This is a genomic window from Agathobaculum faecis (genome assembly GCF_014287995.1).
Classification (GTDB): domain Bacteria; phylum Bacillota; class Clostridia; order Oscillospirales; family Butyricicoccaceae; genus Agathobaculum; species Agathobaculum ammoniilyticum.
On sequence record NZ_JACOPL010000008.1, the window covers coordinates 1 to 176,768 of the forward strand.

The window sequence follows — 176,768 nt, forward strand, 5'->3', positions numbered from 1 at the left end:
ACAAGGCTGATGGCGCGCCGATCTTTGACGTTGCCGACTACGGCATCTGCGGCGACCTGTTCAAGGTCGTTCCCATGATGATCGACGCTATCAAGGCTGCTAAAGCTGCTAAGTAAAAACCGACCACCTGCGGAAAACCGCCGCCGCTGTACCTCTCATGCAGTACGGGATATGATCCGCGCCGCATGGCCTGCCGCCGCCTAACGGCAAGCCCGGCTGCGGCTTTCTGCCGTGTGAAATTGACAAAAAGCCCGCAGAGCATTTGCTCTACGGGCTTTTTCCTGTTGTTCACCGGCGCTCCGCGGCCACAACCGCCACCGAGCGCGGCCCCAGCGTAAAGCGCGCGCCGTCAAATGGGATATCCGGCGCGAACGGCTCCGCGCAGGACGTGTGCAGGACAAGCCGCCAGCGAAGCCCCTCCGGCGCCGCGGGAATCTGCTGCTCCCGCGCCTCCCAATGCGCGTTGACCGCAAGCAGTACAAGGTCGTCCGCCGTATTTTCCTCGTTCCGGCCTGCGAACAGCACGCCAATCTGCCTGGTTTCCCCCTCCATCCGACCGTTCCATGCCTCTCCATTATGCAGGGATACGTCCGGCCAGCCGCAGGCCGTGGGGCTGGTCGCGTCGCGCAGCACCGGATGCACTTTCCGTAGCGCGATCATCTGCTGCACAAACCGGAACAGGCCCTGGTTCTGTTCCAGCCGTTCCCAATCCAGCCAGGAGACTTCGTTATCCTGGCAATAGGCGTTGTTATTGCCGAACTGCGTATTGCCGAACTCGTCGCCAGCCAGGAACATCGCCGCGCCGCGGCTGCAGAGCAGCACGGCAAACGCGTTTTTGCGCAGGCGGTCGCGCAGCTCCAGTACTGCCGGCTCGTCCGTCTCCCCCTCCGCGCCGCAGTTCCAGCTATTGTTGTCATTCGCGCCGTCCGTATTCCCCCAGCCGTTCGCCTCATTATGCTTCTGGTTATAGGCATACAGGTCGTACAGGGTAAAGCCGTCATGGCAGGTCAGGAAATTGACCGAGGCGTTCTGCCGCTTATCCGGCGGATACAGGTCGGGCGAGCCGCAGATACGCTGTACCGCCGCCTGCGCCAGTCCGGCGTCGCCCTTAAGGAAGCGGCGCAAATCGTCGCGGTATTTCCCGTTCCATTCCGCCCAGCGGTTCCAGGAGGGGAACGAGCCAACCTGATACATGCCGCCCGCGTCCCAGGCCTCTGCAATCAGCTTGACGCGCCCCAGAATCGGATCGAACGCCAGGCTTTCGAGCAGCGGCGGCTCGGACAGCGGGCCGCCATCCTCATCGCGCCCCAGGATACTCGCCAGGTCGAAGCGGAACCCGTCCACACGATATTCGACCACCCAGTAGCGCAGGCAGTCCAGAATAAACTGCCGCACAGTCGGGTGGTTGCAGTTGAGCGTATTACCGACGCCGGAAAAATTATAGTACCGCCCATCCGGCGTAAGCATGTAATACACATTATTGTCCATCCCCTTGAATGAGAAAAACGGCCCCCGCTCGTCGCCCTCCGCAGTATGGTTAAACACCACGTCCAGAATGACCTCAATGCCGTTTGCATTCAGCGTGCGGATCAGCGTTTTCAGCTCGGTCCCCTCGCGGTTGAACTCGACCGCCGCCGTATAACCCGTGTTGGGCGCAAAAAAGCACACGGTATTATAGCCCCAGTAGTTGAGCAGCGTCCGGCCGTCCACCACGCGTTCCTCGGCCAACTCGTCGAATTCAAACACCGGCATCAGCTCGACCGCGTTTATGCCGAGCGCTTTCAGGTAGGGTATCTTTTCCATCAGGCCGGCGAAGGTCCCCGGGTGCGCCACACCTGACGATGGATGGCGCGTAAAACCACGCACATGCGTCTCATAAATCACCATATCCTGAAACGGGATATGCGGGTCGCTGAAAGCGCCCCAATCGAACGCATCCTCAACCACGCGGGCATGATACGCCGTTTCCGCCGCCGGCTTCTCCCCCCACCGGCTTTGTCCGGTGACGGCGCGGGCATAGGGGTCGAGCAGGAAGCGCGTCCTGTCAAACAGCAGCCCACGGGCGGGGTCATATGGCCCATCCATCCGGTAGGCGTATTCAAACTCCGTGATCTCCAGACCAAACACGATCATCGACCAGGTGTTTCCGATGCGGCAGCTATCCGGAAAGGGCAAAACCGCATACGGCTGCTGTTCAGTACGCCGGAACAGACACAGCTCGCAGCGGACCGCGCCAATCGAATGGATGGTGAAGCTGACGCCGCCCGGCACGGGCGTTGCGCCGTTAAGCAGGAACAGGCCGGGCCGCACGGCGAAGCCGCACACGGTTCCGGTCGCGCGCAGGGGCTGGACAGACGCCGGCTGCACGGGCAGTATGGTTTTCTCGGACATGGGTTCCCTCCTTGTGCTGACGGACGGATGCTTATGGGTTCAGTATACCCCGACGGAACGCTTTTGTCCACCGCACAGGGCAAACAAAAAGCCGCCGGAAAAATTCCGGCGGCTTTGTTTCAGAGCGGCGCTCACAGGCATTGCAGGTATTGCCCGTACAGCGTCTTATCCAAATCAGACGCAAGGCGCATGAGCGCCTGGTGGGAAATGTAGCCGCGCTGGTACGCGATCTCCTCCAGGCAGGCGATATAGCGGCCAGTTTCATCCTGCACGCGCTTGACCTCCTGCGCGGAGCCCAGCAGGTTTTCCGCGGTACCCGCGTCCAGCCAGACAAAATCGCGGTCAAATTTGACCACATGCAGCTTGCCGCGGCGCAGGTATTCCAGATTAACGTCCGTGATTTCCAGCTCGCCGCGCGCGGAGGGCTTGAGGGCGTGGGCGATCTCCATCACGTCGTTATCATAGAAGTACAGGCCCGGGATGATATAATTGGATTTGGGATAGCGCGGCTTCTCCTCAATGGAAACTGCATTGCCCGCCTCGTCAAATTCCACCACACCAAACGCGCGCGGGTCGTTCACATAATGTCCGAACACACAAGCGCCCTCCCCCAATGCGAGCGCACGGTTCAGGTAATCCTCAAAAAACGGGGAATAGAAAATATTATCCCCCAGCACCAGGCAGACATCGTCCTTTCCGATGAACTGCTCGCCGATCAACAGCGCGTCCGCGATGCCGCGCGCGACCTCCTGCACCTCATAGGTGATATTGACGCCGAAGCGCCCACCCGAACCCAGCAGGCGGTAAAACGGCCCTTCCTCTCCGGGCGGAATGATAATCAGGATATCGCGTATGCCAGCCTGTAGCAGCACGGCCAGCGGATAATAAACCATCGGCTTATCATAGACGGGCAGCAGCGGCTTACAAACCGGCCGCGTCATGGGGTAAAGGCGCGAGCCTTTGCCCGCGGCAAGAATAATTCCTTTCATATGGCGTTCCTCTATCTTTGTTCTGATATTGCAGGAATATTATAGCATCTCCGCATGGAGATTTCCACCCGAATCTCTTTATTCATCAAATCCCAGTGCTTCATCGGGCGTGATGCACAGCAGGCGGCAGATTGCGGCGAACGTTTCCACATCCATTTTGTTTTTTCGTGTCTCGTACATGCTATAGGTTGATCTTCCCAATCCCAGCGCCGCGCTTACATCTGTTTGACGCAGCCCAATTTCCTTACGCCTTTTGCGAAACCTGTCCAAATAATCCATAGCTTCTCCCTCTTGATAAATCATGTTTTATGATTTATAATAATCTCACGATACATGAAACAAGGCGATTATTATGATACCAAATACGGAAGACCTCTTTGCCCACTACTGCACACACGGTTTGACCATGCCAGACGACTTTACCAAAGCGCCTGCTTTTCTGATACTCAAAAATCAGCTTTCTTCCGAACAAACGCGGCAGTTGTCCGCATTATTGGATGAACAGGCGCTTACTTTCTGCGACTATGCCTATCAATGCTTCCAACAGGGCATCCGGTTTGCCCTCTCCCTGATGCAGCAGCTCTACCCGCCGGAATAGGCATACTTTTATTTATTATATCAAAGCCCGTCCATATATGCAACGAAAAAAGCCCCTCCAGATGGAGGGGCTTTTTTTATCAGCTTTTACGCCTTTCCAAGCTCCTTGACGCGCGCCTGCGCCGCCGCCAGGCGGGCGATCGGAACACGGAACGGCGAGCAGGAAACATAGTTCAGGCCCACATTGTGGCAGAACTCGACCGAGGACAGGTCGCCGCCGTGTTCGCCGCAGATACCGAGCTTGATCTCCGGACGTACCTTCTTGCCGTTTTCGACCGCCATTTTTACCAGACGACCCACGCCATGCTGGTCCAGACGGGCAAACGGGTCGGATTCCAGAATCTTCTTGTCAAAATACGTCTCCAGGATGCGGCCCACGTCGTCGCGCGAGAAGCCGTATGTCATCTGGGTCAGGTCATTGGTGCCGAACGAGAAGAACTCGGCTTCCTCCGCGATCTCGTCCGCAGTCACAGCCGCGCGCGGCGTTTCTATCATCGTGCCGACCATATACTTCATCTTCAGGCCGGAAGCCTCGATCAACTCGTCAGCCTTGGCCTTGATGATCTTCTTGACAAAGCGCAGCTCGTTGATCTCGGATACCAGCGGCACCATGATTTCGGGCGTGATGTGCAGGCCGTCTTCCTTCCAGACATTGATCGCGGCGGAAATGATCGCCTCGGTCTGCATCTCGGCGATTTCCGGATACAACACGTCCAGACGACAGCCACGGGTACCGAGCATGGGGTTGAACTCATGCAGGTCTTCCACCTTGGCCTTGAGCTTTTCAAAGGTAATGCCCATTTCGCCCGCCAGCTCGCGGATATCGTCGTTCTCCTGCGGCAGGAACTCATGCAGCGGAGGATCGAGCAGGCGGATGGTTACCGGCAGGCCGCCCATCGCACGGTAAATCCCCTCAAAGTCGCCGCGCTGCATGGGCAGAATCTTGGCGAGCGCCGCCTTGCGCTGTTCGACCGTATCGGACACAATCATCTCACGGACCGCCTTGATACGCTCCGGCTCGAAGAACATATGCTCGGTGCGGCAGAGGCCGATGCCCTCGGCGCCAAACTTGCGCGCCTGCGTTGCATCGCGCGGGGTATCGCCGTTCGTACGGACGTTCAGAGTGCGGATCTCATCCGCCCAGCCCATGAAGCGGCCGAAATCGCCGGTCAGCTCCGCGTCCTGTGTTTCGATTTTGCCGAGGTATACGTTGCCGGTCGAGCCGTCAAGCGAGATGAAATCGCCCTCGTGTACGACCGTCCCATCGGCAAAGGTGAGTGTCTTGTCCGCCTCGGAAACCTTGATGCCGTTAACGCCGGCGACACAGCACGTACCCATGCCGCGTGCAACAACCGCCGCGTGCGAGGTCATGCCGCCGCGTGCGGTCATGATGCCCTCGGAAACCGCCATGCCATCGATATCCTCCGGCGAGGTTTCCTGACGCACCAGGACGACCTTGAGACCGGTCTTATGCGCTTTCGCCGCTTCCTCCGCCGTGAAATAGACCGCGCCGCAGGCCGCGCCGGGAGACGCCGGCAGGCCGGTTGTGATCGGGGTCGCCGCCTGAAGCGCAGCGGGAACAAACGTCGGGTGCAGCAGAGCGTCGAGCTGCTTAGGCTCGACCTTCATGATGGCCTGCTCCTTGGTGCAGACGCCTTCGTCCACCAAGTCGACCGCGACCTTGAGCGCCGCCTGCGCGGTGCGTTTGCCGTTACGGGTCTGGAGCATGTAGAGCTTGCCGTTTTCAATGGTGAACTCCATATCCTGCATATCGCCGTAGTGCTGCTCCAGGCGAGAGGAGATGTCCACAAACTGCTGGTAAACCTCCGGCATGGTATCGGCCAGCGCGGAGATCGGCTGCGGGGTGCGGATGCCGGCCACGACGTCCTCGCCCTGCGCGTTCATCAGGAATTCGCCGTACAGCTTCTTTTCGCCGGTCGCCGGATTGCGGGTGAACGCAACGCCCGTACCGGAGGTGTCGCCCATGTTACCGAACACCATAGACTGCACATTGACCGCGGTACCCCAGGAATGCGGAATATCGTTCATGCGGCGGTAGGTATTCGCGCGCGGGTTATCCCACGAACGGAATACCGCGCGGACCGCTTCCATAAGCTGCTTTTTAGGATCCTGCGGGAAATCCTCGCCGAGCGACTTCTTGTAGTGGTCCTTGAACAGGACGATCAGCTCGCTCATATCGTCCGCGTCCAGCTCGTTGTCCATCTTAACGCCCTTTTTATCCTTAACCTGGTCGATAAAGGTCTCAAAGGTGGACTTGGGCAGCTCCATCACAACGTCCGAGAACATCTGGATGAAACGGCGATAGGAATCGCGTGCGAAACGCGGGTTATTGGTCAGCTTTGCAACCGCTTCGCAGATCTCGTCGTTCATACCGAGGTTGAGGATGGTGTCCATCATGCCGGGCATGGAAGCGCGCGCGCCCGAACGGACGGATACCAGCAGCGGGCGGTCGGGATCGCCGAGCGTTTTGCCCGTTACCTTTTCCAGTTTATCGAGGTACTCCATGATCTGCTCCTGAATATCCGGATAGATCGTTTTTCCGTCCTCATAATACCGGGTGCAGGCCTCGGTCGTGATGGTGAAACCCTGAGGAACAGGCATACCCAGTCCGGTCATCTCCGCCAGATTGGCGCCCTTTCCGCCGAGCAGTTCACGCATTTTGCCGTTGCCTTCCGGGAACATGTAAACATACTTCTTCATTTGGGTCTTCTCCTCCATTTCGTTTCTGTGCTCTCCACACACTTCACTCACGCAAAGATATTATATCATGCAGGGCGCTTCGTGTTCTATTGTGGGATTTCACCGATTTGCTAAAGCTATATTGTGCAAAATGACGGCAAAACATGAGAGTTTCTCCATGCCGCGGTTTTTTATTTCTCCATTTTTCGTATAATCCATTCTTTTTCCAACAAATTATTTTGCTTTTTCGCCGGTTTCCCGTTTTTATTTCCCTTTTTGTGAAATGATACAGTATTGACGCAGAAAATTCATATCCGCCCACATCCTGCGCAAATGCCTGCAAAAAAAACCGGCGGTCTGAGGCAGACCGCCGATCAAGTTGAAATGAAGTCCGGTTACGACCACCGCGAGAACATCGTACCCCTGATAGGTCGTTTGATAAAGCTGCACGGAATACAGATATCCGGCCGAGGAGGTGAACGCATCTCCGGAAAACAGGTAAAATGTATTTTCGTTCAGCGCCGCATAGTACTGCAGCAGCTTTTGCTGCTCGTCCGGCATGTCGGACATCTTATAATAAAAATAGCTTCCCCCAAAGGATGGGTTCCGATCGCGCGACCACGCGAACAGGGGCACGCCGGTCACTTTGCCGAAATCCGGCACCGGATACAGCCCCGCGTAGCAGCGGGAAGCCGCCGGACGGTGCGCGTCCGTATAGGCGGCGACGCTTACCGCCTCGCTGCCGTCCAGTTCCTTCAGAGCGGTAATCGGCACAGAGAACGACGGCTTGCCGCCGGACTGACTGCTGACCGTGATGCCGACCAGCCTTCCGGCGCTGTCCACCAGCGCGCCGCCGGAATTGCCGCTGATAACCGAGGCGCTGCTCTCGATCATGGGCGTTGTGTAATCCGTATTATATGGGTCGATCACCGTTCCCTGCGTCAGTTTCGCCCTCCCGCCGCCAGGATAACCGAGCGCATACACCGTATCGCCCGCCTGCACCGTTTCCGCAGTCTGTAGGTATGGCAGGCCGCTCCCCTCGAGCTGGATATGCGCGATGTCCATATCCGCGTTCAGGTCGTATATGCTGACCTCATGGCGTGTGCCGTCCGTCAGCTCCGCGACTAGGCGGTACACGCCGTTTACCACATGCCCGCAGGTGACCGCATCTCCGTCCGGCCCGATCAGCACGCCGCTGCCCATACCGAGCAGGCTGCCTTTTGCATCATAGGAGTACAGCTTGAATACCGCGGGCATGCAGTACGTTATCGCCTCGTCCGCGGTCAGCGTCTCCCTTACCTCAAGCGTAACTGTCTGCCGCAGCGCCGGCTCCACCATGCGCGTCACGATCGCGGCAGCTTCACTGCGCTTGATGGTGCTGTCCGGCAAAAGCCGGCCGGATGCGTCCGAACCAGTCAGGACGCCCGCTCGGTACAACAGATATGCCGCGTCGGCGTAATACGCCCCCTCCGGCACATCGGGGATCGCCCCGTCCTCCACGGAATTGACTTGCTCGAGCGCCTCCTCCGGAAAGGCTTTCGCCAGCACATCCGCGAACGCGCCGCGGGTCGCCGCCGCTTCATAGCTTTCCAGCGGCGCGGACAGGATGCCGTTTTCCAACGCATACGCCGCATAAACCGTATACCACGGAGAGGATGCCGCAAAGTCCGTCGCGCCGTTCTGGTAAATGCTATGCAGGCAGGCCGCCAGCTTGACCGCTTCCGCCATCGTGAGGCTGTTGTCCGGCGCAAAGGACGTTTGCGAAACGCCGTTGATCAGGCCGTATTCATAGGCCAGCTCCACGTTTTCCGCATACCAGGCATCAGGCGGCACATCCGCAAACTGGCCGGTATAGGGCTGCTGTTCGGTAAAGTTCTCATAGCCTGCGAACGCCGGCGCGGGCAGTACGCCCAACGCCAGCACAGCGCACAGAAGCAGGCTGAGCAGTTTTCTTTTCACAGATGGTTTCCTCCGGTTCCGGTTGTTTTCTTTTTCAGTATACGCCCGGCACCCTGTCGATTTTGTGAACAGTCTGTAGAGATTTGATTACCCTTTGTACGCCGCAACGATCTCGCCGATATACATGGCATGGAAATCGCGGTCCGCATAGTTCTTATCCAGAATCTCCTGCTGCAGAATATCCTCCGGCGCGATCTCGCTCCGGCAGCGCTTACGGCAGACAAGCACGAGCGCCGCCTCCGCAAACGTCGGCTGCCCCTCCACAAACACCGGCGTCAGGCCGCTGTCGTGCATTTTATCCATGTCCCGTCCGGACTTGGTACCCATCAGGTTCAGGGCTTCACGGTTTCCATCTTGTAAAAATGTCAGTGTAAAATACTCACTGTCATCAACAAATTCCTTTGTATACCGACTGTGGCGGATATAACAGGTTGCGGAGGGCTTGCCCCATATCACACCCACGCCGCCCCAGCTTGCGGTCATGGTGTTCCACTTGTCTTCCGTTCCCGCGGAAATCAGCATCCACTGCTTGCCAATCATCTCGAACGGGTTAAACGACTGCTCTGCAATATTGATCTTGGTCAAAGACATAATAAACCCTCCTGTTGGAAATTAAAAATGAACGACGGGGAAATACGCGGCAGTCCCCTTTTGATGGAAACCGAGGCTTCAATCGAGCGGCGTGTGCCGCCGCAGCTTCATTTCCTGCCACTCCTCTTTGGAAATCAGGATTTGGCGTGGCTTGGAGCCCTCGAACGGACCGATGATGCCGCGCTCTTCGATCTGGTCGATGATGCGCGCGGCGCGGGAATAGCCGAGCTTCAGACGGCGCTGCAGCATGGAGGTGGACGCTTGGCGGCAATCCATAATCACATCGATCGCCTCCTCGATCATGTCGTCCTCTTCCTCGCCCGGGTCGCCGGAAGCGCCGCCCTTGCCCTCCGCCTGCTCCGCCTGGCGCTCGATGTGTTCGAGTATCTCCTCATTATATTCGGCTGTGCTTGTCTCCTTGATATGCGCGATCACCGCTTCGATCTCATCCGACGAAATAAAGCAGCCCTGCACGCGCGTAGGCTTGCCCTCCCCCAGCGGGGCGTACAGCATATCGCCCTTGCCAATCAGCTTTTCCGCGCCAGTCGTATCCAGAATAATGCGGGATTCAATCTGGCTGGCCACCGCGAACGCGATGCGGGACGGGATATTGGCTTTCATAATGCCGGTAATGACGTCGGCCGACGGGCGCTGGGTCGCCACCACCAGATGCATGCCCGCCGCGCGCGCCTTCTGCGCGATGCGGCAGATCGAAGTCTCGACCTCCTTGGCCGCGACCATCATCAGGTCTGCCAGCTCATCGATGACAATGACGATCTGCGGGAGGACCTGATACTGCTCGGGCGCGCCGCCCTCCTCCTGCTCCGCCTTCGCCCGTTCGGCGCGCATCAGGTCGTTATAGCCGACCAGGTTGCGCACCTGATGGTCCGCGAACCGCTTATAGCGGCGCTCCATCTCGCCCACCGCCCAGTTGAGTGCGCCCGCCGCCTTCTTGGGGTCGGTCACGACCGGAATCAGCAGGTGCGGGATGCCGTTGTAATTGCCCAGCTCAACCATTTTAGGATCGACCATGATCAGCCGGACCTCCTCGGGCGTGGACTTGTACAGCAGCGAGATCAGCATGGAATTGATGCACACGGATTTGCCCGATCCGGTAGTACCCGCAATCAGCATATGCGGCATTTTCGCAATATCGCCAATCACCGGCTTGCCGGTGATGTCCTTGCCCACGGCAAAGGACAGGCGGCTGCGCGCGTTGGTGAACGCCGGCGAAGCGATACACTCGCGGATGAACACTGTATTGACCGCTTTGTTCGGCACCTCGATGCCGACTGCGATCTTATCCGGTATGGGCGCGATGCGGACGGATACCGCGCCGAGCGACAGCGCAATATCATCCGACAGCGCGGTGATGCGGGAGATCTTAATGCCGCGCGGGATGGTCAGCTCGAACCGCGTGACCGAGGGGCCGCGCACAATGCCGATGATCTGCGCGTCGATATTGAACGACTGCAGGGTGTCGATCAGGCATTCGGAATTTTCCCGCAGCTCAGCTTCCGCGCCCGCCGCCGATGCCCGCTTGCCCTGCACCAGCAGCTCAATCGGCGGATAGTCGTAAACCGGAACTGGCGCTTTCTGGCTCTCGTCCATCTGCTCGCTCAGCGCCGCCTGCTCCTGTTCCCCGATCTTTTCCGCTTTCTTCGGCGCCTGCTCCAGCTCCGCCGGCGCTTCCTCTTCCTCCGGTTTATTCTCCACTAGGTCCATGATGCTGACCTGCTCGCCCGTCGTTTCCTCTTTGAGCGAACGCAGGTATTCATCCGGTGCGATCGGCTTACCACCGTGCATGCGGCGCGGCGGCGCGTCCGGAGCCTCGCCCGGCTTGTCCTCGCCCGGCGGCTCGGCATCCAGCGGGATATCGATATTCACCTTGCGGCGCGCGGCGCGGCGCTCCTCCCGTTTCTGCGCATGGACAGCGGCCACCTCATGCACATTGGGCAGCTTGGCTGGCGCCTCATAGCGCTCGCGCTCCTCTTCGTCCTCATATTCATACGCTGGGGGGCGGAACATATCCATCAACGCCTGCGGCGTGATGCGGCAGGCGGCCAGCAGCGCCGCAACCAGCAGCAGCAGCAAAACCAGCAGCGCGCCGATCGAGGACAGCGCCCACTCAAACACCATGTACAGGCCGCCGGACAGCAGGCCGCCTGATTTCATCTCCATGCCGGACTTCAGCAGGCCGGACAGGGTACTCATGGAGAACGCATATTCATTGGCGCAGGTGATCGCATGCACGACGCCGCCCGCCAGCACGGGCAGCAGGGCGATGCAGCAGCCCCGCAGGCGCACCGGCCCTTTGCGCCGCGCGATCAGCAGCGCCGCCAGCCCCAGCAGGGCGAACGGCAGCACATAGCTGCCTGTCCCGATCAGCGCGCCAATCCCCCGATGCAGGGCGTCTAGCACGACCCCGTCGATCGGCAGCAGCGACAACAGGCACAGCAGCCCCGCCACGCCCCAGATCGCGCCCCAGGCCGCGCGCGGCAGAAGCGTCTCCGGCTCGGGCGCGCGGCGCGCGGCCGCTTTCCCGCGAGGCGCGCTTTTTTTGGTTGTGGTTTTTCTTGCAGCCAAATTATTGAAACCTCTCTTCCGTTCTCTTTTCCATACCGCGGCAGACCCCGCAGCGGAACGGTCAGACCACCATCCGGATCAGGCTGACGACGATCGTGATTGTACCAATCAGCGTACAGTAGACCACGAACGGGCGGAAGTTGCCCCGCTTGGACACAAACCGCACCATGCGGATCGCCGCCAGGCCGGATACCATCGCCACCAGGATGCCTACGATGTAGCAGGCGAGCGAAACCTCGCCAATCGTCGACGGATCGCGGATCACGTCGACCAGTTCCAGAATATTCGCGCCCAGAATGACGGGCAGCGACATGATAAACGCGAACCGCACGGAAAACTCGCGCGAAAAGCCGCGGAACAGGCCGGTACACATAGTGGTACCCGAGCGCGACAGGCCGGGCAGCACCGCGAAGCACTGGCCGATGCCGACGATCAACGCATCCAGCCAGGTCGCGTCCTTTTCCGTCTTATGCTTTTTCGGCGCCTTTTCCGACAGGAACAGGATCGCCGCCGTGACCAGAAGCATCAGCCCGACGACCAGGGACGAGGAGAACGCGCCCTCAATCTTGCTTTTGATCGGCAGGATGGCGAACATCGGCAGAATCGTAATCAGCAGCATGATGATAAAACGGCGGTAAGGATGGCCGTTGATCCGGAAGCCGTCCTTGATCCAGGCGAAAAATTCGAGGAACAGCTCCTTGATATCGCTCCAGAACGCAACGACAACCGACAGCAGCGTGCCAAAGTGCAACAGCACATTAAACAGCATGTAATTAGTTTCTATCCCGTCCCCAAAAATCGTCTGGGCGAGCACCAAATGGCCGGACGAGGAAACGGGTAAAAACTCGGTCAGGCCCTGTACCAGACCCAGCAGAACGGCGAACCATAAACTCATTCTTTTTCTCCTCTCGGTGGGGCGAATTTTACATACGGTTTTATTATAGCATATCTCCGTGTCAGATACCACCAAATTTAGCAAAATACCGCCGTGTATTCGCAGGCCCGCCGCCTTTGCGCAAGGGCTGCTCCGCTTTCCGCCGCCACGCCCGCAAAAGGGTTATTTTTTTCACGCCTCGCAAAATCGAACATTTGTTCTTGACTTTTACGGAGGATTCTCCTATTCTATGCCCTGCGGGAAAGTAAGCGACTCTATCCCCAAAGGAGGCGATGCCATTGTGCGAAAAAAGAACCATCCGGACGAGCTGATCCGGATGCTGTACGAGATCGCGGACGACGCGGAAGCGCCCGCGAACAGCCGTCTGACCGCAATCCGCGAGATTCTCGACCGGACGGTCGGCAAGGGGGTGCTGCTGGACGGTGCGGAGGCCGAACCGCCCGCGCCGGTCGAGATCGTGTTCCAAATCGTGGACGTGCGATCGAATACGAAATAACCCCGCGGCAGGCGGCGTTCATCCGCTCGGAGGCATTTGAAACGCTGTTCGGCGGCGCGGCAGGCGGCGGCAAAAGCCACGGCCAGCTTTTGGACGCATTGCGGTTCGCGGTGCAATATCCGGCCTCGCGGCAGCTCATGCTGCGGCGCACCCTGCCCGAGCTGGACCGCTCGCTCGTGCCTGCGTCGCTGCGGCTGTTCCCGCAGGCGGTCGCGTCCTACAAGGTGAGCGAGCACCTGTGGCAGTTCGTTAACGGCTCAGTTCTGGAATTCGGCTACTGCGATGCAGAGAGCGACGTGACCCGTTATCAGTCCGCCGAGTACGATGTGATCCGCTTCGACGAGCTGACCCACTTCACGGAAAGCCAGTTCACCTACCTGATCTCCCGCGTGCGGGGCGCGAACGGCTATCCCAAGCAGATCAAATCCACCACCAACCCGGGTGGCGTGGGGCATCACTGGGTCAAGGCGCGGTACATCGACCCCATGCCGCCCGACACCGTGTGCGAATGCGATGGCGGCACGCGACTGTTCCTGCCTGCGCGACTGGCGGACAACCCATTTCTGCAGCAGGCGGACGCGGGATATGAAAAACGGCTGCGGCTGCTCGCCCCGTACGACCGCAGGGCGCTGCTCGACGGAGCGTGGGAGCTGGACGAGGGGCGGTATTTCAGCGAGTTTTCCGCCGAGCGGCACGTCACGCCGCCGCACCCCATCCCCAAGAGCTGGCGGCGTTATCTGACGATCGACTACGGGCTGGATATGCTCGCCGCGCTGTGGATCGCACAAAGTCCGGATGGATACAGCATAGTATACAGAGAGTTATATCAATCTGGTTTGATTATCTCAGAAGCGGCGGCGGCCATTCTGGACTGCGAGCCGGCGGGCGAACGCATCGACTGCCGGCTGGCTCCGCCCGACCTGTGGAACCGGCGGCAGGAGACCGGCAAAAGTGCGGTGGAGCTGTTCGCGGACTGCGGGCTGGACTTCGACAAAAGCAGCAACGAGCGCGTCGCCGGCTGGCTGGCGCTGCACGAGCTGCTCGCCCCGCGTCGGGACGCGCAGGGTGGGATGCGCCCCCGCCTGACCATCTTCGACACCTGCCGCAACCTGATCCGCACCCTGCCCGCCCTGCAGCACGACAAGCGCAATCCGTCCGACACGGCGAACACGCCGCACGAACTGACCCACGCGCCGGACGCGCTGCGCGGCTATGCAGCGACCGTGTACGAGCCGTCCCAGCCCGCGCCGCCGACCCTGTATGACTGCGAGGTGGGAGAGTTTTTGCGGTACTGAGCCAAAATGGGGAATCACCGTCCCCATTCCAGAAAAGGAGGACACTATGGAACTATTATGCTACTGCATCGGCGCCGCCCTGCTGGTGCTGACCGGCGCGGTCATATCCGGCGGGCTGACGCTGCCCACCCCGCTCTGGCGGGAGGGCGGGCGCGGCCGCAGCGGCGATGCGCCGGACACGGCCGGAGACGCACTCAGCCGCGACCTGGCCGCGCTGATGGCCTACGGACGGGAGGAGGACGACCATGCGGTTTGACCCCTCGCCTGCTGCGATCTGGCAAAAGTACGAGCGCGACCGCGACTACAAACGCTCGATCGGCCTGTACGACCGCGTGCGCCGCAACGAGGCCTTCTACCTCGGCCGCCAATGGGAGGGGCTGCGCGTCCAGTCGCTCGACCCGCTGATCTTCAATGTGCTGCGGCGCTGCGTCAACCTGTTCGTATCCATGCTGGTATCGGACGATGTGGCGGTACGCGCGCAGCCGTTCGACATGGACAGCGCAGGCCGCCGGACCGCCCGTATCCTGGAGCGCTCGTTCGCGTCCGCGATCGAGCGGTCGGGCGTCAAGGCGCTCGGACGGCCGCTGCTCAAAAACGCCTGTGTGGACGGCGACGCGTGCTTCTATCTCCACTTCGATCCCACGCTTGAGACCGGCCAGGCAATCAAGGGCGATATCGCGGCAGAGCTGATCGACTCGACCAATATCTGCTTCGGCAACCCTGCCTGCGACGAGGTACAGCGCCAGCCCTACCTCATCCTCGCCATGCGGCGCGATGTGGACGAGGTCAAAAAGGAGGTGCGGGAAAACGGCATGGGCGCAGACGAAGCCGAGGCCATCCGGCCGGACGGCGACGCAGACCACCTGCGCCGCCTGCACGGCGAAAACAACCGCGTAACCGTGCTGCTGCACATGCGCCGGACCGAGCACGGCGTCGCGTTCTGCAAAACCACGCGCACCGCGACCGTGATGCGTGAAAAGGAGCTACCCTACCGCTACTATCCGGTGACCCATCTGTGCTGGAACCGTGTGCGCGGCTCGTGCCACGGCGAAAGTCCGCTGACCGAGGCCATCCCCAACCAGATTGCCATTAACAAGCTGTACTCGATGTATGTACAGTGCATCAAGCAGGTGGCCTTCCCCAAGATCATCTACGACATGACCCGCTTCCCGAACGGGTGGTCGAACGACGTGGGCAAGGCGGTCGGTATGCGCGGCGACCCGAACACCGCGATTGCGGCTGCGTTCAAAGCGCCCGATATCTCCAGCCAGGTGCTCGGGCTGCTGAAGCAGATGATGACCGACACCGCCGAGCTGATGGGCGCGAGCGAGGCCGCGCTCGGCACGGTCAAGCCGGACAACACCTCGGCTATCGTCGCGGTGCAGAACGCGACCGCCGCCCCGCTTGAGCTGACCAAAATGGAGTTCTACCGCTTCACCGAGGACTGGGCGCGCATCTTCCTCGACCTGATGGGCGCGCATTACGGGATACGCACGGTCGTCGTGCCGGATGAGGACGGAGGCGAACCGCAGCGTCAGTCTTTCGATTTTTCCACGCTCGCCGGGCAAGATATGCGCCTTCAGGTGGACGTGGGCGCGGCGAGCTACTGGTCAGAGACCATGCAGACCATGACCAACGACCACCTGCTCGAAAGCGGGGTCATCACCGACCCGCTCGTTTATCTGGAAAACGTGCCTGACTATCAGGTGCGCGGCAAACACGACCTGCTGCACGCGCTGCGCATGCAGCGGCAGCAGCAAAAGGAGGCAAATGCAAATGCAGAACAAGACCAGACCTAACAGCAGTCCGGCGCAGCCGCTCCCGCAGGAGACGGGAGCAGTTGCATCCAACCCATTCTCCCCTGATACCGCTGGGCAGTCCGCGCCCCCCGCCGCACAAACCTTTCCGGTGCCGGTAGACGGGCAAACCGTGGAGCTGACGCTGGAGGAGCTGATCCATGCGGCAAGCTTGGGGCTGTCCAAACAGAACGCCTATGTGCGCCGCAACCGCGCTGCGAACGGTATGCCCAACGGGCAGATCTATGCGGCGTTCGTGGAGGAATATCCCGAGGTCAAGCCCGAGGACATCCCGCAGCAGGTGTGGGAATGGGCGCAGCAGGAAGGCTCGCTGGTTTCCGCCTACCGCAAGTGGGAGATCCTTGAACTCAAGGACGAGCTGGCGGCGCTGGAGGTGAACCAAAAGAACCGCCGCGCGGCGGTCGGTCCGGCACAGTCGGACGGCGAGCCCGCAGGCGTCGATCCCGTGACCTTAGCACTGTTGGGGAAATAAACATATCGTATAAACAGGAGGTATTATACTTATGGCTATCAATCTTGCAAGCAAATATTCCGACCAGATCGCCGAGGTATTCACCCGCGCGTCCTTCATCAAGGGCAAGACCGCGGAAACCTTTGACCTGACCGGTGTCAAGACGCTCAAGGTGTACACGCCGATCACGGTCGAGGAGGTGGACTACGACCGCGACGGCGGCCTTGCCCGCTACGGCGACGTGGCCGAGATGCAGGACGTGGTGCAGGAACTGACCATGACGCAGGACAAGGCATTCACGCTCACCATTGACAAGGGCAACAACCTCGACCAGAATCTGGTCAAAAATGCGGCCGACATGCTGCGTCTGCAGCTGAACGAAAAGTCCACGCCCGCCGCGGACAAATACGCCTTCCGCCGCTTTGTGACCATGGCTGGCACGATCGCGGAAAGCGCGGCCAAGCCGACCAAGGCCGACATCATCAGCAAGATCGCGGACGCGTCGCAGGCGCTCGACGACGCGCTGGTGCCGGACGACAACCGCTATCTCTACCTGACAAGCGAGATGTACAAGCTGGTCTGCACCTCGGACGAGTTCGCAGGCGTGGACGTACTTGCGCGGCAGTCCATTGCCAAGGGCGTCTGCGGCGAGGTGTTCGGCATGCATGTGGTGCGCGTACCCAAGAGCTATCTGCCCGAGGATGTGTATTTCCTCGTCGCGCACAAGGACGCGGTGCTTATGCCCTATAAGATCGCGGACGCCAAGGTTCACGAGGATCCGGTAGGCGTATCCGGCGCGCTGATCGAAGGCCGCCATTACTATGACGCCTATGTGCTGGGGGCGAAATGCGGCGGCGTATACGCGCTGGTGGCGGCGGATACGGTATCCGACGCGCCGGTGGTCGCCTCGGGCAAGATCACCGCAGGCAGCGGCGCGGCCATCCGCTACACGCTGGACGGCTCCGACCCGCGCTACTCGGATTCGGCCAAGGATTATATTGCCGATACCGCACTGACCGCGGACGAGGGCTGCCAGATCCGCGCCTACGCGGTCGAAACCGGCAAGTATCCATCCCCTGTGGCGACGGGCTAAAGAAAAAGGCCGCCCATAGGGCGGCATGAGACAGGCTCTCAGCCTGGCACAAGTGCGGATATTCTATCAAAGCTTATCAACAAACTGCTTTGCCTGCACCAAATTCATCCCTGTCTGCTCCCGCAGGTGTTTGACCGCCTGCACCGGCTGACCGCTTTTCTTGAGTCGTTTCAGTTCATTTTGTAATTTTTCACTGATATAATCCGATTTGTATTCTACATGTCCGGTAACATCCGCCAAGCTGTCCAGTCGCTCTTTCAGCCTGTAGACCTGCTGCTGCAAAGTCTGCTGCCGCAGGTATAGCGCCAAAAGCAGTACGGTCAGCATGGAGATCAAAAGATATGCCATATTACCTTTACCCCCATCTATCTTCATATTATTTTATATTATAGCATCGGGGCCAGTGGCAAGTTTAAACAGCATGTAAATAATCTTCAGATCGGGGCATCCGCCTTTGTGCCAGGCTGGGAGCCATATATTGCAAAAGGAGGAATCTCATGACCGGAACCGAATGCTTCCGTGCGGCGCTGAACTTGCTTTCCGAAACGCCGGACAGCGGCGCGTATTACGAACCGTTCGCGCTAGGCGCGCTCAACCAGTTGCTCGTCAACAGCCTGCGCGAGATCAACGCGGAGCGGGTATTCTGCGCCGAGCAGCCGCACGCCGCGCCGCCGCGCATGGACGCGTTGGACGAGGATATCCCCACAGGCGACTGGCTCGCGCGCGAGTGCTTCCCCTATGGGCTGGCGGCTCTGCTCGTGGCCGACGACGACAAGGCCAAATTCAACTGGGCGGCCGCGGAATACGCTGACCGCCTGCTGCGCCACTGTCCGGCGCAGTTCACCGGCATACAGGAGATGGTCTGATGCGCGCTTACCAGTTTCCTTATCCCGAGACCGAGCGCGAAACCGTGGTCAGCCGTTTCGGCGGCGCGGACTTTCGCACGCACCCCACCAAGGTATCCCTGTCCCGCTCGCCCGACCTGCAGAACCTGATCTGCGACCAGAACGATTTCCTGGTCAAGCGCACTGGCTGGAAAACCCAGCAAAACTACAACGCGCCTCTTTTCGGCCTGTTCCCCCTGCCCGACGGATCCGGCCTGGCCGTGCATGCGGGTACCAAGCTGTACGCCCGTCCCGCCACGGGTACGCAGGCCGAGCTGTGCACGGACATGAACGAGGCGTTCTCGCAATCGTTCGTGATGAACGGCGTATTATACTTACTTGATGGACAGACCTACCGCGCGGTGCGCAAAAACAGCGCCGGAACCGCGTGGGAGGCTGTCAAGGTACAAGACGTCGCCTATGTTCCGACCACCACGATCTCCGCGCAGCCGACCGGCGGCGGCACCAGCTATGAGGCAGTTAACTTGCTCACCCCCAAACGCATCAACACCTTCATTGGCAACGGCTCGGCGACCCAGTTCCAGGTGGACGCAAAAAATCTGGACGACACCGAGGTAACCGCAGCGGTAAACGGCGCATCCGTGACCGTGTCCTCGGTCAACCGCACGACCGGCCTGATCACATTGGCCAGCGCGCCCGCAAACGCCAACGGGCTGGCCAACGTATCCATCACGTTCTCCAAAACCGTGACCGGCTATGCGGATAAAATCAACCAGTGCCGGTTTGCCGGACTGTACGGCGGTAAAAACGATACGCGCGCGTTCGTTGCCGGCAATCCGGACGAGCCGGACTGTGATTGGCAGAGCGGGCTGTATGATCCCACCTATTTCCCCGATACCGGCTACACCCGCATGGGGACGGACGCGTCCGCGATTGTAGGCTATCTCAAGCAGTATGAGAGCCAGCTCGTCATCAAGTCCGGCGGCGCGCAGGAGGCGACCAGCTATCTGCGCTCCTACTTGATGGCGGACGACGGGACGGCGCTTTATCCGCTCAAGCAGGGGGCGCAGGGCGCGGGCGCGACCGCGCCGCGCAGCTTCGCCACGCTGGGCGATCTGCCGCTGTTCCTGTCCGCACGCGGGGTGCAGGGCGCGTTCGGCACTGCGGTCGCGGAGCAGCGGACCATCCGCTCGGTATCGGACGCGATCGTACCCAAGCTGGAGACGGAAGCCGGATTGGAGAACGCCTGCGCGGCCGTGTTCGAAGGAAAATATTACCTTGCCGTGAATGGGCATATGTATATCGCAGACAGTACGCTGACCGAGGAGAACGGCGACCCCGCATGGTTTTACTGGACCGAGGTCCCCGCCCAATGCCTTGCCGTGCTGGACGGTCGGCTTTGGTTTGGCACCGCGGACGGCCGGCTGTGCCGCTTCGCCCGCGCCGACGAGGATGGCGCCTACTGTGACGATGACGCGGCGATCGACGCATACTGGCGCACGCCCACCTTGCCGCTCGCGGACTGGGGGCGGGTCAAAACCGTGCGCGATGTCATCCCGACGCTCATGCCCTACTCACGGTCGGGCGCGACCGTACAGTATGAAAACGAGAATGGCGCGCTGCTCGCGCTTTCGCGCAACATGGACCTGTTTTCGTTCAAAACGCTGGATTTTTCGCGGTTCTCGTTCCGCTGCATCCCTGGCGCGGTCAGCTACCGCACCCGCCGCCGGCAGCACCGCATGCCGCTGTTCGCGGTGCGCATCGGCAACGACCGGCCGGACGAGCCGTTCGGCCTGCTCGCGCTCACGATCCGCTGGACGCAGGGGCAGACCGTGATCTGAGAAAGGAGGGAAACATATGGCGAAAAACTACAAAGAGGATTTTGACTACTCGGAGGCTATCGCAAATACACAGGACGCGGGCAAACGTCAGGAGCTGCTCGCCGAACGCCAGAACAAGATTGATACGGAAGGGCTGGCGGGCAAGGTCGCATCCAACGAAGCGGTATCGACCTGGAACGGGAACTACCGCCCCTATTCGGTTTCGTCCGGCAGCAGCGGAGGCGGGGGCGGCGCCTCTGCCGGCGCCAGCGCGCTCAACCGGCTTTATGAAGCCGCCGAACAGGCCCGACTGAAACGCTTTGAAGCCGCGCGCGAGCGCATCGCGCAGCAGCTTGAACGAAATCTGGCTTCGATCGAGAGCGACTATACGGCCGGCATGGCGCAGACCGATATCAACGCGCGGCAATCCGTACTCTCCAACGAAGAAAAGCTGGCCGCGCTCGGCTTAAACATGGGCGCGCGGGGCTCCGCCGCTACTTCGGGTGCGGCCGAAACCAGCCGTATTTCGATCGACAACCAGTACCGCAGCGATCTCAACGCGCTGGGGCAGGCGCGTCTCAAGGCGCGCGCGGCCGCGCAGGACAGCGCCGCCGGGCAGGAAGCCGCGCTCGAAATCGACTACTATGCCGCTGCGGAAAGCGCCGCGCTCTCCCAGGCACAGGCGCAGCTCGCGCAGTTCAACGCGGATCGGGATTACAGCCTGTCGGTTGCCGGTCTGACCGGCTTTTTAAACGGCACCCCCACGCTGAACTGGCGCAATTACCAGCTCAGCGTGGACGACGCGGCGGACAGCGCACAGACGCAGGCCTTTGAGCAGGCGCTCAGCCGCTGGAAAACCAACGGCTATGTGCTGCAGCGCGACGCGGCGATCCTGGGTGTACCCGCGGGGACGCCGACCTCCGACGTAAGCTACCAAAACGCGAGCCTCGCCCTCCAGAAATGGAAAGCAGGCTATTGGTATTGATATCCAGTAAAAAAGCCGCACCCTTTGCCAAGGGCGCGGCTTTTTAGGAATGAAGAAGTGCGCGAATTTATGGATTGGACAAACCGACAGTCCTGCTGCCGCTGCCAATTGATTAGATTATCAAATTTTTACTGTGAATATGATAACACATTCCTCCACGCTCGTCAACCGTTTTGGTTTACAAATACTTGAAAAATTTCTTATATGTTGCCAATTTTCCGTATTTTCTGTAATTTACTGGAAAATTATAGTGTCTTTCTTCTTATAGGGAGAAGAAACCGTTCCATATAAAAATAAGCAGGCCGTCCGCTTGTTGCGGACGGCCTGCTATTAAGCCATTCTTACTTGTTCTTCAAGTTGAAGAAAGCATCCTTGCCCAGGTACTGCGCGACATCCTCGCCCAGCTCCTCTTCGATACGGAGCAGCTGGTTGTACTTGGCAACACGGTCGGTGCGGCTCGGCGCGCCGGTCTTGATCTGACCCGCGTTGAGCGCCACAGCGATGTCCGCGATGGTCGCGTCCTCGGTCTCGCCCGAACGGTGGGAAACAACGGCGGTGTAGCCCGCGCGGTTCGCCATCTGGATGGCGTCCAGGGTTTCGGTCAGGGAGCCGATCTGGTTGACCTTGATGAGGATGGAGTTGGCAACGCCCATGTCGATGCCCTTCTTGAGACGGGTGGTATTGGTTACAAACAGGTCGTCGCCGACAAGTTGGATCTTATCGCCCAGCGCCTTGGTCAGCATCTCCCAGCCTTCCCAGTCCTCTTCGGCCATACCGTCCTCAAGGGAGATGATCGGGTATTTCTCCGCGAAGTTCTTCCACATCTTAACGAGCTGCTGCTGGGTCATCTTCTTACCGGACTTCGGCTGGATATAGCACTTCTCCTCGTCGTTCCACCACTCGGAGGAAGCCGCGTCGATCGCGATCATGAAGTCCTCGCCCGGCTTGTAGCCAGCCTCTTCGATCGCCTTGACGATCACCTTGAGCGCGTCCTCGTCCTTCTTCAGGTTGGGCGCATAGCCGCCCTCGTCGCCTACGCCCGCAGCCGGAGTGCCGTTCTCCTTGAGGGTGCTCTTGAGCTGATGGAACACCTCAGCGCAGCGGCGCAGCGCCTCGCGGAAAGAGGGAGCGGAAACCGGCATAATCATGAATTCCTGGATCTCAACGTTGTTGGTCGCATGCGCGCCGCCGTTAAGAATGTTCATCATGGGCATCGGCAGGGTCTTGGCGTTGCAGCCGCCGATGTAGTTGTACAGCGGCAGGGAAAGCGCCTCGGCCGCCGCCTTGGCAACCGCCATGGAAACGCCCAGAATCGCGTTGGCGCCGAACTTGGTCTTGTTCGGGGTGCCGTCCGCCTCGATCATGGCCTTGTCGATGGCCTGCTGGTCGAGCGCATTCATGCCGATGATGGTTTCCGCGATCTCGCCGTTGACAGCGTCAACCGCCTTGAGGACGCCCTTGCCGTTATAGCGGGACTTGTCGCCGTCGCGCAGCTCGCAAGCCTCGAAGATGCCGGTGGAAGCGCCGGACGGAACGGCCGCGCGGCCCATATAGGCACCGGTGTCGCCCTCAACATAAACCTCGACCTCAACGGTCGGATTGCCGCGGGAGTCCATTACCTCACGGCCAAGCACATCAACGATTTCAATGTAGCCTTTCATAATTCATTCTCCTTTTTATATCAATTTTGGGGATACGCAGATTTATTTGGCGATCAGGCTGTGGCCGGTCATTTCTTCCGGCTGCTTGAGCCCCATCATTTCGAGCAGGGTGGGCGCAAGGTCAGCCAGCACGCCGCCCTCCATCAGCTTGCCCGCATGGCCGATCATCACGAGCGGCACCGGATTGGTGGAATGCGCGGTGAACGGGGTCGTACCGTCCGCGTCGAGCATCTGATCCACGTTGCCGTGGTCGGCCGTGATCAGGCACTGGCCGCCCATCTGCTGGATCGCGGCGACAACCTTGCCCACGCCGTCGTCCGTCGCCTCGACCGCCTTGACCGCAGCCTCGAACACGCCGGTATGGCCGACCATGTCGCAGTTGGCAAAGTTCAGGACGATCATATCATACTTGCCGGACAGGATGCGCTTTACGCACTCCTCGGTTACGGCAGGCTCGCTCATTTCCGGCTGGAGGTCATAGGTCGCAACCTTGGGGGACGGGATAAGCGCGCGGTCCTCGCCCGCATATTCCTTTTCCACGCCGCCGTTGAAGAAGAACGTGACATGCGCATACTTCTCGGTTTCGGCGATGCGCAACTGGGTCAGGCCCAAGTCGGAGATATATTCGCCGAAGGTATTCTTGAGGCTCTGCGGCTTGAACGCCACCTCAACGCCTACGATCGTCGCGTCATACTGCGTCATGCAGACGTAGTGAATGTTGCGGCGGTGGCGCGGGAAGCCCTGGAACTCATGATCCACAAACGCACGGGTGATCTCACGCGCGCGATCGGGACGGAAGTTGGCAAAGATAATCGCGTCGTCGTCTCGGACGGTCGCGCCCTCGGTTACGATGACCGGAACCACGAACTCGTCGGTCACGCCCGCATCATAGGAAGCCTGCATGGCTTCGTGCGCGGAGGCTGCATGCTCTCCGACGCCCTCGGCAATGGCGCTATAGGCTTTCTCGACACGCTCCCAGCGGTTGTCGCGATCCATCGCATAATAGCGGCCGGAAATCGTAGCAATACAGCCGACCTCAACCGCGTCGATCTTCGCCTGCAGACGGTCGATATATTCGATACCGGACTGCGGGGGCGTGTCGCGGCCGTCCATGAAGCAATGGAAGCACACCTTGCGCAGACCGTTGCGGCGCGCCAGCTCGAGCAGCGCGAACATATGGTCAATATGCGAGTGTACGCCGCCATCGGACAGCAGGCCGAAAATATGCAGGGTGGAATTAAACCACTTGCACTGGTTGATTGCGCTCATGAGCGCTTCGTTGGTGAAAAAGTCGCCGTCCTGGATGGCCTTGGTGATGCGGGTCAGCTCCTGATAAACGATACGGCCCGCGCCGATGTTGGTGTGGCCGACCTCGGAGTTGCCCATCTGCCCGTCCGGCAGGCCGACGTCCAAGCCGGAGGCGCCGATATACGTCATCGGGTTTTCTGCAAAGATCTTGTCCAAGTTGGGGGTGTTCGCAGCCTCGATCGCGTTACCGCTCTTTTCGTCGCGGTGGCCAAAACCATCCATGATAATCAGCGCGGTCGGCTTTTTCGGGCCGGAGGCTTTCTTTGCTGCCGTTTTGCGGGCCGCGGGCTTCTTAGCCGCCGGTTTTTTTGCCGGGGTCTTCTTCTCCGCAGCGGCTGCGGTTGGCTTAGCGGCCGTCTTTCTCGCCGCCGGCTTTTTCGCTGCGGCCTTTTCCACGACAGGCGCCGTTTCCGCAGCCTCCTTGGCGGAGGAAACTTCTTTTTTCATAGCTAAAGCTCCTTTGGCAGAAGTGGGATGAAAGGGGACAACGATCGATATCGATGCCCCCCTCCGCGGTAACGGCGGGGGGAAGCAGCCGCTTCCCACGCCGTATTCCTTATCTTATTGATTGGCTGCTTCCACGATGGTCGCGAAATCAGCGCTCTTCAGGGAGGCGCCGCCGATCAGGCCGCCGTCAACGTCGGGCTGGGCCAGCAGCTCGGCCGCGTTCTTGGCGTTCATCGAGCCGCCGTACTGGATGGTGATGCCGCGGGCCGCCCGCGCGCCGTACTTCTCGCGCAGGCAGTCGCGGATCGCGCCGCAGACCTCGCCCGCCTGCTCGGCGGTAGCGGTCTTACCGGTGCCGATCGCCCAGATCGGCTCGTAAGCGATGACAACCTTTTTGATATCCTCAACAGCAACGCCCTGCAGGGCGATCTTGATCTGCTTACGGATAACCTCCATGGTCACGTCCTGCTCGCGCTCAGTGAGCGACTCGCCGACGCACAGGATCGGGCGCAGGCCGTTCTCCAGCGCGACGAGGACTTTCTTGTTGCAGGCTTCGTCGGTCTCGTTGAAGTACTGGCGGCGCTCGGAGTGCCCGATGATCACATACTTCACGCCCAGCTCCTTGAGCATATCGGCAGAAATCTCGCCGGTGAACGCGCCGGACTTCTCAAAATGCATATTCTCCGCGCCAATGGCGATCTTGGAGCCCTTGGCAGCCTTTACTGCGACCTGAATATCGGTAAACGGCACGCAAAGAACCATCTCACACCACTTGGTCTTGGAAAGCAGCGGCTTCATCTCCTCGATAAGCGCCTTGGCTTCCGCCGGCGTCTTGTTCATTTTCCAGTTGCCGGCAATGATGGTCTTACGGTATCTGCGATTCATGTTGGTTTTACCCCTTTCAAATTTCGGACGGCGGATCCGTCCTGATCGGTTATGTATTTATACGGGGCATCGCGCGAACGCCCCGGTATAAGCACATTTCCGCACCGCACACATCCCATGCGCAGCGCGCATTTTCCACAGGAAAGCGCCGGCCCGCGGCGCCCTCCGCAAAAACCCGCGGCAGGCGCGTGGGTTTTCACATTACCCCTTTCGGCTGAGGGAGCTTACTTATCCAGCAGGCAGGCGATGCCCGGCAGCTCCAGCCCCTCCAGGAACTCCAGCGAAGCGCCGCCGCCGGTGGAGATGTGGGTCATCTTGTCCGCAAAGCCAAGCTTTTCAACCGCCGCCGCGGAGTCGCCGCCGCCGATGATGGAAACCGCGCCGGACGCAGCGATCGCCGCCGCAACCGCCTTGGTGCCGGCCGCAAAGGTGTCGAACTCGAATACGCCCATCGGGCCGTTCCAAACAACCGTGCCAGCGTTCTTCACCGCGTCCGAGAACAGCTCAACGGTCTTGGGGCCGATGTCCATGCCCATCATGTTGTCCGGCAGTTGGCCTGCCTCGTAAACAACCGGCTCCGCGTCCGCGCCAAAGTGATCGCCGCAAACGGTGTCGATCGGCAGCAGGAGCTTGACACCCTTATCCTCCGCCTTCTTGATCAGGCCGAGCGCGAGATCGAGCTTATCCTCCTCGCACAGCGAGGTGCCGATCTTGCCGCCCTGCGCCTTGGAGAATGTATAGGCCATGCCGCCGCCGATAATGACGGTATCGCACTTATCGATCAGGTTGTTGATAACGTTGATCTTGTCGGAAACTTTCGCGCCGCCCAGGATGGCGACGAACGGACGGGCCGGATCGGAAAGCGCTTTGCCCATGATGGAGATTTCCTTGTTGATCAGGAAGCCGCACACGGCCGGCAGGTAATCCGCGATGCCGGCGGTGGAGGCATGGGCGCGGTGCGAGGTGCCGAACGCGTCGTTGACGTAGATCTCGGCCATATCGGCAAACGCCTTGGCAAGCGCCGGATCATTCTTGGTTTCGCCCTTTTCAAAGCGGACGTTCTCCAGCAGGATGGCTTCTCCGGGCTTGACCGCCGCGGCAAGCCGATTGGCGTCCTCGCCGACAACGTCCTTCGCCAGCTTGACGTCAATGCTGAGCAGTTCGCTCAGGCGCGCCGCGACCGGCGCCAGCGAATACTTCATATTGACCTCGCCCTTCGGACGGCCGAGGTGCGAGCAAAGGATAACAGCCGCGTTGTGGTCCAGCAGGTACTTGATCGTCTCCAGGGACGCACGGATACGCTTGTCATCGGTGATATTGCCGTTTTCGTCCTGCGGGACGTTGAAATCGCAGCGAACGATGACCTTTTTGCCATTTACGTCGATGTCTTCGACACTCTTTTTGTTGTACTGCATAAAATATACCTCTCCTTAAGATATAAATATTGCGACACGGATCAAAATCGCGGCGTTCTCTAAAAGAATTCCGCTTCCAAGACCAAATTATACTCGTTTTTCCGGTATCCCGCAAGCAAATTTACGAAAAACCTTACATTTTGGCAATCTTTTAGAGGATTTTTGCGTTTTTCCTCAAAATATTGTGAAATATTAAACAATATGCCCAATCCGGTTCAGTTTCGGGCCTGTCCGTAAAACGCGACCGCCAGGGCCTGCGGGCCGGTATTCGTGATAACCGAGGGGCCGATCGGGCTGCGGCAGACCTGTTTGAAGCCGATTTCCGTCAGCAGGCGCTTTTCCAGCTCGTCGATGCGCTCCGCGGGTACATCACCGTACAGCAGGAGCGCGGTCTGCTTTTCCGGCTGCTGCACACGGCCGGACACCTTTTTAATCAGGCCCGACACCAGCGCCTTTTCCCCGCGCACCTTGTCGCATACCGTAACCGCGCCGCCGTACACATGGCTGATCGGCTTGAGCCCGAGCGCTTCCCCGACAAACGCCGCGCCGCCCGAAATGCGGCCCGACCGCTTGAGGTGCGCCAAGCTATACACGCCCAGATAAGCCTCCACCCGCTTGAGCCGGCTGCGCACCACGCCCGCGATCGCCTCAAAGCTGTCTCCCTGGTCGCGCAGGCGGGCGGCCAGCACGACGATATGCCCGTAAATATAGGTGTAGGTCGCGGAGTCGATGATCTCGATCCGCATGCCACTTCCATATTCCTCCTCAAACATCGAACGGGCGAGACAGGCGGCCTGACAGGTACCCGACCCTTTCCCGTTGATCAGAACGCCCAGCACATGAGTGCAGCCGCGTTCAAACGCGCGCCGGTAGGAATCCAGGAACTGCGCGGGCGTGACCATCGAGGTTGCCGGAACCTCACGGCTGGTTTGCAGCAGCTTCCAGTACTCCTCGGCGGTGATGTCGTAATACTCGCGGAACGCGCGCCCCTCATGCGTCAGCGTGATCGGGACGACCTCTATCCCATAGGCATCCACCTGCGCCTGCGGGATATCCGCGGAAGAATCGGTCAGAATGTGTATCTTTTCCATAAACGCTCCCTCACTCCTGCGGGAAAGGCCCCGCCAGCCTCAGGTTTTCAAAGCCGGTCTGCCGCAGCGCCTCGAACACGATCACGGCGACCGAGTTGGACAGGTTTAGGCTTCGCGCGCCCTCGCGCATGGGAATGCGCACGCACCGCTCCGGATGCGCGACGAGCAGGCTTTCCGGCAGCCCCTTTGTCTCCTTGCCGAACAGCAGGTAATCCCCGTCCCGATACGCCGCCTCGTGATAGGCGTGCGGCGCTTTGGTCGTGGCGTAAAAATAACGCCCGCCCGGGTTTCGGGCAAAGAACTCATCCAGGTTTTTATACATACGGACGTCGAGCAGATGCCAGTAATCCAGGCCCGCACGCTTCATCCGCTTATCGTCAATCGCAAAGCCGAGCGGCTCGACCAGGTGCAGCACGCAGCCCGTCGCCGCGCAGGTGCGGGCGATGTTGCCCGTGTTCTGCGGGATCTCCGGCTCAACCAGAACAATATGCAGCATGGCACTCCCTCATAAAAACAAACTACTTTTTTATTGTATGGGATGCACCGTTTTTTTTCAAGCAGTTTACCTGTTTTTCTGCAAAAATTATCCCCCGATCCGAAAGATCGGGGGATAAACCGCCACGTTATTCCATTTCCGCGTATACGCCGTAGAGATAGCCCTGCTCTTTGGCCTGCTCGTCGGTGAGTACCTCGCCGGTGGGCTGCGGGCCACTCTCATCGTCCGGATACCATACGCCCAGCTTGCCGGTGTGCAGCGTGAGCGTCTGGGTATCGCTCGTGCCGTCGGCAAAGGTGACGGTGACCGTCAGGGTCGCGCCGTCGAACTCGTCTATACGGGCGTGCCACGCGTCGCGCAGGTCGGTATCGTCCGCCATATCGACCGGCTGAGGCTCGCCCCAGAAGCCGTAGCTCACGTTCGCGTCATAGTCCGCGACAAAGCCGTTCTCCACGCGGTAGCTGGCGTCCACCCACCACCGTTTTTTTTCCGGTTCTGACTGCACCATGATATCGTCCGCATCCGCTGTGGGCGCATAGGTGCCCATCATGATCGCCTGTACGTCGGCCTCGTTGATTTCCAGCCGCTCGGTCCGGTACAGACCGCCCTTGTCAACCGACGCGCTGACCGTTTCGATATTGTCGCCCGTCACCCGGAACAGGCAACCGCTGAAAAAACCCTTGGTCGGGCTGTCCGCACCTCCGCCAGCGAAATCAAACGCAATCTTGCTGTCTTTCGGCGCGATAGTCTCGCCCGTGTCCGCGGCATAAGCCACGATGCCGAACGAGTTGGCCACCACTCCGGCGACCGCCTCGTCCGCGCTCTGCCCGCCCTGTATTCGCCACAGGGCCGAGCCGCCCAGAACCACGCCGAACGCACACGCCGCTGCCAAAATGCGTTTTACCATGCCGAAGCTGCGGCGCGGCGCCGGCGCCAGGTGCTGCGGCGCGGCCTGCCCCTCCCCGCGGCGCTCCTCACGCGCGGCCGCCAGGGTACGCTGCTTCAGCGCCTCCGGCGCTTTTATGCTTTTCATCTGCTCCCATTCGTTCCGGTTGTTCTTCTTCATCGTCCATTCCCTCCAGATCCAGTTTGAGTTGTTTACGCGCCCGATGGAGCCGCGTGCGCACGGTTGCCGGCCTGCATCCGACCAGCGGCGCGATTTCTTCCGTCCTGTAGCCCTCTACATAGTGCAGGTGTATCACGGTCCGCAGTTCATCCGGCAGCCGCGCGACCGCATGCCACAGGTCGGCCTGGTCGGTATCCTCCGGCGCAGCCGCGTCCGGCGCGGCTTCGAGCGGCGCGGTGCGGCGGAACCACGCCGAACGCCGCAGGTCGCTGCACCGGTTGAGCGTGACCCGAATCAGCCAGGCCTTCAAATGCTCCTCATCCCGAAAATCAGTCGTGTCGCGCAGCAGCCGGAGAAACACCTCCTGATAAACGTCCTCCGCATCCGCGCGGCTTCCCATGCGGCACAGCGCCAGCCGGTAAACGGCGTCGCCGCAGGCTTCCATCGCCTCGCACAGGAATGCGTCGGAGCGCAGCTTTGTTTGCATGGCGTCCTCTCCTCCTTTCTGTAAACAACACGTCCCCAGGCAGGGAATTGTTCTCTACCATTATAACAGATTTCAAAAAAAGACGGGATGGCAAATCCATCCCGTCTTTTCCACCCGCCGCGCGGCGGGCAATTTTATGCCATGCTTCCGTCTCCTGGCGCCCGCTTATTCCGCGAAGTAGGCGCGCGTCTGCCGCACATTCTCCTCGATCGCCGCGCGCAGCTCTTCCGCCGACGCAAACTGCTTTTCCGGCCGCAGGAACTTATGCAGCTCGACATGGATCATCCGGCCGTACAGGTCGCCCGCGAAATCCAGCAGGTGCGGCTCGATGGTCGGCGTACCGCTATCCAGGAACGTGGGCTTGACGCCGATATTGGTCGCCGCGATGTGGCTTTCCCCGCCCACCAGCACGCGCGTCGCATAAACGCCGTACGGCGGCAGCGCCATCTCGCCCGGCAGACGCAGGTTAACGGTCGGCACGCCCAACACGCTCGTCCCCACCTTGCGACCATGCTCGACCACGCCGGTCACTGTATACGGATGGCCAAGGAAACGCGCGGCCGTTTCCATATCGCCCTGGGAAATGAGCTGACGGATATAGGTGGAGGACACCACGATCCCGTCCATCTTGACATCGTCGACGCAGTCGTAGCCGATGCCGGCCTTTTCACATTCCTCCGCCATACCGGCGGCGTTGCCCCGCCCCTTATAACCAAAGCGGTTGTTCCGGCCGGAAATGATCCAAGCCGCGTGGAACTGCTCGATCAGCACCTTATGGATAAAGTCGCGCCAGTCCATATGCTGCATCTTCTCGTCAAAATGAATGAAGATTACCTCGTCCACGCCGCCGAGCTTTTTGATCTCCTCCCGCCGGTAAGCGTCCGCCGTGATCAGCGGCACCTGGCGCCCCAGCACAACCGAATCCGGATGGACGTCGAACGTGCATACCGCGCTCACGCCGCCGATCTGTCTGGCGCGCTCCACCGCGCGCTCCATCAACGCCCGATGCCCCAGATGCACCCCGTCGAAATAACCCAGCGCGATCGCGCGCGGCTTTTGAAATTCTTGCATGGGAAACCCTCCCTGAAAAAGCGGCCGCTGCCGGCCCGCGTTTTTTCATCCAAAATTTTTATAGACAAACAGGCCCAGCCCGCCTTTATCGAGTGTCCTTACCTGGCCGAGCATCAAAAAACGCGCCCCGTGGTACACGCGGCACAGCGCGCCCGCTGTTTCGGGCATCCCCTGCGCCATGCGCGGGAATACCACCGCGCCGCGCGCGATGCGTTCCGCGCCCTCGCCCGTCAGCCGCACAGCCGGATGCAGGGGGAACAGGCTGTCGGTCGGTAGCAAAAGCGTTTGCGCCGCACCATTCGCCGCCGCGCGCTCGACCTGGCTGAAGCCGCGGCACTCCCGCAGCGTATAGGCGCCCGATCGGGTGCGCGTCAGGCTGTGCATGACCGCCAGCGTACCAAGCGCTTCGCCCAGGTCGTTGATGAGCGTGCGCACATAAGTACCCTTGCTGACCGTCAGCCGCAGCATGCCCTTCTGGGCGTGCTCGTCAAACTCCAGCAGATCGATCGCGTGGACGGTGATGTCGCGCGCCGGACGCTCGACCGCCTTCCCCCTGCGGGCCAGGTCATACAGCTTCTGCCCGTTCACCTTGACCGCCGAATACATGGGCGGCACCTGCTTCTGCGACCCAAGGAAGCGGCCTGCCGCCTGCTCGACCGCATCCCGTGCGGCGCAGCGGCCGCTGACCTGCAGCGTCCCGCCGGTCACATCCTGCGTGTCCGTATTATAGCCGAGCGTAAAGCCCGCGATATATTCCTTATCCTGCGCGGCCGCGAAATCCGCCGCCCTAGTCGCACCGCCGACAAATACCGGCAGCACGCCGGTCGCCAGTGGGTCGAGCGTGCCGCCGTGGCCGATCCTGCGCGTGTGCAGGATGCCGCGCAGCTTGGCCACCACGTCGTGCGAGGTAAAGCCCTGCGGCTTATCCATCAGCAGGATGCCGTTCAGCTCACTGTTTGGCATGGAACTGCTCCCTCGCGGCGGTCAGGATGGCGGCTTTCGCCTCCTCCATTCCACAGTCCAAGCTTGCGCCGGCCGCGCGGATGTGGCCGCCGCCGCCGCACTTTTTGCAGATCGCTGCGGCGTCCATCTCCTTGGTCGTGCGGACGGACACCTTGACCGTCCCGTCTCGGTTTTCAGTCAGTGTAATGCCGATCTGCACGCCCTCAATCTGCCGCGTGAGCGAAGCAATCGAATCCAGGTCGTCCATATCCGCGCCCGTGCGGTCGATATCCGTGCGCCACAGCAGCGCAACCGCGACCGCGCCGTCCTCAAAGAACTCCATCGTGTCGAACACGATGCGCTCCATCTGGAAGCGCGGCATGGATTTGGTCTCAAACAGCACACGGTTGATCTCACCCCCATCGATCCCCGCAGTCAGGCAAGCCGCCGCTACCGCATGGGTATGCGCGGTCGTGTTGGAAAACTTGAAGCAGCCTGTATCCGTGGACACGCCGATGTAGATGCATTCCGCGATATCCCTGGTGAACCGCACGCCCAGCGCGGCCAGCACATCATACAGCACCTCGGCGCAGCCGCCCGCGTCCGGACGGATCAGGTTTTTGGCGCCAAAGCCCGAATTCGAGCGGTGATGGTCGATCACCAGATCGACCTTTCCCTTATACTGCTCCGCCGTATCCGGAAACAGCTTTTCCTCCGCGATATCGACGGATACAATATACGCAAAGTTAAAATCGCTCGTCGGATAACAAGGTATAATCAGCGGTGCATACCGCTTGGTGATCTCCGGATTCTCCAGAATATACGCGGTCTTGCCGAGCTGCCGCAGCCCGCGGCACAGCGCCCCCGCGCAACCGGCGGTATCGCCGTCCGGGCGGCGGTGCGTCAGGATCAGGATGTTGTCCGCGCCCTGCAGCGCCGCGGCGGCGCCCGCAACGTCCACGGTCATGCGCGGTCCTCCTCCCCGAGCTTGCCCTCGCTTTTCAGCTCGTGCAGCAATTCCGAGATATGCGCGCCATGCGTGATCGAGTTGTCCAGTTCAAACACCAGCTCGGGCGCGTAACGGAGCTGTACCTTATGCCCAACCTCGCGCCGCAGCCAACCCGCAGCGGATTTCAGGCCTTTCATGACCTCTTTCGCCTGCTGCTCGCTGCCAAGCACGGAAATAAAGCACTTGGCATAGCGCAGGTCGTTTGTGACCTCACAGTGTACGACCGAAACCAGCCCGTTCTGCACCCGCGGGTCCTTGACCGAGCGAATCGCCTCGGCCAGCGCCTTGCGCACCTCTTCCGAAATGCGGTCGATTCGTGTAGACATGGTGTAACGTCCTCCTTTGCCTGAGGATGAATGGAAAAATGGCGCGCGGAAAATGAAGCTGCCCCTTACGGCTTCGGCTCCATTCTCCATCGTCCCTTTTCAATTATCTTACGGTTTGACCTCTTCCATGACGAAGCATTCAATTACGTCATTTTCCTTGATGTCGTTATAGTTTTCGATGCTCATGCCGCATTCATACCCGGAAGCAACTTCCTTGACGTCGTCCTTGAAGCGCTTGAGGGTGTTCAGATGGCCCTCGTGGAATACGATGCCGTCACGCACCACACGCACCTCAGCGTTGCGCTGGATCTTGCCATCCTGCACATAGCAGCCCGCAACAGCGCCCGCGCCCGTAATCTTGAACACCTGGCGCACCTCGGCATGGCCGAGCACGACTTCCTTGAACTTGGGTTCGAGCATGCCCTTCATGGCCTGCTCCATCTCCTCGATCGCGTCGTAAATAACGCGGTACATGCGCATATCCACGCCCTGCTGCGCGGCGGAATCGGTTGCCGTGCGATCCGGACGCACGTTGAAGCCGACGATGATCGCGCCGGACGCCGCGGCCAGCATCACGTCGGACTCGTTGATCGCGCCGACCGCGCCGTGGATAACCTTGACGCGGACCTCGTCGTTCGACAGCTTCTCCAGCGACGAGCGGATCGCCTCGACCGAGCCCTGCACGTCAGCCTTGACGATGATGTTCAGCTCCTTCATCTCGCCCTCCTGGATGGAGGCGAACAGGTTGTCGAGCGTGACCTTATGGAACTGCTTGTTGCGTTCTTCCTTTTCCTTATCCTTACGCTGCTCGACCAACTCACGCGCCATCTTCTCGTCGTCCACCGCATCGAAGATATCACCCGCGCCCGGCACCTCGGCCAGACCGATGATCTCGACCGGCACGGACGGGCCGGCCTCCTGAATCCGCTTCCCGTCGTCGTTGGTCATGGCGCGCACACGGCCGACCGCCTTACCCGCGATGACCGTATCGCCCGTGTGCAACGTGCCGTTCTGTACAAGCAACGTTGCGACCGGACCGCGGCCCTTGTCGAGCTTGGCTTCGATGACCGTGCCGTGCGCTTTGCGGTTGGGGTTGGCCTTGAGATCCGCGACCTCCGCGGTCAGAAGCACCATCTCGAGCAGGTTCTCGATGCCCTGGCCGAACTTGGCCGAAATATTGCACACGATCGTATCGCCGCCCCACTCCTCAGGTACGATCTCATATTCGGTGAGCTGCTGGAGTACACGGTCCGGATTGGCGCCCTGCTTATCGATCTTGTTGACCGCCACGATGATCGGCACATTCGCCGCCTTGGCGTGGTTGATCGCCTCGATGGTCTGCGGCATCACGCCGTCGTCCGCCGCCACGACCAGAATGGCGATATCGGTTACCTGCGCGCCGCGGGCGCGCATGGAGGTGAACGCCGCGTGGCCCGGGGTGTCCAGGAAGGTGATCGGCTTGCCGTCCACCGCGACACGGTACGCGCCGATATGCTGGGTGATGCCGCCGGCCTCGCCCTCAGTCACCTTGGTCTTGCGGATGGCGTCGAGCAGCGAGGTCTTGCCGTGGTCAACGTGACCCATCACGACCACAACCGGATCGCGCGGCACGAGATCCTCCTCGCGGTCCTCGCTCTCGTCAAACAGTCGCTCCTCGATGGTAATATGGACCTCTTTTTCGACCTTGCAGCCCATTTCCTCCGCCACGATCGCCGCGGTGTCAAAGTCGATAATCTCCGAAATAGATGCCATCACGCCCAGCTTGATCAGACCCTTGATTACATCCGCCGCGGTGCGCTTCATGCGGCTGGCCAGCTCGCCGACCGAGATCTCATCCGGTATCATAACCTTGACCGGTATCTTCTTGAGAGCCGCCATCTGCTGCTGGCGCTGGAGGCGCTTCATCTTCTCCTGCTCCTCCTGCCGGCGCTTATTGCCGAACGGCTTGGCGCGCTGGTCAGCCTTTTTGGTCAGCTTCTGCTTCTTCTGGCCGCGGGACTCCATACGCTCCGCCTTGGCATCCACCAGCTTGTCGATACGCTCGTCATATTTATCCAGGTTGACGTCTCCCGCGCCGCGGGTATCGATGCGGTGTACCTGCTTGACCTTGGTCGAAGCAGCGGGCGCGGCCTTGCTTTCCTCTTTCTTTCCTGCCTCCGGCTTGGCAGACACCGGCTGCTGGGCTGCCTGCGGCTGTCTGGCGAGCTTCTCCTCCGCTTTCGGCCGGTCGCCGGACGGGGCTGCGGCGGTCTGCCGCGCCGCCATCTGCGCGTTCAGGGTCTCCTCCATGTTGTTTACCTGATGGTGCTGCGTCATATACTCGAAAATGACGGACAGCTCCTGATCGCTCAGCACCTGCATATGGTTTTTCGGGGTGGTGCAGTATTGGGTCAGGATCTCGGTAATCTCCTTTGTGGCGGCGCCAAAATCCTTTGCAACCTCATGCACCCGATATTTATTCTCTATTGCCATGGGCAACTCCTCCTAAAAGAAATTTCGGTTGAAAACACGTTTTCAATCGAGTAAGATGTGCCGCGCATGGCGCGAACACCTCTTATGCGCTGTTTTACGCGCCGCCACACGGCACACAAAACAGCTTTCTGATATCAAAATCGTGATACAGGCTCCCGATTTTGATGGCAAACGCCGCTTTGCGGGGGTTGCCTATTAGAATACGCGCTTTGCGCGTGGGCTTTTGTTCGCTTTGCGCGGGGCGCTGCCTGCGCGGCGCGGCGGCTGCGCCGCCTGAGACTGCGAGGCGCGGGGCTTCTTTTTGCCCCGGCGCGACTGGATGCGCGCGTTTTTTTCCGCAAGCTGCGCGGATACGTCCGCATAGCCGCTGTCCTGCGCCGCGAGCCGCTGCACCGCCGCGGACGCCAGGCCGATATCGGTCACTGCGCATACCGCGCAGCCGCCCTTGCCGATCGCAGCGCCCAGCGTCTGCTTATCCACCGGCAGGACGAGAAACGGTACGTTTGCGCGTTCGGCATAAAACGCGGCCTTCTTCGCCGTACTCTCGCCGGCATCTGATGCAGCCATCACGCAGCGGGCCTTTTTCTCCATGCAGGCCTCGCGCACCAGCTCGTCGCCGAACGCCAGCTTGCCGGCGCGCCGCGCCAGCCCCAGCATCCGGAGGACGGGATCATTCATCATGCGCGCCCTCCTCCATCTGCTTTTCCAGCGCGCTGTACACGTCCTCCGGCACCTCGACCGAAAGCGCACGTTCGATCGCGCGGCTCTTGCGCGCTTTTTTCAGGCACTCCGGCCTGCTGCACAGATAGGCGCCGCGCCCCGGCGCTTTCCCCCTGAAGTCCAGCGAAAGCGCACCCTCCGGTGAACGCACCACGCGGATCAGCTCGCGCTTGGGAAACATTTCGCGGCAGCCGAGGCATTGCCGCATGGGAACCTTTTTCTGTACCATATTCTGCCGCACCCCCGTTTTGTTATTCGCCCTGTGATTCCGGAGCGATGTCAATTTTGCAGCCGGTCAGCTTGGCGGCAAGGCGGGCGTTCTGCCCCTCCTTGCCGATGGCGAGCGAAAGCTGGTCGTCCGGTACAATCACGCGGCAGGACTTGTTGTCCGCCTGCACAGACGCGGAGATCACGTCAGCGGGGGCGAGCGCTGCGGAAACGAACTGCGCCGTATCCTCACTCCACTTGATGATATCGATTTTTTCACCGTTCAGCTCGCCGGTGATGTTGGCGACGCGCGCGCCGCGCGTACCCACGCATGCGCCGATCGGATCGACGTTCTCGTCGTGCGATGTAACCGCGATCTTGGTGCGGTTGCCCGCTTCACGCGCGATCGACTTGACCTCAACCACGCCGGAATGGATTTCCGGCACCTCAAGCTCAAACAGGCGCTTGACCAGGCCCGGGTGCGTGCGCGATACCACGACCTGCGGACCGCGCGTGCCGCGGCGCACTTCGATCAGGTATACCTTGACGCGCTGCCCTTCGGCAAGCTGCTCCCCGCGCACCTGCTCAGAAGCGGCTAGGACTGCTTCGCTCTTTTCGCCGCCCGAAACCACGTCCAGATACGCGTTGCCCGAGCGGGGGTCGATACGGGCGATCACGCCGGTCAGGATCTCATGCTCCTTGCTCTCAAACTCCGAGATCACCATGCCGCGCTCCGCTTCACGGATGCCCTGGATAATGACCTGCTTGGCGGTCTGCGCCGCGATGCGGCCGAACGACTTGGTCGGGATGTCAATATCTATGATATCGCCCACCATGGGATTGTTCTTATACTCGGCCGCCTCCTCGAGTGTGATCTCCTCATACGGCTCATAGAGGTCCTCCGCCTTGACGACCGTTTTGCGCACATACATGCGGATGGTCTTTTTATCCCGATCCGGTTCAACGAACACATTGTCCGTCATCCCGTCGTTGTCGCGCTTGTAAGCAGTAATCAAAGCCTGGCCCACGCGGTCGAGCATGTAATCGACCGGTATCCCCTTTTCCTTTTCGAGCTGCTCCAGCGCGTCAAAAAATTCTGCGTTCACCATTTTTTCCGGTTCATCTCCTTAAATTTCAACCGCAAGTCGCACCGCGGCTATATCTTTGGGTTCATAAACAGTCTGCTGCCCGCCGCTCTCCAGCGTCACGCAGCCGTTATCATAGGCAACGAGGGTGCCTTCCGTCTGCTTTGCGCCGTTTACAGGCTTATAAAAGCCGAGTTCGACCGGATGGCCGATAAACGCCGCGAAATGCTCCGGCCGCTTGAGTCGTCTCGACAACCCCGCCGAGGAAACGCACAGCGTATAGGACGGCATATCGTCGAATTCCTTTTCATCCAGCATGGGGTCGAGCGCGCGCGAAACCTGCTCGCACTGGTCGATCTGCACGCCCTCCGGATGATCGACGGTCACGGTCAGCATATACCGGCCGCCCTCCTTTTCAAATTCCACGTCCCACAGGGAAACGCCGGCCTGCTCGCACAAGGGCTTTACCAACTCTTCCACACGGGCGACGATCTGCTTTGCCTGCAAAGCCGTCCCTCCTTTTCCGATTTCTCTCAAGCAAAGCGTAAGGAGTGGCTTTCGCCACTCCTTACGGTTACTTCTTACTTAACGACAGTAGTATAGCACGAAATCCCGCACATTGCAAGGGGTTTCTGTGTTTTTCTTTTCTGTTTGAAGATATTTCGGCGATACATTCCGCACGAAAGCAAAAAGAAAAAGGTTATCCAGTAAGCACGCTACTGGATAACCTTTTTGCGTCATCTTCCTGCTTCCAAGTGAGCCGTTATCTTACTTAACCAGCTCGATGATCGCCATTTCCGCTGCGTCGCCGCGGCGCGGGCCGGTCTTGATGATGCGGGTGTAACCGCCGTTACGGCTTGCATACTCCGGCGCGATTTCAGAGAACAGCTTTGCAACAACAGCTTCCTTGGTGATGAAAGCCATCGCCTGACGGCGGGAAGCGAGCGTGTTCTTCTTGCCGAGAGTAATCATCTTTTCGGTCAGCGGGCCGACTTCCTTGGCGCGGGCAACGGTGGTCTCGACCCTGCCGTTTTCCAGCAGATAGGTCACCATCGCGCGCAGCATGGCCATACGGTGATCGGTAGGACGGCCGAGCTTGCGATTGTTAGCCATTCGTGTTTACCTCCAAAATAAAGTAAAGGCGGCGGCGCGGCTTTTCGTGCCGCCGCATTATCGGTCTTTCTTATTCGTCGGACTTGGCAAGCGACAGGCCCATGGCCTCCAGCTTGCCGATGACCTCTTCCAGCGATTTGCGGCCCAGGTTGCGGACCTTCATCATGTCCTCTTCCGAGGTGTTGATCAGATCCTCCACTGTGTTGATACCCGCGCGCTTGAGGCAGTTGAACGAGCGCACCGAGAAGTCAAGCTCCTCAATGGTCATCTCAAGCACCTTATCGTGCTGCGCTTCGGCCTTTTCAACAACCGTGGATTTGGAGCCGATCTCGTCGGACAGGTCGACGAACAGGTCGAGATGGTCTCGCAGCACCTTTGCGCCAAGCGAAACCGCGTCGCGCGCGGTGATGGTGCCGTCGGTCCAGATCTCGAGCGTAAGCTTATCATAGTCGGTCAGGTCGCGCACACGGGTGTTCTCCACCGTATAGTTGACCTTGTAAACTGGTGTGTAGATCGAATCCACCGGAATGACGCCGATGGAGGTCTGGTGCTGCTTATTCTTCTCGGCCGGAACGTAGCCGCGGCCCGAAGTCAGCGTGATCTCCATGGACAGGCGCGCATCGCTCATCAGGGTAGCGATGTGCAGGTCGGGATTGAGGATCTCGACCTCGCCGTCAGCGTGGATGTCGCCAGCCTTTACCTCGCCCTCGCCGGCGGCCTCGATGTAGACCGTCTTGGGGCCGTCGCAGTGCAGCTTGGCGATGATGCCCTTGATGTTCAGTACGATCTCGGTCACGTCTTCCTTAACGCCCGGGATGGTGGAGAACTCATGCTGCACGCCGGCGATCTTGATGCTCGACGCGGCCGTACCCGGCAGCGACGAAAGCAGAATGCGGCGCAGGGAGTTGCCCAGCGTGGTGCCATATCCGCGCTCCAGCGGTTCCACGACGAATTTGCCGTAAGAGCCGTCTTCAGCGAGCTGTTCACAGTCAATACGCGGCTTTTCGATTTCGATCATTTGGTACCCTCCTTCACGTTGGTTGGAAACTCTAAGCGGAGCAGGCGGCGCAGGCGCCGCGCAGGCTCCAAAAGCGAGGGTCTGTTACTTCGAGTACAACTCGACGATGAGGTGCTCGGATACATCATAATCGATGTCATCACGCGCCGGCATCGAGGCGATCCTGCCCTCAAAGGAATCCTTGGCCTTGTCGATCCACTTGGGGCATTGCTTCTTGCCGTTCTCCTCCAGCAGGGTCTTGAACTTGGCGGAGCTGCGGGATTTCTCGCAGACCGCGACAACATCGCCCGGCTTGACCTGATAGGACGGGATATTGACGCGCTTGCCATTTACGGTGAAGTGCGCATGGTTGACGAGCTGGCGCGCCTCGCGGCGGGTGTTCGCAAAGCCCATGCGGAATACGACGTTGTCCAGGCGGCGCTCAAGCTCCTGAAGCAGGATCTCACCGGTGATGCCCTGCTTACGTTCGGCCTTCTCATAGTAAGCATGGAACTGCTTCTCGAGCACGCCATAGATGAATTTTACCTTCTGCTTCTCGTTGAGCTGCATGCCGTATTCGGACTGCTTGCGGCGGGACTGCTTGGGCTGGCGCTTGGTGGACTTGGAGTAACCAAGTACCGCGGGGGAGAGACCAAGCGTCTTGCAGCGCTTGAGAACGGGCTGTGTATTCTTAGCCATTGATTGGTTTCCTCCTTATTATACTCTTCTGCGCTTGGGCGGACGGCAGCCATTGTGCGGGATCGGGGTCACGTCCTTAATCATGGTGACCTCAAGCCCCGCGGCCTGCAGCGCGCGGATCGCAGCCTCGCGGCCGGAACCCGGTCCCTTAACGTAAACCTCAACCGTCTTCAGGCCGTGCTCCATCGCGGCGGCCGCGGCGGTTTCAGCCGCGGTCTGCGCGGCGAACGGGGTGGACTTACGCGAGCCGCGGAAGCCCATTTCGCCAGAGGAAGCCCAGGAAATTGCGTTGCCGTTCAGGTCGGTAATGGTAACGATGGTGTTGTTGAAAGAGGAACGGATGTGAGCCGCGCCCTTTTCAATGTTCTTGCGCTCGCGGCGGCGCGTACGGGTCGCCGCGCCCTTTTTCTGCTGTACCTTAGCCATTTATACGTTCCCCTCCTTACTTCTTCTTGTTCGCAATGGTCTTCTTGGGACCCTTGCGGGTACGGGCGTTGGTCTTGGTGCGCTGGCCGCGTACCGGCAGGCCGCGGCGGTGGCGCAGGCCGCGGTAGCAGCCGATTTCAACCAAACGCTTGATATTCAGGCCGATCTCGCGGCGCAGGTCGCCCTCGACGTTGTAGTCGCGGTCGATTACTTCACGCAGCTTGGCGGCTTCTTCTTCGGTCAGGTCCTTGACGCGGGTATCGGGATTGATACCGGTCTTGGCAAGGATTTCGTTGGACGTCTTGCGGCCAATGCCGAAGACGTAGGTCAGGCCGATCTCCACGCGCTTCTCGCGGGGAAGGTCAACACCGGCAATACGTGCCATACTTTATAAAACCTCCGATTTGTTTACACTGAGGCGTGTTGGCAAACACAGTGTAGGGACCGCCTCCGCCCCTGCAGCGCCGCGCGCCCGCGCGTGCTTGTCGTGTTCGCGTAAACCATCATCCCGCGCCATGACGCGCGGCAATTTATCTGGAAACGGTAGAAAAACCGCTTCACACATTCGCGCCGTCCGGCGCATGCAATCAGAAAACGGCCATGCCGTTTTCATCAAAAGCGCGAGCTTCGCCCGTGCTTTTGACTCCCCGACCCAGCGGCCTTGGGCCGCGCTGCTCGGGTATCGAAAACAAGTTTCTCCCGAACTTGTTTTCGTATATAGGGGACTTTTGAAGTCCCCTATAAGATTTTTAGCCCTGCTTCTGCTTATGCTTCGGGTTCTGGCAGATAACCATGACCTTGCCCTTGCGGCGGATGATCTTGCACTTCTCGCAGATCGGCTTAACAGATGGTCTTACCTTCATGACATTTTACCTCCATCAAAAATTTTGGTGGGATGGGACACCGGAAAACCGGCGACCGCTGGCGCTCGGGTCACATACGCGCCTCCGCCCGCTTTTGGGTCACTTGGAACGCCAAGTGATACGACCGCGGGTCAGGTCGTAGGGCGACATCTGAACGGTGACCTTGTCGCCGGGAAGAATGCGGATAAAGTTCATGCGGAGCTTGCCTGAAATATGAGCCAGTATCTTATGGCCGTTGGGCAGTTCCACCTGAAACATCGCGTTAGGCAGCGCCTCTATGACGGTACCTTCGAGTTCGATTACATCATCTTTTGCCATATATGTGTATTACCCTCCTCGGTCAATTTGCGTCCTCGTCCCCTGTCCAAAGGGAAAGGGCCTTGCGTATGTCGCTGTTGGTCAGGCGGCCGGACTCCAGCAGCTTGCGCGCCGTACGCCCGTCACTCGGCCCCTGGTAGCTCACATGCTTGCGGCGCTTGCGCTTGGGACTTTCCGCTCTGCGCGCGCGCCCGTTTGCCAGCAGAAGAAAATCCCCCTCTTCCGCCATGACAAGCATGAGCCTGCCCTTGTCCCTGCCGGTCAGCGACAGCACGATATCGGCTGTGTGGGCCTCCACCATTACAACACCTCACCGTCGATGCTGGTTAGTATCTCCGGCTCGCCATCCGTAATGGCGATCGTGTTCTCATAGTGGGCGGACAGCTTCCCGTCCCTGGTTTTGACGGTCCAGCCGTCCGGCAGGACCTTGACGTCATACACACCCACATTGACCATGGGTTCCACTGCGATAGTCATACCACGCTGCAGCCGGATTCCATGGCCCGGATGGCCGAAATTCGGTACTTCGGGTGATTCGTGCAGGTTCTCCCCTACGCCGTGGCCGACGTAAGCGCGCACCACCGAAAAGCCGTTTTTCTCCACATAGGCCTGCACGGCTGCGGAGATATCGGAAACGCGGTAGCCCTCGCGGGCAAATTTGATACCCTCATAGAAGCTCTGCCGGGTCACTTCGATCAGACGCCTGGCCTCCTCGGACACCTCACCGCAGGGTACGGTGCAGGCGCAGTCGCCGTGGTAGCCGCCAATATAGGCGCCAACGTCCACTTTGACGATATCCCCCTCCCGCACCACATGATGCTTTGAGGGGATGCCGTGGATGACCTCGTCGTTGACCGATACGCAGGCGCTGCTGGGAAAGCCGCCGTAACCGAGGAACGAGGGCTTCGCGCCCGCGTCCTCGATCGTCTTGCGGACGATCCGGTCGATTTCGCCTGTCGTGACGCCGGGACGGACCGCGTCCGCCGCCGCTTTCCGCGCAAGCGCGGTAATGCGGCCGGCGACACGCATCCGTTCGAGCTCTTTTTCTGACTTCAAATGGATCATAGCTTACAGACCCAACGCCTGAACGGCGATCTGTTCCGTCTGGCGGATACCCTGCGTACCATCGATGCTTTTGAGCTTGCCCTGCTTACCATAGTAATCCTTGAGCGGCTCGGTCTGCTCATGGTAGGTTGCCAAACGGTGCTGCACCACATCCGGCTTGTCATCCTTGCGGATATGCAGCTTGTCGCCGCACACATCGCAGGTGTCCGCCTGTCTGGGCGGGTTGGCCTTGATGTGGTAGGACGCGCCGCACTTGAGGCAGACACGGCGGCCGGTCATACGGCCCTCGATCACCTCGTCCGGCACTTCCAGCGAAAGCGCGCAGTCGATCGTTGCGATCGTATCCAGCGCCTCCGCCTGCGGGATGGTGCGCGGGAACCCGTCCAGGATGAAGCCATTTTTACAATCCGGCTCGGCAATGCGCTCCTTGAGCATGCCGATCACGACTCCGTCCGGTACAAGCTGCCCTGCATCCATAAACTGCTTGGCCGACTGGCCGAGCGGTGTGTTGTTCTTGATCGCTTCGCGCAGAATATTGCCGGTCGATACGCTCGGCACCCCCATCTTTTCCACAAGATAGGACGCAAGCGTGCCTTTGCCGGCGCCCGGAGCGCCCAGTAAAATCAGATTCACTTCAGTATGCCTCCAGCATTATTCCAAGAAGCCCTTGTGGTGGCGCATGAGCATCTGTGCCTCCAGCTGCTTGACGGTATCAAGCGCAACGCCGACGACGATGATGACCGACGTGCCGCCCAGAGCCACATTGGAGAGGTTCGGGGAGATTGCGCCGACGATCAACGGCAGAATCGCAACAATTCCCAGGAAGATCGCGCCCACAAAGGTAACCTTGCCGAGCGCCTTGGTGATAAAGTCGCTCGTCGGCTTGCCCGGACGAAAGCCCGGAATGAAGCCGCCGTTCTTCTTGAGGTTGTTGGAAATCTCGATCGGGTTGAACTGGATGGAAGCGTAGAAATACGCGAACGCAAGGATCAGCAGTCCGTATACAATAATATAGAACGGGTTGGACTGCGAGAACAGGTTCAATACATGCCAGCCGACCGTGCCGGCCGCCGGCTGCCAGAACATCGAAACGGTCTGGGGCAGCGACAGGATGGACGACGCGAAAATGATCGGCATAACACCGGACGCGTTGACCTTGATCGGCAGGTGGGTGGACTGGCCGCCGTACATCTTGCGGCCGACCACGCGCTTGGCGTACTGCACTGGAATGCGGCGCTCCGCGTTGGACATGAACACGATGAACACGACAACGGCCAAGCCGATGACGATCATCAGCAACGCGGAAATAATGCTGCCGCCGCCCTGCTTGAACAGGTTGTACAGCGTCCGGATCAGCGACGGGCCGCGGGAGACGATGCCCGCGAACAGGATGATCGAGATACCGTTGCCGATGCCGTTCTGGGTGATGTGCTCGCCCAGCCACATGATCAGCGCGGTACCCGCGGTGAACGTCAGGATGATCGCGGCCGCGGCAAGGACGCTCGTGTTGGACAGGAATCCGTTGCTGCGCAGCAGCGCATAGTAGGAGAAGCCCTGCAGAAGGCCGAGGACAACCGCGACATAGCGGGTCCAGGAAGCGATCCTCTTGCGCCCCTCCTCGCCGCCTTCCTTGACCATACGCTCAAGCGCGGGGATGGCAACGGTCAGCAGCTGCAGGATAATGGACGCGTTGATATACGGCGTGATGGACATGGCGAAGATCGTCGCGTTGGACAGACCGCCGCCGGTGAACATATCAAGGTAACCGAGCATCGACCCCGCCACCTGCGACTGCTCAAAGTAGGTCGCCAGCAGCTCGGTGTTGATGAACGGCACGGGGATGCAGGAGCCAAAGCGGAAGATCAGCAGGATAAACAGCGTATACAGGATCTTCTTGCGCAGCTCCGGCATGTTCCAGGCGTTTTTAAGGGTTTGAAACACCTTAAATCACCTCGGCCTTTCCGCCTGCGGCTTCGATCTTCTCCTTTGCGGACGCCGAGAACGCCGCGGCCTTAACCGTCAGCTTCTTGGTGAGCGTACCGTTGCCAAGGATCTTGATGCCGTCGAGAGCATTCTTGACGATACCGGCCTCGCGCAGCGCTTCTGCGGTGACCTCGGTGCCATCTTCAAACTTCTCCAGAGCGGAAACATTGACCGGTGCGTAGGTGGTGCCGAAAATATTGTTGAAACCACGCTTCGGCAGGCGGCGCGCCAGAGGCATCTGGCCGCCTTCAAAGCCCGGGCGGACGCCGCCGCCGGAACGAGCCCACTGGCCCTTGTGACCGCGGCCCGCGGTCTTGCCGTTGCCGGAACCGGCGCCGCGGCCCTTGCGGTAAGCGGGCTTTACGGAACCTGCGGCAGGCGATAATTCGTGAAGCTTCATGGGTTACGCCTCCTCTACAACTTCGAGCAGGTAACCGATCTGCTTAACCTTGCCGCGCGTCTGCGCGTTGTCCGGCTGAACGGTTACATCGTTGATCTTCTTAAGCCCCAAAGAATGAGCGGTCGCAATGTGCTTATCCAAGCGGCCGACCAGGCTCTTTTTCAGGGTAATCTTCATGTTAGCCATTGTGAGTTACCCCTTTCTTACAGTTCTTCTACGGCTTTGCCGCGAACCGCCGCCACCTGGGCAGCGTCGCGCAGGCTCTTCAGGCCTTCCATCGTCGCCGTAACGACGTTCTGCGGGTTGTTGGAGCGCAGGCACTTGGTACGGATGTCCTTGATGCCGGCAGCCTCAACGACCGCACGGACCGCGCCGCCGGCGATAACGCCGGTACCGGGGGCAGCGGGCTTGAGCAGAACGCGGCCCGCCCCGAACTCGCCGATAACCTCGTGCGGGATGGTGGTACCCTTCAGGGAAATCTTGACGAGGTTCTTCTTGGCGTCCTCGATGCCCTTGCGGATCGCGTCCGGAACTTCGGATGCCTTGCCCAAGCCGAAGCCGACCGTACCCTTGCCGTCGCCAACGACGACCAGCGCCGCAAACTTGAAGATACGGCCGCCCTTTACGGTCTTGGCAACGCGGTTGAGTGCTACGACGTTCTCGGAGAACTCGTCCTCGCGCTTATCGTTTCTATTAAACTGAGCCATGTTTTACCTCCTCCCGACTTAAAACTGCAGGCCGCCCTCACGGGCGCCCTCCGCGAGCTCCTTCACGCGGCCGTGGTACAGATAGCCGCCGCGGTCGAACACGACGTTCTCAATACCCTTGGCCTTGCAGCGCTCGGCAACCAGCATGCCAATCTTCTTGGCCGCTTCCTTGTTGCCGCCGTACTCGGTGAAGTCCTTCTCGGCAGTCGAGGCGGAGACTAAGGTGACACCGGCGACATCGTCGATGACCTGTGCATAAATATTCTTGGCAGAACGGTAAACGTCCAGACGCGGACGCTCGGCCGTGCCGCTGATCTTTGCGCGCACGCGCTTGTGGCGCTGCAGACGCGCCTTGTTGGAATCCTTCTTCGAAACCATTTTTCGCCTCTCCTTTCCTTACTTCTTCTTCGCGCCGGTCTTGCCTTCCTTGCGGCGGACATACTCGTCAGCGTAGCGGATGCCCTTGCCCTTGTAGGGCTCCGGCGGGCGCTTTTCGCGGACTTCCGCAGCAAACTGGCCGACCTTCTGCTTGTCAGGACCGGAGATGATGATCGTGTTCGGGTTCGGAACGTCGATCGTGATACCGTCGGTTTCGCTCATCGTAACCTGATGCGAGTAGCCGAGGTTCATAACCAGATCCTTGCCCTGCTTGGCGACACGGTAGCCAACACCCTGCACGCTCAGCTCCTTTTTGAAGCCGTCGGTCACGCCCACCACCATGTTGTGGATCAGGCTGCGGGTCAGGCCGTGCAGCGCGCGGTTCTGCTTGTCGTCGTTCGGACGGGTGACGAGGATTTCATTTCCCTCCACCGCAACATTCATATTCGGATGGATTTCGCGGGTAAGGGTTGCCTTTGCGCCCTTCACCGTTACGACGTGGCCGTCGATCTTGACCTCCACACCGGACGGGATGGCAATCGGCATTCTACCAATTCGAGACATATTTTATACCTCCCCTTACCATACAAATGCGAGAACTTCGCCGCCGACGTTCAGCTCGCGGGCCTTTTTGTCGGTCATGACGCCTCTCGACGTGGAAATGATGGCAATGCCGAGGCCGCGGAGTACCTTGGGAAGCTCCTGTGCGCCGGCATAGACACGCAGGCCGGGCTTGGATACGCGCTTAAGGCCGGAGATAGCCTTCTGGCGGCCGTCCACATACTTGAGCGTGATGCGGATGATGCCCTGCGTGTTGCCCTCGAGCGTCTCAAAAGACTTGATATAGCCTTCGTCGAGCAGGATCTGGGCAATTGCCTTCTTCATTTTGGACGCGGGTACGTCCACGCTGGCATGACGAGCATTGCCGGCGTTGCGGATACGGGTCAGCATATCCGCGATGGGATCAGTGATCTGCATAAATGCTCTCCTTTTCAAGAAGTTTGGGGGTAGTGCAGCAATCGGAGCGGGGCTGGGTTGGGTCCCCTCTTGATTGGCCTGTTTGCCTCCCACTTTTCTTTACACTGCCTGTGGCCCTTCCACAGACAGCGGCCGGGGAAACTGTTTTTTTATAACAGCCGATAAGCCCGCAGAGCGGGCTATCGACTAATTATAGCATGTTTTTGAACGTTCTGACAAGCAACAAAGTGCATATTTTTATCAAACTTTCGGCTTTCGTTCCCGTCAAAACGCAATAAAAGTGTCTTTGCCGACAAAATACGGCAAAGTCTGCAAAAAAGCGGGCGCATAGCGCGCCCGCTTTCGCAATCTTCTCGCGCGAAAGCGCGCAGTTAGGATAGAAAACAGAAGCAGGCTTCTGTTTTCATCAAAAGTCAGGGCATATGCCTAACCTTTGATCGACGCAAAGCTTACCAGGAAGCCTTGCGCACGCCCGGGATCTGGCCTTTGTAGGCCAGCTCGCGGAAGCAGATACGGCAGATGCCGAAATCACGCAGGTACGCGTGAGGGCGGCCGCAGATCTTGCAGCGGTTGTAAGCACGGGTAGAGAACTTCGGCTTCGCCTGCTGCTTGAGGATCATCGACTTCTTAGCCATTTATCATTCTCCTCCCTTACTTCTCAAACGGAGCGCCCATCAGCGTGAGCAGCTCTTTCGCTTCTTCATCGGTCTGCGCGGTGGTGCAGATAACGATGTCCATGCCGCGGACCTTATCGATCTGGTCGTAGGAGATCTCCGGGAAGATCAGCTGTTCCTTGAGGCCCAGGGCATAGTTGCCGCGGCCGTCGAACGCGTCGCCATTGATGCCGCGGAAGTCGCGCACGCGCGGCAGCGCAACATTGAACAGACGATCCAAAAACTCCCACATACGATCATGGCGCAGGGTGACCTTGACGCCTACCGGCATGCCCTCGCGGAGCTTGAAATTCGCGACCGACTTCTTGGCGTGAGTCACGACCGGCTTCTGGCCGGTGATCGCAGCGATGTCGCGAACAACGGACTCGATGACCTTGGCGTTACCGTTGGCCTCCTTGCCGCAGCCGACGTTGACGACGACCTTGTCGATCGTCGGGATCTGCATCGTGCTCTTGTACTGGAACTTCTTCATCAGAGCAGGCGCAACGTCCGCAGTATACTTCGCTTTCATATTCGGAACCATTTATTGCAACCTCCTCTTCTTACAGCGTCTCGCCACAGTGCTTGCACACCGTCAGCTTCGCGCCGTTCTCGGCAAACTTGTGCGCAACACGGGTCGGCTTGTTGCACTTCGGACACACGCGCATGACCTTGCAGGCACGCAGCGCGCCCTCGCGCTCGATGATACCGCCGGTCTCGCCCTGGCGGCGGGGCTTGGTGTGGCACTTGATCATGTTCACACCCTCGATCACGACCATCCCCTTCTTCGGGTTTACGGACAGGACCTTGCCGCGCTTGCCCTTTTCCTTGCCGGAAAGAACGACTGCGGTGTCGCCCGTCTTTACATGCAAATTATTCATTTGTTGGCGACCTCCTTACAGTACTTCCGGAGCAAGCGACAGGATCTTCATATAGTCCTTGTCACGCAGCTCACGCGCGACAGGCCCGAAGATACGGGTGCCGCGGGGGTTTTTATCGTCACGGATGATAACGCCGGCGTTCTCGTCAAAGCGGATGTAGCTGCCATCCGCGCGGCGCAGGCCCTTTACGGTGCGGACGATCACAGCTTTGACCACGTCGCCCTTCTTCACGCCGCCGCCCGGAGTGCATTTACGCACCGAGCAGACGACCACGTCACCGATATTGCCGTACTTGCGTGCGGAGCCGCCGAGAACACGGATTACCTTCAGTTCCTTCGCGCCGCTGTTGTCAGCCGCGCGCAGAAAAGTTTCCTGCTGAACCATGTGCTCTCCTCCTTACTTTGCCTTCTCGATGATCTCGACCAGGCGCCAGCGCTTATCCTTGGACAGCGGGCGGGTCTCCATCACCTTTACCTTGTCGCCGATGCCGCACTCGTTGTTCTCGTCGTGCGCCTTCAGCTTATAGGTGTGCGGAATAACCTTCTTATACAGAGGATGCGCTACGCGATCCTCGATCGCGACGACAATGGTCTTGTCCATCTTGTCGGAAACGACCTTGCCGACTCGCGTTTTGCGTAATGCTCTTTCGCTCAATTCGTTTCCCTCCCTTTACGCCTTCTCCGCGAGCTGCTTCTCACGGATTACGGTGTTGACGCGCGCAATGTCGCGCTTGACCTCGGTGATCTTGTTGGTATTGTCCAACTGGTTGGTAGCGAGCTGAAGACGGAGGTTGAAGAGGTCCTTCTTCAGGTCGCCAAGCTTTGCGGCGAGCTCCTCGGCCGTCAGTTCTCTGATCTCAGATGCCTTCATCATGCTTCACCGCCATTCTTGGTCTCACGGGCAACGAACTTGGTCTTGCACGGCAGCTTGTGGCTGGCCAGACGCAGCGCTTCGCGGGCAACTTCCTCGGAAACGCCGGCGATCTCGAACAGCACGCGGCCGGGCTTGACGACAGCGACCCAGTACTCGGGCGAACCCTTACCGGAACCCATTCGGGTCTCGGCCGGCTTCTCGGTCACGGGCTTGTCGGGGAAAATCTTGATCCATACCTGACCGCCGCGCTTGGTGTAGCGGGTCATGGCGATACGGGCGGCCTCGATCTGGTTCGAGGTGATCCAGCACGGCTCAGTGGCCTGCAGGCCGTACTCACCGTTGGATACAAAGTTGCCGCGCATGGCCTTGCCCTTGAGGCGGCCACGATGCACGCGACGGTATTTCACTCTCTTGGGGAGCAGCATTAGCGGTTGCCTCCTTCCTGGCGGGGCGCGCGGCGCTCGCCGTTACCACGGTTGAAGTCGCGGCGGCCGCCACGGCGGTCGTCACGGCCACCGCGACGCTCGCGGCGCTCGAAAGCGGGCTTGGGAGCCTCGATCGAACGGCCCAAACGCGGACCGCCGTGGAGGACCTCGCCCTTGTAGATCCAAACCTTTACGCCGATGCGGCCATAGGTGGTCGCGGCCTCGGCAAAGCCATAGTCGATATCCGCGCGCAGGGTCTGCAGCGGGATGGTGCCTTCATGATAGTGCTCGGTGCGGGCGATTTCCGCGCCGCCCAGACGGCCGCCGCAGGAAACCTTGATACCCTTGGCGCCCATGCGCATCGCACGGCCCATGGACTGCTTCATCGCGCGGCGGAAGCCAATGCGCTTCTCAAGCTGCGCGGCGATGTTCTCCGCGACCAGGGTCGCGTTGGTGTCCGGATTCTTGATCTCGATGATCGAGCAGCGGACCTTCTTGCCGTACTTGCGGGTCAGCTCTTCCTCGAGCTTCTTGATATCCTCGCCACCGCGGCCGACAACCATGCCGGGACGCGCGCACTGGATCATGATTTTGATCTCGTCGTTCTTACGCTCGATTTCGATCGCCGGAACGCCTGCGTCGTACAGACGCTTCTTCAGTTCCTTACGAATGTTGTAGTCTTCCACGAGGAGGTCGCCGAACACATTGTCCTTAGCGAACCAACGGGAATCCCAATTCTTGATAACGCCGACACGGAGACCGTTCGGATTTACTTTCTGGCCCATTGATTACCCTCCCTTATTCTTTCTCGCCAAGAACCAGCGTGATGTGCGAGGTTCTCTTGAGGATTCTGAACGCACGGCCCTGGGCGCGCGGCATCACGCGCTTCATGATCGGGCCGGGACCGACGTGTACTTCCTTGACGTACAGCTTGTCGGTGTTCATGTGATGGTTGTTCTCCGCGTTGGCAACCGCGCTCTTGAGGAGCTTCTCCATCGGCTCGCAGGCCGCCTTGGGGGTATTCATGATAATGGCCATCGCCTCGCCCGCATCCTTGCCGCGGATCAGGTCGCAGATCAGCTTGACCTTACGCGGGGTCATGCGCACGTTGCGTACAATAGCTCTTGCTTCCATGTTTCCTTAACTCCTCCTTACTTGCCGTTATTGGAGGTCTTGCTGCCCGCGTGACCCTTGTAGGTACGGGTGGGAGCAAACTCGCCCAGCTTGTGACCAACCATGTCCTCGGTGACATACACCGGAACATGCTTGCGGCCGTCATGCACCGCGAAGGTGTGGCCGACGAACTCGGGGAAGATCGTGGAAGCGCGGGACCAAGTCTTGAGGACCTTCTTCTCGCCCTTTTCATTCATTTCAACGACTCTTTTGATAAGCTCAGGAGCCACAAAAGGGCCTTTCTTGACACTTCTGCCCATATTACGTTAACTCCTTTCTTACTTGCCGTTACGACGACGCACGATCTGCTTATCCGTGCGGTGGTTCTTCTTGCGGGTCTTGTAGCCCATCGCCGGCTTGCCCCACGGGGTAACCGGAGACGGACGGCCGATCGGGCTCTTACCCTCGCCACCGCCGTGCGGGTGATCGCACGGGTTCATAACAGAACCGCGGACGGTCGGGCGGATGCCCATGTGGCGGGTGCGGCCGGCCTTGCCGATCTGCACGTTGGCATGGTCGGAGTTGCCCACAACGCCGATCGTCGCCTTGCACTCGAGGCGGACGTAGCGCAGCTCGCCGGAGGGCAGACGGACCATCGCCTTGCCATTCTCCTTCGCCATCAGCTGCGCGCCAACGCCAGCGGAACGGACCAGCTGCGCGCCCTTGCCAGGATACAGCTCGATGTTGTGGATCATGGTACCGACCGGAATGAACTCAACCGGCAGGCAGTTGCCGGGCTTGATGTCGGCATCCTTGGAGGAAACGACCTTGTCGCCGATCGAGAGGCCGTCCGGCGCGAGGATATAGGCCTTTTCGCCATCCTCATACTGGACGAGCGCGATATTGGCCGAGCGGTTCGGGTCGTACTCAAGCGTCATGACGGTCGCCGGCATATCCAGCTTCTGGCGCTTGAAGTCAATGATGCGGTACTTTTTCTTGTTGCCGCCGCCGATGTGGCGGACGGTGATGCGGCCATAGCTGTTGCGGCCGGCGGTCTTCTTGACCTTTTCGAGAAGGCTCTTCTCGGGCTTCACCTTGGACAGGCCCTTGTAGGACAGCACAGTCATATTTCTGCGTGAGGGCGTCGTCGGGTTGAAAGTCTTGATAGCCATTTGGATTTTCAACTCCTTAATAACTCTGTATCTTATCGGGGTGGCATCCCCATACACACGCGAACCATGTCCGCGTCATTTCATCGCGCCGCGGCGGCGCGTCCTCGTCCGCTGTGCAGACGAGAGGGAGTATCGTAAAAAGTTTCTTCGAAACTTTTTACTTATATAAGGGGGACGGAGTCCCTCCTATACGCTTTTACATCATGTTCTCGAAGATCTCAATCTTCTTGGAGTCAGGGGTCAGGGTGACGACCGCCTTCTTGACGTCCGGACGCTTACCGACGTGGACGCCCATGCGCTTCCACTTGCCCGGCAGCTTAATGGTGTTGACCTTCATGACCTTGACGCCGAAGATCTGCTCTACGGCCTTTTTGATCTCAATCTTTCCTGCGTCGGCAGCGACCTCAAAGGTGTACTTGTTGTCCTGCAGGCCTTCCATCGAACGCTCGGTGATAACCGGCTTCTTGATAATGTCGTAAGCGAACTTCATTATGCGTACACCTCCTGGAGCTTCTCGACAGCCGCCTTGTCGATGATGAACTTGTCGGCGTTGAGGATTTCATATACGTTGAGGGTGGACGCGATCGTCGTGCGGACGCCCGGGATATTGGCCGCGGACTTGACGACGTTCGTGCGGACCTCGGGGGTGACGACCAGGCTCTTGCCGGTAGCCTCGACAGACTTGAGGAAGCCTGCGAAGCTCTTGGTCTTGATCTCGCCCATATCCAGTCCGTCGATCACAATGATCTCGCCGGCAGCCGCCTTGGCGGACAGGGCGGAGAGCATGGCCAGGCGCTTGGTCTTCTTGGTCAGGCTGTAATTGTAGGAACGCGGCTTGGGACCGAGCGCGATACCGCCGTGCGTCCACTGCGGAGAGCGGATCGAGCCCTGACGCGCGCGGCCGGTGCCCTTCTGGCGCCACGGCTTGATGCCGCCGCCGCGGACCTCAGCGCGGGTCAGCGTGGACTGCGTACCCTGGCGCTGGTTGGCCAGGTAATTCTTGACCGCTGCGTGTACAACCGCCATGTTGGGCTCGATGCCGAATACGGCCTCGTTAAGCTCCATCTCGCCGGTCTTCTTGCCGGTCATATCAAAAACTGCTACTGTAGGCATTCGTTGCTCCTCCTTCCCTTACTTTCTCGCGGAAGCCTTTTGCGGGTTCTTGCTGATGCCAGCCTCGCCCTTGGCAACCTTGTTATTCTTGACGGTGTTCTTGAGCACTACGATGCCGCCCTTGGGACCCGGAACCGCGCCGCAAACGGCGATCAGGTTAAGCTCCGCGTCAACCTTGACAACGTCCAGGTTCTGAACGGTGACCTGCTCGGCACCCAAGTGGCCGGGCATCATTTTGCCCTTCATGATCTTGGACGGGTCGGAACACGCGCCCATCGAACCCTGATGACGGTGCATCGGGCCGGCGCCGTGGCTCATCGGGGAGCGGCCCGCGTTAAAGCGCTTGATAACGCCTGCGTAGCCCTTACCCTTGGAAGTGCCGGTCACGTCGACGTAGTCGCCTTCCACGAACATGTCGGCCTTGACCACATCGCCAAGCTGGAAAGTGGAGCAGTCCGCGAAGCGGAACTCCTTGAGATACTTCTTCAGAGACTCGCCCGCCTTCTTCAGGTGGCCTTTCTCCGGCTTGTTGAGCTTGCGCTCCTTGATATCCTCAAAACCGAACTGAACCGCGTTATAGCCGTCCTTTTCCTCGGTCTTGAGCTGGGTGACGACGCAGGGGCCCGCCTCGATCACCGTGCAGGGGATGACCTTGCCGTCAGCGTTGAAGATCTGGGTCATGCCGACCTTCTTGCCGATGATTGCTTTCTGCAGCATAGTGTTTTTCCTCCTTAAAGGTTATTGGTTGACGGCATTTGGCCGCCAACATGACCTCGCCGCGCGTATCGCGGCAGGGCTTCAAGCAGCCGGTTGGGTTAGTCCGTCTGCCTGTTGACAAAAGGAATCATAAGATGAAACCGCCATGCGGTTTCCCGTAAAAAGTCCAGCTTTGCCGGACTTTTTACACCCCGACCCAGCCGCCCTGGACGGCGTCATTCGGGTAACGAAGATCGGTTTCTTCCGGAACCGACCTTCGTATATAGGGGGCTTTTGAAGCCCCCTATAGGGGTTTAGAGTTTGACCTCAAACTCCACGCCCGCCGGCAGGTCGAGGGTGGTCAGCGCCTCGATGGTGGCCTGATTCGGGTTGATGATGTCAATCAGGCGCTTGTGGGTGCGGCGCTCGAACTGCTCGCGGGAATCCTTGTACTTGTGTACCGCGCGCAGGATGGTGACGATCTGCTTCTCGGTCGGCAGCGGGATCGGGCCGGAGACCTTCGCGCCGTTGCGCTTGGCGGTCTCGATGATCTTCTCCGCGGACTGGTCGATCAACTCGTGGTCGTACGCCTTGAGACGAATGCGGATCTTCTGTGCGTTTGCCATTTTGGTTTTCCTCCTCGTATGTGTGCCATACATTAAATAATGTTTTGACTCGCTACGGAGAGAAACTGCAACCCCGCCGTGCGTATCACGGTCGGGCATGAAAATAACCGGGGCGCACTGATAGTGTAACGATCCGGTCACAATAAGAAACGTAAGTGGTTCAGGCCATCGGCTTTGCGGCTCACGCGCCGCAAGTCCCGAATTTACGCAGGAACATTGCGTTTTTGCCTGGAGGCACTCTGTCCTCTCGGCTGATAGCAGTTATCTCAACCGCCCGATTGTCGGACCTACTCCGCCGAAGTTACCTGCACAGGGCAGCAATCTCCGGCATCATCGCGTTTTACCTGCTTTTGCAGGTGCCTTTATAGATTACTACAAGCATTTCCCAAAGTCAAGCGCTTGAACAAAATTTCTGCATTTTTTTTGTGAAAGCCTCCAAAATTTAATTCCCTGCGGCCGCAGGCACAAAAAAATGGCGGCCGCACCGCCATTTTTCCGTATCCCCCCTTTTCCGCAGCCGCCTTATCCGACGGTCACGATCAGGAGCCAGCTTTCCGCTTTGCTGTCCAGCGTCAGCCCCAGCCCTTCGTACGCGGAAACTTCAAAGCCCGCTTCCTCCAGCGCCTTAAAGGTGTCTTGGATCGTAGCCATGCTGTTGTCCAGCAGGAAATAAGATACCGTTTCATCCGTGGAGAGCAGTTCCCCGCCTATGTCCGGCAGCTCGCCCGTGCCGCTTGCCAGATAGCAGTGCGCCACACTTACGCCGCTCAACGCTTCCGGCAACGAAAATGCTTCCGTCTCACCGCCGGCCTGCATCACCGCCGGCCCCGAATCCCGCGGCTCGACCGCGCCGCCGCCAGCCGGCACGGCCGTGTCCGCATGGTCCCCGCCGTCCTCTCCGGCCGGATTCTCCGCTCCGCTTTCCGGAACGCTGTACGATTCCGGCGCCGCCGGTTCCGCTGGCGGCGCTTCGCCGGCGTCTGCCGACGCATCCGCCGCCTTCTCCTCCTTCGCCAGCGCCGCCTGGTCCGCAGCATCCTCTACGGCCGCACGCACGCCGCCGTTCATGTCCAAGCCCTCCGTAGCGCCTGCCGCCGTGGAGGCGTTCGAGGCGCTGACGCCCGAGCCCATGTTCACCATGCCGAACACCTGTCCCACGCCGCCGCCCAGAACCGCCAGCACGACGACCGCCGCTGCCGCGACCATAGTGAATACCGGCAGCCTGCGCGCCGGCTTTTCCGGCTGCACGACCCGCAACTTCGCCTCCTGCTCCACACACTGCATAATCTTTTCGTGCAGCCCGTCCGGAAGCGCCGCTTCGGTCGAAAACAGCGCGTGCATCTGCTCCAAATCCTGTTTCAGCGCGGCGCACGAGGGACATTCCGCCAGATGCGCCTCCAGCTTTTCCCGTTCGGAATCAGTCAGCGTACCGTCAATGCTGTTTGAGCAGAGCTGCTCATAATATTCCTTATCGCTCATGCGTCCCCGCCTCCTTTCGATTCATTAGACGCGGTAGACGGCAAAAGGTTCCCCCGCCGCAGCAAAACCGTGCGCAGCGCAAGCCGCGCGCGCGACAGGCGCGACTTGACCGTTCCCTCGCTGATCTCCAGCACCTCTGCGATCTCGGTGTAGCTCAAGCCGGATACATCGCGCAGCAATACGATCTGGCGATGCTCGCCGCTCACTTCGTCCAACGCGGCGGCCAGCTCGCGCCCAAGCTCGCTGTTCTCCAGATGCTCCTCCGGCGTGGGGGCGGTATCCGGTATCGGGCGCTCCGCGTCGTCCTCTCCCACAAGCGGCTGGGTCTGCGGCTGCGCATGCTTGTGCCGCGCAAAATCGACGCACAGGTTCATCGTGATCCGGAACAGCCAGGTGGAAAACCCGCTGTCCCCCCGAAAGGACTCGATCGACCGCCACGCGCGCAGGAACACCTCCTGCACGATGTCCGCCGCGTCCTCCGGCGAGCCGGCCGAACGCAGGGCGACCGCGTAAACGCGCTTTTCATACAGCCGCACCAGTTCTTCAAACGCCGCCACCTCGCCGCGGCGCGCTCTCGCCAGCAAATGTTTTTCGTCCATGGGCTCCCGCCCCCTTCCTGATGTCAGGCCCCGTCACGCCTGCACAGCGCGCTTGAGCTCCTCGGCCAGCGGATAAAGCTCTTCCAGCCGTTCCAGCGCGCAAATGCGTGTTTTGAAGGCCTTGAGCCCGCTCTGCCGTTTTAGATAGCAGTTTACATGGCGGCGCGCCTCCAGCATGGCGACGCGCTCCCCCTTTTGCTCCGCCGCCAGCTCGATCTGCCGCACCGCAGTATCGATCCGCTCCGCAAACGGAGGCAGCGGCGGGCAGACGCCGGTTTCCAGCAGCGCGTTTGCGCGCTCGAAAAGCCACGGGTCGCCCAATGCGCCGCGGCCGATCATCACCATATCCGCGCCGGTATGCCGCAGGATGCGGACCGCATCCTGCGGCTCGGCCACATCACCGTTGGCGATGACCGGTATGGAAACCGCCTCCCGAACCGCGCGGATCGCGTCCCAATCCGCCGTGCCGCTGTACTGCTGCGCGCGCGTTCGCCCGTGTACCGTGACCGCCGCCGCGCCACACCGCTCGGCCATGCGGGCAAAGTCCACGCAGCACACGCTCTTCTCGTCCCATCCCTTGCGGAACTTGACCGTGACCGGCACATCGACCGCGCTGACGACCGCTTCGATTACGCGCGCCGCCAGCGCGGGGTCGCGCATGAGCGCAGCCCCGTCCCCGTTGTTTGCGATCTTGGGCGCGGGGCAGCCCATATTGATATCGATGATATCGCAGCCGGACACCGCGCGCGCAATCCGCGCGCCCTCGGCCATGGTTTCCGGCTCATGCCCGAATATCTGCGCCGCGGCCGGATGCTCGTCTGCCGCCAGCGACAAAAGCGCAGGCGTTTTCTTATCCTGATAGCAAAGCGCCTTGGTGGAAACCATCTCGGTCACGGTAAGCGCCGCGCCATGTTCCCGACAGATTTGCCGGAATGCGCGGTCGGTCACTCCGGCCATCGGCGCCAGGACCAGGCGCCCGGCGAGCATAACAGAACCGATTTGCATGTCTCTCCCCCACTGCGCATAATTTGACGCAGTATATTTTATCACAAGCCCCCACTAAATGCAAATTGCAAAGTGGTGACAAAACAAAAACCCCCTTTCGGGAGTTTTTACAGCATGGATAATATTTTTTCGCTAAAGAAATAGCCGAACGAGATCAGCACGGTGTTCCACGCCGCGATGCCGATTGCGGACCAGCCGACGAACCACTTGACCGGCATCCGAATCAACCCCGCCGGAATGGAAACAATGGTGCGCAAAACCGGAATGATACGGCAGAACGCCAGGCCGCGTCCATGCTGCGCGTCAATATACGCATGGCATCTTTTGACGAAGGAGCGGAATTTCTCGCTTTTGCCGAACAGCTTTTCCATGATCGGCTCGCCACCCCAATAGCACAGGCCGTAAATCACCAAGCTGCCGAGGAGGCCGAACACCACGCTCAGCACGATCGTCAGCACCAGAGACAACTCGCTCTGCGCGATCAGCACCCCGATGGATGGCATGATTACCCCCGCTGGAAAGCCGGGCAGATTCATATATTCGCAAAAGATTACCGCACAGATCAGGATCAACCCGTACTGGTGGAAAAGGTCAAAAAATACCTCGGCCGTCATACGTCCGCTCACTCTCCAACGCTTGATTAAGCATAGTATAACAAGCGGCCCCTGCCAAAACAAGTGACAGAGGCCGCAATTTTCAATCTATTTACAAACGGACCGCCGAAGCGGCCCGTTTCCGCGCCCGTCCGCTTATGCCGGCTCAAATTCATCCTTGCCGACCGCGCACAGCGGGCATACCCAGTCCTCCGGCAGGTCCGCGAACGCGGTACCCGGCGCAACGCCGTTATCCGGATCGCCCTCGGCGGGGTCATATATATAACCGCAGATCTTGCAAACATACTTTGTCATTTTTTGATCTCCTTTATCTTTTAATATCTATTATTAATATAATCTTTATGCTATCTATTGTCTACCGTAAAAATATACAATAATCCGGCGTATTTTCCAGCAGTTTTGACCGATTTGTCAAGCCAGCAGCCAAATCACCGACCAGGCCGCGCTCGCAAGCATGCAGCCCGCTGCAAAAGCGCAGGCGATCTGCCAGAACGCAAAACGCCGTTTGTACCGCGCGGAACGTCCCGCCACATACCCGTTTGCAATCCTGCACGCTTCGCGCACCACATCGCCGCGCGGAACCGTGTAATCCCGCACCAGAAAAATCGCCTGTTCGAATAAGCCGTGCGCATCCGGCTGCACGACCACCACGCGCCGGCTCACGCCCTTGACCATGGTAAATCCCTCCCTTTTGCAGCAAGTATGCCCAAAAGGGAGGGATTTAACCATATCCCGCCGTATTTTTACAGCTGCGCCCGCTTTTACCTCACAGCCGTTCTATGCGCATCACCAGCGCGGTCCGGTCGTCGTCATGCCCGCGCCCTTTCGCTTCGGTCACCAGGCGGGCTGCCAGTTCTTTCGGGCTTTCCCCCGCATGTCGGACCAGCAGCTCGCGTACCCAGCCGTCGTCCAGACCATCCGAAATCCCGTCGGACAGCATGATGTACAGGTCGCCATGTCCCAGGCGCAGCGGCACCGGCTCGCCCAGCGCGTCCTCTTCCGCCAGGCCGACAGGCAGCGCCTTGCCGGAAAGCATGGTCCACTGACCGCCCGCGCGCAGATAGGAGGGCGCGGCCCCGCATTTGAGACTTTCCGCCTTTCCGCTGAACAGGTCGACGGTCAGCACGTCAAGCGTGACAAACCGCGTCCCATCCGACCGCAGCCGCAGCGCGGGCGACACCGCTTTCAGCGCGTCCGCCGGCGTGATCCCCGCACGCAGGAACCGCTCCATCGAGGTGACCAGCATCCGGCTGTCCTGCGCCGCGGCCGCGCCCGAGCCCATCCCGTCCGCGAGCAGCAGGCAGGCCACGCCCGCGTCGGTCAGGAAATAGCATCCGCTGTCTCCGGAAACCGCCGCGTCCTCCTTTTGCTGCCGCCCGATACCGACGACCGCGCGGAACGGCGCGCGCTCACGCAGCACCAGATGCGGCCCCAGCTCGTCCTCCAGCCGTTTGGGCTTTGTCAGCCCGACGCCCAGCAGCGCGGACAGACCCGCGGAAAACCCCTCGCCCTGCTCCAGCACATCCCGAATACCATCGCCGTACAGCTCCACCACCAGCCTACCTTGCGCGTCCCGCACCACACAGACCCGCTCGATCCATCCGAACGCGGCTGCGTACCGGCGCACCTGCTTCTCCATCACCGGCTGCGCGGCAACGTCCCGCGTCGCCTCCGCGCCAAGCTGACGGAGGATATCCGTAATGCCCGCGTACTGCCGGGCCAGCAGGCTTTGGTTTTCCTCCTGCTGCCGCCGAAGGCTCTGGCGCTCGCGGAGCGCAAACAGCGCGCTGTTGATCGCGCGCATCAGCTCGGGCAAATGCACGCAGCGCGACGCAAAATGGTACGGGAAGTCGGACAGCTCGGCCCTGCCCCGCTTGAGCATGGGCTGAGTCACGTCGTTGAGCGCGGAAAGCGTGGTCACATAGTCCCGCTGCCAGCACTGCGAGCAGAGGACGCAGTTTTTGCACACCCTATCGCTCGCGCGGTCGAATACCGCCCGTACATTCTGATCCCCCGCCGCCTTCCCCTCGGTCACGCCGTTGAGCATGGCCAGATACATTTCGTAAAACGCCTGCGCGGCCTCGGTCGCGCACTTGCCCGCGGTCTGCCGCACCTGCTGCCGCGCGGATTCTCCCATCAGCGTGTCGGGCAGGAGCGTCTGCCGGAGCGCGTTCCACACCAGCGGCGGCATTGCGGCGAACAGCCCCACCGAGCAGACCTGCTCGATGACCAGCGGGATAAACAGCGCATGTTCCACGCCCAGCATCGCCGCACAGACGCCGGAGGCGAGCGCGCAGACCGCGAACCACAGCCGCCCCTGGTCGCGGAACAGACCGGCAATCAGTGCGCACAGACCGTAGCAGCAGGTGAACAGCGCACCGTACCCGACCGCGAGATCCATGGCCGCGCCAAACGCCACGCCCGCCGCCGCGCCCGTTGTGGACCCGCCGAGGTAAGCCGCAGCCAGCGCCAGCAGCAGCGCCACGACCCGCGCGGGCGCGAACAGCCCGAACACCGTCAGATCGGAAAGTGACAGCAGGACGGTTGCCGTTACCGCCAGCAGGGTGGCCGGCCGTTTCCAGTCGTTCTCCTCACGCGGCGGGGCAAGCGCCCCGCCATAGATCCAGCAGGCAGCGAAGGTCAGCCCCTGAACGGCGATAAAGGTCAGGAGCGCCGCCGTGTCGAGCGCCGCGCCCGCGGGCAGGAACACAAAGGTACACGCCGCTCCGGACAGAGTTGCTACCGTGGGCGCAAACCACCTCCGCTCCATGACACGCAGCCCCGCGCACACGCTCATCACACATAGCACGAGCAGGGCCGCGGCGGCATACAGCCCGCTTTTGATCCCGCCGCCGAGCAGCATCGCGCCGAAAAACATGCCGCCGATCGCGCTCAGCCCCGCCCCACGCGCCATCAGAGCGGAGGCCATCGCCAAACCAAAAGGGGCATAACCTCCGAGCACCGCGCCGCGCGTCAGCACCGCGCACAGCACAAACCGCTGCACGCCAGTCAACAGCGTATGCAGGTGCTCCTCGTTCCAAAGCTGCGCCGCCCGCGCCGCGGCGCGCCCGATGAGCTGCGGCGCCGCTCTTTTTGTTTTCTGCTTGTCCATTTTCGTTATGCCTCCCTTGTTTTTCCAGTATATCCCAAACAATTTGCGGGCTTTGCCGGAAAATAAGAGGGGGAATAGTATTTTTGCGTATTTTATCCCTGTGGGGCGGAAAACAGGGCGCAAAAAAGAGGGAGGAAAGACCGTTTCGGTCTTTCCTCCCTCTGCTGTCAGTCATTACAGCGCCGCAGCGCGCCTGCAGTGGTCGACAAAGATATCCCCTACCGCGCCCAATTCGCCCAGGCCATACAGATGGGTCTGCACCTGATAGCCCTCGCTCTCCAGGCGGCTCTTCCAACTATCCTCTCCCTCCCCCGCCAGGTCGTTGTGCGCATGGTCGCCTGCAACGATCATCAGCGGCGCAAGGTGAACCTGCGCGATCTCGCGCTGGTGCAGGCGGGACAGCACATAGTCAAGATGCGGGAATCCCTCGACCGTGCCGACATACACACGCTCCGCGCCGTGGTAGCGGAACGTGTTTTCCACCAGCGCGTACGCCGCGTTTGCCGGATGCGCAGAGCCATGCCCCATAAAGAGATAGGCCTCGTCCCTGTCGAGCCGGGGCATGCGGGCGAGCAGGGCTTCGGTCAGGCGCAGATAGTCGCCCGTCCCCCACAGCAGTGGGTCGCCCGCCAACAGCTTCTCAAAACGGCCGCAGAACGGCCGAAGTTGGCGCAGCATCTTTTCATACTCCTGTCCGAAAATGACATGCAGGCTTTGGCACCGCACCTCATCGTAGCCCGCCGCCGCGAGCCGCTCCAGCAGCTCCTCCGGCTGCGGGATATGCACACCCTCCTCCCGCTCGATCCTGCGCGCTACCATCTCCGAGGTAAACGACCGGTAAAAATCATGCGTCGGGAACGCGCACCGCAGCCGCTCCTCCAGCTTTTCAATCGCACGGCGCGCCTCCGGCCAGGCCGTGCCGAAGCTGACGACCACCAGCGCTTTTTTTCCCATATTTAAAATCCCTCCCGTTCAATCAACTGGTACAGCAGCGCGTTGACGATGGCCGCCGCGACGTTCGAGCCGCCCTTCCTTCCCCGCGCGATGATATACGGCGTCTGCCCGCCGATAAAAAGCTCCTTTGCCTCGACCACGTTGACAAAACCGACCGGCACGCCAATCACAAGCGCGGGCGACACCGCCCCCTCCGCGATCAGCTCGTGCAGCCGGATCAGCGCTGTCGGCGCGTTCCCAACGGCGAAAATGAGCGGGCCGTCCAGCAGCGCGGCATACTCCATCGAAACCGCCGCGCGCGTCACGCCGCGCGCCCCTGCCGCGCGCGCCACGGCCCCATCCGCCATATAGCAGACCGCCCGCCCGCCGAGCGCCTGCAGAGCGCCCTTATTCACGCCCGCCAGCGCCATATTCGTATCGGTCACGACGGTCGCGCCCGAAGCCAGCGCTTCCCTGGCCTGTCCGACCGCGCCGGGCGAAAAAGCGAGGCTGTCCGCGTAGTCGAAATCCGCCGTTGTGTGGATGACCCGCTTGACCACTTCGGACTCCCCATCCGGAAACGTCCGCTCCCCCAGCTCGGCCGTGATAATGGCAAAGGAGCGTTTTTCGATATCCTGCGGCCGCATGTGTCCATTCAAAATTCGATCCCCTCCCGCGCGGCCACGCCGCGGTCGAACGGATGGCGGCGGGCGGCCATTTCCGTGATATAATCGGCGCGCGCGCACAGCGCTTCCGAGGGGCCGCGGCCAGTCATCACCACCTCTAATGTTTCCGGCCGTCCGTCCAGGAACGCCAGCACTGCCCGCTCCTCCAGGAAGCCGCAGGATACTGCCGCGCACACCTCGTCCAGCACGAGCAGGCGCGCGCCCTCGCGCACGGCAAAGCCCGCCGCCGCCTCAAACATGCGGGATACCGCGTCGGCGGTCCGGCGCTTCTCCTCCTCCGTCATCTGGAAGGAGAACTTACCCACCGGATTGGCCGCCAGCACGGTCACGTTTTTCAGCCCCGCCAGCGCGCGGCACTCGCCCGACGTCCCGTCCTTCAAAAACTGCGCGAACACCACCCTGCCGCCATGCCCCGCGCACCGCACAGCCAGCCCGACCGCGGCGGTCGTTTTTCCTTTCCCTTCGCCGCAATACAAATGAATCAGCCCTTTCATCCGTTTCCCTCCAGTATCCGGTAAATATACCCCATATCCAGCGCCCGCCGCACGGTATCCGCCAGCAGGTCGTACTGTCTTTCCTTATATCGCGCCGTGTCGCAAGCCGTGTCTGCCAGCGTCACGCCCCTGCGCGCGGCCAGCGCCTGCACCAGCGCCTGCGCCGCGTCCGGCATGTCGAACAGGCCGTGCAGATAGGTGCCGTAAGCGCTGTCCGCCTGGCACCCGTCCCAGAACGACGTTCCGTCCGCGCGCGTCAGCCGGATCAGCGGCAGGGCGCCCGCGTCCAGCGCGGTTTCGCCCATATGGATCTCATAACCGGACGCGCCCGCGCCCGATAAGCCGCGCAGCACGCCCCCGACCGTACCGAACGCGCCGCTTGCCTGCGCCGTGGTCTTGACCGGACGGAACACGGTTTCCACCGGCAGCAGCCCCAAGCCACGCATGACTCCGCCGCCCTCGGTGTTTTCCGGATCGGATACGGCGCGCCCCATCATCTGATAGCCGCCGCACACGCCGAACACCGGCACGCCCGCCGCGTGCCATTTGAGAAGCTGGGCTTCCATGCCGCTTTCACGCAGCCATTTCAGGTCCGCGAGCGTGGATTTGGTGCCGGGCAGCAGGATCAGGTCCGCGCCCTCGAGCTGCTCCGGCGCGCCGGCATAGCGCACACCCACTCCCTCAATCCGTTCGAGCGGGGAGAAATCCGTAAAGTTGGACAGCCTTGGCAGCCGCACGACCGCGATATCCACGAGCGCGGGCGCGCCGCACGCGTCCAGCCGCGCGGAAAGGCTGTCCTCATCGTCGATGTCGAACCGGCCATAGGGTACCACGCCGACGACCGGCTTGCCGGTCAGCCGTTCCAGTTGTGTCAGGCCCGGGCGCAGGAGCTCTACGTCGCCCCGAAATTTGTTGACGATCAGGCCCCTGACGCGCGCCTGTTCCTCCGCTTCAAGCAACGCCACCGTGCCGTACAGCGACGCGAACACGCCGCCGCGGTCGATGTCGCCCACCAGCAGCACCGGCGCGTCCACCAGCTTCGCCAGCCCCATGTTGACGATGTCGTCCTGCTTGAGGTTGATCTCCGCCGGACTGCCCGCGCCCTCGATCACAATGATATCGTACTCCGCCGCCAAGCTGTCGTAAGCGTCCCTGACGATCGGAAGCAGCGCCTTTTTTCCGCCCCAGTACTCGCGCGCCGTGCGGTTGCCGCACGCCTCCCCCATGACAACCACCTGCGAGCCGGTGTCGCTCGTCGGCTTGAGCAGGATGGGGTTCATCCGCACATCGGGCGGGATACCCGCCGCCTCGGCCTGCACAACCTGCGCGCGGCCCATCTCTTTCCCACCTGCGGTGATAAAGGAGTTGAGCGCCATGTTCTGCGATTTGAACGGCGCGACGCGGTACCCGTCCTGCCGGAAGATGCGGCACAGCGCCGCGCACAGCAGGCTTTTACCCGCGTTCGAGCAGGTCCCCTGCACCATGATGCACCTTGCCATCAACACCCCTCCTTTCGTATTGCGTCCAGCGCGGCGAACAGGCGCGCGGTATCGTCCCCGCTCCTGACCGCCGTGCGGTAATAGCCCGCGCCCAGGCCGCGGTAATTGGCGCAGTTCCGGATCAAAACGCCGCGCGCCGCGAGCTTTTCGTGCAGCGCCGCGTCCCCTGACCGGAACAACAGGAAGTTCGCTTCGCCCGGGCAGACGGCCAGCCCGCGCGCCGCAAGCCCGCCGGAGAGCCGCGCGCGTTCCTCCGCGATGCGCGCCGCAACCCGCGCGGCCCATTCCCGTTCGCCCGCCGCAGCCGCGGCACACGCCTGCGCGACCACCGATACGTTCCACGGCTGTCCCGCACGATACAGCGCTTCGATCAGACCAACGTCCGCAGTCATACACCAGCCGAAGCGCACGCCCGGCACCGCGAACAGCTTGGTATACGCCCGCAGCAGAATCAGATGCGGGCTGCCCGCCAGCAGACCTTTCAGCGTGTGCCGCGCCGCGTCCTGCAGGAAGTCTACAAAGCACTCGTCCACGATCAGGCGCGCGCCGGCGTCCGCGCACCGCGCCGCGACGGCGCGCAGCAGAGCCGGCTCGACCGTGCGGCCGGTCGGGTTATTGGGGTTGCACAGGTAGACCACGTCGGTTTCGGGCGTGATATCGGATAAAATGCGCTCCGTGACCGCAAAGCCCTCGTCTTCACGCAGATAATGGAAGCGGATATCCGCGCCCGCGAGCGTGCGCTCATACTCGGCGAACGCCGGCGCGGTGAGCAGCGCCCTGCGGGGGCGCAGCGCCGCCGCCAAGCGGTCGAGCACGTCCGCCGCGCCATTGCCGCAGTACAGGAAGCCGTCGGGGACGGCCTCGGCCGCGCCGATGGCGCGCCGCGCCGCGCGGCAGAACGGGTCGGGGTAGCGCGCGCAGTCCTCTATCGCCCTGTGCATCGCCTGCCTGACCCGCTCCGGAATGCCGAACGAGCTGATATTCGCGGACAGGTCAAGCGGTTCGCCGCCGTACCGCTCGGCATAGGAATACACATCACCGCCGTGTACATATTCCGGCATCGTCAGCCTCCTTTCCCTTATCCGAACGGCGGCCAGCCGGTGGTCAGCCGCACCGCTGCTCCAAGCGTCAGCGCCAGTGCTGACGCCGCTGTCATCAGATCCGCCGCGCGCAGGATATCGCTGCGGCTTATCTCCTTATCCGGATCGCCGAACGCCGCCTTTTTGACCGTTTTGCCAAAATAGCTCGCGTCCCCGCCCAGCCGGATATGCAGCGCGCCCGCGCAGGCCGCCTCGGTCTGTCCGGCGTTCGGGCTTTTGTGGTGGTTCCGGTCGCGACGGAAGATGCGCAGCGCGTTGCGGTTGTCCATGCCGAGCATGCCCGTACCCGCGATCAGGCATACTGCCGCCAGCCGCGCAGGGATAAAATTGAATATATCGTCCATGCGGGCGGAAAACTTGCCCAGATACTCGTATTGGTCGCTGTGGTAGCCGACCATGGAGTCCAGCGTGTTCACTGCCTTATACAGCAGGCCGAGCGGCGCGCCGCCGAGCAGCATATAGGCCAGCGGCGCAACCACGCCGTCGGTGGTGTTTTCCGCGATGGTCTCGACCGCAGCCTTGATGACGCCCTCCCGATCGAGCGCGCCGGTGTCGCGGCCGACATACATAGCGACCGCCTTGCGCCCCTCGTCCAGCGAGGCATCGAGCGCGGTATAAACGTGCCGCCCCGCGTCCGCCAGGCTTTTGCGCGCAAAAATCAGCCAGCAGAGCAGCGTCTCCGCGCCGAAGCCCAGCCAGAAGTGTACACCCCGCAGCCAGCGCAGCAGGAAGAGCGGCGCGGCAAAGCTCACCCCGCACACCACGAGCCACAGCAGCACGCCCGCTACGGTCTCGCCGCGCGGCGTTTTGGGGAACACCCGCCGCAGCACGCGCTCGCACCGCGTAATCAGCCGCCCAATCAGACACACGGGATGCAGGGCGCTGTTCGGGTCGCCCAGCACCCAATCGAGCACGAAGCCGAGCAGCACGGCGCAGGTCAAATACATGGTCTCTCTCCTTTAATATATTGCGGCAGGCCCGCGGTCACGCGCACAACCGCGTCCGCCTCCGCCGCGAGCGCGCAGCACAGCCGGCCGGCCGCCTCGCGCCAGGTTTCGTCCGCGCGGTCCATCGGCACGATGCCGCAGCCAACCTCGTCGCAGGTTACGGCGCAGCCGCGCAGCCCGCCGAGCAGCGCCATGGGGTCGCGTCCCGCGTCCAGCTCGTCCCGCACGCGCACGTGCAGGCCGGTGACCAACGGCAGGTTCGGATACAGCCGCGCGGCCAGCGCGGCCTTTCCCTGATGCGCGCCGCCGATGAGTAAAACCGTCACAGCACCATCCCTCCAAACGCGGCGCACACCAGCGCCAGCAGCTCCGCAAGTGAAATATAAAAACCGGCAAGATCGCCTGTGATGCCGCCGAAAACATGCACTGTCAAACGGCTATGCAGTATATACCACAGTCCGATCAGCACCAAATAGTGCATAGCGAATATGCCGTTCCCTGTACAATACAGCCACACCAGCAGCAGCACCTCCAGCGCTGCTTCCTCCAGCTTAAGCGTCATATCGACCGCCTTTTTATCGCTGTTTTCCGCAAAGATATGCGCAAGGCCGGTATCTTTGGCGCAGGGTATGGTCACGATCTTGCGTCCCCCGTCGGTACGCGCCACGGCAAACCCAACAAATACCACCGGCAAAAACTGCGGCGTTTGATAGATCTGCGCGAAGCACGCGGTCTCGGCCAGCAGGAACGCCGTCAGCCACAGCGGCCCGAACGCGCCCACATGCGGGTCCTTCAAGATCGCCAGCCGCTTTTCGCGGTCGCCGTAGGAGCAGAGCGCGTCGCAGGTATCGCACAGCCCGTCCAGATGGATGCCGCCTGACACTGCAAGCGGAATAAGCGCCGCGCCCACCGCGTAAAACAGTCCCGCCGCGCCGTATCGCGTACAGAACGCATGCCATACCCCCTCCAGCACGCCGATCAGCACGCCGACAAGCGGCAGAAAGGACAGCGCCCAGCGCATGGTCCGTTTTTCCCACCGCACCTGCGGCACGGGTACGGCGGAATACAGCGAAAACGCGACCAGCAGGCCGCTCCAGGCGCTTTTCAAATCCCTTTCTCCCCTTTCAGCGGCAGCAGGATGCCGCAGACCGATTCGTATACCGCGTCCGCACGCGCGGCAAGCGCGGCGTGCAGCCGCCCGAGCGTGCGGATATAGGCCGCGGTCTCGGGCGGGTAGGCCAGCCCGTCTGAAAACACCTCGTTCGATACGACGACCAGCGTTTCGCAGCAGTCTTGCAGGCGCGCGATGCCTGCAAGGGTGCTGCCGAACGCTGCCTCGCCCGCGCCCGCGGGATCGAACAGCTCGTTAGCGAGCAGGTTGCCCAGGTCCTCAAGCAGGATGCCGTCGTACCGCCGGGGCAGCTCCAGCCCCGCGAGGCCGAGCGGGCGTTCGACCGTTTCAAAGCCCTTGTCCCGCCGCAGGGCGCGGTGACGGGCGATACGCGTCTCCGCCGCCGCGCCAAACGGCTGCATGGTCGCCAGATATAAGCGCGCGCCCGCCGCGGACGCGCACAGCAGCCGCTCCGCGTGTGCGGATTTGCCGCTCGCCGCGCCGCCGGTGACCAATATCAGCATAAAAACGCTCCTTTCTCCCTGCCGGATGGACCAGCCCGCCGCCCTCATGCCTGCGGCGTATAGGCTTCGATGCCGGTTTCCGCGAAGCTGACCATGCCATCGTACGCCGCCAGCGTCAGGTCGAGCAGGCTGACCGCTGCGACCGCACCCGTCCCCTCGCCCAGCCGCAGGCCGGCCGCGATCATCGGCGTTTTCCCCAGCCGCTCCAGCAGGAGCTTTCCCGCCGGCTCCTCCGGCCGGTGCGCTGCGATCAGGTAATCGCCCGCCGCGGGACACAGCCGCACGGCGAGCAGCGCCGCCGCACACGAAATCACACCGTCCAGCACAGCGGGCAGGCCGCAGGCCGCCGCGCCGAGGTACAGCCCCGCCAGCCCCGCGATATCCAGCCCGCCGACCTTGTGCAGCACGTCCATCGGGTCGTCCGGATCCGGCCGGTGCAGGGCGAGCGCGGTCTGGATCACGCACACCTTGCGCGACAGGCCCGCAGAGGACAGACCCGCGCCACGTCCGGTGACCGTATACACATCCGCACCGGTGAGCGCGGCGGTCACGGCCGCGCTGGTCGTGGTATTGCCGATGCCCATTTCACCGCCGCACAGCAGGCGGTATCCGTCCGCCGCGCACTGCTCCGCCAGGCTGATGCCGGTCTCCACCGCGCGCACCGCCTCCTCCCGCGTCATGGCGGGCTGTTCCAGCAGGTCCGCCGTGCCGTACCGCACCTTGCGCCGCAGGATGCGGTCGCCCTGCACATCGCGCGCCACGCCGATATCGACGGGAAACGCATCCATGCCGATCCGCCGCGCCATCAGGCAGACGGTGGACTGCCCGCGCCCCATGTTTTCGGCCACCACGGCCGTGACCTCCTGCCCGCACTGGGTCACGCCCTCCGCGACCACGCCGTTATCCGCGCAGAACACCACCACGGCGCGCCGGCCGATTTCTGGCCGACCCGTGCGCTGGATGCCCGCCAGCTGCACCACCGCCTCCTGCAGCAGCCCGAGGCTGCCGAGCGGCATAGCGATATCGGAAAAGCGGCGGCGCGCCGCGTCCATGCTCTCCCCGCACAGCGGCCTGACCAAAGCGATTGTTTGTTCCAGCGTCATCTCCTGTCCCTCCATTCTGCACATTTGCGCACAAAATTTTCCGCGACTGGGGCGGCCGCCCCGAAATACAGATGCGGAAAGCCCGCGTACAGCGTCTCCGACGCATGGATGCAGTCCCACGCGCGGCCGTTCGGCTTTTCCGCTCGGAACGCGTACCCTGCATCGTCCGACTGCGCATAGTGGAACTCGTGCGCGCGCAGGCTCTCCCCCGCGCAGCACAGCAGGTTGTCCCGCTGGGCGGTCAGAGTCACATAGCCGAACGGCTGGAGCTTCTCCGTCATGCGCGCGTCCGCATCCAGCACGCCGGCCATTGGACATCCGTTCAGCGTGCGGTGCAGGTACAAAAAGCCACCGCACTCCGCCACCGTGGGCAGGCCGCCCTGCACCGCCGCGCGGACGCTATCCCGCATGGTGCAGTTGGCGGCGAGCTTTGCCGCGTGCAGCTCGGGGTAACCCCCGCCGAGGTACAGGCCGTCGACCGCCCGGGGCAGCTTTTCATCCGTGAGCGGCGAGAATTCGATGAGCTCCGCACCGAGCGTGCGCAGGATGTCCAGATTTTCCGCATAATAAAAGCAGAACGCCCGGTCGCGCGCGACCGCGATGCGCACCGGCCTATCCACGGCTGGGACAGGCCGCGCGCTTTCCCCAGTGAGCGGCGGCGCAGAACGCGCGAGGGCCAGCAGCCCGTCGAGGTCAACCCCCTGTTCGGCCGCGTCCGCGAGGCGGTCGAGCTTGCCTTGCAGCCCGCTGACCTCGTCCGCGGCCAGCAGACCGAGATGGCGGCTCGGAACCACCGCTTCCGGCACGGGCGGCAGAAAGCCATAGACCCGCAGGCCCGCCTGCTCCGCAACCGCCCTGTAAAACGGGTACATCGCCTGTGATATCCCGTTCAGCAGCACGCCGCACAGGGTGTTGGGTGCAAAGTCCCGAAAGCCCCGCAGCACCGCGGCCAGGGAAAGCGACTGCCCCCCCGGCCGCACGATGAGCACGGCGGGCGTATCGGTCGCGCGCGCGAGGTGCGCCGCCGAGGCGCGGTCGGTCGCGCCCGATCCGTCCAGCACGCCGTCATAAAAGCCCATGACACCCTCGATCACTCCCAGCCCGTCCGGCGGAGTGTGCCGCGCAAGCTGGCCACGCACCGCCGCCGCCTCTGCAAAAAACAGGTCGAGGTTGCGGCTCGGCACGCCGAGCGCGGCGGTGTGGAACATGGGGTCGATGTAATCCGGCCCGCACTTGAAGGCCGCGAGCGGCACGCCGCGCCGCTGGAACGCGCGCAGCAGCGCGCTGGTCACGGTGGTCTTGCCGCAGCCCGAGCCGGTACCCGCCAGCAGCAGGCGGGGCGCATTACTCTGCATGGCCGTCCCCTTTCCCCGACAGGATAAACACCGGATTGTTCGCAGTCATCATGGTATACGGTCCGACCACCCGGCCGCGCGCGGCGGCAAGCTGGACGACCTCGATCTCCGCGAAACCCAGCTCCGCCAGCGCGGCCTGCGCCGCGTGCAGCGTTTCCAGCGCGATGGCGTTGACTGCCACGCGCACGGCTGGATTCTTACGCTTTGCGGCTTGCAAAATGCACCGCATCGCGCCGCCGCTCCCGCCGACGAACACGCAGTCAGGCGCGGGCAAGGCTTCGAGCGCCGCCGGCGCCGCGCCATCGATAATGCGCACATTATACCCGCCGAGCCTGCGGCGGTTTTCCCCGAGCAGCTTTACCGCGTCCGCGCTCCGCTCGACCGCATACACCAGCCCGTCGGACGCACGCCGCGCCAGCTCAAGCGTTACCGCGCCCGTGCCTGCGCCCACGTCCCACACGGTGTCGCGCGGCTGCACCGCGAGCTTGGATACGGACACCCAGCGCACCTCCTCCTTGGTCATGGGTACGTCCCCGCGTGCCAGCATCGCGTCACGCACCGGCTCGCGGGCGTTTGCCGCGTCCGGATGCTCGATCAGCAGCACGGCCAGGCCGCCGCAGGGCTTGCCCGCCAGCACCGCCGCCGCGCCGGTCTCGATGCGCTCGTCCGCCGCGCCGAGGTTTTCGCCCAGGTGTACGGTCAGGCCGCCCAGATCCGCGTCCGCGAGCGTCTGGCACACGATAGGCGCGGCCTGCGCGCCTCCCGTAAGCACAAAGGTCCTTTTGTGGTAGCTCACCGCGCCGAGGATGCTGCCCGCGCGGCCGTGCAGGCTGCGCACACACACATTGTCATACGGCGCGCCCAGCTTTGCGCAGAAATACTGCAGGCTGGACAGGCCGGGTACCAGCTGCACCGTGCCGTGCGGCGCAAGCTGTCCGCGCAGCCGTGCGGCTGCGCTGAAAAAGCCCACGTCGCCCGACACCAGCACGGCAGCGGTCTGCGCACCCGCCGCAACAGCCTGCGCCGCCAGCCGGTCGAATGGACAGACCGCCGCGCGGCCGCACACCGCCGCCAGCCGTGCGGTAGCGAACACCGTATCGGATGCGTCAAGCACGCGTCGGGCTTCGCCGGTCAGCCCGTCCGGCGCGCCCATCCCCACGCCGACAATATAGAATGTGCGGGACATAAAACACCTCTTTGCAACCGGAGTGTTGGAACGTCTTTTCGTATAGGATGCTTTTGAAGCCCTCTATGCGAGCGCAGCAATACTCTCCTCCACCGCCTGCACCGTGCAGGCCAGGTCGTTCTGTGTGTGCGCCGAGGAAACGAACATGGCTTCGAACTGGCTGGGCGCAAGATACACCCCTCGCAATAACATCTCATTAAAATACTTTGCGTATAATTTTGTGTTGCTTTCCTGAGCGGCGGCAAAGCAGTCCACCGGCTGTTCTGTAAAATACGGACACAACAGCGAACCGATCTGGTTGACCTGCAGAGCCACGCCATGCCTTTTCGCGCTCTCGCGCAGGTGGTTGGCGATATACCGTGCCCCGGTCTCCATCACCGTGTACACCTCGGGATGGTCGGCCAATATCGTAAGCTGCGCCAGCCCCGCCGCCATCGCGACAGGATTGCCGGACAGCGTACCCGCCTGATACACTGGCCCGCAGGGCGCGACCTGCTCCATCAGCGCGCGGCTGCCCGCGTATGCGCCGACCGGCATGCCGCCGCCGATAATCTTGCCGAACGTAACCAAGTCGGCGCGCACGCCAAAATATTCCTGCGCGCCGCCCGCCGCCAGTCGGAAGCCGGTGATGACCTCGTCAAAAATGAGCAGGCTGCCGTGCTTGTCGCACAGGCGGCGCAGTCCCTGCAAAAAGCCGTCCTTCGGCGGGACGACGCCCATATTCGCCGCGACCGGCTCGACAATCACCGCCGCGACCTGATTCGGGTTGGCATCCAGCAGGCGCTCGACCGAGGCAAGGTCGTTGTACTGCGCCATCAGCGTATCCTGCGCCGCGCCGCGCGTGACTCCCCTGGAATCCGGCTCGCCCTGCGTGAGCGCGCCGCTGCCCGCGCCGACCAGCATCGCGTCTGAATGGCCGTGGTAGCAGCCCTCAAACTTGATCAGCTTGTCCCGTCCAGTCGCGCCGCGCGCCAGACGCACCGCGCTCATCACCGCCTCGGTGCCGCTGTTGACCATGCGCACCATCTCGATGTGCGGCACCATCCCAATCATCTTTTCGGCCATCTCTACCTCGAGGGCGGTCGGCGCGCCGAAGGACAGTCCGCACACCATGCGGTCGTACACCGCTTTCAAAATATCCGGATGGCTGTGGCCGAGCACCATCGGCCCCCAGGAGCCGACATAGTCAATATATTCCAGCCCGTCCTCGTCCAGCACGTGACTGCCCAGGCCCTTGACGATAAAGCGCGGCCTGCCGCCCACCGCGCGGAACGCGCGCACAGGCGAGTTGACCCCGCCGGGCAGCACCTTTTGCGCGCGTTCAAACCATTCCTCCGATCTGGTCATCAGCCGATATCCCCTTTCCGGATCGCGTCCGCCAGCTCGGGCGCATAGTAGGTGATCAGGATGTCCGCGCCCGCGCGGTAGATGCACACCGCGCTCTCGCACATCACGCCGTATTCGTCGATCAGGTCGGCCTTTGCCGCCGCTTTTATCATCGCGTATTCGCCGGACACCTGATACGCCGCAACCGGCAGGTCGAACCGCTGCCTGCACCGGTACATCAGGTCGAGATAAGGCATGGCGGGCTTGATCATCAGGATATCCGCGCCCTCGGCCGCATCGAGCGCGCATTCGCGCATGGCCTCGCGGCCGTTGTGCGGGTCCATCTGGTAGGAGCGCCGGTCGCCGAACGCAGGCGCGGAGCCTGCCGCCTCCCGAAACGGCCCGTAAAAGGACGACGCGTATTTGGCGGCATAGGACATGATGGGTACATGGATAAAGCCGTTCTCATCCAGCGCCCTGCGGATGGCCGCGACGCGGCCGTCCATCATGTCGCTCGGCGCGACCATGTCCGCGCCCGCGCGCACATGGCTGACCGCTGTTTTCGCCAATACCTCGAGCGTTTTGTCATTGTCCACGTCATGACCGCACAGGATGCCGCAATGCCCGTGCGAGGTATACTCGCACATGCACACGTCGGTGACGATATACATTTCAGGGGCGAGCGCCTTGATTTTGCGAATGCCCTGCTGGACCACGCCGTTTTCATCCCACGCGGACGAGCCGCGCTCATCCTTATGCGCGGGCAGGCCGAACAGGATGACGCGGGACACGCCGTGCGCGTGCGCCCGCTCGACCATGCGCCCAAGCTGGTCGGGCGAATAGTGGTACTGGCCGGGCAGGGATGGGATCTCCTCATAAACGCCCTCCCCTTCGATCACGAACACCGGCCAGATCAGGCTTTCGGGGGAAATGCGCGTTTCGCGCACCAGCCGGCGCAGGTTATCCGACGCGCGCAGGCGGCGGGGGCGGATGGTTTGGTCAAACATATTCTTATACTCCCTCCAATAAACAGGCGATCATATCCTCTATCGTCGCGTTTGCCGCGACTTTTACGTTCATCCCATATCGGCGGGCGGCCTGTGCGGTCTGCCCGCCGATGCACAGCGCGGTAAAGCCGGCGCAGCCCGCCGCACCCACCGCCTGCACGAAGCCCTCGACCGTGGACGCGCTGGTAAAGGTCACAACGTCCGCCGCGCCCTGTTCCAGCAGGGCGCGTATGGCATCCGCCTTCTCACAGCGGTACACGGTGTCGTACAGCGGCACGTCGGTCACGCGCACGCCCGCGGCGGCGAGCTTTTCGGGCAGCAGACGCCCGCCCTGCGCCGCGCGTAGCAGCAGCGCCGCGCCGCCCTGCGGCATCGCACTGATCAACGCGTCCGCGAGATGCGCCCCGTCGTACTGCCTGGGGAGGAGGTCAGCGGTCAGACCACAGTCCGCGAGCGCGTCCGCCGTGCCGCGGCCGATAGCGGCCAGCTTCATCCCGTACAGCGCGCGCAGGTCGCGTCCGAGCGCGCGCAGCGCGTGTACCGCCGCCTGCACGCCCGCCGGACTGGTGAACACCGCCCAGTCGTGGCGCTGGTCGAGCGCATCCGCCAGCGGCCGCGTGTCCGTGCGCTCGACCGTCTCGATGCACGGCGCTTCGGTCACCTCCGCCCCCAGCGCGCGCAGGCGCGCGGCGAGCGTTCCCGCCCGCCCGCGCGGCCGAGTCACGACCACGGTCTTCCCGTGCAGCGGCAGGGACGTGAACCAGTCGAGCGTATCGCTCAGGCCGCACACCCTGCCCACGACGATGAGCGCTGGGCTGCGAAGCCCCGCCGCGCGCACTCGGTCCGCCAAGCCGGCGATCGTCGCCACCACCTTACGCTGGGTGCCGCGCGCGCCATTTTCAATTACGGCGGCGGGCATATCAGGCGCGATGCCGGCGGTCAGCAGGCCATCCGTCACCTGTTCGAGCGCGGACAGTCCCATGAGAAAGACCAGCGTACCGTCCAGCCGCACCAGGCTCGCAAAGTCAATTTTGAGCGCCCTGCCCGCGCGCGCATGCGCGGTGACGATATGCACGGACGAGCAGCAATCGCGGTGCGTGACCGGAATGCCTGCAAACGCGGGCGCGGCGAACGCGCTCGTCACCCCTGGAATCACACGGAACGGCACGCCGTTTTCCCGCAGGTATTCGCACTCCTCGCCGCCGCGGCCGAACAGGTAGCAATCCCCGCCCTTGAGCCGCACAACGGTTTTGCCCTGCCGCGCCAGACATACCAGTATCTCGTTGATCTGATCCTGCGGCACGGGATGCCGCCCGCTCTCCTTGCCCACGTCCACGCGCACGGCGTGCAGCGGGAGCAGGTCGAGCACGCTCCCGTCCACCAGCCGGTCGTATACGACCGCGTCCGCTTGGGCGATCGCTTCCGCGCCCGCAAGCGTGAGCAGCCCGCGCCCGCCCGGACCCGCGCCAACCAGCGTTACTGTTCCTGTCATAGCGCTCCCTCCGCCTGTGTCCGAAGCTGCAGGGCGAGAGAGCGGCCGAGCGACGCGGCCTGCTCCCGCCGCCCTGTGACCGCACCGCGCACCACGGTCCGCTCGTCCGCAGTGACATACAGCCCGTGCAGATGGAGATATGCCCCTTCGGCCTCGGCATATGCCGCCACCGGCGCGAAGCATCCCCCGCCGAGCGTGCGGATGAACGCCCGTTCGGCCAGCGCGCAAACGCGCGCGTCCGCGTCGTCCAGCAGGCGCGCCGCGCCCTCCAACTCCCCCGCGCGGCCCTGCACGGCCAGAATACCCTGCCCTGCCGCGGGCAGCAGCTCGTCCGGTGAAAAATACCGCGTGATGCGCTCCTGCAGCCCCAGACGATGCAGCCCCGCCGCAGCAAGCACGAGCGCGCCGTATTCGCCGCTGTCGAGCTTTTGCAGCCGCGTTTGCACGTTGCCGCGCACCGGCCTGACCGCGATCTCTGGAAACAGCGCCGCAAGCTGCACGCGCCGCCGCGCCGATGCACAGCCGATGGGCTTTGTTTTGTCCCACGCGCCGCTCTGCGGCAGCACCAGCGCGTCCCGCGCGTCCGCGCGGCGGGTATACGCGACCAGCGGTAACCCCGCCGGCTGTTCCATCGGCACATCCTTCAGGCTGTGTACCGCCAGGTCGATGCGCCCCTGGGCCAGCGCGCAGTCAAGCTCCTTGACGAACAGCCCCTTGCCGCCCACCTGGTCGAGCGTTTTATCCATGATCCTGTCGCCCGTGGTCTTCATGGTAATCAGCTTGCAGTCCCCAAGCGCACGGCAGACCTCCTCGGCCTGCACGACCGCGAGGCGGCTGTCACGGCTTCCTACTTTAATCATCAAATTCCTCCAATACCGCGCGGATGCGCTTTGCCGCCGCAGCCGTTTTGCCGTGCGCCGAGCCGTCCGACACCACGCCCACGGTCAGCCCGCCGCCCTCGCAGACGGCGGGAAAGAAAAAGGTGGACGCCGCCGCGCAGTCGGCCACGCTGCACGGGATATCCCGTGCAGCGCAGTCCCGCGCGATGCGGCGGTTGACCGTCCGGTCGTCCGTCGCCGCGACTGCCAGAAAAGCCCCCGAAAGATCGCTTTTCTCATAGCCGCGGCAGTGGGTCAGGCCCACGCACGCCCTGTCCTCGGGCGCGACGGTGACGACCCGCGCGCCGAACCGCCTGAGGACGCCGATGCGCCGCGCGGCGATCCTGCCCGCGCCGAACACCACGCAGGTTTTGCCCGCAAGCGATACGAACAGCGGAAAGCGAGGCAGGCTCTCCCTCTGCGCCCGAGCTGGTCCTGCCAGCCCGAGCTTGCCCGCCAGATACGCCTGCATCTCCTCCAGCGTACGGCCGTTTTCCGCGCACGGGCGCGCCACGACCAGCACAGTCACACCGGTTTCGCGCGCGGCAGACAGCTTTTCCGCGAACCCGCCGGACGCGCCGGTATCCTTGGTGACCAGGATGGTCGCGCCGGTCTGCCGCAGCAGGGCGGCGTTCATCTCCCGCGAAAACGGCCCCTGCATGGCGATGATGTGCGCGCCCGCAAAGCCGAGCGCCGCGCATTTTTCCAGCACCGGCACGCTGGGCAGCACGCGCGGATACAGGCGCTCCCGCCAGCCCTCGACCGCAGTGTACGCTTCCAGCTCCTTGCTGCCGGTGGTCAGCAGCACCTTGCCCGGGTGCGCGTTCAGCCAAGCGACCGCCGCCGCCGTATCGGGTACGGCGGCCACGCCCGCCGCGTCCAGCGCGGGGCGGAGCAGGCGCTCATACTGCGCGCCGGTCCTGGCGCACGCCGCACGCAGATTATCGGTCACGGCGGCGGCGTAAGGGTGCGTCGCGTCCACCAGCAGCGTTTCCGCGTCCACCAGCGCCGCGATCCCGTCCGCGTCCAGCCGCCCCTCGTGCACGGCGACGCCGGGCATCGGCTCCATGACCGCCGCGCCGTATTCGGTGGCAACGTATACGTCCGCCACCGCGCCGCGCGCAGACAGGAAACGGCAGAGCGCATGCCCCTCGCTCGTGCCGGAAAAAACGACCAGCCTCATACGCCCCGATACCCCCGCGGTGTGACCATACGGCCGTTCACCACGCGCGTGCGGCTGTTGCCGATGAGCACCGTGGTCAGCATATCGGCCGCGGTGTCCCGCAGCGCGCCCAGCGTGGTCAGCGTATGGCTTTCGCCCACGCGGCCGACGCTGCGCGCCAGCCCGCACACGGTTTCCGGCGGCAGGGTCTCGAGCAGGATATCGCAGGCGCGGCGCAGATGGCTGGTGCGCGTTTTGCTGCCGGGGTTATAAAGCGCGATGCAAAAATCGCCCGCCGCCGCGCCGCGCAGCCGCTTTTCAATGACCTCCCACGGGGTGAGCAGGTCGGAGAGCGACACGCATGCAAAGTCGCCGGTCAGCGGCGCGCCCAGCGCCGCGCCGCCCGCGCAGGCCGCCGTGACGCCGGGGATAATCTCGACCTCGATCGCCGGATCGTCCCCGCACACCTCGAGCAGCAGGCCGGCCATCCCATACACGCCCGCGTCTCCGGACGAGACGACCGCGACCGTCCTGCCCGCCCGCGCCGCGTCGCGCGCCGCAGTGCAGCGGTCGACCTCCTTTGTCATGCCGGTCTGGATGCGCTCCTTGCCCTCGATCAACTCCGCAATCAGGTCGAGGTACAGCCCATAGCCCGCCACGCAGTCGCACTTCTCCAGCGCGCGCGCAGCGCGCAGCGTCATCTGCTCCACGCCGCCCGGCCCAATCCCGATACAATACAGCTTCATCTGCCGCTCCCCTTTCTGATATGCGCCAGGCACGCCCGCATGGCTTCGGCGTCCACCTTATCCTTCATACCGCCCAGCATCAGGTCGACGGTCTTGTTCACCGCCAGCTCGGCCAAGCCGTCCATATCTCCGTCCGCGTACAGGGCGCCGTAGGCGTGGTCGAAGCGCAGGCGGTCGAGCGCGGTATCCTTGACCGCGGCAATCAGGGGCAGCGCCTGCCGGTAGGCATGCCACTCGTAAAACGCCCGCTCCTCTTCCTCCAGGATACGCGCGGCAGCAGCACGTGCCGCCGCGTTATGGTCTCCCAAGTCGCCCAAATCATCCAGATTGAGCAGCGTCACGCGCCCGTCCTGTCCCACCGCCTGCTCGATATCGCGCGGCATGGCCAAGTCGAGCAGCAGGCGCGGCGGCTGAGCCATCGCCGCCACCTGCACGGCGGTCAGGGTGAAATGCGGGCTTGCCGTTGCGCTCACTGCGAGGTCCGTGCCCTCGAGCGCCTCGCACCGCGCGTCATACGGCCAGGTGTCGCAACCCGCGGGGACGACGGTTTCGCCGTGGCGGTAGCTGCGCAGCGTCACCGTCACCGCGCAGCCGCGCGCACGCAGCGCGGCCGCGGCCAGCCGGCCGATCTCCCCATTGCCGATCACGACCGCGCGCCGGCCCGCGAGCGAGCCGAAAAAACCTTCCGCGCACCGCGCGCCGGCCTCTGCCGCGGACACGGGTACGCCGGTGAGCCGTGTCTCCGCGCGCACACGCTTGCCCGCCGTGACAGCGTGCCGGAACAGGGTGTCCAGCACGCTGTCCGCGGTTCGCGCTTCGCGCGCGAGCGCCGCCGCATCCCGCACCTGGGAGATAATCTGATCGTCGCCGAAGATCTGGCTTTCCAGCCCCGCCGCGACCGAAAACAGGTGGCGCGCCGCATCCCGTCCCGTGCGGGAAACGCTCAGCGGACGGTACGCCGCCGCGTCAAAGCCCGCCGCGCGCGCCAGCACCGCCAGCGGGTCGGGCGGGGTGCCGGCCGCCCCGTGCAGGTACAGCTCGGTGCGGTTGCAGGTCGCGAGCAGCACGCAGCCCGCTACGCCCTCCGCCGCCGCGATGCATGGCAAAAGCGCCTGCACCCGACCGCGTACAAACGACACCCTCTCCCGTTTTTCGATCGGCGCATGAACAAAGTCAATGCCCGCCATCCTCAGCTCCACAACAGCAGTCCTCCCCATCTCGTCTTATCCGTCAAACCGCGCGCGCCACGACCGCTCCGCAAGCGCCACAGCCACGCCGTCCCGCGCGGTCTTGCGGCACAGCAGTCGTCCGCCGCCTGTCGCGCACACCGCCGCCCGCTCGCACACGTTATCCACACCCACGGCCTGCTCGACAAAGGCGGACGGGGTAAAGTCCCCCGTCGTCCGCCGCAGCTTTTCTGCGGAAAAGAACGCAAGCGACAGGCCGTTCTGTACGCCGAACAGCAGCAGTCCCGGCTCGTCCCGTTTCACGTCGATGCTCGCCGCGCCGCATACCGCGCCGCGCGGCACGCCCGCCGCGCCCAGCGCCGCCCGCACCGCCGCCTCGATCCGTTCCACGGGCGTCCCCCGCCGGCAGCCGATGCCGATATGCACAAGGCGCGGTACCAAGTGCAGGGTATGCGCGAACGGCGCGGCCTTTGTGTCGTAGCTGATCGCGAAGCCGCTCTCCGCGTCGGCCTGCAGGCTGATGTGCGCGGGCAGCCGCCCGTCCACCGGAAAATCCGACCGCACGCCCACCGTCTCGCCGCGCAGCAGCGCGCCGGACACATATTTAATTTGCTGCGGGTCCACCACCACACAGCCGTGCGCCCTGGCCCAGGTATCCACCGCGAACACCTCGCGCCCGTCGGTCGCGGTGGTGATGACCGCCTGCGCGCCAAGGCCGTCCGCCAGGCGCTCTGCTATCGCGTTCGCACCGCCGAGGTGGCCGGACAGGAGCGGGATGACGAACCTTCCCGCCTCGTCGATCACGATGACCGCCGGATCGTACGCTTTTCCCATCAGATACGGCGCGACCGCGCGCACCGCGATGCCCGCCGCGCCCACGAATACAATCAGGTCGCAGTCCACCATCGCCTGCTGCGCAAAGCGCGCAAGGCTCGTGCCGGACAGCGAAAGGTCTACCGTGCGGGCATACCGCTCGCAGCGGAAATCCGGCAGGAACGCCGCGCACCGCGCCGCGGTCTGCGCCCCGGCGGCGGTAAAGGACACCAGCTTCGCGTGCTTCATCGGCTCGCCTCGCGGAAGCCGGTGGCGAACGACGGATCGTACAGCCGAGAGCGATCGTACTCCTCCCCCAGAAAGCCGCCGACCGTGATGAGCGCGGTTTTGGTGATGCCCGCGCGCGCGCCGGCCTCGGCCAGCCCCGCCACCGTGGTGTGGACGATCCTCTCATCCGGCCAGGTCGCCTTGTAGACGATCGCCGCCGGCGTGTCGGGCGCGTAGCCGCCCGCGAGCAGCCGCTGGGACAGCTTTTCGAGCTGCCCCGCCGATAGGAAAACCACCATGGTCGCGCCATGCGCGGCAAGGGCTTCGATCCGCTCGCTTTCCGGCACGGGCGTGCGCCCTTCCATGCGGGTCAGGATAACCGTCTGGCTGACGTTCGGCAGGGTGTACTCGGCGCGGAGCGCCGCCGCCGCGCCGCAGAACGAGGATACGCCTGGGCAGACTTCATAGTCCAGCCCCAGGCGGTCGAGCGCGTCCATCTGCTCGCGGTGCGCGCCGTACACACACGGGTCGCCCGTGTGCAGACGCACGACGGTCTGGCCCGCCCGCGCCGCGGGCGCCATCACCGCGATTACCTCCTCGAGCGTCATCCTCGCGCTGTCGTACACCGCGCAGCCCCGCTTTTTATAGTCCAGCAGCGCGGGGTTGACCAGCGAGCCGGCATAAACGATGACATCCGCCTCGCCCAGCAGGCGCGCGCCGCGCACGGTGATCAGGTCGGGCGCGCCCGCGCCCGCGCCGACAAAATAGATCATGCCTTATCCTCCTTGACCAGAATAATGGAAAAATATCCGGTCGGGTCGTCCAGCGTATCCAGCTCGGACACGATGCGTTCGCCTTTCATGCCGCACCGCTCAACGAGCGCGGCGTTCTGTAGCACGCCGCGCGCGGCCAGCCTGTCGCGCACCTCGAGTATAGCCTTTCCCGCCTTCATCAGCACTTTGCCGCCCGGCAGGTCGAGCGCCGCGTCCAACGCGCCGTGCGACGCGGGAATGATGTGCAGCATCTCGTCGTCCTCGCACAGCGCGCGGCCGAGCGCGGCCGCCGCCGCACAGAACGAGGGGACGCCGGGTACCATTTCCACCGCGTACCCCCGCGCGGCGACGCGCCGGTGGACATACCAGCAGGTTGAGTACACAGACGGGTCGCCCAAGGTGAGGAACGCAACCGTTTTTCCCTCATCCAGCAAAGCGCAGATGGTGTCCGCGGCACGATCATGGCTGGCGTCCCGAGCCGCGCGGTCGCGCGTCATCGGCATATCGCAGTGAAGCACCGGCTTGTCCCCGATATACTCTGCCGCGATCGCCAGCGCGGCCTGCTCGCCCGCACCCGCCCGCGGCACAGCCACCACGTCGCTTTCCTGAATCACGCGCACCGCTTTGACAGTCAGCAGTTCGGGGTTCCCCGGCCCCACACCCACGCCGTACAGCTTTCCTTTGCTCATACATCCTCCCTCAGCTTCCCGCACAGGCGCCGCGCGTCCGGCGATTCCGCCAGCACGCCGTACTGTCCTGTAAACATGATAAACGCCCCATGCGCCCGCTGTTTCAGCCGACGCGCGAGCCGTTCCTCCATCGCTTTTCCAATGCGGGCGAGCACCGGCTCTCGCAGGCCGGCCTTGTCCAGCGCCGCAACGCACGCATCCACCGAGACCGCCTCCATCAGCGCCGCGAGCGTATCCTGTCCCGCCCCGCACAGCGCCGCGTGCGCGGTGAAGATCTCCTGCCGCCCGTCCGCGACCGAGGAGTGGGTGTTCATCCCTCCGGCCGCCAGCTTGACCAGCTTTCCCGCATGGCCGACCAGCAGGATATCCGGATAGCCGCGGTAAACCGCGTGGTCGAGCGCCTCCCCGATAAAATTTGAGCATTTGACCGCGCGCCCCAGCTCCAGGCCCAGCGTGTCCCGCGCGAAATCCGCGCCGTAGTTTCCCGGACACAGGAACGCGATGCGCTGTCCCTGCGCGTACAGGCTGTCCAGCTCAAGCCGGATGGTATCGACCAGCGCCTTTTCGCTCATGGGTTCCACGATGCCGCTCGTACCCAGAATGGAGATGCCACCCACCACGCCCAGATGCCTGTTGTAGGTCTGTTCTGCCAGCGCCGCGCCGTTTTCTGCAGAAAGGATAACCGAAAAGCCGCCCGCATAACCCGCTTCCCGCGCGGCTCGGGCGACCGCCGCCGCGATCTGCGCGCGCGGCCCCGGGTTGATCGCCGCCTCGCCCACCGGCACGGAAAGGCCGGGCTTTGTCACCCGTCCCACGCCCGCGCCGCCGTCAATCGTGACACCGCCAGCCGCGCGGCGCACCGCCGCTGAAATACGCACGCCATTGGTAACGTCAGGGTCGTCGCCCGCGTCCTTGCGCACCGTGCAGACCGCCGCGCCACCTTCCAGATGCGGCCCCTCTACCGGCAGGGAAAACAACACTCCCCCCGGCGTTTCCAGCCGGATCACAGCGGGCGCCTGCCCTGTCAGCAGCAGCAGCGCAGCCGCCTGCGCGGCCGCCGCTGCGCAGGAGCCGGTCGTCCAGCCGCGCCGCAACGCCTGCCCGCCGCTGTACGCTATGGTATTTCCCCGCACAGACGGCCCTCCTTTCCGCAAAGCATCCTTGATGAAAGGTAAGAAAAGCAGAGCGGTCCATTTCTCCCGCTCTGCTCTCCTTTTATTTTTCTTTTTCCTGTCCGCGCGCGGTCTCCTGCTTCTTCCGCTCCACGAACCGGCCAAGGAAAAAGGCGATCACACCCACGCCTATGCCGGTTTGCACGCAGAACAGCAGGCTTTCCAGCTCGCCCGGCAGTTCACCACCGAGCAACTGCTCAAACACCGGTGTGAACCACGGCTCATAATCCTCGCCCGTGATCTCCGCCACCTTGATACTCCCCGCGTCATCCGAGCCGCCGAACTCCGCGCCGCGCAGCGCGAACACGGGACCGACAACCAGCACCACACACAGCAGGAGCAGGACAATCAGTAACGATTTGTTTTTTCTGGTCATTCCTTATCCCTCCTCAAAGCCGACGGCACACAGTTCTGGACGCGCATAGGATTCCAGCATAATCATGACGGCCACGGTCAGCACACCCTCCAGGATGGCGAGCGGAAGCTGCGTCGGCGCAAAAACCCCCAGAAACTCCACCGCCGAGCCTGAAACGCCACCCACGACAGACGGGTACGCCACCGCGAGCTGCAGGCTGGTCACGCAGTAGGTGAGCAGGTCACCCAGTGCTGCCGCCAGAAAAACCGATACCATTTTATTAACTCTCAGCTTCTGACACAGCTTGTATATGCCGAACGAAACAAACGGCCCCGCGACCGCCATGGAAAAGGTATTCGCCCCCAGCGTCGTCAAGCCGCCGTGCGCCAGCAGAATGGCCTGAAACAGCAGCACGATCACGCCAAGAATGGACACCGCGCTTGGGCCGAACAGAATCGCGCCCAGACCAGTACCCGTCATATGCGAGCAGGAGCCGGTGACCGACGGGATCTTCAGCGACGAGATCACAAAAATAAACGCCCCCGCCATTGCGATCAGCGTGACCGAGCGCCGGTCGCGCACGACCGCCCGCTGGAGGGAAAAGTACCCTGCCAGCAGGAAGGGCAGCGCGGCCACGCCCCAGAGAACGCACATCGCCGGCGGCAGAAAACCCTCCATGATATGCATGGCGCCCGCGGTGGGCAGAACGCAGCCGAGCAATGCCGCGCATGCCGTGATACGAACCAGCTTTCGTTGTTTACCTGTCATTTTATTTTCTCCTTTCCTGACCGGCCCCGTTGGGGCCGCCGTAAAAAAAACACCGCATCCAAATGCTTCCCACGCATCGGACCGGCATCGAACGCCCACTTCCCCCTTGGTAAAAGCAGGCTTTCCGCACACCGGCTATCACTCGTAACCGCTATGCGCTTCCATCCAAAAGGGCAGGTATTCTGGCTTGGGCGTCATCATCCGTTCTGCCGGCCTTCCCGGGATGACCCAGTGGCTCTCGTCTGGCGGCGGACTCTGCCCTTACAGCGGCGGGACCGCAGAGGAATCACACCTCTTTCCCTATTATCCTGCCGGAGAAATGGCAGGCACCTTTTTGTATCCGTACCGCGATCCGGCCGGAAGAAGCTGGTTGTATTATAGCATAGCCGCGCGCGCTGTTCAAGGCCGCGCCGGCGGCTTTGCTATTTTTCTCTACCGAGCAGAGCCTCCAGCCCATCCGGCGTTTTGGGGCAGGCGGCACCCGCCGGCACAAAGCCGCGCGCCGCCAGTCGGTCGAACACATCCAGCAGCAGCGGGGGGCGCAGATGCGTGCGCGCCATCAGGCGCGTATCCCGAAACACCGTCTCCGGTGCGCCCGCCGCCAAAACGCGGCCCGCACAGAACACTGCGATCCGGTCCGCCCAGCGGTAGGCGAAATCCATATCATGTGTGGAAATGACCAGCGTTCTGCCGTCCGCATGCAGGCGGTCCAGCACAGCCTCCAACCGCTCCTCTCCCGCCGGATCGAGCGACGCACCCGGCTCGTCGAACAGCAGGATGTCATTTTCCATCGCCAGGATGTCCGCGATCGTCACGCGTTTTTTCTCCCCTCCAGACAGCTCGTGTGGCGGACGGGCGCGGAACGGCTGCAGCTCCATGTAGTCGAGCGCGTGCTCCACGCGGCAGGCAACCTCCGCCTCCGGCAGCCGCAGGTTCATCGGGCCGAACGAAACCTCGGCCGCAACGGTGGACGCAATGATCTGGTCGTCCGCGTTCTGAAACACAATGCCCGCCCGTCGACACAGCCGCCCGCGCTCCTTTTTCCCGATCAGTTCCCCATCCAGCAGCATCGTGCCGCGGTCGGGCGTCAGCACGCCGTTCAGACACAGGAAAAACGTTGACTTTCCCGCTCCGTTGGCCCCCAAAACCGCCAGCCGCTCCCCCGCGTACAGGTCGAGCGAAGCGCCATCGAGCGCGTTCTTTTTCCCGTCGTAGGAAAAATACAGGTCCTTTGCCCGAAAAACGATTTCCCGCATCGCGGCTCCTTTCTATCCTGCCGCCAGCCGCATGGCCAGCAGCGCTGTCCAGAATACCAGCGTCCAAGCCACCTGCGCGCGCCGCAGGGGCTTTTTCTCTTCCAAAAAGTGCAGCGCGCCGTCATAGCCTCGCGCCGCCATCGCATTCGAATAATTCCTCGACCGCCGCAGCGCCACGACGAGCAGGTTGGCCGCCGTGCCGCCGAACGAGCGGCAGGAGGTGCGGAAATCCCGCCAGCCCAGTCGTGCCGCCGCCGCGTCATACATACGGCCATATGTATCCAGCAGCACAAAAATAAACCGGTAGGTCAGATACATCAGCTCGGTCAGCAGGCTAGGCAAACGGACCCGATGCAGCACCGACACCAGCTCGCAGGCCGTTGTCGTGAGCGCGAGCAGATACATGGCGCTCACCGCGCCAAGCGCTTTGAGAACCAGGCCGCACGCAAAGCGCGCGCGGTCCCAGTCGGTACAGAGATAAAACCCGGGCAACGGCAGGCTCCAGTCACCGGCCGGCACGCGGGAAATATCGCACGCCACCGCCAGCCCGCCCAGCAACAGGAAGACCAGCGGCGCCCGTAAAAGTCCGATATAGGCGGACAGCCGCACCCCGCCCCTGACATTTTGCAGCCACGCCAGCACGGCGATCACCGCAAGGGATACCACCGCGCGGTCTGCCGCCAGACAGATCGCCAGCGTCCCCAGCGACAGCACGACTTTGAACCCAGGGTTCCAGTCGTTCATGCCGGAGCAGTATGCCAGATGATCGACCGAGCGCACGCCGTGTCCGTTATGGCGCATATCCCCCCTCTCCTTTCCCGTCCGATATTGTGCTTATTGTAGAGCCAACCCCGCCATTTGTCAACAGCACAGAAAGGCTGGTGCGGCACATTGCCGCACCAGCCTCCTGTTTGATTGTTTACAGACGCATCTCGAAATTCCCTGCAACGCCGATATCATCATGTACAATGATGAAAGCATCCGGATCGCGTTTGCGCACCGCACGTTTAAGTGCAAATGCCTCGTCCTTGGATACTACCGTCAGCAGCACATTGGTCGATTCCCGAGTATAGCCGCCCTCTCCATGCAGCCTTGTCACACCGCGCTGCACCGTATCAAATACCAGCTGTTCCATATTATCCAGCTTGGTGATAATCATGACATCCATCGTAATACGCTGGAAATGCACCCTGTCAAGCGTCAGGTTGGCGGTCACGGAATAGATAACCGAATAGATCGCCGCAGGCAGATTGAAGAATACCGCGCAGCAGCCGAATACGAGCACGTTAATCAGGATACATACACGTCCCACGCTGAATGACGGGTTTTTCTGCGCCAGATACACGCACAATATTTCCTCCCCACCGCCGCAGCCGCCCGAAACCAGCGTAAGCCCTGCGCCAACGCCCGCAACCAGCCCTCCAACGATACAGGAGGTCAGCGTATCCGAAAAAATCGGCTGCTCTGGCCCCGTGATCACGGTCAGGAAAAAGCTGTACAGTCCGGTACAGACCAGCGTTTTGATAAAAAACGGCCTTCCCAGCTGGCTGTACGCCAGTATCAGCAGCGGGACGCTCATCAAGAAATACAGGATGCCCGCTATATCCGCGCTTCCAAGGCTGAGCCCCAGCACATTAACCAGAAATGCCCGCACCAGCTGTGCAATGCCCAGAAAACCGCCGCTGAACAGTCCCAACGGGGTGATAAATACGTTCATGCCAAACGAAAATAAAAACGTACCTGCAAAAATCAGTCCCAGAGAGCGCAAGGACATATATTCTGCCAGACGGGTCCGAAGCTCCATTTTTATCTCTCCTTTCTGTCTGCGCAAAGCAAGGCGCGGCCCTTTCCGTGCCGCGCCTTCCAGCCTCAGCTTGCCTGGAAGCGGCTGAGGAACTGCTGTGTTTTCGGGTTCTGCGGATGCTCGAAGATCTGCTCCGGCGTGCCGCTTTCCGCGATCACGCCATCGCACATAAATACGGTCCGGTTGGAAACCTCGCGCGCAAATTGCATCTCATGCGTAACCACAACCATGGTCATGCCCTCTTTTGCAAGCTGACGCATGACCGCCAGCACCTCGCCCACCATCTGCGGGTCGAGCGCGCTCGTCGGTTCATCGAACAGCAGCATTTTCGGGTGCATGGCCAGCGCACGGGCGATCGCAACGCGCTGCTTCTGGCCGCCCGAAAGCTGTGAGGGGCGCGCGTTGATATACGGTGCCATACCTACCTTTTTCAGGTAAAACAGAGCGTCCTGTTTCGCCTCCGCTTTCTTTTTGTGCAGCACATGCACCGGTCCCGCCATGCAGTTCTGCAAAACCGTCATATTGTTGAACAGGTTAAACGACTGGAACACCATGCCGACCTTGGCGCGATATTGCGACAGGTCAAAATGCACGCCGCCGACCGCTTTCCCCTCATAGGTAATCTCGCCGGACGTTGGTGTTTCCAAATGGTTGATACAGCGCAGCATCGTTGACTTCCCCGATCCGGAAGCGCCGATGATGCAGACGACCTCTCCCGAACGAACCGAAAAATCAATGTCCCGCAATACGATATGCGAACCGAAATTCTTGCTCAAATGTTCGATACGCAGGACAGTATCCGTCTTTACGCCGGCACGCCCTTTCACGGCATCCACACTCTTTGCAGACAGTGCCATCGTATGGCGGTTCAAGGGCATAGTTCGGGTAACCTCCATGTTTCATGCAGCTCCTTTTCTCGTTTCAACTTAAATCTTTCATACGGATCATAGCCGCGGACAGCACCTGTCATGCCGGCGTCTCCTCCGCTTCTTCCAGAACATAATCTTTGGGACCCGCCAGGCGTTTCTCCACCAAGCGCACCAGCGCAGTCGTTACCGTTGTCAGCACCAGATAGATCATACAGATCACGGTAAACACTTCAAAATAGGTAAAAAACTGTCCGGCAACCGATCGGCCCACATAAAACAGCTCACCGACCGTGATTACACTCAGCACCGAGGTGTCCTTGACATTACTGATCAGGTAGTTTCCAATCTGCGGCACCACATTGCGGAATGCCTGCGGCAGGATGACCAGACGCATCGTCTGACCGCGCGTCATGCCAATGGCTTCCGCGCCCTCGTTCTGCCCCGGATCAATCGACTGAATGCCACCGCGCACCGTCTCAGCCATGTAAGCGCCTGTATTGATCGAAACGATAAACAGGCCGCAGGTGACAGGGTCCATATCCGCGCCGAAATAGGCTGAGCCGTAAAAAATAACCATGGCCTGCACCATCATCGGCGTACCGCGAAACAGCCAGACGTAAAACGCAATCACTGCGCGCGCGACGCGCAGCACTGCTTTGCGCAGAGTACTATCATCCGGTTCGATTTCAAGAGCGGAAACCGCGCCGGCCAGAAAGCCAATCAGGCAACCGAGCGCCGTTCCCGCTACCGCGAGAAACGCGGCAATTTCCGCGCCCTCCAAAAACGAAGATCCATAATTCTGGATAAAATACAGAACCCTTTCAAAGAAGTCCATACTACCTATGTCCATGGTAAGTAAAAGCCGCCTTTCCGTTTGGTCACTGGTTCAGCGGCTGGTTCTGACAGGCCGCGTCCATCATCTTGTTTTTCTCCTCATCGGTGATCTTTTCCAGCGCGTCATTCAGTTTACCGACCAGTTCTTCATTACCCTTGGTTACGGCGATCGCGACATCGAGCTGCTCAGCCGGCACCTCAAACCCGCTCTCCTCGTCCAGCTCGACAATTGCTAATTCCGGATTGGAGATCAGCGTACCCTCCGCAGTCGGACGGTCGAGCAGTATCCCGTCCACCGTACCCGCGTTGACCGCAACCACCAGCACCGGCACGCTCTCCATGGCCGCCTCCTTGGAGGCACTGGGAATCTGGTCAATTACATCATACCACAAGGTATTGAGCATCGACGTCGCCTTGATGCCGGACAGTTCGTCGAGCGACTTTGCCGAAGCATACGGGCTGTCTTTTTTAACGACCATCACCAGATCAGGCGAATAATATGGCTCTGTGAAATCCATTTGTGCGCGGCGCTCTTCCGTCGGGGTAATCATGGAGATCGCGCAGTCCACCTTGTTGGACTGCACCGCCATCATCAGGCCATCCCATTCATATTTATACGGCTCCAGCGTCAGGCCAGCTTCCTCGCAGACACGTTTCATAAGGTCCACCTCAAAGCCGCACAGGTACTGCTCCGTCCCCGTTATCTGGATCGCGCCGTGCGCATCCGTATCCTGCGTCCAGTTTGTCGGCACGGTCATACCCTCAAACCCTACGCGGAGTACACTGCTGTCCGCTGTGTCCGAGGCTTCGTTGCCCCCGCCGCAGCCGGCCAGCAGACTGGTACACAGCGTTGCGGTAAGGAACGTGGCTACAAGCTTTTTTCTTATCATAAGTCATTCTTCTCTCGTTATTTATTTCATACAGGCGTCCGCCTCTACGAATACCTATATTTTAAGCCGCGATTTTGAAATTGCAACCATTGTTTGCATAACTTAATCCCGCATTAACAGCGCAGCTTTAATTTTCATTCCGTTTTAATGCCGCTGCGCGCCTCCAACTCCCAGCACCGCAAAATCCCTCTATATTTTTCCTTGACAATAGACTTACACGGTTTCATATGTACCTTCCGGCTTTGTTTTGTGGACAGCCGCCAACACGGCAGACGCATCGCTTAAAACACCTTTCTGTCAAAAAAGCAGCAGACCGCAAACCGGTCTGCTGCTTTTCATTTCCATTGATTTACCAAAAATGACGACGTTTAAAAAAATACAGACAGATACAAACAACCACCGCGCTCAACAGAATTACAGCCGGATAGCCAAATGTCCAGTGCAGCTCCGGCATATAGGCAAAATTCATCCCATACCACCCTGCAATCAGTGATAAAGGAAGGAAAACCGTTGTGACGATCGTCAGCGTTTTCATAATCCGGTTCTGTGCAATATCGATCTGCGCCTGATATTCCGTACTGATCTGGCTGGCATACTCGCGCAGCATCTGCGTTTCATCCCGCAGGCTGTCCACCCTGCGCGCAAAATATCCCAAGCGCTGCAGGCTGGTTGAGTCAAACCATTCCGGCACATTCTCCAAAACCGAATCCGCCATATCGTTGAGCTGTGCATAGTAACGGTTGAAGCGGTTAAGCTCCTGCCGCAGAGCGCTCATTTGGTGGATGAAACGGCTGACTTTCCCCTGAAGCACATCCTGCTCCAGACTGGAAAGGCTCTCTTCCAGCCGCTGAATATGGGGAAGCTCGTCCTGTATCAGAACAGACAGGAAATCTACAATAAAATCTGCGGAGCCAGCGTTTTTGTGTGCGCTCAACTGGCCTACCCTGTGCAGGCACACCTGCACAAAATCATCATAGGCGACCAGCAACACATTGCTGCCGCACCAAGTGAACGCACAGTTATGCGTAGCCTGTCTGGTGTGCGCCGGCACATGGAAGAAGCCGGCAACCTGGCCTGCTTCAAAAGTAATACGGCAGTACCGCTGTTCCTTGCCGCGCATAATATGCGGCGGGGGGCGCAGCCCCATTGGCAGCGGCGCGACAGACAGCTCCTCGTGCGGGATGACGGCCAGTATATTCTCCCAAACCTCAGGCGGCTCCTTTCCCAAAAGGCGCACCCTCTCTTCCATCCGGTAATAGCAGGACATCCCATCCCCTCCTCTGCTGTCTTATTTCCATGGGCCTACCTGAAACAAAAAAACCTGAGCCATACGGCTCAGGTTTTATAGTGGTGGAAGTTAACGGGATCGAACCGCTGACCCTCTGCTTGTAAGGCAGATGCTCTCCCAGCTGAGCTAAACTTCCATATGGTGACCCGTGCGGGACTCGAACCCGCGTTACCGCCGTGAAAGGGCGGTGTCTTAACCGCTTGACCAACGGGCCAAGGGAAATGGTAGCGGTAATTGGACTTGAACCAATGACCTTTCGGGTATGAACCGAACGCTCTAGCCAACTAAGCTATACCGCCATATGCTTTTCCCTGCGTCGCCCGTTCGTTGGCGACGATAAATATTATATTGCAAATATGTCGTATTGTCAAGTGTTTTTTGCTTTTTTCCTCAACTTTCTTTTTCCAGACCATCCAACACCTGCTCATAAAACGTCCTGTCCCATTGGTGTGTGTTGGAAAGCTCCTCTGCCGTCAGCAGGAAATACTGATCGGACACATATTCTCCCCGATCCGGCACAGGATCATCAAAGGTGCAGTCAATATAATAGGTTTCCCCGTCCAGCCGGACCGCATTCCATCCATGATTCATCTCCTCCGAGGCGATATAGACCGCACGTAGCCCAGCGGCTTCGCACAGCATACCGTATGCGCGGCCATAGCCCGCACATACAGCCTTATGGTCGAGTAATGCACCGTCCGCTGCAAAAGGCGCTGCCGCGCCGTCAGGCGCCGCTTTACCCGCTGTATCCGTATCATATTGACATAACCGAACCAGGGCGTCGTGCAGGGCGCGCAGCTTCTGCTCCTCAGACATGCCGCTGTCCACCGTTTCCGCCGCCAGCGCCCTTGCGTACGACCAGGCCTGCTCCTGCCGTGCGGGGCGCGAAAGCTCAACCCGCAGTTCGATCGTCTGGTTAGGACGCGTGGTCGCGTGCAGCGCAAACGCATAGGGATACCGCGCCTCCAGCGCACTGTACACCGCATCCAGGTCGATCTCCTCCGTGCGGAACGTCACGCTCTCTCCGCCGTCCCTGACCGCCTGCTCCAGCAGCGCCGCTGCCTCGAACGGGCTCTGCACCCGCGGCGCGGAAAGCCGCGGATACAGCAGCGTGCCTGCGATACCGCAAAACAGCGCAGCGCCTGCCAGCAGCTTACCGAAACGTGTCAATTTGCGCGCCCCCTTTCCAGAAAATAAAGCGGACGGCCCAGCCGTCCGCAATTTATTCCGGATATAAAATCACATCAGCTTAACGGTATAGTATACCGCTGTAATGAACAGATATGCCGCGCCCACGCCCAGCGCAACCAGCATGCAGGCGGGAACGAACAAGGTAACCGCCACCAAAACGGTCATCAGCAGTGGAGTCACCGTGAGCATAGTGTACGCATTGCGGCTGAACTGCGAATCAACCGTCTCGCCGCGGAACTTGAATTTGCCCTTTTTCCCGTGCAGCGACCAGACGCAGATCAACTGGATCACCGTCAGCACGGCCATAGCGCCGAGCGCCACATAGGCCAGCGAACCAAAATTGGACGAAGCGAGCGCACGGTGTACCACCCACATCAGTCCAAGCGCGACGCCCGAATCCACCGCGATCAGGAAAAATTCCGGCGCGTAGGAATGATATACCAGATAATATACCGCCAGCACCGGAAGCACCACATAAAGCACCTTGATCGGCTGGATGCCCAGATAGTTGATGACCGACATGGAAAGGATGATCACAATGCTCACAATCAGCACATTGTGCCCGCAAATCAGCCGGCGTGCACCGGAGCGTTTGCCTGAAAGCTCGCGTGCCAGCAGCCAGATGCCCCACAGCGCCCCAACGATGCCGATTCCCAGCAGGATCTTGATCATCAGGAACCCTGCCATGACCGTACTTCCGTAATTGAGCAGGCGCTGCAGCACCATCAGCACCAGAACGCCGAGCAGGCAGATGCTGAACACGGTTAACACCTTATTTGTTGTGTATTCTTCCTCACTGATTGGCTTTTTGCCCACATTGCTTTTGGCCAATGCTTACACTCCCTCTTTTTTGTACTCACATATTGCCGCCCGCATATAAAACGGCGGCCAGCGCCGCAACCGGCGCGGTTTCACACCGCAGGATTCGCGTGCCGAGCGATACGCTTCTCAGCCCCGCCCTGACGGCGGCCTCGGCCTCTTCCAAGGTGAAGCCCCCCTCCGGTCCGATCATCAGCGATACGGTCCTGCCAACACCGTCCGCGAGCGCGTCCCGCAGGCCGGTCTTTTTCTCATTTTCATAAAAGAACAGCGCAGTCTCGCTCTCCGCCGCCTGTGCGACCGCCTGCTCCACTGTTACCACCGCGCGCACGCGGGGCAGCCGTCCTCTTCCGCACTGCTTGGCGGCCTCCGTGGCGATCTTCTGCCAGCGCTCCACCTTTTTTTCGGTCTTGTCCGGCCGCGAGACACAGTTCTGTGAAAGGTAGGGTACGATCTCGCTCACACCCAGCTCGACCGCCTTCTGCACGATAAATTCCATTTTATCGCCCTTGGGCAGCGCCATAAACAGCGTCAGCCGCTGCCCTGGCTCGGTCGCCGCCGGATGGCGGTCCCGCACACGGCACAGAACCGCGTCTTTTTCGATCTGCTCCACCGTGCAGTCATAGTCTATCCCTTCGCCGTCGCATAGCGTGAGCGCCTCGCCCTGCCGCAGCCGCAGCACGCGCCCCGCGTGGTGCGCATCCTCGCCCCGCAGAACCAGCAGGCCGTTTTCCGGCTGCCGGTCAACAAAGAATCTTGGCATGGTAATCAAATAACCTTTCCTATTCTAACAAAAAAACCGCCGTTTGGCAAGTGAACATTCCGTGAATCATTTTTTCGCGGCAAAAGCGCTCCAATCCTTGCTTTCCTCCCGCGATAAAATCACAAAGCCGGTTTGTTCCAGCGCCGCGGCCACTTCGGACGCGCGTTCGTTCAGGATACCCGAGCAGATCAGCACGCCGCCCGCCGCGAGCTTGCCCGCAAACATCGGCGCCATGCCGATGATCACGTCCGCCACGATATTCGCCACGATAATCCGGTAGCCCGCGCCGATCTCCTCCGCAAGACCCGCGTCGCGCAGTGCGTCGCCGCAGAGGCCGCGGCCGATTGAGACATGGTTCTTTTCCGCGTTCTCCCGCGCGGTTTTCAGGCAGTTTTCATCAATATCGACCACCGTCCGCACATCCGCGCCCAGCATCGCGGCCGCGATGGCCAGAATGCCCGAGCCGGTCCCCATATCGAGCAGCGCGTCCCCGGGCCTGACGTACCGCTCCAGCGCGGCCATGCAGAGCTGGGTCGTGTCATGGCTGCCCGTGCCGAAGCTCGAAGCCGGATCGATTTCCAGAATACGGCGCCCCTGCGCGTCGTCCACCCTCTCCCACGAGGGCTTGATGAGAAAGCTCCCGCCGACCGGAAAGGGCTTGAAATACTGCTTCCAGCCCCATTCCCAGTCCTCCTGACGGGTCAGCGCGGTTTCCGTACACAGGCGGCCCCAGGCGTGCGCTTCATCCCGCGCCTTCAGGCTTTCGAGCGATGCGCGGATGCCGGCGTACTGCTTCGCGCCCTCGCCGCTGTCCGGCAGGTATATTTTCAGGCAGGTCTCCTGCGCGCGCTTTTCGCGCACCAGATCCTCGTCTACATAATCCCAGTATATCTCGGTATCCTTCAAAAATTCCTCAAAATCCGCAGCGTCCTCCAGCACATAGCCTTCCACGCCATGCTCCTCCAAGAGCGCTTCCACCGGCCCGATACCGGCCGTTGTGGTATAGATTGTGACTTCTTTCCAGTCCATCCAAAGCCTCCCTGTCATTTTTCTCCGTATGCCGCGCATGAAACGCGCGGCGCAGATACAGCGGGCTTTTGCCCCTTATAGCCGTATCAGGCCGTACTTCTGTTCCAGATAATGCAGGACGTCCTCCGGCTGCTCCCAGGTGCCGTCGTACAGGGCCAGCCCTGCGTATACGCGCAGCCCCTGCTCGAGCAGGTCCGCGGATTCCGCGCACAGGCAAAGCGGCCGCGCGATCATATACTGATACTTCTCCAGCGCGATCACATCATCCTCGCATTCCAGCACCAGCTTGAACGCGCCCGCGTCCTCTTCCGCGTCCAGCAGCGCTTCCTCCAGGCGCGGCCCGCATTCGATCTCATCCGAAATATCGATCGTCGGGTCGATAAAGTGTACGTTCGTGCCATCCGGCGCCAAGATGAAGTCATCGTGGTCGCGCGGCACCAACCGCCCGCCGGTATGCGCGTCGATCGCCTGCAACAGACGCGCCTCGTCGTCATGCTCGACCGGCAGGAATACCTCCGTATTGTACAGCGTGGTCTGGGCGCGCAGCCATGCAGAATGTACGGATACGCCAAGCGAGAGCCGCGCATACGGTGCGGCCATATCCAGCGCCTCCGTGATGGATTCCGGCTCGTGCGCGGTCAGGATAACAGTGGTCACACCGATGCGCTGCAGCACGCCGACCGCCGCGCGTACGTCCGTGCCATCCACCATATGCCCTTCGTCGTCCTCGATCAGCAGCTCGGCAATCACCGTGCGGCCGGTCAGGTCGCCCAGCGCCAGCACGGCCGCGCGCAGAGCAGCGAACGTCTGCGCCCCCCGCAGGTAATAAAACGCGGCGCCGTCATGCAGCAAAGGCCGGAACGCCTGCTTGCACAGGCTGATGTAGCGCATCGTGAGCGGGCGCTCACACGTTTCCCTGTCCGGCACGGGCGGGCAATCGAGCGGCAGCCCGACCGGCAGGCCGTCGAGCGCCTCCGCCCACTTCGCACAGGTCGTCCCATCGGGCGCGAGCGCGCCGGCGAAGCATTCCGGACGCGACCGGTAAAGCGGCAGCGCCTCCGGTCCTGTCAGCATGAGCTGCGGTTTATGGCTGTTCTGGCACAAAGGAATGTCCAAAATCTATCTTCCTCCCAAGAAAGACGGTAACTCAGTTTTTCTTCCAGCTGCCGTCGGGCAGCGCGGTATATTGTTGCGGCTCTTCCGCCGCCAGCTTGCACAGCTCCAAAGCGGTCTGCAGCTGCTGGTCCAGCACAAAGGTCTGCCCATCCAGCGTCTGCATCGCCCCGTCCAGCGCCTGCAGCAGCTCAGGCGAGGCATACAGGTCGGGCGCCAGTTCATAGCTCTCGCAAAACGCGGCCACCGCGTCCAGCACGTCCCCGTCAAAGGTGCTGGTCGCCTCGTCGATCAGCCCGAGCAGTGCGAGGCGTTCGGTCATGGCGTACACATCGTCCGACTGGTCGCCGAAGCGCAGGGTCCTGGTGGTGTCCAGCGGGGACAGGCCGGCGCCGTTGACCGTAACCTCTCGGTTGCCGATCTGGATATCCGGCGTCAGGCCGACGCCCTCGTAGCAGCCCTGCTTTGGCAACTCAAGCTCAAGCGTGGTGATCACCAGCTTGTCGCCGTTGACCAGCGGGAAATGGTACTGCCCCTGCCCCTTGCCGTAGGTCTTTTCCCCGATCAGGAGCGCGGCACCGGTGTCCTGCAGGCTGCCCGCGAGCAACTCGGCCGCCGAGGCCGTGCCGCCGTCCACCAGCACGATAATCTGGTTGAGCGGCAGACCGCCGCCCGTGGAGAACGTCTGTTCCAGACCGCCCATATCGCTGCGCCAGCGCACGCCCGCCAGATAGACCTCCGCCTCCTGCGTCATGGCATCGGCCATCCTGAGCGCGATATCGATCACGCCGCCGCCGTTGCCGCGCAGGTCGAGGATGACCGCGCGGGTGTTTTTCTCATCCAGCCCCTCCCAGATCTCGGAGAAGGCGGCCCAGTCGTTTTGCGACCCGATCGCGCTGACCTTGATGTATTCCACGCCGTCGGCCATGGTTTTGCTCGAAACATAAACCTGGTTGACCTGACGGCGCACGCAGTCGACCTCGATCTCGCGTCCCTGACGGCGCACGGTGAGCGAAACGCGCGTACCCTCCTCGCCGCGCAGCCGCTCGGCCGCCTCGGCGCTGGTCAGGCCGGACGCGTCCTCCCCGTCGATCCGGACAATCAGGTCGCCGATCTCCAGGCCGGCCTCCTCAGCCGCGGAATACCGCAGCACCTCGCCGATCTGCACGCCGCCCGCAGTCTCCTGCAGGCCCACGCCGATGCCGATAAAGCCCTCCAGAGTCGAAAAGCCCTGCGTGTACTCCTCGCTCGACAGGTACATGGAATGGGTATCCAGCAGGGACAGAATATCGTTGACGACATGGTACAGCTCCTCTGGATGCTCTTCCAAGTATTTATTGATATAATTTTGCAGAATATAGGGGTCGTTCTCCGCCTTCAGGCCGAACGCGTCGATCAGCGCCCACACCCCGTCAAACCAGGTCTCGCTTTCCCCATCCTGCGTCACCGCACCCGCCGGCACGACCAGCAGCGCGCCCGCCAGGGCGAGCGACACCAGCCTTTTTACGAATTTTTTCATTTGCTTCTCCATTTCCGTGTCCTGCGCGCGCATGCGGCAGTCGGGTCACATCGTTTCGGGCGCTTCCACGCCGATCAGGCCGAGCGTGTTCGCAATCGCCTGCCGCGCCGCCAGGCACAGCGCCAGGCGCGCCGCGCACAGCTTTTCATCCTCGCACTTGATGCGGCACGCATTATAGAAGTGGTGGAACTGCTGCGCGAGCGCCACCGCGTACTTGTTCAGGCGCGAGGGGTCGCGGCTCTGCGCCGCCTGCGCGATCTCCTCGGGCAGCAGCGCGATCGCCTTGACGAGCTGGCGCTCGTCCGCGCCGGTCAGTACGGACAGATCGACGGCCGCCGTATCCGGCATGGGTACGCCGCCCTCCACGCAGTTTTTGATGACCGAGCAGATGCGCGCGTGCGCGTACTGCACATAATACAGCGGGTTGTCCGAATCCTGCTTGACCGCAAGGTCCAGGTCGAACTCCATCTGGGTTTCGGCCGCGCGGGAATTGAAGAAGAACCGCGCCGCGTCCACAGGAATCTCATCGAGCAGGTCGGTCAGGGTCAGGCTTTTGCCCGTGCGCTTCGACATGCGCACGACCTCGCCGCCCTGCATCATGCGCACGAGCTGCATGAGCACGATCTCCAGGCGGTGCGAGCCGTCCAGACCGAGCGCGTCCAGCGCACACTGCAGACGCTTGACGTGGCCGTGGTGATCCGCGCCCCAGATATTGATGACGCGGTCGAAGCCGCGCTTTTCAAACTTGTTGCGGTGGTAGGCGATATCCGCCGCGAAATAGGTGTAAAACCCGTTCGCACGGCGCAGCACGTCGTCCTTATCGCAGCCGAAGTCGGTCGAGCGCAGCCAAAGCGCGCCGTCCGTGGTTTCGTAGGTCGCACCCTTCTCGGTCAGTATATCTATGGTTTCCTTGACGTAGCCGCTCTCATGCAGCTCGCTCTCGCGGAACCATACGTCGTAATTGATCTTATAGCGGCCCAGGTCGCGCTCCATGCGCGCAATGTTGGTGGGCAGGCCGTAGCCCTCGATGATGGCGAAGCGCTCCTCGGGAGTCTTGTCCAGCAGGCTGTCGCCGTACTGCCCGACCAGGTCGTGCGCGAGCGCTTTGATATCGTCACCCTGGTACCAGGACGGGTCGAATTCGATCGCGTCCTCGCCGCGCACCTCTTGGATGTAGCGGCCCTCGACCGAGTGGGCAAACTTATCCACCTGGTTGCCCGCGTCGTTGATGTAGAACTCGCGGGTCACGGTGTTGCCCGACCAGTCCAGCACAGCGGCCAGGCAGTCGCCCAGCACGCCGCCGCGCGCGTTGCCCATGTGCATCGGGCCGGTGGGGTTGGCGGATACGAACTCCACCATCACCTTTTCCGGCGCAGGGGTCTGGGTGCGGCCGTAGTCCGCGCCCATCTCGAACACGTTTTTGACCGCCTTTTCATACCAACCCTGGTTCAGCGTAAAATTCATGAAGCCCGGGCCGGCGATCTCCACCGTGTCAAAGCAGCTGTCCGCCAGGTCGAGGTTTTCCACAATCGTCTCCGCGATCTTGCGCGGCGCCGTGCGCAGCGGCTTAGCGCACTGCATGGCGAACGTGGAAGCCCAGTCGCCGTTCGCGGCGTCCTTGGGCGTTTCCACCGCAACGGGCGGGATGTCGCCTTCCGGCAAAACGCCTGCGGCGACCGCCTTGTGGTAAGCCGCCTCGACGACCCGCGTCGCCTCGGCGCGTGCAAATTCATATGCGTTCATTTATTCACTCTCCGTTACTTTTTCGTCCTTATGCCGGCGTTGTGGAAACGATCATTTCAAAATGATGCTCCCCCATGACCGAATGATCCACCTCTATCGTATAATCAATCACCAGCTCGCCGCCGTTTTCACCCACCGTGTTGCGGATGTGGGAGGTATGCGTCGCAATCGCCATTTCCGTACCGACCGGTGTCTGATACAGCCCGATATGCCGCTCATCCTCGGAGAACAGCATATGAGAGGGGTAGGTCCCCGTCCGGATGAGCGAAACCGTCTTTCCATCCAGCTTGACGGTGGTCCGCGTCCCTTCCAGTCCGGTCAGCTCGCTCTCCTCATAGGCGATGTAATATTTGCCGCCGCGCTCATACAGCGTGGCCGCCGTGACCAGGTCGATCTGTTCCTCCTCGCAGTCCGCAAACTGCTGCGTGGAGCAGATCGACAGCCAAACATCCTTCTTCATATCATTCCCCATTTTCCGTCCGGCGGCGCACCGCCGGCGCTGAACTATCCGGTCAGTACCGTGAAATCTCGACAAGCTCCGCCTCCCCTGCGGCCGGCTGCTGCAAAAATAGGCCGGCAAGCTGGGTAAAGCCCTGCGGGTCGTCCGAAACGAAATACTGCGTACCCCCCGGTCCTGCGCCCTGCTCAACCTGCGTGCGCGCGGCATTCGCCGCTTCCGCGCCGGAGTCGATCAGCGTCACTCCTTGCATGAAGTCCCCAATCACATCCGCCAGCAGTGGGTAATGCGTGCAGCCCAGGATCAGCGTATCCACGCCCGCCTCCCGCAGCGGCGTTAAGTATTCGCGCACGACCGTTTCGATCACGATGTCGCCGCGCGACACACGACCGTTTTCCACCAGCGGCACGAACAGCGGACATGCGCACACCGTCAGCGCGAGCGGGGAACGCTCCGCGGTCAGGCGGCGCTCATACGCGCCCGACCGCACGGTCGCCACCGTGCCGATCACACCGATGCGCCCGTTTTTTGTTTCCCGCAGCGCGCGGCGGCACGCAGGCTCGACCGTGCCGATGATTGGGATATCGTTTTCCTCGCCGAGCAGGTCGAGCGCAACCGAAGAAACCGTATTGCAGGCGACGATGATCGCCTTCAGGTCGAACTGCCGGAGGAAAGCAACATCCTGCCGCGCGTATTTGATGATAATATCGCGGCCGCGCGTACCGTACGGCACACGGCCGGTGTCCCCAAAATAGATGATCCGCTCCTGCGGCATGATCTCCTGCAGGCGGCGCACCGCGGTCAGCCCGCCCAAGCCGGAGTCGAACACGCCGATGGCCCGGTTATCCATGGCGCTCCTCCCACGCGAAAGAGATCAGCCGGTCGAGCAGCTCTGGATACCGCACGCCCTCATAATCGAACAGCTTGGGGTACATGCTGATCGAGGTAAAGCCCGGGATGGAATTCAGCTCGTTGAACACGACCTCCCCATCCGCATGGGTGACAAAAAAGTCCACGCGGGCCAAGCCGCGGCAGCCCAGCGCCCGATACACGCGCAGCGCGTTGCGCCGCACGGTTTCGATCTGCCGCTCGGTGATATGCGCCGGAATGTACAGCTTGGAGCTTTCATCCTTATATTTTGCGTCAAACGTATAAAATTCCTGGGTCGGCGCGATCTCGCCGACCGTGGAAGCGACCGGCTCGCGGTTGCCAAGCACCGCGCACTCGACCTCATGCCCGTCGATAAACTCCTCGACCAGCACCTTGTCGTCCAGCGCAAACGCCTCGGTCAGCCCCGCTGCCAGCTCGAGCATGTTGTTCGCCTTGGCCACGCCCACGGACGACCCCTGGGAACAGGGCTTGACGAACACAGGGAACGAACCGAGCTGTTCGGCCGCTGCGCGGACCACGCCCTCGGCGCCCCGCTCAAAGTCATGGCGCAGCGCCAGATAGTATTTCGCCTGCCGCACACCCGCGGTCTCCACCAGCACCTTGGTGATGGATTTATCCATGGAATTCGCGCTTGCCGCGACGCCACAGCCCACATAGGGGATGCCCGCCAGCTCCAGAAGGCCCTGGACCGTGCCGTCCTCGCCGCCCGCGCCGTGCAGGACCGGAAATACGCAGTCCAGCCGGACGGTTTCGGCCGCGCCCTCCCGCAGGAGAACCAGGCCATGCACGCCGCGGTCGGGCGGGAGCAGCGCCGGCACCAGATCCGCCATGCGCTCCCACGAGCCGTTCTCGATCCGCTCGACATCGCAAGTCGGGCAGTAGCGCCATGCCCCGTCGCGCGTGATGCCGACCGCGTAGATTTCGTATTTCGTCCTGTCCAGATTGCGCAGGATGGACGCCGCGGACAGGCAGGATATCTCATGCTCGCTTGAAATACCGCCGAACAATACCGCCAATTTCATTTTATGGAATTCGCCCCTTCTTGCTCTTTACTTCTTTTCATTCGTATACGGATAACATTATACGCCATATAGCGCATAAATACAATGAAAAACTATGCGTTTCCGCGCATCGTTCTTACAAAATTTACATTTGCTTCACACCTTTTTTTGAGATGCCCGTTGACAGCGCATATTATATATCATATAATATTATTGCAAACACAGAAAGAGGTGGCTTCCATGTCTTATCCCATCGCCTCCTCCCTGCTTGACGGTATCGTCCTTGCGGTGGTCGAGCGGGAGAGCACCTACGGCTACCGTATCACGCAGGATGTGCAGAAAGTGCTGGAAATATCGGAATCCACGCTGTATCCGGTGCTGCGCCGCCTACAGAAAGACGGTTGCCTGACGACCTATGACGAGGCCTTCGCCGGACGGAACCGGCGCTACTATAAGATCACCGACCACGGCCGCGCCCAGCTCCGGCAGCACCGGATCGACTGGCAGAATTACCGAAACGGGATCGACGCGATCTTTTTTGGAGGGTAAACCCATGAACAGAAGCGAGTATATGGCCGCGCTGCGCCGCGCGCTCTCCGTCCTGCCCGAGGAGGAGCGCGCCAGCGCGCTGCGCTATTATGAGGAATATTTTGACGATGCCGGTCCGGAAAACGAACGCCGGGTGATCGAGGACCTTGGCGCGCCGGAAACGGTTGCAGGGCAGATCCTTGCCGACTACCGCGAGCTGACCACCGTCCCTCGCCAGGGCGCCGCCGCTTCGGGCGCGCCAGCCGCGCCCAGGCGCGGCTGGCGCGGCATCAACCCCTGGCTGCTGCTCCTCCTCGTCGTGTTGGCGATTCCCATTGGGGTTCCGCTCGCCGGCGCTTTCATTGGTGTATGCGCCGCTGTGCTGGGCGTGCTGGCCGCCGTACTCCTGTCCGTGCTGGCGTTCGTGGTGGTGATCCCGCTCTGCCTGCTGGCCGCGGGCATCGTGCTGTGCGGCATTTCCTTTGTCCTCTGGGGCGCACCCGCGAACGCGCTCGTCACGCTGGGCTGCGGTCTGATGCTGTTCGCGCTCGGCGTGCTGGTGTCACTGTTGGCGATCAAGCTGTGTACGCTGTTTGTGCCGCCAGTGTTCCGCGCCTTTGTCGCGCTGCTGCGTTGGCCGTTCGATAAACTGAGAAGCCGTAATCAGGGAGGTGGGGTGCAATGAAAAAGCTGATCCTTGCCTGCTGCGCGCTGTTCGTGCTGGGCGGCGTGCTTGCCGCGGGCGGCTGGGCGGCAGGCGGCGAGCTGTACAGTTCTTATTACAGCGGCGCGTTCCACTCCCTGCGCGAGACTCTGCACATCCCGCACTGGCGGGAGTGGTGGGACGAGGACGGCGTCCGTCATTCCGGCTTTTTCCATGGCGCGCTAGACGAGATCCGGGACGAGGTGCGCGGCCATATCGACAATGCGCCGGAGGAGGGCCGGCCGGATTCCGACACTTCCCTGTATCCCAGCGGCCGCGCTGGCTATACTGTTTTTTACGGAAAGTCCGACACGCTCCTTCAGGAGCTTGACCTGTCGGTTGACGGAAATAGCGGTTCCGTCCTGGTGAAAGCTGGAACGGATTATACCGTCTCCGGCGGCGCCACCGTCCTGACCGACCATTTTGACGGCGAAGCATGGTCGCTGGCCCTGTTCTGTCGGGAGGGAGAACAGGTCACGGTCACGCTCCCCGCGCTTGCCATGCTGCGCTCGGTCGGCATCCATTCGCAGGGCTGCAGCCTGGATTTTAACGGCTCCATCGCTGCCAGCGAAATCGATATCGAGCTGGCGGACGGCACGCTGAGCTGCGGCGAGCTTTTCGCATCCGGCGCGCTCGACCTGTCCATCGGAAGCGGGGGCGTCTATGCGGAACGGCTCTCCGCGGCGGAGCTGGATATCGAGGTCGAAAGCGGCGATCTGGACTGCGAAAGCCTGGCTGCAAACGATACCCTGGACCTTACCATTGAAAGCGGCACTGCTTCTGTCGATCTGCTCTCCGCCCCCGTCATTGAAGCAGAGGTCGGCACAGGCAGTCTGGATGCCGGCGTCGCGGTTTCCGACCATTTCGGCTATCAGGCCGTCGCTTCGGCAGGCTCGGTCTATCTGAACGGCACGGAGATCGCCGGAGATATGGCCGGCGCGCATCGCGCTTTCCAAAAGGGCAGCGACCCCATGCTCCGGCTGAACGTTGCGGGCGGCTATATCGAATTGGCCACCGATCCATCAGACGTTTCTGCAACGCGCCATACCGCAAGCTTTCCCTCTTGACGAACCCCTCAAAACAACGTATGATAGATGAAAAGGAGTCTTTACTATGAATGGTAAAAAGCTGTACCGCAGCGAATCCGACCGCATGCTGTGCGGCGTGTGCGCAGGCATTGCGGAGTATTTCCAGATCGATGCGACACTGATCCGCCTCGCCTGGGTATTCCTTTGCTGCTTCGGCGTGTTTCCTGGCGTAGTTGCCTATATCATCGCAGCGATCATCATTCCGACCCAAAGCGCGGTTCAATAAGCCTACCAACGAGAGGATGTGTCCCCCTTATGAATGAAAACCAGCAGCCCCTGCAGGACGAGGAAAACACCGCCAAAGAAAACCAGGCGGCCGCACCCGCGGAAACCGGCGAGCCGGAGCAACCAGAAAGCCCCGCCGAGAATCGCGTATTCGGCATGCCGCGCACCTGCTTCCGCGGCACGGCGCTGGGCGTCGCATTCGGTTTTCTCCTGTGCGGCTTTGCCGGCATCCTGTTTGATGTCCAGTTGGACTCCACTATGTGCGTGATCGTATGCGCCGCAGCCGGCTACCTGATCTCCCGCATGGTGTACAAAAAGCGCGAGACGGACGCATCCCAGAACAGTAAATAACGCAAAAAGCAGCCGGCGAGCCCTGCCTGCTGCTTTTTTGCGCGATATTCCCTTGTCCCCAAAGCAAAGGAGGAAATCTTTCCATGAAAACCGCTGTCGTTTATTTCTCCCTCGGCGGTGCGACGCGCTCGTTCGCCCGTGCGGAAGCGAATGCGCGCGGCGCGGACCTGTTCGAAGCCGTGCCGGAGAAAAAATACAACCCGTTTTCCGCGCTTGTCCGCGGCTGCCACGCCGCCATGCGCCAGAAAAGCGTGCCGCTGTCGGAAGCGCCCGACCTGACCGGCTACGGGCACATCGTCCTGATGGCGCCGGTCTGGGGCGGCTTCCCCGCGCCGCCGTTCAACAGCATCGCCGGCCTGCTCCCGCGCGGCGCGGAGGTGGAGGCACTGCTCGTTTCCGCCAGCGGAAGCAGTGAAAAAAGCCGCGCCAAGGTGCGCGCGCTGCTGGAAGCCCGGGGCTGTCGGGTCGTCGCCCAGCGCGACATCCGCTCGCACCGATGAGGGCGTACACCTATATCCTGCGCTGCACGGACGGCACACTGTACTGCGGCTGGACCAACGATCTGACCGCCCGCCTCGCCGCGCACAACAGCGGAAGGGGTGCGAAATACACGCGCGGCCGCGGGCCGGTCACCCTGGCCTACAGCGAGCTGTTCGGCACGCAAGGGGAGGCCATGCGCCGCGAAGCGGCGCTCAAGCGGCTGCCGCGCCCGCAGAAGCTCGCGCTCATCCAGGGCCAGGCGGACGGAGAGCTGCTCACCATTTACGACGCCGACGGACGGCCCTGCGGCGACCGGCCGCGCGCGGTCGTACATGCACAGGGGTTGTTCCATCACGTCTGCCACCTGTGGACGGCCAGCCGGTGGGACGGCACGCCCGGGTTGTGGCTGCAGCAGCGGGCGTTTGACCGCCCGCTCTATCCCGGCGGGTACGATCTCTCCTCGACCGGACACATCGACCCCGGCGAAACGCCCGAAGCCGCCGTTCTGCGCGAGGCGCGCGAGGAGATTGGGCTGGACCTGTCCCCCGACAGTCTGGTTTCGGGCGGCAGCTACCGCCAGCGCTACCCGCGCGGCGAGAGCGGCGGCTTTGACGATGAGTTGGCGTTCGCTTTCCTGACCCGTTTGGACGGCATACCGGCTTTCTCGCCGGGCAGCGAGGTCGTGGGCATGGCTTTTGTCCCGCTGGACGTCTTCGCCGCCGCGTATGAAGGCGCCGCGCCGCTCATGGGGCGGCGCGCGGACGGGAGCCGCCTGACCATCCCGCACGAAAACCTGTGCTGCCTGCACGACGCGGAGTGGAAGGGTGTCCGCAGCGCGCTGCAGACGCTACTCGCCCCCGAAAGCACAAAATAAAAAGGGCTATCCCTCGGACAGCCCTTTTTCCATTCATTTGCCCATTGCGCCAAGCACAATATTGCACCCCAAGCAGGCCGCGGCGCAGACCGCATACACGACCGCCCGCTGGCGGCACGCCCTCGCCTTGGGATCCTCCTGCTTGTCCGCCTGTTCGGTGCGGCCGCAGATCATGCCGTACCGAAGCTGCTGAAAGATCGTCAGCCCCGCGAATGCGGCGAACATGACGAGCAGCACACGCTGCACGGTTTCCATCTCAGTGGATCAGGTTGAGTACGAGCGCCGCGATCACGAAGATCACGCCGACAACCGAGGTCAGGCGCGCGAAGATCTTATCCGCCGCGGTCGCCTTGCCGGAGCCGAAGAACGTTTCCGCGCCGCCGGAGATCGCACCCAGGCCCTGCTGCGCGCCATTCTGGAGCAGTACAACGACAATCAGGAACAGGCTGGCGACAATCATTACGATTGAAAGAGCGATTTGTGCAGTAGTCATGGCTTTTATTCCTCCATTATTTTATCGCGCGGTGCCGCGCGTTTTACTTGCGTACATGGTACTATATCACACGAACGCCGGTTTTTCAAGTGTTTTTTTACAAAAAAGGCTTCAAAATGCCTTTCAAGGGGTCTCCGGCCGCGTTTGCATACACCTTGCGGCCGACAAGGTCCACCACCGCGAGCCGGATCGTCGACCAGCCGCCCTGCTCCCCCTCGTAATGCCGCTCCGCGGACAGCTTTTTAATTTTTTTCTGCAGCGCCTTATCGGCGGGACCGGTAACCAGTATCAGCGAAACCAGGGAAAAGCTGTGCTGTGCGTCCGCCTGCACCAGCGCGTCCTCGGCCTCCGCGGAGTATGTCCACCACCCGTCCAGCGCCGCTTCCTCCAGATCGGGCGCGGCGAACAGCAGCCGGTACTCATGCGCATGGGTGGTGCTGCCGGTCGGCATAATGCCGAGGATCTTGCGCTCGCTGCTGACGCTGAAGCTGCTCAGCAGCGCTGCCGTGCGGCCCGCGACCTCGACGTTCCGCCGCGAAACGAACGCCTCGTCCTGTCCTTCTTGCAGTCTGTCGCGGAACGCAACAAATTCGGTTGAAAAATCCATATCCATCCTTCTTCCGCTCACAGGTCGGGCGGGTATTCACCCCGCCTTGTCATATCCGCGATCGCGGCGCTGACCACCGGCTTATCCTCCCGATAGGTCACGCCGAACCAGCGCGCGTCCGTCGTCAGCACCTTGGCCGAGGCGCGCCCCGCTTCGATCAGCTCGTCCACGGCAAACGGCAGGTAGTATTCGCCTTTCATCGGGTTGAGCGGCAGCTTTTCCGCAAAAAAGCGGCGCAGCTCCTGGTCGAGCGCGGGCAGAAACGAGGGGGTAAAGCCCCAAAGGTTCATGGAAACCGGCGTCCCCTCCGGAATGGCGCCGGCCGGCGCGTCCCCGTCCGCGGCATAGACGATCGCACCGTCCGCGGCGCGCGCGATCGCGGTGCGCTCGACGATGCTGGTCAGGAACCCGTCCCCGTCCGCCGTGCAGACACCACGGGAAACCGTGCCGTTTTCCGTCAGCGTATTCTCCACCCGATAACCGACCATGCAGTAGCGGTATTTTTCGTCGTCCGCCGCCGACGAGAGATAGGCATAAATCTGCCGAAACGCGTCCGCCCCATAAAAATCATCCGCGTTAATGACCGCGATCGGGCAGCCGCCGGCCAGCTCCTTCGCGCACCAGACCGCGTGCGCCGTGCCGAGCGGCTTTTCCCTGCCCGCCGGCGCCGCCAGCCCCGCGGGCAAGCGGTCGAGCGTCTGATAGGCATACTCCACCTGCATGAAACGGCGCGCCTTTTGTCCGATCGCGCGCTCAAACGCCTCGTGCAGCTCCGGCCGGATGATGAACACCACCCGTTCAAAGCCCACACGGTGCGCGTCGTAAATCGAATAATCCAGAATGATCTGCCCGCCCGGGCCGACCGGATCGATCTGCTTGAGTCCGCCGTAGCGCGACCCCATGCCCGCGGCCATGATCACCAAAACCGGTTTTTGCATCGCTTGCTCCCTCTTCTCTGACAGGCACGGCCCTTTCCCGCGCCGCATCGTCCCGCTTTTCCGCGTTTAATTTGCCATCCTTTTGGCATACTTTATTATTATACAAGACCGTATCAGAAAACACAAGATGTTTGCACACCGCTTCGGGTTTTTTGTAGAAAAACATGAAAATCCGCAAAAGGCCTTGCGGACGATTGCAAAATCAGGGGAAAACTGTTAAAATATTGCCGTTAAAAATATATCAGAGTGTAAAACGCGATCTGTAGAGAGAGGATTTTGTTTCGATGCGTAAAACAAAGATTATTTGCACGCTCGGCCCCGCGACCGACGCGGTCCTGCCCGAAATGATTAAGGCGGGCATGAACGTTGCCCGTATGAACTTCAGCCACGGCTCCCACGAGGAGCACAAGGCGCGCATGGACGCCGTAAAGGCCGCGCGCGCGGCGCTTGGCATGCCGGTCGGCATCATGCTCGATACCAAGGGGCCGGAGATCCGGACCAAGACATACCAGGACGGCAAAATCGAAATCGTGGAGGGGCAGGAATTCACCCTGACCACCCGCGATATCGAAGGCGACAATACGATCGTTTCCATCACCTATGACGGCCTGCCGAACGACGTCAAGCCCGGCACCCGCATCCTGATCGACGACGGCTTGGTGGCGTTCGACGTGGTGGAGATCAAAAACGGCACCGACATTGTGTGCAAGGCGCTCAACGGCGGCCCGCTGTCCAACCGCAAGTCCATCAACGTACCCGGCATCAAGCTGAACATGAAGTTCGTCTCCGACAAGGACCGCGAGGATATCGAGTTCGGCCTGACCCAGGGCATTGATTTCATCGCCGCCTCCTTTACCCGCAGCGCGCAGGACGTGCGCGACCTCAAAGCCATCCTCAAGGCGCACGGTAAGGAGGATGTCGAGATCATCTGCAAGATCGAGAATATGGAAGGCGTCAACAACATCCAGGAGATCCTGGACGAGGCCAACGGCGTCATGGTCGCCCGCGGCGACCTGGGCGTTGAGGTCCCGTTCGAGGAGCTGCCCGAGATCCAGAAGAACATCATCAAAACCTGTATCTCGCGCGGCAAGCGCGTCGTGACCGCGACCCAGATGCTCGAATCCATGGCCAAAAACCCGCGCCCGACCCGCGCCGAGGTTTCCGACGTTGCCAACGCCGTTTACGACGGCACCAGCGCCATCATGCTGTCCGGCGAAACTTCGGTCGGCAAGTATCCGGTCGAGACGGTCGCCACCATGAGCCGCATCGCGGAGAACGCGGAGCGCACCATCCACTACGACCGCCGCCGCACCACCCGCTTGGAATTCCAGAACATGAACGTCGGCGGCGACCCCAAAACCAACGCCATCGCGCACGCGACCTGCTCGACCACGCACGACCTCGGCGCGAAGTGCATCGTCGCCTTCACCGACTCCGGCATGAGCGCGCGCGCCGTATCGACCTACCGCCCGGGCGCGGCCATCATCGGCGCCACCCCGTCCGAAAAGACCTACCACCGCCTGACCATGTCCTGGGGCGTCACGCCGGTGCTCGTCCCCAACCGCCCGTCCTCGGACGCGGAGCTGTTCGAGCTTTCCGCCAAGGCGGCGGTCGCGTCCTGCGGACTCGAGGCCGGCGATATTATGACGGTCACCGCCGGTGTGCCGATCGGCAAGGTCAACTACACCAACAGTCTGCGTGTGCTGCAGCTCACGGAGGAGCTTCTCGCACACGGCTTCCAGGACTGATCTTCCCATGTCGGTAAAACGCTTCCAGCGCAGCCTCGTGCGCGTGCTCACCGTGCTTGTGGTCATTTCCATCTTGGCCTGTCTGGGCCTGTACCTGTACCGGATGTTTTTCGGCTACAACCGCGATTCCTCCCTGTTTGAGGCGGACCTCGCCGCCGGCGTTAAGGCGGACGAGAACATCACCAATATCGCCCTGTTCGGCTTGGACGTCCGTCCGGAGGAGGAGAACTGCCGCTCGGACACCATGATGATCGTCACGGTGGACAACACGCGCGGCAAGATCAAGCTGATCTCGCTCATGCGCGATTCGCTTGTCTCGATCGACGGATACGGCGAGACCAAACTCAATGAGGCCTACTTCTACGGCGGGCCGAGCCTTGCTATACGCACCATAAACGAGAGCTTCGGCACGGATATTACGGACTATATCGCGGTCAACTTCAACCAGCTCGTCGAGATCATCAACGCGATGGAAGGCGTTGAGATCGACGTGCAGGATTATGAGCTGGACGAGCTGAACCGCGTCATCCGTGATTACGGCCTGGAACAGGGGCAGACCTTCCAGAGCGTGCAAAGCGCCGGCCTGCAGACGCTGGACGGCGTGCAGGCGCTGTGCTACGGGCGTATCCGCAAGGGCGGAACCGGCGACGACTGGGGGCGCGTGGAGCGACAGTCAATCGTGCTGAACGCGCTGTTTGACAAGGTCCAGTCCCTGAGCGCCAGCAGGTTGATCGGCCTGATGCAGAAGTTGATGCCCTATGTGACGACCTCGCTTTCCCCGACCGAGATCGCGCCGCTCATCGTCGGCGCGGTCAGGAACGGCATGCCTGCACTGGAGCACACCCGCGTCCCGCTGGACGGGGAGTGGAACTACTACGGCTCGTCCGGCGAATATATCCTGTACGACCTGGATGTCGCCGCGGACCATATCCACGAGTATATTTATAACGACGTTTTCCCCGGCGATACCTCAGGCTCCCACGCCGCCAACGGCACGGATGCAGGCAACGGTTCCGGCACGGACGGTGCCGGCCCCATGGGCGGCATCGATTTTGATGAGCCGCCGACCGGCCCCATGACCACGGACGATTCGCTTTCGTCCGGCAGCGCCGAGGACCCAGCCTCCCTCGCGGAGGAGGGCGGCTGGTACGACGAGGAAACCGGCGATTATTACGATTCCGACGGAGACCGCTATTATCTGGACGAAAGCGGAAAACGGGTGTATTATTAAGTCAATATGATCGATGCAAGGGGGTATGACACACGATCATACCCCCTTATTTCAGAATTCTGAGAAAAAAGGAAGACCTCTGCTATGTATGTGAAACGTGTTCTCCCCAACGGCGTGCGCCTGATTACCGAGCGGATCGACACTGTGCGCACCGCGTCCGTCGGCATCTGGGTCGGCAACGGCAGCCGCTATGAGCCGGCCGCGCTCGGCGGCATCTCGCACTTTATCGAGCACATGATCTTCAAGGGTACGGACAAGCGCTCCGCCCGGCATATCGCCATCGCGATCGACGCGCTTGGCGGACAGGCCAACGCATTCACAGACAAGGAATGCACCTGCTACTACATGAAGGTGCTGGACAAGCGCCTGCAGACCGGCGTTTCCATCCTGGCCGATATGTTCATGCACTCCCGCTTCGCGCAGGAGGATATCGACCTGGAGCGGGGCGTCGTGCTGGAGGAGATCGATATGTACGAGGACTCGCCGGAGGACGTGGCGATCGACAAGCTATTTGAGGCCTGCTACGCCGGCTCGGCGCTCGGCCGGCCCATCCTCGGCACGGCCGAAACGCTGCAGACGATCAACTCGGAAGCCATGCACGACTACATGCGCCGCTATTACCGCCCCGCGGACACCGTGGTATCCGTTTCCGGCCACTTCACGGAGGAGGACCTGGATTACATCGCGGAGTTATTCTCCCATATGGAGGGCGAGGGCCGCAACCAGATCACGCCCGCCGCTTACCAGCCCAGCCTGGTGCTGCGCGAAAAGGAGATCGAGCAGAACCACCTGTGCCTGTCCTTCCCCGGCGTTTCGCTTCTGTCCGAGGAGCGCTTCGCCATGAACCTGTTAAGCTCCATCTTGGGCGGCGGCATGTCCTCCCGCCTGTTCCAAAGCGTGCGCGAGCAGAACGGCCTCTGCTATTCGGTCTATACCTTCACCACCCCGCATCTGGATACCGGCCTGTTCTCGATCTACACCGGCCTCGGTCCGGAAACCGAGCAGAAAGCGCTTGCGCTGATCGTGCGCGAGCTGCATGAATTCTGCGATAACGGTCCGGAGCCGGATGAGCTGTCCCGCTGCCGTGAGCAGGTCAAGACCAACCTGCTCATGGGGCTGGAAAGCACCGGCACCCGCATGATGACCATTGGCCGCAGCGAGCTGCTGCGCGGAGAGGTTTCCGCGATCGAGCAGGTGCTCGGCGCTTATGATCGGGTCACGGCCGACGACCTGCTTGCGCTCGCGCGCCGTGTGTTCGACTTTTCGCAGGCCTCGCTCGCCGTGGTCGGGCAGCCAGAAAAGCAGGAGACCTACCGCGCGCTGCTGCAGTAACGGCCAGCCTCCTCCCCGTCTCTTGACATCCCCCCTGTTCTGGTATACTATACACACAGAGAGTAAACGGAAGCGTTGTTTTGTGGGGAGAGAATGAAAATGAGGAGACTTTTATCCATATTGGCAGCCGCCTGCCTGCTGTGCTGCCCGCTTTCCGGCTGCAGCTCGGTACCGTCTGATGATGACAGGGCTGGGGCTGGCATGCGCCTGTCACCGGTCAGCCTGACGGAAGAAGAAACCGAACTGCTTTGGCTCGCGGGTGTGGATGTACCGAGCAGCGCCTCATTCACCCTGTATGACTACCAGACGGACGGAAACCTGCACGCGATCTTTTTCTCACGTTACCTGTTAAACGATGCGCTCGAATGGGAAAAGGACGATTTTTTCTCCCCGGGCGCCTTTGACGAAACGCCGCTTGATGCCGCGGGGCGTCTCTCCCTGACCCTAGGGGAGGACGGCGCCTACACGTTTTATGTCCGCGCGGAGGGCGGGCTTGGCTACAGCCATCCGGCGCCCCAGCTTCCGGAGGGCCTGCCCGGATCCGCCGCAGTCGGCGCAAGCAGTCAGACAGAACCGCTTACCATCACTTACGGCCAGGAAATCCCTCTGCTCATCCGCACAATACGGGACGATGACTCGCTGGCGCTGTTTGCGCTGGGCGAGACGCTGGAGAACGATCCCGAGCAGCTTGAGCGGTTCCGCAGCGCTGCCTTTACCGAAGCCTACACCGTTACGTTTTTCGACCAGATCCCACAGATATGACAAAAGCCGTCCGCAGGTGCGGACGGCTTTTTCTTTACCGGTCAACGACCGGTATTTCGGTTTCGTCTTTTTCATCCAGATGGTTCAGGTAATGCCTGGTCTCTCGCGCAATCACGCCAGACAGCAGCAATACCGCAATCAGGTTGGGTACCGCCATAAGCGCGTTCAGAATGTTCGCTACCGTCCAAGCAAGGTCGAGGGAAAGCACCGGCCCGATCACGATGACCAAGATGAACGCCAGCTTATAGGGCAGCATGCCCTTGGCCCCAAACAGGTATTCACAGCAGCGCTCGCCGTAATACGACCAGCCCAGAATCGTGGAATAGGCAAATGTGATGATGCCAACCACCAGAATCAGCGGCCCAAGCACCGGAATCTGGGAAAACGCCGCCGTTGTCATCTGGCCGCCGTCCGCAAACTGGTCCATGTTGATGCCCGGGTTTTTCATCACAGTCGTTACCAGCACCAAGCCGGTCATCAGACACACCACCACCGTGTCCCAAAACGTGCCAGTTGAGGAAACCAGCGCCTGCCGCACCGGATTGCGCGTCTGTGCGGCCGAGGCGACCAGCGGCGCGGAGCCCATGCCGGATTCGTTGGAGAACAGTCCGCGCGCCACGCCGTACTGCATCGCCAGGCGGATGCCTCCGCCGGTCAGTCCGCCGGCCACGGCGCCGGGCTGGAACGCCAGCGTAAAGATCGCCTGCAGCGCTGGCAGGATAAAATCCCAGTTGATGCACAGGATAACAACGCAGCCCACCACATAGAACGCGGCCATAAGTGGAACCAGCCTTTCACACACGACCGCGATCGATTTGATGCCGCCGATGATGACCACCGCCGTGATTGCCGCGAATACGATACCAATGGCCAGCGGCGGGATGTAGATCGGGCTGTTGCCCTGAATGATCTCGGAAATTGCGTTGATCTGCGTGCCGCAGCCGATGCCGAATGAGGCCAGCATGGCAAACGCGGCGAACACCACGCCCAGCCACTTCATATGCAGGCCGCGCTCCAGCGCATACATGGCGCCACCCTGCATCCGTCCATCCTTTGTCTGCACACGGTATTTGACGGCAATCAGGCTTTCCGCGTATTTGGTCGCAATGCCAAACACACCGGTCAGCCAGCACCACAGCACCGCGCCCGGCCCGCCGAGGAATACCGCCGTCCCCACGCCCACGATATTGCCCGTGCCGATGGTCGAGGCCAGCGCGGTCGTCAGCGCCTGGAATTGGCTCACGTCACCCGGCGAATCCGGATCCTTCGTCAGCGACAGACGGATGCCGGTCAATGTCTTGCGTTGGATAAAGCCTGTGCGCACCGTCATGAACAGATGTGTGCCAAGCAGCAGGACGATCATGGGCAGCCCCCAGATCCAATTGTCTACCGCCGACACAAGGTTAGAAAATTTCTCCACAGCCGTTCCCCTTTTTCTCTTCCACGAAGCCACGTACGCACGGAATCGTGCAGCCCCGCAGTATGCTTTGTATTATATCGCATTTTTTACGAATTGGCAAGAATCCCCGCGCAGCCTTTCTCCTGTAAGCTGCCGGGCGACGAGGAAAGCGGTTCATAAATTTTGTTCTGTTTTTTGAAAAAAACAATTGACACCCCCACCGAATTATGGTATCCTATTTAGGCAGTCGAAACTGCGTTGTATCCCTCGGGGGTGCCACAAGTTAATAATTTGCGCCAGTAGCTCAGCTGGATAGAGTGTTTGGCTACGAACCAAAAGGTCGGGGGTTCGAATCCCTTCTGGCGTACCACTTTTTCTTGTGGGAAACAAGCGATTTCTTCGGAAATCGCTTGTTTTTTTAACTTTTTAGAAGCTTACAAATTTGGGTGCCAGCATAAAACCGCCTCTATCCTGTTAGCAGTTTGTTAACAAAGGTGTTTGGCTACCCTTTTGATGGATACTTCCTTTCGTTCATTTTCTCCTTGCCTGCGGGCGAACTGCTAACAGATTGCTAACATCGCTTTTTTGTGCACGCTCTGCAAGCAGTGCTTCCAGCAACTTTTTCTTCATTTCAGGATCTTCATCGAGAATCTGCATTAACTGATCCTGACGCTCATTTTCTGTATGGTCACCATAAAACTCTTGCGCAATTTTTTCGGCCAAAGCCCGCCGGCGATTGTCCTGAGTAAGCGCATAAGTATTAAGCGATACTATTGCAGAGGCATGTCCCATATCGCCCTGTACCAATTTTACATCACCGCCGCTTTCAAGCAGCTTATAGGTCGCGCTGGAATGCCGGAGTTCATGAAAGATCAAAGGCGGCAGATCCTGTTCACTTCGCTTCTGCCAAAGTTTGAACTATTTCTCGCACAGCTTCGGTTCCACTGTGAAACCGTCCTCCAATGCAAACACTAAATTGAAATCGTAGTATTCCTCTCCGGCAAAAGCTCGCTGCTTTGCAGCCATTGCCTTGCGCAGCATAAGCTCCCGCCGGAGGGCCGGCGTCAGGTAAATGATACGGTTGCTGTTTGCAGTTTTCGGAAGCTTGAGTACAAGCGTGGAATTGGTGTTCGCGATTTTACTGGGGAAAATGTGGATAATGTCATCCTGCGGTATAAATTGCAGCGATTCTCTGCTTACACGTTGAAGTGTGCGGTGGACATGAATCAGATTTTTGTCAAAATCAATATCGTCCCATGTCAGACCAACTGTTTCGCCGATCCGGAGCGAGCAAATGAACGCAAGGTGTACCGCAAGATGAAGCTGCGGATTTTCAATGCCATCAAGTGCCTGCTTTACCATTTCCGCTGTCCAGATGTGGCGCTCAGTTTTTGCTTTTTTAGGTGCATCGCAGGTGACCGGATTTTCTTCAATGATTTTCCAATCCACTGCTTTGTCAAAAGCGGTTTTGAGCAGCGTATGGATGTGCCGCAAGGTAGTTGCCGAAAGACAAGGAATCCTGCCCTTGTCTTCGGCGTGTCCCTTTGCGCCGCCACATTTTTTCGTTCGCAGAGTGTTGTAAAGCATTTCAACATGTATCGGCTGTAGTTTCTGTACAGGTATCCGTCCGATTTCCGGAATAATATGATTGCGGAGCAAAGCCAGGAGAGATGTACAATGCTGCATGACCATTTCGATTTGTCATACAAGCTCGCCCATGACATCAGGCATTCCTCTACCGTTTGATCCGATGGTGTCAGGAATGTATTACGGACCTTTTGATACTCGATTTTCTTCCTGAATTTTTCTGCATCTTCTTTTCGGCCAAAGGCTTCCCACTTTTGGCGCCTTTTCCCATCTGCGTCATAATAATCATAAATGACAGCATATTTGTTGCCTCTTTTTTAACGTTGCCATGATTGCCTCCACAGAATAGGCAGGTCAGAAACATGATGAAAACCAGCGGTCAAACGACTCTTTATGGATCCGGACCGTTCGGCCGACGTGCAGCACGCGGAAGTCGCTGGTGCGGCTGCATAGCTGATATGCGCTCCGCTTGCTAATCGCAAGGATCTTCGCCATTTCCGGTACGGAATAGGTTTTCTTCTCTACGTCCTGTTCCTGCAATATGTTTTCTTCCATATGTGTCCCTCCTGTAGACAGCGCCCGATGCACCGCCCTTACCGTAACACGCCTCCTTTAAGCAGAATTTTGATACGTTGGCAGGTCTATTATAACAATAAGGGCAGTAAATGCAAAGACGCTCGGTTCGGGGTTCAAAATTTATACTTAATTTTAATACGATTTTTTTAAATAAGTGATGGTATTACCGAATGGTTATGATTACTATGTTTGTCCCCGGTGCAGCTAACGCTGGAGTGGGAATTCACGCCCTATTTTGACCACTGCGGCCAGCACCCTAAGTTGAAGAGATTACAAAAGGCTCAGGGTCGTCTATCTTGGTAATCGAAAAGAAGTGCATAACTTAATTAGCACATAGGGTTGGAGGTTGTTCCAACTGTATGTCTTTTCTAATTATTTATTTTACGCTTATGCCTGGAGGGACACGCTCATTGAAAGCAACCTGAGAAATAAAAAAGTGTAGTCGCGCAAAAAGATGCACGTCGAGAATGCTCGCCTCCACTTTTTGAAGTTTACAACGCATGGCTTAGTAATTCGAAAAAGTATACTTTTTTAGAACAAAAAACTATGCTACAAAAAACACCAAATCCATTGAATAGTTGGAGTTTGGTGATGTTATTTCCATATTTACATACTTTTGAAACTATTTTTAAAATTCATACATTACTATACCGTGCCCTATCTCAAACGTCTGTCTTTTTATATGCTAACCTATCCGTTCCGCATGGCGACAGTCCTCATCCTCATAAAAAGTAGCCCTGCCCTTTCCTGCGGCTTTAGAGCAGTACAGTGCTTTATCAGCACGTCGATATAGCTCTTTGAATGATATTCCCGGCTGTACACACAGAGCTACCCCTATAGAAGCGCTCACAGTTATTGTTTTTCCATCACGGTCATAGGTGTGCCTCAGCCGGTGCATAAGGCGGTTACAAAAATGGATGACCCCCTCACTGCTTACATTTTGCAGAAAAATCGCAAACTCGTCTCCACCAAACCTTGCTACTACGTCATCGTTCCGGCAAGTGTGCCGCAGAATATCAGCCGTCTGCATGAGCAACAGGTCTCCCTGCGTGTGGCCAAATGTGTCGTTTACACTTTTGAAATTATCGAGATCCAGCATCAAAAATGCGCCTGAACAGCATCCATCCTCCAAAAACAGGTTTACGCGTTTTTCAAAAAAGCGGCGGTTATGTATACCCGTCAGCATATCCGTATTACTCTGTGCTTTCAGTTGTTCCATAGCCGACTGGGTGTACACTTCCTGCTTCTTGCTGGTGCTAATATCTCTGAATGCCAATATAATGTTTTCGTTGTCCGATATGGCATCTCTGCATATTATCAATTCAAACCATGCGCCTTCTTTACCGGATTTCATGCAGCACTCTTTGCTGTATAATTTCCCCTTTGTTTGCGAACTATCAGCAAGTTTATATGATGCTATATTTTCTTTGATCTCCTCAGCAGTTTCAGCTCCAAATACCTCCGCCATTTCTGAAATAAATTTTTCCACTGTTAGCATATGATGCTCGCTGATATTACAATGTAATGCGCTGCGTATCGGCAGCACATCACGGCTGATATAGTTGACTACATATATTCCCTGATAAAGAATGCCGAATGTCTGGATAATATTTTGGTATAGCCGTGAAAAGTAGGAATTCCTCTCGTCACTGGTTATTTTCTTTGTTATATCATGGCAGTATCCGTATATCCTGTTCCCCGAATGCATACTGTCCCTTCTTGCACCAACGCGAACGTATATCAGCCCTTTTTCAGGGCTGACCCACGGATAAACAACCTCCACCTCTTCCCCTGCCATTGCCCGCTGCATCTCCTGATGTACAAGCTCGGTGTGTGTCATAAATATCCGGTTTGACCACTCCTCATAACATGCCCTGGGTGGGATTGTGCTGTCCACACTGAGAATTTTCTGCATGATATGGTCTGCATACATCACATATGTCCCGTCCTCCAGCAGTTCTATTGTCCAGATGCCGATTTGCATTTCGCTTTGCACATCCAGCAGATAGCTGTTTTCCGCAAAGTATCTATTCATTTAGCCTGTCACCCTCTTTACTGTGTTTTAACTTTATTTATGATACGCTTGCAAGATTGCTGTAAAGTCTGCGCAAGTCTCCTTCAATATCCAGAAAGCATCGGAGCAGTTGGGGGTTAAACGCACCGCACTGCCCGCTTATGATCATCTTGACCGCTTCGTCAAAGCTGTAAGGATTTTTATAGCATCGCTTGCTTACCAGAGCATCATACACATCCGCAAGCGCTACAGTCTGTGCGCCGGTAGAAATTTCGTCACCCATCAGCCTGTCTGGGTAGCCTTTCCCATCCCATCTCTCATGGTGGTGCAACGCAACATCATACGCATAAGCATAAAACGCCTGATCGCGCAACGGGGTAATGCTGGAGAGCAGATCCGCGCCCTTGCTTGTATGCGTCTTCATAATTTCAAATTCTTCCTCTGTCAACCGGCCGGGCTTGGTCAAAATATGATCCGGTATGGCAATCTTCCCCACATCATGTGTGATCGCCGCCATACCGATAAGGTCGATTTCCTTATTCTCTAACCCTTCCCCAAAGGCGGTATGACGCAGGAGATGTGTTGTGATGGCGCGCAGCCGGCGGACATGCCCTCCGGACTCATCATGCTTAAACTCAATCACCGTGGAAAGCGTTTCTATCATTCCGACTCCGTATTCATACAGCTGTTCCGCCTGAGCCATCAGCGCTTGCCTCTGTTCAGCAATAATATCATTCAGGTTATTTCGCGAATGGAACAGCTCGATAACGGATTTCACACGTCTTTCCACAACGTATGGAATTACAGGTTTGGGGATAATGTCCATGGCTCCAAGCTCATATGCCTCCCGCAGGACTTCATCCTTATGCTCTCCTGTGATCAGAAATACCGGAAGCTGGTCCAGCACTCCCATCTGTCCCATAATGCGAAGCACCTGAATGCCATCGGCTCTCGGCATCACAATATCCAAAATCACAGCGGCAAGTCTTTCCGCTGCGTTCTTGAGCATGTCGAGACCAGATAGACCATCGTCTGCTTCCAGCACACGGTAATCTTTTCCAAAAATGCTCTTCAGGCTTGCCCTGCTTACTATCGAATCATCCACAATTAATATAGTATCACGTGGGGAATCACATTTTTCTATCAATTTTTTCATAGGAGATATTCCCTTCTGTACAGTAACTGCTTCAGCTTCAAGGCCGGTTCGTTCAACCACTTTTATATATAAATCGGCAAATCCTTTTATAATTTTACAGCTTTGCATATTAATATTATATTAAATTCCCCCAATCATATCCTGAAGTCTCATACCTCAAGCCTGAAGAGGTCTGCTTTCAGGCGGCATGCAGGCGGTACAGTCTTGCCATCCTTGTCGATCAGTCGTCTGCAAGCGCGTTGTCCTCCTTGACTACCTTGCCCGAAGGGGTAGTCGCCCGGCCGGTGAAGCTGTAGCCTGTCACAGGATCGGTGATTCTCTGCATCAGGTATTGGTTTTTGGTATCCCATGTCACATTCTGCGTGGACTGCATCGTACCCTCTCCGACGCCAGCATCGTCCAAGGTTATCGTTCGGCCGCGATGCTCACTGTATCACCCGAAGCGTACACCCTGCCTTGGGACAGCGCCACATCGAGCGGTATCCTTTTTAAAAGTGAGGTATCATTATTGTATTGTAGCAAACCGAAGGTTGTAGGTAGCGGTCGGTTTTCCTGTTCCGTCTTTTTATGAGAGACCGTGGTTGCCATCAGGCTTCTTCCTTTCCATTTTTATACTTCAACATACTTTTGTGCGCAACTGCTAACATGAACTGTGCGCACTGTAAGGCTCTGCTTGCAAACATTGCACAGAAAAGCAGAAACCCCCAGACCTTTCCGCTCGTAACCGTCGTCTTAAAGCACTCTTTGCGTAGAATACGCGTGTGCTCAACGGCTACAAGCCAAAAGGTCGAGGGTTCGAATTCCTTATGGCGTGCCAGATTAAGCCATTGTTTCAATTGAAATAGCGTTGCCCGCTTTTTATCGGATTAAGAATGTCATTAGTGTATCAGCTGCATCCGCGCTTTGGATACGGTTACTTTCCTGTCATTGGTTACCTACCTGTCTCCTTTCGCAGCAGAGGCCCCGTTCCCGGTTAGCAGGGAACGGGGCCTCTTTTTATCCAGCGCATTCCGTCCAGACAAAAGAAACCGGAAAGCGCGCCAGCTGCCCCCCTATATCAGGTGCGCAGCCCGCGTTTTCCCTCTGCCCATCCAGCCAGCATAATACACAAGTTGACTGCCATGCCGATGAACAGGGGATCAAACGGCACCCTGCATACTACCTCGCCCAGCAGTACGCATAACGGTCCTGCAACGATAGACAGCTCCGCATACCGCGCCTTGATCCGGCCGGGCAGAAAGAGAGCGCCGCACAGCGGCAGAAAGATCACCGCGCCCCGCAGGCCCATCGACATAAAGCTCCACTGCAGGATGACCGATTGCAGATCGCCTATGGTAAACAATACCGCCAGCAGCAGCGCGGCAATTATTGCAACGCGATCCGCCCATAGCCGCTGCCGGTCCGTACTGTCAGGCACAATGCGCGCATACAGGTTATTCGTTACGATGCTACTGATGCCCAGTGTCAGGCCAGCGCCACAGCCAATAATTGCGACCAGAAGCACCGCAAGGAATACCCCTGCCCAAAATCCAGGGAAGTAAAGCAGGATAAACTCCGGAAAAGTCTGCGCTGCGTCCATTGAAGGGAACGCGGTTTTCATGTACATGCCAATCAGCACACCACCAAGCCCGATAGGCGGGATGAGCACCGCACTGGCCAATGCACCTTGAACCGCGGTGCGGTCGCTTTTGGCGGACAGCACGCTTTGCGCATACGTCTGTGTAGAAAGCACCCCCAGCACAAGCGACAGCGCTGCGCCGCCATCTGTTCCAAGACCGCGGGCAAACAGGTTGAAATACTGCCCGGCCGGCAGCGCTTCATACAATGCGTACAATCCTCCGCTTTCACGGAAAACCAGTCCCACACATATAATCGCACAAATGTATAGCATCACTGTTTTGATCAGCCCAATTGTGCCAGCGCCTCGCATGCCTCCAAAGAATACATAGCAGATCATCAGGCCGGCGGACAGTAGCGCAGTAACGAAAGGAGGGCAGGCGACCACAGCGGACAGGAGCGCCATTGCCGACAACAGCTGAGCGACTATATTCAGGAAAATACCGATAGCCCCAAGCACGGATGACAGGAAGCCAGCGCGCGGCCCGTATTCGCTCTGAATCATTTGCTGTAGTGTCAGGTAGCCGTTTTTCCGCATAGGCCGCGCAAAAAACAGTGCCAAGAACAGGCAGCCAATCCCACCGCCCAAGCTGAACCAGATCGCCGAAAAGCCGTATTCAAACGCCAGCTGCGAGGTTGCGACCGTTGATGAACCGCCCACCAGCGTGCCGATCACTGCGCCTGCGACCATCGCGGCGGTAGATTTACCGCCGCCAATTGCAAAATCGCGGGCGCTTGTGACCTTCCGTCCAGCCCGAACACCTATCACTGCAATCAATCCCAGCGTCAGCAGCGCGCCAAGCCAGTGCATCGTCCCCATTGCATTTCACTCCTTTATCAGAAAGAGCCCTGCCAAACGGCAAGGCCCTTTCGCTGCGTTTCATTTCTGCTCCTTGTTCTCTCTTGCTTCCTCAAGGTTGCGTTTGAGGTCTTCTTCGGCTTCCTTTTTATCTGCCGCCATGGAAAGCGCCTCTTCCTTTCCGCAGTACATGCCGATCAGGCCCAGCCCCACCGAAACGCTGGCAACCTTAATAACCAGAGGGAACCATTGGGCTTTTACCGCTATGGCAATCGCCGCGCCCGTATCGCCCCCAATAATCAGTGCAACAACAAACCCGACAAATCCAGCCGCACCAGCAAAGATGGACACATACGCCCCCCAGCCGAAAACCTGATATAAAAAGCCGGAAACCTTTTTCATATCCATCCCTCCTTACACCATTCCGAATAGAGGTACTATGCCAATCAGGAACACTACGCTGAGCAGATAATGCAACACGCACCATATCACACAGTTTTGTGTTGTCTGCTTCATTTCAGAACCTGAAATACCCATTGCCGTATACATGCACAGCGCCAGCGGTGGCGTCATCCCTTCCATCGCACCGCAGATGACCGGCAGCATTCCGGCTACAAGGAACGGATTGGCACCGGCGGCGGCCATGACTGATACAATCGCCGTGCCAAATATCGCCACTTGTGAGGAGCCGGGCAATATCATGCCAAGGATCGCGGTAAACAGTGGCAGGATAAATGCAAGTGGCACCAGGCCAAAGCCCCAGCTCGATATCAGATTACCGATATTCTCGCCAACATGTATGGATTCAAACAGGTTACTGATACAGTAAGCAAAGAAAATGGTAGCCGAAACCGGCACGATGGACTTTGTTCCCTTTGCCAGAAGCCCTGCTATCTGACGCGGCCCGACTTTCATGCTTTTGCGGATAATGAACAGAGCGTAGACCGCTGCGATGCCGGGCGTAAACAGCAGCACGCAGCTTGACAACGCCGATGCTCCCTCTGCCGTCAGGCGAGAGGTGAAAAATGTACTCTTGAGCTGCGCATCCAGAAAGAACGGCAGCAGGATGACCACTGGGATAAGTAGCGACCGCCACCCCTTACGCACAGCCTCCCCGAAGCGCGGAACCTCGCTGGCCGGCAGAGCCTCAATGTGGTGATAGCGGCAGAACACAAAGATCGTTACTGCGCGCTGCAGGATGAACCACAGACATATCCCCCACATCAACATCCAGAACTGTGACATGGTATAGGTGTCCTCACCGTATAACGTCGCCAGAACGCCGAATGAATCGACAATGATGCCGGAGGGCGGAATCATATTCCCCATCGTACTGGAAGCCATGCAGATATTGGAGGCCAGGTAATCTGGGAAGCCGCTGCGCTTCATCGCGGGAATCGTAAAAACGCCGGTCGCAGCAACATTCCCTGCGGCGCTTCCGGACAGCGCGCCCATAAAGCTGGACACCAAAAGCGCTACATAGCCCGTACCGCCCTTGATTCGCCCAAAGATGGATAAAACGACCTCGATACAGGAATCAATGACCTTTGTCCCCGTAAATATCTGCGCCACGACCATAAATGCGACGATCGCGTAAAACAGTGTATTCGTGGACGTTGCATAAACATGGTCCCAGATATGGCCCCATTGTCCGGTCATAGCAACCATTACAATATACCCGGCCAGCATCCCTTCATAAATCGGGCGTTTGAGCACAATGAAAAAGATGCAGATTGTAATCAGCAGGACAACCAGATAGATCAGTTCAACAGGCATAATCCCCCTCCTTTAAGACTCTGGTCGTTTCTTCGGCTTCCGACGGTTGCTCACGTTGAACTATAGCTGTCAGTCTTCAACAGGTATCTCTACGTCAAGCAGAGGCGGGTACTGCTGGCAGCCGAACACATCGCCTTCACCGAAGGAGCCGGACGGCTTCAGGCGGTTGATTGTAAATTTAATGGCATAGCCCGGATCGAACTCAACAAAGTCCGCAATGCGGCTCTCGGGTATGCCGTACAGCTCGGCAACAAACTGGCGGTTGAGCACGCCGCTTTTTTTGACCATTTCATAGTTGGCCGGATCGCGGAAAATGATATCAAACGTAATTCTGTCGGTACCCGCATTTTTGCTGCGGATCGTCTTTGCCAGATCAACAAGTCTCATGGTTTTCATGTTTTCTCCTCCTCATTCGCCGATTTCAATCATGGAAACTGGGAACAGCTCGAGCGGATCGTCCACCTCAACAGTGTGGTCCATGGTCCAGGTATACGCATCCGATATCTTGGTTACTTCATCCAGAATAAAGGCTGCCGTGCCAGCCGTACCCTTAACCTCGGGCAGGCGGGCGTAGAAAATCTGCCGCATGCCGATCAGCGTAACCTCCTCAGCCAGCTTATCATCGTCGGCCACGCCTTCTACAACGACCAGCAGCTCGTGTGATTTGGTTTCCTTGATCGGTTCCAGGTCGCCCATGACGCCGTTCTTGCCAAAAATACGGTAGCTCAGTTCGTATTTATCGTTCGGATGACGTTCCGCGACCTGTGAACGTGCCCAGTCGATCACCTTGTCGATATTTTGAATGGTATAAGGATCACGAATACCCGCAAGACCCATATACCGCTTGCCCACAAAGCCGGAGCCCTCCAGCTTGACCTTGATACGGCCATCAATGGGGATAAATTTGGGGTTGGTGATACGGCAGGTCTTTTCGTCAAACTGCTCGTATTTGCACTCGCTCATATCCAAGCAGCCGCCTGCAACATATTCATAATATGGATTCGTGCGTTCATACATTGCATGGCCCGCTACTGAAGCGATCGTACAGCGCTGGAACGGCGCCATAGCCGTAACCTTAACGTCATCCTTGGTAATTGTTCCGATAACCGATTCTTTCGCGCCGTAGGGCTCGCAGCAGAAGGAAGCGCATTCCAGCACCTTGCCGGTGTAATATGCGATGTTTTCCGGGAAGCCTTCATAAATCGCGGCCGAGGCAAATACGCAGGCGTCACTTGTGCGGCCTCCGATGATTACATCCGCGCCCATTTCCAGCGCCTTGATGAACGGATGTACACCGGCAACAGCAACGATGCGAGTCGTAGCGTCAAGCTCCTCGATCGTCAGATCGCTCCTGCTGTTCAGGCCCTCTATCTTTTCACCTGCCAGCATTTTGCGGCGCAGGTACTCCTTATCAACCTCGGAATAGAAATACGCGAGCTTAAATTTCTTGAGCCCATGTTTTTTGGCCATATCCCGAATCATATCTACATACATATCAACGCGGCTGTTCGTACCCGTATCGCCCGCTGAACCTATGATCATCGGTACGCCCTGCTCACGCGCGGCCAAAAGCATCAGTTCCAAGTCATGGTACTGCCAGTCGGGATGGCTGGCGCACTTATCCATACCCAGCGGCACTGGGCCGATATCATCGCTGCCGGAATCGCAGCAATAATAATCCGGATGCGTTGCCGCACCGATATAGAAGCTCCCCTCTTTTGTCGGTGCAAAGCCAAGATGTCCATTCGGAGAGATGATTCGCAGCGTTTCCTTTCCCATGATGATCCTCCTAACAAAAATTAAAATCAGTATAACTTGCTATTACAAGTTATACTGATTTTAAGATAAATCTCTTAGGAAATCAATATATTTTATGGCTATTTTAATCAATTCATCCCCAATTTTCTCCGTATATTTTTGTGCATTATATCCATTTTCATGACAATCCAAAGCAATAATCAAAAATTGTTATGACAAGTTGCCGAACTGTATGAGCAGCAACCGTTCCAGTTCCCACTCAACCGCACCTGCTCATACCTGACGTTGCAAATGGAAGGAATAAATATCCGAACGGTAATAGCCCAGCTTATACTCCAATGGATGATTTTCATGAGAGGAATACAGTGATCGCAAAACAATCAACGCTTTTCCGTGCGGCAACGAAAGTATCTTTTCCAGCCCCGCATCTGCATTAACCGCTCCTAATGTCTGCTCTACATCCTTTAATCTAATTCCAAGCCTTGCGTACAGGTCGAATGTTGAGAATGCCTGTCCGGCAGCCTCTGCCTGCCTTGCAGCTTCCCACATCCGTTCGCCCAACGCTGTCGGGAAAAAGGATCGATAGTAAACGACTGGTGTCTGCGCCGCATACCCAACCAGATCCAGCGCAGCGCAAGCACTGCCAAGGCGTTCCCGCGCTGCGGCATCGCCTGCCTCCGCTTGGAAGCCGCGCACCCTGGTATAGCCCGTCAACCCTTTTAGCTGGAGCACGCGGCTAAAACTGATGATGCGGTTCAGCTCATGGCTGATATCCGGTGCCTTAACAAAGGTGCCTTTACCATGCACCGCAAACGCCAGGTTTTGCTGAATCAACAGGTTCAAAGCCTGTCGCACGGTGATCCGGCTGACTCCATACTGCTTACACAGGCTGTTCTCCGAGGGAAGCTTATCACCCGGCTTATATTCTCCCTGATAGATCGCATCCGAGAGGCAATTGGCAAGCTGCACATACAATGCAACAACAGAATCATGAACAAGCATTAGTTTTTCCTCTATCTTTTTTATTGCAGTCCAGCCGTTTTCCTGATCAACTGGTCTGTACTTCCATTATAGGTATTTGGAAAAACCAGGTCAAGGGCTGCGACACGGAAAACAGCAGGCCATTCTTCATTCATTTTCAACATTTCACAAACGGCAGAGCGGCGTCTTAATCCACTGTATTTTCTTGATTCGATATGATATATTGTGGTATTATCCTATTACCTGTGCTTTTATGCTCTGAAGGGCGCGTTTCTGGGCCCGTAAATAGACGGCACCGTACACCCTCTCATTCCCCATTTTTTCAACTCCTCCCACACACATTATTATACTCCTATGATTTCTTCCACTTTAATCCAAAAAACCTTGAAGGAGAACAATATTATGGCTTTCAATACTCACATACCATTACATTTCGAGCTGGTAAACAAGGAAAACCGGAAAGAGATTGAAGCTCTGACGGTTTTTTCAGAACAAGCCAGCTTTATTGAGAGCGTAAAGGACTGTTTGCAGGAAGCAGACGAATTGGAGCTATGGCGGCCTGTCGGTATTTACGACGGCAACACACTGGTTGGCTTTTCCATGTACGGTTATTTTCCGGAACCAGCTCCCGGCCAACTATGGCTGGACCGGCTGCTTATTGACAGAAAATACCAGGGGAAAGGATACGGAAAGCAGGCAGTGCTTGCCCTGCTTTCCAAACTGTACATGGAGTATTCGAGCAATACCGTATACCTCAGTGTATATGAGAATAACCGTCACGCGATCCAGCTTTATCAGCAGCTTGGCTTCCGTTTCAACGGGGAATATGATGCCAAAGGCGAAAGAATTATGGTTTATTCTTATGAAAAAAGATAAACCGCTGCACGGAGAAGCACCGAACTGCGCGGCTCTGCCGCAGTTCGGTGCTTTCTTTTGCAATGATAGTTTTCTTTATTAATACCATATTCCGTCTATAGCGAAAATCCTCTTGAATTCTGTACTCGGCATGGCTGATGCGATTTGGGCCATGATCATGTAAAGCGGGATAGAATTATATGTGCAGTCAGCCCCGTAACATCCCCGTCCTCCATAAAACCAGCCCCAATCCGTTTACCGTCGTCAAACAGGAGCGCCACAGTAGTCAAGTATAGGGCTCTCCATCCCGGCGGACAAACGGCGTACCTTGGTGAAACATGGGGGTTGGATACATCGTACAGCCAGACGTTGCTCACTCCCTTTTCACACAGCTTGCCTGCCAGCGCCTGCGCTCTCCCAGCTTAGGCTGTAATTCTTGAAATTTCAGAGGAATATGGTAAAATCAAGGGATAGAAAGTGAGGGATTTGGTATGCAGATCCAACAGCTGACCTATTTCGTAACCGTCGCGGAGCAGGGCAGCATCAACAAGGCGGCAGAAAGGCTGTTTGTCACCCAGCCTAATCTGAGCAAGGCGATCAGCAATCTTGAGAGCGAACTCAATGTACATATTTTCGACCGTACGAATAAAGGCGTCGTTCTGACCGATGACGGTAAAAAGCTTTATCAGTATGCACGCACCATCCTGAGTCAGATGGAACTGATCCAAGGGCTTTCCTCCAAGGAGCGGCCGCGTCTTCTTTCAATTGCCTCTTATCCAATCATTACCATGGGGCGGCTGATCAGTAAATTCTACAACAATCATAAGCAGGAGGAAATCGCGCTGAAGCTGGTGGAGCAGCGCATGCAGCAGGTAATTGAAAGCGTAGAAAGCGGTGAGGCGGAGATCGGGTTTGTAATGAGCAACAATGTGCAGGTCAAGGAACTCAAGCACATGCTCCACTTCAAAAACCTGGTATTTAATCCCCTGGGGGAGGATACCTGGTATGCCAATGTTGGCCCCAATAGCCCGTTATATGGACGGGATGAGGTCACAATGGCAGAACTGCTGCATTTCCCCATCGTGCGGCTGCCGGATGATTACTTTTCCAACCTTACCTTTTATTTGCAAATCGACGGTATCCGGCTGACCGAGCATAAAAAGGTCGTTTATGTTAATGACAGCGCAGCCATCCTTGCGCTGCTCAGCAAGACCGATATTTTCCGGTTTGGGCCAGGGCTGAGCGCGCCGGATTTTGCAGCATACGATATCCAAAGCATCCCCATACGCAACTGTGACGTAAGGATCAACGTCGGCTGGGTGCAGCGTAAACGGGAGCTTCTCAGCCCGGAGGCTCGGGATTTTGTCCGCCTGCTGGAAGGGTTATATCCGTTGGGAACTATTGAAAATTGAAAAGATAGTTATAACCAGCTATGAAAAATAATTATAGCCGAGTTATAACTATTTATAATGAGAAGCATTTTAACAGAATCCTTTCGTCAAAACAGAAAAATACAGGCACTGTGTTTGTACACAGTGCCTTTTTATTATTCGAATTGCATAATTTTATTCCGGCTTTTTATATTTTCTTATCATGATGTTGTATTTATAACTGCATTATAACTATTTCGACTTGGACAAACAAAAAATCTGCATGCTATTCTTTTACCAGGCAAAGAAAGGGGGAGTCCTATGACACCGGTTTTGGCACTTACCATTCTGCTGTGCATCTATGCCGCTGGCGAGCTGATCGCGCAGAAGACCAGAGCAGTGTTTTCGACAGTATTAAGCATTGCAATCCTGCTGCTCCTCAGTTTTTGGAGCGGCATCCTGCCGCAGACTATCATCGAGGATGCACAGGTTACCGGATTCGGCAATATTATCGCAGGTCTGCTGATCGTATCCCTCGGCACGACGATCGACTTCCCCGAGCTGCGGCGGCAGTGGAAGGTCGTTGTCATCTCGCTCCTCTGTGTAAGCGGTGCGGTAGCTGCAATTATCGGGATCGGCATACCGCTTGTCGGGCGCAACATGGCAATTTCCAGCGCGCCGATTTTCGCCGGAGGTAGCGCGGCAACACTGATCATGACGACCGCACTGGATGAAAAGGGGCTGACTGCGGCCAGCACACTCTGCATCGCGCTTTATGTAACACAAAAATTTATCGGTGTCCCCATCGCCTCATTTTTGCTTCGGCGCACCGCCAGGCAGTTCCGCGAGAACCAAGCGCTGGTTGCTGAATACAGCGGACCTACACAGGAGTGCCGTGGCACCAAAGCAAGCGGCCCGCTGCAACTTCCTCAGGCGTTCGCCCGCCCATCCGTATATCTGTCAAAGCTGGGCCTAGTTGCACTGGCGGCGCACTATGCGTCCGACCTGACCGGCGGCACTGTTCATTACTTTGTCATGTGCCTGGTCATGGGCGTGATATTCTTCACACTGGGCTTTCTGGAAAAGGGTATTTTAGCAAAGACGCAGGCAGACAGCCTGATTACATTTTTTGTCACCATCCTGATATTTTCCAACCTGGCGGCAGTCACGCCGCAGCAGGTAATATCGGTTTTTCCATCTCTGGTGCTCTGCGCTACGTGCGGTGTGGCAGGCACCGTGCTGACCGGTTTCATCTGCGCGAGGCTGATGCACATTCCCTTTGGGCTTGCTGTAGCCTACGGCATCAGCTGTACGTTCGGTTTCCCGACCACGATGCTCATCCCCTGGGAGGTTTCCGAGGCCTTTGGGCGGACCGAGGAGGAAAAAGCCGCTATTCTCAACTATCTGTTACCTAAAATGCTGACAGCGGGCTTTGTCACCGTTACGATCGCCTCCGTCCTGCTTGCGGGCGTGGCGGTGCAGCTGTTGTGAGTATATAAGATGAAGAAAAAGGAGGAGTAAAGTATGGAACAAGCCTTTGACCAGATCCGCCGCTATATCGACAAACACCGAAAGCCGATGCTCTCCCTATGGGAAGAACTGGTCAACACGGAAAGCGGCTCACGGCAGTTGGAGGGCGTGGAAGCAGTATGCAATATCCTGCGCCGCGAACTGGAGGGGGCAGGCGTAAAAACGCGCACGATTCCCATGGACAATGCGGGCAGCGTTCTGGTTGGCGAATGGGATAACGGAAGCACCAAAGCGCCGCTTCTGTTTATCGGGCATATGGATACCGTATTTAAGGAAGGCGCAGTAAAGGAGAATCCGTTCCGTGTTGATGAGGAGAACTTTGCACATGGCCCCGGCGTCGTGGATATGAAAGCTGGGCTGGTGATTGCAGTCTATGCAATCAAAGCCCTGGCAGAGCTCGGCTTTCATGAGCGTCCAATTAAGTGCGTCTTTGCCGGCGATGAGGAAAACCTGCATATGTTTTCAAACGCTAAGGCGGTTATGGAGGCAGAAGCAAGCGGCGCTCTGGCAGCATTCAATTTTGAAACAGGCTATCTGGACAACCACTTTGTCGTCGGACGCAACGGCGGTGGCCCCGCCCAAATTACGGTGCATGGCGTAGCCGCTCACTCCGGCCTGGCGCCGGAGAAGGGAAGGTCCGCTATTTTGGAGGCGGCACATAAGATCGCCGCCATAGAAGCGCTCAACGATATCCCACGCGGAAAGCTGATCAACTGCGGCAAGGTATCCGGCGGTATTGGCGAAAATACCATTCCGGACACATGTACGATCAACCTTGGGATCCGCTTCCCAACTTCCGAGATCAAAGGTGAGATCCTCACCGCCCTCCAGAGCATTGTGGAGCACCATACCGTGCCCAACACATATGCCGAACTGGATACCAGCCGCCTGATGAACTGCATGGATACGACGGATGGTGTTATGGCCTTGTTCGGACATGTGAAAAAAACCGCAGCGGATTGCGGCTTTGGAGACGTGGACTGTTTCCGTGTCGGCAGCCTTTCAGATTCCGGCATTACTGTCGCCTGTGGAGTACCCACAGTATGCGGCATGGGGGCGCGCGGCGAAAAAAGCCATACACCAGAGGAGCGTGCCGAAGTGGAATCCCTGTTCCAGCGCTGTATGCTTGCCGCCTGCGCGGCCTACACATTACAGGATGATTTCAGGGATAAAGGAAAGGAGGTAAACAAATGAACGAAAAAGAGAAAAATGAGGCGCAGAAAGAAAAAATCGGTATTGGCGCGTGGATTTCACTGGTCATCCTGATTCTTGTGCTGTCTGGTGCCTTTCGCACGGTGGACGGCCCTCTCAAGGTGCTAGACTTTACCAACCTCTCCGGCGCGTTTGGCACGATCGGGGAAACGGGTGCCAATCTGATCGGTTCGGGCGGCACCGGCGCGAAGGACGGCTTCATGGCCGGCTTTAACCTGATCCCAGCAGTTATGTTTTTTTGCGGCTTGCTTGGCGTATTTGAGCAGCTCGGCGCTTTCAAGGCGTCTGACATTGTGTTCCGTCCGCTGCTTCGTCCGCTGATGGGTATTCCGGGCAAATGCGGCATCGCCTTTATCTCCAGCTTCACCGGCTCGGACGTTGCAGCTGTTATGACCCGTGAGCTGTATGAGGAAGGCGACATTACCGATGACGAACGGACGGTTTTTGTCGCCTATCAATACGCCGGCTCTGCGTGTATCAATAACACGATTACTGGCGGTGCGCCGCTTGTAGCGATCTGCCCGGTTGCGCTCGGTCCCTGTATTGTAATTATGGTCGTGTGTAAGCTGATCGGTGCGAATATCGTCCGGTTGATCCTTCGCATGAAGGGCAAAAAGCATAAGGAGGGCAAACTATGAATGCAGAAGTAAAAATAGCAGCAGCCCCTCAGCAGGCAGCCCCCGAAAAAGCCAAAAAGCCTTCGGTCGTCGATACATTCCTGAAAGGATGTGCCAAGGGCTTCAAGGTCGGTATTGAAAACATCACCCCCGCAATGATTCTCGGATATGTTCTGGTTTACATACTGCAGGAAACCGGACTCATGGACCTTCTCGGCACGGTTATGAGTCCAGTGATGGGGCTGTTCGGCCTGCCGGGTGAGGCGTTCGCAGTTTTGATCTCGGCATTTTTCGCCAAGGCATCCGGCTGTGCAACCGCGGCATCCATGTATCAGGCTGGAACCCTGACGCTTGGTCAGGCCTCCATGATGCTGCCTGCCTGTATCCTGATGGGTACGCTGATTGGCCACTATGCGCGTATCGTTTTGGTGACCGGCGCGAACAAAAAATGGCATCCCCTGCTGATCGGCATCTGCCTGCTCGATGCAGCCATCAGCCTGATTATCATGCGCATCATCCTTTCGATGATGGGCGTACAGTAAATGCGGAAAGGAGCGATAACCATGCTTTCCAAGCTGTCCCGCCGGCGCGGTCTGCAATTGGAAGCCCTTGGCAGCGTATTGATCTCTACCGTCATGCTGGCCGACCGCTTTCTGTTTACTCTGCGGGACGGGTTCGTCTTATCTGCAGCGATCGTCTCCGCATTGTTTTTAACTGCTGGCATACGCGTGGTAAAGCGCGCAGATGAACAGGCACAGAACGGCGATCAAGCGCCGGAATAAGCCTCGCTGCTCCCTTTATTTGCCCCACCTCCCGAGAGAGCCCCCCTGAGGAAGAAATTCCTCAGGGGGGCTCTTTTATCCATATTTATCCCATAGGCATTGCATGGGATGGCTGATCTTCACGGGTTCTGCCCCTGGCCCTCATCTTATTATGATGATATCCATGCTATTTCAGTCTTCTGGCATTTCCCAATGAAAGCACGCGTAGTACGGCGCCGCTTTCCGTTTCAGATAATCCGCGTCATCCTTTTTGCCCCAATCATAGAGCCCCTGTCCGGCACTTCGGCCGGTTTTTCCCGCTGCAATCCCATCCAGTACAATCTGCTGGATAGCCCGCGTACCGCACAGGTCGGGGTATACGCTTTTGGCAATATCGCACTCCAGGTTAAAACCTACATCATCAAAGTATTCCAACAGGCCGATCGATGCGTACCGCATACCAACTGCATATTTGATTGCCTTATCCACGTCCTCGACCGAAACCACGCCCTGCTCGACCAGATAAAGCGACTCGCGGAACAGCGCTTGTGCGAATCGGTTGATGATAAAGCCGGGTACGCTCTTATGCAGCGTCACAACCTCGCGATCCAGCTCTTCCAAAAGCCTGCGGGCGCGCCCAATGGTTTCCGGCGTAGTTTTCGGGCCGCCAACCAGCTCCACCAACGGCAACATATGCGCCGGCTGGAACGGATGGGTAACCACGAAGCGCTCCGGATGCCTCATTTCCGCCGTCAACAGTTCGGCCGAAATCGCGGATGTCGTAGACGCCATCAGGGTTTCAGGCGAAACGATCTCCTCCACCTCACGATAAATCCCACGCTTTACTTCCAGATTTTCAAACGCAGCCTCAAGCACAAACACGCAATCCCTCAGATCAGCCGGATCGGTCGTCAGGATAAAGCGTTTGCGGATCGCCGCACGGTTCTGCTCCGTCGCAAGCCCCTGCTGCACCAGCTCCTCCAGATTCCCCTCCAGAATTGCGCGGCACCGCTTCAGATCTTCCTCATCCAGCCCGACAATGGTCACCCAGCATCCGTGTCCCGCCATCAGCGTCGCCATCCCCGCGCCAACGCGCCCTGCACCGACCACACCAGTTTTGTAATCCAGCATTTTGTTTGCTCCTTTCCATCGTGTCAAAGACTTTCTGCTTTAATTATATAGCAAGAAGCTTGCCAAGTCAAAATACCTTCTCAAAAAGAAGCGATTCGCACAAAAAAACCGCTGGATTTACATTATTCTGACAAAAACCGTTCCTATCTCATACCTTGTCCCGTCGCCCGTTTCACGGCGCGGGCGCTGTTTCATGAAACAGTGAAACACTCCTCCGCGCATAGCGGCGCGTTCCCATCGAGCAACTTCGTTCATGGGGACGCGCCGTTTTGTTAACCCTCAATTCTCCTGCTCCATCTTTTTCAGCTGCCGCCACAGAGTCACGCGGCTAATCCCCAACATCTGTGCAGCGGCAGTCTTATTTCCGTTCGCCGCCTTCAGGGCGGCACAAATCTTTTCCCGCCCAGGCAGCAACTCCTCCCGCATGCCCTCTTCCGACTGTGCAGGAAGCGCGCCGCCCGGCAGGAACCTTTTCAGCGCCCGCGCATCGATCAGATCAATACCCCCACACAAAACCGACAGGCGCTCACAGAAATTACGCAGTTCTCTAATATTCCCCTGCCAGATCTGCTGCTCCAGCAGCCCCTTTGCCTCTTCACTGAAGCAGATTTTCGGCTTGCCCTGCCCGATCTGAAATTCATCCAGAAAAGCCTGCGCCAGCAGGGCGATATCCCCGCCGCGTTCACGCAGTGGCGGCAGTGTCAGATCCAAGACATTCAGGCGGTAGTAGAGATCCTCGCGGAACTCCCCCTTCCGCACCTGCTCATACAGGTTGCGGTTGCTCGCCGCGATAATACGGACATCGATCGGGATCACCTTATCATGCCCGATCCGCATGATCTCACGTTCCTGTATTACACGCAGCAGCCGGCTTTGCAGCGCAAGCGGCATTTCAGAAATCTCATCCAGGAAAATCGTTCCGTTATGTGCGATTTCAAACAGGCCGGCTTTCCCCTCCTTGCTCGCACCGGTGAACGCGCCGTTGACATAGCCGAACAGCTCGCTTTCCAGCAGGCTTTCCGGAATCGCCGCACAGTTGATTGCTACAAAAGGCTGCCCGCAACGCATACTGGCATTATGGATCGACTGGCTGAACAGCTCCTTGCCTGTACCGCTCTCGCCAAAGATCACAATATTGGAATTGGTTTGCGCAAACGCATCCGCCCTGCGGATGCACTCCCGAATCGCCGTGCTTTCCCCGATGATACTGTCAAAGGTGTATTTCGCCGTATGACCCTTATGGTAAAGCTTTCCGCGCAGCTTGCCCTCGGTTTCCTGAATCTGATTGGCGTTCAGGAAGGTCAGCACATAGCCGATCACTTCGTCGCGCAGATTAATTGTGATTTTCTTAAATGAAAGGTGAGTCTGGTGGTATTCGATAATTTCATCAATATAATCGTTAGGCCGGTTGACCAGACGAGCGATCTGCGGTGACCGCAGCACTTCCCGTACCGGCATGCCAAGGAACCAGTCCCCCGGCGTGATATTCAGGATACGCTGTGCCGCTCGATTCATCGCCGAAATATTCCGGTTCTGGTCCAGGGCAATCAGCCCCTCGAACGCGTTGTCCACCATTGCGGTGCGCAGCAGATTCTGCTCCCGCGCCTCCCTGCTCGCTGCACCGAGCTGCTTGGCGGCTGTGATCGCATTCCAGATCGAGCTTCTTCCTGATGTGAGCAGCATCGTCTGGGCATCAAGGTTCCGGGCATAGATGCATCCGCGCATACCGCCCAGAATGACCTTTTTTCCATCCTCAACCGCACGCACAACCGCTCGGTATACCTCCTCGTCTGTATTTTCTTCCAGATAATAGGGCGTTACATCCACGCCGATACGCTGGGCGGTTTCCTCGATCCCAAGAATCATATTGGTAGAGCCTATGATTCCGGCAGGCGCAGCGCCATACAGCTCTTTCAGCTTATACAATACGTTCAATATATCTTCGCCGGAAATCACCAGCTCAACAATTGGGATCGGCCCTCCCCGGCGCTTCAGATCGAACGCCAGCGCCCCCCGTGCAATGATCACATCGGCGTCCAGATTCTGTGACAGCGCCTGCGCTGTCGTCGGCGCTAAAACCGCGCAGAAATCATATTCCCGTCCATTCCCCGCGCGTCCGGTTTCCATCCCCTCGGCAAAAACCTCTTCCGCCTGTTCCTTTAGCTCCTCAAACGGCGCTAATAATACGATACGAATCATTTCTTTCTCCTCTACTCTTTCCGGCGATGCAACATCGTTTCACGTTTCGTTACGTCTCGTTACAGCACGTTGCAACAACCATACCATATGTTCCGCCCATTATCAAGCCCTTTCTGTTTATTTTGAACAACCAGAAAAGTTTTACTTTGTCGGAGAAGGAATTATTTTGTCTGTCCTGCTTTTTGGCATGCTTCCTGCTCTTTAACAGGGCGAACGCAAAACAGCGTATCCATAAATAAAGGAGGTCTTTGCTTATGAAACTTCAAGTCCTGATCCCTTCCGACATTTCAGAAGCCGGCAAGCAGTATCTGCGCGACCGGGGTTATGAAATCAAGATGGGGCGCGGGCTGGACGAGGACACCATCATCGCCGATGCACAGGGCTGCGATGCGATGCTGGTGCGGAATGAGCCCATCACCCGCCGGATCCTGGAGAACATCCCTTCCGTAAAGGTGATCAGCAAGCACGGTGTAGGGCTGGACAAAATTGACCTGGAGGCTGCCGCCGAGCAGAACATTTGGGTAACAAACGGTCCCCTTTCCAATGCAATCGCCGTGGCGGAGCATACCATGATGCTGCTTCTGGCCTGTGCCAAAAAGCTGGTACGGTTCGATTTGGCGATCCGTTCGGGCGACTACAACATCCGCAATACCATGAAAGGTATGGATGTAGAGGGGAAAACCATCGGTATCATCGGCTGCGGTAAGATCGGTTCCATGGTTGCAAAGAAATGCGTGCATGGTTTTGATATGAAGGCGGTCGGCTATGATCCCTTCGTTCCAGCGGAAGCGCGCCTGCCAGAGATCGAGTATGTCGATACGATGGAAGAGGTTTTCCGCAGGGCCGATTTTGTTTCCCTCCATGTCCCAGCCACCAAGGATAATGCGGGCTTTGTCAACAAGGATATGCTCTCTTTGATGAAGCCTACGGCATACCTGCTCAATGCCGCGCGCGGCACAATTGTCAATGAAGCCGATCTGTACGAAGCGCTGCACAGCGGTCGGATCGCCGGCGCCGGTCTGGATGTATATGCACAGGAACCCCCCGCTGCCGACAATCCGCTGTTTACGCTTCCCAACATCACAGTGACGCCACATAACGCCTCCCTGACGCATGAAACCACCGATCGCATGGGCCTGCACGCCGCGCAGGGTATCGACGAAGTGCTCTCCGGCGGCGCCCCGACATGGCCGTGCGTTACGCCGAAGAAGCCGAGGTAGCCTTTTCAAAAGGAGGAAATATGTATCAGCTTAGGAGTAAAAAATACGATATCGTCATAAAAAACGGCACTTTAATTGATACAATTGGCGATTTTGAAAAAAAAGAAGATCTTGCCGTCGTCGCCGGTAAGATTGCCGCTATTGGCACCATCTCAACAAACGATGCCAAGATGTGCATCAACGCAGAGGGATGTTATGTTTCTGCCGGGCTGATCGATTACCATTGTCATGTATTCCACGGTGGCGATTGGGCGAGCTGCTCCGCCGAGGCTTATGCATTGCCAAATGGAGTGACTACATTAGTGGATGCCGGCTCGGCGGGCTGTGGTGGCTTCCCGATATTTTGGAATAGTGTAGCAGCACGCAGCTTAGTGAATGTAAAGGCATATATCTTTGTCGGAACAGGCGGTCAAGTAGGTCTGGGTTGTGTGGAGGATGAAAATCCAGATCATATTAATCGGGACGGCATTGTGGAGCTTTGTCAGAAGTATCCAAATGAGATAGTTGGTATAAAAATTAAGATTGATAAGGATCATCTGGCACCATATGGCATTGAGCCTCTCTGCGAGGCCATACGTCTGGGCGAGGAAACAGGGCTTCGCATCTCTGCTCATGCCACGGATCCCATCGTTCCTGTTGACGAGTTCATTGACCTATTCCGTCCTGGAGATATTTACTGTCACATGTTCCATGAAACCGGCGAGGGCATTCTGGATGAGTCTGGAAACGTACGAAGCAGTATCCGCCATGCGCGTGAACGCGGTGTTTTATTCGACGCAGCACACGGGAAAACCAATAACTTTTCCCTTTCCTGTGCAAAGAAAGCAATTGATCAAGGTTTTCTGCCGGATATCATTAGCTCGGATTATACCAAAATCTCACTCTCCGCACGCTATCCTTTCACAATGATGCTGTCAGAATATCTCAACCTCGGTATGTCTTTCACCGAAGTCCTGCGATGCTGCACCGAAAATCCAGCAAAGCTTTTGTACGGGCGCTCAGCCCCTTTCCTTGCACTTGGCGAAGCAGCGGACCTTGCCATATTAAAAATCGCGGAACGTCCGGTCACTTTCTGGGATCACTACGGCAATCTGGTTCACGGTGATCAACTGATCGAAAACAAGATGACCATTTGCAACGGTGAAATTTTGTTCGATCAGCTGGAAGATAAATATCAGAAATTTGCTTAACAAAACAAAGGAGAAAGAGAATGAAACTGAGAAAAATCTGCGCACTGTTTCTGGCTTCAAGCCTTTTACTTTCGGTCGCAGCCTGTGCGCCGAATACGACTGTGGAAAGTAACAATGACGGCGGTGAAACATCCGCAAACACCGAAGCCAAGGTATTCACCATAGGTCATTCCAACCCTGCGGATCCAGATGACCAATATCATTATTTCTGTGAGCAGCTCAATAAAAATCTGCAAGAGATCTGCGATGGTGCTATTCAGTTTGAAATCTTCTCAGATAGCCAGTTCGGTACTGAAACTGAGATGTTTCAAGCAGTCAGTGACGGCTCGCTGGATGCGGTCTGCATTTCCAACAATATCGTTTCCGGTAGCATTCCGCAGTTACAGGTGCTTGACCTGCCATATTTCTTCGATAGCGAAGATGAGTATCAGTTCCTGGTTGATAACGAAGACTTCCTAAATGAAATCACCCCGATTTATGAAGGCACCTGGAACATGCACCAGTTTGCACCGGTACTCGATGCTTCTTGGCGTACTTTGTTCACCAAGGGTAAGGCTGTTAAAACATTTGAGGATATGAAGGATCTCAAGGTCCGTGTTACTACCAACCGCGTGCATGAGGCCGCTTACAAAGCTCTGGGAACCATCCCCTCGGTTATCGCATGGAACGAATGCTATACCGCCTTCCAGCAGGGTGTTATCGACGGCCTGGACGTTGGTGTTCCGATCGCCGCTACCATGGGCTTCTACGAAGTATCCGATTACTGCACGCGCGTCAATCCGTTCCCGATCCTGTGCTGGCCGATGATCAACATGGATGTCTGGAACTCCCTGACCGAAGAGGAGCAGGGCTGGATCACCGAGGCTGGTTATGATGCCGCAATGGCCCAGCGCACCCATCAGCGTGAGATGGAGGTTTCTTTTACGGAAATGGAAGAGGAAGCAGGCATTGAATTCTTTGAGCCCGACCTTACTCCGTTCAAAGAAGCAACTGCCAGTGTACGCGATCAGTTCAAGCCTGAAATCGGCGAAGACTTTTACACCATGTGCGTAAATCTGGTGGAAGAGTATCGCGCAGGCAAGTAAACCACATTGCTGCCCGGTGTGTGCTGAAGGCTGCACCGGGCAGCCCCCCCCCTTATAGTCTGCGAAAGGAGATGAATATGTATGCAGTGGGCGAAGCGTCTGGACCATAGCGTTCAAAAAATCAATGCAGCGCTGATGGTTCTCGCCTGTATATTCCTCGGCATCCTAGTCGTTACCTGTATCATGATGGTTCTCACCCGCTTTATCCCGAATTTTACCCTGACCGGTCTGGAGGAAATTGCTCGATATGCTTTTATTTTCCTTACCTTCTTTGCAGCGGGTGCCGGAACTGGAAGTAACGCACACCCAGGTTTGACTCTTTTGCGTGACGCACTACCGAAAAAAGGCCGGTTTGCCTTGGATCTGATCGTTTATTTGCTAATCGCACTGTTTGGTGTTATTTTCATCGTTTGCGGTTATCAGGCTGCTATGGGCGTCAGCAAGCTAATTTCTACGTCTTGGCGCATTCCAATGCCGATTATCTATTTTTCAGCGGTGCTGGGCGGCATTTTTATTACTGGGAACACGATCAATAACGTGATCCAGCTAATCGTATGCGGCGATGACAAGCGCAGCACAGAAATCGAAGAAGTTCAGATTGTTGCTGCACAGCAGGCAGAAGGAGGGAAAAACAAATGACATCGGCTCTTATCCTGTTTGGTTTGTTGTTCCTCCTGCTTGCACTCTGTGTGCCGGTAGGATATGCCATTGGTTTGGCATGCTGCGGCCTTGCGTTATTTACCGGAACCTGCGACTTATCCATGATCCCGGCCAAGATGATTACCGGCAACGATTCCTTTATTTTTTTAGCGGTCCCGATGTTCACCTTTGCAGGATACCTGATGGAAGCCGGCAATATCACTGAGCGTCTGGTCGACTGGGTCAACAAGGTATTCGGCCGTCTTCCTGGCAGTATGGGTGCGGTCGCGATTATCACCTGTGCGATTTTCGCAGCATTAACCGGCTCGGGCGCTGCAACGACAGCAGCCGTTGGCGCTATCATGTTCCCGCTGATGATCAAGGCACAGTACAGCAAAGACGCATCTGCCGGTATTATCGCCTCCGGCGCGGTACTCGGCCCAGTTATTCCTCCCAGTATCCCGATGATTATTTACGGTTCTGCCATGGGCGTATCCATTTCGGACATGTTCCTTGGCGGCGTTATTCCTGGAGTTCTTATGGCAGGTTCTTTCCTGCTGTACAACACTTGGTATGCGATTAAGCATCAGTTACCACGCAGCACAACAAAATATTCTCTATACGACATTCTGAAAGCAACATGGCACAGCTTGGGCGTTCTGATGCTACCAGTTATTATTCTCGGAGGTATATATTCCGGCCTTTTCACCCCCACTGAAGCAGCTGCAGTTGCAATCGCTTATACTACAGCTCTAATGATCGCGTACGGCCGCTTCACTTTCAAGCGGTACCTGCAGGTTATGAAGCGTACAGCAAGCACAACCGGCGTTATTATGCTAATTGTTGCACTTTCCAACGCATTTTCTTTCCTGCTGACCAAGGAACGTATCCCGTCCAAACTGACATCGGCCGTTGTTCCCATGTTAGGTAATGCATACATTTATCTGGCAGTTGTAATCATTATATTCCTGATTGCAGGCGCACTAATGGATACTGCGCCAGCACTGCTTATTCTGGCGCCTATCCTGGTCCCTATCGGCGTAGAGTTCGGACTGAGCGAACTCCATCTCGGCGTATTGATGTGTATCGTTATGATCTGCGGCCTGATCACACCGCCATTCGGGCTGAACCTGTTTACAATATCGTCCACGTCGGGCGTATCTTTTGAACAGGCTACCAAGGGTGCAGCGCCTATGATTATATGTTGTGTTATCATCTGCATCCTGTGTGCCTATATCCCTGGTTTAATTACATTCCTGCCATCCCTTGTGGGCGGATGATTGCCCCATCCTTTCTATATTCCATCAACTGACAATAAGACTTGGAAAGAGGTTCTTTAATGTTTAATCTTCAAAAAATCACCGATAAAATCGCTGCCGGAAAGGTTCCGGTTGGCTCCCACGTTGGCTTTGACAGCCCGTTTCTTACCGAAGCTCTCGCAGGCTGCGGCTTCGATTTCATCTGGATCGATGCGGAGCATTCCGCCATCGACAAGAAAGATATCCAAAACCATCTGCTCGCATGCCGCGCAGCAGGTGTGGCCGGTATCGTCCGTGTCCCGTGGAACGATCATGTTTTTATCAAAAGCGTTCTCGACATGGGTGCAGACGGTATCATCGTGCCGATGGTGCGCTCGCTGGAGGAGGCCCGAACAGCCGCCGCAGCAACGCACTATCCTCCGAACGGTGTACGCGGCATGGGAACACGCCGTGCGGTCAACTACTCGATGTGGGACAAGGCAGAGTACACCGCCAATGAGGATAAGCACATCTGGACGATCGTGCAAATCGAGCATGTTGACGTGGTCAAGGATCTGGAGGCTATCGCGGCACTGCCCGGCATCTCTGGCTTTGTCATCGGCCCGAACGACTATGCCATGAGCATGAACACGCAGGAGCACCGCTATACAGCCGCTTCCCCTGAAGCCAAGTCTGAATTTGACAGGATCGGTGAAATCCTACGTAAGACCGGCAAGCCTTTCGGTGTTTCCGGCGCATACAGCGAACAGTTTGTCAAGGATTGGCTCGGCCGAGGTGCCAACTGGCTGTGCATGAACTTCGACTTTAACTACATCGTTAACGGCGGCAAGGCGGTCCTGAAAGGCACACATGAGACTCTGGACGCGCTTGGACAGGCCTATTGAGCCAGAACACAGCAAGGGGGCTCCGAAAATGGAATGTCTGACAAATGCACAGCTGGAAGCGCTGCGCGAATTTGACACCCCGACCATCTGCAACGCCATCGAAGGCTTCGGCGTGCGCGCCAAAACCACAGGCTATACCGATACCAGTCTGCGCCTGCGCGTCAGCATGGAGGATAAGCCGATGGTCGGCTATGCCCGAACGGGCATCATTTCCGCACGGTATCCGGCGGACACCCGGCACAATGAGGTGATGCGGGCATACTACAAGCAGTATGAAGGCTTCGATCAGCCGCAGGTCGCGGTGATTCAGGATCTCGACCCGCAGCCGGTCGGCTCGTTCTGGGGCGACGTGCAGGCGACCGTCCATCGGGCGCTCGGCTGCGTTGGTACGGTCACCTCGGGCGGCGTCCGCGATGTGGCGGAGGTCGCGAAGGTTGGCTTCTACCTGTTCTCCCGGGAGATCCTGATCTCCCACGCGTACATCCATATGGTCGAGGCCGGTGGAACGGTGGAGGTCTGCGGCATGGAGGTCCATCCCGGCGACCTGATCCACGCGGATTGTCATGGCGCGATCGTAATTCCTCACGAGATCGCCCCCCGTCTGGCCGCCGCGTGCCGGCAGGCGGTAGAGGCAGAGGACGCCCTTCTGCTCCCCTGCCGGAAAGCGCTGTCGGAGGGCCGCCGCGTCACTGCGGATGAAGTCATGGCATGGCGTGCGGAAATGACCCGCCGCCGCGCCGCAATCGGCAAGTAAAGGAGGCCGTATGTTTCAGGAACAAAAAATTAAGGAAATCGCCCGGCAGATCCGCCGCGATATCGTTACCATGATACACGCAGCCGGCTCCGGTCATCCGGGCGGCTCTCTTTCTGCCGCCGATCTGCTCGCGACGCTGTATTTCACGGACCAGTTCCGCTGCGACCCTTCCTCCCCGAATTGGGCAGAGCGCGACCGGTTCATCCTTTCCAAGGGGCATACCGCGCCGGTAATTTACAGTGTGCTCGCACGCCGTGGCTTTTTCCCTCCTGAGGAGCTGCTCACGCTGCGCCGCTTCGGCTCCCGCCTTCAGGGACACCCCAAAAAGGATGCGACGCCCGGCTTGGACTGTTCCTCCGGTTCGCTCGGTCAAGGGCTCAGCATTGCAAACGGTATTGCCTTTGCGTTGCAGCGGCGCGGTTCGGACGCGCGCGTCTACTGCCTGATGGGTGATGGAGAGCTACAGGAAGGCCAGGTATGGGAGGCAGCAATGTTTGCCCCCCAGCACGGGCTGGACAATATATGCGCCCTCGTCGACTACAACAACGTTCAGCTTGACGGCCGCGTCGATGAGATCAAGGAGGTACAGCCGCTCCGCGAAAAGTGGGAGGCTTTCCGCTGGAACGTGATAGAAACGGACGGGCACGACGTCAGCGCGATTTACTCCGCCTATCAGGCCGCACGCGCCTGTAAGGGCAGGCCGACCGTTATACTCGCCCAATGCGTAAAGGGCAAGGGCGTTTCCTATATGGAAAACAGCGCAAAATGGCATGGAACCGCGCCAAATGATGAAGAATATGCACAGGCGATGGCAGAGCTGGAGGTGGAAGCATGAAGGATACGCCTATGCGCGACGGATACGGCAAAGCGCTCCTTGAACTCAGCCGTCTGCATGAGGATGTGATGGTGCTGGATGCGGACGTGGCTAAATCCACCCGTTCGGAATGGGTCAAGCAGGAAAACCCCTCATACTTTTTGGATTGCGGCATTTCCGAACAGGATATGGTCGGCACAGCCGCCGGCATGGCCCTTGCCGGGCTTACCCCCTTTGTATCAACCTACGGCGTGTTCCTTGCGGGCCGCGCCTGGGATCAGATCCGCAACACCGTCTGCTATAACCACCTGAACGTTAAGCTCGCGGGGGCGCATGGCGGCATCTCGGTCGGGCCGGATGGTGCCACACATCAGGCGCTTGAGGACGTGGCGCTGATGCGCACTTTGCCGGGTATGACGGTTGTCGTCCCCTGCGACGCAATCGAGACCCGCAAGGCGACGCTTGCCCTGTATGACCACCCCGGGCCGTGCTTTATCCGCTTCGGCCGCGAAGCGGTCCCTGTCATAACGGATGAGGACACTCCTTTTGTACTCGGTAAAAACCGTCTGGTATGCGACGGCAGCGATATGGTATTCCTCGCAAACGGTTACCTTGTCCATCAGGCGATGCGGGCTGCGGAGCAGCTCTCTGCCGAAGGCATTTCTGCCCGCGTCGTCAACGTGCATACCGTCAAGCCTCTTGACCGTGAGGATGTCATCCGGCACGCCTCGGAAACCGGCGCTGTTGTTACCTGCGAGGAGCATCAGGTCATCGGTGGGCTGGGCAGCGCGGTATGCGAGACGCTTTCGGAGAGCGTCTGCGTACCGGTCGAGCGTATCGGCGTGCAGGACAGCTTTGGCGAATCCGGCACTCCGGAGGAGCTGATCGACAAGTACGGCCTCGGCGTAGATTCCCTGTGCGCAGCAGCGCGGCGGGCCGTGCAGCGCAAAACGTCCCGTTAAAAATTTCCCCTTAAGAACAGGAGTTGTCATGGATATCCATGCAAAACAAAGCCTTTCGCAAAAGCAAACCCTGTCCCACGCACAGGTACAATCTCTGAACGTGCTTGCCATGACCGGAGACGAACTCGAGCGGTTCCTCCAGCGCGAGCTGGAGGATAACCCGTTACTCGAACCGCCCGAATACACCGACAGCTCTTTTTCCGAACCATTTTCCCTTTCGGGACACGGCGCACCCTCCGAAGCTCCGGAACACGGAGACATCCCGCTCCCCGATCGTCCGTCCCTTCGCGACCATCTGCTCAGCCAACTCAACGAGCGCTCCATGTCGTCTGCCGAATGGGGCTGCATGCAGTTTTTGATTGATTCGCTCAGCGCGCAGGGTTTTCTGGACGTTTCCACACAAGAGGTTTCCCAACTCCTGCATCTGCATCCTGAGCAGGTATCGCGCTGCATGGCGCGTCTCCGCTCTCTGGAACCGCCAGGCATCGGCGCGCACGACATCGGCGACTGTCTGTTTCTGCAACTGGAGCGGCTGGGTCTCGGGAATACCGCCTTTGATACCTTGCTGCACTCCTACCTGGAGGATCTCGCAGCCGGGCGCTTTTCCAAAATCACACAGGAAGCCGGTATTTCCAAGCTTGTCCAGCGGCGCTGCCTGGAGGCGGTCCGCCATCTTGACCCGCATCCCGCCGCAGCCTTTACCGGTGGCCAGACGCAATACATCGTTCCGGATCTGGTGTGCAGCTACACCGATGGAGAATGGAATATACATATCAATGACCGCTGGATGGGTTCGGTTGGCATATCCACGCTGTATGACAGGCTGCTCCGTTCGGACGACCGGCCGGAGGTCAAGGCTTACTATGCCGAACGGCTCGCACAGGCCAAATTTGTGCTTACCTGCATCGAAAAACGCCGCGCAACCCTTACCGAAATCGCCAGCCGCGTTGTGGTCTGGCAAAGTGATTATCTGCTATATGGCAAGCCGCTGAAAACTCTTACCTTTCATCAGCTGGCGGCAGCGATGGGTGTGCATGAATCTACCGTCAGCCGCGGTGTGCGGGACAAATATATCCAGACCCCGCGTAAAACCCTGCCGCTGCGCGACCTGTTCACCGTGTCTCTTGATGCAGAACAGGGCATCAGTCAGGCGCAGGCTATGCAGGCATTGCGAAAGCTGATTGAGGAGGAAGATAAACACACGCCGCTGAGCGATCAGACGCTGATGGAACGGCTGAAGGCGGCGGGCATCCCGCTTGCCCGCCGCACAATTGCAAAATACCGTGAATCGCTTGGGATCCCATCCGCAGCCCAGCGAAAACGTTGAAAAGGAGTCCTGCCCTATGAAATTCCCTGTTGAAACCATCCGCACATTCGGAGAAGCCGTGTCGGTCAAGGCCGGTATGTCTCCGGAAAACGCGAAAATCTTTATCGATAATATGATCAATGCCGACCTGCGCAATGTGCGCTCGCACGGTATCACCAAATTCCGCGGTTATCTATCCCGCGTCGAGTACGGCGTATCTGATATCAGGGCCGAGCCGACTATCGTCCGAACCGCACCCGCCGCACTTGCTGTAGACGGGAACAACGGCATGGGTACCACGATCGCCTGGAAAGCGATGGAAGCCTGTATCGAAACCGCCCGTGAAAACGGCGTAGCCTTCGCCACAATTAAAAATGCTTCCCACCACGGCTTCGGCGGTTACTATGTCATGCATGCCGCCGAGCAGGGTATGATCGCTTTTGAGGTTTGCAACTCGCCCAAGCTGGTCGCCCCGTTCGGCGGCGCAAAGCCCCTGCTGGGCACAAACCCGATGTCGATCGCTATTCCCGCCGGCCGGCGCCCCATGCTGGTCTGCGACATGGCAACCAGTGTTGTGGCAAAAGGAAAAATCGCGCTGGCTATAAAGGAAGGCCGTTCGATCCCTGATACCTGGGCCTTGGATGCCGAGGGCCGCAAAACGACCGATCCCGTTGCGGCAAACACCGGCGTGCTTCTTCCTTTCGGGGGACCCAAGGGATATGCGCTTGCACTGATTATCGATGTGCTGTGCCACAGTCTTGCCGGTGCAAACGACAGCCAGCATATCCCGCGCGTATTTGAAAACCTGGAGGAACCTTCCAACATCGGCTATTGCATGTGCGTAATTGATATTAGCAAGTTCCTCCCACTCGCGGAGTTCCAGCAGAGCGTAGACGATCTGTTCGACAGTATCAAAGCCTGTCCGCCCGCCGAGGGTTCGACCGGCGTACTCATCCCTGGTGAAATCGAATATGCCGCAGCGCAAAAAAACAGGGAGGATGGTATCGAACTCTCCGAGCCAGTCCTAAAGGAGTTCCGCGAACTTTCTGAAAAATATCAGGTGGACTACCCATTTTAAGACCATATCACTTAACCTCTTTTTCAATATCGCGCGACAGCGCAAAGCAAAGGGTACCGCAAACGCGGTACCCTTTGCTTTGCGCTTTTAACCAATTCTATCTTACCTTTGATACGGAATCGTAACGCTACGAAAAGCAAAATTGAATTTTTATAGTTTATAGTGGAATAATTTCCTTACCACGGGAAATAAAAGCTTTTTCCCCCAGTCACGCTCTCATATATCCTGAAGCGCTTACCCTTTTCCGATGTTTCGATTGCTATTCTTCCTGTTTTCGTTCTTCCACGTTCTTTGTGACCACCACGTCGCTCTCCAGGCCGCAGACATGCCGGCACACCACCGTCCCCGCCTTAACGGGCGCCCGCAGCGTGATCTGCCTGATTTGCTCCATCACCGGAAAGATCATCTCCTTGGGGATAGGTGCGGTCAGTCTCACACTCGCAAGCGGCAGGACGCCATTTTCCACCAGAATCGAACTCGCAATCGTCCGCTTAGGAGCAGTCAACTCCTGCCGCACATACTGTTCCCCTTTCGGGCAGGTGTGTCCCACGACCGACAAAATTTTTCCATTGTCCCATTCAGCCTCGATCTCACAGCCGTTCGGGCAAATGATACAAGTATACTGTTTTTTCATTCCACTGACACCTCCAGCGCGCCTATCCGGCGCAGGTTTCCCGCTTTAACCGCAAGCTGGACCATCTCTGCGGGGATCGCCTTTTTCATACGTTTCGACACGACCTCACGCCCGTCCTGCCGCACGACCAGGCGGCAGTCCCGATAATGCCCTGTCACGCGCAGCGAAAGTGTGAAATCCGCCGTTCCACTCACCCGCTGCGGCACGGTATGTCCCACTCCACGGCCGGCTTCGACCGCCAGGTTGCAGGGTACGGGCGGAGTTCCCGCGACATACGCCGCCACGCTACGCGCCAGCGTCTCCGCTTCCAGCGACACAAAATCGACCAGGTCATGCACATGTAACACGTTACCCGCTGAAAAGATCCCCGGCACGCTGGTCTGCAGCGCTTCATCCACGGCTGCTCCGTTCGTGCGAGGATCTATTACAATACCCGCGCCCTCCAGAAGTTGATTCTCTGGGATCAATCCGACCGACAGAATTAGCGTATCGCATGTATACTCCTGTTCTGTGCCTGGGATCGGGCGTCTGTCCACGTCAACTTCAGCTACCGTGACACCGGTCAACCGCGTCCGGCCGTGGATCTCCGTGACTGTATGGCTGAGATACAGCGGGATGTCGTAATCGTCCAAGCATTGCACGATATTGCGCGGCAGGCCGCTCGGATGCGGCAGCAGCTCGAATACTGCCTGCACATGCGCACCTTCCAGCGTCAGTCGGCGCGCCATGATCATGCCAATATCACCTGAGCCAAGAATAACGACCTCCCTGCCCGGCATGCGGTTATACAGGTTCATGTACGCCTGTGCCGACCCTGCGGTGAACACGCCGGAAGGGCGCTCGCCTGGTATGCCAAGCGAGCCGCGACTACGCTCCTTGCACCCCATGGCAAGCACGACCGCTTTGGCCTCATATTGCCGAAGCCCGCTGCGTGTAGCCGCAGTAACCTTCCGGTCACATGTCAGCTCCAGTACGGCCGCTCCAGTCTCATACGGGATGCCGCGCGCCTGAACCTCGTCGATAAACGCCTGCGCGTATTCGGGTCCGGACAGGCTTTCCCCGAACCGCCCCAGTCCAAAGCCATCATGGATGCACTGCCGCAGAATACCGCCAAGTCTGTCCTCACGCTCCAGTATTACCATATCCCGCACGCCCTGCTTATGCAGCTCGACTGCCGCCGCTAATCCGGCGGGGCCGCCGCCTATGATTACAACCTCTTTCCGTTCCATTTATCACGCCTCCCCTCTCATATTGCCGGTCAGCACCCACGAGCCTTTCCGGCTGTAGCAGACCTCCTGCGGCCTGCAACCCAGCTCCTGCTCAATCATCTGCTCGATCTTCATTTGGCAGAAGCCGCCCTGACAGCCGCCCATCATGGCACGGGTGCGGTACTTGATACCCGTCATAGTTACAACGCCCAGCGGGTTGTGAATCGCTGCAAGGAGTTCGGCTTTGGTAACCCCCTCACAACCGCACACCAGTTCACCATAATCCTGATCGCTGGCGATCAGGCGCGCCTGCTCCGCAGGAGTGCAGTCCGCGAACCGGACGATTCCCTTTCGACAAGGGTTAAACGCCGGATTTTCCGCAAACGCCTCGCGCTCGCGCATCAGTTCAACGACATATTGTGCGATCGGCACGGATGCAGTCAGGCCGGGCGATTCGATCCCCACCAGGTTGACCGCTTGCGGCGCAATATCGTCCCTGATCTCGATTTTGTAGTCCTGTACCGTACCGTTCTCATCCACCAGCTTAGGCTGGATGCCGGCGAACGTGCGAATCTGATCCTTTTTGTGGATATGCGGCCACAGCACCGTACCACTGGCGGCCAGCTCCTCTATATTCTTCTGTGGGACAGTGTAGTCATCAAGCTTATCCGTATTCTCGGCATCTGGCCCAACCGTAACGTTCCCGTCCACTGTCGGCGTCACATGGATTCCCATGTAGACGTTATTCGGTACCGGATAAACCGGCATAGGCAGCAGTCTCCCCATCCGCTTATGCAGGATAATATAATTGCTGCGCGAACCAACCACGCGGTAACCCGTAATTCCCAGCATATCGGATATCCGTTTGCAGCCCAGCCCCGCAGCATTGACCACCCAACGTGTCCGGAAATCTCCCTTACCGGTCTGCAGGACATAGACGTCTGTTTCTCTGTGGATGCCGGTCACCTCGTGATCGAAAAAGTAGGATACCCCGTTAGCATGAGCGTTTTCCGCCAGCGCAATCGTATACAAAAACGGGTCCATGATACCACTGTTTTTCGACCACATTGCAAATTTTCCCACAACCGCCGGCACCAGCTCATGCAGACGCGCCTCGTCTACCAGTTCCAGTCCGTCCATACCGTTTATCGCACCTTGCTCCATCGTGCGCTGGAGCTGTTCCATATCCGCCGGTGTATTACCGACCAGCACCTTGCCACACCGCTTAAAAGGAAAATCCAGTTCTGCCGCCAGCTTATCCATCATCTTATTTCCTGATACGCAGAAGCGCGCCTTCAGGCTCCCGACCGGATTGGCGAAGCCGCCGTGTACCACAGCGGAATTGCGTCCGCTCGTCTCATTGCATACATCCAGATTTTTTTCCAGTACCGCTATACGCAGCCGGTATCGGGAAAGCTCCCTCGCAATCGCACTCCCGACAACGCCTGCGCCAATCACAATTACATCATATTGCTCTTGCATAGTATTCGCCTCACACACAACGAATGTTATATATTTCATTGATTAAAATATATAACATTCGTTTTCATTTGTCAAGCACTTATTGAAAAAAAATAAAGCCACCGTATCCGGTGGGAAACACTCCGGCACAGCGGCTTCTGTCTCATCTATTTTCAACCTTAAAATATTTAGGGAATGCCGCGCGGATGGCTGCGATATTCTCCGTATAGCGGTTCATGTGCTGGTCCGCTATCATGCGAGCATGTGCTTCATCACGCGCTTCCACGGCTCGTATCAGATTTTCGTGATCCTGTAGGATCATCTGCGCCGGCCGGCAGCGGAAGCTGAGGATAGTAGTCCTGTCAAAATGCGGCGCAATGCTTTCTACCAGTTCATACCAGTGTCTCCGTCCACACAGATGGTAGAGCATACTGTGAAACTGCTTGTCCAGCAGGAATATCTTATCCTCCTGCTTCCGCTTGATATAAAGCTGCCACAGTGCGATATTTTCCCACAGCCGGTCAATATCCTGTGCGGAAAGCAGACGGCATGCCATCCCTGCAATCTCTGCCTCAAGTACACTGCGCAGGTGCCGCACTTCCTCAACCAACTCCGCGTCGATATAAGCGACATAGGTACCGATTTTCGGGCGGATATCGATCAGCTTACGCTGTGCCAGCTCCAGCTCCGCTTCGCGGAACGGCGTGCGGCTGACGCCCAGCTTTTCGCACAGCTCCTGCTCGATCAGTTTTTCCCCCGGCTCCAGTCCTGTGTTGACGATATTGTCCACCAATACGCGAACGACATATTCCTTTGCCGACTCGCGCTCCTTCCTCTCTGGTATCGTTATCACCTTGTCTTGCTCCCCCTCCAGATCAATGATATTCTGCTTTTTATTATACGACAGTTCATCAGCCCGCGTCAATTTGCCATCCAGTCAGCTTTGTCTGTTCGGCAACAATTTCATGCTTCCCGCATCCCGCCGGCATGGTTTTTAGTAAAGAAATTTTTTCCAGTTTCTTTTTCGCTGATTTAACGCTTGCAACCTTTCCCCGCATTGGATATAATGAAAGCAACTTATTTTACTAAAAACAGGGGATCGAGATGTCAACGCTTAAAGAATTAGCTGAATACACCGGTTTTTCCATCACAACCATCTCCCGTGTGCTCAATAACGACCCGACCATGAGCGTCAGCGACGCCACCCGCGCCAAGATCCTGGAGGCCGCGGGCAAGCTGCATTACCGCTCCTCCACCCGCCCGCGCCGGATCCGGACGGGCGCGCCCTCCTCGCTGCGCATCGCCATCGCGGAGATGCTCTCTCCGGCGGAGCAGTTGGTGGATCCTTATTACCTCTATCTCAAAAACTACGCAGAGCAGCGCTGCTGCGACTGCGGCTATTCGGTCATCCACCTGTCCGAGCAGGCCGGTGCCTATCGCGCGCCCGTCCCCACCTCGTTTGACGGCCTGTTGGCCATCGGCATTTTTTCCGAGGCGCAGATACAAAACCTGTCCGCCCTGTCGTCCAACCTTGTGTTCCTGGATTCCGCACCGGATGAGCTGAAGTTCCCCTCGGTCGTGCTGAATTTCCAGTTAGGGGTGGAGCAGGCGCTCGATTACCTGCTCGCACGTGGCCACCGGTATATCGGCTTCCTGGGTCCGGACCGCAAGCTCGATCAGAAGAAACGTCCCGCGCCCGAGGTGCGCCGCCAGTTTTTCATCGATTATATGACGCGCAAGGGTCTGTTCGACCCCGCATTCCTGTTTGAAGCGAAAATGACTTCCTCGGACGCCCGCGCCGCGTTGTCCGCCCGCATTCAGTCCGGCGGCGCTTTGCCGACCGCCCTGCTGGCCGCCAACGAGGAAGCCGCAATCGGCGCGTGCGCCGCGCTGCGGGAAAACGACCTGCACGTTCCGCGCGATATGTCCATCATCAGCTTTAACGACACCCCGCTCTCCACCCTCACCGACCCGCCGCTCACCAGCGTCAGCACCCATGTCGCCGCCATGAGCGCCACGGCGGTCGACCTGCTTGCACGCAGCCGCCGCGATGCGGACGCACTGCCTGTAAAAATCGTTGTCCCCCCCTCGCTGATCGAGCGGGAAAGCGTATACGCCCCCATTCGCTGATCCCAGGCGGCCGGTCTACCAGACCGGCCGCTTTTTTACCCAAAACGTCCCCTGGATTTTTGTTCATATTTTTAGTAAAACAATACTTGAAGTTTTACTAAAAATTGAGTATGCTTAAATCACCAGGATATCATCCTGAAATTGCGATCAAAAAGGAGATGAGCCGTATGGAAGAGCAATCGATCCTTCTTCAGGCGATCGACAGCGGCGCGCTCGACGCCCGTCTGTCCGATGTCTGCGGCTGCGGCGCCGAGGGACTTGCACACAAACGCGCCCGCCTGTCCGGCCTGTTGCACAATTACGGCGCTGCTTTCGGCAAAGAGGGACGGGTCGGTCTGTTTTCCGGCCCGGGCCGCACCGAGCTGGGCGGCAACCACACCGACCACCAGCACGGCTGCGTGCTGGCCGCTGCAATCGATCTGGACGCGCTCGCCTGCGCCGGCCCCAACGGCAGCATGACCGCGCGCATCCGCTCGACGGGCTATCCCGACATTGACATTGACCTGACCATGCTCGCGCCACAGCCTGCGGAAGCGGGTACCTCGGCCGCGCTGGTACGCGGAATCGCCAGCCGCTTCATTTTCCTCGGGTATCCGGTGCGCGGCTTCAACGCCTGCATCGATTCCGTTGTTCTCGGCGGCTCGGGCCTGTCCTCCTCGGCGGCGTATGAAGTGCTGATCGGCGTGATCCTCAACCATCTGTTCTGCGGGGACGCGGTCAGCCTGGTCCAGATTGCGCAAATCGGCCAGTATGCGGAAAACACGTTTTTCGGCAAGCCCTGCGGCCTGATGGACCAGCTCGCCAGCGCGGTCGGCGGCATTGTGTCCATCGATTTCCAGAACCCCGCGTCGCCTGCGGTCCGCAAGCTGGATTACGACCTGCTCTCTTCCGGCCATGCGCTCTGCATCATTGATTCCGGCGCGGACCACGCGGACCTGACCGACGAATACGCCGCAATCCCCGCGGAGATGGGCGCGGCCGCCGCATGCTTCGGCAAGTCCGTGCTGCGCGACGTGGACTACCATGAATTCTGGAACAACCTCGCCCTTGTCCGCCGACAGGCCGGTGACCGCGCTGCGCTGCGCGCCATGCACTTCTTTATGGATAACCTGACCGCCGTCAAGCAGGCGCAGGCGCTCGAAAGCGACGATTTCTTCCGCTTCCTCTCCCTTGTGAACCAATCCGGCATCTCCTCCGGCCTGCTGCTGCAGAACCTCTACTGCACGGCCCGTCCGCAGGAGCAGGCAGTATGCGTCACCATCGCGCTCGCCAAGCAGCTTCTCGCTGGGGAGGGCGCGGCCCGCGTCCACGGGGGCGGCTTTGCCGGTACCGTGCAGGCCTTTGTGCCGAACGGCAGGAAGGAGCAGTTCCGCGCCGGCATGGAGGCTGTGCTGGGGAAGGGCTGCTGCCACTTCCTGCACATCCGTCCGGAGGGCGGCGCCGTGATTGCGTAACGGCGTCCGGAGCGTTCCCCATATCTAACTTACTGGGAGGGTATTTTATGTCTATTCTTGTTCTGGGCGGCGCGGGCTATATCGGCTCGCACACCGCGCGCGCGCTGGTTGAGGCCGGACGCGAAGTGGTTGTCGCGGATAACCTGGAAACCGGCTTCCGCGCCGCGGTTCCCGCGGGCGCGCGCTTTTACGAGGGCGATATCCGCGACCGCGCCTTTGTCGACCGCCTGTTTGAAAACGAGCGGATCGAGGGCGTGATCCACTTCGCCGCCAATTCCCAGGTCGGCGAAAGCATGGCAAAGCCGCTCAAGTATTACGACAACAACCTGTGCGGCACCAAAACGCTGCTCGAAAGCATGGTCGCCCACGGCGTGCTCACTATCGTCTTTTCTTCCACCGCCGCGACCTACGGTGAACCCGAACGCGTTCCGATCCTGGAAACCGACCGCACCGAGCCGACCAACTGCTACGGCGAGACCAAGCTCTCGATGGAAAAAATGATGAAATGGGTTTCGGCCGCGCATGGCCTGCGCTTTGTCGCGCTGCGCTATTTCAACGCCTGCGGCGCGCAGCCGGACGCTTCGATCGGCGAAGCGCACAATCCGGAAACCCATCTCCTTCCGCTCATCCTGCAGGTGCCGAACGGCCAGCGCGAGGCCATCTCGATCTTCGGCGACGATTACCCCACGCCGGACGGAACCTGCATCCGCGACTATATCCACGTCTGTGATCTCGCACAGGCGCACATCCTTGCGCTCGACTATCTGCTTGCGGGACGGGAAAACAACGTGTTCAATCTGGGCAACGGCGTCGGCTTTTCGGTCAGGGAGGTCATCGAGGAGGCTCGCCGTGTGACCGGCCACCCAATCCCCGCGCGGGTGGAGGCTCGCCGCGCGGGCGACCCCGCCCAGTTGATCGCCTCGAGCGAAAAAGCCAAGGCCGTGCTCGGCTGGAAGCCGCAGTACAACGACCTGCATACCATCATCCAGACCGCGTGGGATTGGCACAAGGCCCACCCGCATGGCTACGGAGCGTAAGGAGGCGCGGCTATGATCGATAACGCAGTGGCGCAGCTCGTCCGCTATGCCGAGCAAACCGGCCTGATAGCGCCTGAGGACCATGTCTGGGCGGTTAACAGCCTGCTGGAAATGCTGCGGCTGGACAGCTATACGGAACCCGCCCTCTCCGACACGCCCATCGACCTGCCCGCCGTGCTGGACGCGCTGCTGGACGACGCGCACGCCCGCGGCGTGCTGGAAAACAACTCCATCGTCTACCGCGACCTGTTCGACACCGCGCTGATGGGCCGCCTGACCCCGCCGCCGCGCGAGGTCGCCGCGCGCTTCCGCGCGCTGTATGACGAAAGCCCGTCCCGCGCGACCGACTGGTATTACCAGTTCAGCCAAGACACCAATTATATCCGGCGCGACCGCATCGCAAAGGATATGCAATGGAAAGCGCCCACCGAATATGGCGAGCTGGATATCACGATCAACCTGTCCAAGCCGGAGAAAGACCCCAAGGCCATCGCCGCCGCGCGCGACCTGCCCGCCTCGGCCTATCCCAAATGTCAGCTATGTGCGGAAAACGAGGGCTATGCGGGCCGCGTCAATCACCCCGCGCGGCAGAACCACCGGATCATCCCTATCACGATCGACGGCCAGCCGTGGTTCCTGCAGTATTCCCCCTATGTGTATTATAACGAGCACTGCATCTGCCTGAACGCAGCGCATACGCCCATGAAGATCGACCACGCCTGTTTCCGCAAGCTACTCGACTTTGTCGGCCAGTTCCCGCACTATTTTGTCGGCTCGAACGCCGACCTGCCCATCGTGGGCGGGTCGATCCTCGCGCACGACCACTTTCAGGGCGGGCGCTATGAATTCGCCATGGCCAAGGCGCCGGTCGAGACCGCGCTGGCTTTCCCCGGCTTTGCCGATATCCGCGCTGGTATCGTCAAGTGGCCGATGTCGGTCATCCGTCTGACGGGTGGCGACCCCGCGCGCCTTGCCGCGCTGGCCGACCGTATTCTGGCCGCGTGGCGCGGCTACACGGACAAGGACACGATGATCCTTGCCGAGACCGAGGGCGTGCCACACAACACGATCACCCCGATCGCGCGGCGGCGCGGCGCGGATTATGAGCTGGACCTGGTACTGCGCAACAACCTGACCACCGCGGAGCATCCGCTCGGCCTGTACCACCCTCACGCCGAGCTGCACCACATCAAAAAGGAAAATATCGGCCTGATCGAAGTGATGGGCCTCGCCGTGCTGCCCGCGCGGCTCAAAACCGAGCTGACGGCGCTGGGCGAAGCGCTCGCGGCGGGCCGTGACCTGCGCGCCGACCCGCTGACCGCGTCCCACGCGGACTGGGCGGAGGGCTTCGCCCCGCGCTATACCATCACCGCGGACAACGCCATGCAGATTATCCAAAAGGAAGTCGGCCTCGTGTTTGCAACCGTGCTGGAGCACGCGGGCGTGTACAAGCGTACCGCCGAGGGACGGGCCGCGTTCCTGCGGTTCGCGGAAAGTGTGAAGTGACATGGATATCCGCTGCACCCCATTCGGAACCACCCATGACGGGCGGCCGGTCGAGCGCTATACGCTGACGGACGGCGCGTTCTCGGCCGCTGTCCTGACGCTCGGCGGCGTCCTGCAGTCGCTCATCGTGCCTGACCGGAACGGCGTCCCGACCGACGTAGTCCTTGGCTTCGACACGGCCGCGGACTACCAGGCGCAGGACTGCTACATCGGCGCGCTGCTCGGCCGCTGCGCCAACCGCATCGCGGAGGGGCGCGTCACCCTTGGCGGCAGGCAGTACCAGCTCGCCTGCAACGACAGCGGCGTCAACCATCTGCACGGCGGCACGGCCGGCTTCGACCGGCGCATCTGGCGCGCCTCCGTCCTGTCGGACGGCCTGCTGCTGCGCTATGACAGCCCCGCTGGAGAGGAAAACTATCCCGGCCGGCTGCGCGCAAGCGTCGCGTATCGTCTGTCCGGCGGCACGCTGTCTATCGCATATACGGCGGAAAGCGACGCGGATACCCTCTGCAATTTGTCGAACCACAGCTATTTCAACCTGGGCGGGCATGCCTCCGGCGAAGTGGGCGCACAGACCGTTTGCGTCCACGCGGAGCGCTTCACCCCGCTCGGCGGGACCGGCGCGCCCACGGGCGAGATCGCTCCGGTCGCCGGCACGGCGCTCGACCTGCGTCAGCCCGCCCCGCTCGGCGCGGGCTGGGACAGCGCCTGCCCGCAGATCGCGCGCGCGGGCGGCTACGACCACAATTATATCATCGATGGCACGGGACTGCGGCCGTTTGCCGAGGCATACTGCCCCGCGACCGGCATCGCGCTCTCCGTGCGTTCCGATATGCCCGGCATGCAGCTTTATTCGGGCAATTACCTGCGCGCGGACCTACCCGTTGGGAAAGGCGGCGTGCGGTACGGCCGGCGTCATGGCTTCTGCCTGGAAACCCAGTTCTGGCCGAACGCGCCCGCCCTGCCGCATTTCCCGCAGCCCGTCCTCCGCGCGGGCGGGGAATACCGGCGCCTCACGCAATTCTGCTTTTCTTCCCATTGTTAACGCCCTCTGCGGAAAACCGCCGGAAACAGGCTAACGCTTGCTTTCGGCGGTTTTCTATAGACAAGCGGCCGCAAACCCGCTAAACTAAAAGCAACCCGATTTACAAAAAAAGGAGGCCCTGCCATGTATACTGTGATCGTCGCGGACGACGAGCCCGAGCTGCGCCGCTCGCTGGTCGAGCGCACCCCCTGGGCCGAATGCGGCTTTACCGTGGTCGGCGAAGCGGAAAACGGCATGGAGGCGCTTGAGCTGGTCGAAAAGCTCGAGCCCGACCTGCTGCTGACCGATATCCGCATGCCGTTCCTGTCCGGCATCGCGCTGGCGCGCGCGGTGCGCGAGATCCGGCCCGCCATGCACATCGCCTTTCTCAGCGGGTATGACGATTTCACCTACGCGCAGCAGGCCATCCAGTATAATATCATCAGCTACATGCTCAAGCCGATCACGCTCGAGGAGCTGAAAAAAGAGCTTTGCGTCATTAGAGAAAAGATTTCCCTGCGCTATCAGGAGATTGCGCAGGGCCGCGCCGGACAGCCGCGGCCGGCCGATTTTCTGATGCCGCTGTTTTTCGGCGCCAACCCGCCGCTGGCAGACGCCGCGCTCGAGCAATACCTGCACGGGCAGGCTGTGGAGTGCGGCCTGCTCACCGCACAGGATATCCCGCCCGGCTACGTTGTGCTTGTCACAGCGATCGCCGGACGGGACGGCACGCCGCTCACCTCGCGCGCGCATGTTCATGCGGTCGAGCTGGTGCTGCAAAAATACCTTCACAGCGCCTCCTGCTTTATTGGCGGCCGCATCGTCTCGCTTGTGATGGCAAGCGAATTCGATTTGAATAAATACCTGCATATCGCGGTCAGCGAAATCGTGCAGTCGATCGAACGCGTGATGCAGGCGCGCTGCACGGTCGGCGTCAGCCGCACGGTCGGTGCGCTGTCAGATTGCCATACGGCTTACCGCGAGGCGATCGGCGTGCTTGCCTATCCCGCTGGGCTGGGGGACGGCAGCTCCCGTTTTGTCGATGACCTGGAGGCGCGCGGCTCCATCCGCTCGGATTTTACGGACGCGGCGGCCAGGCTGGAAAGCGTTGTCAAAAGCGGCAGCCGCGCGCAGCTCACCGCGTATCTGGACAATCTGTTCGACAGCCTGCTTTCCGCCCGCCGCTCCGCGCTGGAAACCGACCTGATGATGATCCAGCTCCTTAGTGCGCTTTGCCGGGCCGCGGGCGCGATCGTGGACCCGTCCACGGTGGACGAACTTTGGCGCGCTTCCCCGCTCGCCGGCCTCTCGCTCTCCTACCGCTCCTTTGACGAGCTGCGCGCGAAAATGACCGACTTCTGCCTGCAGGTCAACGACGCGATCTCCCAGCAGTGTCGGGAAAGCGGCAAGCTGCTGTGCGACCAGGCGCTGGGCATGATCCGCGCCCAGTATGGGGACGAAACGCTTTCCCTCGCCTCGATCAGCGAGGCGCTGCATATCAGCCCGAACTACCTGTCCGCGCTGATCCGCAAAAACACCGGCGAAACCTTTGTCAACCTGCTCACCGCCCAGCGTCTGGACGCGGCGAAGGAGCTTCTGCAATGCACCTCGCTCAAGGTCATGGAAATCGCCGCGCGCTGCGGCTATGCGGACCAGCACTATTTCAGCTATTGCTTCAAAAAGCGGTTCGACATCTCGCCGCTCGCCCTGCGGCGGCAGAACGCGGAGGATGGCGCATGAAACAGCAGCCGCTTTCCCTGTCCAGCCTGATGGTGCTGCTGGTCAGCGGCGTGGCCGCCATCACCGTGCTGATTTCCACCTTGGTGTATACGACGCTGTACGCGAACGCGCTCCGCTCCAACGCAGCCGCAAGCTCGGAGCAGTCGGTCGCACAGGCGGCGGGTGCGATATCCGATTACACCTCGGATGCCAGCACCCTGATCCGCCGCATCACCGGCGAGCTGCAAAGCGAGGCGGACGACCTGACGCTTGCGGAAACCTTCAGCACCATGGTGCAGATGCGCGACGACCTGACCAGCATCGGCGTTTACACCAGCTCCGGCCGGCTGCTTTCCTGCTGGACCTCGGGCCGCACGCGCAAGCCGCAGGCCGGTTCGCTCGACCTTACCGGCGTCGAGCCCGACCCCTCCGGCCTGTACTATACCCCTCCGCATGTACAGAACCTGTATGCGGATTATTATCCCTGGGTGGTCACCATCGCCCGTCCCGCCGCGCTCGACCGCTACGGCGGGGAGGTTTTTGTGTCCATGGACCTGCAGTTTTCCTCCATCGCCGCTTATATGGACGCGGTCGGCATCGGCCAGCACGGCTACAGTTTTATCATCGACAGCGACGGCCGCCTGGTCTACCATCCGCAGCAGCAGCTCATCTATTCCGGCCTCAAAACCGAGGATACCGCGCCGCTCGCGGCGCTGGGCGACGGGGTGCATGCGGATCAGGATCTCATTCGGGTCATCAAATCCCTGCCGCAGGGCGGCTGGCGCATTGTGGGCGTCAGCTATCTGGACGAGCTGGTCCGCCAGCCGCAGCAGACCGCGCTGCAAATGCTCCTGTTCGCCGTTCCCATCGCCCTGTTCATCCTGCTCGGCGTGGCGCTTCTGATCGCGCGGCTGGTTTCGCGCCCCATCCTGCGCCTGGTAGGGGAGATGCGCGATTTTGAAACCGCCGCGCCCGACTTTGTCTATACGCCGGTCAGCGGCACACGGGAGATCTGCGTGCTGTCCGATTCCTTTGAGCATATGGTCGGCCGCATCCAGAAGCTCGTGGACGAGGTGAAGAGCGAGGAGGAAACGTTGCGCAAAACCGAGCTCAAAGCCCTGCAGGCGCAGATCAACCCGCACTTCCTGTATAACACGCTGGACTCTATCCAGTGGATGTGCGAGCTTGGCCGCACACAGGACGCAGTCAAAATGGTCAGCGCGCTCGCCCGCCTGTTCCGCATCAGCACCTCCCGCGGCGAGGACCTGATCCCCATCCGCAAGGAACTGGAGCATGCGGAATGCTATCTGATTATCCAGAAATTCCGCTATAAGGACCAGTTCTCCTACCGCTTCGACGTGGACGAGTCGCTTCTTGACTGCCTGTGCAGCAAGATTACGCTACAGCCCATCTTGGAAAACGCGATCCTGCACGGCTTCGGCGAATTTGTCGAGGATGGGGAGATCACCGTTTCCGTCCGGCCGGACGGGACGGATATCCTGATGACCGTAACCGACAACGGCGTGGGCATGGAGCAGAGCCAGTGCAGGGCGATCCTGTCACATGACCGCAGCGGCCCGGGCGGCATCGGCATCAAAAACGTCAGCGACCGCATCCGCATCTACTTCGGCGCGCCCTACGGCCTGTCCATCCAGAGCGAGCCCGATCAGGGAACGCGCGTCATCATCCGCCTGCCGCAGTCTGGGGGGAATGCGCATGAAAATCCGTAATTTGATCGGCGCTGCCGGCGCGCTGCTGTTCCTGCTGGCCGGCTGTTCCATCCCGTCCGGCAGCGTGCAGACGCAGAAGCCCTATGTCGCCGTAATCACCAAATCCACCAGCTCGGCCTTTTGGAAATCCGTCCAGTCCGGCGTGAAGGCCGCCGCCAGCGAATATAATCTGGACTACACGTTTGAGGGGCCAGCGAACGAGGAAGCTTGGGAGGATCAGAATGTGCTGATCCAAAATGCGATCGATAACGGCGCACAGGCCATCGTGATCTCCGCGATCGACTACACGGCGCCCGCCGAGCTGATCGACCAGGCGGCCGACCAGGGCGTCCATATCATTATCATCGATTCGGATATCCAGACCGACCGCGCCGCTATCCGCATCGGGACGGACAATTACAGGGCGGGCGAGGCGGCGGCGCGCGCGCTGTTCGACGGCGGCGGGGACAAGCTGTATATCGGCATTGTCGGCTTCGATATCCACAGTGAAAACGGCCAGAAGCGGGAGCAGGGCTTTGAGGCCGCTGCCGCGCGGGAAAGCCGTGCGCATATTGTGGAAAAGATCAACTGCTCCTCGCAGAGCGAAACCGTGCAGGCAGAAACACGCAGCCTGCTGCTCCGCCATCCGGAGATCAACGCGATCGTGACCTTCAACGAGCTAACCACCCTCGGCGTCGGACACGCCATCGAGGAGCTTGGCCTGCAGGACACGGTGCGCGTCGTAGGGTTTGACAATAATGTGGTTTCGGTCGGCATGCTCGAAACCGGCGAGATCGACGTGTTGATCGTCCAAAACCCGTTTGCCATGGGATATTTGGGCCTGGAAGCCGCTTTCCGGCTGATTAACGGCCAGCAGCCGGACGCCGATCACATCGATACTGAGGTGCGCGCCATCGGCCGCGAGGATATGTATACCGAACAAAATCAGAAATTCCTATTTAGCTTCACACAAAATCAATGATTTGAATTGTATATTTTAACCAACGGATGTCGATTTTTTCGACATCCTTTTTCTTTTTTAGTAAAAATTCAAACTTTATCAGTAAAGAATTCTATTTTATTTGCGCTGTTTTACTACTATAATGAAAGCACAACGAAAGGCAATCTGCCGAAGAGAAGAAAAGAGAGTCCTGAAGGAGGTAACCTACCATGAACATGAAGAGATTCTGGGCGGCCGGTCTGGCGGCAACGATGGCACTGTCCCTTACCGCGTGCGGCAGCGGCGACAACAACGCTTCCGACAACGGCGGCGGCGGGGACGCGGCTTCCAACGACCTGAACGTAGGCGTTCTGTATTATAACTACGCGGACACCTATATCGCTTCCGTCCGCGCCGCTCTGTCCGAAAAGCTGGATGCCGCGGGCATCGAGCACAACGACCAGGACGGCAACAACAACCAGACCACACAGACCGAGCAGGTGCAGACCGTTCTCACCGCCGGCGCGGAAATGCTGGTCGTCAACCTGGTCAACACGTCCTCGGATGACGCCGCGAACGGCATTATTGATAAGGGCAAGGAAAGCAACCTGCCTGTCCTGTTCTTCAACCGCGAGGTTTCCGACGCTGTAATCAGCGGTTATGACAAGGCCGCGTTTGTCGGCACGGACGCACCCGAAGCCGGCCACCTGCAGGGCCAGATGATCGGCGAATACCTGCTGGAAAACTATGACGCATATGACCTCAACGGTGACGGCAAGATCTCCTATATCCTGTTCAAGGGCGAGCAGGGCAACGCCGAGGCGGAATACCGCACCCAGTACGCGGTGGAAGACGCCAACGCCCTTCTGACCGAGGCCGGCAAGCCGGAGCTTGAGTTCTACGATCCGAACAACTCCGACAAGTACCTGGTCGACCGCAACGGCTCCTGGTCCGCCGCAGCCGCGCAGGAATACATGACCACCGCCCTTTCCACCAACAATGACAGCAACAACAACATGATCGAGCTTGTTATCTGCAACAATGACTCCATGGCGGAGGGCGCGATCACCGCGCTCAACACCATCGGCTACAATCAGGACGGCGGAGATAAGACCATCCCCGTGTTCGGCGTTGACGCGACCGACGCGGCAAAGTCTCTGATCTCCAAGGGCCAGATGGCCGGCTCCATCAAGCAGGATGCCGACGGTATGGCGCAGTGCATCACCGATATCATCTCCAACGTCGCAGCCGGCAAGGACATGATGGACGGTATTGCCGACAAGTACACGGTTGACGACAGCGTTAACAAGATCCGCATCCCCTATCAGATCTACCTCGGCGAATAAGCCTTTCCGCTAACGCTGCACTTCATGCAACCAACGGCCGCTACCGCGCACAAGCGGCGGCGGCCGTCTTTTCATCCAAAACAAAGGGGAGGAGCAATCCATATGGCAAACGACGTCCTGCTGCAAATGACTGATATCTGTAAGCAGTTTCCCGGCGTCAAGGCGCTGGACGGCGTATCACTGACCGTGCGGCGCGGCACGGTCCACGCGCTGATGGGCGAAAACGGCGCCGGAAAATCAACGCTCATGAAATGCCTGTTCGGCATTTATGAAAAAAACAGCGGCACCATTGAACTGGAGGGCAAGGAGGTCAACTTCAAAACCTCTAAGGAAGCGCTGGAAAACGGCGTCGCAATGGTGCATCAGGAGCTGAACCAGGCTCTCAAACGGACGGTTATGGAAAACCTGTGGCTCGGCCGGTATCCGTTAAAATTCGCAAACTGCATCGACGAAAAGAAAATGTACAAGGACTCGCTGGCGCTGTTTGAAAAGCTCGGCGTACACGTCAACCCCCGCACGGTGATGAGCACCATGCCAGTTTCCCAGCGCCAGATGGTCGAGATCGCCAAGGCGGTCTCCTACGACGCAAAGGTCATCGTTTTTGACGAACCGACGTCTTCTTTGACAGAAACCGAGGTCGAGCACCTGTTCCGCATCATCAACATGCTGCGCGACCAGGGCTGCGGCATCATCTATATTTCGCACAAGATGGAGGAGATCCTCCGCATCTCGGACGACGTTACCATCATGCGCGACGGCCAGTGGATCGCCACCGAGCCGGCCAGCCAGCTGACGATGGAAAAGATCATCAAGCTCATGGTCGGCCGCGAGCTGACCAACCGCTTCCCGCCCAAGACCAATACCCCCGGCGAGGTCGCGCTAGAGGTCGAGGGCCTTACCGCGATGTATTCTCACGTCTGCGACGTCTCCTTCCGCCTGCGCAAGGGCGAGATCCTCGGCATTGCCGGCCTGGACGGGTCCGGCCGTACCGAGGTTCTGGAAAACATCTTCGGCATCGCCACCCGTAAATCCGGCACCCTCCGCTTGGACGGGCGAGAGGTACATAACCGCCGCGCGACCGAAAGCATCAAAAACGGCTTCGCGCTGCTGACCGAGGAACGCCGTGCGACCGGTATTTTCGGCATCCTGAACATCCGTGAAAACACCGTCATTTCCAGCCTGAAGAAATATTTGAAGGGCGGCCTTCTCAGCGAAAAGGAAATGAAAAAGGATACCGACTGGGCCATCCAGGCCATGCGTATCAAGACCCCGACGCAGGAAACCAAAATCCGCTCACTCTCCGGCGGCAACCAGCAAAAGGTCATCCTCGGCCGCTGGCTGCTGACCGATCCGGAGGTCCTGTTGCTGGACGAACCTACCCGCGGCATCGACGTCGGCGCAAAATACGAGATCTACCAGCTGATCATCGACTTGGCCTGCCGCGGCAAGGCGGTCATCATGGTGTCCTCGGAAATGCCCGAGCTGCTCGGCGTGTGCGACCGCATCCTGGTCATGTCGGGAGGCCGGCTGGCCGGCGAGGTGGACGCTGCCAACACCTCGCAGGAAGAGATCATGACACTGGCCGCCAAGTATGCTTAAGGGGAGGAAAAGAGCATGAACATCCGTTTTATCGATAATATGAAGCGCAAGTACGCCGATTACAAGGCGATGAGCGCTTCCGAAAAGCGCAATTACTGGAAAGAATGGCTGATCAGCTATTCCCTGTACATCTTTCTGATTATTGCGATCATCGGCATCGCCATCTATAAGCCGTCCTTTATCGCGCCGCGCTCCCTGATCAATATGCTTTCGCTGACCGCGGCCAACCTGCCGATCGCGCTCGGCATCGCGGGTACGATCGTATTGACCGGCACCGACCTGTCCGCCGGCCGCGTCGTCGGCCTGACGGCCTGTATGTCCGCCGCGCTGCTGCAGGCGGCGGATTATCCGAGCAAGATGTTCCCCGGCATCCCGCAGTTCCATCCCGCAATCATGATCGCGGGTACGCTGGTCATCGTAATGATTGTCGGCGCCGTGATCGGCCTGGTCAACGGCTTCTCGGTCGCGAAGTTCGGCCTGCATCCGTTTATCGTCACCCTGGCGACCCAGTTAATCACCTACGGCGTCCTGCTCCTGTTCACCAATATGAACGGCAACAGCGGCGCGCCGATCTCCGGCCTGTCCGAGCCGTTCAAGCAGTTCGTCAACGGTTCGGTTGTCAAGATCGGCAAGGATCAGATCCCGATTCCGAACTTCGTCTGGTATGCGCTGGTCCTGACCGTTGTGATGTGGTTCATCTGGAACAAGACCTGCTTCGGCAAAAACATGTTCGCCTGCGGCTCCAATCCAGAAGCGGCCAACGTATCCGGCGTCAACGTGGCTAAAAACACCATGATGGTATTTATCCTCGCGGGCATCATGTACTCGATCACCGGCTTTATCGAAGCCGCGCGTATCGGCTCGAACAGCCCCTCCACCGGCCAGAACTATGAATTGGACGCAATCGCGGCCTGCGTTATCGGCGGCGTGTCCTTTGTCGGCGGCATCGGTTCGATCGGCGGTATCATCGTCGGCGTGCTGCTGCTCCGCATCATCTTTGTCGGCCTGACCGTGCTTTCGGTCAGCGCGAACTGGCAGTATATCATCAAGGGCCTGATTATCCTGATCGCCTGCGCGATCGACATGCGCAAGTACCTGGCTCGTAAATAAACCGCATAAACTAAAGAGAGGGGCTGCCCGGCAGCCCCTCTCTTTATTGCTATTCCTCAGCGCAGGAAGCCCTCGACAATCTTGGCCTCAGCCTCCTCCTCCGTCAGCCCCAGGGTACACAGCTTGAGGATCTGCTCCCCTGCGATCTTGCCGATCGCGGCCTCATGGATCAGCGCCGCGTCCGCATGGTTCGCGCCCAGCTCCGGCGCAGCGTTCACCGTGCCGTTCCCGATAATAATGGCGTCGCACTCGCTGTGTCCGGTGCAGCGGCAGTTGCCGCGTATCAGGGAGCGGAACGCCTGATGCGACTGCCCCTTGGCGACCGAGCGTGAAATCAGGTCGCAGCCGCAATCATTCCCGTTCAGCTCCACGACGAAATCGGTTTCCGCGCGCTGCTCCCCATCCGTGAGGATGCGTTCCCGCACGCGCAGCTTTGCGCCCGCCGCCAATACGGCTTTCATGGTCCGGCGGGTGGAATCCACGCCGCCGATCTGGGTGGTTTCCATTTCCATCGTGCTTCCCTCAGCCTGCTCCACCTCGGTGACCGGATCGATGACCCGCGCCCCTGTTCCGCCGCCCGTGCCGATGTGCTTTTCCAGGTACCGCACCCGCGCGCCCTTTTTCAGAAAAAAGCGGTGGACGCCGTTGTGCCGCGCCTCGCCCTCGCCATCCGAATGGACGCCGCAGCCCGCCACGATGGTCACGTCCGCATCCTCCCCAATATAAAAATCATTGTACACCAAGTCGTTTTCCGCGCTGTGCGTCACGCATGCCGGAATATACACCTGCTCCCCCCTGGTGCCGGGCGCCACGGTGATATCGATGCCCGGCTTATCGGTTTTGGAGGTGATCCGGATATGCGCAGTCGACTGACGGCCCGCGCACTGTCCGTCCTCGCGGATATTATAGGCCGCGTTCCTGGGTACGCCCGTCCAGTTCGATACGGCCGCGAGCAGCTTTTCCGTAATCCGGTTCATCAGGCGCCCCCCCTTTCCAGCGGGCAGGGGCGTCCCTGCGTCTGTCCGTCAAACAGACGGGGTAGCATCTCCTCCCTGCTTCCCTGCGCGGACACCCTGCCGCCCGAAATAATCACAATTTCGTCCGCGATCTCCAGAATACGCCGCTGATGCGAAATAACGAGGATTGAGCCGTCCACCTCGCTGCGCAGCTTGCGGAACACATCGATCAGATTGTTGAAGCTCCACAGGTCGATGCCCGCCTCCGGCTCGTCGAACACCGAGAGACGCGCGCGGCGCGCGAGTACGGTCGCAATCTCGATGCGCTTGATCTCACCGCCGGACAGGCTTCCGCTCACCTCGCGGTCGATATACTCCCTGGCGCACAGACCCACCTGGGATAAGCTGTCGCACAGCGCGTCCTCATCCATGGCCTCCCCCACCGCAAGCTCCATCAGGTCACGCACGGTCAATCCCTTGAAACGCACCGGCTGCTGGAAAGCATAGGCGATCCCGTTCCGCGCCCGCTCGGTCACGCTCATGCGGTTGATGATGCGGCCATCGAGCAGGAGTTTCCCACTGTCCGGCTGCTCAATGCCAGCAATAATCTTAGCAAGGCTGGTCTTGCCGCCGCCGTTCGGTCCGGTCACAACCACGCATTTCCCGTCTGGCACGGTCAGGCTCACGCTGTCCAGAATCTCCTTCTCCGGCACGCGCCAGCAAATATCTTTTAGTACCAACATTTTATGGCTCCGTCCTTTCAACGTCCAATGCTGTGTTCTGTATGGGTTTCTCTAACCTATACCAATTTTATCACTTTTCCGCGCGGTGTCAACAACCGCAGCGGCATTGGCGGAAAGAATTACCGCTGCGCGGCTGCAGCCGAATTGACAAGAAACAGGCTTTGCAGTACAATACATTCAGTACCGCTGTTGCATGCGCAGCCGTCCGAAAGGAGCGCCCCTCAATGGAGCACCAGGCCATCACCATTCTCCGCTATATTTCCCTGCTACAGCGCAACACGCGCCGCTATTTCGATCTCATGCTCGAACAGGACCAGATCGGCAGCGGGCAGCAGTTTTTCCTGCTCCGTATTTTTGAGAATGACGGAATCAGCATGCAGGATCTTGCCCGTCTTGGCAGCTTTGACAAGGGTACGGTAACGCGCGCGGTGCAAAAGCTGGTCATCGAGGGCTACGTCCGCACGGAAGCCGACCCGCAGGACAAGCGCGTGCGGCATATCTACCTGACCGAACGGGCGCGTCCCCTGATCGACCATGTTTACCAGATCCGCGATTACTGGACCGAGGCGCTCACCCGCGGCCTGCGGGAGGAGGAGAAGCAGCGTCTCTTGGGCGCGCTACGGGATATGGCGGAGCGCTCCTCCGCCATGCTGGAAGCGCTGAGCGGAGGGGAAACCGATCCCGCCTTTCCCCTGTCATAAAAAGACGGCTTACGCCGTCTTTTTTCTTTTCCCGCGTTACAGGTGGAACCGGCGCTGCAGCTCGGCCTTGATCGTCTGCCACTGGAACAGCAGCAGCGCAGCCAGCAGCACAACCGCCAGCCCCGTACAGACCAAGGAGGGCAGCTTGACCTTCGCCACGCCACACGCCACCAGCACTGCAGGTACGATGCCCAGCACGCACGCCCCGATAAACGGTCCTGCAAACGCGCGCACCGGCATTTTGAACAGCACGGCAAACAGCAGCATTGCCAGCAGGCCGACCGCGCATACGCAGGGCAGGACAAAATCGGCCGACCAGCCGCGCCAGCCGGTCCAAATGTCCCAAAGCACGCTCAACGCTGGGATCAACAGCACCTGCCAGCCGATATTCTGCGCAATATCCCGCCGGTAGGCAATGCCAACCGCCGCGGCCGACCACACGCACGCCGCGCCCACCGCGACGAATATCCACCACCAGTCATCCATGCCCAGAGCCAGGTTGACCAGCAGGCACACCACGGTCACGGCGATCGCCAGCAGACCCAGCAGCCGCAGCGCAAAGCTGCCGGTGAACCGCGGCTTCTCGAGCGATGGGAACACCTCGGTATCCGGTTCGGGCGTACCGGAAAGCCGGCCGCCGCACAGTGGGCAGCAGGCTTTGTGTCCGGCAACCGTTACCTTGCAGTTGGGGCATCGCTGCATAGCGCATCCTCCTCCTCGTGATACTCGTTGCTGCGGATCTCCACATCGATCCCCTCGCCGACCAGCAGCTCGAAAAAACGGCGCTGAACCTCGGTATTCTCAAACGCGGAGGTAAAGCCGAAATGCAGGCTGTTCCCAAAGGAGCAGGTGCAGAGCTGGGTTGCGTGGGTGGACATGAACACGCCGAACCCGCGCACGAACGGGTGCAGCGCCTCGGGCAGCCGGAATTTTCCCACGTTGGACAAAACCGCGGTCTCGCCCCGTTCCGCAATATCGCCGGAAATGCGGAGTACCGGATTTTTCAGTACCAGCGGGATCGGCCGCAGCACCGGATTATGTTCCAGCGCCGCCAGCTTATTCATGCGTGCGCCCAGCCGTTCAGGCGTCAGCTCGTCGCGGAACGACTGCGCCACGCACGCGATAATATCCGGCAGCGTGCCGTCCCGACGGGAAAAGTCGTACCCCACCCGTATCGTGCCGAAAAAGTTGCGCGTTGTGTGCGAGGGGAAAAAGCCGCGCAGGTCGACTGGGATGGTCAGCACGACCGGCCGCTTTTCATGCCGTACATACATCTCCCCGTGAATGGCGGCAAACAGCGCCGCGGCCAGGTAAACGGTCAGCGTGGCGCCATATCGGTGCGCCGCGTCCAGCACCTGCCGCACATCCGCAACGCCCTCCAGGATCATAAGCGCACCATCCGGCCGCTTTGCGCCCCGCAGGCGGTACGCCTTACCCGCGGAACGCTCGGCCGCACTGCCGCCGTGCGGCCTGTAATACTTCTGGAAGCTGTCCGACCCGCGCTGGAAGACCGAGGCCTGAGGCTGTCCGTCCACACCGGCCTCCGGATGGCGCAGCGCCAGGTACGCGGTCACCAGCGCCTCAAAAAAGCCGATCGCCCCCGCCCCGTCCGCAAGCACATGGTACATATCCAGACTGGCCTTGCGCCGCCAATAGCTGACGCGGAACAGCAGCGACTTGCTGCCGTTATACAGCGGCGCGCAGGGCGGCGCATGCTCCGGCTCTACTGACGGACGCAGCGGCGTCTGCTCCAGGTAGTACCAGAAAACGCCGCGCCGCATGACCATCAGCAGGTGCGGGTACTGCATCAGCGTGCGGTCGAGCGCCTCCTGCAGCACGTCTGGCGCGACCGGCTCGGTGAATTCGCAGGAAAGGCGGAACACACCGGTATCCGACCCATGCGAGGTGGGCGGGAATATCTTGGCCGCGTTGTCCAAACGGCTCCAGCTTAGTGTTTTTCGGTTTTGTCTGTTATCCGGCATGAGCGCTGTCTCCATTCAGGAAATGATCGATCATATCATAGGTACGCCGCACCAGCTTGAACCGCATGGGAAGCGAAAAATACCCGTGCAGCGCGCCCGGCATGCGGTAAAGCATGACTGTATTGCCTGCGTCCCGCAGCGCGCGGGCATACGCCTCGCCCTCGTCACGCAGCGGGTCATACTGCGCGGTGATCACCAGCGTGCGCGGCTGGCGGGACAGGTCCGCCGCCAAAAGCGGTGCGAAATACGGGTCGTTGAGCTTTTGGGGGTCGCCGCCCGCGTACAGTTCCATATAGTCGCTCACCCGCTTGGCGGTGAGCAGGTAATCCGTCCCGTTTTCCCGCACCGAGTCGAAGCGCGTGTGCGGGGAATGGTCGTTGTACGTCGCGGGGTAAATCAATATCTGCTGCGCGACCGTAAACTCCCCCCGATCGCGCGCCATGAGCGAAACGGCGGCCGCGAGATTGCCCCCCGCCGAATCGCCGATCAGGGTAATCTCCTGCGACCGTACGCCGAACAGCTCCGGATGCCGGTATACCTCGCGCGCGGCAGCGTAGCAGTCCTCCAGCCCCTCTGGGAACGTATGCTCGGGCGCCAGGCCATATTCCACCGACGCCACGCGGCAACCCGTTTTCCGCGCAAGGCTGCGGCACACGCTGTTATAGGTGTCCACGCTTTCCAGCACCCAGCCGCCGCCGTGAAAAAACAGCAACAGGCGGCTGTCCGTCTGTTTTTTGGGAGAGTAGATGCGCACGCGCACCTCATGCCCGTCCCGCTCGACCCTGCGGTCCCACAGCTGGTACAGCGGCGAAAGCGGCGTCCGCAGCCCGCGCAACACGCGCTCTACCTTATAGGTCCTGCCCACATCGATATTCGCGGCATAGCTGAGGGTATGCAGCGCCGCGCGCATCGCCTTGCTGATCGCCATTCGGCTTCCCCCTCCCGTTTTCCATAGTATCAGTATACCACGCTTTCCGATACGCGCAAAGCCCCTTGTTTTTTTACACGGAATTAACAGTTTCCCCTGCGTTTCCCCTTGACGCGGCCGCCGTCCGTTAGGCATAATAGAACGTGGAAAGCATGCTTTCCGGAAAGGTGATCTTTATGAACGATACGCTTTCGCTGCTCCGCTCCAAAAAAGGCTTTATCTGCGATATGGACGGTGTCATCTATCACGGCAACCGCCTGCTCGACGGGGTTCCCTCATTCGTCGAGTGGCTGCAAAAGGAAAATAAGAGCTTCTTGTTCCTGACCAACTCTTCCGAGCGCTCGCCGCTCGAGCTGCAGCAAAAGCTCGCCCGTATGGGGCTGGAAATCGGGGAGGAGCATTTCTATACCTCCGCGCTCGCGACCGCAAAATTTGTCGCCAGCCAGAAGCCCGGCGCTTCGGCGTATGTGATCGGCGCGCCCGGCCTGGTCGGCGCGCTGTACGAGGCCGGCATCGTGATGAACGACGTGGATCCGGACTATGTCATCGCGGGCGAAACCAATACCTACAACTATCAGACCATCCTCAAGGCGGTCGATCTGGTGAACAAGGGCGCACGCCTGATTGCGACCAACTCCGACCTGACCGGTCCATCCGAACAGGGTATTATCCCCGCGTGCCGCGCGCTGGTTTCTCCGATCGAGCTGGCCACTGGCAAACAGGCCTATTATGTCGGCAAGCCCAACCCGCTGATGATGCGCACCGGCCTGCGTCTGCTGGGCGTGCATTCGCATGAGGCGGTCATGGTCGGCGACCGCATGGATACCGACATTGTTGCCGGCATCGAAACCGGCCTGGATACCGTGCTGGTGCTTTCCGGCTGCACCACGCGCGGGGATGTGGAAAACTATGCATACCGTCCGCACTATATTCTGGACGGCGTCGGCTGTATCCCGCCGCAAGAATAACCTCTGAAGAAAAAAATACCGCGGTGCAAGGCCGCGGCATTTTTGAATTCAAATATGATATTCGATTTCGTGTTCCTGTTCTTTTTCCTTTGCTTTTTTTTCGTCGCGCTTTTTCTTAGGGCCGTCCAGGTGGGAAATATACAGGTATTTCCGAATCACGAACAGCGCGCCTACCGCCAGAACCGCCAGCATATTTTCCAGCGGGGAGGTATGCTCCACCACCATCTGGCGCGCGACCGCCAGCAGCATCACATCAACCACCGAATCAATCGTATAGCTCGTGATCATCTTGATCAACTCGATGCCAATAATAATCAGGCAGGCGTCGCTCAAGCGGGCCTGTAAGTAATCCGGCACGGAAAACAGCAGTTGAATGTCCGTTGTGAAAACAATGCCCAGGCTGGATACTACACAGGCGATCAGGATGATCAGCCCAAGCGTGATTTCGATTACGGTTGCCGCATTTGATATCTTGTCTCGAACGTCAGATCCCATGTTTCTCTCCTTTTCTTTTTTCTCTTTTTCCTCATTTCCGGCTGGTTTTTTTGTTCCGGCATTTTAATTATAACATGAATCAACCGCCGTCTGCAACAGGCGGCGGTTGATTTCGCGTGGGAAAAGGGGGGAACAACGATTAACAAGGCTGGCGTGAATCAGCCGATACCGCCATAGAATGCGCCCAGAATCAGGGCGAGCAGTGCCAACGGCACATAAACAAATTTGCCGAGTGTGTGGAACCAGTCGCCTACGCGCTTCTTCGCGCCCTCGCTGACCGCGTCCATCGCGGTCTCTTTCTTGAGTACCCAGAAGAACATAATGCCGGCCAGCATCGCGCCAAGCGGGCAGATGTAGATCGAAACAACGTCCATCCACTGAGAAGTCCACGGCTGGATAGAAAGCGATACCAGCGCGCCGATCACACCGATCGCAGCCACGGCCGCGACGCGGTTGAACTTGAACTTCTCCTGCAGGAACGCAACTGGCGCTTCATATAGGTTAACGATCGAGGACACACCCGCGAACAGCACGCAGATGAAGAAGATCAGGCCGATGATGCGGCCGCCGGGCATCGCATTGAACACGTTGACAAGGTATACGAACATCAGGCCAGGGCCGCCATTCACATCGTTGATCCCAGCACCCAGCACGACCGCCATGGCCGGAATGATGACAAACGCGGCCAGCAGCGCCGCCAGTGTATCGAACACCGCCACATTGCGCGCAGAACCCGGGATATCCTCCTTTTTGCTCAAATACGAGCCGTAAATCACCGAGCCGTTACCCGCGACGGAGAGCGAGAAGAACGCTTGGCCGAATGCGAACACCCATACCTCAACACTCGCCAACCCTGCGGGATTGATCGTGAATATGTATTTGTAGCCCTCGGACGAGCCATCCAGCGTGGCGATGTAAATGCCTAAGCCAAGGAACAGGAAAAACAGCACCGGCATCATGACCTTGTTGGCCTTTTCAATGCCGCCCGCAACGCCCATCGCCATGATCGCCATGGAGACGACCAGACCAATGAGCTGCCACACGCCGTTACCGATTCCAAACAGGCCGCTCGAGAACATCGCACCGACAGACTGCACAAACGAGAACGCTTCTCCGTTTGCGTTCGTCAGCGTGGCCGAGGTTGCGTCAAACGCAGGGCCGATGATGCTCATGTCCTGCCCCATCGCAAACAGGCCGCCCGAGATAGCAAGCCAAGTATACTTAAAGATCCAGCCAAGCACAACCGTATAGCCAATGGCCAGCATCAAAGCGCCGATAATCGGAATCGCACCGATCAACTCACCAGAACGCCGTTTACCGGTGCGCTCCTCGGTACACATGCCGAAAGCGCCTACCGGTCCGGCCGCCGCGCGGCGGCCAAGCGCGAATTCCTCCATAACGCCGGAGGAGGCGATCAGGATCACAAAAATAAAGTATGGGATCAAAAAGGTCATGCCGCCGTATTTCTGCACCATGATCGGGAAGCGCCAAATGTTTCCCATACCGACCGCAGAACCGATACAAGCTAAAATAAATCCCCATTTGCTTGAAAAGCCATCACGTTTGGTCTCTTCATTACTCATAATTTGCACCCCTTTTCTTTTTCGGTTGCCCCCAAAGAACAAGGCCGCGGAAACTATTCAGTTATCCGCGGCCCGATTCATCACACTTGCCCTGCGCGCTTTCCACGCGGCGCAGGTTACGCCCAGATTTTCATACGGATGAGCTTACTTCTCTTCGTT

Annotated in this window: 189 protein-coding genes, 4 tRNA genes, 2 pseudogenes and 1 riboswitch; of the genes and pseudogenes, 54 read left to right on the forward strand and 141 right to left on the reverse strand. The window is 59.4% G+C overall.

Annotation, left to right across the window (positions count from 1 at the left end; all coding sequences use genetic code 11):
- Positions 1-116 (forward strand): annotated as a pseudogene (locus tag H8S45_RS16320) (acryloyl-CoA reductase electron transfer subunit beta); the annotation flags it as partial.
- Positions 117-288: 172 nt separating this feature from the next.
- Here the strand turns inward: H8S45_RS16320 and glgX are convergent.
- From glgX to H8S45_RS09380, 3 genes are all read right to left on the reverse strand, one after another.
- A complete protein-coding gene (gene glgX / locus H8S45_RS09370; RefSeq protein WP_186949997.1) occupies positions 289-2,391 on the reverse strand; it encodes a glycogen debranching protein GlgX in 2,103 nt (700 codons plus the stop codon).
- A 131-nt stretch (positions 2,392-2,522) separates the two neighbouring features.
- Positions 2,523-3,380, reverse strand: coding sequence for a glucose-1-phosphate thymidylyltransferase RfbA (gene rfbA / locus H8S45_RS09375; RefSeq protein ID WP_107631633.1), 858 nt, complete (start codon positions 3,378-3,380; stop codon positions 2,523-2,525).
- Between the two features lie 78 nt (positions 3,381-3,458).
- A complete protein-coding gene (locus H8S45_RS09380; RefSeq protein ID WP_054326910.1) occupies positions 3,459-3,659 on the reverse strand; it encodes a helix-turn-helix domain-containing protein in 201 nt (66 codons plus the stop codon).
- A gap of 73 nt (positions 3,660-3,732) precedes the next feature.
- Here H8S45_RS09380 and H8S45_RS09385 point away from each other — a divergent pair, with 73 nt between their 5' ends.
- On the forward strand, positions 3,733-3,978 hold the full coding sequence (locus H8S45_RS09385) for a hypothetical protein (RefSeq protein ID WP_054326911.1): 246 nt from the start codon (positions 3,733-3,735) through the stop codon (positions 3,976-3,978).
- Between the two features lie 86 nt (positions 3,979-4,064).
- Here H8S45_RS09385 and ppdK read toward each other — a convergent pair whose 3' ends face one another.
- From ppdK to H8S45_RS09410, 5 genes are all read right to left on the reverse strand, one after another.
- Entirely contained in the window at positions 4,065-6,698 is a 2,634-nt protein-coding gene (gene ppdK, locus H8S45_RS09390) for a pyruvate, phosphate dikinase (RefSeq protein ID WP_054326912.1), read from the reverse strand.
- A 243-nt stretch (positions 6,699-6,941) separates the two neighbouring features.
- Positions 6,942-8,636 (reverse strand): trypsin-like peptidase domain-containing protein, encoded by a 1,695-nt coding sequence (locus H8S45_RS09395; protein ID WP_147574489.1) that lies wholly within the window; start codon positions 8,634-8,636, stop codon positions 6,942-6,944.
- Positions 8,637-8,723: 87 nt separating this feature from the next.
- The gene (locus H8S45_RS09400) at positions 8,724-9,227 is read right to left on the reverse strand and encodes a flavin reductase family protein (RefSeq protein WP_054326914.1); all 504 of its coding nucleotides are present in this window, start codon (positions 9,225-9,227) and stop codon (positions 8,724-8,726) included.
- 78 nt (positions 9,228-9,305) lie between these two features.
- Entirely contained in the window at positions 9,306-11,813 is a 2,508-nt protein-coding gene (locus H8S45_RS09405) for a DNA translocase FtsK (RefSeq protein ID WP_186949999.1), read from the reverse strand.
- A gap of 61 nt (positions 11,814-11,874) precedes the next feature.
- Entirely contained in the window at positions 11,875-12,708 is an 834-nt protein-coding gene (locus tag H8S45_RS09410; RefSeq protein ID WP_054326917.1) for an undecaprenyl-diphosphate phosphatase, read from the reverse strand.
- A gap of 280 nt (positions 12,709-12,988) precedes the next feature.
- On the opposite strand from H8S45_RS09410, the gene H8S45_RS16325 reads away from it, so the two are divergent.
- Genes H8S45_RS16325 through H8S45_RS09435 form a run of 6 tightly spaced genes read left to right on the forward strand, consistent with a single transcriptional unit; the run spans position 12,989 to position 17,860 of the window.
- Positions 12,989-13,204, forward strand: coding sequence for a hypothetical protein (locus tag H8S45_RS16325; RefSeq protein ID WP_054326918.1), 216 nt, complete (start codon positions 12,989-12,991; stop codon positions 13,202-13,204).
- Positions 13,205-13,248: 44 nt separating this feature from the next.
- Complete coding sequence (locus tag H8S45_RS09415; protein ID WP_256435203.1) at positions 13,249-14,499, forward strand: phage terminase large subunit; 1,251 nt, start codon at positions 13,249-13,251, stop codon at positions 14,497-14,499.
- A gap of 46 nt (positions 14,500-14,545) precedes the next feature.
- The gene (locus H8S45_RS09420) at positions 14,546-14,755 is read left to right on the forward strand and encodes a hypothetical protein (protein ID WP_054326920.1); all 210 of its coding nucleotides are present in this window, start codon (positions 14,546-14,548) and stop codon (positions 14,753-14,755) included.
- The gene (locus H8S45_RS09425; RefSeq protein WP_054326921.1) at positions 14,745-16,298 is read left to right on the forward strand and encodes a portal protein; all 1,554 of its coding nucleotides are present in this window, start codon (positions 14,745-14,747) and stop codon (positions 16,296-16,298) included. Before H8S45_RS09420 ends, H8S45_RS09425 begins: the two co-directional genes overlap by 11 nt.
- Positions 16,276-16,788: a hypothetical protein gene (locus H8S45_RS09430; protein WP_054326922.1), complete on the forward strand. Its 513-nt coding sequence runs from the start codon at positions 16,276-16,278 to the stop codon at positions 16,786-16,788. Before H8S45_RS09425 ends, H8S45_RS09430 begins: the two co-directional genes overlap by 23 nt.
- A gap of 31 nt (positions 16,789-16,819) precedes the next feature.
- Entirely contained in the window at positions 16,820-17,860 is a 1,041-nt protein-coding gene (locus H8S45_RS09435) for an FN3 associated domain-containing protein (RefSeq protein WP_147574491.1), read from the forward strand.
- Between the two features lie 66 nt (positions 17,861-17,926).
- Here the strand turns inward: H8S45_RS09435 and H8S45_RS09440 are convergent, their stop codons facing one another.
- The gene (locus tag H8S45_RS09440) at positions 17,927-18,208 is read right to left on the reverse strand and encodes a hypothetical protein (protein WP_054326924.1); all 282 of its coding nucleotides are present in this window, start codon (positions 18,206-18,208) and stop codon (positions 17,927-17,929) included.
- A 149-nt stretch (positions 18,209-18,357) separates the two neighbouring features.
- On the opposite strand from H8S45_RS09440, the gene H8S45_RS09445 reads away from it, so the two are divergent.
- From H8S45_RS09445 to H8S45_RS09455, 3 genes are read left to right on the forward strand one after another with little or no spacing between them, the layout of a single operon-like run.
- The gene (locus tag H8S45_RS09445; RefSeq protein ID WP_107631626.1) at positions 18,358-18,726 is read left to right on the forward strand and encodes a hypothetical protein; all 369 of its coding nucleotides are present in this window, start codon (positions 18,358-18,360) and stop codon (positions 18,724-18,726) included.
- Entirely contained in the window at positions 18,726-20,546 is a 1,821-nt protein-coding gene (locus tag H8S45_RS09450; RefSeq protein ID WP_054326926.1) for a hypothetical protein, read from the forward strand. Before H8S45_RS09445 ends, H8S45_RS09450 begins: the two co-directional genes overlap by 1 nt.
- Before the next feature lie 16 nt (positions 20,547-20,562).
- The gene (locus tag H8S45_RS09455) at positions 20,563-21,510 is read left to right on the forward strand and encodes a hypothetical protein (RefSeq protein WP_054326927.1); all 948 of its coding nucleotides are present in this window, start codon (positions 20,563-20,565) and stop codon (positions 21,508-21,510) included.
- A gap of 341 nt (positions 21,511-21,851) precedes the next feature.
- Here the strand turns inward: H8S45_RS09455 and eno are convergent, their stop codons facing one another.
- From eno to H8S45_RS09960, 101 genes are all read right to left on the reverse strand, one after another.
- Positions 21,852-23,171, reverse strand: a complete 1,320-nt coding sequence (eno, locus tag H8S45_RS09460; RefSeq protein WP_054326928.1) for a phosphopyruvate hydratase — start codon at positions 23,169-23,171, stop codon at positions 21,852-21,854.
- Between the two features lie 42 nt (positions 23,172-23,213).
- Positions 23,214-24,926 carry a 2,3-bisphosphoglycerate-independent phosphoglycerate mutase gene (gene gpmI, locus H8S45_RS09465; RefSeq protein WP_147574492.1) on the reverse strand — a complete coding sequence of 571 codons (1,713 nt, stop codon included), beginning with the start codon at positions 24,924-24,926 and terminating at the stop codon, positions 23,214-23,216.
- Positions 24,927-25,040: 114 nt separating this feature from the next.
- Positions 25,041-25,811 carry a triose-phosphate isomerase gene (gene tpiA / locus H8S45_RS09470; RefSeq protein WP_054326931.1) on the reverse strand — a complete coding sequence of 257 codons (771 nt, stop codon included), beginning with the start codon at positions 25,809-25,811 and terminating at the stop codon, positions 25,041-25,043.
- 224 nt (positions 25,812-26,035) lie between these two features.
- Complete coding sequence (locus H8S45_RS09475; protein WP_054326932.1) at positions 26,036-27,226, reverse strand: phosphoglycerate kinase; 1,191 nt, start codon at positions 27,224-27,226, stop codon at positions 26,036-26,038.
- 215 nt (positions 27,227-27,441) lie between these two features.
- Positions 27,442-28,317, reverse strand: a complete 876-nt coding sequence (locus H8S45_RS09480; RefSeq protein WP_054326933.1) for a DegV family protein — start codon at positions 28,315-28,317, stop codon at positions 27,442-27,444.
- 10 nt (positions 28,318-28,327) lie between these two features.
- A complete protein-coding gene (gene trmL, locus H8S45_RS09485) occupies positions 28,328-28,813 on the reverse strand; it encodes a tRNA (uridine(34)/cytosine(34)/5-carboxymethylaminomethyluridine(34)-2'-O)-methyltransferase TrmL (protein WP_054326934.1) in 486 nt (161 codons plus the stop codon).
- Positions 28,814-28,940: 127 nt separating this feature from the next.
- Positions 28,941-29,879 carry an anti-sigma factor gene (locus tag H8S45_RS09490; RefSeq protein WP_147574494.1) on the reverse strand — a complete coding sequence of 313 codons (939 nt, stop codon included), beginning with the start codon at positions 29,877-29,879 and terminating at the stop codon, positions 28,941-28,943.
- The gene (locus tag H8S45_RS09495) at positions 29,788-30,366 is read right to left on the reverse strand and encodes an RNA polymerase sigma factor (protein WP_054326937.1); all 579 of its coding nucleotides are present in this window, start codon (positions 30,364-30,366) and stop codon (positions 29,788-29,790) included. The genes H8S45_RS09490 and H8S45_RS09495 overlap by 92 nt, the downstream gene beginning before the upstream one ends.
- A gap of 165 nt (positions 30,367-30,531) precedes the next feature.
- Positions 30,532-31,437 (reverse strand): riboflavin biosynthesis protein RibF, encoded by a 906-nt coding sequence (gene ribF, locus H8S45_RS09500; RefSeq protein ID WP_054326938.1) that lies wholly within the window; start codon positions 31,435-31,437, stop codon positions 30,532-30,534.
- A 45-nt stretch (positions 31,438-31,482) separates the two neighbouring features.
- Positions 31,483-32,400, reverse strand: a complete 918-nt coding sequence (gene truB, locus H8S45_RS09505) for a tRNA pseudouridine(55) synthase TruB (protein ID WP_147574495.1) — start codon at positions 32,398-32,400, stop codon at positions 31,483-31,485.
- On the reverse strand, positions 32,387-33,346 hold the full coding sequence (locus tag H8S45_RS09510; RefSeq protein ID WP_147574496.1) for a DHH family phosphoesterase: 960 nt from the start codon (positions 33,344-33,346) through the stop codon (positions 32,387-32,389). The genes truB and H8S45_RS09510 overlap by 14 nt, the downstream gene beginning before the upstream one ends.
- Positions 33,343-33,714, reverse strand: coding sequence for a 30S ribosome-binding factor RbfA (gene rbfA, locus H8S45_RS09515; RefSeq protein WP_054326942.1), 372 nt, complete (start codon positions 33,712-33,714; stop codon positions 33,343-33,345). Before rbfA ends, H8S45_RS09510 begins: the two co-directional genes overlap by 4 nt.
- A 108-nt stretch (positions 33,715-33,822) precedes the next feature.
- Positions 33,823-36,186: a translation initiation factor IF-2 gene (gene infB / locus H8S45_RS09520; RefSeq protein WP_082396991.1), complete on the reverse strand. Its 2,364-nt coding sequence runs from the start codon at positions 36,184-36,186 to the stop codon at positions 33,823-33,825.
- Positions 36,187-36,381: 195 nt separating this feature from the next.
- Positions 36,382-36,867, reverse strand: coding sequence for a L7Ae/L30e/S12e/Gadd45 family ribosomal protein (locus tag H8S45_RS09525; protein ID WP_107631619.1), 486 nt, complete (start codon positions 36,865-36,867; stop codon positions 36,382-36,384).
- Positions 36,857-37,135, reverse strand: coding sequence for an RNase P modulator RnpM (gene rnpM / locus H8S45_RS09530; protein WP_054326944.1), 279 nt, complete (start codon positions 37,133-37,135; stop codon positions 36,857-36,859). The genes H8S45_RS09525 and rnpM overlap by 11 nt, the downstream gene beginning before the upstream one ends.
- Before the next feature lie 22 nt (positions 37,136-37,157).
- On the reverse strand, positions 37,158-38,222 hold the full coding sequence (gene nusA, locus H8S45_RS09535; protein WP_107631618.1) for a transcription termination factor NusA: 1,065 nt from the start codon (positions 38,220-38,222) through the stop codon (positions 37,158-37,160).
- A gap of 18 nt (positions 38,223-38,240) precedes the next feature.
- On the reverse strand, positions 38,241-38,705 hold the full coding sequence (locus tag H8S45_RS09540; protein ID WP_054326945.1) for a ribosome maturation factor RimP: 465 nt from the start codon (positions 38,703-38,705) through the stop codon (positions 38,241-38,243).
- A 261-nt stretch (positions 38,706-38,966) separates the two neighbouring features.
- A complete protein-coding gene (gene rplQ, locus H8S45_RS09545; protein ID WP_054326946.1) occupies positions 38,967-39,311 on the reverse strand; it encodes a 50S ribosomal protein L17 in 345 nt (114 codons plus the stop codon).
- A 70-nt stretch (positions 39,312-39,381) separates the two neighbouring features.
- On the reverse strand, positions 39,382-40,329 hold the full coding sequence (locus H8S45_RS09550; protein WP_107631617.1) for a DNA-directed RNA polymerase subunit alpha: 948 nt from the start codon (positions 40,327-40,329) through the stop codon (positions 39,382-39,384).
- Positions 40,330-40,413: 84 nt separating this feature from the next.
- Positions 40,414-41,007: a 30S ribosomal protein S4 gene (rpsD, locus tag H8S45_RS09555; RefSeq protein ID WP_054326948.1), complete on the reverse strand. Its 594-nt coding sequence runs from the start codon at positions 41,005-41,007 to the stop codon at positions 40,414-40,416.
- A gap of 18 nt (positions 41,008-41,025) precedes the next feature.
- Positions 41,026-41,433, reverse strand: coding sequence for a 30S ribosomal protein S11 (gene rpsK / locus H8S45_RS09560; RefSeq protein WP_054326949.1), 408 nt, complete (start codon positions 41,431-41,433; stop codon positions 41,026-41,028).
- Between the two features lie 16 nt (positions 41,434-41,449).
- Positions 41,450-41,818: a 30S ribosomal protein S13 gene (gene rpsM / locus H8S45_RS09565; RefSeq protein WP_054326950.1), complete on the reverse strand. Its 369-nt coding sequence runs from the start codon at positions 41,816-41,818 to the stop codon at positions 41,450-41,452.
- Between the two features lie 364 nt (positions 41,819-42,182).
- A complete protein-coding gene (gene rpmJ, locus H8S45_RS09570) occupies positions 42,183-42,296 on the reverse strand; it encodes a 50S ribosomal protein L36 (protein WP_031472205.1) in 114 nt (37 codons plus the stop codon).
- Positions 42,297-42,395: 99 nt separating this feature from the next.
- Complete coding sequence (gene infA, locus H8S45_RS09575; protein WP_016148769.1) at positions 42,396-42,614, reverse strand: translation initiation factor IF-1; 219 nt, start codon at positions 42,612-42,614, stop codon at positions 42,396-42,398.
- Between the two features lie 22 nt (positions 42,615-42,636).
- Positions 42,637-42,915 carry a KOW domain-containing RNA-binding protein gene (locus H8S45_RS09580; RefSeq protein WP_054326951.1) on the reverse strand — a complete coding sequence of 93 codons (279 nt, stop codon included), beginning with the start codon at positions 42,913-42,915 and terminating at the stop codon, positions 42,637-42,639.
- Positions 42,915-43,679 carry a type I methionyl aminopeptidase gene (map, locus tag H8S45_RS09585; RefSeq protein ID WP_054326952.1) on the reverse strand — a complete coding sequence of 255 codons (765 nt, stop codon included), beginning with the start codon at positions 43,677-43,679 and terminating at the stop codon, positions 42,915-42,917. Before map ends, H8S45_RS09580 begins: the two co-directional genes overlap by 1 nt.
- A gap of 3 nt (positions 43,680-43,682) precedes the next feature.
- Positions 43,683-44,312, reverse strand: a complete 630-nt coding sequence (locus H8S45_RS09590) for an adenylate kinase (RefSeq protein ID WP_054326953.1) — start codon at positions 44,310-44,312, stop codon at positions 43,683-43,685.
- Positions 44,313-44,330: 18 nt separating this feature from the next.
- Complete coding sequence (secY, locus tag H8S45_RS09595; RefSeq protein ID WP_054326954.1) at positions 44,331-45,620, reverse strand: preprotein translocase subunit SecY; 1,290 nt, start codon at positions 45,618-45,620, stop codon at positions 44,331-44,333.
- Position 45,621: 1 nt separating this feature from the next.
- Entirely contained in the window at positions 45,622-46,062 is a 441-nt protein-coding gene (gene rplO / locus H8S45_RS09600; RefSeq protein WP_054326955.1) for a 50S ribosomal protein L15, read from the reverse strand.
- Between the two features lie 3 nt (positions 46,063-46,065).
- On the reverse strand, positions 46,066-46,248 hold the full coding sequence (gene rpmD / locus H8S45_RS09605) for a 50S ribosomal protein L30 (protein ID WP_031472218.1): 183 nt from the start codon (positions 46,246-46,248) through the stop codon (positions 46,066-46,068).
- A 17-nt stretch (positions 46,249-46,265) separates the two neighbouring features.
- Entirely contained in the window at positions 46,266-46,769 is a 504-nt protein-coding gene (gene rpsE, locus H8S45_RS09610; protein ID WP_054326956.1) for a 30S ribosomal protein S5, read from the reverse strand.
- Between the two features lie 18 nt (positions 46,770-46,787).
- Positions 46,788-47,147 carry a 50S ribosomal protein L18 gene (gene rplR, locus H8S45_RS09615; RefSeq protein WP_054326957.1) on the reverse strand — a complete coding sequence of 120 codons (360 nt, stop codon included), beginning with the start codon at positions 47,145-47,147 and terminating at the stop codon, positions 46,788-46,790.
- An 18-nt stretch (positions 47,148-47,165) separates the two neighbouring features.
- Entirely contained in the window at positions 47,166-47,711 is a 546-nt protein-coding gene (rplF, locus tag H8S45_RS09620) for a 50S ribosomal protein L6 (protein ID WP_054326958.1), read from the reverse strand.
- Positions 47,712-47,726: 15 nt separating this feature from the next.
- A complete protein-coding gene (rpsH, locus tag H8S45_RS09625; RefSeq protein ID WP_054326959.1) occupies positions 47,727-48,125 on the reverse strand; it encodes a 30S ribosomal protein S8 in 399 nt (132 codons plus the stop codon).
- A gap of 449 nt (positions 48,126-48,574) precedes the next feature.
- Positions 48,575-48,760, reverse strand: coding sequence for a type Z 30S ribosomal protein S14 (locus H8S45_RS09630; protein WP_031475639.1), 186 nt, complete (start codon positions 48,758-48,760; stop codon positions 48,575-48,577).
- Between the two features lie 16 nt (positions 48,761-48,776).
- The gene (gene rplE / locus H8S45_RS09635; protein ID WP_054326960.1) at positions 48,777-49,322 is read right to left on the reverse strand and encodes a 50S ribosomal protein L5; all 546 of its coding nucleotides are present in this window, start codon (positions 49,320-49,322) and stop codon (positions 48,777-48,779) included.
- A 19-nt stretch (positions 49,323-49,341) separates the two neighbouring features.
- On the reverse strand, positions 49,342-49,659 hold the full coding sequence (rplX, locus tag H8S45_RS09640; RefSeq protein WP_054326961.1) for a 50S ribosomal protein L24: 318 nt from the start codon (positions 49,657-49,659) through the stop codon (positions 49,342-49,344).
- A gap of 15 nt (positions 49,660-49,674) precedes the next feature.
- Entirely contained in the window at positions 49,675-50,043 is a 369-nt protein-coding gene (gene rplN / locus H8S45_RS09645) for a 50S ribosomal protein L14 (RefSeq protein WP_054326962.1), read from the reverse strand.
- A gap of 12 nt (positions 50,044-50,055) precedes the next feature.
- Positions 50,056-50,313, reverse strand: a complete 258-nt coding sequence (gene rpsQ / locus H8S45_RS09650) for a 30S ribosomal protein S17 (RefSeq protein ID WP_054326963.1) — start codon at positions 50,311-50,313, stop codon at positions 50,056-50,058.
- 15 nt (positions 50,314-50,328) lie between these two features.
- Entirely contained in the window at positions 50,329-50,529 is a 201-nt protein-coding gene (gene rpmC / locus H8S45_RS09655) for a 50S ribosomal protein L29 (protein WP_054326964.1), read from the reverse strand.
- The gene (gene rplP, locus H8S45_RS09660; RefSeq protein ID WP_054326965.1) at positions 50,529-50,957 is read right to left on the reverse strand and encodes a 50S ribosomal protein L16; all 429 of its coding nucleotides are present in this window, start codon (positions 50,955-50,957) and stop codon (positions 50,529-50,531) included. Before rplP ends, rpmC begins: the two co-directional genes overlap by 1 nt.
- On the reverse strand, positions 50,957-51,742 hold the full coding sequence (rpsC, locus tag H8S45_RS09665) for a 30S ribosomal protein S3 (protein ID WP_054326966.1): 786 nt from the start codon (positions 51,740-51,742) through the stop codon (positions 50,957-50,959). The genes rplP and rpsC overlap by 1 nt, the downstream gene beginning before the upstream one ends.
- A gap of 13 nt (positions 51,743-51,755) precedes the next feature.
- Positions 51,756-52,091 carry a 50S ribosomal protein L22 gene (gene rplV / locus H8S45_RS09670; RefSeq protein WP_054326967.1) on the reverse strand — a complete coding sequence of 112 codons (336 nt, stop codon included), beginning with the start codon at positions 52,089-52,091 and terminating at the stop codon, positions 51,756-51,758.
- Positions 52,092-52,108: 17 nt separating this feature from the next.
- A complete protein-coding gene (gene rpsS / locus H8S45_RS09675; protein ID WP_054326968.1) occupies positions 52,109-52,390 on the reverse strand; it encodes a 30S ribosomal protein S19 in 282 nt (93 codons plus the stop codon).
- Between the two features lie 18 nt (positions 52,391-52,408).
- Entirely contained in the window at positions 52,409-53,242 is an 834-nt protein-coding gene (gene rplB, locus H8S45_RS09680) for a 50S ribosomal protein L2 (RefSeq protein WP_054326969.1), read from the reverse strand.
- A gap of 196 nt (positions 53,243-53,438) precedes the next feature.
- The gene (gene rplW / locus H8S45_RS09685) at positions 53,439-53,732 is read right to left on the reverse strand and encodes a 50S ribosomal protein L23 (protein ID WP_054326970.1); all 294 of its coding nucleotides are present in this window, start codon (positions 53,730-53,732) and stop codon (positions 53,439-53,441) included.
- The gene (gene rplD, locus H8S45_RS09690) at positions 53,732-54,355 is read right to left on the reverse strand and encodes a 50S ribosomal protein L4 (RefSeq protein ID WP_054326971.1); all 624 of its coding nucleotides are present in this window, start codon (positions 54,353-54,355) and stop codon (positions 53,732-53,734) included. The genes rplW and rplD overlap by 1 nt, the downstream gene beginning before the upstream one ends.
- 18 nt (positions 54,356-54,373) lie before the next feature.
- Positions 54,374-55,069 (reverse strand): 50S ribosomal protein L3, encoded by a 696-nt coding sequence (rplC, locus tag H8S45_RS09695; protein WP_054327053.1) that lies wholly within the window; start codon positions 55,067-55,069, stop codon positions 54,374-54,376.
- 296 nt (positions 55,070-55,365) lie between these two features.
- Complete coding sequence (rpsJ, locus tag H8S45_RS09700; protein ID WP_054326972.1) at positions 55,366-55,677, reverse strand: 30S ribosomal protein S10; 312 nt, start codon at positions 55,675-55,677, stop codon at positions 55,366-55,368.
- A 522-nt stretch (positions 55,678-56,199) separates the two neighbouring features.
- Complete coding sequence (locus H8S45_RS09705) at positions 56,200-57,156, reverse strand: anti-sigma factor family protein (protein WP_186950001.1); 957 nt, start codon at positions 57,154-57,156, stop codon at positions 56,200-56,202.
- Positions 57,153-57,755 carry an RNA polymerase sigma factor gene (locus tag H8S45_RS09710; protein ID WP_054326976.1) on the reverse strand — a complete coding sequence of 201 codons (603 nt, stop codon included), beginning with the start codon at positions 57,753-57,755 and terminating at the stop codon, positions 57,153-57,155. Before H8S45_RS09710 ends, H8S45_RS09705 begins: the two co-directional genes overlap by 4 nt.
- Positions 57,756-57,788: 33 nt before the next feature.
- Entirely contained in the window at positions 57,789-58,760 is a 972-nt protein-coding gene (gene dusB / locus H8S45_RS09715) for a tRNA dihydrouridine synthase DusB (RefSeq protein ID WP_147574497.1), read from the reverse strand.
- Positions 58,761-58,867: 107 nt separating this feature from the next.
- Positions 58,868-59,386 (reverse strand): DedA family protein, encoded by a 519-nt coding sequence (locus H8S45_RS09720; protein WP_186950003.1) that lies wholly within the window; start codon positions 59,384-59,386, stop codon positions 58,868-58,870.
- A 123-nt stretch (positions 59,387-59,509) separates the two neighbouring features.
- Complete coding sequence (rd, locus tag H8S45_RS09725; protein WP_082396997.1) at positions 59,510-59,668, reverse strand: rubredoxin; 159 nt, start codon at positions 59,666-59,668, stop codon at positions 59,510-59,512.
- Between the two features lie 117 nt (positions 59,669-59,785).
- Positions 59,786-60,049 (reverse strand): hypothetical protein, encoded by a 264-nt coding sequence (locus H8S45_RS09730; RefSeq protein WP_107631611.1) that lies wholly within the window; start codon positions 60,047-60,049, stop codon positions 59,786-59,788.
- A 91-nt stretch (positions 60,050-60,140) separates the two neighbouring features.
- Positions 60,141-62,486 (reverse strand): SpoIIE family protein phosphatase, encoded by a 2,346-nt coding sequence (locus tag H8S45_RS09735; RefSeq protein WP_107631610.1) that lies wholly within the window; start codon positions 62,484-62,486, stop codon positions 60,141-60,143.
- A 174-nt stretch (positions 62,487-62,660) separates the two neighbouring features.
- Positions 62,661-63,440 (reverse strand): sirohydrochlorin cobaltochelatase, encoded by a 780-nt coding sequence (locus tag H8S45_RS09740; protein WP_054326982.1) that lies wholly within the window; start codon positions 63,438-63,440, stop codon positions 62,661-62,663.
- A 2-nt stretch (positions 63,441-63,442) separates the two neighbouring features.
- A complete protein-coding gene (locus tag H8S45_RS09745) occupies positions 63,443-64,066 on the reverse strand; it encodes a precorrin-8X methylmutase (protein ID WP_107631608.1) in 624 nt (207 codons plus the stop codon).
- An 8-nt stretch (positions 64,067-64,074) separates the two neighbouring features.
- On the reverse strand, positions 64,075-64,599 hold the full coding sequence (locus tag H8S45_RS09750; RefSeq protein ID WP_054326983.1) for a cob(I)yrinic acid a,c-diamide adenosyltransferase: 525 nt from the start codon (positions 64,597-64,599) through the stop codon (positions 64,075-64,077).
- Complete coding sequence (locus H8S45_RS09755) at positions 64,596-66,098, reverse strand: cobyric acid synthase (protein WP_054326984.1); 1,503 nt, start codon at positions 66,096-66,098, stop codon at positions 64,596-64,598. The genes H8S45_RS09750 and H8S45_RS09755 overlap by 4 nt, the downstream gene beginning before the upstream one ends.
- Positions 66,098-67,159, reverse strand: a complete 1,062-nt coding sequence (locus H8S45_RS09760; RefSeq protein ID WP_054326985.1) for a pyridoxal phosphate-dependent aminotransferase — start codon at positions 67,157-67,159, stop codon at positions 66,098-66,100. The genes H8S45_RS09755 and H8S45_RS09760 overlap by 1 nt, the downstream gene beginning before the upstream one ends.
- Before the next feature lie 17 nt (positions 67,160-67,176).
- Entirely contained in the window at positions 67,177-68,145 is a 969-nt protein-coding gene (gene cbiB, locus H8S45_RS09765; RefSeq protein ID WP_054326986.1) for an adenosylcobinamide-phosphate synthase CbiB, read from the reverse strand.
- Complete coding sequence (locus tag H8S45_RS09770) at positions 68,136-68,471, reverse strand: bifunctional adenosylcobinamide kinase/adenosylcobinamide-phosphate guanylyltransferase (protein ID WP_054326987.1); 336 nt, start codon at positions 68,469-68,471, stop codon at positions 68,136-68,138. The genes cbiB and H8S45_RS09770 overlap by 10 nt, the downstream gene beginning before the upstream one ends.
- Complete coding sequence (locus tag H8S45_RS09775) at positions 68,468-69,253, reverse strand: adenosylcobinamide-GDP ribazoletransferase (RefSeq protein WP_054326988.1); 786 nt, start codon at positions 69,251-69,253, stop codon at positions 68,468-68,470. Before H8S45_RS09775 ends, H8S45_RS09770 begins: the two co-directional genes overlap by 4 nt.
- The gene (locus H8S45_RS09780) at positions 69,250-69,780 is read right to left on the reverse strand and encodes a bifunctional adenosylcobinamide kinase/adenosylcobinamide-phosphate guanylyltransferase (protein ID WP_054326989.1); all 531 of its coding nucleotides are present in this window, start codon (positions 69,778-69,780) and stop codon (positions 69,250-69,252) included. The genes H8S45_RS09775 and H8S45_RS09780 overlap by 4 nt, the downstream gene beginning before the upstream one ends.
- A 44-nt stretch (positions 69,781-69,824) precedes the next feature.
- A complete protein-coding gene (gene cobT / locus H8S45_RS09785; protein ID WP_147574498.1) occupies positions 69,825-70,883 on the reverse strand; it encodes a nicotinate-nucleotide--dimethylbenzimidazole phosphoribosyltransferase in 1,059 nt (352 codons plus the stop codon).
- Complete coding sequence (locus H8S45_RS09790) at positions 70,880-72,238, reverse strand: cobyrinate a,c-diamide synthase (RefSeq protein WP_147574499.1); 1,359 nt, start codon at positions 72,236-72,238, stop codon at positions 70,880-70,882. The genes cobT and H8S45_RS09790 overlap by 4 nt, the downstream gene beginning before the upstream one ends.
- Positions 72,228-73,424, reverse strand: coding sequence for a precorrin-6Y C5,15-methyltransferase (decarboxylating) subunit CbiT (gene cbiT, locus H8S45_RS09795; protein ID WP_107631602.1), 1,197 nt, complete (start codon positions 73,422-73,424; stop codon positions 72,228-72,230). The genes H8S45_RS09790 and cbiT overlap by 11 nt, the downstream gene beginning before the upstream one ends.
- 63 nt (positions 73,425-73,487) lie before the next feature.
- A complete protein-coding gene (gene hemL / locus H8S45_RS09800; RefSeq protein ID WP_107631601.1) occupies positions 73,488-74,771 on the reverse strand; it encodes a glutamate-1-semialdehyde 2,1-aminomutase in 1,284 nt (427 codons plus the stop codon).
- Positions 74,771-75,757 carry a porphobilinogen synthase gene (gene hemB, locus H8S45_RS09805; protein ID WP_054326992.1) on the reverse strand — a complete coding sequence of 329 codons (987 nt, stop codon included), beginning with the start codon at positions 75,755-75,757 and terminating at the stop codon, positions 74,771-74,773. Before hemB ends, hemL begins: the two co-directional genes overlap by 1 nt.
- A gap of 4 nt (positions 75,758-75,761) precedes the next feature.
- A complete protein-coding gene (gene cobA / locus H8S45_RS09810; RefSeq protein WP_054326993.1) occupies positions 75,762-77,249 on the reverse strand; it encodes a uroporphyrinogen-III C-methyltransferase in 1,488 nt (495 codons plus the stop codon).
- Positions 77,246-78,109 carry a hydroxymethylbilane synthase gene (hemC, locus tag H8S45_RS09815; RefSeq protein ID WP_054326994.1) on the reverse strand — a complete coding sequence of 288 codons (864 nt, stop codon included), beginning with the start codon at positions 78,107-78,109 and terminating at the stop codon, positions 77,246-77,248. The genes cobA and hemC overlap by 4 nt, the downstream gene beginning before the upstream one ends.
- Positions 78,102-79,310 (reverse strand): precorrin-6A reductase, encoded by a 1,209-nt coding sequence (cobK, locus tag H8S45_RS09820; protein WP_107631599.1) that lies wholly within the window; start codon positions 79,308-79,310, stop codon positions 78,102-78,104. Before cobK ends, hemC begins: the two co-directional genes overlap by 8 nt.
- The gene (cobJ, locus tag H8S45_RS09825) at positions 79,307-80,035 is read right to left on the reverse strand and encodes a precorrin-3B C(17)-methyltransferase (RefSeq protein WP_054326996.1); all 729 of its coding nucleotides are present in this window, start codon (positions 80,033-80,035) and stop codon (positions 79,307-79,309) included. The genes cobK and cobJ overlap by 4 nt, the downstream gene beginning before the upstream one ends.
- Entirely contained in the window at positions 80,032-81,234 is a 1,203-nt protein-coding gene (hemA, locus tag H8S45_RS09830) for a glutamyl-tRNA reductase (protein WP_054326997.1), read from the reverse strand. Before hemA ends, cobJ begins: the two co-directional genes overlap by 4 nt.
- Positions 81,235-81,258: 24 nt before the next feature.
- Positions 81,259-82,284 carry a cobalt-precorrin 5A hydrolase gene (locus tag H8S45_RS09835; protein WP_107631598.1) on the reverse strand — a complete coding sequence of 342 codons (1,026 nt, stop codon included), beginning with the start codon at positions 82,282-82,284 and terminating at the stop codon, positions 81,259-81,261.
- Entirely contained in the window at positions 82,281-83,036 is a 756-nt protein-coding gene (gene cobM, locus H8S45_RS09840; RefSeq protein ID WP_054326999.1) for a precorrin-4 C(11)-methyltransferase, read from the reverse strand. Before cobM ends, H8S45_RS09835 begins: the two co-directional genes overlap by 4 nt.
- Positions 83,033-83,725: a precorrin-2 C(20)-methyltransferase gene (gene cobI, locus H8S45_RS09845; protein ID WP_147573734.1), complete on the reverse strand. Its 693-nt coding sequence runs from the start codon at positions 83,723-83,725 to the stop codon at positions 83,033-83,035. Before cobI ends, cobM begins: the two co-directional genes overlap by 4 nt.
- Entirely contained in the window at positions 83,722-84,858 is a 1,137-nt protein-coding gene (gene cbiD / locus H8S45_RS09850) for a cobalt-precorrin-5B (C(1))-methyltransferase CbiD (protein WP_054327001.1), read from the reverse strand. The genes cobI and cbiD overlap by 4 nt, the downstream gene beginning before the upstream one ends.
- 82 nt (positions 84,859-84,940) lie before the next feature.
- Positions 84,941-85,273 (reverse strand): energy-coupling factor ABC transporter substrate-binding protein, encoded by a 333-nt coding sequence (locus H8S45_RS09855; RefSeq protein ID WP_054327002.1) that lies wholly within the window; start codon positions 85,271-85,273, stop codon positions 84,941-84,943.
- A 3-nt stretch (positions 85,274-85,276) separates the two neighbouring features.
- Positions 85,277-86,020 carry an energy-coupling factor ABC transporter permease gene (locus H8S45_RS09860; protein ID WP_054327003.1) on the reverse strand — a complete coding sequence of 248 codons (744 nt, stop codon included), beginning with the start codon at positions 86,018-86,020 and terminating at the stop codon, positions 85,277-85,279.
- 155 nt (positions 86,021-86,175) lie between these two features.
- Positions 86,176-86,369, reverse strand: a riboswitch (cobalamin riboswitch).
- 73 nt (positions 86,370-86,442) lie between these two features.
- Positions 86,443-87,276, reverse strand: a complete 834-nt coding sequence (locus H8S45_RS09865; RefSeq protein WP_054327004.1) for an energy-coupling factor ABC transporter ATP-binding protein — start codon at positions 87,274-87,276, stop codon at positions 86,443-86,445.
- A gap of 12 nt (positions 87,277-87,288) precedes the next feature.
- Complete coding sequence (cbiQ, locus tag H8S45_RS09870; protein ID WP_054327005.1) at positions 87,289-88,077, reverse strand: cobalt ECF transporter T component CbiQ; 789 nt, start codon at positions 88,075-88,077, stop codon at positions 87,289-87,291.
- 118 nt (positions 88,078-88,195) lie between these two features.
- Positions 88,196-89,080: a YitT family protein gene (locus tag H8S45_RS09875; protein WP_054327006.1), complete on the reverse strand. Its 885-nt coding sequence runs from the start codon at positions 89,078-89,080 to the stop codon at positions 88,196-88,198.
- A 65-nt stretch (positions 89,081-89,145) separates the two neighbouring features.
- A complete protein-coding gene (locus H8S45_RS09880) occupies positions 89,146-89,937 on the reverse strand; it encodes an amino acid ABC transporter ATP-binding protein (RefSeq protein WP_054327056.1) in 792 nt (263 codons plus the stop codon).
- Positions 89,938-90,046: 109 nt separating this feature from the next.
- Positions 90,047-90,799 (reverse strand): amino acid ABC transporter permease, encoded by a 753-nt coding sequence (locus H8S45_RS09885; RefSeq protein WP_107631593.1) that lies wholly within the window; start codon positions 90,797-90,799, stop codon positions 90,047-90,049.
- A gap of 28 nt (positions 90,800-90,827) precedes the next feature.
- Positions 90,828-91,673 (reverse strand): transporter substrate-binding domain-containing protein, encoded by an 846-nt coding sequence (locus tag H8S45_RS09890; RefSeq protein ID WP_054327007.1) that lies wholly within the window; start codon positions 91,671-91,673, stop codon positions 90,828-90,830.
- 349 nt (positions 91,674-92,022) lie between these two features.
- Positions 92,023-92,940, reverse strand: a complete 918-nt coding sequence (locus H8S45_RS09895; RefSeq protein WP_107631592.1) for a magnesium transporter CorA family protein — start codon at positions 92,938-92,940, stop codon at positions 92,023-92,025.
- A gap of 81 nt (positions 92,941-93,021) precedes the next feature.
- Positions 93,022-93,097: transfer RNA gene (locus H8S45_RS09900), tRNA-Val, on the reverse strand.
- A 3-nt stretch (positions 93,098-93,100) separates the two neighbouring features.
- Positions 93,101-93,175, reverse strand: a tRNA-Glu gene (locus tag H8S45_RS09905).
- 8 nt (positions 93,176-93,183) lie between these two features.
- A tRNA-Met gene (locus tag H8S45_RS09910) sits at positions 93,184-93,260 on the reverse strand.
- 91 nt (positions 93,261-93,351) lie between these two features.
- Positions 93,352-94,131 (reverse strand): transglutaminase domain-containing protein, encoded by a 780-nt coding sequence (locus H8S45_RS09915; RefSeq protein ID WP_054327009.1) that lies wholly within the window; start codon positions 94,129-94,131, stop codon positions 93,352-93,354.
- 69 nt (positions 94,132-94,200) lie between these two features.
- Positions 94,201-94,983, reverse strand: a complete 783-nt coding sequence (locus H8S45_RS09920; RefSeq protein WP_186950005.1) for a hypothetical protein — start codon at positions 94,981-94,983, stop codon at positions 94,201-94,203.
- A 25-nt stretch (positions 94,984-95,008) separates the two neighbouring features.
- A complete protein-coding gene (locus H8S45_RS09925) occupies positions 95,009-95,734 on the reverse strand; it encodes a 16S rRNA (uracil(1498)-N(3))-methyltransferase (protein ID WP_147573732.1) in 726 nt (241 codons plus the stop codon).
- Positions 95,735-95,800: 66 nt separating this feature from the next.
- Entirely contained in the window at positions 95,801-96,763 is a 963-nt protein-coding gene (gene prmA, locus H8S45_RS09930; protein WP_107631591.1) for a 50S ribosomal protein L11 methyltransferase, read from the reverse strand.
- Between the two features lie 75 nt (positions 96,764-96,838).
- Positions 96,839-97,879 (reverse strand): hypothetical protein, encoded by a 1,041-nt coding sequence (locus tag H8S45_RS09935; RefSeq protein WP_054327014.1) that lies wholly within the window; start codon positions 97,877-97,879, stop codon positions 96,839-96,841.
- Between the two features lie 31 nt (positions 97,880-97,910).
- Positions 97,911-99,395: a S41 family peptidase gene (locus tag H8S45_RS09940; protein ID WP_161804717.1), complete on the reverse strand. Its 1,485-nt coding sequence runs from the start codon at positions 99,393-99,395 to the stop codon at positions 97,911-97,913.
- Positions 99,396-99,440: 45 nt separating this feature from the next.
- Positions 99,441-101,138 (reverse strand): arginine--tRNA ligase, encoded by a 1,698-nt coding sequence (gene argS, locus H8S45_RS09945; protein WP_186950007.1) that lies wholly within the window; start codon positions 101,136-101,138, stop codon positions 99,441-99,443.
- A gap of 28 nt (positions 101,139-101,166) precedes the next feature.
- Positions 101,167-101,598: a DUF1934 domain-containing protein gene (locus tag H8S45_RS09950; protein WP_159068162.1), complete on the reverse strand. Its 432-nt coding sequence runs from the start codon at positions 101,596-101,598 to the stop codon at positions 101,167-101,169.
- A 52-nt stretch (positions 101,599-101,650) separates the two neighbouring features.
- Positions 101,651-102,445 carry a glutamate racemase gene (gene murI, locus H8S45_RS09955; protein ID WP_054327017.1) on the reverse strand — a complete coding sequence of 265 codons (795 nt, stop codon included), beginning with the start codon at positions 102,443-102,445 and terminating at the stop codon, positions 101,651-101,653.
- A complete protein-coding gene (locus H8S45_RS09960; protein ID WP_054327018.1) occupies positions 102,438-103,508 on the reverse strand; it encodes a D-alanine--D-alanine ligase family protein in 1,071 nt (356 codons plus the stop codon). The genes murI and H8S45_RS09960 overlap by 8 nt, the downstream gene beginning before the upstream one ends.
- Before the next feature lie 219 nt (positions 103,509-103,727).
- Between H8S45_RS09960 and H8S45_RS09965 the strand changes: the two genes are divergently transcribed.
- From H8S45_RS09965 to H8S45_RS16755, 7 genes are all read left to right on the forward strand, one after another.
- The gene (locus H8S45_RS09965; RefSeq protein ID WP_054327019.1) at positions 103,728-104,036 is read left to right on the forward strand and encodes a PadR family transcriptional regulator; all 309 of its coding nucleotides are present in this window, start codon (positions 103,728-103,730) and stop codon (positions 104,034-104,036) included.
- Between the two features lie 4 nt (positions 104,037-104,040).
- The gene (locus H8S45_RS09970; RefSeq protein WP_054327020.1) at positions 104,041-104,700 is read left to right on the forward strand and encodes a DUF1700 domain-containing protein; all 660 of its coding nucleotides are present in this window, start codon (positions 104,041-104,043) and stop codon (positions 104,698-104,700) included.
- A complete protein-coding gene (locus tag H8S45_RS09975) occupies positions 104,697-105,785 on the forward strand; it encodes a DUF4097 family beta strand repeat-containing protein (RefSeq protein WP_186950009.1) in 1,089 nt (362 codons plus the stop codon). The genes H8S45_RS09970 and H8S45_RS09975 overlap by 4 nt, the downstream gene beginning before the upstream one ends.
- Before the next feature lie 46 nt (positions 105,786-105,831).
- Positions 105,832-106,032 carry a PspC domain-containing protein gene (locus H8S45_RS09980; RefSeq protein ID WP_054327022.1) on the forward strand — a complete coding sequence of 67 codons (201 nt, stop codon included), beginning with the start codon at positions 105,832-105,834 and terminating at the stop codon, positions 106,030-106,032.
- 29 nt (positions 106,033-106,061) lie between these two features.
- Positions 106,062-106,382 carry a hypothetical protein gene (locus H8S45_RS09985; protein ID WP_186950011.1) on the forward strand — a complete coding sequence of 107 codons (321 nt, stop codon included), beginning with the start codon at positions 106,062-106,064 and terminating at the stop codon, positions 106,380-106,382.
- 83 nt (positions 106,383-106,465) lie between these two features.
- Positions 106,466-106,882, forward strand: coding sequence for a hypothetical protein (locus H8S45_RS09990; protein WP_054327024.1), 417 nt, complete (start codon positions 106,466-106,468; stop codon positions 106,880-106,882).
- Positions 106,879-107,736, forward strand: coding sequence for a GIY-YIG nuclease family protein (locus tag H8S45_RS16755; protein ID WP_186950013.1), 858 nt, complete (start codon positions 106,879-106,881; stop codon positions 107,734-107,736). Before H8S45_RS09990 ends, H8S45_RS16755 begins: the two co-directional genes overlap by 4 nt.
- 33 nt (positions 107,737-107,769) lie before the next feature.
- Here the strand turns inward: H8S45_RS16755 and H8S45_RS10000 are convergent, their stop codons facing one another.
- The 4 genes from H8S45_RS10000 to H8S45_RS10015 form a co-directional block, all read right to left on the reverse strand.
- Positions 107,770-107,991 carry a hypothetical protein gene (locus tag H8S45_RS10000; protein ID WP_054327025.1) on the reverse strand — a complete coding sequence of 74 codons (222 nt, stop codon included), beginning with the start codon at positions 107,989-107,991 and terminating at the stop codon, positions 107,770-107,772.
- Between the two features lies 1 nt (position 107,992).
- The gene (secG, locus tag H8S45_RS10005; RefSeq protein WP_054327026.1) at positions 107,993-108,229 is read right to left on the reverse strand and encodes a preprotein translocase subunit SecG; all 237 of its coding nucleotides are present in this window, start codon (positions 108,227-108,229) and stop codon (positions 107,993-107,995) included.
- A gap of 97 nt (positions 108,230-108,326) precedes the next feature.
- On the reverse strand, positions 108,327-108,836 hold the full coding sequence (locus H8S45_RS10010) for a hypothetical protein (protein WP_186950015.1): 510 nt from the start codon (positions 108,834-108,836) through the stop codon (positions 108,327-108,329).
- Between the two features lie 17 nt (positions 108,837-108,853).
- Complete coding sequence (locus tag H8S45_RS10015) at positions 108,854-109,774, reverse strand: sugar phosphate nucleotidyltransferase (protein WP_186950017.1); 921 nt, start codon at positions 109,772-109,774, stop codon at positions 108,854-108,856.
- 284 nt (positions 109,775-110,058) lie between these two features.
- Here H8S45_RS10015 and pyk point away from each other — a divergent pair, with 284 nt between their 5' ends.
- The 4 genes from pyk (at position 110,059) to H8S45_RS10035 (ending at position 114,847) form a co-directional block, all read left to right on the forward strand.
- Complete coding sequence (gene pyk, locus H8S45_RS10020; protein WP_054327030.1) at positions 110,059-111,522, forward strand: pyruvate kinase; 1,464 nt, start codon at positions 110,059-110,061, stop codon at positions 111,520-111,522.
- Positions 111,523-111,529: 7 nt separating this feature from the next.
- On the forward strand, positions 111,530-112,753 hold the full coding sequence (locus H8S45_RS10025) for an LCP family protein (RefSeq protein ID WP_054327031.1): 1,224 nt from the start codon (positions 111,530-111,532) through the stop codon (positions 112,751-112,753).
- Positions 112,754-112,837: 84 nt separating this feature from the next.
- Positions 112,838-114,085, forward strand: coding sequence for a M16 family metallopeptidase (locus tag H8S45_RS10030; RefSeq protein ID WP_107631582.1), 1,248 nt, complete (start codon positions 112,838-112,840; stop codon positions 114,083-114,085).
- A 99-nt stretch (positions 114,086-114,184) separates the two neighbouring features.
- A complete protein-coding gene (locus tag H8S45_RS10035) occupies positions 114,185-114,847 on the forward strand; it encodes a hypothetical protein (RefSeq protein WP_147573725.1) in 663 nt (220 codons plus the stop codon).
- A 34-nt stretch (positions 114,848-114,881) separates the two neighbouring features.
- Here the strand turns inward: H8S45_RS10035 and H8S45_RS10040 are convergent, their stop codons facing one another.
- Positions 114,882-116,267 (reverse strand): alanine/glycine:cation symporter family protein, encoded by a 1,386-nt coding sequence (locus H8S45_RS10040; protein ID WP_456236942.1) that lies wholly within the window; start codon positions 116,265-116,267, stop codon positions 114,882-114,884.
- 272 nt (positions 116,268-116,539) lie between these two features.
- Between H8S45_RS10040 and H8S45_RS10045 the strand changes: the two genes are divergently transcribed.
- A tRNA-Arg gene (locus H8S45_RS10045) sits at positions 116,540-116,616 on the forward strand.
- Between the two features lie 161 nt (positions 116,617-116,777).
- On the opposite strand, the pseudogene H8S45_RS10050 reads toward H8S45_RS10045, so the two are convergent.
- From H8S45_RS10050 to H8S45_RS10110, 13 genes and pseudogenes are all read right to left on the reverse strand, one after another.
- Positions 116,778-117,149, reverse strand: a pseudogene (locus H8S45_RS10050) (hypothetical protein); the annotation flags it as partial.
- Between the two features lie 15 nt (positions 117,150-117,164).
- On the reverse strand, positions 117,165-117,938 hold the full coding sequence (locus H8S45_RS10055) for a tyrosine-type recombinase/integrase (RefSeq protein ID WP_082397010.1): 774 nt from the start codon (positions 117,936-117,938) through the stop codon (positions 117,165-117,167).
- Positions 117,939-118,187: 249 nt separating this feature from the next.
- A complete protein-coding gene (locus H8S45_RS10060; protein ID WP_054327036.1) occupies positions 118,188-118,388 on the reverse strand; it encodes a helix-turn-helix domain-containing protein in 201 nt (66 codons plus the stop codon).
- Positions 118,389-119,094: 706 nt separating this feature from the next.
- On the reverse strand, positions 119,095-120,444 hold the full coding sequence (locus H8S45_RS10065) for a GGDEF domain-containing protein (RefSeq protein WP_054327858.1): 1,350 nt from the start codon (positions 120,442-120,444) through the stop codon (positions 119,095-119,097).
- A gap of 37 nt (positions 120,445-120,481) precedes the next feature.
- A complete protein-coding gene (locus H8S45_RS10070; protein WP_054327880.1) occupies positions 120,482-121,579 on the reverse strand; it encodes an HD-GYP domain-containing protein in 1,098 nt (365 codons plus the stop codon).
- Between the two features lie 220 nt (positions 121,580-121,799).
- Positions 121,800-121,982 carry a hypothetical protein gene (locus H8S45_RS10075; RefSeq protein ID WP_147573723.1) on the reverse strand — a complete coding sequence of 61 codons (183 nt, stop codon included), beginning with the start codon at positions 121,980-121,982 and terminating at the stop codon, positions 121,800-121,802.
- Between the two features lie 2 nt (positions 121,983-121,984).
- The gene (locus H8S45_RS10080; RefSeq protein ID WP_054327857.1) at positions 121,985-122,167 is read right to left on the reverse strand and encodes a hypothetical protein; all 183 of its coding nucleotides are present in this window, start codon (positions 122,165-122,167) and stop codon (positions 121,985-121,987) included.
- Positions 122,168-122,636: 469 nt separating this feature from the next.
- The gene (locus H8S45_RS10085) at positions 122,637-124,016 is read right to left on the reverse strand and encodes a sodium:solute symporter family protein (RefSeq protein WP_054327855.1); all 1,380 of its coding nucleotides are present in this window, start codon (positions 124,014-124,016) and stop codon (positions 122,637-122,639) included.
- Positions 124,017-124,076: 60 nt separating this feature from the next.
- Complete coding sequence (locus tag H8S45_RS10090; protein WP_054327854.1) at positions 124,077-124,397, reverse strand: hypothetical protein; 321 nt, start codon at positions 124,395-124,397, stop codon at positions 124,077-124,079.
- 12 nt (positions 124,398-124,409) lie between these two features.
- A complete protein-coding gene (locus H8S45_RS10095) occupies positions 124,410-125,771 on the reverse strand; it encodes a TRAP transporter large permease subunit (protein WP_186950019.1) in 1,362 nt (453 codons plus the stop codon).
- A 69-nt stretch (positions 125,772-125,840) separates the two neighbouring features.
- Complete coding sequence (locus H8S45_RS10100; RefSeq protein ID WP_054327852.1) at positions 125,841-126,167, reverse strand: DUF4387 domain-containing protein; 327 nt, start codon at positions 126,165-126,167, stop codon at positions 125,841-125,843.
- A gap of 12 nt (positions 126,168-126,179) precedes the next feature.
- Positions 126,180-127,550 (reverse strand): acyclic terpene utilization AtuA family protein, encoded by a 1,371-nt coding sequence (locus H8S45_RS10105; protein ID WP_107631576.1) that lies wholly within the window; start codon positions 127,548-127,550, stop codon positions 126,180-126,182.
- 252 nt (positions 127,551-127,802) lie between these two features.
- On the reverse strand, positions 127,803-128,531 hold the full coding sequence (locus H8S45_RS10110) for a GntR family transcriptional regulator (protein ID WP_054327850.1): 729 nt from the start codon (positions 128,529-128,531) through the stop codon (positions 127,803-127,805).
- A gap of 381 nt (positions 128,532-128,912) precedes the next feature.
- Here H8S45_RS10110 and H8S45_RS10115 point away from each other — a divergent pair, with 381 nt between their 5' ends.
- The 7 genes from H8S45_RS10115 to H8S45_RS10145 all read left to right on the forward strand — a co-directional run bounded on the left by H8S45_RS10115 (position 128,913) and on the right by H8S45_RS10145 (position 134,876).
- Entirely contained in the window at positions 128,913-129,386 is a 474-nt protein-coding gene (locus H8S45_RS10115) for a GNAT family N-acetyltransferase (RefSeq protein WP_107631575.1), read from the forward strand.
- A gap of 470 nt (positions 129,387-129,856) precedes the next feature.
- Complete coding sequence (locus H8S45_RS10120; protein ID WP_107631573.1) at positions 129,857-130,777, forward strand: LysR family transcriptional regulator; 921 nt, start codon at positions 129,857-129,859, stop codon at positions 130,775-130,777.
- A gap of 279 nt (positions 130,778-131,056) precedes the next feature.
- Positions 131,057-132,226, forward strand: coding sequence for a hypothetical protein (locus H8S45_RS10125; RefSeq protein WP_186950021.1), 1,170 nt, complete (start codon positions 131,057-131,059; stop codon positions 132,224-132,226).
- Positions 132,227-132,259: 33 nt separating this feature from the next.
- A complete protein-coding gene (locus H8S45_RS10130) occupies positions 132,260-133,459 on the forward strand; it encodes a M20/M25/M40 family metallo-hydrolase (protein WP_107631571.1) in 1,200 nt (399 codons plus the stop codon).
- Positions 133,456-134,115 carry a nucleoside recognition domain-containing protein gene (locus H8S45_RS10135; protein ID WP_107631570.1) on the forward strand — a complete coding sequence of 220 codons (660 nt, stop codon included), beginning with the start codon at positions 133,456-133,458 and terminating at the stop codon, positions 134,113-134,115. The genes H8S45_RS10130 and H8S45_RS10135 overlap by 4 nt, the downstream gene beginning before the upstream one ends.
- The gene (locus H8S45_RS10140; RefSeq protein ID WP_186950023.1) at positions 134,112-134,636 is read left to right on the forward strand and encodes a nucleoside recognition domain-containing protein; all 525 of its coding nucleotides are present in this window, start codon (positions 134,112-134,114) and stop codon (positions 134,634-134,636) included. Before H8S45_RS10135 ends, H8S45_RS10140 begins: the two co-directional genes overlap by 4 nt.
- 21 nt (positions 134,637-134,657) lie before the next feature.
- Positions 134,658-134,876, forward strand: a complete 219-nt coding sequence (locus H8S45_RS10145) for a hypothetical protein (RefSeq protein ID WP_054327846.1) — start codon at positions 134,658-134,660, stop codon at positions 134,874-134,876.
- Positions 134,877-135,047: 171 nt separating this feature from the next.
- On the opposite strand, the gene H8S45_RS10150 is transcribed toward H8S45_RS10145, so the two are convergent.
- Both H8S45_RS10150 and H8S45_RS10155 read right to left on the reverse strand, forming a co-directional pair.
- The gene (locus H8S45_RS10150; protein WP_054327845.1) at positions 135,048-135,986 is read right to left on the reverse strand and encodes a 3-hydroxyacyl-CoA dehydrogenase family protein; all 939 of its coding nucleotides are present in this window, start codon (positions 135,984-135,986) and stop codon (positions 135,048-135,050) included.
- A gap of 279 nt (positions 135,987-136,265) precedes the next feature.
- Complete coding sequence (locus H8S45_RS10155) at positions 136,266-138,185, reverse strand: sigma 54-interacting transcriptional regulator (RefSeq protein ID WP_107631569.1); 1,920 nt, start codon at positions 138,183-138,185, stop codon at positions 136,266-136,268.
- A 254-nt stretch (positions 138,186-138,439) separates the two neighbouring features.
- On the opposite strand from H8S45_RS10155, the gene H8S45_RS10160 reads away from it, so the two are divergent.
- The 11 genes from H8S45_RS10160 (at position 138,440) to H8S45_RS10210 (ending at position 149,376) form a co-directional block, all read left to right on the forward strand.
- Positions 138,440-139,405, forward strand: a complete 966-nt coding sequence (locus tag H8S45_RS10160) for a hydroxyacid dehydrogenase (RefSeq protein WP_054327843.1) — start codon at positions 138,440-138,442, stop codon at positions 139,403-139,405.
- Positions 139,372-140,595, forward strand: a complete 1,224-nt coding sequence (locus H8S45_RS10165) for an amidohydrolase family protein (protein WP_147573722.1) — start codon at positions 139,372-139,374, stop codon at positions 140,593-140,595. Before H8S45_RS10160 ends, H8S45_RS10165 begins: the two co-directional genes overlap by 34 nt.
- 20 nt (positions 140,596-140,615) lie before the next feature.
- Positions 140,616-141,680, forward strand: a complete 1,065-nt coding sequence (locus tag H8S45_RS10170) for a TRAP transporter substrate-binding protein (protein WP_054327840.1) — start codon at positions 140,616-140,618, stop codon at positions 141,678-141,680.
- Between the two features lie 81 nt (positions 141,681-141,761).
- Entirely contained in the window at positions 141,762-142,319 is a 558-nt protein-coding gene (locus tag H8S45_RS10175) for a TRAP transporter small permease (RefSeq protein WP_054327839.1), read from the forward strand.
- Positions 142,316-143,599 (forward strand): TRAP transporter large permease, encoded by a 1,284-nt coding sequence (locus tag H8S45_RS10180; protein WP_054327838.1) that lies wholly within the window; start codon positions 142,316-142,318, stop codon positions 143,597-143,599. The genes H8S45_RS10175 and H8S45_RS10180 overlap by 4 nt, the downstream gene beginning before the upstream one ends.
- 59 nt (positions 143,600-143,658) lie before the next feature.
- Positions 143,659-144,462 carry an HpcH/HpaI aldolase family protein gene (locus tag H8S45_RS10185; protein WP_107631567.1) on the forward strand — a complete coding sequence of 268 codons (804 nt, stop codon included), beginning with the start codon at positions 143,659-143,661 and terminating at the stop codon, positions 144,460-144,462.
- 28 nt (positions 144,463-144,490) lie between these two features.
- On the forward strand, positions 144,491-145,216 hold the full coding sequence (locus H8S45_RS10190; RefSeq protein WP_054327835.1) for an RraA family protein: 726 nt from the start codon (positions 144,491-144,493) through the stop codon (positions 145,214-145,216).
- A gap of 10 nt (positions 145,217-145,226) precedes the next feature.
- Positions 145,227-146,051, forward strand: coding sequence for a transketolase (locus tag H8S45_RS10195; protein WP_054327834.1), 825 nt, complete (start codon positions 145,227-145,229; stop codon positions 146,049-146,051).
- On the forward strand, positions 146,048-146,992 hold the full coding sequence (locus tag H8S45_RS10200) for a transketolase family protein (RefSeq protein ID WP_054327833.1): 945 nt from the start codon (positions 146,048-146,050) through the stop codon (positions 146,990-146,992). The genes H8S45_RS10195 and H8S45_RS10200 overlap by 4 nt, the downstream gene beginning before the upstream one ends.
- Before the next feature lie 28 nt (positions 146,993-147,020).
- Positions 147,021-148,319 carry an RNA polymerase factor sigma-54 gene (rpoN, locus tag H8S45_RS10205; RefSeq protein ID WP_186950025.1) on the forward strand — a complete coding sequence of 433 codons (1,299 nt, stop codon included), beginning with the start codon at positions 147,021-147,023 and terminating at the stop codon, positions 148,317-148,319.
- A gap of 16 nt (positions 148,320-148,335) precedes the next feature.
- Positions 148,336-149,376, forward strand: coding sequence for an Ldh family oxidoreductase (locus H8S45_RS10210; RefSeq protein ID WP_186950027.1), 1,041 nt, complete (start codon positions 148,336-148,338; stop codon positions 149,374-149,376).
- A 259-nt stretch (positions 149,377-149,635) separates the two neighbouring features.
- Here H8S45_RS10210 and H8S45_RS10215 read toward each other — a convergent pair whose 3' ends face one another.
- From H8S45_RS10215 to H8S45_RS10230, 4 genes are all read right to left on the reverse strand, one after another.
- Positions 149,636-150,010: a DUF1667 domain-containing protein gene (locus H8S45_RS10215; RefSeq protein WP_107631564.1), complete on the reverse strand. Its 375-nt coding sequence runs from the start codon at positions 150,008-150,010 to the stop codon at positions 149,636-149,638.
- Positions 150,007-151,239 (reverse strand): NAD(P)/FAD-dependent oxidoreductase, encoded by a 1,233-nt coding sequence (locus tag H8S45_RS10220; protein WP_054327829.1) that lies wholly within the window; start codon positions 151,237-151,239, stop codon positions 150,007-150,009. Before H8S45_RS10220 ends, H8S45_RS10215 begins: the two co-directional genes overlap by 4 nt.
- Positions 151,240-151,242: 3 nt before the next feature.
- Entirely contained in the window at positions 151,243-152,700 is a 1,458-nt protein-coding gene (locus H8S45_RS10225) for an NAD(P)/FAD-dependent oxidoreductase (RefSeq protein WP_107631563.1), read from the reverse strand.
- Between the two features lie 142 nt (positions 152,701-152,842).
- Entirely contained in the window at positions 152,843-153,604 is a 762-nt protein-coding gene (locus tag H8S45_RS10230; protein WP_242977904.1) for a GntR family transcriptional regulator, read from the reverse strand.
- Between the two features lie 179 nt (positions 153,605-153,783).
- On the opposite strand from H8S45_RS10230, the gene H8S45_RS10235 reads away from it, so the two are divergent.
- The 11 genes from H8S45_RS10235 to H8S45_RS10285 all read left to right on the forward strand — a co-directional run bounded on the left by H8S45_RS10235 (position 153,784) and on the right by H8S45_RS10285 (position 168,253).
- Positions 153,784-154,809, forward strand: a complete 1,026-nt coding sequence (locus tag H8S45_RS10235; RefSeq protein ID WP_054327828.1) for a LacI family DNA-binding transcriptional regulator — start codon at positions 153,784-153,786, stop codon at positions 154,807-154,809.
- A gap of 167 nt (positions 154,810-154,976) precedes the next feature.
- Positions 154,977-156,263 carry a galactokinase gene (locus H8S45_RS10240; protein ID WP_054327827.1) on the forward strand — a complete coding sequence of 429 codons (1,287 nt, stop codon included), beginning with the start codon at positions 154,977-154,979 and terminating at the stop codon, positions 156,261-156,263.
- Between the two features lie 47 nt (positions 156,264-156,310).
- A complete protein-coding gene (gene galE / locus H8S45_RS10245) occupies positions 156,311-157,300 on the forward strand; it encodes a UDP-glucose 4-epimerase GalE (protein WP_054327826.1) in 990 nt (329 codons plus the stop codon).
- 12 nt (positions 157,301-157,312) lie between these two features.
- The gene (galT, locus tag H8S45_RS10250) at positions 157,313-158,806 is read left to right on the forward strand and encodes a UDP-glucose--hexose-1-phosphate uridylyltransferase (RefSeq protein ID WP_054327825.1); all 1,494 of its coding nucleotides are present in this window, start codon (positions 157,313-157,315) and stop codon (positions 158,804-158,806) included.
- Position 158,807: 1 nt separating this feature from the next.
- Complete coding sequence (locus H8S45_RS10255; protein ID WP_054327824.1) at positions 158,808-159,851, forward strand: aldose epimerase family protein; 1,044 nt, start codon at positions 158,808-158,810, stop codon at positions 159,849-159,851.
- 123 nt (positions 159,852-159,974) lie between these two features.
- On the forward strand, positions 159,975-161,570 hold the full coding sequence (locus H8S45_RS10260) for a response regulator (protein WP_054327823.1): 1,596 nt from the start codon (positions 159,975-159,977) through the stop codon (positions 161,568-161,570).
- Positions 161,567-163,279, forward strand: coding sequence for a sensor histidine kinase (locus tag H8S45_RS10265; protein ID WP_054327822.1), 1,713 nt, complete (start codon positions 161,567-161,569; stop codon positions 163,277-163,279). Before H8S45_RS10260 ends, H8S45_RS10265 begins: the two co-directional genes overlap by 4 nt.
- Positions 163,266-164,240: a substrate-binding domain-containing protein gene (locus tag H8S45_RS10270; RefSeq protein WP_161804764.1), complete on the forward strand. Its 975-nt coding sequence runs from the start codon at positions 163,266-163,268 to the stop codon at positions 164,238-164,240. The genes H8S45_RS10265 and H8S45_RS10270 overlap by 14 nt, the downstream gene beginning before the upstream one ends.
- Before the next feature lie 188 nt (positions 164,241-164,428).
- Positions 164,429-165,544 carry a galactose ABC transporter substrate-binding protein gene (locus H8S45_RS10275; protein WP_307718892.1) on the forward strand — a complete coding sequence of 372 codons (1,116 nt, stop codon included), beginning with the start codon at positions 164,429-164,431 and terminating at the stop codon, positions 165,542-165,544.
- 102 nt (positions 165,545-165,646) lie between these two features.
- Positions 165,647-167,143 (forward strand): sugar ABC transporter ATP-binding protein, encoded by a 1,497-nt coding sequence (locus H8S45_RS10280; protein ID WP_107631556.1) that lies wholly within the window; start codon positions 165,647-165,649, stop codon positions 167,141-167,143.
- A gap of 15 nt (positions 167,144-167,158) precedes the next feature.
- A complete protein-coding gene (locus H8S45_RS10285) occupies positions 167,159-168,253 on the forward strand; it encodes a galactose/methyl galactoside ABC transporter permease MglC (RefSeq protein ID WP_054327820.1) in 1,095 nt (364 codons plus the stop codon).
- A 56-nt stretch (positions 168,254-168,309) separates the two neighbouring features.
- On the opposite strand, the gene H8S45_RS10290 is transcribed toward H8S45_RS10285, so the two are convergent.
- Together H8S45_RS10290 and H8S45_RS10295 are read right to left on the reverse strand one after the other, a co-directional pair.
- Positions 168,310-169,230, reverse strand: a complete 921-nt coding sequence (locus tag H8S45_RS10290; protein WP_107631555.1) for a SufB/SufD family protein — start codon at positions 169,228-169,230, stop codon at positions 168,310-168,312.
- Positions 169,230-169,952, reverse strand: coding sequence for an ABC transporter ATP-binding protein (locus H8S45_RS10295; RefSeq protein ID WP_054327819.1), 723 nt, complete (start codon positions 169,950-169,952; stop codon positions 169,230-169,232). Before H8S45_RS10295 ends, H8S45_RS10290 begins: the two co-directional genes overlap by 1 nt.
- A 224-nt stretch (positions 169,953-170,176) precedes the next feature.
- On the opposite strand from H8S45_RS10295, the gene H8S45_RS10300 reads away from it, so the two are divergent.
- Positions 170,177-170,653, forward strand: coding sequence for a MarR family winged helix-turn-helix transcriptional regulator (locus tag H8S45_RS10300; RefSeq protein WP_054327818.1), 477 nt, complete (start codon positions 170,177-170,179; stop codon positions 170,651-170,653).
- 36 nt (positions 170,654-170,689) lie between these two features.
- Here H8S45_RS10300 and H8S45_RS10305 read toward each other — a convergent pair whose 3' ends face one another.
- Genes H8S45_RS10305 through H8S45_RS10315 form a run of 3 tightly spaced genes read right to left on the reverse strand, consistent with a single transcriptional unit; the run spans position 170,690 to position 173,563 of the window.
- Entirely contained in the window at positions 170,690-171,355 is a 666-nt protein-coding gene (locus H8S45_RS10305; RefSeq protein ID WP_054327817.1) for a DUF6320 domain-containing protein, read from the reverse strand.
- Positions 171,328-172,635 carry a hypothetical protein gene (locus H8S45_RS10310; protein WP_054327816.1) on the reverse strand — a complete coding sequence of 436 codons (1,308 nt, stop codon included), beginning with the start codon at positions 172,633-172,635 and terminating at the stop codon, positions 171,328-171,330. The genes H8S45_RS10305 and H8S45_RS10310 overlap by 28 nt, the downstream gene beginning before the upstream one ends.
- Positions 172,625-173,563 (reverse strand): alpha/beta hydrolase, encoded by a 939-nt coding sequence (locus H8S45_RS10315; RefSeq protein ID WP_147573718.1) that lies wholly within the window; start codon positions 173,561-173,563, stop codon positions 172,625-172,627. The genes H8S45_RS10310 and H8S45_RS10315 overlap by 11 nt, the downstream gene beginning before the upstream one ends.
- A gap of 176 nt (positions 173,564-173,739) precedes the next feature.
- On the opposite strand from H8S45_RS10315, the gene H8S45_RS10320 reads away from it, so the two are divergent.
- Positions 173,740-174,531 carry an HAD-IIA family hydrolase gene (locus H8S45_RS10320; RefSeq protein ID WP_054327877.1) on the forward strand — a complete coding sequence of 264 codons (792 nt, stop codon included), beginning with the start codon at positions 173,740-173,742 and terminating at the stop codon, positions 174,529-174,531.
- 48 nt (positions 174,532-174,579) lie between these two features.
- On the opposite strand, the gene H8S45_RS10325 is transcribed toward H8S45_RS10320, so the two are convergent.
- Both H8S45_RS10325 and H8S45_RS10330 read right to left on the reverse strand, forming a co-directional pair.
- A complete protein-coding gene (locus H8S45_RS10325; protein WP_107631543.1) occupies positions 174,580-175,026 on the reverse strand; it encodes a phosphate-starvation-inducible PsiE family protein in 447 nt (148 codons plus the stop codon).
- Between the two features lie 158 nt (positions 175,027-175,184).
- Entirely contained in the window at positions 175,185-176,609 is a 1,425-nt protein-coding gene (locus H8S45_RS10330; RefSeq protein WP_107631542.1) for a sodium-dependent transporter, read from the reverse strand.
- Positions 176,610-176,768 lie beyond the last annotated feature (159 nt).

Bases quoted from the DNA above. Each gene is read 5' to 3' on its own strand.
- glgX (WP_186949997.1), bottom strand. From the start codon at position 2,391: ATGTCCGAGAAAACCATACTGCCCGTGCAGCCGGCGTCTGTCCAGCCC.
- rfbA (WP_107631633.1), bottom strand. From the start codon at position 3,380: ATGAAAGGAATTATTCTTGCCGCGGGCAAAGGCTCGCGCCTTTACCCC.
- H8S45_RS09380 (WP_054326910.1), bottom strand. From the start codon at position 3,659: ATGGATTATTTGGACAGGTTTCGCAAAAGGCGTAAGGAAATTGGGCTG.
- H8S45_RS09385 (WP_054326911.1), top strand. From the start codon at position 3,733: ATGATACCAAATACGGAAGACCTCTTTGCCCACTACTGCACACACGGT.
- ppdK (WP_054326912.1), bottom strand. From the start codon at position 6,698: ATGAAGAAGTATGTTTACATGTTCCCGGAAGGCAACGGCAAAATGCGT.
- H8S45_RS09400 (WP_054326914.1), bottom strand. From the start codon at position 9,227: ATGTCTTTGACCAAGATCAATATTGCAGAGCAGTCGTTTAACCCGTTC.
- H8S45_RS09410 (WP_054326917.1), bottom strand. From the start codon at position 12,708: ATGAGTTTATGGTTCGCCGTTCTGCTGGGTCTGGTACAGGGCCTGACC.
- H8S45_RS09420 (WP_054326920.1), top strand. From the start codon at position 14,546: ATGGAACTATTATGCTACTGCATCGGCGCCGCCCTGCTGGTGCTGACC.
- H8S45_RS09425 (WP_054326921.1), top strand. From the start codon at position 14,745: ATGCGGTTTGACCCCTCGCCTGCTGCGATCTGGCAAAAGTACGAGCGC.
- H8S45_RS09430 (WP_054326922.1), top strand. From the start codon at position 16,276: ATGCAGAACAAGACCAGACCTAACAGCAGTCCGGCGCAGCCGCTCCCG.
- H8S45_RS09435 (WP_147574491.1), top strand. From the start codon at position 16,820: ATGGCTATCAATCTTGCAAGCAAATATTCCGACCAGATCGCCGAGGTA.
- H8S45_RS09440 (WP_054326924.1), bottom strand. From the start codon at position 18,208: ATGGCATATCTTTTGATCTCCATGCTGACCGTACTGCTTTTGGCGCTA.
- H8S45_RS09445 (WP_107631626.1), top strand. From the start codon at position 18,358: ATGACCGGAACCGAATGCTTCCGTGCGGCGCTGAACTTGCTTTCCGAA.
- H8S45_RS09450 (WP_054326926.1), top strand. From the start codon at position 18,726: ATGCGCGCTTACCAGTTTCCTTATCCCGAGACCGAGCGCGAAACCGTG.
- H8S45_RS09455 (WP_054326927.1), top strand. From the start codon at position 20,563: ATGGCGAAAAACTACAAAGAGGATTTTGACTACTCGGAGGCTATCGCA.
- eno (WP_054326928.1), bottom strand. From the start codon at position 23,171: ATGAAAGGCTACATTGAAATCGTTGATGTGCTTGGCCGTGAGGTAATG.
- gpmI (WP_147574492.1), bottom strand. From the start codon at position 24,926: ATGAAAAAAGAAGTTTCCTCCGCCAAGGAGGCTGCGGAAACGGCGCCT.
- tpiA (WP_054326931.1), bottom strand. From the start codon at position 25,811: ATGAATCGCAGATACCGTAAGACCATCATTGCCGGCAACTGGAAAATG.
- H8S45_RS09475 (WP_054326932.1), bottom strand. From the start codon at position 27,226: ATGCAGTACAACAAAAAGAGTGTCGAAGACATCGACGTAAATGGCAAA.
- H8S45_RS09480 (WP_054326933.1), bottom strand. From the start codon at position 28,317: ATGGAAAAGATACACATTCTGACCGATTCTTCCGCGGATATCCCGCAG.
- trmL (WP_054326934.1), bottom strand. From the start codon at position 28,813: ATGCTGCATATTGTTCTGGTTGAGCCGGAGATCCCGCAGAACACGGGC.
- H8S45_RS09490 (WP_147574494.1), bottom strand. From the start codon at position 29,879: ATGAAGAAGAACAACCGGAACGAATGGGAGCAGATGAAAAGCATAAAA.
- H8S45_RS09495 (WP_054326937.1), bottom strand. From the start codon at position 30,366: ATGCAAACAAAGCTGCGCTCCGACGCATTCCTGTGCGAGGCGATGGAA.
- ribF (WP_054326938.1), bottom strand. From the start codon at position 31,437: ATGCAAGAATTTCAAAAGCCGCGCGCGATCGCGCTGGGTTATTTCGAC.
- truB (WP_147574495.1), bottom strand. From the start codon at position 32,400: ATGCCAAACAGTGAGCTGAACGGCATCCTGCTGATGGATAAGCCGCAG.
- H8S45_RS09510 (WP_147574496.1), bottom strand. From the start codon at position 33,346: ATGACCGTGGACGTTGCGGGCGCCGCCGCGGCGCTGCAGGGCGCGGAC.
- rbfA (WP_054326942.1), bottom strand. From the start codon at position 33,714: ATGTCTACACGAATCGACCGCATTTCGGAAGAGGTGCGCAAGGCGCTG.
- infB (WP_082396991.1), bottom strand. From the start codon at position 36,186: ATGGCAATAGAGAATAAATATCGGGTGCATGAGGTTGCAAAGGATTTT.
- H8S45_RS09525 (WP_107631619.1), bottom strand. From the start codon at position 36,867: ATGATGAATGATCCCGTCCTCCGGATGCTGGGGCTGGCGCGGCGCGCC.
- rnpM (WP_054326944.1), bottom strand. From the start codon at position 37,135: ATGGTACAGAAAAAGGTTCCCATGCGGCAATGCCTCGGCTGCCGCGAA.
- nusA (WP_107631618.1), bottom strand. From the start codon at position 38,222: ATGGTGAACGCAGAATTTTTTGACGCGCTGGAGCAGCTCGAAAAGGAA.
- rplQ (WP_054326946.1), bottom strand. From the start codon at position 39,311: ATGGCTAACAATCGCAAGCTCGGCCGTCCTACCGATCACCGTATGGCC.
- H8S45_RS09550 (WP_107631617.1), bottom strand. From the start codon at position 40,329: ATGATCGAAATCGAAAAGCCGCGTATTGACTGTGAACAGCTCGCTGAA.
- rpsD (WP_054326948.1), bottom strand. From the start codon at position 41,007: ATGGCTAAGAATACACAGCCCGTTCTCAAGCGCTGCAAGACGCTTGGT.
- rpsK (WP_054326949.1), bottom strand. From the start codon at position 41,433: ATGGCTAAGGTACAGCAGAAAAAGGGCGCGGCGACCCGTACGCGCCGC.
- rpsM (WP_054326950.1), bottom strand. From the start codon at position 41,818: ATGGCACGTATTGCCGGTGTTGACCTTCCCCGCGAGAAGCGCGTGGAG.
- rpmJ (WP_031472205.1), bottom strand. From the start codon at position 42,296: ATGAAGGTAAGACCATCTGTTAAGCCGATCTGCGAGAAGTGCAAGATC.
- infA (WP_016148769.1), bottom strand. From the start codon at position 42,614: ATGGCAAAAGATGATGTAATCGAACTCGAAGGTACCGTCATAGAGGCG.
- H8S45_RS09580 (WP_054326951.1), bottom strand. From the start codon at position 42,915: ATGGTGGAGGCCCACACAGCCGATATCGTGCTGTCGCTGACCGGCAGG.
- map (WP_054326952.1), bottom strand. From the start codon at position 43,679: ATGATCCATTTGAAGTCAGAAAAAGAGCTCGAACGGATGCGTGTCGCC.
- rplO (WP_054326955.1), bottom strand. From the start codon at position 46,062: ATGAAGCTTCACGAATTATCGCCTGCCGCAGGTTCCGTAAAGCCCGCT.
- rpmD (WP_031472218.1), bottom strand. From the start codon at position 46,248: ATGGCTAACATGAAGATTACCCTGAAAAAGAGCCTGGTCGGCCGCTTG.
- rpsE (WP_054326956.1), bottom strand. From the start codon at position 46,769: ATGGCTCAGTTTAATAGAAACGATAAGCGCGAGGACGAGTTCTCCGAG.
- rplR (WP_054326957.1), bottom strand. From the start codon at position 47,147: ATGGTTTCGAAGAAGGATTCCAACAAGGCGCGTCTGCAGCGCCACAAG.
- rplF (WP_054326958.1), bottom strand. From the start codon at position 47,711: ATGTCTCGAATTGGTAGAATGCCGATTGCCATCCCGTCCGGTGTGGAG.
- rpsH (WP_054326959.1), bottom strand. From the start codon at position 48,125: ATGCAGATCACTGATCCCATCGCGGATATGCTGACCCGTATCCGCAAC.
- H8S45_RS09630 (WP_031475639.1), bottom strand. From the start codon at position 48,760: ATGGCTAAGAAGTCGATGATCCTCAAGCAGCAGGCGAAGCCGAAGTTC.
- rplE (WP_054326960.1), bottom strand. From the start codon at position 49,322: ATGGTTCCGAATATGAAAGCGAAGTATACTGCGGACGTTGCGCCTGCT.
- rplX (WP_054326961.1), bottom strand. From the start codon at position 49,659: ATGAATAATTTGCATGTAAAGACGGGCGACACCGCAGTCGTTCTTTCC.
- rplN (WP_054326962.1), bottom strand. From the start codon at position 50,043: ATGGTTCAGCAGGAAACTTTTCTGCGCGCGGCTGACAACAGCGGCGCG.
- rpmC (WP_054326964.1), bottom strand. From the start codon at position 50,529: ATGAAGGCATCTGAGATCAGAGAACTGACGGCCGAGGAGCTCGCCGCA.
- rplP (WP_054326965.1), bottom strand. From the start codon at position 50,957: ATGCTGCTCCCCAAGAGAGTGAAATACCGTCGCGTGCATCGTGGCCGC.
- rpsC (WP_054326966.1), bottom strand. From the start codon at position 51,742: ATGGGCCAGAAAGTAAATCCGAACGGTCTCCGTGTCGGCGTTATCAAG.
- rplV (WP_054326967.1), bottom strand. From the start codon at position 52,091: ATGGAAGCAAGAGCTATTGTACGCAACGTGCGCATGACCCCGCGTAAG.
- rpsS (WP_054326968.1), bottom strand. From the start codon at position 52,390: ATGGGCAGAAGTGTCAAGAAAGGCCCTTTTGTGGCTCCTGAGCTTATC.
- rplB (WP_054326969.1), bottom strand. From the start codon at position 53,242: ATGGCTATCAAGACTTTCAACCCGACGACGCCCTCACGCAGAAATATG.
- rplW (WP_054326970.1), bottom strand. From the start codon at position 53,732: ATGAAGTTCGCTTACGACATTATCAAGAAGCCGGTTATCACCGAGCGT.
- rplD (WP_054326971.1), bottom strand. From the start codon at position 54,355: ATGCCTACAGTAGCAGTTTTTGATATGACCGGCAAGAAGACCGGCGAG.
- rpsJ (WP_054326972.1), bottom strand. From the start codon at position 55,677: ATGGCAAACGCACAGAAGATCCGCATTCGTCTCAAGGCGTACGACCAC.
- H8S45_RS09705 (WP_186950001.1), bottom strand. From the start codon at position 57,156: ATGAGCGATAAGGAATATTATGAGCAGCTCTGCTCAAACAGCATTGAC.
- H8S45_RS09710 (WP_054326976.1), bottom strand. From the start codon at position 57,755: ATGGACGAAAAACATTTGCTGGCGAGAGCGCGCCGCGGCGAGGTGGCG.
- dusB (WP_147574497.1), bottom strand. From the start codon at position 58,760: ATGCAAATCGGTTCTGTTATGCTCGCCGGGCGCCTGGTCCTGGCGCCG.
- rd (WP_082396997.1), bottom strand. From the start codon at position 59,668: ATGACAAAGTATGTTTGCAAGATCTGCGGTTATATATATGACCCCGCC.
- H8S45_RS09730 (WP_107631611.1), bottom strand. From the start codon at position 60,049: ATGGTCAAGGGCGTGAGCCGGCGCGTGGTGGTCGTGCAGCCGGATGCG.
- H8S45_RS09735 (WP_107631610.1), bottom strand. From the start codon at position 62,486: ATGGACAAGCAGAAAACAAAAAGAGCGGCGCCGCAGCTCATCGGGCGC.
- H8S45_RS09740 (WP_054326982.1), bottom strand. From the start codon at position 63,440: ATGGGAAAAAAAGCGCTGGTGGTCGTCAGCTTCGGCACGGCCTGGCCG.
- H8S45_RS09745 (WP_107631608.1), bottom strand. From the start codon at position 64,066: ATGCGGCCGCAGGATATCGAAAAACGCTCCTTTGCCATTATCACGGCC.
- H8S45_RS09750 (WP_054326983.1), bottom strand. From the start codon at position 64,599: ATGAAAGGGCTGATTCATTTGTATTGCGGCGAAGGGAAAGGAAAAACG.
- H8S45_RS09755 (WP_054326984.1), bottom strand. From the start codon at position 66,098: ATGGCAAGGTGCATCATGGTGCAGGGGACCTGCTCGAACGCGGGTAAA.
- H8S45_RS09760 (WP_054326985.1), bottom strand. From the start codon at position 67,159: ATGCCGGAATATGTACACGGCGGTGATGTGTATTCCTATGCCGAGCGG.
- cbiB (WP_054326986.1), bottom strand. From the start codon at position 68,145: ATGTATTTGACCTGCGCCGTGCTGCTCGGCTTCGTGCTCGATTGGGTG.
- H8S45_RS09780 (WP_054326989.1), bottom strand. From the start codon at position 69,780: ATGCTGATATTGGTCACCGGCGGCGCGGCGAGCGGCAAATCCGCACAC.
- cobT (WP_147574498.1), bottom strand. From the start codon at position 70,883: ATGACGCTGGAACAAACAATCGCTTTGGTCAGGCCGCTGTGCGGGGAG.
- H8S45_RS09790 (WP_147574499.1), bottom strand. From the start codon at position 72,238: ATGCAGAGTAATGCGCCCCGCCTGCTGCTGGCGGGTACCGGCTCGGGC.
- cbiT (WP_107631602.1), bottom strand. From the start codon at position 73,424: ATGTCCCGCACATTCTATATTGTCGGCGTGGGGATGGGCGCGCCGGAC.
- hemL (WP_107631601.1), bottom strand. From the start codon at position 74,771: ATGACCAGATCGGAGGAATGGTTTGAACGCGCGCAAAAGGTGCTGCCC.
- hemB (WP_054326992.1), bottom strand. From the start codon at position 75,757: ATGTTTGACCAAACCATCCGCCCCCGCCGCCTGCGCGCGTCGGATAAC.
- cobA (WP_054326993.1), bottom strand. From the start codon at position 77,249: ATGACAGGAACAGTAACGCTGGTTGGCGCGGGTCCGGGCGGGCGCGGG.
- hemC (WP_054326994.1), bottom strand. From the start codon at position 78,109: ATGATTAAAGTAGGAAGCCGTGACAGCCGCCTCGCGGTCGTGCAGGCC.
- cobK (WP_107631599.1), bottom strand. From the start codon at position 79,310: ATGAGGCTGGTCGTTTTTTCCGGCACGAGCGAGGGGCATGCGCTCTGC.
- cobJ (WP_054326996.1), bottom strand. From the start codon at position 80,035: ATGAAGCTGTATTGTATCGGGATTGGGCCGGGCGGCGTGGAGCAGATG.
- H8S45_RS09835 (WP_107631598.1), bottom strand. From the start codon at position 82,284: ATGAAGCACGCGAAGCTGGTGTCCTTTACCGCCGCCGGGGCGCAGACC.
- cobM (WP_054326999.1), bottom strand. From the start codon at position 83,036: ATGATCTATTTTGTCGGCGCGGGCGCGGGCGCGCCCGACCTGATCACC.
- cobI (WP_147573734.1), bottom strand. From the start codon at position 83,725: ATGAGCAAAGGAAAGCTGTACGGCGTGGGTGTGGGGCCGGGGAACCCC.
- H8S45_RS09855 (WP_054327002.1), bottom strand. From the start codon at position 85,273: ATGACCAGAAAAAACAAATCGTTACTGATTGTCCTGCTCCTGCTGTGT.
- H8S45_RS09860 (WP_054327003.1), bottom strand. From the start codon at position 86,020: ATGACAGGTAAACAACGAAAGCTGGTTCGTATCACGGCATGCGCGGCA.
- H8S45_RS09865 (WP_054327004.1), bottom strand. From the start codon at position 87,276: ATGCGGGAAATCGTTTTTCGGGCAAAGGACCTGTATTTTTCCTACGAC.
- cbiQ (WP_054327005.1), bottom strand. From the start codon at position 88,077: ATGCGCCATAACGGACACGGCGTGCGCTCGGTCGATCATCTGGCATAC.
- H8S45_RS09875 (WP_054327006.1), bottom strand. From the start codon at position 89,080: ATGGAGCTTCGGACCCGTCTGGCAGAATATATGTCCTTGCGCTCTCTG.
- H8S45_RS09880 (WP_054327056.1), bottom strand. From the start codon at position 89,937: ATGGCACTGTCTGCAAAGAGTGTGGATGCCGTGAAAGGGCGTGCCGGC.
- H8S45_RS09885 (WP_107631593.1), bottom strand. From the start codon at position 90,799: ATGGACATAGGTAGTATGGACTTCTTTGAAAGGGTTCTGTATTTTATC.
- H8S45_RS09890 (WP_054327007.1), bottom strand. From the start codon at position 91,673: ATGATAAGAAAAAAGCTTGTAGCCACGTTCCTTACCGCAACGCTGTGT.
- H8S45_RS09895 (WP_107631592.1), bottom strand. From the start codon at position 92,940: ATGTCCTGCTATTACCGGATGGAAGAGAGGGTGCGCCTTTTGGGAAAG.
- H8S45_RS09925 (WP_147573732.1), bottom strand. From the start codon at position 95,734: ATGCCAAGATTCTTTGTTGACCGGCAGCCGGAAAACGGCCTGCTGGTT.
- prmA (WP_107631591.1), bottom strand. From the start codon at position 96,763: ATGGACTGGAAAGAAGTCACAATCTATACCACAACGGCCGGTATCGGG.
- H8S45_RS09940 (WP_161804717.1), bottom strand. From the start codon at position 99,395: ATGAAAAAATTCGTAAAAAGGCTGGTGTCGCTCGCCCTGGCGGGCGCG.
- argS (WP_186950007.1), bottom strand. From the start codon at position 101,138: ATGAACGCATATGAATTTGCACGCGCCGAGGCGACGCGGGTCGTCGAG.
- H8S45_RS09950 (WP_159068162.1), bottom strand. From the start codon at position 101,598: ATGAAGAAGGATGTTTGGCTGTCGATCTGCTCCACGCAGCAGTTTGCG.
- murI (WP_054327017.1), bottom strand. From the start codon at position 102,445: ATGGATAACCGGGCCATCGGCGTGTTCGACTCCGGCTTGGGCGGGCTG.
- H8S45_RS09960 (WP_054327018.1), bottom strand. From the start codon at position 103,508: ATGAAATTGGCGGTATTGTTCGGCGGTATTTCAAGCGAGCATGAGATA.
- H8S45_RS09965 (WP_054327019.1), top strand. From the start codon at position 103,728: ATGTCTTATCCCATCGCCTCCTCCCTGCTTGACGGTATCGTCCTTGCG.
- H8S45_RS09970 (WP_054327020.1), top strand. From the start codon at position 104,041: ATGAACAGAAGCGAGTATATGGCCGCGCTGCGCCGCGCGCTCTCCGTC.
- H8S45_RS09975 (WP_186950009.1), top strand. From the start codon at position 104,697: ATGAAAAAGCTGATCCTTGCCTGCTGCGCGCTGTTCGTGCTGGGCGGC.
- H8S45_RS09980 (WP_054327022.1), top strand. From the start codon at position 105,832: ATGAATGGTAAAAAGCTGTACCGCAGCGAATCCGACCGCATGCTGTGC.
- H8S45_RS09985 (WP_186950011.1), top strand. From the start codon at position 106,062: ATGAATGAAAACCAGCAGCCCCTGCAGGACGAGGAAAACACCGCCAAA.
- H8S45_RS09990 (WP_054327024.1), top strand. From the start codon at position 106,466: ATGAAAACCGCTGTCGTTTATTTCTCCCTCGGCGGTGCGACGCGCTCG.
- H8S45_RS16755 (WP_186950013.1), top strand. From the start codon at position 106,879: ATGAGGGCGTACACCTATATCCTGCGCTGCACGGACGGCACACTGTAC.
- H8S45_RS10000 (WP_054327025.1), bottom strand. From the start codon at position 107,991: ATGGAAACCGTGCAGCGTGTGCTGCTCGTCATGTTCGCCGCATTCGCG.
- secG (WP_054327026.1), bottom strand. From the start codon at position 108,229: ATGACTACTGCACAAATCGCTCTTTCAATCGTAATGATTGTCGCCAGC.
- H8S45_RS10010 (WP_186950015.1), bottom strand. From the start codon at position 108,836: ATGGATTTTTCAACCGAATTTGTTGCGTTCCGCGACAGACTGCAAGAA.
- H8S45_RS10015 (WP_186950017.1), bottom strand. From the start codon at position 109,774: ATGCAAAAACCGGTTTTGGTGATCATGGCCGCGGGCATGGGGTCGCGC.
- pyk (WP_054327030.1), top strand. From the start codon at position 110,059: ATGCGTAAAACAAAGATTATTTGCACGCTCGGCCCCGCGACCGACGCG.
- H8S45_RS10025 (WP_054327031.1), top strand. From the start codon at position 111,530: ATGTCGGTAAAACGCTTCCAGCGCAGCCTCGTGCGCGTGCTCACCGTG.
- H8S45_RS10030 (WP_107631582.1), top strand. From the start codon at position 112,838: ATGTATGTGAAACGTGTTCTCCCCAACGGCGTGCGCCTGATTACCGAG.
- H8S45_RS10035 (WP_147573725.1), top strand. From the start codon at position 114,185: ATGAGGAGACTTTTATCCATATTGGCAGCCGCCTGCCTGCTGTGCTGC.
- H8S45_RS10055 (WP_082397010.1), bottom strand. From the start codon at position 117,938: ATGGTCATGCAGCATTGTACATCTCTCCTGGCTTTGCTCCGCAATCAT.
- H8S45_RS10060 (WP_054327036.1), bottom strand. From the start codon at position 118,388: ATGGAAGAAAACATATTGCAGGAACAGGACGTAGAGAAGAAAACCTAT.
- H8S45_RS10065 (WP_054327858.1), bottom strand. From the start codon at position 120,444: ATGAATAGATACTTTGCGGAAAACAGCTATCTGCTGGATGTGCAAAGC.
- H8S45_RS10070 (WP_054327880.1), bottom strand. From the start codon at position 121,579: ATGAAAAAATTGATAGAAAAATGTGATTCCCCACGTGATACTATATTA.
- H8S45_RS10080 (WP_054327857.1), bottom strand. From the start codon at position 122,167: ATGGCAACCACGGTCTCTCATAAAAAGACGGAACAGGAAAACCGACCG.
- H8S45_RS10085 (WP_054327855.1), bottom strand. From the start codon at position 124,016: ATGGGGACGATGCACTGGCTTGGCGCGCTGCTGACGCTGGGATTGATT.
- H8S45_RS10090 (WP_054327854.1), bottom strand. From the start codon at position 124,397: ATGAAAAAGGTTTCCGGCTTTTTATATCAGGTTTTCGGCTGGGGGGCG.
- H8S45_RS10095 (WP_186950019.1), bottom strand. From the start codon at position 125,771: ATGCCTGTTGAACTGATCTATCTGGTTGTCCTGCTGATTACAATCTGC.
- H8S45_RS10100 (WP_054327852.1), bottom strand. From the start codon at position 126,167: ATGAAAACCATGAGACTTGTTGATCTGGCAAAGACGATCCGCAGCAAA.
- H8S45_RS10105 (WP_107631576.1), bottom strand. From the start codon at position 127,550: ATGGGAAAGGAAACGCTGCGAATCATCTCTCCGAATGGACATCTTGGC.
- H8S45_RS10110 (WP_054327850.1), bottom strand. From the start codon at position 128,531: ATGCTTGTTCATGATTCTGTTGTTGCATTGTATGTGCAGCTTGCCAAT.
- H8S45_RS10115 (WP_107631575.1), top strand. From the start codon at position 128,913: ATGGCTTTCAATACTCACATACCATTACATTTCGAGCTGGTAAACAAG.
- H8S45_RS10120 (WP_107631573.1), top strand. From the start codon at position 129,857: ATGCAGATCCAACAGCTGACCTATTTCGTAACCGTCGCGGAGCAGGGC.
- H8S45_RS10125 (WP_186950021.1), top strand. From the start codon at position 131,057: ATGACACCGGTTTTGGCACTTACCATTCTGCTGTGCATCTATGCCGCT.
- H8S45_RS10130 (WP_107631571.1), top strand. From the start codon at position 132,260: ATGGAACAAGCCTTTGACCAGATCCGCCGCTATATCGACAAACACCGA.
- H8S45_RS10135 (WP_107631570.1), top strand. From the start codon at position 133,456: ATGAACGAAAAAGAGAAAAATGAGGCGCAGAAAGAAAAAATCGGTATT.
- H8S45_RS10140 (WP_186950023.1), top strand. From the start codon at position 134,112: ATGAATGCAGAAGTAAAAATAGCAGCAGCCCCTCAGCAGGCAGCCCCC.
- H8S45_RS10145 (WP_054327846.1), top strand. From the start codon at position 134,658: ATGCTTTCCAAGCTGTCCCGCCGGCGCGGTCTGCAATTGGAAGCCCTT.
- H8S45_RS10150 (WP_054327845.1), bottom strand. From the start codon at position 135,986: ATGCTGGATTACAAAACTGGTGTGGTCGGTGCAGGGCGCGTTGGCGCG.
- H8S45_RS10155 (WP_107631569.1), bottom strand. From the start codon at position 138,185: ATGATTCGTATCGTATTATTAGCGCCGTTTGAGGAGCTAAAGGAACAG.
- H8S45_RS10160 (WP_054327843.1), top strand. From the start codon at position 138,440: ATGAAACTTCAAGTCCTGATCCCTTCCGACATTTCAGAAGCCGGCAAG.
- H8S45_RS10165 (WP_147573722.1), top strand. From the start codon at position 139,372: ATGGCCGTGCGTTACGCCGAAGAAGCCGAGGTAGCCTTTTCAAAAGGA.
- H8S45_RS10170 (WP_054327840.1), top strand. From the start codon at position 140,616: ATGAAACTGAGAAAAATCTGCGCACTGTTTCTGGCTTCAAGCCTTTTA.
- H8S45_RS10175 (WP_054327839.1), top strand. From the start codon at position 141,762: ATGCAGTGGGCGAAGCGTCTGGACCATAGCGTTCAAAAAATCAATGCA.
- H8S45_RS10180 (WP_054327838.1), top strand. From the start codon at position 142,316: ATGACATCGGCTCTTATCCTGTTTGGTTTGTTGTTCCTCCTGCTTGCA.
- H8S45_RS10185 (WP_107631567.1), top strand. From the start codon at position 143,659: ATGTTTAATCTTCAAAAAATCACCGATAAAATCGCTGCCGGAAAGGTT.
- H8S45_RS10190 (WP_054327835.1), top strand. From the start codon at position 144,491: ATGGAATGTCTGACAAATGCACAGCTGGAAGCGCTGCGCGAATTTGAC.
- H8S45_RS10195 (WP_054327834.1), top strand. From the start codon at position 145,227: ATGTTTCAGGAACAAAAAATTAAGGAAATCGCCCGGCAGATCCGCCGC.
- H8S45_RS10200 (WP_054327833.1), top strand. From the start codon at position 146,048: ATGAAGGATACGCCTATGCGCGACGGATACGGCAAAGCGCTCCTTGAA.
- rpoN (WP_186950025.1), top strand. From the start codon at position 147,021: ATGGATATCCATGCAAAACAAAGCCTTTCGCAAAAGCAAACCCTGTCC.
- H8S45_RS10210 (WP_186950027.1), top strand. From the start codon at position 148,336: ATGAAATTCCCTGTTGAAACCATCCGCACATTCGGAGAAGCCGTGTCG.
- H8S45_RS10215 (WP_107631564.1), bottom strand. From the start codon at position 150,010: ATGAAAAAACAGTATACTTGTATCATTTGCCCGAACGGCTGTGAGATC.
- H8S45_RS10220 (WP_054327829.1), bottom strand. From the start codon at position 151,239: ATGGAACGGAAAGAGGTTGTAATCATAGGCGGCGGCCCCGCCGGATTA.
- H8S45_RS10225 (WP_107631563.1), bottom strand. From the start codon at position 152,700: ATGCAAGAGCAATATGATGTAATTGTGATTGGCGCAGGCGTTGTCGGG.
- H8S45_RS10235 (WP_054327828.1), top strand. From the start codon at position 153,784: ATGTCAACGCTTAAAGAATTAGCTGAATACACCGGTTTTTCCATCACA.
- H8S45_RS10240 (WP_054327827.1), top strand. From the start codon at position 154,977: ATGGAAGAGCAATCGATCCTTCTTCAGGCGATCGACAGCGGCGCGCTC.
- galE (WP_054327826.1), top strand. From the start codon at position 156,311: ATGTCTATTCTTGTTCTGGGCGGCGCGGGCTATATCGGCTCGCACACC.
- galT (WP_054327825.1), top strand. From the start codon at position 157,313: ATGATCGATAACGCAGTGGCGCAGCTCGTCCGCTATGCCGAGCAAACC.
- H8S45_RS10255 (WP_054327824.1), top strand. From the start codon at position 158,808: ATGGATATCCGCTGCACCCCATTCGGAACCACCCATGACGGGCGGCCG.
- H8S45_RS10260 (WP_054327823.1), top strand. From the start codon at position 159,975: ATGTATACTGTGATCGTCGCGGACGACGAGCCCGAGCTGCGCCGCTCG.
- H8S45_RS10265 (WP_054327822.1), top strand. From the start codon at position 161,567: ATGAAACAGCAGCCGCTTTCCCTGTCCAGCCTGATGGTGCTGCTGGTC.
- H8S45_RS10270 (WP_161804764.1), top strand. From the start codon at position 163,266: ATGAAAATCCGTAATTTGATCGGCGCTGCCGGCGCGCTGCTGTTCCTG.
- H8S45_RS10275 (WP_307718892.1), top strand. From the start codon at position 164,429: ATGAACATGAAGAGATTCTGGGCGGCCGGTCTGGCGGCAACGATGGCA.
- H8S45_RS10280 (WP_107631556.1), top strand. From the start codon at position 165,647: ATGGCAAACGACGTCCTGCTGCAAATGACTGATATCTGTAAGCAGTTT.
- H8S45_RS10285 (WP_054327820.1), top strand. From the start codon at position 167,159: ATGAACATCCGTTTTATCGATAATATGAAGCGCAAGTACGCCGATTAC.
- H8S45_RS10290 (WP_107631555.1), bottom strand. From the start codon at position 169,230: ATGAACCGGATTACGGAAAAGCTGCTCGCGGCCGTATCGAACTGGACG.
- H8S45_RS10295 (WP_054327819.1), bottom strand. From the start codon at position 169,952: ATGTTGGTACTAAAAGATATTTGCTGGCGCGTGCCGGAGAAGGAGATT.
- H8S45_RS10300 (WP_054327818.1), top strand. From the start codon at position 170,177: ATGGAGCACCAGGCCATCACCATTCTCCGCTATATTTCCCTGCTACAG.
- H8S45_RS10305 (WP_054327817.1), bottom strand. From the start codon at position 171,355: ATGCAGCGATGCCCCAACTGCAAGGTAACGGTTGCCGGACACAAAGCC.
- H8S45_RS10310 (WP_054327816.1), bottom strand. From the start codon at position 172,635: ATGCCGGATAACAGACAAAACCGAAAAACACTAAGCTGGAGCCGTTTG.
- H8S45_RS10315 (WP_147573718.1), bottom strand. From the start codon at position 173,563: ATGGCGATCAGCAAGGCGATGCGCGCGGCGCTGCATACCCTCAGCTAT.
- H8S45_RS10320 (WP_054327877.1), top strand. From the start codon at position 173,740: ATGAACGATACGCTTTCGCTGCTCCGCTCCAAAAAAGGCTTTATCTGC.
- H8S45_RS10325 (WP_107631543.1), bottom strand. From the start codon at position 175,026: ATGGGATCTGACGTTCGAGACAAGATATCAAATGCGGCAACCGTAATC.
- H8S45_RS10330 (WP_107631542.1), bottom strand. From the start codon at position 176,609: ATGAGTAATGAAGAGACCAAACGTGATGGCTTTTCAAGCAAATGGGGA.